This window comes from Microbulbifer mixtoriginis (SeqCode), from assembly GCF_052466765.1.
Genome location: NZ_CP174289.1, coordinates 288,358 through 519,043 on the forward strand (window position 1 = coordinate 288,358; position 230,686 = coordinate 519,043).

General features: G+C 47.4%; 179 protein-coding genes, 8 pseudogenes and 1 riboswitch (2 of these 188 running past the window's edge). Of the genes and pseudogenes, 74 read left to right on the forward strand and 113 right to left on the reverse strand.

What is annotated here, in order from left to right:
- The 3 genes in view from ACJJIV_RS01225 to ACJJIV_RS01235 are tightly spaced (each overlapping or abutting the next) and all read right to left on the reverse strand, a layout consistent with a single transcriptional unit that may run on beyond the window.
- A protein-coding gene (locus ACJJIV_RS01225) for an efflux RND transporter permease subunit (RefSeq protein WP_444890439.1) crosses the window boundary here: on the reverse strand, positions 1–1,632 show its 5' portion. Its footprint begins 1,518 nt before the window's first position; only the first 1,632 of its 3,150 coding nucleotides appear in the window; the start codon lies at positions 1,630–1,632; its stop codon lies off the left edge, out of view.
- The gene (locus ACJJIV_RS01230) at positions 1,625–2,863 is read right to left on the reverse strand and encodes an efflux RND transporter periplasmic adaptor subunit (RefSeq protein WP_444890440.1); all 1,239 of its coding nucleotides are present in this window, start codon (positions 2,861–2,863) and stop codon (positions 1,625–1,627) included. Before ACJJIV_RS01230 ends, ACJJIV_RS01225 begins: the two co-directional genes overlap by 8 nt.
- Positions 2,863–4,299 (reverse strand): efflux transporter outer membrane subunit, encoded by a 1,437-nt coding sequence (locus tag ACJJIV_RS01235; RefSeq protein WP_444890441.1) that lies wholly within the window; start codon positions 4,297–4,299, stop codon positions 2,863–2,865. The genes ACJJIV_RS01230 and ACJJIV_RS01235 overlap by 1 nt, the downstream gene beginning before the upstream one ends.
- A 314-nt stretch (positions 4,300–4,613) precedes the next feature.
- Here ACJJIV_RS01235 and ACJJIV_RS01240 point away from each other — a divergent pair, with 314 nt between their 5' ends.
- A complete protein-coding gene (locus ACJJIV_RS01240; RefSeq protein ID WP_252085744.1) occupies positions 4,614–5,798 on the forward strand; it encodes an acyl-CoA dehydrogenase in 1,185 nt (394 codons plus the stop codon).
- A gap of 74 nt (positions 5,799–5,872) precedes the next feature.
- Here ACJJIV_RS01240 and ACJJIV_RS01245 read toward each other — a convergent pair whose 3' ends face one another.
- Positions 5,873–6,754, reverse strand: coding sequence for a DMT family transporter (locus tag ACJJIV_RS01245; protein WP_444890442.1), 882 nt, complete (start codon positions 6,752–6,754; stop codon positions 5,873–5,875).
- Between the two features lie 282 nt (positions 6,755–7,036).
- On the opposite strand from ACJJIV_RS01245, the gene ACJJIV_RS01250 reads away from it, so the two are divergent.
- Genes ACJJIV_RS01250 through ACJJIV_RS01260 form a run of 3 tightly spaced genes read left to right on the forward strand, consistent with a single transcriptional unit; the run spans position 7,037 to position 10,225 of the window.
- Entirely contained in the window at positions 7,037–7,654 is a 618-nt protein-coding gene (locus tag ACJJIV_RS01250; protein ID WP_252085742.1) for a trimeric intracellular cation channel family protein, read from the forward strand.
- 52 nt (positions 7,655–7,706) lie between these two features.
- Positions 7,707–9,350 carry an alpha/beta fold hydrolase gene (locus ACJJIV_RS01255; RefSeq protein WP_444890443.1) on the forward strand — a complete coding sequence of 548 codons (1,644 nt, stop codon included), beginning with the start codon at positions 7,707–7,709 and terminating at the stop codon, positions 9,348–9,350.
- Between the two features lie 35 nt (positions 9,351–9,385).
- The gene (locus ACJJIV_RS01260) at positions 9,386–10,225 is read left to right on the forward strand and encodes a sulfurtransferase (RefSeq protein ID WP_444890444.1); all 840 of its coding nucleotides are present in this window, start codon (positions 9,386–9,388) and stop codon (positions 10,223–10,225) included.
- 143 nt (positions 10,226–10,368) lie between these two features.
- On the opposite strand, the gene msrA is transcribed toward ACJJIV_RS01260, so the two are convergent.
- Positions 10,369–10,992 carry a peptide-methionine (S)-S-oxide reductase MsrA gene (gene msrA, locus ACJJIV_RS01265; RefSeq protein WP_444885109.1) on the reverse strand — a complete coding sequence of 208 codons (624 nt, stop codon included), beginning with the start codon at positions 10,990–10,992 and terminating at the stop codon, positions 10,369–10,371.
- A 174-nt stretch (positions 10,993–11,166) separates the two neighbouring features.
- On the opposite strand from msrA, the gene ACJJIV_RS01270 reads away from it, so the two are divergent.
- On the forward strand, positions 11,167–11,694 hold the full coding sequence (locus ACJJIV_RS01270) for a J domain-containing protein (RefSeq protein ID WP_444885110.1): 528 nt from the start codon (positions 11,167–11,169) through the stop codon (positions 11,692–11,694).
- Between the two features lie 24 nt (positions 11,695–11,718).
- Here ACJJIV_RS01270 and ACJJIV_RS01275 read toward each other — a convergent pair whose 3' ends face one another.
- The 3 genes from ACJJIV_RS01275 to ACJJIV_RS01285 are packed head-to-tail and all read right to left on the reverse strand — an operon-like array spanning position 11,719 to position 13,560.
- A complete protein-coding gene (locus tag ACJJIV_RS01275) occupies positions 11,719–12,516 on the reverse strand; it encodes a methyltransferase (protein ID WP_444890445.1) in 798 nt (265 codons plus the stop codon).
- Complete coding sequence (locus ACJJIV_RS01280) at positions 12,513–12,842, reverse strand: nucleotide pyrophosphohydrolase (protein WP_444890446.1); 330 nt, start codon at positions 12,840–12,842, stop codon at positions 12,513–12,515. The genes ACJJIV_RS01275 and ACJJIV_RS01280 overlap by 4 nt, the downstream gene beginning before the upstream one ends.
- Positions 12,832–13,560 (reverse strand): DUF599 domain-containing protein, encoded by a 729-nt coding sequence (locus ACJJIV_RS01285; protein ID WP_252085735.1) that lies wholly within the window; start codon positions 13,558–13,560, stop codon positions 12,832–12,834. The genes ACJJIV_RS01280 and ACJJIV_RS01285 overlap by 11 nt, the downstream gene beginning before the upstream one ends.
- Positions 13,561–13,735: 175 nt before the next feature.
- Here ACJJIV_RS01285 and ACJJIV_RS01290 point away from each other — a divergent pair, with 175 nt between their 5' ends.
- The 4 genes from ACJJIV_RS01290 (at position 13,736) to ACJJIV_RS01305 (ending at position 20,067) form a co-directional block, all read left to right on the forward strand.
- A complete protein-coding gene (locus ACJJIV_RS01290) occupies positions 13,736–16,645 on the forward strand; it encodes an insulinase family protein (protein ID WP_252085734.1) in 2,910 nt (969 codons plus the stop codon).
- A 121-nt stretch (positions 16,646–16,766) separates the two neighbouring features.
- Positions 16,767–17,510, forward strand: coding sequence for a carboxy-S-adenosyl-L-methionine synthase CmoA (gene cmoA / locus ACJJIV_RS01295; protein WP_444890447.1), 744 nt, complete (start codon positions 16,767–16,769; stop codon positions 17,508–17,510).
- A 6-nt stretch (positions 17,511–17,516) separates the two neighbouring features.
- On the forward strand, positions 17,517–18,494 hold the full coding sequence (cmoB, locus tag ACJJIV_RS01300; RefSeq protein ID WP_444890448.1) for a tRNA 5-methoxyuridine(34)/uridine 5-oxyacetic acid(34) synthase CmoB: 978 nt from the start codon (positions 17,517–17,519) through the stop codon (positions 18,492–18,494).
- A gap of 187 nt (positions 18,495–18,681) precedes the next feature.
- Positions 18,682–20,067: an L-serine ammonia-lyase gene (locus tag ACJJIV_RS01305; RefSeq protein WP_444886050.1), complete on the forward strand. Its 1,386-nt coding sequence runs from the start codon at positions 18,682–18,684 to the stop codon at positions 20,065–20,067.
- Positions 20,068–20,332: 265 nt separating this feature from the next.
- Here the strand turns inward: ACJJIV_RS01305 and ACJJIV_RS01310 are convergent, their stop codons facing one another.
- Positions 20,333–20,800: a hypothetical protein gene (locus ACJJIV_RS01310; protein ID WP_444890449.1), complete on the reverse strand. Its 468-nt coding sequence runs from the start codon at positions 20,798–20,800 to the stop codon at positions 20,333–20,335.
- Positions 20,801–20,928: 128 nt separating this feature from the next.
- On the opposite strand from ACJJIV_RS01310, the gene ACJJIV_RS01315 reads away from it, so the two are divergent.
- Positions 20,929–22,113 (forward strand): serine hydrolase domain-containing protein, encoded by a 1,185-nt coding sequence (locus ACJJIV_RS01315; protein WP_444890450.1) that lies wholly within the window; start codon positions 20,929–20,931, stop codon positions 22,111–22,113.
- Between the two features lie 125 nt (positions 22,114–22,238).
- Here the strand turns inward: ACJJIV_RS01315 and ACJJIV_RS01320 are convergent, their stop codons facing one another.
- From ACJJIV_RS01320 to ACJJIV_RS01330, 3 genes are all read right to left on the reverse strand, one after another.
- Entirely contained in the window at positions 22,239–24,197 is a 1,959-nt protein-coding gene (locus tag ACJJIV_RS01320; RefSeq protein ID WP_444890451.1) for a hypothetical protein, read from the reverse strand.
- Positions 24,198–24,590: 393 nt separating this feature from the next.
- Positions 24,591–27,710: an efflux RND transporter permease subunit gene (locus ACJJIV_RS01325; protein WP_444890452.1), complete on the reverse strand. Its 3,120-nt coding sequence runs from the start codon at positions 27,708–27,710 to the stop codon at positions 24,591–24,593.
- A 9-nt stretch (positions 27,711–27,719) separates the two neighbouring features.
- The gene (locus ACJJIV_RS01330) at positions 27,720–28,832 is read right to left on the reverse strand and encodes an efflux RND transporter periplasmic adaptor subunit (RefSeq protein ID WP_444890453.1); all 1,113 of its coding nucleotides are present in this window, start codon (positions 28,830–28,832) and stop codon (positions 27,720–27,722) included.
- Between the two features lie 104 nt (positions 28,833–28,936).
- Between ACJJIV_RS01330 and ACJJIV_RS01335 the strand changes: the two genes are divergently transcribed.
- Positions 28,937–29,503, forward strand: a complete 567-nt coding sequence (locus tag ACJJIV_RS01335) for a TetR/AcrR family transcriptional regulator (protein ID WP_444890454.1) — start codon at positions 28,937–28,939, stop codon at positions 29,501–29,503.
- A gap of 19 nt (positions 29,504–29,522) precedes the next feature.
- Complete coding sequence (locus ACJJIV_RS01340; RefSeq protein ID WP_444890455.1) at positions 29,523–30,422, forward strand: ABC transporter six-transmembrane domain-containing protein; 900 nt, start codon at positions 29,523–29,525, stop codon at positions 30,420–30,422.
- 142 nt (positions 30,423–30,564) lie between these two features.
- On the opposite strand, the gene ACJJIV_RS01345 is transcribed toward ACJJIV_RS01340, so the two are convergent.
- The 3 genes from ACJJIV_RS01345 to ACJJIV_RS01355 all read right to left on the reverse strand — a co-directional run bounded on the left by ACJJIV_RS01345 (position 30,565) and on the right by ACJJIV_RS01355 (position 32,050).
- Positions 30,565–30,945: a DnaB-like helicase N-terminal domain-containing protein gene (locus tag ACJJIV_RS01345; protein WP_444890456.1), complete on the reverse strand. Its 381-nt coding sequence runs from the start codon at positions 30,943–30,945 to the stop codon at positions 30,565–30,567.
- A gap of 259 nt (positions 30,946–31,204) precedes the next feature.
- Positions 31,205–31,687 (reverse strand): DUF3592 domain-containing protein, encoded by a 483-nt coding sequence (locus ACJJIV_RS01350; protein WP_444890457.1) that lies wholly within the window; start codon positions 31,685–31,687, stop codon positions 31,205–31,207.
- 51 nt (positions 31,688–31,738) lie between these two features.
- Positions 31,739–32,050: a hypothetical protein gene (locus ACJJIV_RS01355; protein ID WP_444890458.1), complete on the reverse strand. Its 312-nt coding sequence runs from the start codon at positions 32,048–32,050 to the stop codon at positions 31,739–31,741.
- Between the two features lie 93 nt (positions 32,051–32,143).
- On the opposite strand from ACJJIV_RS01355, the gene ACJJIV_RS01360 reads away from it, so the two are divergent.
- The 4 genes and pseudogenes from ACJJIV_RS01360 (at position 32,144) to ACJJIV_RS01375 (ending at position 36,536) form a co-directional block, all read left to right on the forward strand.
- Positions 32,144–32,356 (forward strand): hypothetical protein, encoded by a 213-nt coding sequence (locus ACJJIV_RS01360; protein ID WP_444890459.1) that lies wholly within the window; start codon positions 32,144–32,146, stop codon positions 32,354–32,356.
- A 393-nt stretch (positions 32,357–32,749) separates the two neighbouring features.
- Positions 32,750–34,990 (forward strand): annotated as a pseudogene (locus tag ACJJIV_RS01365) (ribonucleoside triphosphate reductase).
- Between the two features lie 2 nt (positions 34,991–34,992).
- Positions 34,993–35,619, forward strand: a complete 627-nt coding sequence (locus tag ACJJIV_RS01370; protein WP_444890460.1) for an anaerobic ribonucleoside-triphosphate reductase activating protein — start codon at positions 34,993–34,995, stop codon at positions 35,617–35,619.
- Positions 35,620–35,747: 128 nt separating this feature from the next.
- Entirely contained in the window at positions 35,748–36,536 is a 789-nt protein-coding gene (locus ACJJIV_RS01375; protein ID WP_444890461.1) for a CLCA_X family protein, read from the forward strand.
- Here the strand turns inward: ACJJIV_RS01375 and ACJJIV_RS01380 are convergent.
- The gene (locus tag ACJJIV_RS01380) at positions 36,463–37,236 is read right to left on the reverse strand and encodes an FMN-dependent NADH-azoreductase (RefSeq protein WP_444890462.1); all 774 of its coding nucleotides are present in this window, start codon (positions 37,234–37,236) and stop codon (positions 36,463–36,465) included. The two genes, ACJJIV_RS01375 and ACJJIV_RS01380, sit on opposite strands and share 74 nt — an antisense overlap.
- Before the next feature lie 121 nt (positions 37,237–37,357).
- Here ACJJIV_RS01380 and ACJJIV_RS01385 point away from each other — a divergent pair, with 121 nt between their 5' ends.
- A complete protein-coding gene (locus ACJJIV_RS01385) occupies positions 37,358–38,233 on the forward strand; it encodes a LysR substrate-binding domain-containing protein (protein WP_444890463.1) in 876 nt (291 codons plus the stop codon).
- 93 nt (positions 38,234–38,326) lie between these two features.
- Here the strand turns inward: ACJJIV_RS01385 and ACJJIV_RS01390 are convergent, their stop codons facing one another.
- From ACJJIV_RS01390 to ACJJIV_RS01405, 4 genes are all read right to left on the reverse strand, one after another.
- The gene (locus ACJJIV_RS01390) at positions 38,327–38,536 is read right to left on the reverse strand and encodes a cold-shock protein (RefSeq protein WP_020412807.1); all 210 of its coding nucleotides are present in this window, start codon (positions 38,534–38,536) and stop codon (positions 38,327–38,329) included.
- A gap of 301 nt (positions 38,537–38,837) precedes the next feature.
- Positions 38,838–39,665 (reverse strand): SDR family NAD(P)-dependent oxidoreductase, encoded by an 828-nt coding sequence (locus tag ACJJIV_RS01395; protein ID WP_444890464.1) that lies wholly within the window; start codon positions 39,663–39,665, stop codon positions 38,838–38,840.
- Position 39,666: 1 nt separating this feature from the next.
- Positions 39,667–40,635, reverse strand: coding sequence for an SDR family oxidoreductase (locus tag ACJJIV_RS01400; RefSeq protein WP_444890465.1), 969 nt, complete (start codon positions 40,633–40,635; stop codon positions 39,667–39,669).
- 13 nt (positions 40,636–40,648) lie between these two features.
- Positions 40,649–41,992, reverse strand: coding sequence for a flavin-containing monooxygenase (locus tag ACJJIV_RS01405; RefSeq protein WP_444890466.1), 1,344 nt, complete (start codon positions 41,990–41,992; stop codon positions 40,649–40,651).
- 117 nt (positions 41,993–42,109) lie between these two features.
- Here ACJJIV_RS01405 and ACJJIV_RS01410 point away from each other — a divergent pair, with 117 nt between their 5' ends.
- A complete protein-coding gene (locus tag ACJJIV_RS01410) occupies positions 42,110–43,111 on the forward strand; it encodes an AraC family transcriptional regulator (protein ID WP_444890467.1) in 1,002 nt (333 codons plus the stop codon).
- 107 nt (positions 43,112–43,218) lie between these two features.
- Here the strand turns inward: ACJJIV_RS01410 and ACJJIV_RS01415 are convergent, their stop codons facing one another.
- The 15 genes from ACJJIV_RS01415 to ACJJIV_RS01485 form a co-directional block, all read right to left on the reverse strand.
- Entirely contained in the window at positions 43,219–43,542 is a 324-nt protein-coding gene (locus tag ACJJIV_RS01415) for a hypothetical protein (protein WP_444890468.1), read from the reverse strand.
- Positions 43,543–43,636: 94 nt separating this feature from the next.
- On the reverse strand, positions 43,637–43,954 hold the full coding sequence (locus tag ACJJIV_RS01420) for a hypothetical protein (RefSeq protein WP_444890469.1): 318 nt from the start codon (positions 43,952–43,954) through the stop codon (positions 43,637–43,639).
- Positions 43,955–44,116: 162 nt separating this feature from the next.
- Positions 44,117–44,419, reverse strand: a complete 303-nt coding sequence (locus ACJJIV_RS01425) for a hypothetical protein (protein WP_444890470.1) — start codon at positions 44,417–44,419, stop codon at positions 44,117–44,119.
- A 626-nt stretch (positions 44,420–45,045) separates the two neighbouring features.
- Entirely contained in the window at positions 45,046–45,870 is an 825-nt protein-coding gene (locus ACJJIV_RS01430; protein WP_444890471.1) for an ankyrin repeat domain-containing protein, read from the reverse strand.
- 17 nt (positions 45,871–45,887) lie between these two features.
- Positions 45,888–53,093 carry an FG-GAP-like repeat-containing protein gene (locus tag ACJJIV_RS01435; RefSeq protein ID WP_444890472.1) on the reverse strand — a complete coding sequence of 2,402 codons (7,206 nt, stop codon included), beginning with the start codon at positions 53,091–53,093 and terminating at the stop codon, positions 45,888–45,890.
- A 690-nt stretch (positions 53,094–53,783) separates the two neighbouring features.
- A complete protein-coding gene (locus ACJJIV_RS01440) occupies positions 53,784–54,680 on the reverse strand; it encodes an SMP-30/gluconolactonase/LRE family protein (protein WP_444890473.1) in 897 nt (298 codons plus the stop codon).
- Positions 54,681–54,796: 116 nt separating this feature from the next.
- A complete protein-coding gene (gad, locus tag ACJJIV_RS01445) occupies positions 54,797–56,170 on the reverse strand; it encodes a glutamate decarboxylase (RefSeq protein WP_444890474.1) in 1,374 nt (457 codons plus the stop codon).
- Positions 56,171–56,184: 14 nt separating this feature from the next.
- Positions 56,185–57,702, reverse strand: a complete 1,518-nt coding sequence (locus tag ACJJIV_RS01450) for an amino acid permease (RefSeq protein ID WP_444890475.1) — start codon at positions 57,700–57,702, stop codon at positions 56,185–56,187.
- A gap of 134 nt (positions 57,703–57,836) precedes the next feature.
- A complete protein-coding gene (locus ACJJIV_RS01455) occupies positions 57,837–58,640 on the reverse strand; it encodes a class I SAM-dependent methyltransferase (RefSeq protein WP_444890476.1) in 804 nt (267 codons plus the stop codon).
- Positions 58,641–58,675: 35 nt separating this feature from the next.
- Positions 58,676–59,044 carry a SpoIIAA family protein gene (locus ACJJIV_RS01460; RefSeq protein ID WP_252085700.1) on the reverse strand — a complete coding sequence of 123 codons (369 nt, stop codon included), beginning with the start codon at positions 59,042–59,044 and terminating at the stop codon, positions 58,676–58,678.
- A gap of 77 nt (positions 59,045–59,121) precedes the next feature.
- Positions 59,122–59,682 carry a hypothetical protein gene (locus ACJJIV_RS01465; RefSeq protein WP_444890477.1) on the reverse strand — a complete coding sequence of 187 codons (561 nt, stop codon included), beginning with the start codon at positions 59,680–59,682 and terminating at the stop codon, positions 59,122–59,124.
- Between the two features lie 291 nt (positions 59,683–59,973).
- Positions 59,974–60,429: a hypothetical protein gene (locus ACJJIV_RS01470; protein WP_444890478.1), complete on the reverse strand. Its 456-nt coding sequence runs from the start codon at positions 60,427–60,429 to the stop codon at positions 59,974–59,976.
- A gap of 340 nt (positions 60,430–60,769) precedes the next feature.
- Positions 60,770–61,417 (reverse strand): YiaD family glycine zipper/OmpA-like lipoprotein, encoded by a 648-nt coding sequence (locus tag ACJJIV_RS01475; RefSeq protein ID WP_252085697.1) that lies wholly within the window; start codon positions 61,415–61,417, stop codon positions 60,770–60,772.
- A gap of 675 nt (positions 61,418–62,092) precedes the next feature.
- Entirely contained in the window at positions 62,093–62,320 is a 228-nt protein-coding gene (locus tag ACJJIV_RS01480) for a SlyX family protein (RefSeq protein WP_252085696.1), read from the reverse strand.
- The gene (locus ACJJIV_RS01485; protein ID WP_444888868.1) at positions 62,317–63,462 is read right to left on the reverse strand and encodes a serine hydrolase domain-containing protein; all 1,146 of its coding nucleotides are present in this window, start codon (positions 63,460–63,462) and stop codon (positions 62,317–62,319) included. Before ACJJIV_RS01485 ends, ACJJIV_RS01480 begins: the two co-directional genes overlap by 4 nt.
- A 109-nt stretch (positions 63,463–63,571) precedes the next feature.
- On the opposite strand from ACJJIV_RS01485, the gene ACJJIV_RS01490 reads away from it, so the two are divergent.
- On the forward strand, positions 63,572–64,036 hold the full coding sequence (locus ACJJIV_RS01490) for a PaaI family thioesterase (RefSeq protein WP_252085694.1): 465 nt from the start codon (positions 63,572–63,574) through the stop codon (positions 64,034–64,036).
- A gap of 51 nt (positions 64,037–64,087) precedes the next feature.
- On the opposite strand, the gene ACJJIV_RS01495 is transcribed toward ACJJIV_RS01490, so the two are convergent.
- Positions 64,088–64,921 (reverse strand): ion transporter, encoded by an 834-nt coding sequence (locus ACJJIV_RS01495; protein ID WP_444888866.1) that lies wholly within the window; start codon positions 64,919–64,921, stop codon positions 64,088–64,090.
- Positions 64,922–65,107: 186 nt separating this feature from the next.
- On the opposite strand from ACJJIV_RS01495, the gene yciH reads away from it, so the two are divergent.
- Entirely contained in the window at positions 65,108–65,431 is a 324-nt protein-coding gene (yciH, locus tag ACJJIV_RS01500; RefSeq protein WP_252085692.1) for a stress response translation initiation inhibitor YciH, read from the forward strand.
- Positions 65,432–65,465: 34 nt separating this feature from the next.
- Here the strand turns inward: yciH and ACJJIV_RS01505 are convergent, their stop codons facing one another.
- Both ACJJIV_RS01505 and ACJJIV_RS01510 read right to left on the reverse strand, forming a co-directional pair.
- Entirely contained in the window at positions 65,466–68,006 is a 2,541-nt protein-coding gene (locus ACJJIV_RS01505; RefSeq protein ID WP_444890479.1) for a hypothetical protein, read from the reverse strand.
- Between the two features lie 189 nt (positions 68,007–68,195).
- Positions 68,196–68,846, reverse strand: a complete 651-nt coding sequence (locus tag ACJJIV_RS01510) for a TetR/AcrR family transcriptional regulator (RefSeq protein WP_444890480.1) — start codon at positions 68,844–68,846, stop codon at positions 68,196–68,198.
- A 215-nt stretch (positions 68,847–69,061) separates the two neighbouring features.
- Between ACJJIV_RS01510 and ACJJIV_RS01515 the strand changes: the two genes are divergently transcribed.
- From ACJJIV_RS01515 to ACJJIV_RS01540, 6 genes are all read left to right on the forward strand, one after another.
- Positions 69,062–69,955, forward strand: coding sequence for an SDR family oxidoreductase (locus ACJJIV_RS01515; RefSeq protein WP_444888864.1), 894 nt, complete (start codon positions 69,062–69,064; stop codon positions 69,953–69,955).
- Complete coding sequence (locus ACJJIV_RS01520) at positions 69,955–71,562, forward strand: acyl-CoA carboxylase subunit beta (RefSeq protein WP_444890481.1); 1,608 nt, start codon at positions 69,955–69,957, stop codon at positions 71,560–71,562. The genes ACJJIV_RS01515 and ACJJIV_RS01520 overlap by 1 nt, the downstream gene beginning before the upstream one ends.
- An 81-nt stretch (positions 71,563–71,643) precedes the next feature.
- Positions 71,644–72,810, forward strand: coding sequence for an acyl-CoA dehydrogenase family protein (locus ACJJIV_RS01525; RefSeq protein ID WP_444890482.1), 1,167 nt, complete (start codon positions 71,644–71,646; stop codon positions 72,808–72,810).
- 9 nt (positions 72,811–72,819) lie between these two features.
- Positions 72,820–73,623 (forward strand): enoyl-CoA hydratase/isomerase family protein, encoded by an 804-nt coding sequence (locus ACJJIV_RS01530; protein WP_444890483.1) that lies wholly within the window; start codon positions 72,820–72,822, stop codon positions 73,621–73,623.
- Entirely contained in the window at positions 73,623–75,647 is a 2,025-nt protein-coding gene (locus ACJJIV_RS01535; protein ID WP_444890484.1) for an acetyl/propionyl/methylcrotonyl-CoA carboxylase subunit alpha, read from the forward strand. The genes ACJJIV_RS01530 and ACJJIV_RS01535 overlap by 1 nt, the downstream gene beginning before the upstream one ends.
- 11 nt (positions 75,648–75,658) lie before the next feature.
- The gene (locus ACJJIV_RS01540; RefSeq protein WP_444890485.1) at positions 75,659–76,822 is read left to right on the forward strand and encodes an acyl-CoA dehydrogenase family protein; all 1,164 of its coding nucleotides are present in this window, start codon (positions 75,659–75,661) and stop codon (positions 76,820–76,822) included.
- A gap of 584 nt (positions 76,823–77,406) precedes the next feature.
- Here ACJJIV_RS01540 and ACJJIV_RS01545 read toward each other — a convergent pair.
- Positions 77,407–79,176: a DUF885 domain-containing protein gene (locus tag ACJJIV_RS01545; protein WP_444890486.1), complete on the reverse strand. Its 1,770-nt coding sequence runs from the start codon at positions 79,174–79,176 to the stop codon at positions 77,407–77,409.
- Between the two features lie 915 nt (positions 79,177–80,091).
- Between ACJJIV_RS01545 and ACJJIV_RS01550 the strand changes: the two genes are divergently transcribed.
- Entirely contained in the window at positions 80,092–80,724 is a 633-nt protein-coding gene (locus ACJJIV_RS01550; RefSeq protein ID WP_444890487.1) for a YrbL family protein, read from the forward strand.
- Between the two features lie 178 nt (positions 80,725–80,902).
- Here the strand turns inward: ACJJIV_RS01550 and ACJJIV_RS01555 are convergent, their stop codons facing one another.
- The 14 genes from ACJJIV_RS01555 to ACJJIV_RS01620 form a co-directional block, all read right to left on the reverse strand.
- Positions 80,903–81,343 (reverse strand): hypothetical protein, encoded by a 441-nt coding sequence (locus ACJJIV_RS01555; RefSeq protein WP_444890488.1) that lies wholly within the window; start codon positions 81,341–81,343, stop codon positions 80,903–80,905.
- Positions 81,344–81,437: 94 nt separating this feature from the next.
- On the reverse strand, positions 81,438–81,884 hold the full coding sequence (locus ACJJIV_RS01560; protein WP_444890489.1) for a GNAT family N-acetyltransferase: 447 nt from the start codon (positions 81,882–81,884) through the stop codon (positions 81,438–81,440).
- A gap of 50 nt (positions 81,885–81,934) precedes the next feature.
- A complete protein-coding gene (locus ACJJIV_RS01565; protein ID WP_444890490.1) occupies positions 81,935–82,396 on the reverse strand; it encodes an N-acetyltransferase in 462 nt (153 codons plus the stop codon).
- Positions 82,397–82,564: 168 nt separating this feature from the next.
- On the reverse strand, positions 82,565–83,032 hold the full coding sequence (ybaK, locus tag ACJJIV_RS01570; protein WP_444885158.1) for a Cys-tRNA(Pro) deacylase: 468 nt from the start codon (positions 83,030–83,032) through the stop codon (positions 82,565–82,567).
- 409 nt (positions 83,033–83,441) lie between these two features.
- Positions 83,442–84,095, reverse strand: a complete 654-nt coding sequence (locus ACJJIV_RS01575) for a hypothetical protein (protein ID WP_444890491.1) — start codon at positions 84,093–84,095, stop codon at positions 83,442–83,444.
- Between the two features lie 209 nt (positions 84,096–84,304).
- The gene (locus tag ACJJIV_RS01580) at positions 84,305–84,841 is read right to left on the reverse strand and encodes a hypothetical protein (RefSeq protein ID WP_444890492.1); all 537 of its coding nucleotides are present in this window, start codon (positions 84,839–84,841) and stop codon (positions 84,305–84,307) included.
- A 91-nt stretch (positions 84,842–84,932) separates the two neighbouring features.
- Positions 84,933–85,355: a hypothetical protein gene (locus tag ACJJIV_RS01585; RefSeq protein ID WP_444890493.1), complete on the reverse strand. Its 423-nt coding sequence runs from the start codon at positions 85,353–85,355 to the stop codon at positions 84,933–84,935.
- A 302-nt stretch (positions 85,356–85,657) separates the two neighbouring features.
- Positions 85,658–86,092, reverse strand: coding sequence for a hypothetical protein (locus ACJJIV_RS01590; protein WP_444890494.1), 435 nt, complete (start codon positions 86,090–86,092; stop codon positions 85,658–85,660).
- A 339-nt stretch (positions 86,093–86,431) separates the two neighbouring features.
- Entirely contained in the window at positions 86,432–86,953 is a 522-nt protein-coding gene (locus ACJJIV_RS01595) for a DUF3592 domain-containing protein (protein ID WP_444890495.1), read from the reverse strand.
- Positions 86,954–87,099: 146 nt separating this feature from the next.
- On the reverse strand, positions 87,100–87,606 hold the full coding sequence (locus ACJJIV_RS01600) for a hypothetical protein (RefSeq protein ID WP_444890496.1): 507 nt from the start codon (positions 87,604–87,606) through the stop codon (positions 87,100–87,102).
- A 511-nt stretch (positions 87,607–88,117) separates the two neighbouring features.
- The gene (locus ACJJIV_RS01605) at positions 88,118–88,582 is read right to left on the reverse strand and encodes a DUF2489 domain-containing protein (RefSeq protein ID WP_444890497.1); all 465 of its coding nucleotides are present in this window, start codon (positions 88,580–88,582) and stop codon (positions 88,118–88,120) included.
- On the reverse strand, positions 88,579–89,511 hold the full coding sequence (locus tag ACJJIV_RS01610; RefSeq protein WP_444890498.1) for an AEC family transporter: 933 nt from the start codon (positions 89,509–89,511) through the stop codon (positions 88,579–88,581). Before ACJJIV_RS01610 ends, ACJJIV_RS01605 begins: the two co-directional genes overlap by 4 nt.
- Before the next feature lie 82 nt (positions 89,512–89,593).
- On the reverse strand, positions 89,594–90,523 hold the full coding sequence (locus tag ACJJIV_RS01615) for an AEC family transporter (RefSeq protein WP_444890499.1): 930 nt from the start codon (positions 90,521–90,523) through the stop codon (positions 89,594–89,596).
- Positions 90,524–90,529: 6 nt separating this feature from the next.
- Positions 90,530–91,948, reverse strand: coding sequence for a DNA recombination protein RmuC (locus ACJJIV_RS01620; protein WP_444890500.1), 1,419 nt, complete (start codon positions 91,946–91,948; stop codon positions 90,530–90,532).
- 31 nt (positions 91,949–91,979) lie between these two features.
- Here ACJJIV_RS01620 and murI point away from each other — a divergent pair, with 31 nt between their 5' ends.
- From murI to ACJJIV_RS01635, 3 genes are all read left to right on the forward strand, one after another.
- Entirely contained in the window at positions 91,980–93,020 is a 1,041-nt protein-coding gene (gene murI / locus ACJJIV_RS01625) for a glutamate racemase (RefSeq protein WP_444890501.1), read from the forward strand.
- Between the two features lie 102 nt (positions 93,021–93,122).
- Complete coding sequence (locus tag ACJJIV_RS01630) at positions 93,123–95,822, forward strand: PD-(D/E)XK nuclease family protein (RefSeq protein WP_444890502.1); 2,700 nt, start codon at positions 93,123–93,125, stop codon at positions 95,820–95,822.
- Positions 95,819–99,277, forward strand: coding sequence for a UvrD-helicase domain-containing protein (locus ACJJIV_RS01635; RefSeq protein ID WP_444890503.1), 3,459 nt, complete (start codon positions 95,819–95,821; stop codon positions 99,275–99,277). The genes ACJJIV_RS01630 and ACJJIV_RS01635 overlap by 4 nt, the downstream gene beginning before the upstream one ends.
- 215 nt (positions 99,278–99,492) lie before the next feature.
- Here the strand turns inward: ACJJIV_RS01635 and ACJJIV_RS01640 are convergent.
- The 6 genes and pseudogenes from ACJJIV_RS01640 to ACJJIV_RS01665 form a co-directional block, all read right to left on the reverse strand.
- Positions 99,493–100,151: pseudogene (locus tag ACJJIV_RS01640) on the reverse strand (IS6 family transposase).
- Positions 100,152–100,385: 234 nt separating this feature from the next.
- Entirely contained in the window at positions 100,386–104,210 is a 3,825-nt protein-coding gene (locus ACJJIV_RS01645; protein WP_444890504.1) for a glycosyltransferase, read from the reverse strand.
- A 38-nt stretch (positions 104,211–104,248) separates the two neighbouring features.
- Positions 104,249–114,289: a hypothetical protein gene (locus ACJJIV_RS01650; protein WP_444890505.1), complete on the reverse strand. Its 10,041-nt coding sequence runs from the start codon at positions 114,287–114,289 to the stop codon at positions 104,249–104,251.
- Entirely contained in the window at positions 114,290–115,972 is a 1,683-nt protein-coding gene (locus tag ACJJIV_RS01655; protein ID WP_444890506.1) for a hypothetical protein, read from the reverse strand.
- Between the two features lie 52 nt (positions 115,973–116,024).
- Positions 116,025–119,396, reverse strand: a complete 3,372-nt coding sequence (locus ACJJIV_RS01660) for a hypothetical protein (protein ID WP_444890507.1) — start codon at positions 119,394–119,396, stop codon at positions 116,025–116,027.
- A 173-nt stretch (positions 119,397–119,569) separates the two neighbouring features.
- On the reverse strand, positions 119,570–120,907 hold the full coding sequence (locus tag ACJJIV_RS01665) for a tail fiber domain-containing protein (protein ID WP_444890508.1): 1,338 nt from the start codon (positions 120,905–120,907) through the stop codon (positions 119,570–119,572).
- 535 nt (positions 120,908–121,442) lie between these two features.
- Here ACJJIV_RS01665 and tnpA (ACJJIV_RS01670) point away from each other — a divergent pair.
- A pseudogene (gene tnpA, locus ACJJIV_RS01670) lies at positions 121,443–121,872 on the forward strand (IS200/IS605 family transposase).
- A gap of 73 nt (positions 121,873–121,945) precedes the next feature.
- Here tnpA (ACJJIV_RS01670) and ACJJIV_RS01675 read toward each other — a convergent pair.
- A complete protein-coding gene (locus ACJJIV_RS01675; RefSeq protein WP_444890509.1) occupies positions 121,946–122,476 on the reverse strand; it encodes a hypothetical protein in 531 nt (176 codons plus the stop codon).
- 123 nt (positions 122,477–122,599) lie between these two features.
- A pseudogene (locus tag ACJJIV_RS01680) lies at positions 122,600–123,064 on the reverse strand (transposase); the annotation flags it as partial.
- A 592-nt stretch (positions 123,065–123,656) separates the two neighbouring features.
- Between ACJJIV_RS01680 and ACJJIV_RS01685 the strand changes: the two are divergent.
- On the forward strand, positions 123,657–124,604 hold the full coding sequence (locus ACJJIV_RS01685) for an IS30 family transposase (RefSeq protein ID WP_444890510.1): 948 nt from the start codon (positions 123,657–123,659) through the stop codon (positions 124,602–124,604).
- Positions 124,605–124,856: 252 nt separating this feature from the next.
- Here ACJJIV_RS01685 and ACJJIV_RS01690 read toward each other — a convergent pair whose 3' ends face one another.
- The 3 genes from ACJJIV_RS01690 to ACJJIV_RS01700 all read right to left on the reverse strand — a co-directional run bounded on the left by ACJJIV_RS01690 (position 124,857) and on the right by ACJJIV_RS01700 (position 126,576).
- Entirely contained in the window at positions 124,857–125,372 is a 516-nt protein-coding gene (locus tag ACJJIV_RS01690) for a YcxB family protein (RefSeq protein ID WP_444890511.1), read from the reverse strand.
- 479 nt (positions 125,373–125,851) lie between these two features.
- The gene (locus ACJJIV_RS01695; RefSeq protein WP_143731643.1) at positions 125,852–126,061 is read right to left on the reverse strand and encodes a hypothetical protein; all 210 of its coding nucleotides are present in this window, start codon (positions 126,059–126,061) and stop codon (positions 125,852–125,854) included.
- Positions 126,061–126,576 (reverse strand): hypothetical protein, encoded by a 516-nt coding sequence (locus ACJJIV_RS01700; RefSeq protein ID WP_444890512.1) that lies wholly within the window; start codon positions 126,574–126,576, stop codon positions 126,061–126,063. The genes ACJJIV_RS01695 and ACJJIV_RS01700 overlap by 1 nt, the downstream gene beginning before the upstream one ends.
- Positions 126,577–126,713: 137 nt before the next feature.
- Between ACJJIV_RS01700 and ACJJIV_RS01705 the strand changes: the two genes are divergently transcribed.
- A complete protein-coding gene (locus ACJJIV_RS01705) occupies positions 126,714–127,040 on the forward strand; it encodes a carbon storage regulator (protein WP_444890513.1) in 327 nt (108 codons plus the stop codon).
- Between the two features lie 262 nt (positions 127,041–127,302).
- On the opposite strand, the gene ACJJIV_RS01710 is transcribed toward ACJJIV_RS01705, so the two are convergent.
- From ACJJIV_RS01710 to ACJJIV_RS01720, 3 genes are all read right to left on the reverse strand, one after another.
- Positions 127,303–127,743, reverse strand: a complete 441-nt coding sequence (locus ACJJIV_RS01710; RefSeq protein ID WP_444888835.1) for an acyl-CoA thioesterase — start codon at positions 127,741–127,743, stop codon at positions 127,303–127,305.
- Positions 127,740–128,906: an iron-containing alcohol dehydrogenase gene (locus ACJJIV_RS01715; protein ID WP_444890514.1), complete on the reverse strand. Its 1,167-nt coding sequence runs from the start codon at positions 128,904–128,906 to the stop codon at positions 127,740–127,742. Before ACJJIV_RS01715 ends, ACJJIV_RS01710 begins: the two co-directional genes overlap by 4 nt.
- Positions 128,907–130,473: 1,567 nt before the next feature.
- Positions 130,474–130,812, reverse strand: a complete 339-nt coding sequence (locus tag ACJJIV_RS01720) for a serine hydrolase (RefSeq protein WP_444890515.1) — start codon at positions 130,810–130,812, stop codon at positions 130,474–130,476.
- A gap of 90 nt (positions 130,813–130,902) precedes the next feature.
- Between ACJJIV_RS01720 and tnpA (ACJJIV_RS01725) the strand changes: the two genes are divergently transcribed.
- The 5 genes and pseudogenes from tnpA (ACJJIV_RS01725) to ACJJIV_RS01745 form a co-directional block, all read left to right on the forward strand.
- Entirely contained in the window at positions 130,903–131,193 is a 291-nt protein-coding gene (gene tnpA, locus ACJJIV_RS01725) for an IS66 family insertion sequence element accessory protein TnpA (RefSeq protein WP_444890516.1), read from the forward strand.
- A gap of 5 nt (positions 131,194–131,198) precedes the next feature.
- Entirely contained in the window at positions 131,199–131,549 is a 351-nt protein-coding gene (tnpB, locus tag ACJJIV_RS01730; RefSeq protein ID WP_444890517.1) for an IS66 family insertion sequence element accessory protein TnpB, read from the forward strand.
- 114 nt (positions 131,550–131,663) lie between these two features.
- Positions 131,664–132,869 carry an IS66 family transposase gene (gene tnpC, locus ACJJIV_RS01735; RefSeq protein WP_444890518.1) on the forward strand — a complete coding sequence of 402 codons (1,206 nt, stop codon included), beginning with the start codon at positions 131,664–131,666 and terminating at the stop codon, positions 132,867–132,869.
- Positions 132,866–133,195 carry an IS66 family transposase gene (locus ACJJIV_RS01740; RefSeq protein ID WP_444890519.1) on the forward strand — a complete coding sequence of 110 codons (330 nt, stop codon included), beginning with the start codon at positions 132,866–132,868 and terminating at the stop codon, positions 133,193–133,195. Before tnpC ends, ACJJIV_RS01740 begins: the two co-directional genes overlap by 4 nt.
- 160 nt (positions 133,196–133,355) lie before the next feature.
- A pseudogene (locus tag ACJJIV_RS01745) lies at positions 133,356–134,003 on the forward strand (IS30 family transposase); the annotation flags it as partial.
- Between the two features lie 12 nt (positions 134,004–134,015).
- Here ACJJIV_RS01745 and ACJJIV_RS01750 read toward each other — a convergent pair.
- Together ACJJIV_RS01750 and tnpA (ACJJIV_RS01755) are read right to left on the reverse strand one after the other, a co-directional pair.
- Positions 134,016–134,282 (reverse strand): annotated as a pseudogene (locus ACJJIV_RS01750) (transposase); the annotation flags it as partial.
- A 236-nt stretch (positions 134,283–134,518) separates the two neighbouring features.
- A complete protein-coding gene (gene tnpA, locus ACJJIV_RS01755) occupies positions 134,519–134,881 on the reverse strand; it encodes an IS200/IS605 family transposase (RefSeq protein ID WP_444890520.1) in 363 nt (120 codons plus the stop codon).
- Positions 134,882–135,168: 287 nt separating this feature from the next.
- Here tnpA (ACJJIV_RS01755) and ACJJIV_RS01760 point away from each other — a divergent pair, with 287 nt between their 5' ends.
- The 4 genes from ACJJIV_RS01760 to ACJJIV_RS01775 all read left to right on the forward strand — a co-directional run bounded on the left by ACJJIV_RS01760 (position 135,169) and on the right by ACJJIV_RS01775 (position 139,759).
- The gene (locus ACJJIV_RS01760) at positions 135,169–135,369 is read left to right on the forward strand and encodes a transposase (RefSeq protein WP_444890521.1); all 201 of its coding nucleotides are present in this window, start codon (positions 135,169–135,171) and stop codon (positions 135,367–135,369) included.
- Positions 135,370–135,471: 102 nt separating this feature from the next.
- On the forward strand, positions 135,472–136,674 hold the full coding sequence (locus ACJJIV_RS01765) for an FAD-dependent oxidoreductase (protein ID WP_444890522.1): 1,203 nt from the start codon (positions 135,472–135,474) through the stop codon (positions 136,672–136,674).
- A gap of 71 nt (positions 136,675–136,745) precedes the next feature.
- Positions 136,746–138,506 carry a flavin monoamine oxidase family protein gene (locus ACJJIV_RS01770; RefSeq protein ID WP_444890523.1) on the forward strand — a complete coding sequence of 587 codons (1,761 nt, stop codon included), beginning with the start codon at positions 136,746–136,748 and terminating at the stop codon, positions 138,504–138,506.
- A 26-nt stretch (positions 138,507–138,532) separates the two neighbouring features.
- Positions 138,533–139,759 carry a phosphatidylserine decarboxylase gene (locus ACJJIV_RS01775; RefSeq protein ID WP_444890524.1) on the forward strand — a complete coding sequence of 409 codons (1,227 nt, stop codon included), beginning with the start codon at positions 138,533–138,535 and terminating at the stop codon, positions 139,757–139,759.
- Here ACJJIV_RS01775 and ACJJIV_RS01780 read toward each other — a convergent pair.
- The 4 genes and pseudogenes from ACJJIV_RS01780 to ACJJIV_RS01795 all read right to left on the reverse strand — a co-directional run bounded on the left by ACJJIV_RS01780 (position 139,711) and on the right by ACJJIV_RS01795 (position 143,670).
- A complete protein-coding gene (locus tag ACJJIV_RS01780; protein WP_444890525.1) occupies positions 139,711–140,136 on the reverse strand; it encodes a hypothetical protein in 426 nt (141 codons plus the stop codon). The genes ACJJIV_RS01775 and ACJJIV_RS01780 overlap by 49 nt on opposite strands.
- Positions 140,137–140,146: 10 nt before the next feature.
- Positions 140,147–141,142 (reverse strand): serine hydrolase domain-containing protein, encoded by a 996-nt coding sequence (locus ACJJIV_RS01785; RefSeq protein ID WP_444890526.1) that lies wholly within the window; start codon positions 141,140–141,142, stop codon positions 140,147–140,149.
- A 1,333-nt stretch (positions 141,143–142,475) separates the two neighbouring features.
- A complete protein-coding gene (locus ACJJIV_RS01790) occupies positions 142,476–143,075 on the reverse strand; it encodes a dihydrofolate reductase family protein (protein ID WP_444890527.1) in 600 nt (199 codons plus the stop codon).
- Positions 143,076–143,260: 185 nt separating this feature from the next.
- Positions 143,261–143,670, reverse strand: a pseudogene (locus ACJJIV_RS01795) (GFA family protein).
- A gap of 539 nt (positions 143,671–144,209) precedes the next feature.
- Between ACJJIV_RS01795 and ACJJIV_RS01800 the strand changes: the two are divergent.
- Positions 144,210–145,091: an SDR family oxidoreductase gene (locus ACJJIV_RS01800; protein WP_444890528.1), complete on the forward strand. Its 882-nt coding sequence runs from the start codon at positions 144,210–144,212 to the stop codon at positions 145,089–145,091.
- Here the strand turns inward: ACJJIV_RS01800 and ACJJIV_RS01805 are convergent.
- Complete coding sequence (locus tag ACJJIV_RS01805; protein ID WP_444890529.1) at positions 145,086–145,991, reverse strand: LysR family transcriptional regulator; 906 nt, start codon at positions 145,989–145,991, stop codon at positions 145,086–145,088. The genes ACJJIV_RS01800 and ACJJIV_RS01805 overlap by 6 nt on opposite strands.
- A 101-nt stretch (positions 145,992–146,092) precedes the next feature.
- On the opposite strand from ACJJIV_RS01805, the gene ACJJIV_RS01810 reads away from it, so the two are divergent.
- Entirely contained in the window at positions 146,093–146,527 is a 435-nt protein-coding gene (locus ACJJIV_RS01810; RefSeq protein WP_444890530.1) for a PACE efflux transporter, read from the forward strand.
- 707 nt (positions 146,528–147,234) lie between these two features.
- Here the strand turns inward: ACJJIV_RS01810 and ACJJIV_RS01815 are convergent.
- From ACJJIV_RS01815 to ACJJIV_RS01835, 5 genes are all read right to left on the reverse strand, one after another.
- Complete coding sequence (locus ACJJIV_RS01815) at positions 147,235–147,483, reverse strand: hypothetical protein (protein WP_444890531.1); 249 nt, start codon at positions 147,481–147,483, stop codon at positions 147,235–147,237.
- 133 nt (positions 147,484–147,616) lie between these two features.
- Entirely contained in the window at positions 147,617–148,048 is a 432-nt protein-coding gene (locus ACJJIV_RS01820) for a DUF1877 family protein (protein ID WP_444890532.1), read from the reverse strand.
- A gap of 524 nt (positions 148,049–148,572) precedes the next feature.
- The gene (locus ACJJIV_RS01825) at positions 148,573–149,025 is read right to left on the reverse strand and encodes a hypothetical protein (protein ID WP_444890533.1); all 453 of its coding nucleotides are present in this window, start codon (positions 149,023–149,025) and stop codon (positions 148,573–148,575) included.
- On the reverse strand, positions 149,012–149,686 hold the full coding sequence (locus tag ACJJIV_RS01830) for a response regulator (RefSeq protein ID WP_444890534.1): 675 nt from the start codon (positions 149,684–149,686) through the stop codon (positions 149,012–149,014). The genes ACJJIV_RS01825 and ACJJIV_RS01830 overlap by 14 nt, the downstream gene beginning before the upstream one ends.
- Positions 149,686–150,957, reverse strand: a complete 1,272-nt coding sequence (locus ACJJIV_RS01835; RefSeq protein WP_444890535.1) for a sensor histidine kinase — start codon at positions 150,955–150,957, stop codon at positions 149,686–149,688. The genes ACJJIV_RS01830 and ACJJIV_RS01835 overlap by 1 nt, the downstream gene beginning before the upstream one ends.
- A 190-nt stretch (positions 150,958–151,147) precedes the next feature.
- Between ACJJIV_RS01835 and ACJJIV_RS01840 the strand changes: the two genes are divergently transcribed.
- Positions 151,148–151,975 (forward strand): DUF2306 domain-containing protein, encoded by an 828-nt coding sequence (locus tag ACJJIV_RS01840; RefSeq protein ID WP_444890536.1) that lies wholly within the window; start codon positions 151,148–151,150, stop codon positions 151,973–151,975.
- Between the two features lie 361 nt (positions 151,976–152,336).
- On the opposite strand, the gene ACJJIV_RS01845 is transcribed toward ACJJIV_RS01840, so the two are convergent.
- The gene (locus ACJJIV_RS01845) at positions 152,337–152,843 is read right to left on the reverse strand and encodes a GNAT family N-acetyltransferase (protein WP_444890537.1); all 507 of its coding nucleotides are present in this window, start codon (positions 152,841–152,843) and stop codon (positions 152,337–152,339) included.
- Positions 152,844–153,922: 1,079 nt separating this feature from the next.
- Between ACJJIV_RS01845 and ACJJIV_RS01850 the strand changes: the two genes are divergently transcribed.
- Complete coding sequence (locus ACJJIV_RS01850) at positions 153,923–154,417, forward strand: DoxX family protein (RefSeq protein WP_444890538.1); 495 nt, start codon at positions 153,923–153,925, stop codon at positions 154,415–154,417.
- A 448-nt stretch (positions 154,418–154,865) separates the two neighbouring features.
- On the opposite strand, the gene ACJJIV_RS01855 is transcribed toward ACJJIV_RS01850, so the two are convergent.
- Positions 154,866–155,267 carry a VOC family protein gene (locus ACJJIV_RS01855; RefSeq protein WP_444890539.1) on the reverse strand — a complete coding sequence of 134 codons (402 nt, stop codon included), beginning with the start codon at positions 155,265–155,267 and terminating at the stop codon, positions 154,866–154,868.
- Positions 155,268–156,141: 874 nt separating this feature from the next.
- On the opposite strand from ACJJIV_RS01855, the gene ACJJIV_RS01860 reads away from it, so the two are divergent.
- The gene (locus ACJJIV_RS01860; protein WP_252085628.1) at positions 156,142–157,194 is read left to right on the forward strand and encodes a DMT family transporter; all 1,053 of its coding nucleotides are present in this window, start codon (positions 156,142–156,144) and stop codon (positions 157,192–157,194) included.
- A gap of 151 nt (positions 157,195–157,345) precedes the next feature.
- Here ACJJIV_RS01860 and ACJJIV_RS01865 read toward each other — a convergent pair whose 3' ends face one another.
- From ACJJIV_RS01865 to ACJJIV_RS01920, 12 genes are all read right to left on the reverse strand, one after another.
- Positions 157,346–157,789 carry a hypothetical protein gene (locus tag ACJJIV_RS01865; protein ID WP_444890540.1) on the reverse strand — a complete coding sequence of 148 codons (444 nt, stop codon included), beginning with the start codon at positions 157,787–157,789 and terminating at the stop codon, positions 157,346–157,348.
- 630 nt (positions 157,790–158,419) lie between these two features.
- Positions 158,420–158,764, reverse strand: a complete 345-nt coding sequence (locus ACJJIV_RS01870) for a VOC family protein (RefSeq protein WP_444890541.1) — start codon at positions 158,762–158,764, stop codon at positions 158,420–158,422.
- 412 nt (positions 158,765–159,176) lie between these two features.
- Positions 159,177–160,535: a serine hydrolase domain-containing protein gene (locus tag ACJJIV_RS01875; protein ID WP_444890542.1), complete on the reverse strand. Its 1,359-nt coding sequence runs from the start codon at positions 160,533–160,535 to the stop codon at positions 159,177–159,179.
- A 717-nt stretch (positions 160,536–161,252) separates the two neighbouring features.
- Positions 161,253–162,413 (reverse strand): acyltransferase family protein, encoded by a 1,161-nt coding sequence (locus tag ACJJIV_RS01880; RefSeq protein WP_444890543.1) that lies wholly within the window; start codon positions 162,411–162,413, stop codon positions 161,253–161,255.
- A 247-nt stretch (positions 162,414–162,660) separates the two neighbouring features.
- Positions 162,661–163,017, reverse strand: a complete 357-nt coding sequence (locus tag ACJJIV_RS01885; protein ID WP_444890544.1) for a VOC family protein — start codon at positions 163,015–163,017, stop codon at positions 162,661–162,663.
- A gap of 105 nt (positions 163,018–163,122) precedes the next feature.
- Positions 163,123–163,449 (reverse strand): hypothetical protein, encoded by a 327-nt coding sequence (locus ACJJIV_RS01890; RefSeq protein ID WP_444890545.1) that lies wholly within the window; start codon positions 163,447–163,449, stop codon positions 163,123–163,125.
- A gap of 488 nt (positions 163,450–163,937) precedes the next feature.
- On the reverse strand, positions 163,938–164,432 hold the full coding sequence (locus ACJJIV_RS01895; protein ID WP_444890546.1) for an HD domain-containing protein: 495 nt from the start codon (positions 164,430–164,432) through the stop codon (positions 163,938–163,940).
- A 481-nt stretch (positions 164,433–164,913) separates the two neighbouring features.
- Entirely contained in the window at positions 164,914–165,657 is a 744-nt protein-coding gene (locus tag ACJJIV_RS01900; protein ID WP_444890547.1) for a ketopantoate reductase family protein, read from the reverse strand.
- Positions 165,632–165,862, reverse strand: a complete 231-nt coding sequence (locus ACJJIV_RS01905; RefSeq protein WP_444890548.1) for a ketopantoate reductase family protein — start codon at positions 165,860–165,862, stop codon at positions 165,632–165,634. Before ACJJIV_RS01905 ends, ACJJIV_RS01900 begins: the two co-directional genes overlap by 26 nt.
- A 513-nt stretch (positions 165,863–166,375) precedes the next feature.
- Positions 166,376–166,960, reverse strand: a complete 585-nt coding sequence (locus ACJJIV_RS01910; RefSeq protein ID WP_444890549.1) for a hypothetical protein — start codon at positions 166,958–166,960, stop codon at positions 166,376–166,378.
- 16 nt (positions 166,961–166,976) lie between these two features.
- Complete coding sequence (locus tag ACJJIV_RS01915) at positions 166,977–168,113, reverse strand: dipeptidase (protein WP_444890550.1); 1,137 nt, start codon at positions 168,111–168,113, stop codon at positions 166,977–166,979.
- Positions 168,114–168,131: 18 nt separating this feature from the next.
- Positions 168,132–169,799 carry an amidohydrolase family protein gene (locus ACJJIV_RS01920; protein WP_444890551.1) on the reverse strand — a complete coding sequence of 556 codons (1,668 nt, stop codon included), beginning with the start codon at positions 169,797–169,799 and terminating at the stop codon, positions 168,132–168,134.
- A gap of 184 nt (positions 169,800–169,983) precedes the next feature.
- Here ACJJIV_RS01920 and ACJJIV_RS01925 point away from each other — a divergent pair, with 184 nt between their 5' ends.
- From ACJJIV_RS01925 to pcp, 9 genes are all read left to right on the forward strand, one after another.
- Entirely contained in the window at positions 169,984–170,889 is a 906-nt protein-coding gene (locus tag ACJJIV_RS01925) for a LysR family transcriptional regulator (RefSeq protein WP_444890552.1), read from the forward strand.
- Positions 170,861–172,147: an NRAMP family divalent metal transporter gene (locus ACJJIV_RS01930; protein ID WP_444890553.1), complete on the forward strand. Its 1,287-nt coding sequence runs from the start codon at positions 170,861–170,863 to the stop codon at positions 172,145–172,147. Before ACJJIV_RS01925 ends, ACJJIV_RS01930 begins: the two co-directional genes overlap by 29 nt.
- A gap of 694 nt (positions 172,148–172,841) precedes the next feature.
- A complete protein-coding gene (locus tag ACJJIV_RS01935; protein ID WP_444890554.1) occupies positions 172,842–173,915 on the forward strand; it encodes a 3-deoxy-7-phosphoheptulonate synthase in 1,074 nt (357 codons plus the stop codon).
- A 282-nt stretch (positions 173,916–174,197) separates the two neighbouring features.
- On the forward strand, positions 174,198–174,653 hold the full coding sequence (locus ACJJIV_RS01940; protein ID WP_444890555.1) for a hypothetical protein: 456 nt from the start codon (positions 174,198–174,200) through the stop codon (positions 174,651–174,653).
- Positions 174,654–174,835: 182 nt separating this feature from the next.
- Positions 174,836–175,444 (forward strand): OsmC-related (seleno)protein, encoded by a 609-nt coding sequence (locus ACJJIV_RS01945; RefSeq protein ID WP_444890556.1) that lies wholly within the window; start codon positions 174,836–174,838, stop codon positions 175,442–175,444.
- Positions 175,445–175,704: 260 nt separating this feature from the next.
- Positions 175,705–176,106, forward strand: a complete 402-nt coding sequence (locus ACJJIV_RS01950; RefSeq protein ID WP_444890557.1) for a hypothetical protein — start codon at positions 175,705–175,707, stop codon at positions 176,104–176,106.
- A gap of 707 nt (positions 176,107–176,813) precedes the next feature.
- Positions 176,814–177,275 carry a hypothetical protein gene (locus ACJJIV_RS01955; RefSeq protein ID WP_444885215.1) on the forward strand — a complete coding sequence of 154 codons (462 nt, stop codon included), beginning with the start codon at positions 176,814–176,816 and terminating at the stop codon, positions 177,273–177,275.
- A gap of 257 nt (positions 177,276–177,532) precedes the next feature.
- Positions 177,533–177,952, forward strand: a complete 420-nt coding sequence (locus ACJJIV_RS01960; protein WP_444890558.1) for an ester cyclase — start codon at positions 177,533–177,535, stop codon at positions 177,950–177,952.
- A gap of 94 nt (positions 177,953–178,046) precedes the next feature.
- On the forward strand, positions 178,047–178,715 hold the full coding sequence (gene pcp, locus ACJJIV_RS01965; RefSeq protein WP_444890559.1) for a pyroglutamyl-peptidase I: 669 nt from the start codon (positions 178,047–178,049) through the stop codon (positions 178,713–178,715).
- A 154-nt stretch (positions 178,716–178,869) separates the two neighbouring features.
- Here the strand turns inward: pcp and ACJJIV_RS01970 are convergent, their stop codons facing one another.
- Positions 178,870–179,331 (reverse strand): cupin domain-containing protein, encoded by a 462-nt coding sequence (locus ACJJIV_RS01970; protein ID WP_444890560.1) that lies wholly within the window; start codon positions 179,329–179,331, stop codon positions 178,870–178,872.
- Positions 179,332–179,650: 319 nt separating this feature from the next.
- Between ACJJIV_RS01970 and ACJJIV_RS01975 the strand changes: the two genes are divergently transcribed.
- The 3 genes from ACJJIV_RS01975 to ACJJIV_RS01985 all read left to right on the forward strand — a co-directional run bounded on the left by ACJJIV_RS01975 (position 179,651) and on the right by ACJJIV_RS01985 (position 185,065).
- Positions 179,651–181,204, forward strand: coding sequence for an MFS transporter (locus tag ACJJIV_RS01975; RefSeq protein WP_444890561.1), 1,554 nt, complete (start codon positions 179,651–179,653; stop codon positions 181,202–181,204).
- A 105-nt stretch (positions 181,205–181,309) separates the two neighbouring features.
- Entirely contained in the window at positions 181,310–183,886 is a 2,577-nt protein-coding gene (gene hrpB, locus ACJJIV_RS01980; RefSeq protein ID WP_444890562.1) for an ATP-dependent helicase HrpB, read from the forward strand.
- Positions 183,887–184,063: 177 nt separating this feature from the next.
- Entirely contained in the window at positions 184,064–185,065 is a 1,002-nt protein-coding gene (locus ACJJIV_RS01985) for an endo alpha-1,4 polygalactosaminidase (protein WP_444890563.1), read from the forward strand.
- Between the two features lie 68 nt (positions 185,066–185,133).
- Here ACJJIV_RS01985 and ACJJIV_RS01990 read toward each other — a convergent pair whose 3' ends face one another.
- The 8 genes from ACJJIV_RS01990 to curA form a co-directional block, all read right to left on the reverse strand.
- The gene (locus tag ACJJIV_RS01990) at positions 185,134–185,568 is read right to left on the reverse strand and encodes a nuclear transport factor 2 family protein (RefSeq protein WP_444890564.1); all 435 of its coding nucleotides are present in this window, start codon (positions 185,566–185,568) and stop codon (positions 185,134–185,136) included.
- Positions 185,552–186,427 carry a patatin-like phospholipase family protein gene (locus ACJJIV_RS01995; RefSeq protein ID WP_444885222.1) on the reverse strand — a complete coding sequence of 292 codons (876 nt, stop codon included), beginning with the start codon at positions 186,425–186,427 and terminating at the stop codon, positions 185,552–185,554. Before ACJJIV_RS01995 ends, ACJJIV_RS01990 begins: the two co-directional genes overlap by 17 nt.
- A 234-nt stretch (positions 186,428–186,661) precedes the next feature.
- Positions 186,662–187,540 carry a patatin-like phospholipase family protein gene (locus tag ACJJIV_RS02000; protein ID WP_444890565.1) on the reverse strand — a complete coding sequence of 293 codons (879 nt, stop codon included), beginning with the start codon at positions 187,538–187,540 and terminating at the stop codon, positions 186,662–186,664.
- A 127-nt stretch (positions 187,541–187,667) separates the two neighbouring features.
- On the reverse strand, positions 187,668–188,546 hold the full coding sequence (locus tag ACJJIV_RS02005) for a patatin-like phospholipase family protein (protein ID WP_444890566.1): 879 nt from the start codon (positions 188,544–188,546) through the stop codon (positions 187,668–187,670).
- A 35-nt stretch (positions 188,547–188,581) separates the two neighbouring features.
- Entirely contained in the window at positions 188,582–189,442 is an 861-nt protein-coding gene (locus ACJJIV_RS02010) for a patatin-like phospholipase family protein (RefSeq protein ID WP_444890567.1), read from the reverse strand.
- 304 nt (positions 189,443–189,746) lie between these two features.
- Positions 189,747–190,337: a Fe-S biogenesis protein NfuA gene (gene nfuA / locus ACJJIV_RS02015; RefSeq protein ID WP_252085598.1), complete on the reverse strand. Its 591-nt coding sequence runs from the start codon at positions 190,335–190,337 to the stop codon at positions 189,747–189,749.
- Between the two features lie 117 nt (positions 190,338–190,454).
- Positions 190,455–191,135 (reverse strand): type 1 glutamine amidotransferase domain-containing protein, encoded by a 681-nt coding sequence (locus ACJJIV_RS02020; protein WP_444890568.1) that lies wholly within the window; start codon positions 191,133–191,135, stop codon positions 190,455–190,457.
- Positions 191,136–191,176: 41 nt separating this feature from the next.
- Complete coding sequence (gene curA, locus ACJJIV_RS02025; RefSeq protein WP_444891743.1) at positions 191,177–192,199, reverse strand: NADPH-dependent curcumin/dihydrocurcumin reductase; 1,023 nt, start codon at positions 192,197–192,199, stop codon at positions 191,177–191,179.
- A gap of 257 nt (positions 192,200–192,456) precedes the next feature.
- On the opposite strand from curA, the gene metH reads away from it, so the two are divergent.
- Positions 192,457–196,152 carry a methionine synthase gene (gene metH / locus ACJJIV_RS02030; protein ID WP_444890569.1) on the forward strand — a complete coding sequence of 1,232 codons (3,696 nt, stop codon included), beginning with the start codon at positions 192,457–192,459 and terminating at the stop codon, positions 196,150–196,152.
- A 10-nt stretch (positions 196,153–196,162) separates the two neighbouring features.
- Entirely contained in the window at positions 196,163–196,384 is a 222-nt protein-coding gene (locus ACJJIV_RS02035) for a DUF2970 domain-containing protein (RefSeq protein WP_252085595.1), read from the forward strand.
- Positions 196,385–197,511: 1,127 nt separating this feature from the next.
- Here ACJJIV_RS02035 and ACJJIV_RS02040 read toward each other — a convergent pair.
- The 6 genes and pseudogenes from ACJJIV_RS02040 to ACJJIV_RS02065 all read right to left on the reverse strand — a co-directional run bounded on the left by ACJJIV_RS02040 (position 197,512) and on the right by ACJJIV_RS02065 (position 209,682).
- A pseudogene (locus tag ACJJIV_RS02040) lies at positions 197,512–197,705 on the reverse strand (transposase).
- A gap of 281 nt (positions 197,706–197,986) precedes the next feature.
- The gene (locus ACJJIV_RS02045) at positions 197,987–198,307 is read right to left on the reverse strand and encodes a hypothetical protein (protein WP_444890570.1); all 321 of its coding nucleotides are present in this window, start codon (positions 198,305–198,307) and stop codon (positions 197,987–197,989) included.
- A 12-nt stretch (positions 198,308–198,319) separates the two neighbouring features.
- On the reverse strand, positions 198,320–205,255 hold the full coding sequence (locus ACJJIV_RS02050) for an RHS repeat-associated core domain-containing protein (RefSeq protein WP_444890571.1): 6,936 nt from the start codon (positions 205,253–205,255) through the stop codon (positions 198,320–198,322).
- 2,776 nt (positions 205,256–208,031) lie between these two features.
- Positions 208,032–208,532: a hypothetical protein gene (locus ACJJIV_RS02055; protein WP_444890572.1), complete on the reverse strand. Its 501-nt coding sequence runs from the start codon at positions 208,530–208,532 to the stop codon at positions 208,032–208,034.
- A 224-nt stretch (positions 208,533–208,756) separates the two neighbouring features.
- The gene (locus ACJJIV_RS02060) at positions 208,757–209,089 is read right to left on the reverse strand and encodes a hypothetical protein (protein WP_444890573.1); all 333 of its coding nucleotides are present in this window, start codon (positions 209,087–209,089) and stop codon (positions 208,757–208,759) included.
- A 347-nt stretch (positions 209,090–209,436) separates the two neighbouring features.
- Positions 209,437–209,682 carry a hypothetical protein gene (locus tag ACJJIV_RS02065; protein ID WP_444890574.1) on the reverse strand — a complete coding sequence of 82 codons (246 nt, stop codon included), beginning with the start codon at positions 209,680–209,682 and terminating at the stop codon, positions 209,437–209,439.
- Between the two features lie 894 nt (positions 209,683–210,576).
- On the opposite strand from ACJJIV_RS02065, the gene ACJJIV_RS02070 reads away from it, so the two are divergent.
- The 4 genes from ACJJIV_RS02070 to ACJJIV_RS02085 all read left to right on the forward strand — a co-directional run bounded on the left by ACJJIV_RS02070 (position 210,577) and on the right by ACJJIV_RS02085 (position 216,318).
- On the forward strand, positions 210,577–210,819 hold the full coding sequence (locus tag ACJJIV_RS02070) for an SDR family oxidoreductase (RefSeq protein ID WP_444891744.1): 243 nt from the start codon (positions 210,577–210,579) through the stop codon (positions 210,817–210,819).
- A gap of 744 nt (positions 210,820–211,563) precedes the next feature.
- Positions 211,564–212,550 carry an alpha/beta hydrolase family protein gene (locus ACJJIV_RS02075; RefSeq protein WP_444890575.1) on the forward strand — a complete coding sequence of 329 codons (987 nt, stop codon included), beginning with the start codon at positions 211,564–211,566 and terminating at the stop codon, positions 212,548–212,550.
- Positions 212,551–214,124: 1,574 nt separating this feature from the next.
- On the forward strand, positions 214,125–215,786 hold the full coding sequence (locus ACJJIV_RS02080; RefSeq protein WP_444890576.1) for a nitrite/sulfite reductase: 1,662 nt from the start codon (positions 214,125–214,127) through the stop codon (positions 215,784–215,786).
- Positions 215,770–216,318 carry a DUF934 domain-containing protein gene (locus tag ACJJIV_RS02085; protein WP_444890577.1) on the forward strand — a complete coding sequence of 183 codons (549 nt, stop codon included), beginning with the start codon at positions 215,770–215,772 and terminating at the stop codon, positions 216,316–216,318. The genes ACJJIV_RS02080 and ACJJIV_RS02085 overlap by 17 nt, the downstream gene beginning before the upstream one ends.
- A gap of 187 nt (positions 216,319–216,505) precedes the next feature.
- Here the strand turns inward: ACJJIV_RS02085 and ACJJIV_RS02090 are convergent, their stop codons facing one another.
- The 3 genes from ACJJIV_RS02090 to ACJJIV_RS02100 form a co-directional block, all read right to left on the reverse strand.
- Positions 216,506–217,012 carry an IQM protein middle domain-containing protein gene (locus ACJJIV_RS02090; protein WP_444885236.1) on the reverse strand — a complete coding sequence of 169 codons (507 nt, stop codon included), beginning with the start codon at positions 217,010–217,012 and terminating at the stop codon, positions 216,506–216,508.
- A gap of 646 nt (positions 217,013–217,658) precedes the next feature.
- Positions 217,659–218,459, reverse strand: a complete 801-nt coding sequence (locus ACJJIV_RS02095; protein WP_444890578.1) for a nucleotidyltransferase domain-containing protein — start codon at positions 218,457–218,459, stop codon at positions 217,659–217,661.
- A gap of 138 nt (positions 218,460–218,597) precedes the next feature.
- On the reverse strand, positions 218,598–218,807 hold the full coding sequence (locus ACJJIV_RS02100; RefSeq protein WP_444890579.1) for a hypothetical protein: 210 nt from the start codon (positions 218,805–218,807) through the stop codon (positions 218,598–218,600).
- Between the two features lie 269 nt (positions 218,808–219,076).
- A riboswitch (TPP riboswitch) is annotated at positions 219,077–219,193 on the forward strand.
- Positions 219,194–219,250: 57 nt separating this feature from the next.
- Here ACJJIV_RS02100 and ACJJIV_RS02105 point away from each other — a divergent pair.
- The 7 genes from ACJJIV_RS02105 (at position 219,251) to ACJJIV_RS02135 (ending at position 225,744) form a co-directional block, all read left to right on the forward strand.
- Positions 219,251–221,416 carry a TonB-dependent receptor gene (locus tag ACJJIV_RS02105; RefSeq protein ID WP_444890580.1) on the forward strand — a complete coding sequence of 722 codons (2,166 nt, stop codon included), beginning with the start codon at positions 219,251–219,253 and terminating at the stop codon, positions 221,414–221,416.
- 153 nt (positions 221,417–221,569) lie between these two features.
- Complete coding sequence (locus ACJJIV_RS02110; RefSeq protein ID WP_444888776.1) at positions 221,570–221,833, forward strand: hypothetical protein; 264 nt, start codon at positions 221,570–221,572, stop codon at positions 221,831–221,833.
- A complete protein-coding gene (gene pnuC / locus ACJJIV_RS02115; RefSeq protein ID WP_444890581.1) occupies positions 221,826–222,497 on the forward strand; it encodes a nicotinamide riboside transporter PnuC in 672 nt (223 codons plus the stop codon). The genes ACJJIV_RS02110 and pnuC overlap by 8 nt, the downstream gene beginning before the upstream one ends.
- Before the next feature lie 99 nt (positions 222,498–222,596).
- Positions 222,597–223,391 carry a phosphotransferase gene (locus ACJJIV_RS02120; RefSeq protein ID WP_444890582.1) on the forward strand — a complete coding sequence of 265 codons (795 nt, stop codon included), beginning with the start codon at positions 222,597–222,599 and terminating at the stop codon, positions 223,389–223,391.
- 234 nt (positions 223,392–223,625) lie between these two features.
- Positions 223,626–224,087, forward strand: coding sequence for a nuclear transport factor 2 family protein (locus tag ACJJIV_RS02125; RefSeq protein ID WP_444890583.1), 462 nt, complete (start codon positions 223,626–223,628; stop codon positions 224,085–224,087).
- 157 nt (positions 224,088–224,244) lie between these two features.
- Positions 224,245–224,688: a YtoQ family protein gene (locus tag ACJJIV_RS02130; protein ID WP_444885243.1), complete on the forward strand. Its 444-nt coding sequence runs from the start codon at positions 224,245–224,247 to the stop codon at positions 224,686–224,688.
- Positions 224,689–225,081: 393 nt separating this feature from the next.
- Positions 225,082–225,744: a class I SAM-dependent methyltransferase gene (locus ACJJIV_RS02135; protein ID WP_444890584.1), complete on the forward strand. Its 663-nt coding sequence runs from the start codon at positions 225,082–225,084 to the stop codon at positions 225,742–225,744.
- 101 nt (positions 225,745–225,845) lie between these two features.
- Here ACJJIV_RS02135 and ACJJIV_RS02140 read toward each other — a convergent pair whose 3' ends face one another.
- Positions 225,846–227,138 carry a phosphoinositide-specific phospholipase C-related protein gene (locus ACJJIV_RS02140; RefSeq protein ID WP_252085577.1) on the reverse strand — a complete coding sequence of 431 codons (1,293 nt, stop codon included), beginning with the start codon at positions 227,136–227,138 and terminating at the stop codon, positions 225,846–225,848.
- A gap of 966 nt (positions 227,139–228,104) precedes the next feature.
- On the opposite strand from ACJJIV_RS02140, the gene ACJJIV_RS02145 reads away from it, so the two are divergent.
- Both ACJJIV_RS02145 and ACJJIV_RS02150 read left to right on the forward strand, forming a co-directional pair.
- Positions 228,105–229,235, forward strand: a complete 1,131-nt coding sequence (locus ACJJIV_RS02145) for a hypothetical protein (RefSeq protein WP_444890585.1) — start codon at positions 228,105–228,107, stop codon at positions 229,233–229,235.
- A gap of 2 nt (positions 229,236–229,237) precedes the next feature.
- Positions 229,238–230,065 carry a hypothetical protein gene (locus tag ACJJIV_RS02150; RefSeq protein WP_444890586.1) on the forward strand — a complete coding sequence of 276 codons (828 nt, stop codon included), beginning with the start codon at positions 229,238–229,240 and terminating at the stop codon, positions 230,063–230,065.
- Between the two features lie 237 nt (positions 230,066–230,302).
- Here the strand turns inward: ACJJIV_RS02150 and ACJJIV_RS02155 are convergent, their stop codons facing one another.
- Positions 230,303–230,686, reverse strand: the end of a protein-coding gene (locus ACJJIV_RS02155; protein ID WP_444890587.1) for a zinc-dependent alcohol dehydrogenase family protein. Its footprint extends 624 nt past the window's final position; the window shows 384 of its 1,008 coding nt (coding positions 625–1,008); its start codon lies beyond the right edge, outside the window; it ends in the stop codon at positions 230,303–230,305.

Sequence of the window (230,686 nt, forward strand, 5' to 3'; positions counted from 1 at the left end):
AATGGTGCTGTAGCGGTGCGCTACACAAAGATTTAAGAAGGGCCGGAAACGCCTCTGTACAAAACGGTCCAGACCACGAGCCAACAATTTTTGTCGAGCGGCGAAACGGCGGGCCCGCCGACTCTTATAACCCCGACGTGAATGGGCCAGGTGCGCCGGCAAAATAAACAGCGCCTCCACCCAGGAGATGATAAATACCGAACCCACCACGAAAGGAATTACGCCAAAAATCTTGCCCATAAACCCGGGCAGTTCCATTAAAGGAATGAAGGCGACGATATTGGTGAGGATGGCAAAGGTCAGTGGTACCGCTACCTGGCGAGCACCGGCAATAGCCGCCTCTAAATTGCTATAACCTTTCTGCCGCCATTCGTGAATATTTTCCCCCGCGATAATGGCATCATCCACCACAATACCCAGGGCGATAATAAAGGCGAACATACTCACCATGCTGATTGAGATATCCAGCCCAGGCAGAAACAGCAGTGAACCGAGGAAACTGGTGGGAATACCAAGGGTCACCCAAAATGCCAGACGCAACTCCAGGAAGGCACCTAGCACCACAAATACCAGCAGCAGGCCGATAAATCCGTTCTTCAATAGCAGAGAGAGGCGCTCTTTAAAGATCTCCGAGTCGTCATCGCGAATGGTCAGCGTCACTCCTGGCGGCAGGCTGGCTCTGACCTCTTCGATCACTTCCCGCGCCGCCTCGCTGACACTCATCGGTGTCTGCTCACCTACGCGGTAGATTTTGATACTGACGGCGGGCTCCCCGTTAAACACCATATTGCGCGCCTCGTCCTCAAGGGCATCGCTGATATTGGCGATATCACGCAGATACACCGGGCCGCCGCCACTGCCACGGGTCACCACCACATTGCCGAACTCGCGCGCCCAATCACGCCGCTCGGTAACCCGAACCAGGATTTCGCCGGCATTGGATTTAACACTGCCGGAGGGAATATCCACCGCCGCGTTTTTTACCACCTGGGCAACTTCTGTCAGAGTCAGGCCATAGCGCCGCAAATCGTCGCGGCGTATCTCAACGGCCACTTCCAGATCTCGAACGCCCTGGGCCTCCAACTGGGTGATACCGCTGTGCGCCTCCAGTTTGTCGTACACCTGCATGGCCAGGGCGCGCAAACTGCGATCATCCAGATTGCCATGCAGGACCAGGTCCAATACGTCGCGCTTGCGCTCGGCCAGACTCACCTGTGGGCGCTCAATGTCACTGGGGAAGGTGGTCACCGAATCAATGGCCTGCTGAATATTCTGAAAAACCAGATTGGCATCCGCATCGCCCTCTAGCTCCAGAATCAGTGAGGCGCTGCCCTCGTTGGCCGCACCACGCATCTCTTTAATGCCGACAATACCCTGTACCGCCTGTTCAGCGGCCACCAATACACCACGCTCCACCTCTTCCGGGCTGGCGCCGGGATAAGAAATGGAAACCGTCACCCTATCCAGACTGAACTCAGGAAAAACCTCTTTCTTCACCACCAGGGAGAAAACCAGCCCGCCCACAATCAGGACCAGCATTAATAGGTTGGCGGTTACATGGTTGCGCGCCATCCAGGCGATAGCGCCCTGGCGGGTATCAATAGTCGCATCACTTTTTTTGCCTTCAGTCATTGTCACCCCCAGTTTCACGGCGTCGCGCTCCGGCACCCGGGGCCTCACTGGCTGAAGCAGCAGCATCGGCGGGCAGTTCCTTTACCGAACGGGGGCCTGCCGCAATCTGTACCGGCATACCTTCGGTAACGGTGATCAGACGAGTCGTAACCAGGGTTTCGCCACCGTTTAGCCCCTTATCGAGCACTGCAAAATCGCCGCTGGTATAGGCAACCTCAACCGGCTGAATACTGGTACGATTGTCGCGTACCACCCAAACCAGGTTGTCATCTTGCAGGGCCGTAAGGGGGATTCGCACCAGCGCTTCCTCAGCCCGTGAGACAATTTCCACCCTGGCCAAATCATTCAGCAAAAGCTGCGGCTGAGAGGGGTCCAATACAGAGAGAGGATCTTTCAATTCCACCAGTACGCGTGCCAGCCGCCCCTGCTCCTCAAGCACCGGTATCACCCGAACAAACTCTCCCTGGCGGAAACTACCGGCGGGCCACTGACTGCCATAAATGCGGACTTCCACATCGCCACTATCCAGACGGTGTAATTGGCTAGCAGGTACCTCAACAGCAATCTGGAAGCGGCTAGCGCTGGCCAAACTGTAGAGATTAATCCCGGGGGATACTCGATCCCCCACATCCACATTACGCGCCACCACTAATGCGTCAAAAGGGGCACGCACTTCGGTCAGGCGCAGATTACGCTGCGCCAGAGCCACCTCGACCTCCGCCGACTGCACGGCTGCTTCGGCCGCAGCTTTCTGGGGTTCACGCAATACCAGTGCACGGTCGGCTTCTCCCAGAGCAGTGCCAAGCAGTTCGTACTCTTCCTGTGCCACCTGCTGCTGCCCCAACTCCTGCTGTAACTCCGCACGCCGGCCAGCGAGGGTGCTCTGAGCGGATTTCAGGGCCAATTGGTAGGGTTCAGAATCAATACGCAGCAGCACTTTACCTTTGGGTAGAACCGCGCCCGGCCCCAGATCGTAGTCGAGCCATTCCACCTGTCCGTCTACCAAAGGCTGCAACTCCGCCAATTCGCGCGCAGTCACTTTTCCCAGGGCGCTTAAAGTCATGGGGAAACTCCCTTGCTCCGCCACCGCCACATCCACAGCCGGCGGTGGCATCTTGCGCTCACCGCGAGAGACTGTGGGTTTCTCCCGCAGCATCCAGGCGGCAATCACAGCTGCCAACACCAGTAAAGCCACGGGTATGAGCGAGCGCGGATTGAACTTCTTTAACATCAACTATTTCCCTCCAAGTACAACTCCAGGTCTGCGGGCTCCGGTTCGGGCAGGTCTTGCTGCGGCAGTCCCCCGGACAGTGCGCGATATAAGGTGACTCGGTTTTGCAGCAGCTGGCGTTCGGCAGACAACACTTCACGAACCAGGCTCTGCTGTTCGGTGGTAGCCGTCAGCAGATTGAGAAAATCGACAGCACCGCGTGTATAGGCACGGTTGCGCCGCTGCACGATCAGGTCGGATAAACGCTTTCGTTCTCGCAGGTGTTCGAGTTCCCGATTCAAGGCACCTTCGCGAATCAGGGCCTGCTCGACTTCTGACAGTGCCTGGTTCACGGTTTCTCGATATAGCGCCCAACGTTCCTGCAAAGCCGCATCCTGTTGCTGCCGTGCGGAACTGAGCGCACCGCCATCGAAGATCACCCCTTCCAGGGAGGCGGCGATAGCCAATAGCCAGTTCTCGGTAATATCACTGATGAGGCTGGTACCGTTACTGGCCACAGCGGATAGACTCAGTACGGGCAGCCTATCCGCCCAAGCCTGATCCGCCAGGTGGTAATCCTGTACCAGCTTGCGCTGGGCTTCCCGTACATCTGGGCGCCGTAGCAACAGTTGCGATGGGACGCCTGTATCAGGCAGGGCCGGCAAAAACGGTAGGCTCGCCTCTTTGTGGATATATCCAGTCAACTGATCCAGATTGACGCCCAGTAAAGTGGCCAGTTGCACCTTGAGCACTTCAATATCGGCGCCTGTCTGTTCCAGCTCCTGCTCAGAGCGCTGCACCAACTGGCGCTGCTGCAGCACATCGGCGGCGTCGCTGACCCCGCGTGCAAAACGCGACTCCAGCACCCTGAGAGACTTCCGATTAATTTCCAGCTGCTGCAGCAGCAAGTTGTGCTGACCCCACTGTTCGCACAGCTGCAACCAGGTTGAGGAGACTTCCGCCGCGAGGCTCAGAGCGGCGGTCTGTAGATTTTGCTGCTGGGCCTGAAGCCCTGCCTCAGCCGCGCTGGCTCCAGCGCGCACGCGTCCCCAGAGATCCAGCTCATAACTGGCAGCGATACGGGTACTCCAGCTGTTACCCTCGTTGGAAGGGTCGGTAAATTCCCCAGAGGAGTAGCGCTGCTCGGTATTTTCTATTTGGGCAGTCACTCGGGGGAACAGCCCTGAACGGGCTCCACGGGCCGCCGCCGCAGCTTGGCGCAGGCGCCAATAGCTGGCCTGCAAGCTGGGATTATCCCGCAGAGACAGTTCTATCAGCTGGTCGAGCTGTGGATCTTCAAACCCTCGCCACCACCGGACATCGGCTGCCTCAGTACCCGAGGCGCTGAATGTCTGCGGCAGAGACAAAATATCCTGCGGCTCGACAGTCTCAAGGGGCTGAGAGGAACAGCTGGCCAGCAGTGGAACACAAATTGCCAAAACACGGTAAAAGCCCAAGAAAAATCACCGGAAAAGTATTTAAAAACAGGAAAAACAGAGAATTATTGCGCCCATTATCTTCCGACAAAAATTGCTCGCAAGGCGTTTTACCCTTGTTTACACAGCCATGCTCAAACCAGTCTAAATTTTGCTGCCGTTAGGAGTGCCCCATCGCAGCTACTTAGGTATGATGCGCCACAATAAACTGAATGGTCACTGGGTTTTGCCGCGGGATGCTTGCCAATGTCCCTTTCAAGATTCGGCAACTTTTTGCCGGATTGGCGACAAACCCCGGTGCCGATTAATAACGGAAGAAGTAGAAGAGACTAGCCATGAGTAAACATCAGCCACTCGCCCACTGGGACGACATCCTGCTGCTGGACCAGCAGTTGACCGACGAAGAACGCATGGTGCGCGATGCCGCACGCGAATACTGTCAGAACAAGCTGATGCCGAGGGTCTTGGAGGCCAACCGCCACGAGATTTTCGACCGTGAAATCATGAGCGAAATGGGCGAGCTGGGCCTGCTGGGCTCCACCATCGAAGGCTACGGCTGTGCCGGTCTCAACTACGTTTCCTACGGCCTGGTAGCCCGCGAAGTCGAGCGGGTGGACTCTGGCTACCGCTCAGCAATGAGCGTGCAATCCAGCCTGGTAATGCACCCGATCTACGCCTACGGCAGCGAAGAGCAGAAGCAGAAGTACCTGCCCAAACTGGCCAGCGGTGAGTGGGTTGGCTGTTTTGGTCTGACCGAGCCGGATGCAGGTTCCGATCCCGGCGGTATGAAAACCCGCGCCAAAAAAGTAGACGGCGGCTACCGTATCAGCGGCGCCAAGATGTGGATCACCAACAGCCCCATTGCCGATGTATTCGTGGTTTGGGCCAAAGATGACGAAGACATCATTCGCGGTTTCGTACTAGAGAAGGGTATGGAAGGCCTGAGCGCGCCGAAGATTGAGGGCAAGTTCTCCCTGCGCGCCTCCATCACCGGCGAGATCGTGATGGACAATGTCTTCGTACCCGAAGAAAACAAGTTCCCCGAAATTGGCGGACTGCGCGGCCCCTTCGGCTGTCTGAATCGCGCCCGCTACGGTATTTCCTGGGGCGCCATGGGTGCCGGTGAGTTCTGCTGGCACGCAGCGCGCCAGTACGGCCTGGACCGCAAGCAGTTCAACCGCCCACTGGCTCAAACCCAGCTGTTCCAGAAGAAGCTGGCCGACATGCAAACCGAAATCACCCTGGGTCTGCAGGCTTCCCTGCGCGTTGGCCGCATCATGGATGAGAACAAGCAGTTCGACCCCACCATGATCTCCCTAGTGAAACGCAATAACTGCGGCAAGGCCCTGGATATCGCCCGCGTTTCCCGCGATATGCACGGCGGCAATGGTATCTCCGACGAGTTCCACGTGATTCGCCATGTGATGAACCTGGAAGCGGTAAATACCTACGAGGGCACCCACGATGTTCACGCCCTGATTCTGGGCCGTGCCCAAACCGGCCTACAAGCGTTCGTCTAACGCCTCACCGGGCGCCACCCGCGGCATACGCGGGTGGCGCGCTCGCAGTAACTTCTCTCCCTTTTAGCGCACTGCTATTGCCTGGCCTGTGCCTCTATCGCCTGCACATTAATCACACAAAAAGCAATTCCGATAAAAACCAATAGAGATGCACCCCACTCCATGGCATCCATCGATTCGCCTAAAATCACCCAAGACCCCATCAAGCCAAATACCGGGACCAGCAGTCCAAAGGGGGCAACAAAAGCAGCTGAATAACGCCTAATCAAATCCCCCCACCAAACATAAGCGAGTAACGTAAGGAATAGGCTTTGATAGAGGATCGCACCCCAGGCTATTGGCGAGGCCTCCAGTAAATGCTGAACGGGCTTTCGAGTTTCCAAGAAATAGGACAATACGAATAGAGGAATTGGCGGCACCAGCGATGCCCAGACCATCAGATGGAATAAATTTACTCCCCGCATTCTTTTCAAAGCCAGATTAGCAATGGCCCAAGCCATACCCGAGCCCATCAAGAGCAAAAACCCTTTCTGTGTTGTGGCCCCTCCCTTATCGGCATCAATGAAAAACAATGTAAAGCCAGCAGCTGCTATCAACAGGCCCACAAGCTGCTGCCAACTTATTTTTTCCGCAAAAAAGCAGATACTGAAAATTAAGGTGAAAATCACTTGTGACTGCACCAGCAGCGAGGCAATTCCTGCCTGCGCATCATTGCGCATCGCCAAATAAACCAGTCCCGTAGTGAGAAGCTGTAAAAATACGCCGATCAGGACAACATTCCATACTGAGGTTTTCGGAAAAGGGAAAAACCAAACAAATGGAATAGACGCCAAGGCATATCTCATCGCCGTGAGCATCAAAGGGGGAACATCACTGAGTGCCAACTTAACAATCGGATAGGCCATACCAATGATGAATACACAAGCCAGCGCTTTTAAAATGCTATGAATTGGCATGTTAAGAGTTATCCATTTAAGAGTTATCCATCCTGTGCTTCTGCCGTTTCGCTGCCACTTCAGCAGGCTCTCTTTTTTAGCGTTTATAGGGGGGTAAAAATTTTTGGAACGGAAGAAATCAACTCACCGCTTTGCCAAACATAGCAACCACTAACGGAATTGCTCTAATGCCCCACTCTGCTCGACCTCACACTTCTCTCCAGCGGCAAAGTAGACGATTCCCTTTGCTTAAATAGAAGTGCTATTCTCCCCTGCCCGCCAATTCCAGGATGTAATGATGATATGGATGAGCTGCTGCATTGGTTCGATATGATCGGTATCGCAGTCTTTGCCTTTAGTGGCGTACTCGCTGCAGGTCACAAGCAGATGGATTTATTTGGCGCAGTAGTACTCGCCTGTGTTACCTCTACGGGAGGGGGCACCATCCGGGACATCATCCTCAATATCCCCGTATTTTGGCTGCAGGACACCTACTATTTGTGGATTGCTGTCGCGACCGGTGTAATTAGTTTTTACCTGATACGCTATCTACAGGTACCCATGCGCCTGCTGATGGTGGCAGACGCTATCGGCCTCTCGGTGTTTGTAGTAATCGGCACGCAGAAAGGTTTAGAACTTGGCTATTCCGCCACTATTGCGATCGTAATGGGCATGATGACCGCCACCTTCGGAGGAGTAATTCGCGATGTACTTTCCGGCGATATCCCATTGCTCTTGCGCCGGGAGATCTATGCCACAGCAGCTCTTACCGGCGCCGCTGTATTAGTTGCCTTGGATGCCAGTGGCAAGTTGCCGGGGGATCTGGTGATTGCCATCGCTGTAGTGGTGACCTTGTCAATTCGCTTAGCGGCCTTGCGATGGAATCTATCCGCTCCCATTGCCCGATTTGGCAATCATTGAGCGGCTCAATTTACAAAACCCAGAACTTTTTCGGCTCACAGGAATACTCTTAGTGCGAAACTTCCGCCCACTGACCGCCTCCATCATTTTGATCGGCCTGCTGATGAGTGCCTGTGATCGGTCTGAACAGGGGACAACTTCCCCCGCAGCGAAAAAGCCCAGAAGTTATACCCACCTATACTCCAGATCCTGCTGGTTCAAAACAGACGACAGCTGGCCCGCCACTCAGTGCTTCATGATGGAAGTACCGGAGGATTACGCCCATCCAGAAAGGCGCAAAATCCGTTTCCCGGTTATACGCTTTCGCGCCAAGAATCCAGCGCCAAATAAGGCCCCGCTACTGCATCTCGGGGCTGGTGGCCCCGGTGCCAGCATGGGCCTGGAACCGGAAAACGCCAGCGATTGGCTGTGGCTGAATTACGCCGCCATGACTGTAGAGGATGGGCGCGATCTGATTGTGATAGATCCGCGCGGCACCGGCATGGCAAGGCCGCGCCTTACCTGCAGCGAATTTATCGAAGATGCGCAGACAGCTTTCCAGCGCAATCTCTCCCCGGAAGAAGAAGCACGAGTCTTCGCCTTCAGTATGGAGCGCTGCTATAGCCGCCTGAGCAAGGGCGCAGATATGGCGCAATACAACAGCTCGGTGATTGCGCGGGATGTAGATGAACTACGCAAGCGGTTAAAAATCGATAAACTCGACCTCTACGGCGTTTCCTACTCCTCTCGCTATGCCCTCACCTATGCGCGGGATTTTCCCGATTCAACCCGCGCCTTGGTACTCAACAGCGCCGTCTTTCCTAATATTGTCTACACCCAACAGTTGGCACAAGATTCACTGGCAGCTTACGAGCGCGGCCTCAAGCACTGTATTGAAGATGCGAAATGCAACAGCCGCTACCCAGACTTGCGCCGCCGCCTGGAAAATCTGGTGCAAACCCTGGATGAAGAGCCGCGCACGATCTCCATCAAACACCGCTATTCCAACCAGCCCTATCCCTTTGTACTCACTGGCCAACGTTTGCTGCGGGTACTGTTCCAGGCCCTATACAACGAGAACTTTTACAGTGAATTACCAAAACTCATTGAGGGCCTGGAAAACAGTAGCGATGAAGGTCTGAAGCCCGCGCAAAAGGCCATAGGGCACTTTATGGAGATCGTATTGGACCCCTACTTCGGCGATGCCGCCGGAGTTAGCCATTTCTGCTATGAGGAAGCCCCCTTTGTCGATTTCGACGAGGCCCGCGAGAGCGCCGAGGACACTGGCATTCTCGGCGGTGCCGTACGCTCAGACCTGAAGCTGCTGCAGTTACAATGCCGTATCTGGGCAATCCCCGCCGCACCACTGCTGGAATCACAACCCATCGCCACTCCCGCACCGGTTATGGTGTTACACGGCGGGCTCGATCCCGTTTTATCGGCAGAAGACGTGGATGTAGCTCGCAAGGCACTACCCAATCATCAGTGGCTGCTCTTCCCTCAATTGGCACACGATATTATTTCCGCCAGCAGCTGTGCCGAAAAAGCGGCAGCGCGCTTTCTCGATAACCCCACAAGCGACCAGACCGAGCCCACCCAAACCTGCCGCAAGCAGGAACTGGCCGATCAGATCCAGGATGAACAGCAGGGGCAGAACCAAGATGAACAGACAGAGGCTCCTTCCAGCGGAGTACAGGCCCCAGAAAGCAGCCCTTAATCAATTGGTGTCTTTGAACGACAGCAGGAAACAGCATGGACAGAGTTCGCAGCGCTTCGCTTATTGAGGTGGAAGACTTACAGGAATTAATCGCTAACAAAACCGTAGGGATTCTGGATTGTCGCTATGACCTCGCCGATAAGGAGAGTGGCGCCCTGGCGTATGCAGCGGGGCATATTCCCGGAGCCCACTATGCCAGCCTGCATAGGGACTTGTCGGCCCCTACCCATCAATTAGGTGGGCGCCATCCTATGCCCAACAGCGCTCAGTTCCAACAGTTCGCTCGCAAACTGGGGATCAACGCCGAGACGCCAGTCGTTATCTACGATGATAATCGCCTGGGCTTTGCCGCACGGGCTTGGTTCCTGTTTTTCTTCTTTGGCCACACCAATATTAAGGTTCTCAATGGGGGCCTGCGGGCTTGGCTCGATGCCGGCCTATCGCTAGAGACCCGTGAACCCACCACCACAGCAGAGGGTAATTTCAAAGCAAACCCCAAAGATAACCTGCTGGTGCACTACGAAACCCTCAAGGCCTCCCTGGGCAATGCACCCTGGCAGCTGATCGATGCCCGCGATAAGGATCGCTTCGCCGGAAAACACGAACCCATAGACCCTATTACCGGCCATATTCCCAGTGCGATTAACCAACCCTGGCGCGAAATGACCGATGATGAGGGTAAAGTGAAGTCAACTGAGGCACTCCAAGCACTATGGGACGCTCGCTCCGATGGACGACCTATTCTGAATTACTGCGGCTCCGGGGTGACAGCTTGTGTGAACTATTTTGCCCAACAACTTGCCGGACGCCGGGACTCCCTGCTCTATCCCGGCAGCTGGAGTGACTGGTGCGCGCATCAACGGCAAGGAAAATAAAGCGGAAAGCAGTGCTCCCAATAAACGCACCATGAGCTGACATGACAGACCATGAAAAAGCTGAGCAAGAAATAAAATGAGATTATTGGGCAGGCAGGATTAAGGGGCGGTGGTTACCGCCCCTCTGGCCGAACGGATCTGACTCAATCGTACATAGGGTTGCGCAATATTGGGCAGATGGCCTCTTTATTTTTCGCCATATACTGCTGGTGGTATTCCTCGGCGTAATAAAATGGCTGGGCCATGCTGATTTCGGTAGTAATCTCACCACGCTGCTTTTCGTTCAAGGCTGCTTGCACCGCTTCTTTACTCGCTTCCGCTTCTTTCTTTTGCCCCTCGTGAGTGCAGAAAATACAGGAGCGGTATTGGGAACCGATATCATTGCCCTGGCGCATTCCCTGGGTGGGATCATGCATATCCCAAAAAGTTTTTAGTAATTCCGAGTAGCTGACCTTGTTGGGGTCAAACACTACCTTAACGACTTCGGCATGCCCGGTACGCCCACTACATACCTCATCGTAATTTGGATTCTCGGTGGCACCATCCGAGTAACCCACCGCAGTAGCATAGACACCGTCAATGTCCCAAAACTGTTTCTCCGCACCCCAGAAACATCCCATGCCAAAAATTGCGACTTCCATGCCTTCGGGGAATGGCTCCTGGATTGAGTTGCCGTTGACATGATGGATACCGGTGATTTCCATCGGCTGTGGTCGGCCGGGCAAAATCTGATCCGCATCCGGGATCTGGAATTTGTCGTATTGCATACTGTTATCTCAAGTGCTGAAATTTTCTTCAAACAGGATAGCCTCAAGCCCTCATTCCGCCCAGAGATTGGAAAGGCTTGAGGCGAGCCATGTTAACCTGACAATCCATGGGATCGAAAAGATATTTAAGCCCTGGGCACAAACTTGGCAAGTGCAGAACCTAAGGAGCCGCCATTGGCACGTTTAATTCTTCTAATACTGATCTTACTCGGCATCTGGTATGCCTGGCAGAAAATCAAGTCCAGCTCTAAAGGCGATAGGCGCAAGCAGATTTTCTTTATCACCCTACTGGGTGCAGCAGTCATCGTAGTGTTACTAGCCGTCAGCGGAAGGCTGCACTGGGTCGGTGCCATGGTTCTGCTGATCCTACCGGTGCTGGGTCGCCTGCTCAATCAACTCACTCGTTTAATGCCCTGGCTGGCCCCCTTGTTCGAGCGTTATGCGCGCAATCGACAAAATCAAAGCCAACAACAAGAACAGGAACCCCATCAGGAACAAAAAGCCGCCCAGGCCGACCAAGGGCCGCCTCTGAGTGAACACGAAGCGCGACGAATTCTAGGCGTTGGCGCCAATGCCGGACGCGATGAAATTATCGGCGCTCACCGCAAGCTTATTCAAAAACTACACCCGGATCGCGGCGGCAACGACTATCTAGCCTCACGAGTAAATGCCGCCAAAGAACTGCTGCTGAATACGCTCTGATCGCAACTCTTTATCAGGGCAAGGTTATTCTGGTACACGACACAAGAGGTGAACATAGCGCGCCAACTGGCGATAAGGATCGGTCTGAGAATACTCCATTTCTTTTTGTACGATTGCCGCAGCGGGTAACTTGTCACGAATAGCAGGCGTCATAAAATCGTGAAAGCAACGAATACCGCTGTGGCAGATCACCTCAAAACCGGCCTCCTGCAGCCAATCACTCACCCACTCCAATAGCAGTGGGTTTTGTGGTGTCAGGCTCCCGGGGTGCCCACCCCAATAGTCTTCATCGATATTGCGCTCCAGCTGGCGAAAACTGCCACGCTGCAACAAGCGAAATTCCAGCGCGCGCCGATTGTAAAAAGTGAGGGACAAATGGCCACCCGGCTTGAGCAAACGGTGTAGCTGCTGTAAGGCCAAGCGTGGCTCCTCCAGCCATTCAAGCACTGCATGGCAAATCACAAGGTCCGCGCCCTGCAACGCTTTCATCTGCGCCAACGCCTGTAGGGGCTTATGCAAAAGGGTTACCCGCTTTTGTAAATGTCTCGCCTCAACTTCAGCGGCAGCGTGCTCCAGCATTTGCGCCGAAATATCTGCCAAGTACACCTGATGCCCCGCAGCCGCCAGGTCCATGGCAAAGTGCCCCTGGCCACCACCTGCATCCACGATTTTTAAGGTGCGCGACTCCCGGCTGACGATCGCAGCTAAATCCCGATTCAACACCGCCAGACGGATATCCCCCTTGAGGCCGCCATAAATACGATCGCGAAATCGATGTGCCAGGTCGTCAAAGTTCCTGTCACTGAAACCTGCCTCACTCATGGAGCCCCACCATTTACAACTTCTCTCGCGCGGCGCTCGTTTTCCGCAATCTTATCGCGCAGCGCTAAATCCATATTCACCCCCAGCACCTCTGCCAACTTACACAGGTACATCTGGATATCCGCCAGCTCTGTAGCAACTTCTTTAGCATTCTCACTTTGCATCAGCGAATGAATATCCGTGTCTTCGCGCCATTGAAAATGCCGATTCAACTCAGCCACCTCTACCGAAAGTGCCACCCCCAGGTTCTTTGCCGTATGTAGTTGCTCCCAGCCCCGCAGCTTGGCTACCTTGTCAAAGGCCGCCACAATTTCACTATTTTCCACTGAACTTCTTCCTCTGCTGGCGCTCCAGGCCGCCCTCCCGTGCCGCCAAAATCGAGTTGAGCGCGCGGGACATAAACTCGCGCCGATACAAGACACAAACCACAAAAAGGTAACCGGCAATAAACAGCAGCGGATGGATAAACCAGCCCAGCACCGACATGGAAAAGTAATAGGAGCGCAGGCCGTAGTTATAACTGTGCCCGGCGTGGTCGATCACCTTAGCGGTGCTGATAGCAAAACGAAGGCGCTCATCCTCCGACAGTTCACCCGCTTCCGGCGGAGGTGCGGCTCCAATCAACACATTGGCAAACGAGTATTGGCGCAGGGACCAGGTGAAATTGAAAAAGGCGAAAATAAAAATCAGGATAAGCAGCATCACTTTCAGTTCGAACTGCTCAACCGTGGTGGGCTCGGCAAAAGGCAAGCTGGTGAGCACTTCGATGGCAGCTTTGTTCGCCGTCAAGGCCGTCACCAGGCCCGCCAAAATCAGAATACTAGTGGAGGCAAAAAAACCAATCACCCGCTCCAGGTTACTGAGGATTGCGGTATCTGCCATGCGCATATCCCGATCGAGCATGCGCAGCATCCACTCAACCCGGTACCACTGCAATGATGATGTGAGACACCAAGTCTCTTTGGCTTTCTTGCGTGCAAAGACGGTGTAACCGACCCATGTGATTAAAAAGCCAGTGACGCTGGCGATATCCAACCAGGACAACCTCTATCTCCCTGTTCGTCTACATTTATGCCGGGGCTTCGGTAGGTGAAGTCTTCGCCTTGCTGACATCCTTGTCAACACTGTCTTTCCGGTGTGTGCAAGCGGTAGAATAGCGCCCTTTCGCCGGCAGCAGAGGCCGGCCAGAAAATTTTCTATAACTCCAGGGAGCTGTCTTTTGAACAACTCACATCCTGCATTTGAACTGGTTACCAGCGCAGATATCGATTCCCTCGGCGTACGTGTCGAGGAATACCGCCACACCACCACCGGTGCCCAACACCTGCACATTGCCGCAGACAACGCGGAAAATGTTTTCCTGGTGGCACTGCGCACTGTGCCTCACGATTCCACCGGTGTGGCCCATATTCTTGAGCACACCGCACTGTGCGGCAGTGACAAATACCCGGTGCGCGACCCTTTCTTTATGATGATTCGGCGTTCACTCAACACCTTTATGAATGCCTTCACCAGCTCGGACTGGACCGCCTACCCCTTTGCCAGCCAGAATCGCAAGGATTTCAATAACCTTCTCGATGTCTACCTGGATGCGGTATTTTTCGCCACACTGGACCCGCTGGATTTTGCCCAGGAGGGGCACCGCCTGGAATTCGCCGAAACCGAAAACACCAGCAGTGAGCTGGTTTACAAAGGCGTGGTGTTCAATGAGATGAAGGGCGCCATGAGCTCGGTCAGCTCGCAGCTTTGGCACACCCTGAGTAAATATCTGTTCCCCACCACGACTTACCACTTCAACTCCGGTGGCGAGCCCACAGATATCCCCAAACTCAGTTATGAGGAATTGGTAGATTTCTACCGCAGTCACTACCACCCCAGCAACGCCATTTTTATGACCTTCGGCGATATTTCCGCCGCCGAACACCAGGCAGCTTTCGAAGAAAAAGCGCTGCACAAATTTGAGAAGCTGGACAAGACGATCGAAGTGGGCCGCGAAGACCGCTATCACGCCCCGCTCAAGGTGGAAGAGCACTACCCGCTTAGTGGTGAAGCACTGGAAGAAAAAACCCATATCGTTCTGAGCTGGCTACTCGGCGACGTTACCGATCTGGAAGAGGCACTCACTGCACATCTGCTCGCCGGCGTGCTGTTAGATAACAGCGCCTCCCCACTGATGAAATTGCTCGAGACCACTGACCTCGGCACCTCCCCCTCCCCCCTTATCGGGCTGGACGATTCCCAGCGGGAGCTGGTATTTGTCTGTGGCATTGAAGGCAGCGAGCGCGAGCGCGCCGACGAGCTGGAAAAACAAGTGCTCGCCGTATTAGAAGAAGTCGCCGAGAAAGGCATCCCCTACGAGCAAGTAGCTGCCAGTCTGCACCAACTGGAACTGCAACAGCGCGAAATCGGTGGTGACGGCTACCCTTACGGGCTGCAACTGATCCTCACCGCGCTTACCGGCGCCACTCACCGCGGTGATGCGGTTGGCCTACTGAATATCGACGCTACTCTGGAAAAATTGCGCGATCAGATCAAAGACCCGATGTTTATCGCCAATAAAGCGCGCGAACTCCTACTGGAAAACCAGCACCGCGTGCGCCTGGTGATGAGCCCAGACGATAAACTAGCCGGGCGTAAAGAGCAGGCGGAAAAGGCGCAGCTGGCACAGATCAAAGCGCGCCTTAGCGAGCAGGAAAAAGCCCAGATTGTCGAAACTGCCAAGGCCCTCACGGACCGCCAGAATCGCGAAGATGATGCCTCCATCCTGCCTAAAGTGGGGGTAGAAGATATTCCCGCAGAAATGCCGGATGTCGAGGGTGAAATCACTGAGATCGGCGAACAAAAACTCACCCGCTACAGTGCTGGCACCAATGGTCTGGTTTACCAACAAATGGTATGCGCCCTGCCCGAATTTAGCGAAGAAGAAAAGGCGCTACTGCCCTACTACTGCCAGGTATTGAGTGAGGTTGGCCTCGCCGATAAAGACTACCTGGAAGTCCAGCAGTGGCAGACCCGTGTCGCCGGTGCCCTGCACGGTTTCACCAGCAGCCGCACCGCCATCGACAACCTCGATCACTTGTCCGGCCACTTTATTCTCTCCGGCAAGGCACTCTCTCGAAACCAGGGTGAACTCACCGAGTTGATGCAGGCCACCATGGCGCAGGTGCGCTTCGATGAGCACGCCCGTATCAAAGAGTTATTGCAACAGACCCTGGCGCGCCGCGAACAGGGTGTTGTCGGCAACGGCCATGCTCTCGCCATGGCGGCGGCAAGTGCCGGTTATAATCGCGCAGCCTGGGAGAGCCACGCCAGCGGAGGACTGCTTGGCCTGCGCAACCTGAGAGCCATGGTCAAAGGGCTCGATGAGAAAGATGGCCTGCAGCAACTTTCTGCGCACTTCCAGGCAATCCACAACAAAATACTCGCCGCCCCGCGCCAGTTCTTGCTGATTGGCGAAGAGGAAAAACTCAGTGACTTCAGCCAGGCACTGGCACCACTTATCTCTTCATCCAGCACGGCTGCGGCCAATCCGGACGCGCCTTTCGAGCGCAGACGGGTACAGGAGCTCTGGGTGGCCAACAGCCAGGTGAATTTCTGCTCCAAAGCCTACGCCACCGTACCCATGTCGCACCCGGATGCCGCGCCGCTGTCCGTATTGAGCGGTTTCCTGCGCAATGGCTTCCTGCACCGCACGATTCGCGAACAGGGCGGCGCCTACGGTGGTGGTGCCGGGCACGACAGCAATATCGGGGTGTTCCGCTTTTACTCTTATCGCGATCCGCGTATGGGAGAAACCCTAGAGGACTTCGATGCCTCCCTGCAGTGGCTGGCCGAAGGCAAGCACAAAGAAGAGCAAGTGGAGGAGTCCATCCTCGGTGTGATTGGCGGCCTGGATAAACCCGGCTCACCCGCCGGTGAAGCCAAAAAGAATTTCCACTCAGGCCTCTATGGACGCAGCCACGAAGTACGCCAGCAGTTCCGCAAGCGGGTGACCGAAGTTACTTTGCAAGACCTGCAGCGCGTTGGCGCCACTTACCTGGAACCGTCCAAAGCCAGCACCGCGATTGTCACCGGCCCCCAGGGCAGTGAAGCGGCTGCGAAGCTCAACCTGCAAGAAGAAAAACTGTAAGTGAGGCAGGCCCCGGCAGTATTAGCTGCCGGGGCGCCGGTTTTACCCGTTTGCAGACAAATAGTACTCGGCAGTAATCATTTCTCCTGGATCCATGCCGTGATCCCTAAGCGAAGTTCCGATGAGCAAACAAGATAATATCTACGCAAACCCACTGGGCCAGGTGGCCGGCTTTGAATTTGATCGGCAGGTGGTGCAAGTCTTCCCGGACATGATCAAGCGCTCCGTGCCCGGCTACACCACCATTGTGGCCATGATCGGCACCCTCGCGGAACGCTATGCCCAAGCGGGCAGCCGTTGTTATGACCTGGGCAGCTCACTGTGTGCCGCCACCCTGGCCATGCGCCACCGTATTCCCGCAGCAGACTGCGAAATCATTGCCGTAGATAATTCCGAAGCGATGGTATCCCAGGCGCGCACTGTACTCGAAGCGGATAGCGGTGAAGTACCCGTGCAACTCATTTGCGACAACCTGCAAAACGTAGCGATTGAAAACGCCTCCGTTGTGGTACTGAATTTCACCCTGCAATTTATTCCGGTTGAGGAGCGCGAGGAAATCCTGCGCAAAATCCAGCAGGGGCTGCGCCCCGGCGGCATCCTGATTATTTCCGAGAAAGTGGACTTCGCCGATAAAGACCACAATGAACTGATGATTGAGTTACACCACTCTTTCAAGGCTGCCAATGGCTACAGCGCACTGGAAATTGCACAGAAACGTTCCGCTTTAGAAAATGTGCTGATTCCAGAGACCTTAGACACCCACCGCTCTCGCCTCAAGAGCGTCGGCTTCACTAGCGTCGATGTCTGGTTCCAATGTTTTAACTTTGCCTCCCTGATCGCCATCAAAGGCAGCCCCAATAAGTAACTACCCGTGATTGACTACACCCAACTCTACCAAGGCTTGCAACATATCCCAGAGCTGCGCAGCTGGCTGGCCCAGCTTCCTCAACAGGTAGCCGAAAACCTGAGCCCGCATCGCTGGGGCGACCTGCCCGACTGGCGCGCGGCTGTCGAAGCCCTACCGAATATCGCTCCCTCCAGCATCGAGCTCAGCAATAGCGTGCGTATCGGCAAGGCCAGCGACGCCTTGCCTCAGCAATTGCAGCGACTGGAACAGGAACTGAGAAAACTACACCCCTGGCGCAAAGGCCCCTGGGAAATATTCGGCCTGCCTGTCGATACCGAGTGGCGCTCCGATTGGAAGTGGGACCGGGTACTGCCGCACCTCGCGCCCATGGAAAACAGACTGGTACTGGATGTTGGCTGCGGCAACGGCTACCACTGCTGGCGCGCCTATGGCGCTGGGGCCCGGCGGGTGATCGGCATAGATCCCTCGGCAAAATTCGTCGCGCAGTTTTACGCCTTGAAAAAATATCTCGGCAACGAACAGCCGGTAGACCTGCTGCCACTCGGCATCGAAGCCCTGCCCGCAAATCTGCGCGCCTTCGATACCACCTTCTCCATGGGTGTGCTCTACCACCGCCGCTCTCCAATGGATCACTTGCGCGAGCTGCGTGAGACCCTGCGCCCTGGTGGCCAGCTGGTGCTGGAGACTTTAGTGATTGATGGCGGGCTCGGGGATTGCCTGGTGCCAGAGGGCCGCTACGCTAAAATGCGCAACGTATGGTTCTTTCCGAGCTGCGCAACCCTGGAAAGTTGGCTGCGCAAGTGCGGTTTTCGCAATCCTAGGACAGTAGACTTGAATATCACCAGCCTGGAGGAACAGCGACGCACCGACTGGATGCACTTTGAATCACTGGCCGACTTTCTCGATCCGCAATCAGCGGACAAAACAGTAGAAGGTCACCCCGCGCCCAAACGGGCTGTTTTGGTCGCGGAAGCGCCATAGCTTGTTTCACAGCCACAATCTGGAAACTCATAAATTCCGCAAAAGCCGTAACAAATAGAATTTTGTACGGAATAGCGACTGCCATCTTGATTGTTGCGCCTTGTAGGGCAAAGTGCGCCCCCAAATGGTGCAACTATATCCTTAAGGGAAGGCCGCGACTGCCTGCGGTCCAGCGCAGAGAATTTATATGAGTATTAGCGTATTTGAACTGTTTAAAATTGGCGTAGGCCCCTCTAGCTCCCATACGGTGGGCCCAATGGTCGCCGCCCGCCAATTTGTTCAGGACCTGCGCGACCGCGACCAACTCGCAAGAACCGACCGCATTCAAGTACACCTTTACGGTTCCCTGGCCCTGACCGGTATCGGCCACGGCACCGATATGGCGGTACTGATGGGACTGCTTGGCCAAACCCCCGATACCATCAATGTCGATAGTATCGATGAGAAGATGGCCGCCATTCACAGCGAACAAGCGCTAACACTTAATGGTGACCACAAAATAGAATTTGTTCGCGATCGCGACCTGCTCTTCCATATGGAAGAGTTCCTACCGCAACACTCCAACGGCATGACCTGCCAAGCCTATTGCGGCGAAGAACTACTATTCGAGCGCAGTTATTTTTCCATCGGCGGCGGCTTTGTTCTCTCAGAAGAAGACTTCGCTCACAAAGAAGAAATTGCCACGCTGCTGCCTTACGATTTCAGTAGTGCCGAACAGCTGATGAAGATCTGCGATCAGCACGACTGGACCATTGCCGAGTTGGCCATGGAAAACGAAAAAGCATTTCGCAGCGAGCAGGAAGTCAAAGACCGCCTGTGGAATATCTGGAAAGTGATGAAAGCCTCCATAGAGCGAGGCTGCCAACAAAAAGGGATTCTGCCCGGCGGCCTGAAAGTACGCCGCCGAGCCGCCGAGCTCTATCAGGAGTTGAGTAAACAAACAGCGGAAGAGCGCAATCGCGGCCTCGCCATCCTCGACTGGGTGAGTTTGTTCGCGCTTGCCGTCAATGAAGAAAATGCTGCTCGGGGACGTATCGTTACCGCCCCAACCAATGGGGCCGCCGGTGTTATTCCCGCAGTGATCGCCTATTACGTGGAATTTGTACACGACCCGAAAGTGCACGGAGAACTCAAAGAGCAGGTGGTGAAATTTATGCTCACTGCCGGCGCCATCGGCATGCTATTTAAGAAAAATGCCTCTATCTCCGCCGCCGAAGTGGGCTGCCAGGGTGAGATCGGCGTAGCCTGCTCAATGGCCTCCGCAGGCCTAGCCGCCGTGGAAGGGGGCAGTAATCAGCAAATCGAAAACGCTGCCGAGATTGGCATGGAGCACAACCTGGGCCTCACCTGCGATCCCATCGGCGGCCTGGTGCAAGTCCCCTGTATCGAACGCAACACCATGGGCGCGGTAAAAGCCATCAACGGCGCACGCCTGGCCCTACGCGGTGACGGCTCCCATATCGTACCGCTAGATAGCGTGATCGAAACCATGCGCCAGACCGGTATCGATATGCAGAGCAAATACAAAGAGACTTCTCTGGGCGGGTTGGCCGTTAACGCCGTTAACTGCTGATGGGTTTCTTTATGCCGGGGCTGGGTTTGGCCTCGGCAAGCTTGCCCTTTCAAAAATTCACACCCAAAACATGCTCATCTCTTGTCATTAAGGCAGGATCACTATCGAGAACTATTCAATTGGAACCTTAGAACCACGGTATTGTTGGAATCTCTCATGTCCCCTATCAATTGTTTACTCAGCACTCTCTTAGTAGCTTCATAAACCATGAACATTATTGAGCAAAGGTGTTATTACTCCATAATTCACCTTCCTCAAAGGCAAATTATTGTTTAATAGAATGCTTGCCATCTGAATGAAGTGGAACTTCAGTAAGTGCCCGTTTTATTTCCTCGAGCTTTTCGAAAAGGCTGAACCCCAGATGTTTATTGAGCCTATCCAATGAACGTTCTAACTCCTGAAATGTTTCAAGTATTTTCTCTACCTGCAGCTTTCCTTTATCTGTCAGAAAGAAAAGCCTCCTTCGCTTATCACTTGAGTCATCTTCATGCTTAATGAGTGAGAGCTTAAGTAACTTCGGAAGTTTCTGCTTAATCAGCTGAGGGGAGGAGTCTGTCTCACGAGCAATTTCATTCAATGACAATCCATCCAATCGATGCAAAGTCACGATGATTGAGCAAGATTTAACCGGAACTTGCACACTATTTCTCGTGAGAATTATCTCGCACTGCTTGGTGATAAGAGTAGAGATAGTCTCCGCAGTCTTGCCAATAAAGTAATTCTCAGGGCTCATAAAAGACAACTCTCATCCATCTTTCAAATTAATTTGGGGCTCATCAGCAGAGTATTGATGCTTGATTCTACCATAACCTTCAAATATATTTATAAACATGTTTATAAATATATTTATGGAGGGTGGCAATGCGGACAAAATGGATCATCTTCACTCTTTTCTTACAGCCTTGGGGAGCGCTAGCTCAAACAAACTGCTCTATTCAGTTACAAGGTCTTTCAAAGGATATTGAAGCTCTTAGAGTTGAGGCCGATATACCGGGAATAGCGATAGGAGCAGCGTTAGACGGAGAATTGGTGTATGAAGAAGGTTTTGGCTTTGCTGACAAGTTACACAAAACACCGGTTACTCCCTCCACTATTTTCCAGATAGCCTCTGTAACCAAGCCAATCACAGCTTTGGCGGTAATGGAGATTGCTGATAAGCACTTGCTCGAACTAGAAAGTTCTGTGGCCCTTGAACCAGGCTCTCTCCTAGCGAACCCCCATCACCCCTCAAAGGAAATCACCCTACTCCAATTGCTTACACATACATCCAGCATACAGGATGGTATTTATTATGAGGTGGATTTCAGAACACCCGGGCAAGATTCAGCAATGAAGCTTTCCGAGCTGCTGGAAGATGTCCTTCTAGAGAGTGGCAAATATTATTCAGCAGATAAGTCTTTCCTGAAATCCCCGCCTGGGGAGCAATGGAGCTACAGCAATATGGGCTACAACTTGTTGGGCAAATGGGCCGAACAACAATCTGGATTGAATTTAAAAGATTGGACTCAGAAAAACTTCTTTGAGCCACTGGGAATGGATCATACTTTCTGGACTATAGCAGATACGTCTGGGTTAGAAGTCGCAACGCCTTATCAAACCCTTTCTGATGGCCAGCTAGTCGCAGTTGCACAAAGTAGTACTCCCGGATATCCGGCAGGAATGTTGCGCTCAACAGTATCAGATTTGACAAAATTCTTTGGTGCGGTTGCTAATTCAGGTGTATTTATGAGGGAGACTATTTCCTCCCAAAAGGTGCTTCAAGAGATGTTTGCTGAGCGCTCCATGAGTGGCATTCCAGACCATTTGGAAAGTCAACTTGCTGCATGGAATAGCTATAACTACAAAAAGCGCTCCTATTTAAGCCATTGGGGTGGCAATATTGGGGTGTACACGGCTGCTTATGTTGCTCCTGAAACAGGGCTTGCACTTGTCATTCTCACCAACAGAAATGCAGAAAGGCCTCAAATTAATATGCTTAAAGAGCTATCTAAAAAAATCTATGATGTAGTTGAAAGATGTAATATTAAGACTGCAGTAGAAAGTTAAAATCATATTGAATAGATACGACTTGAGCCTTTAATTAATTTAAACTCACTAAAGCGGTGCAATTATAAGCATCAGAAATTGCGAGGGTAGGAAAGCCTACCCCCGTATAAAGATGTTTAGTTGGATTAGTTCACACTTTTAGAGTGGTAAACAATCGCTTGCCACACGTTTTGCTGACCGCCGATATAATTCTCAAAGGTAGGATTCTTGATATAGTTCCAGGCCACTTTGCCGTTACCTAGATACATCGGCTCATCCAATCCACCCCATCCATAATCAGTGAGTTTTACCGGCCCTTCAAGTACATTGAGGTCTGCGTCAATCTCCATCACATAGTAGGCTTTAGGTACCAACATACGCATAGCCTCGCCTTTCTTGTTGTAACTGCGATTGTAGGGAAGGTTATCGGAAATACACTGGAACTGTGCATAACCAAACAGGTAGCGGCCGTTCTTCAGGTCAACGAGCTGGGGGTCACTAATTTGGCAGTCGGAATCTTCCGCCAACCAATTGATCCCATTTCCCTCTATATCGCCTCGGCCATCAACTTTTGCAATGCCTACGCGAGTTAAGGATGATTTATCCAAGGCGCCGCCAGAATAGAGCCCTTGCCTAGCAATCAGCGGGTAATCGCCACCATAGTAGTTATCTTCAAGATATGCAAAGAAGCAATTTTTATAATCTTCAGCCGCACATTGATCATCAAAGGGGCCATCGCCACTAGTATCTATACCAAGTACATCCTGTAAGAACATATTCATATTCTCATCTTCAATGTACTTCGGCGAAACAACCACTGAGAGATTTGTGTTCGCATCCACTGGAACAACTGTGTGCCCTCCCCCATTGGAGATCATCGCACTTGTAGTAGGGACTACGTGATTATAAGTACCCTCAAAAGAGTCGCTATCTTCCATTTTAATAGCGATCGCTTTCAAACCAGGTGAGGGATGGTATTTATTTCCGTCACTGGTACAAAGCGCTCCAAACATTTCATTCCCAGGATTATAGAAAGCCCGGATATTAAGCACATGCCCATGTCCACAGGCCCAGTCCCACCCCCTATTATCACTTCCGGACATGTTCAAAGACCAATCATCTCGCTCAATAACAGTCAGTCCAGCTGAATAGTGAGAGCCGCTGACAAGTACTCGTGCAGTGACCGAGAATGCATAATTCGTGCGCCCTTTACTGTCATTTTCAACATACAGTAGCTCTTGAGCACCTAAGTGAGTGCCACCGTGCATTTTATTAACTACGTAAGCATCAGGTCTCTCAGATAAGGGCTTGTTATCCCACTCCATTAACCAAATCTGATCGTTGTACTTTTTCTCATTATCAGTACCAGCAACAGCATCGAGATTGTCCTCGATCTTCATCCAAGTGGTACCATACTCCTCTACAAGGTCTTTCTGAACATCGTAACGCTCACTTGCTTTGTATTCGGTGTTACATAAAACAGCGACTCTAGAGCAGTCTGCGCTTGCAGTAATACCATGAGTTTCATAGCACTGCTTAAGGATTGTGGTATTACCCGTTTGATCGAAGCTTGAGGTTTCAGGGTTATACTGCAGCTCGTAAACAGAACCGTATGTTGGATCAGAAGCTTTTAACCCTTCTGATAATGTAGTGGATACAAACATCCGCGGCTTATCAGTATCCGTAGCGCAAGTTGCCGTATAGCTACGAATTGGAATATCAATGTGTTCCTCATCCTGCTCACTATCTGTTCGGCCAATATAGTGTGCAAGCTGGTAAACTTCCTGGGCGTTTACCATTGCATCAGGCAGGGTGATATCTGTAGCAGTTATTGTGGCAAACCCCAGATCGGAAGTAGAAACATCTCCAACCGTTACCGTTGAGGGATCATTATCGGGAAGGGGCGTATCGCTCCCAGTATCGCCGGAACCACTATCACCGCCTTGGTTATCGCCACCCTGATCACCACCATTATTACTACCACCATCACCCACAGCTGGTGTCTCAGGTTCAGAGTCTGAAGAACCGCCCCCTCCGCCGCTACAAGCAGCCAAAGCTGCAGTTAATGCCAGCACCAATAGTTTCTTGCTAAATAATTTGTCCATAAACGCCTGAAGTATCTTGTTTTTTGATTTTGAAGTTAGGTGGAGATTAAGAGATTAGTTCCAGTGAAGTCGCGAAATGAAAATACGAAAGGAATTTTATTTTTTCGTGAATAATTTTCTGTGTCGCATTTAAAAAAATGAAGAAACTAAAGCCTGCCTATATCGGCACCTTTCTGACGATATTTGTCACCTATATACAAATTGCGTTAGAAGTGCTTTCTACTATCATAAAGCTCTACTAAAAATGGGTGATATTATTCAGCATGAGCACTCCCTAATTGCTTCTTGATGACAGCCGAGCGCCTGTTTCCGCAAAAGTACTGCAGGCTTTAGCAGCAAATAAATGAACGTCTAGCCGGCGCTCACTCCTAAACGTTCACTCATCAGCTTAAGTCACCTAAGCGAGACTTGCTCAAGATAAGAAGTGCTATCGCTTTTCAAAGTCTTATTGCACTGCGAAAAAGAAAGCAACAAAGGGATCAGAATTAGAGTAATCGGTGTGGCAAATAGCTCCCCGAACACTAAGGATATAGCCGCTGGTTTTAAATATTGGGCTTGCTCGCTGGTTTCGGCTAATAAGGGTAGCAACCCACAGATAGTAGTCACCGTAGTTAAGAAAATTGCCCTTACGCGACTTTTCCCAGCTTGAAGTAGCGCTGTTTTTACTGGCACACCCTGCGCGTAGAGCTGATTAAATCGGCTCATCAATACTAGGGAGTCGTTAATCACTACCCCAGTCATTGCCATCATTCCAAATAAGGATAATAAGCTTACTGGGAAGCCCAGTAGGCCGTGTCCAATAATTGCCCCCGCAAAACCCATTGGAATCACCGACATAATAATCACTGGTTGCCAATAGGATTTTAATGGTATCACCAACAAAACATAGATAAGTAAAAGCGTCAGCAACATGGACTTTTTAAATCCAGCCTGTACTTCTACTATTTCGGCAAATTCACCAACGGCTTTAATTTGGACGCCCGGGTAAAGGCGCTCCAGTTCTGGCACCAGCTCTTCCTTTAGCAGCTCCCAGTTTTTTTCCGGTGAACTGACAGAACGATTCTGACGCCAGTAGATGCTGACCACTTCATCGCGATCTCGCCGATAAATTACCTCCGGTTCCCGCTCATACTTCAGCTGGGCGATTTCACCTAAGCTTACGTAGCTGTTGTTACCCAGGTTAATTGGAGTGGCTTTTAACTGCTCGATTGTTTTAGTCTGAATTTGAGGTAAGCGAGCCAATACCAATGTCTCTTCCCCTTTATCCAACAGCCGATGTATCTCAATCTGGCCGAATGCACCGCCAATCACAGCAGCCAGATGACTTTGGTCAATTCCCAGACTGGCTCCCCGCTCATTGACCGTAATTTTCAGCTGTCTTTTGGCTAGTTGGCTATCATCGTAGACATCGTTCACACCGGGTAACTCTGCCAATAAAGCCTTGAGGCGGTCAGCCACTTGTTTCGCCTGATCTCGGTTGCTGGCAGAAACCGCAATGGCAGTATCGCCCGCCGGTTCTTCCGTAAGGCTAAACTTCACTGCATAGCTCCCCTCCAAAATACCTGTTTGCAGCCGTAGCTCCTGTAAAAAACGGTTGCTCTCTACTCTGGCCAGGGCGTCATGTGTTAATTCCGCTGTCAACTCTATGGTCTTGGCGCCTTCCTTTGACACGATATACTTGCTAACAGGTGACTCCGGAAGTCCATACTCCTGCTGCAATCTATTTGCGGTGCGCTTGATGGCCTGTTCAAGTTGGTCGGTATTACGTTCCGCTAAAGTATTTGCAGCTCCATGCTGCATAGTGACTTTAACCGTGGCATAGCGTCCTGGAATTTCGGGAAAGAATACTGAGGCGATATGCCCCTTGAACATAGCGCCATAGGCCAGCAGCAAAAAGGTGGCAAATAGACTGATGCTTGTTTTCCGGTTTGCCAGGCTCATTGACAAAAGCGGAATATATATCTTATCTGAAAATTGATTTAATAAACGGTTACATTTCTCTCTGGCGATTTCAATCCATCGATTTATTGCATATTTGGTGTGAGTACGTGTATTTGGGTAGCTTAAATGCGCGGGCAATATAAATTTGCTTTCAATTAGCGAAAATATCAATGCAAATATCACTACAGCAGAGAATCCTGATAAGACTTTTGCCAACTCATTTTCAATCCATAGCATCGGTGAGAAGGCCGCGATTGTAGTCAATACGCCAAAAACTGTGGGCACGGCTACGGCTTCAACCCCTTTCCAGGCAGCCTCTTTCGTGTCAGTTGTATTTTGTCTCGCCTGATGAATACTTTCACCGACCACAACGGCATCATCTACCAATATTCCCAGCACCAAAATCATACCGAATAAAGTAATATCGTTGATGCTGTAATCCAGGGAAGGAAAACCCATCAATGTAATCGCACCAGCCAGGGATATGGGAATACCTAAGGCAACCCAAAAGGCCAGCCGCGTATCTAAAAAAAGCACCAATAGCAATAAGACGATTAATAATCCCTGCAAGGCGTTGGTACTTAGCAAGTCTAATTGCTCGGAAATATAGGGGGACATATCCGCCATTACATCCAAATGCATGTTCTTGGGTAGTGTCGATTCTAATGATTCTAATACTGATTTTGTGGCTTCATGGATATGAAACAGATTATCTTTTTGGCTGGTGGATACCATCAGTGCGACTGCAGGTTGCCCTTGAAATCGAACAATACTGTCGGTTTGCTCATAATCTCGCTTAACCGTAGCGATATCACTGAGCCTTACTCTTGCCGTCGGTGAAATGATAATGGGGATATTCCTCAGTTCCGCCAAGTTGTCAGCCAGGGAACTACCCTGCAGCACAATATTTCCATTAGCCGTTCTTAATTCACCACTGCGATATTCCACTGACCACTGGCGAATACGTTCCGTTAGCTTTTCAAGAGATAAACCGTAGCGTTGAAGTTTCCTGAGGTCTGGCTCTATAGCCAATAGTTGCTTTCTTTTCCCCAGGTTTGTCACTTTGGAAATAGCAGGATGTTTCTTAAGCGCTCGCTCTACTCGTGAGGATACCTGCTGAAGCGAATCATTATTGTCACCGCCGTAGACCATGACAAACGCCGCAAGATTCGTATATTCACTGCGATAAATACGCGGCCGCTCCGCCAATACGGGAAAGCCTTCGATACTTTCAACTTGATTGCGAATATCTTCAATCAAACGGTCCAGCTTCACATTAGTATTTTTTTTCACTACCACTGAAGCGTAACCTTTGCTTGATTGGCTGGTTATGCGCTTTATTCCCGCAACACCACTAATAGCTTCCTCAATACGCTGTGTAATACTCTCATCGACTTGGCGGGCAGTACCGCCGGGGTAGACAACGGAGATTTCGACTTCCGTAGGAGGAATTTGTGGAAAGCTTTCCACCCGCAGATTCTGAAAGGTCAGCAAGCCTGCAACCAGAATGAACGCCATGAGAAGGTTAGCGGCAACTGGGTTATCCAGGAACCAGCGTGAAAGTGTTTTCATAACCAGGCCTTAGTGGATAGTCACTCCAACCGCTTGACCTTCTAAAAAGTTGGTCAAAGGAAAGCGAACAAGCTGACGATTCTGGTGGGGCCGATTCTTGTAACGAAATAGAACCGAATCCGGCCGCATATCCAGTAGCTCTATCTCTTCCAAAAGTAGGGATTGTTCAGAAACGCTCCATACTTTCCCATCTTCTGTAAGAACCGATGCTGGTGCACTGACAACATAGCCCTGTGTGTTGCCTGCAAACACTACATCAACCTGCTGATCAGCAAGCAAGGGGGTCTCGCGCTGAAAGGGGTTAGCCACTTGCAACATAAGGCTGCGCTGACGGGTGTCCGCATCCATAATTGGGCTTAGGTAACGGACCGAGGCCTGCCACTGTTGTCCATCAGGCGACTCTATTGTGATTTTGTAGGGGCCTTGCTGAAGTCCGTTTAAGCGCTGCCAAGTCTGCTCGGAAAGCTCAACTTTGACATCCAGGTAGTCACTGGCTGCTACTCGAAAGAGTAAGTCCCCCTCATTTATCCATTGGCCAGGATGGATTAAATCGGCAATAACCACCGAGTCAAAAGGTGCTTTAATTTGTGTATCAGCCAGCCTCTGTTGGGAGGATGCGAGAGCTCCCCTCGCCGCTTCTCGATTTGCCTCTGCGGCTTTGACATGCGGCTCTAGTCGGCCAAATGATGACTTCGCTTTATCCCCGCGTTTTGCCACGTATTGACGCATGAGTATTTCGGCCAAGTTGAGTTCAGCCTCTGACACTCTGGCTTGAGCAGCACGGATTTCAGCCTGGTAAAAAGTATCCTGTAGCGACGCCAGTATTTCTCCCTTCCTAATGAGACTGCCCGGCATTGCGTGGTTAGCAATATGGGTGACACGCCCCCTCACTGATGCGATAACCTCAGTCGCCCAGCGGGATTGTGTTATGCCTGTTGTTTTGACTTCAAGCTGAGCATCCGTCGGTACTGCCTCCACGACAGTAACAGTAAGGCCAGACGCTTTGGGCTTCTCCACCATGGCTGCAGGCTGCTGCTCAGCCATAAGCCACAGCCCCACCAAGACCAGCAAGCTGGTGGCAACAATACCTGCAGCCCGCCGCTTTAACCAGATTCCCGCCATTTTCATCATGCCTAGGCAACTTACATTTTATGGAACACACTTGCACCATAACCAATAGCAGATTATGATACAAGCGTGTTCCATAAAATTCAGGTAATAACTCCATGGCTGATCACCTAGATGCACGTATTCAGAAGTCACAAACTGCGATCATGAAAGCGGGTATGGAGCTCCTGAGCAAAAATAGGGAGGCATCCTTTAGCGATATTGCCCGGGCGGCCGGAGTTGGGCGCACTACCCTTTACCGCCTTTATGACACGAGAGAAAAGCTGATTAAGGCGGTTGCGATTCACTGCCTGGAGGCATTTGATAAAGCCACCGAACACTTGGAAAGCGAGGCGGAATCAGCTCTGCAAGCCGTCCACCTGATGTTCAAGGCGATTTTTCCGCTGTCGGCCGAAATGGAGTTTTTAATGAAGTTGGGAGACTTTGATGAAGATGATCCAGAGCTCACCGCTATCTATGAGAAACAAGAGAGTGAAATCGCGACATTGGTGGAGTACGCAAAATCTGAAGGCAGCCTGTCCAAGAAACTTCCTACTTCCTGGGTGGTAAACCTGGTAGAGGGCCTGCTTTATACATCCTGGCTAACAAAAAATACAGAATCCATAGATCACGATACGCTGGCCGATTTAGCGTTTCACACATTTTGCAATGGCGTTGCTCGTTAACCATTGAGAGCGTTGTTAAATGACTCAGCCAGTTACCACTGTTTCAAAATCAACAAATGATGATTATACGAAAGGCAAGCACAAACATTCTTTACTTTCGATTTTTACCCGATTTAAGTGGCGAGTATCTCTGACCCTATCGCTGGTCGTTATTGAAACACTCCTCGAACTACTTTTTCCACTTGCCATCGGCTGGGCTATCAATAGTCTATTAGAACAGTCCTATGATGGCATTTATTTATTGGCAATCTTGGGCACTATCTCTGTCCTTATGGGAAGTGCTCGAAGATTTTACGATACACGAATCTATGCACATATTTACCAGGTAGTTACATCGGAAATGGTAGCCCGTGAAAAAGCAAAGAAACAGTCTGTATCGACTATTACTGCGCGCTCCAGTTTATTAACTGAAATTGTCGAATTTTTTGAAAACAGCCTCCCGGAAATTATTACCGCTACTATTGGCATGGTGGGGTTACTCATTATCATCAGCGCTATCAATCTCAACATCTTTCTGGCTTGCCTGGCAATTCTCGCTTTGATTATCCTGATCTATTGCGTAATCGGAAATACCAATTACCGGCTGAATGAATCTTATAATAATGAGCTGGAATATCAGGTTGATGCGCTTAAACAACCAAATGTTGAGCATGCAAAAGCCCACTTCCGGCGCCTTATGCGGTGGAATATTGAATTGAGCGACCTAGAAACTTGTACTTACTTTATATTGTGGACTGGGATAGTCGCTTTGTTTATTTACGCTCCCATAGCTGCAATCGATGGGGGCCTGGTTAACTATGGATTGATAGTTGCCTTGTTAATGTACGTCTTCGACTTTATTGGGAAGGTATCTGCATTGCCACTCTATATTCAGCAGGTTATTCGTTTGAAGGAGATTTCTAATCGGATTGGATCATAAGGAAAGAGTGTTTTTATTGTCAAAGACACTTCCCCTTGTTCATACAGTTGGGGATTTCACCAAATACTGGCTCTATCTCAAAAGCACCTCTTCCCACCAGCTGGGGGATATTGACTATTGATATCATCTTCCCATTACCTCTCTAATGATTTATCTCACCAGCAGCTGATAATATCTGACGCAAGGTTGACCGCTCGCGCACAGTTTTGGCATAGGCAACGATATTGGTTGCTAATGGAGCATTCACAGTCAACTCTTCTAGGTAGGCGGGACCACCCACTTGGCTGAGCAAGTCGCGGCTGTCTAGCCGCTCGGCGAGGGTATCGATATTCAGGATTTGTCCGTCATCACCCAGCTCGCGTATTGCCGCGAAGATCTTACGGTGGCTGACGTTATAAAAGTCCTCTTCACCCAGTTGCTCAGCAATCGTATCGATACAGCCAGGGTCTAACAACAGGCCACCCAGCACAGACTTTTCTGCGTATAACGAATGCGGTTGAGGGCTGGTGTTTTCTTCGATCATTTTTTTAAATCCTTTTATGTCCGTTTAAAACTGAAGCTAAAAACAAAAGTACCTATACAACCATATTCCTATACCTCCTTGTGTTTGGAGTTACTTCTATACTAAACTTCTTCTTACCGTATTGGTGAATATCCTGATAATGTAGCAACAACTCACCAAGTGTCACGTTCATGCGGCCTGTCATATTCTTTTCGCAACATAAATCTATTAATCTCTAAGCGACTGTAAAACTCAAAAATTACAAATGATTTTATCTGAATTAAATCGCAGACCAATCCTTTATATCATTGAAAGTTACATAGGACTCTTTAACGTTATCAGGATTATAATAAACTTTGACTTTTTTAGAGCCGCCAACTATAGCAAGCGCCCGATCAGCACGACCTTCATCTTTATTGTTAATCATGCTAAACACAGACCTTTCACATATATATTTTTCTCCATCAATATAGAATATAACCTTGTGCTCAAGGTTATAATAGCAATGGTTAAAAAAGCCTCCATCGTGATTAGATAGAACGGTTTTATTTATTTTTCTTAGCGATAAAAGCTGCCCTTTTGTCGAAATATATCTCTCTTCAATACCGTTAAAAAACTCTTGAACTGGCATTATACCGATTTTATTTGCAATATTTTTCAACTTCCCATCCATGGTATTATTCATTACAGAATAAACCATCCAGAAAATAAAATAAGCAAAAAAAACAGCTGGAATAGCGATCAAATAAAATGTATAGCTCATTACCAATAGGTTTCCACAGTGATTACCTTGGCCCTCATATTCCTATGCCCTTTAATTTGATTGAGCTTCAGTAGATCTAATCAATCCAGTTACCTTTAATTTGCTACTACCTGGGCTTATCTCTTCGACATATCCAACTGCTCGGTCAACGCTTCGGGAAATCTTGGCTCCAAACCCGATAAGCATAAGAAGATAGCCCAGTCTACTTGAATCGGAAGCATCTATTATCCATAGATGAAAACAACGTGATTTGGAGGCCTTCTTCGGTTTAACTTCCTCTAACTCGAATTCTATTACTCGACCAGATGCGACTAACGTTTTTAGTACATTTTCTTGTAGGCCATACTGAATAAACTCTGGCATCTTCCCTGTTCTCCTGGGTACCAAGCCCTTGCTTCCAGTTAATAGTAAATATATTATTTACCGCATCAATGGTCAATATATTATTTACCCGCTTTGAAAAAAATTCTTACTCCTGACGAAATAATTGATCAAATCAAAAATCGTTTAGGTCTCACTACTGATGTGGAGCTGGCCAACCTTATTGGCGTACAAAAACAAAATATCAACCAATTTCGTCAGGGGAAAGGTGGAAACCTGCCTTGCCGTCTTTTCACCGCCGTACTTGATGAAAGTCAGGCAGCTTCAATCCTAAACAAGAAGTCTTAAATGCTTCCTTGATACGTTTTTCCCAGGGATCTATGCAAATAAGGGTCATATCTGCCGTGGAGTGTCCCAAAATGTCTTGAATCACAAGCTTTGGTTATTAAGCTCACCCCGGTTTTTGGTGCTGTAAAGGTTCCAGCCATTGTCGGGTTTGCAGAAGTGGCAATTCTAGATAGTAAGCGAAACGCGCTAGTTACACCTCCGCTCGTGGTCTTCACATCTTTCCCCCATTTCCATATTGCCACTGTCTTAATATTTTTCAGCTAGGCACCCCAGCCAATTAATACAATATAATGTGCAAAAAGCTATCAGCAGGCACTATATATAGTGATCCAGATCAAGTGCTTCTACCTTGCTCTTTTATAAGCTTCCCGCACAATCTGTGAAGGAAAGCCCATGACCAGCACCTCTACCCCAGAAATTGACAGTGACGCATCTCCTACTCAAAACCTAAATAGTTTTCTGGTGCGAAAGCGGGATGGGCGCGCTGTGGCCTTTGACCCACAACGAATTACCTCGGCGTTGATACGCGCAGGACAAGTAACTGGTGAATTTGGTGAGGATGAAGTTGATTGGCTAACCCAGGGCATCTTGAAGGTGATTAATCATCGCTTTGATGCAGCGACACCAGTCGATATTGAGGAAATCCAAAATATCGCCGAGCAAATATTAATCAATTGCGATTACATAGATACAGCACGGGCCTACATCGCCTATCGGGAGCGACATGCTCGTATACGTAATGATCGCCAAACACTGGTAGATGTTGGGGCTTCCATCGAAGAATATCTGGAGCAGGCGGACTGGCGTGTCGCTGCTAATGCCAACCAGGGCTACTCTCTCGGCGGCCTGATTTTAAATAGTGCCGGTAAAATGATTGCCAATTACTGGCTAAATCATGTCTATTCCCCGGAGATTGGTGCAGCCCACCGGGATGGCGATTTACACATCCATGACCTGGATATGTTAGCCGGCTATTGCGCAGGCTGGTCACTGCGTACCTTACTGCACGAGGGGTTGAATGGGGTTCCCGGCAAAGTGGAGTCTGCACCGCCCGCCCACTTGACCAGTGCAGTTGGGCAGATCGTTAACTTTCTTGGCACATTGCAAAACGAATGGGCTGGAGCCCAGGCATTTAGCTCCTTCGATACTTATCTCGCACCCTTTGTACGCAAGGATCAGCTGGATTACGCCAGTGTGCGCCAGTGCATGCAAGAGCTGATTTTTAACCTGAACGTGCCATCCCGCTGGGGCACCCAGACTCCCTTTACCAACCTCACTTTCGATTGGGTTTGCCCTCAAGACTTGCAAGACCAGGTGCCGGTGATTGCCGGCAAAGAAATGCCATTCACTTATGGTGACCTGCAGATGGAAATGGACCTGATTAACCGCGCCTATATTGAGGTGATGAGTAAAGGGGACGCGCGCGGCAGAGTCTTCACTTTCCCAATTCCAACTTACAATATCAGTGAGGACTTTCCCTGGGATAGCGAAAATGCCGAGCGGCTATTTGCCATGACTGCCCGCTATGGACTGCCCTACTTCCAAAACTTTATTAACTCAGACCTCAGTCCAAACATGGTGCGCTCCATGTGCTGTCGCCTACAGCTGGACCTGCGAGAGCTGCTTAAACGTGGCAATGGACTATTTGGCTCCGCGGAACAGACCGGCTCTCTCGGTGTAGTAACGATCAACTGTGCACGTCTGGGCTATTTGTATAAGGGGGACTGGGACCTCCTGCTCGCCCAGTTAGATAAACTACTGCTACTTGCACGGGACTCTCTGGAAGTGAAACGTAAAGTGATTCAGCGGCATATGGATGCCGGCCTGTTTCCCTACACGCGTCGTTATCTTGGCACTCTGCGTAACCACTTCTCCACCATTGGCGTTAACGGCATTAATGAAATGCTGCGAAACTTTAGTGAAGACCGTGAAAGTATCGTCACAGAGCCCGGTAAAAAACTTGCCGAGCAATTGCTCGATCATATTCGTTTGCGAATGACACAGTTCCAGGAACAAACCGGCCACCTCTATAATCTCGAAGCCACACCGGCTGAGGGGACTACTTACCGTTTTGCCCGCGAAGACCAAAAGCGCTATGAGGACATTATTCAGGCTGGCAGCACGGAAGCACCTTACTATACCAACTCAACCCAGCTGCCAGTCGGCTTTACCGATGATCCTTTCGAAGCGTTGGCCCGGCAGGAATCCCTACAATCCCGTTATACGGGTGGCACTGTGCTGCACCTATACCTGGGCGAACAACTGCCAGATGCCGATAGCTGCCGCCGCTTATTACAGCGCGCCCTGAAAAATTATCGGCTGCCCTATATCACAGTAACTCCCAGCTTTTCTATATGCCCAGTACACGGTTACCTGAGCGGCGAACACGAATTCTGTCCCCGCTGCGATGAGGCTCTGCTCGCTCGTGAGCAATCTTGCTGCAGCGATTAAAACCAACCACCAAGGAGAGACATCATGAATAAACCAACCTCACCACTCAAAAATGAAGAGCGCACCCGCTGTGAAGTCTGGAGCCGGGTGATGGGCTATCACCGCCCAGTTTCCTTCTGGAATCCAGGCAAACAATCGGAACACAAGGAGCGCCGCTTTTTTGTTGCTGGTAGTGACAAATAACCATGGCTGAAAAGCTGCGCATTGGCGGTTTTACACCATTTACCGCTATCGACTTCCCTGGTGAATTGGCCGCGGTGGTCTTTTGCCAGGGGTGCCCCTGGCGTTGCCGCTACTGCCATAATGGTGATCTGTTGCCGGCCCGCGCGCCCAGTGCCTACGACTGGGACCAGATATTGGGGTTCCTCGCCAGCCGGCAAGGACTGCTGGATGCGGTGGTATTTTCTGGCGGAGAGCCAACTGCCCAGGGGGCACTGGAAGCAGCCATTGCCCAAGCCCGAAGCCTGGGGTTTAAGATAGGTTTACATACTGCCGGGATCTACCCTCGGAAACTGAGTCGCTTGATCCCCAGTTTGGACTGGATTGGGCTAGATATAAAGGCGTTGCCGGAAAATTACCCTGCCATTACCGGGGTAGATGGTAGCGGTACAGCACCCTGGCAATGTGTAGAGCTACTAGTCGAGGCGGGAACAGCAATGCAAGTACGCCTTACCAGGCATCCTCGCCTCACCAGCGATGAGGAGCTAGCTCAAATTCAGGAGAAGCTTCGCAAATGCGGTGTTCATCATTTAGAGGTGCAGCGCTGCAATACCGAGCAAGCGCTTGACCAAACTCTGAAGTTTATTTCATAGGGCTAACAAGTTTGGCGGGCGCTTGCTGAATTGGCCTGACCTGACAAGCATCACTCGCTGCCTTGTTGATGGAACAGAGGCTGTATTAATATCCAAACTTCCCCAATAGACCCCTGCCCTAATCCACTATGGTGTTGTCCCGACAGTTCTATCGCCAAGGCCCCAGCCGGCGGGATAATTCACTGGTCTCTTTTGCCGATGTCAGAAGGCGCTTTGGCTTCAGATCTATAGCAGTTGGGCGCTGGGTAACCGATAAAGAGCGAGATCGAGCTGCGGGCCTATTTTACGATGCCCTTGTTGATTTAATGGCCATCCTCAAGGGGCCAGAAGCACTTATATCCCTAAGAGGCAGCTTGTCTTTTCAATATGGAATCGGCGGTCGGCCAGGCATGTCGGCTTTTTATGACCCTTCTGCAGGTAGCTTTTCACTAGCTAAAAACGCCGGACCCGGATCTATCGCCCACGAATGGTTCCACGCGCTGGATCACTACCTTGCCCAGAAGGCATTCAGTGATACTTCTCAAAGTATGTATGCCTCAGACGCCTGGCTCCGCGGTGCGACTCCCGAACCCCACCCGCTAAATGATCTTCTTTTCGCATGCTTTAAAACCATTATGTTAGACGAGGAAGGCAGCAATCCCAGCGATCTGGTTACTGCATCCGTAAAGGCTGATAAGACGAACGGTTCCATCTATTACAGTGAGCCAGTTGAACTTTGTGCCCGTGCCTTCGAGGCCTTTATCCAGGATTCCAGTATCAGCAACAACTTTCTGGTGGCGGGCTCAAAGGCCAGTAAAGAGGCCAAGCTTGGCCTCTACCCGATAGGACACCAGCGCCAGCAGATCAATCTTGCATTTGAGCAATACTTTGCTTTCTTAGGGCGAGCGCTTTGGGCTGAGTTGAATGAGAGTGAGTAAGTTGGCTTTTGAGTTTAGTCGCAAGCTCTTCGGCCAATGACTGACTTTGCAATAAAGCCTGGTTTACCGAATTTCGATGCCGTTCATCCGCAAACTCCTGGAATTCCGCATTGATTTCATGGACTTGATCGACCCCCAGGTAATGGCTCAGTGTCCTGATATGAGGACCCAAGTGATTCATGTTCTCGCGTATTCCCCCCTCTGCAAAGCCAAACTCTCCGGCAGAAGTAATTAGCACCAGAACCTTCCCCGACATAATGGGCTCAAGCGGATAGTCTCCACGGGCCAAGTCAAAGGTGAAGGTCTTGTTGATGCGTATCACCTGGTCGAACCAAGCTTTTAAAGCCGCCGGCATACCGTAGTTATACATTGGGGAGGACATTACTATGACATCCGCCTGGTCGAGTTCATTGATCAAAGTATCCGATAATGTAACCAACGATTTTTGCTCTTCACTACGCTGGTCTTCCGGAGTGAATACAGAGGCAATCCAATCCTGGGTAATAAAGCCTGGCGGAGTTAGGCCAACATCCCTATAGATGAGCTTATCTTTAGGTCTTAGTTCAAGCCAACGCTTCACAAAAGTCGCGGCAACGGCCTTGGAGATAGAGGAGTGTTTTGGTATGTCCCTATACTCCTCCGGTACCTGAATAGCCCCAAAAATCTGGGCGCTGGCTTCAATATGAAGAAGGGTTTTCATCTACTAGACCTCGAATAGCTAATCATCTGGTCCATTGATAGTGCAGTCTATCAGCATTATTGACAAATGAGATATCTTTCCTTATAGATGAATTAATTTCATCTATAAGGAAGAGTAGTCCATGTATCCAAGCCTACCCTCCCTCAATTCCTTAAAGGTTTTTGATGCAGCTGCGAGGCTCGGTAGCTTCAAGAAAGCTGCAGAGGAACTCTTTATTACTCCTACAGCAGTATCCCATCAGATAAAAAGCCTGGAAGAAACGCTAGACAGCCAGCTGTTTGAGCGTAAAACCCGCGCAATACAATTAACAGAAGAAGGAAGGCTACTCGCAGAAACAACTTCACGAGTTTTTCAGCAACTTGCCGCAGCAATAGGTGAAATCGCTAACTCAAATCGTGTGATTTCTGTCAGTACAACTTCATCTTTTGCGGCTCTGTGGCTGGTTCCCCACCTGGAACGCTTTTATCAGAAGCATCCTGGTATCGAGATATCCATTTCGACCGGCGAACAGATAGATGATATTGAGCGCGACCGACACATTGATATAGCTATTCGCTACGGTGAATTTGATCCAAAAGCCAAAAATACCACAAAGCTTATTACTGAATCAGTGGGTATGTATGCTACGCGGAACTACTTATCAAACATAACCGACCTCGAGCAGGCGCAGCTATTAGAAACCAAATGGATCAACCAATCTTTAACCCCATTCAGTTGGAAATCCTTACTTGGCAACTTCAATAAAAACCTTACCATTCGTCAATATGATCAGGAACATCACGTTATACAAGCCGCACTGGCTAGCCAGGGGATTGCTTTAGTCAGTTCCCTGCTGATTCAGAATGCCTTACAGAACGAATGGTTGGTGCCGTATAAAAGCGCAGCTATAAAGCAAAAGGCTGAAGGGCTTTCATACTACGCAGTAATCCCAGGCCGAAATATAAACAATAAGCAGGTTAGCGTATTTCTTGATTGGCTACTTGAAGAAATAGAATAAACTATATATACAATTTATACGATATCGCCCTTACGAGCAAAACTCGTAAGGGCGACAAACAAGCCATTACTAAAAAGCAATAAGACTTAAAAATTAAAGGCAAATAATATTTTCTGCCTGAGGGCCCTTGGCACCCTGGGTAACTGTAAATTCTACAGCTTGCCCTTCCTGCAATGTTTTAAAGCCACTGCTGGCAATATTGCTGAAGTGTGCAAAAACATCGGGGCCGGATTTTTGTGCGATGAAACCAAAACCTTTGGCTTCATCGAACCACTTAACAGTGCCAGTCGTTGTGTTAGACATAATAAATATCCTGAGAAAATAAATTGATCATAGTTGACCTATTGGTCGAGCGGGCAAAAACTGAGAATTTATAAAGAGACAGAACGAAGGATTATGACTAAAACTACGAGTTGAACTAAAATAAAAACTGGGCGTTTATACCAGCTATCAGGATAGTAGCACCTAAAGCTAACTCGTGTCTATAAAAATAGAAATTAAGGGTAGGAATGAAGCAGATAACTCAATAACTGTATTATAAATAGCCTATTTTAAAGATTTTCCTCTCAAACTAAAGTTCACTCAGCGTTCTAGAGTGCTCCCACTAGGGAGTTGTATCTAGCTCCATACGAAAGCGCCTTCTTAATTGTTTGAGAAAGGTCATCGGGGCCAGCCTGTACAAGTAGGCTCCAATCAGGCTTATATCTTTCGGAAACCAACGCTCCCTGCCCTTTTCCAATGCCATCATAATCTGATTGGCCATCCACTCAGGGCTACGCACCGTTCCCACGGTGCTCCTTTGGTGCCTGGCCTGCCCACCATCTCCAGCTAAAGCGTTTTGCTCAATCGTTGTAGCCAGGAAACTTGGGTAAACCATTAATACACTAACTCCATCGTTCCGAACTTCCTCACGGAATACCTCGAAATACTGGTGCAATGCACTCTTGGCTGCGCAATAGCCCGCGCGCCCCAATACCGGCATCCATCCCGCCATTGAACTGATATTTACCACACAGCCAGAGGCCTCTTTTAGCTCCGCAAACATACCTTGAGTAAGCTCTACCGGTGCATGGTAATTCACCGCCATCACCTTACGATTAACCGCGCTGGACGTTTGTGTAGAGAGGCTTCGGTGTGTAATGCCGGCATTGTTTACCAGCAGGTCAACTCTCGAGTACTCATTCCGTAAGGATTCAACCAGCTCCTCTACGGCCAAATAATTTGATAGATCAACGGTATATATTCTGACTCGAACATCGAGATCCCTAAGCTGGGTCTCTCTTTGGCGAAGTTTTTCAGTGGAAATATCGACCAGAACAAATTCAGCTCTATATTTTTTTGCAAGGCACAGGGTAATCGCCCAACCCAAGCCTCCAGCTGCCCCAGTAATCACAAAAGTCTTCTGTAAATTTTCCGACTGACTTGTGACCATTTCAACTATCCTCCACAAGCAAGGGCGATTTACTGGAGAGCGCTACCATACCGAGAGATTTTTCTGCAAACAGGCGGAAGACTTCTCTGGAAGTCTTCTCCGGAATAAAGCCCAACTCTTCTTTCAAGCGGCGGTTATCCAGTACCGGTCTGTATTGCAAAAAGGCTACATGGTCTGGGTGGGTATCTGTTAAGTGGAGGCTGTAACCCAGCCAGAGAGCTGCTTTTATTAGCCAGACTGGCGGTCTTATCAGTGGCTTGGACAGAATCTGAGCTATTTTCCTGGGACTAAGACTGCCATCACCGGTTAGATTGAATATGCCACTGGCCCCAGTACTCACACCAAGCGCGAGTGCGCGGATCACATCCTGGTCCCAGATAAAAACAAAGGGGGAATTGTGCCCACCGGGATCCAGAAGCACTTTTCGGCTAAAGAGTGCGCTGATTTTGTTATTGGTCTGTGCACCCAACACAGAAGACACACGAAAAACCAGCTGTTTGAGATACGGATACCGCTCACGGTATTCAGCCAGCAACTCCTCTACTTTACGCTTGTTATTGGAGTAGCCAAATTCAGGATTCCCCCTCAAGGGGTGATGTTCTTCGAGTTTGGGTGGATTATCCGGATAATAACCATAGGCGGCGCCGCTACTTGTCACAGTGATATGTTCAACCCCAGCGTAGAGACAGGCCTCTAATACATTCCTTGTGCCTTCCACATCTATACGGTATTCAGCAGCATGATCACGGCCCGCCGCCATCACCGACGCTAGATGAATCACATGGGTTATAGATTCCGCCTGAATAAACTGACCAAGGTCTTTATCACAAATATCCCGCGCCAGAATGGGAAAACTCGCGGCTCTAGTTCGAATATCCACCCCAATCACAGGGAAAGTCTTACTCAATTGCTCCCCGAGCTGATGACCGATATATCCCGCCGCCCCGGTAATTAAAACCCGCTTGTTCATTCTGAGGCTCCTGTCAGGAAATCGCTTCTGATCTATTTGTATGAAAAACCTCCTCTCGCGGCAGCAGGTCTTTTTGTAAATCTGCCTTGTGCGTTCTGAGTGCCTTTAAATAGGCGTCTTTATGTACGTAATACGCCATGCGCTCAAGGTCCAGATAATGCATACCGCCGTTTACACGATTTGCTGATCTCTGCTGAATGATTTTCCTAAATCTACTAGCAGACGGTGCACCAGAAATTAACTGGCGAATATAAAGGGCAACAAGCTCTGCTTGCTTGTTACGCCCTTCCCATCCCAATCCAGCCGCCTCCACCATACCCATCATAAATAGGTTATCGGATTCAGGATGAAATACATTCAGATACAGGCTCGGTGCATAACCACTCCAGTTCAGTTCACTGCTATCGATAAACGGATAGTGCAACTTGTAACCGGTGGCCTGTACGATCAGGTCATATTCTCCACATCCACCCTCTGAGAACTTCACCTTATTCCCATGCACCGATTTGATATCAGACCTGGGGTTGATATCGCCATGGCCAATATGATGCAGCAGTAAGGAGTTGACTACCGGGTGGGATTCAAAGAGTCGGTAATTGGGCTCTGGCAAACCATATTGAGATGGGCTGCCTAAAGAGAATTTGACCAGCGCTTTTGTAAGGCGCCGCTTAACAAAGAGAGGCAACCGAAGCTTGCCGCCCAGCTGATCGATAGGCTTACCGGCTATGTACTTCGGCAGAAAGTAATAGCCTCGGCGCAGGCTAATATCAACGCTTTTCGCTTTATGGACTGCGTCTACAGCAATATCCGCCCCACTGTTGCCACAACCAATCAACAGGACTCTTTTGCCAGCAAAGATTTCAGAGGATTGGTATTGCGCAGAATGTAACAACTCCCCGCTAAATTGGCCTGGAAGTGCAGGCCGATTGGGGTGATGCAAAGTGCCGCTGGCAATGAGTAATCCACCAAACTCCCGAGTTCTTTCCTGCCACTTTCTACGAGTGGTAATCAGCCAGTTTTCTCCACTGCGCTCGCACCTCAAAACTTCTGTGTCGAACTCGTAATGGCCGTAAAGGCCAAATTCTCTCGCATAGGAGCAGAAGTAATCCCGCATCACCCGATGGCTTGGGTAGTCAGCAACACTCTCCCCCATCGGAAACTCAGCGAATTCAGTCATTTTCTTGGAGGAAATAAGGTGGGCCGACTCATACATAGTACTAGTGGGGTTATCAATATCCCATAAGCCACCAACATCACCGTGCAACTCAAAGCCGATACAGGGAATACCATGCTTGAGTAAATTTCGAACAGTGCAAAGCCCCATAGGACCGGCACCAATTACGGCGTAAGGTTTCACGGAAGTTGCCCCTCCCTGTTGACTTGTTTAAGAGCCCAGTCAGAAGGAATATATCGTGACAAACCCACTAAGGATCGTCATTATCGGGCAGGTACTGGTTATTTTGGGACATTCATAATGGATTTGACCGACACCAGAAGCGTTAACCTGAGCTATACCAAAGCTTTACTAGAGGCTTTAGCCAGCATGGATCTCCCTATACCGGGGGAAACCAATAAAATCCTGTCCCAAATACACCAGAAGGAACGCATCTCTATTCATCTGCAGGAGCAGCTGTGGGAGTCGGTAATCAATAGCTACCCCGACACTCTACTGGGTATTAAGCTCGGGCTTGCCATGCAGGCCAACCAAATCGGCCTAGTGGGTTACCTGCTGATGACGCAAAAAGATTTGGGAGAGGCGATAGAGCAATTGATTAGTTACCACCCACTGCTGGGCGAAGGTGGGCACTTTGAACTGCGACGCGATGCATTCTCGGTAAACCTCTGCTATCACCCCAACTTCCTGAATTTTGCGCAAATCCGGGTAGAAACGGTGCTCGCTGCTTGTATTGCGCAAACCCGAATTTTAACTGGCGGGAAGTTTCAGCCCCTTAAACTACTACTCGCTTACCCTGCGCCTAGCCTTGCCCTGCAGCAACGCTATCAGGCACTGTTACAAATACCCGTAGAGTTCAATGCAGAGGTGTCGGCAATCCAATTTCCCACTAAAGATCTGTCGCTGCCATTAATCGCCGCAGATAAAGAAGTGGAGGCCTGCTTAAAGCCAAAGGCAGAAGCCCTCCTACAGGCGCTTACAAAGAAATCCCTGCACCGGAAAGTAACCCTATTGCTGCAGCAAGCTCCAAACTTAACACGTGAGCAAGTCGCACAGCGCCTTTGCCTTAGCCCAAGGCACCTAGCGCGAAAATTACAAGAAGAACAGCTTAGCTTCCGTGTACTACAGGATGAGGTACGCAGCTATTATGCAAAGCAGTGGTTAAGAGAGGGGGAAAAAACCAACCTGGAAATCGCTGTAGCGCTTGGGTACACGGATGAGAGTGCGTTTGGAAAAGCTTTTAAGCGTTGGGGTGGAGTAACGCCTAGCGTTTATAGAGAAAACCACATTATAAATTCTTAATAAACTTGATCAGGTCATTTAGAATTCATTGACTTACCTAGCTTATAGGCAGCAGGCAACAGAGCTAGTCTTTACCACTGCCTTTGCATCTATCATTACCGCAAACCTTAAACGTCTTCGGAAACTCTAATAGAGACAGCATTCATATCGCTGCCATCACAGCCTTTCACCCTGAGAGTCACCTTCGAGTTAGTATGATAAGCGGAGAGTGCTATGGAGAGAATGTGATCAAACATCGGGTTAGTTACACCGACCTTTAATCTTGCAGAAGCACAGTCTTCCACTATGACATTTTCATTAGACTCGATATAGAGCTCGGCCAAGCCCCAACCTATCCCAACACTTTTAATGGTAATTGGAGGCGTAGTTGTATCCGCCATAGCAACTTGAGAAATCAAAAACAACAAAAAAACGCAAATAAACTTTTTCACAAAAACTTCCGATACTATCATTCGACTCAACAACAAATCCTAACCACGCAGGATTCTATTTGGCCCACACTCATAAGCCTAAGAGCTTAAAGGATTAATCTGTAATCTTGATCGCCACTGCATTCATATCGGTTCCATCACAGCCTTTCACCCTAAGAGTTACTTTCGACTTAGTATGGTAAGCGGAGAGTGCTATGGAGAGGATATGGTTAAACATGGGGTTAGTTGAACTTACCTTCAACCTTACATTTGAACAATCTTCAACAATGACATTTTCATTGGACTCAATAAAAAGGTCACTTGATCCCCAGCCAGTACCAATAGCTTTAATAGTAATTAACGGAGTGGAAGTATCCGCCAAAGAAGCCTGAGCAATAAAAGACAACAAAAAGACACAAATAATTTTTTTCATAAAAAAATTCCGCAAACCATACTTACAGCACCTAACAGGTAAGACCTGACATGCTGATTACTACCTTACCAAAAGCTACCAGAGTAGCCTCAAAACCTTATTACCAAGCATTAAAACTTTAGCCGATAAAAAATCACAAAATTCACTTGAAAATTCAAGAGGTTAGAAATTCTGATAAAGATAATCTATTGGCTTTCTATTACCTTCACAAACCTCAACCCTCACTGCAACCTCTGCACCTGTAGCTGCCGCTGACAACAATATAGAGAACCATGCTTTTTTGACTTCAGAATCGAGTGTAAATTCATAGTACTCATTAAGAGAGCCATTACACGAATCTTCTTTTAACCGGAACTTTACAGATTCACCACTGGGGTAAATTCTATCAACCAGGCCCACATTAGTCACAGCAAACGACTTTGCCGAGAGAATAAGAAGAAACAATAAAATGGATGATTTTTTCATACCAACCTCAGAAACACCAAACAATAAACCAATCAACTTTCACCTGCGCACCCCATCAATAGCCTGAGGCTCACATGCAAAAATCCATTTTATTTTTAGGTGAAAATTCAATTACGATAAACACCTACTTATATCGCTACAATATGCTGATATAAGTTCCCCACTCAAACGTTCTCCACCCTGCCAGAGCTTCATACAGCAAGCACTAAAGACATCACCATACCCTTCATCTCCGGGTCCTCTGTATTGACAACACTGACTTTATCGTAAAGACGGCTAGCGGCAGTAGGCGCAGGGTAAATTGCAAAAGTTCCGTTAGATGCCAGCCTAGACCAAGGAGAGCCATCAGAAACAAATGGACCTTCATAGGCGACCGCCGAAACACTTAAAAAAATACCCCTGAAATTAAATGCTTCTTAAGCCTGCTCAGTATTAACACCTTACACCATTATTAAAATAATAAAATCATTTGCAGTATCCTAGATAACAGCTCACTCCATATGCAACCAAACCGGACAGGTATTCCCGAGAGTTAAGCTGTACCGAAATTATGAATCCAGCGCTATGACTTTTGCAAAGGAGCATGTGGAGCTAACAATTTACACTACCCCAATTATTAAAATTAGCTACTGAGAAATATTCACTCCTCGCTCAGACAACCAAGCGATAACTTTCTGCAGATCCCTCTCCTGCGAGCTACCAGAGACGAAAGCCCCCACATTTTGTGCCACTCGACTCGCCAAATCACGACCACTGTCATTCTTAATTTTATAATCGGCGCCAGCTTCTAATAGCTCATAAACAATATCAAACCTCCCCAGCCCAGCAGCTTTCATCACAGGGGTCTGACCACCGATAGGAAGATATGAAGATTCATCAATTGTCCTAGCATTAATATTAGCCCCCGACTTCAGCAGAATCTGTCGATTCTCCTTACGGTCATTTCCTATAAGGCCAATGGTTTCAAACAAGGGAGTTTCACTGAATTGACCAGCTACCAAGTTGGGGTCGCCTCCATATTGCAAGGCGGCCTTCAGATAGTCGGCATTCTCGTGCTTCGCTGCCCAATGCATCACGGAGCCACCGGCAAACAGGATATTTGGATCAGCACCCGCGTCAAGCAACTTTATAAAACCATTTAAGTTACTATTGCGCAATGCCCAAAACAATGGAGTCGTATTCTTCTTACCTCGTGCGTTGACATCAACACCTTTTGCAAGCAATTCATCAACTTGCTTGACTTTACCTTTCCCAGCTGCCTTGGCCAAGGCTCTCACCTGACGATCTGGAAACATTGTTTCTAGCGGCATCAAGATTACAAGCTCTTTTTGCTGATGTTTATTAAAAGCCTCTTCGGATTTATTCATGGCGTCATATTCGATTTCTTCAGCCTTGCAGCCGGAAAGTCCCAACGCAAAACTTATGATTAAGAAATAAAAACTTCTTTTCATTTTTAGTGTACCTAATATCAACATCCCATTGCCTCACAAACTCCATCCATGCCATGTAAACCAGCTGCTCCCAGAGAAACCTGCTCACCAGGCACTTCGGCGGGAGTCAGTGCATTCCCCAAACGCAATACGTCAAATGAACTGTAGAAATAAGTCACAGATCCACGCGATGGAACATAACTGCCCAAGCTATTAATATGTACTCCTGCTGCATTGAAGACGGTGGCACTGCCACCTGTCCAAATTGCTGAAGCAGCCGCTATACCACCACCAAGAGAGTGGCCCGTGAAATGAATATTGCCCTTAGTGCTTTCAAAGTACTTAAGAGCCAGCTCGATTCCTGAGTCATGTTGAGTACTCCCATAGCCATAAGCCTGCTTAAAATTGGCTTTCCAGTTCGCCCAGGATGTTGGGCTAGTGCCAGCAAAAGCCAATACATGATGGCCGGCTTCATTAACAAAAAGCGCCGCTTGTAACCCGTTGTCCTCAGTGAAAGGTTTGACTATCTGGTAACCACCGGCTCCCTCAAAATCAGGTTTATAAACACCTTTGGCTATCTTCGCGTAAATAATTTCCTGTTGGGTTGGTTTTCGTGCTGCGTGTATTCCCACTTTAACTATTGTCGAAAACGCTGCAGTAGCCGCTCCATTTGCAAACTTTCCACCTGTTAACTTGGAAGCCGTGCCACCAATGACAGTGCTAATAGCTACCCTACCAATATCACTATTGATTGTACCGACTAGTGGAGAGGCTGCTACAGTAAATCCAGCAGAGACAAACCCATGTCCAAACTTACCTCCTTGTAAATAGCTTGACGCTCCTCCAACCAATCCGGCATAAAAAATTGCTTCTCCAAATGTAATAGCATTTGACTCTAAACCAGTTCCAATCTTACCAAAGGCATACGTCGATACCCCAGCGATTACTGCATTTTTAAACCCGTCCGCATAAGAGCCGCCAAAGGCCATTGTCATATCATATGCGCCTGCTGCAGCACAAAGAGGCGCGTAAGGACCACAAGCCATAGAGCCCACTGCATTCAAAACGCCACTCCACTGAGGCCCAATGGCTTTGAAAACCATTTGCATCGGACTAAGTAACTTACGAAGACTAAAATAACCACTTGGATCAGTTGCATTCAGCGGGTTATTTCGCACATAGCTATAGCGGTTATACATCTGCGTATCGGCAGCCGCCTGGATAAACGGGTCCGCCTGCATAAAGCGCCCCAAACGCGGATCGTAGATACGGCCATTCATATGAATCAGCCCCACCTCATCCAGCATTTCATGGCCTGTGTAACCACGGGTGGTACGGCTGTGATCGAAGTTCGATAGCGCAGTCAGGGATAACGCATTCCAGTTGGCGCTATTGCGACGCTGCCCCCAGGCATCGAAGGACATTTCCTGCACTACCTTACCGGTTTTATCGGTAATCAGGTCCATTGAGCCCAGGTGGTCCTTGTAGAGGAACAGCTTATCGGTAGAGAGGAGCTTATAGTCCTTATCGGTTTTAACGGTATAGACTGCCGTGCCCACCAAGTGACGCTTCCAATCGATCTCATTGGGCTTACTGGACTTCTGGATACGCTCGATACCGCCGATATACCAGGTCTCTGTCACTTCCCCGTTACTACTATTGGTGTCCTTGCGGTAGTAGCGGCTATGGCTGGGGCCATAGAGGAACTCAGTGGTGTTATTTCCCTTTTTAATCAGGGAGGCTTTATCGAAGGTGGTGTAGTTAATAGTACGGCCACCATCAAAGCCATCGGAAGTCATATTGCCGTTGAGGTCATATCTATAGCTAACGCCTCCGGCGGTTGTTACCGCATGGGGGCCAGCACCATTTTCACCATAGACATACTCCCCTACGCCGGCTTTAAAAGTGATATTGCCGATAGCGTTATAACGGATATCCTGTTCGGAGACGCTGAGGCCACTACAGTTGACGTTGCTGCTACCTATGTGGGTTTTAATCAAACGGTTGAGCTTGTCATAGCAGAAGCTCTCTCGAAGATCCTTGCTTCCACTCTGGTTGTGACGGCTGGTGAGATTGCCGAGGGTATCCCACTGGTAGCTGATATCTTGGATACCAAAGGTTCCCAATACCGTAGAGGTCTGCTTTGTTAGGCGGCCGCTGGCAGCTTCGTAAGTAAAATTAGACGTTGCGCCGTTACCCAATAGCTGCTCTTTCAGTTGGCCGCGAGCAGTCTGGGCTTTCACTTCCTGAATCAGGTCTCCGGTGGCCAGATCTACTACCTTGTAGAGATATCCATAGGTATTGTAGAAATTCTGAGTCCCTGATTTGCCACCATCGAGCATGCTATCGAGCGCATCGTAGCTGTATTCGACACGACCATGGCCATCAAATACCGTGGTGGTGACATAAGAGGGTTGTGTACCAGCCCCATCAAAGTCCACCGCCTGGATATGATTTCGGCCTACCTGGTCATATTCGTACACCACCTGATAGCCAGAGACGCTGTCCATGACCATCTCCACCTGGCCCAAACCATTGGCGGCACTGTCATAGAACCAGGAGACATCGCTAGAGGGGGCACTAGAGCCTTTAGACTTTTCAATACGCGTGGACTGCCTGCCCAATTGGTCGTAGGTTAACTCTACGGTGTGGCCATTCGCATTGGTTTGCTTTTTCAACTCACCAAAGCCGGTATATTCGTAGTGCCACTCTCCCTTATCGGGATCGTCCATACGGACTTTACGGCCCAGATCGTCATATTCGATTGTGACCACAATGGGATAACTAAGACCATCGCCTTCGTCGATATGTGCACCGGCAGTATTCGCCTTGCCCCAGGATTTGGCTTTATGCAAATTGCCCTGGCTGTCATATTCGTAGGTGAGGCGGCCATCAATCGCATCAATGACTTCTACCAACTCACCAGCCACATTTTTGATCTCAGTTTTTTGCTGGCCTTTATCATTGGTGGTGATGGTCTTAAGGCCGCTATAGGTGATGCTGGACACTGAGCCATCTGGCGCAGTGACACGGCTTGGGCGGCCGAGCAGGTCATACTCCATTTTGGACCATTGGCGGGTATCACCAGAGAAGTAAGGCTCACTGGCAAACTTCACGCGGCCCAGATTATCGTATTCTTTATCGGTATAGATTTTACTGTTGAAGCCCTTGGTTTCAGTTCTTATAGAACGCCCCAGTGTGTCGAAGTATTCCCTACTCCAGCTACCGGTACTGCTATGAGTGGTCACCATATATTGTGCACCGGCCGGACAGGCGATAACACAGCGCTCATAGTCCGTCAGTTTATCCGCGCCGGTATTACTCTGACTGATGGTTTCACGGCCGAACTTATCGTAGGCAAACCCGGTTTCCAGCCCATTCATCCCCTTCACTTCCAGCGGTGCGCCAAAGTGATTTCGGGAAACCACCCTTTCGGTTAGGTGATCGAGGGCATTGTAGCTTTCAAACACATAGCGGCCGGAAAGGTCATACACCGTTCTTGCACTACGAGCGGCTTCGCCGGGAGCAGCTACCGTCTTCTTATTAACGTTGCCAAAATTGTCATATTCATAAGCGGTAGTCTGCTTGTATTCTGGCTTATTAGGCTCAATAACCTCGGTTTTTAAAAGGCCGTTGAGCACGCCCGATGCATAATAAGTAAAGGCTGACTCGCGGATATGGCTGGGCATACCCGGGCGAGTACTGGTCACTTTTGTTGCAGTTAGGCGGCCCTTTTCTTTTTCCCAGACACTGCTGCCATAGGTATTTTCCGTTTTCTTAACAAACTGATCGCCGGAGATGCCGTCTTTTGTGACAACGTCGATACTGAGCGCATTGCCATAGGCATCGTAGCTGTTTGTGGTGGTAACGCTTTGCAGCAGTTCCCCCTGGGTGCTACCGGCATCCTTCAGGTCAAAAGTTTCTTCCACCGCTTGATAAATAAAAGGTTGATAAGGCGGCAGTGGTTTTCCGCTACCATTCCAGCCCTGTAGACGCCAATTGTTGCTCGCCCGGCTTAGCAATTGCCCTTCGGCAGTGCGGGTTTCGGTCTTTAGCGGCCTGCCCACAAATGGGAAGTCCTGGCGGTAGGTAGTTTCCGTCACTACGCCAGTTTGGTTATCGGTAGTGCTGATTTTCTGGAAACCCAGCATACCCCGCCCAGCGGCCTGGAGTTTCATCTGATGGTAGTGGTAGGAAACCGAACTGAGGGCAGACTGGTTAACAGAACCCGGTGCGGCAGCGGCGGCAGGGGCAGAACTTTCCACCTTAGCAACCAGGTACATAGGGCTCAGAATATCCAATACCGGCTTATCTTTACCTAAGGTGTGACTATCCGCAGGTAAATCCCAATCGCCATTCAGTGCGGTATAGAAAGCATCAATGCTGCCTTCCGTTGCCACATCCAAACGAGTGTAAAGCTCGTCGTAGCGCATGTTCTGATAAGTAATATTGGTAATATTACCAAGGCCATTATCTATCTTATTAATTACATTGCGCGGAATATTCTTATATTGAGAGTCGCGGGTATTATCCAGGCGAGTGTAAACGATACCACTAGAAGCATCATAACGGTGATAATCGGCTTCTCCATCGCCATTCGTGTCCGCAAACCATACCATGTCATTAGAAGCTATAGTGCCACAATAGGTAGCACTGCCCGAGCAATCAGAGAGGTGATCAAAAGGTCTGCTATCGGAAGAGTCAATAAATTCGCCGGCATTTTGATCAAAGTAGCGAACGTTCACATCATTCCAAGGGGAAGAAACCGGCCAGACGAAATCCTGATAACCATCATTATTCAGGTCTACAAAGGAGCCCCTGCTACTTCCAAGGTATCCCAGATCCTTAAAGCCTGTGCCAGTGCTGAGCATGCTATAAAAGCTACCGGAATTCCCAGGGTAGGCAATATCCGTGAGACCGTCGCCATTAATATCTATTGCAATAGGGCTTTTTGAAGTATTCGTCGTCGAGAGTACACCGATAGAGCGGAATTCCTTCGCTTCTTGATCGAATACGGCGGCTTCGAATCCAGCAGAGGTGGCCACCAGGATATCCATAGCGCCATCACCATTAAAATCGCCCAGGGTATCGGGCAGACGTCCGCTGGACTTCATACTGGCAGCGCCAGAAATATTCAACGGGTAACTGGTGTATTCATCACTGAATTTATAGTAATTTTTAATTGACACCTCTCTCCCTGCTGACTCTAAAAGGCGTACAACAACTTTCGCTCCAGAACTGCTGCTGTAGCTAATAGAAATATAATCTGCCAGGCCATCACCGTTAAAGTCGGCAAAAATGACATCTTTATTGGTTCTTTGGGTAGTAATTGGCCTGGAATCTAATTTCCAGCGCTTACTCGCGGTATCGTAACGACTTAGATAAACAAGCCAAGTTCTCGCAGGGAGACCACCATAATTGGAGCGTGGGTCATATATGGCCAGATCATGGCGGCCGTCACCATTAAAATCCAATACCCGGATTGCGAAGTCTTCACCAACATTGGCGCCGGTAAAGTACTCAGAAGTAAACACGCCGCCGGTAAAGTCCTGCTTTACAAAAACTGAACCATATGAAATCGCATATTTAACGCGAATATCCGTATCGTTCCCATCATCATCGTACCCTTCGATCCAGACGATATCCTGCTTACCATCACCGTTAAAATCGGCGTACTTGTAATCAGATAGGAAACGGTTCTTGGTGGGCGAGAAATCGATAGCTTCCCACTTCTCTCCAAATTGGTGCCATGGCGCCTGTAGCCATTCGAAGCTGATCGCAGGGAGGCAACTAGAACCTACGCACTCCTGTATGGATGTCAGCAAGGAAGTTCGATCATTATAATTTTCCTTGGGAATGAAGGGCAGAACTGGGTTATACCCCAGATTGTACTCACGAATTACTTTACCATTAGAGCTGGAGGTGATTTTTTCCAGGCGCTGAGTGGTTTTAAGTTCATAGCCTGCGGTATAGCCCCGAAGGTGCTCTGGGCGGTCTTCATAGAAAAATCTTACTTCCGCTTCATAGGAGCCCGAACCATAGGCATAGCGGATAGACCGAACTCGGTGCCCTGACTCCGAATCACCCTCATACAAAAACTCGATTGGATTACCAACATTATCCTCAAAGCGATTCTGTGCCCAAGTGAGCACATTGCTCCCTGCAAGTTGCTTGGAATCACTACTATTCCCGTAGTAACTGACCGATCCATCTTTACGTTCCACTTTAAAATAAGACGGCTTACCAAGGCTGCCACCTATTGATGTGACTGTGGCAAAAGAATCCATCTCAGTTTTATATACCGCACCAACTGCGCCATATTGAGAGCCACCAACTTGTATTAGACGCTGACCATCTAAGCAGAATCGATCAGATTCGGTCCAGTTAATAGGCCCAACACTACCGTCAATTGATAATGTCTGGCGACAACGAGAAATTCCAGAAAGGCCACCAATTGCCCAACCTTTACCAACCAGGCCGTTGCCACCACTACTGCTATAGTTCAGAGAAATTTCTGGTACAACTCCTGCTGTACCTGCAGCTGTTGCGATTGGAAAGGAGTAGGTTGCCGCGCCGGATTCATTGACTCGGAATTGCCCACCAGAAGCCCCAGCCATATTGGGCGATTGAATATTGGCTGGAGTGGAATACTCACCAAAAGCGCCAGATTCATCGGCATGAAAAACATAATCTCCCGCAGTGATGTCTTCTCTACCATCTTCATTCTTATCCTGTATCACAACAGAGTCGACACCTACACTGGCGAGGATTGCTGCCGCATAAGCTATTGAGTCATCACTGTTATCGGTGGAGAGAGTTTGAATAAGCGCTGGCAAGCCATTTCCCTGTGCATGAATAATCAGAGGCATAGAGGCAAGAAGGAGCAAATCTGTTGCACCGTCACCATTAAAATCGCCAAATAAGGAAAGGTTTTTTTCTAATTTTTTAAGATTGGCAACTTCCAAATCGGTAAGAGTCGTCTCTAACGGATCTTCATAACTTTCCTTGTCCTTGTTTAAGTACAAGACAAAATTAGGTAACTGCGGCATTACCAGAGGGGTAACAATATCTCCATGTAAAAGAACTAATGGACGATTATACTCAAAGTATAAGTCTTCACGGCCATCGTCGTTGATATCGCCCTGATAAATGGTATATCCATTTTTTTGAATCCCCGTAGCTGCAACTACTGTAGAAGAGAAAGCGGCACAAAAAGCCAACAGAAAAAACAACGAAATACGCATAAATATCTCTACAAAGACATCAACGGGGATTCAATCTATCAAGGCAAAAATGGAAACTTATACCTTATAAATATGCTTTAGAAGTATTATTTTTTAAATCAAACTTCTTAAAAATAAGCATCCTCAGATCACAGCACACCCCTTTAAATACACTGCTCCCGAGGGAGCGCGGAGTATAATAGCCGCATATTTTTTAAACAAACCAAAAACCTGACCTAAAATTTATTTTGACTTTCCGGTCAACAAAAATCGGGATGCAGTTTCATTAAAATGATGTTTAAGATAAAAAAAACCAAATCAACGTAATAAAAAAGAAAAAAGTTATAACAATCAGGTATCAAAATATGCAAGAAAAGTTCAAATTTTTATACAGCCTCACTCAAATAAATCACGACTCACAACCACCAAGCAGTCATATTTTTTAACCTGCAAATCCTGCATCACCCAAACAAGCAACAAGAAACTAAATAACGGGGACAACAGAAAACAGCACACCAATTTAAAATAAGAAATTAAAATTTTTTAAATGGTTATATAAAGCCCACTCAGATAATTCGATAACCTTCGAGAAGAAATTAGAGAATCACAGGCTATTGACCCTGAGCAAGACTTAAACGCGAAAGGCAGTCACATTGACCAAGGAAATTTAGCAGCTAAGACCAATCAACCCCACTGTTTCATTATTAAAAATTATTGTCCCCTAGATAAATCTTGTATCTTAGGACGATAGAGGTATCTACCTCGGCAGGGCAGACCAAACCACTCCAGGCAACCAGCATCTAAAACTGTCACCACTGCCCCACCCTTTTGATCTTCACAAAAAGCGATATTGGTGGGGCGCTTCCCGCAAGTCGGAATGCGCTCAGCCACCCTGCCATCGTGATCTAAAACGCTCACATCACCCTGACCAAATACGGCACAGTAAAGGCGGCCATCATCACCAAAAGCCATTCCATCAGGCCCAATAAATTCTTCTGGTGATCCCAGGTTAACATTGCCAAATAGCTCAGATTCACCGGGGGCTGAGGAGCTGAGATCGTAGCGGTAGATATTTCCTGTTAGGGTTTCTGCCACATGCAGTAAGTCATCGGCATCAAATGCAATGCCATTTGGGAATAACAAACCCGTATCTACTAAGCGTAATACGCGGCCATTACGAGGGTCAATTTCAAATACCCGCCCATCATAATCACACTTTCGGAAGTCAGGGCGGATTGCCTGCCCCTCAACAAAGCTATCCGGATCAATGCCGGAGTCTGTCATATACAGCAAACCATTTCGACCAAATACCAGGTCATTGGGCCAAAGATAGGGGCGTTCTGCAGGTCCCTGATAAGTATTGAGGACTGTCCCATCGGGCCTCATGTGTACCAGCTTTTTCCCTCCGCCTCCCGCTATCCAAAAATTGCCATCGCCATCGATCGCCATACCATTGGGCCGCCAGCCGGGATGGCCGACCTGATGATATCCTCCACATATATCAATGCAACTAACACAATTCCGCGCGCTCGACATTTCAGCAACGAATATCTGGCCGTCAGGTAGGCAGACCGGGCCTTCCGGTTCTTGCAAGTCACTGTTCAGCACACACCTTTCCATAGGATTTACCGTTGGATTCAATCTTCTCTGCAGAACAATTTAAGTCACTCTACTTTTTTACTCATCGATTATTTAAATAATCATTACAGAGATACCTCAAATTCTTAACATTTACTCGCCGCTACCTTATGAGGATCATGCAATTTTGGTGGAGTGGCATTACCCCCATGCTGCTCTAGCCACTCACACGCATGGATAATATCGTCAGCAAGGCCTTCAATCGCATTCAGATTAAGGTGTGGGCGCACTACAATACGCAAGCAATTTACCGATTGAGCATTAGGCGGCATGGAATAGGCGGATAATACCCAGCCGCGTTCACGTACCTTGTCAGATATATCGTATTCATTGAAGTTGGTATATTTAGAATTCAGGGTCATCGACACTACAGGTATACGCTGGGTTTTATTCATAATTTCGAAGTAGCCACTTTTTACTAGACGATGGCGTAATAGCTGCGCATTCGCCAAAGTGTGCTGCATAATATCTCTATAACCTTCGAAACCGAGACGAATAAAGTTGTAGTATTGGTAGGCAACCGGTGATGCATTCCTGCTGAAGTTCAAAGTAGCCGTAGGCATCTCTCCCCCCAGGTAATTGACATAAAACATCAGATCTTCATCAAAAACAGAACACTCGCGAAAAATCACCCAGCCCAGCCCCGGTGGCACCAAGCCAAACTTATGCCCCGACGCATTAATAGATTTCACCCGCGGCAAGCGAAAATCCCAGTGGTAGTTGGGGTATAAGAACGGGTTTACAAATCCTCCAGAGGCGCCATCAATATGCATTGGGATATCATGACCTGTTTTCTGCTGGTAGCGGTCTAACCAGTTATGGATAGCGCGAAAAGCGTCGTCTTCTCCTGTGAAAGTCTGCCCGGCAATCGCCACCACCGCGATGGTATTTTCATCTACCAGATCATCCAGATGTACGCTATTAAAGCGGTAATGCCCAGGTTTTAGGACTGCTATGCGCGGTTCCACATCGAAATAGCGCATAAATTTTTCCCAGACAATTTGAACATTGGCCCCGGTAACCAGGTTTGGCTTGGAAGTATCCTTGCCTGTCTTCTCTCTCTTTTTGCGCCAGTTCCATTTATGAGCCAATCCCGCCAACATACAGGCCTCAGAGGATCCTATAGTTGCAGCACCATAGGGCTCCACTCCTTTAGGCCCATTCCACAGTTGATGCAGCCAGCGCACCATACGCGCTTCCATAGCAAATAACTGCGGATACATATCGTGGTCGATATAATTTTTCAGGTAATGTTTTTTAGCGACATCGAAAGCTTCTGGCTCGGTAAATGTAGTGACAAAAGAAGAAAGATTCATGGCCGGCTTGGCATCAGACCAGGTCTCACTGGTAACAATCGCTTCCGCCGCATGCGCAGAGATACTCCCCTTGGGGAAATGATCCTCAGGGATATCCTCATTGTATTCATCGAAAAACATATCGAATGGCGACTTTTGCTTCACGACCGACCTCCTTGTCACTCGTTAATGTCTGAAAAAGATTGCTGCTTATGCCCACCCTCTTTACGCCAGGAAGGCTTACGCCAGTAGAAAATAAATAGCGGAATAGTCACCGTAATAACAATCCCGGAAAAGACCAAAGCTACATACAGTCTGGGGTCACTCACTGACAGCTGCTGAGGAGGAAAAAAGGACACCAACAGCGCAAAAGAAACTGCGGCCATGCCAGTGCCTGCAGTAATCCAAACGCCGGTGATACCACCGGGAATTTTAAAACCCCTGGGAAGGTCTGGCTGGGTGTAGCGCAAACGGATAACCGCAGCAAACATCATTAAGTACATAATGATATACAGGCTTATCGCCATAACCGAGATCAAAACAAAGGCGGTCGACACATTATCCACCAGGATATAAATCGATGAGATGAGTAAGACAATCAGGCACTGGGCGTAAAGGATATTTTTCTGTACGCCGCGAGCATTTTCCCGCTGAAACCAGGGGGGCAGCATGCCATCCTGGGCCGTGGCCAATAGCCCTCTGCTGGGACCGGCCAACCAAGCCAGGGCTCCCCCGAGGGCACCGTAAGCAATCAATCCCGCCAGAATCTGAACCGGCCAACCAATACCCAGCAACTGGGAAAACCCCTGACCAAACGCTGTGAATAATCCCGTCTCTATAGATATCTGTTGATAGGGAAGGATGGCAGAAATGGCGAGCGCCCCAAGCGTAAAGATCAGAAAAGAAACGGCAGCGGCAATGCCAATAACCACCGGATAACCACGGCGGGCATTGGGCATTTCGGAGACATGGCTGGCCTGGGCCTCAATTCCGGCGAAAGAGAGCAGTATCCCCCCAAGAAAGGCTACTGCACCGAGGCCGGTAATATGGGGAAACCAGCGTGGATGTACTTGCCCATCTTCCCTTACGGCTACAGCCGGGTCGGTAGCGGTTTCCCAGCCCAAGGGGTTTCCCATCACCACCCAGCCCACTGCCAGGGCAATAAGAATCAAACAAGGCATTAATGTGCCCACCAGGAATCCATACTTGGTGACTACCACCAGAAACTTGGTTCCCGAAAGGGCGACAGCAGTGGCAATAAGGTAGGCAACGATACAGAAGCCGCCGATATAGTAGGTATTACTGGCGAGATTCTGCTCTCCGAGCGCATAAGCAATAGCGGCTGCGGCAAACCCCAACTCGGTGGGATACCAGACCACACACTCCACCCATTGCAACCAAATAGCGACAAAACCCATCTTGGGCGTAAAAGCCTCTCCCACCCAGGTATAAACACCGCCGGTGCGATCGGAGAAAGCACTGCCCAGTTCGGCTGCCACCAGTCCAGCCGGAATCAAAAATAAAAGGGCGGAAATGCCGATGTAGAAAAACATCGTCATCTCCTCCTGCGCCATCATGGGCAAATTACGAAGGCTGGTTACGATCGTTGCCGCGGTGAGAAAGCCTAGAGCGCTGGCAGAGAATATTTTACGGTTGGATATATCTGGCTGCTGCGATTCGTCGATGTTACGCCTCACAGCTACCCCTCCACTCTATCGGATTAGGCACTTAGCGAATGACTATCTGCCAGTGTAGATAAGCTAGACAATGACTTAAGATGTAGAAAATCCAAAAATACTAGTAGGTGCCAACTCTATTTAAAATCCGCCTATTACCCCGGCACACCGTGCTTGGTGTAAATATCGAAACGCCCTGACTTCCCTTCAAAAGAAAGCATTGGCTTTTTATCTGCAAGATATGGTGCCAGCTTGGGACGTTTGACCACGGTGCGGTAATAACAGGCCCTGAGTGCTGGCTCTAGCAGATCGTCCGCATCCAGGTCCTCTCCAACCAAGTGATGAAAAGCCACCATCTCTTTTTTTACCTTGGCACTTTTGCCCCGGGGCGGAAACATGGGGTCCAGATAAACAACCGGCCAAGATTCCTCAGCCTGCTGAGCCAACCAGTCTGCGGCCGGTGCAATATCATCGGCCAAAGATAAAAGCCCAGCAATGGCGGCCAATTCCGGGTCGGCAGTGGCAGCCTCCTGCAATCGCCGCAAACCATCCTGAAGGAGCAAGCGCACAACCGGATTGCGCTCAAGCATCTTCACTTTGCAGCCCAGAGTCGCCAGGACAAAAGCATCACGGCCCAACCCGGCAGTGGCATCCAATACGCGAGGGTAAAAACCAGGGCGCAAACCCACAGCCTTGGCAACCGGCTGGGCTTTACCCCCACCATATTTGCGTCGGTGCGCCAAAGCCCCACCAACGAAATCAACAGAAACTGGCCCCGGTGCTTTGCGCCCGGTCGCACAGAGTTGCAACTGCTCTCCACAAGCTAATACTTGGGGAACCTCATTAATTTCGCTGGGGGAAGCAACTCCCAAACAGGGAAGGTTGAGTTGACTGGATAATTCCTGGGCGTTGGGCAGGTCTGCGGAAGTCGTCGCAATAATGGCCAAGACTGGACTCACCGGCACTCCATATAACAGTTAAACGGTGCGCGATGCTAACCCGGATTTTTTAACCATGCCAGGGCTTCAGGATAATCATTTAGGGGGAAAGGCCGAACCTCCGCACTGATAAAATGGCAAACCAGGTGCGGCATAAATTTCAGAACCGGATTGTCTGACACCACCGCAATCCTCTGGATATGCTTCTCGTGATTATGTACAAAGCGAAAATGCGAGACCATCGCGACAAAATTTTCCCAGCCGGCAAAATCTTCAGCGTCAATCAGTAAACCCTCTATCCTGCCCTGCTCGCGAATAATCGGATCTATTTTTTCTGCCAGCTGATGAAAATCCTCTGCGGTAAATTTTCCACGCGGCCGAACCTGTAAAACGGTATGTCCCTGTAGCCACTTATGTTCGATCATTTTGCACAGGTTGCGGGCCGCCTCAACAGGTGGCCCGCAATATCTCCTTATTAACTGAGTATCTAATAATCCTTTTACTAGGGCTGGTCTTCGTTGTTGTCCACGCCCTGATCCATCTCACTATCGCCTTCCGGTGTAGTGCTATCCATATTGTCTGCACCTTCCACAGCTTTCTGGGCCTCATTGGCAGCATCTTCCGCTACGCTGCCCGCTGGGGTATCTGAATCTGCATTGGGAGTATCTGCAGAGTCCCCTTCTGCGCCAGGCTCACCAGGACGCCCACGAAGAGCACCCTCGGCGCCAACATCCCCAGCATCCCCTGTCGATCCAGCCCCCATAGTATCCGGGCCTTCCCCACTGCTGGAGCCACTCCCCCCAGGCGGTGTTGGATCTGTCTGCCCAGAGCCCTGTGGCATCTGTGCATCGGGGTTACCCATACCGTCTGGTGGCGTGGTAGTACTATTGGGGGTAGTTGAATCACTTCCGCTGCCAGGTGGCTTGGAACTGTCATTCATCTGCTCACTATTGGGAGTGTTCATCGAATCGTAGGCTTCCTTGGCCTTATGTTCGCCGCTACGCGACATAAAATATCCGATGATCAGCAGCAGGATGATCAGTGGAATCAATAGCTTCTTCATAAATCGACCTCTCGACCCCAGGCAGTTACAAGAATTGCGCTCTTGCTTGGCCAGCCCCCAGGGTTCTGGGAACCTACTTCCGCGCGATAATCGCTGGCCTTGCAGCCTCTTGACGCCGAAGCAAAGGAAGTTCAACTTCAATCGGCCAAAGAAGGTGGCGCCAATAATGATAAGAATAACCCGGCATGAGGGTTCTTCAAGGCACGGGGGTTACGCAGAAGAGTCTGGATTGCTGTAACTGGCCCGCGACTTACAACCGAATATTCTAATGAGTGTGGCCTTTTGGAGAAATCAGCCTTGGGAGCTGAATTCATTGAGCTCAGCCAACAGTGCCTCAGCCTCCGATTCAACAACCGCGGAATCACAGCTCTGCAACTGCAACCTGCCGTAGCTATCGAGCCTGGCAAAAATCAGATAGCGCTCGCCCTTTTCAAGCTTCTTGTCGCAATATTCCAATCCCAGGCGAAAGGTAATTTGATCCGCCACAATACCTTTCCAGACCTGGCCTGGCACCGCGGAATAGACATAACCTGAAATCGCCGTGACACCCGGCTCCGAAAGGGCGCTGTCTACATCCCGGTGAATACCTATGACCTCCACCTGTGCCACTACGGCAGCCGCGCCAAATCGGACCTCCAGGTTAGTGCTGGATTCCGCCATTTGCTCCTGCCAGGCAAAAACCTGGATGGCCATTAGCACCAAGGCAAAGACCCATAAGGATTTCCATTTGAACAGGCGATGACTCACGGCTTTGCTCCACTATTTACTTATTAGTAGATGTAGAGATAGCACAGCCAACCAGCCAATCGCCGGGTTTTTTAACCTTCAGCTATGCACCGGAATCATTTGTCGGAGCAAAACTTATATGGGTGCAAAAAACGTCCGGGGTGTCCGCTAGAACCTTGTGCAACTCAGTGCCTAATAGAAATCGAAAGGAGAGAATTTATACAGAGGGAAGTGTTTCAACTGGAATTTTATTAGTTGAAAAAGAAAAGTAACTTCACTGCGTACAAGACTTCCACCTGGGCTTGGGGTTATCAAGACGCAGTGATTGACAGTGCAGCCGTTTACCCGCTGCACAAAGTGTTTACAGAGGCAGTAACTCCAACTCAACACGACGGTTGGCCTGACGGCCAGACTCAGAACTATTGCTGGCCAGCGGGTAGCGCTCACCATAACCAACAGCCTGTACGCGGCCTGAAGAAACGCCGTTATGGCTGAAGAAGCTCGCCACAGAGTTAGCCCGCTGTTCACTCAGGGACTGGTTATACACGTCGGAACCAGTACTGTCGGTATGACCACTCACGCGGATGGCGGTCTTATTAAACTCCTGCAAAACTACCGTTACGGATTCGAGCGTGTCATAGAAATCCGTGCGAATATCTGAGCGATTGGAACCAAAAGTGATGTTGCCCGGCATGATCAGGCGAATGTTGTCCCCTTCACGTTGGACTCGTACACCACTGCCTTCCAGACGCTGGCGCAAAGCCATTTCCTGGCGATCCATGTAGTAACCGATACCGCCACCAATCGCGGCACCGCCCAGAGCACCAGTCAGAGCTCCCTTCTTGCGGTCTTTCTTACTCGCTGTTGCCACGCCGACAATAGCACCTGCTACGGCGCCTATTCCGGCCCCCTTGGCGGCATTACTGGTTTTGCTTTCACCGGTGTAGGGGTCCAGGGTGGAACAGCCTACCAGTGAGCCCATAGCGAGAATTGCTACCCAATGTTTCATTATTGGTTCTCCTAACGCACTTTTAATAAATGGGTATCGGGACGCACTGAACCCAGTGCTCCATCACAGTGCCGGCATTATCCAGCTAAAAGCTGACCGGCGGCTGAATCAACCCAACCAAATTATGTGAAGATTACGGCGAAGCCATTACCAGTTCTATTGACCAGTCCCCATTGCAAGCATCGAATTTCCAGCTTGCGGCACTTTCGCACTAAGTTGCTGCACAAAAAGTAAACGCTGCAAACTTCTTCCACAGCTTCTGTGGATAACTTTGTGCATTAATAAACGAAGGTCCCCGCCAGGCGGCATTGACTCTCGCTTACAGCGATTTGTTTATTTTTTAAACTCCCTAGTTTTCTCTTTAAAAACAACGAGTTATAGGCGACGGAAGAAATTATGTACCAGCTGGGCCGATAAATACTAGAGCGCCAGTTAGCCCACTATTGAGTGTGGAAAAGTTTGTCAATAGCAAAGACGATACAATACAAAATTTTTTAGACGCTTTAATACTTAAGGCAGCGCCGAAGTGACATCGAGTTATTTTCAATAAATTTTGGCGATGCCTGTCGACATAAATTTCATCAAAGCCGGCAAATTTGTATTTCTGCGCCAGCATATTATTAAGGCAATCAAGTGGCGTGCCCGCCTACTTTATTGCCCTACTTTTAATGTTCCTCAGTAATGAGGGGGTTTTTCGTCGACTGGCTTGCCGCCAGCCTGCATTTCAAAGGTCAGCGCGCTGTACTTCTCTCCAAGCTCACGCATTCTTGCTACTACAGAGCGAATATCCGCATCTTGGCGCGCAATGACATCATTCAATTGAGAAATCGTATCTTCCTGAAAAGCCAAGCGAGTCTCCAGCTCGTCGATTCGCTCCATCAGTTTTAAAACGTCTTCTGTCATTTCAATAATCCGTACAGAGTCTCGACCAAACTAACCGCGCGCCGATCCATAAACAGGCTCTGCCCCAGTCGTGTAGTGATATAACCCACCCCCAGTCCCTGCTCCGGATCGGCAAAGCCGACGCTACCCCCAGCACCAGGGTGACCAAAACCTTGCTTTCCACCAAAACGCAGATCGGCCGCCTGAGTACTACGGATAAAGCCACAGCCAAAACTCACCTCAGCCTGCAATACTTTATCCCGCCCACGGCTCTGCTCTCGGGAAGCCTCATCGACCCATTTTTGCCCCAGGGTAATTGGATTTCCCCCCGCCAGGTCCCCATAAACTGCAGCAAGATCCCGCGCACTGAAATGGCCATTGGCTGCAGGAATCAGGGCACCGCGCCACTCGGGGCTATTGGTGCCCATCATTAAGCTAACGGGGTTGCTAAACGCCATGGCCACGGGGCCTTTGCGATCCTCTTTAATTGCCCGGCCAATGGCATTCTCACGCAACTCCGGCAATGGCTGTTTCAATGGGCTCACATCGGCAATTCGGCTTGAACTATGCCCCAGCGCACCAAAGCCGCCATCGAGATTGAGGGGTTTGGCTAGCATTTCCCGATAAAGTTCCAACAGAGGTTTTTCAGCAACCCGTTCGATCAGGCCGCCCAGGCTCCAGCCGTAGAGAAAAGGCGCATACCCCTGTTCACTACCCGGCTCCCACCAGGGGGCTGTTTCGGCAACCGCATCGCAGGCCGCTTGCCAATCGTAAATAAGACTGTCTTTAACCCGCTCGCGAAAAGCGACCAAACCACTGCGATGGCTAAGTAATTGTCGCGCGGTGACAGATTCTTTGTGCTGTGCAAATTCCGGCCAATAGTCTGCAACCGGGCGATCCAGATCCAGTTTGCCAGCCTGCACCTGCTGCATAGCCAGCAGTGCCAGTACACCCTTACTGGATGAAAACACATTGACCAGAGTCTCTTCGGTAAAGGGTTGCTCCCCATCCCGATCGGCGCTGCCCGCCCACAGGGAGCAGATCAACTCGCCATGCTGGCGCACCGCGAAGGCGGCACCGGTATCTCCACACTCGCGAAAATTCTTTGCGAAAGCCTCGAACAGGGCTTCAAAACCGGGGGCGCAAAAGCCGTATATTTCCATGTATCTAGGTCCAAATAATTTGGGTAACTCTATTGCAGGTCCGCAAGGTTAGTTTCTTCCCCTCCCTGGCGCAAATCGTTACTATGCGCGTCCACAGCGAGGGATAGTTATGACTGAGCAAATCGCCATTCAGGATCAGATTCAAGGCAACCACTGTTTTGGCTGCGGGCCAGACAACGACCAAGGCCTGCGTATTAAAAGCTATTGGGTAGAGCCGGATAAGTCCCGCTGTCTATTCACTCCCAGCCCTTACCACAATGCAGGGCCCGCCCAATATTTGAACGGTGGCATTATCGCCACAGTCATCGATTGCCACACTGTGTGTACCGCTATCGCCGATGGCTATCTGCAGGCTGGTCGCAAGGTAGGTAGCGGAGACAAGATCTGGTTCGCCACCGGCAAGCTGGACATAAAATACCTGGCTCCCGCCGCTATTGATCAACCAGTACTCTTGGAAGCCACCATTGTCGAGCGCGGCCCCAAGAAAACTATCCTGCACTGTGAACTCAGCAGTGACGGGCGCCTCTGCGCTAAGGCCGACGTGGTCGCGGTACGTGTACCCGACGAATGGTAATCCGCAAAAATTTGGGTTAGCGGGAGCCTCTGTGAGGCACCCGCAATCAAATCAAACCTCTTCCACTTGTAAAGACGGCTCGAGCCGGTAACCACAAAACTTGCAAAACTCAGCATCTGGATCATGGACACTGCGCCCGCAGTTGTTACAGCGGTGATGCTTGCGCTCGCGATGCATTTCACCGGCCAGCTCTGCAGTCAAAATTCCGGTGGGTACAGCGATAATTGAATAACCAATCAACATGGTCATGGCCGCTATCGCCTGACCCAGTGGCGTATGCGGAGAGATATCCCCGTAGCCAACCGTGGTAATCGTTACAATGGCCCAGTAAACACTGGTGGGGATGCTGGTAAATCCATTTTCCGGCCCCTCTACCACAAACATCAATGAGCCGAAGATGACGCACATCACTAGTACGCTGGAATAAAACACCAGGATCTTTCGCCGGGCCAAACCCAGGGCCCGCAGTAGCAGGTTGGCATCCTGTAAATAACGCACCAGCTTCAATATCCTGAAGATTCTCAACACCCGCAGCAAACGGATTACCAACAGGTAGGTTGCACCGGTATACAGAAGAGCCAGATAGCTAGGCAGAATTGCCAGCAGATCAACAACACCGTAGAAACTGAAAATATACTTGCGTCTGTTTACTGAACAATAGATACGGGCGGCATATTCCAGGGTAAACAGCCCGGTAAAAAGCCATTCCAATGTGATCAGGAGCGTGCCGTAACGGTCAGCTATTGGTCCAATTGAAGCCAGTAGTACCAGTGCCACACTAATTAAAATTGCCCAGATCAAAAACACATCAAAGTTGCGCCCTGCGGGCGTCTCGGTGCCAAAGATCACTTCATTGAGCAGTTTGCGACGTCCAGTCAACGCCATGGATCAACCTCTTCTACCAGCTACCAAGGATTTGCGCTCAAATTTTACCTGCTGGGGGCTGGTGGGTCGCCCCCTATTCCACCCTCATCCAGATATTCGGCCGAGACCTCTTTGACTTCCCCCACGCCTCGGGCACAATCGCGCCCCAGTTACCCTGTGCAACAATTTTTTGGAGAGCGCCCAACCATGGCCAAGGAGAACCGTCTCGTTTATTCCACCGACCGCGGTCGTATCAAAGAAGAGCCCGCAGCAGAGAAGCGTCACCAGGGTGATGGGATTGTGCGCATCCAAAGAGAGACTAAAGGACGCAAGGGCAAAGGCGTTACCTGTGTGCGTGGCGTGGACGGCACCGATGGTGAGCTGAAGTTACTACTGGCGGAATTGAAAAAACGCTGTGGCTGCGGTGGTGCCCTGAAAGACGGTGTGATCGAAATCCAGGGCGACAAGCGCGCGGAAATCAAAGCGCTATTGGAATCCAAAAACTACAAAGTGAAGCTTGCCGGCGGATAGAGCCTGGCGACAACTCATTGAATACCAACAGGCACTAAACCGCTTGCAGGAGACGTAAAGGATTCACTTCCAGCTGCCCTTCTCTATGCAGACAACGTTGCAGCAGGGCCGCCAGCTGGATTTGATAGCGCTCCAGAATTACCGTACTTGCATAGTTACAGCGGGACTCCATAGTACGCACCACGGCCAACGCCTCCTGGTGGCGCTGCGGTAGCTGTTGCAATGGCTCGCGCTTTGCCTTGATACAAAGCGCGCTATCCAAACCCTGGGCTTTTAATAGCTCCGAAGACTCCACTGTGGCAAAGGTCGCATCCAGCTCTCGAGCGGAGAGGGCCAGGTATTTCTGTACCAATTCCCGCTCGGCAAGACCTGGGGATAAGCGGCGTGAGAATACAGAGAGACTGGTGCTGTACCCCGCAAGGCGCTCGAGGTGTGTGGCCAGAGCGTCGTAGGCAGCCAACTGGCTAAGCATTCCCCTTGCCTGCTGGCGCTCCCGTGCCGGCATAGCGACTAAAGCCAAGCACAACCGTTGGTAAAACACCGAGTAGATCTTCTGCAGCTGACGCTCGATTTCCTCCAACTCAGACCGCTTTAACGCCGATGCTTCCTGCGCCGCTGCGAGGCTTGCGCTATTCAGAAAGTATTCCTGTGGCTCGATACGCACCTTGGCCCGAATCAGCGCCGCGCCAAGTTGCACCGACACCATAAGCTGACGTGTATTCTCGCGTTGTTCCCGGAGTTCACGCAGCTCAATGAGCTTGCTCCTTAGCCAATTGATACTGGCCTGTAAATCCATCGCCTGCATTTCCTGAGTCGCAGGCCTGCGTAGTGGCAGCAGGTTGAGCGGCGGCAGACGGTTAAAATAAACATCCAGGATCTGTAACGCCTCCTCCGCTTCGCGACTGGCACAAAGTAATCGGCGATTCTCCACAACCTGACAGTCCGACGCGCCAGCCTCCCCGCTGACCTCACTGGCCAACTTGGGAAAATCGGCAAAAAGCTCCGTGCAGCCAAGCTCCCGTTGTAGACGCCCACTAATATTGCGCTTTTGAACCACCTCAATACGCTGTAGATCCGCCGCCTCAAAAACATCCCAGGGATCACTGGCCTGAGCCATCGCGAGCTCAATGGTATTACTGGTTTCCTCATCCAGATTGTTCAGTGTCCAGGCTACAGCGGCAGGGATGTTCTCAAAGCACTGCCCCACTGCCGAGGCCTCGCGGGCAGTCTCGGCAACCATTAGGTCGGCATGCACCAGGCGATGCCAGTTCCCGGCAAATTCGGCAAAAGCCCCACTGCCAATCAAGTCGGCAGCCCAGAAATCAGCCCGGCATTCCAGATAGCGTGCACTGCCCCGAGTGACAATACGGTGCAGATTTTCTAGCCGCTCAATCAATGGCAATAGAAAGTGGCCACAAGTTGCCAGTAATTTATGCAAGGATTTCAGCGGACCCGGTTCCCCGCTTCGGTACAACACACTTCGATCATTTTCCAGTGCCCACTGCATCAGCTCCAAGCGCCTAACGCCATCTAACACTAGCCAGGCCAGTAGCCCATTGAGTTTTCCCTGATAAAGGCCAAGGCTGCGTGCCACTAACGCCAGGGTATCGCGGCCACTAAGGGAAGCCACACTGGCCAGGCCCAGGTTTAACCGCAATTCCTGACGCATCACCTCAGAAAACCTGGGCTCGCAATAAATACGAGCGTCTGGGCTGACTATCAACTCTTGCACCCTGGGCAGTTTCGTTGCACTAGACAATTGCTCAAGTAAGGGCAATAAATCTTTGTTGTCCGCTTGCTTCAGAGGGACTTCACCAGGCCTTGGACGCATTTCTCGAGGGAAGCAAAAATAAGGTAAAGCGACCAGCAACAATAAAAAAATAAAGACTGCCGCCCCCCCTAGACTGATGAGTAAAGTGCCCCCAGTTAACTCCCCCTGCCAAACTGCCAAGGGTGTTTGCCAGAGCAGTGCACCGGCACCATAAAGACACAAAGCTCCCAAGCCGATAAAAATTGTAGGTACCGTTAAAGCAGGGAGTAATCCGAAAAGCACTCGCCAACCCACTGTAGCCAGCTGCGTTTTTCTATTGCTGAAGAACGGCCGCTTTTCATTGGCTTCAGGCTCTGTTGCCTGTGGTTTAACCTTTTCGGAATCCAGAGAGGGGGCAACGCTTCCTTTGGCATTGCTCACCGAAAGTGGTTTCTCTACCTCTTGCTCTCGTGCAGTCCCAGCCTTGGTTGCATCTGTCGAGGCCGTACTTGTCGGCATCTTTTCTGCTGCATTGGCCTTGCGCCGTTGGGCCACTTTGATTTTTGCAATCAGCTGTTGGTTATCGAACTTTCCCGCAGGACAAACCTCGGCACGAAGACCGATCTTGTGCAGCTTGGCCCTGTACTCCAGGGCCTGTGACGATGCCAGGCTGTCTTTAATCACCCAGCCTTTTAACAGTAATCTGCGAGCCTGGGCCTCAGGAACCGAAAATAGTTTGGCGATATCCCGAGTCACAGCCCCTGCTTCTTTGGCGTGGAGTGTCCTTCCCGTGGAAACCACCTGGTATAAATCCTGGCCCGCCATTCCCTTCTCCTGTCACCAAGTGACACTTATTGTCACATTCTTATCATCTTGCGCGCAGGGTAAAAGATTCGGAGAAAAACAGGTGCGCACCAGTTCTCAGGAAATTCTTCAAAAGAGAGAAATTGGCAGGAAAGGTGGCAAAGTGCACAGTTTTAACGGCACCCTGCCAGTAACTCGTATTGTTAACGCTTAGGATTTGGGCGCGAAGATTTGATAGGCCCGATCGGCGAGCTCGGGAATGGTCAATCCATTTTCCCTGGTTTTAAACCAGCTGTAGGTATGGCTCAATGCACCAACCATAAGTCGGCGCACCACTGTAGCATCCCCACCTGGGCAACGGGCGGAATTGATCGCATCCAGCCATATTTGCTCGTACTCATCGCGCAGCAACAACACCTCTTTCTGGCTTTTATCTGACAGACTACGCCACTCCATTACCAAGATGGAAAAGCCCGGCACCGCCCGCTCGTGAATCGCCTCAAGCTCAGACTGAATACAGGCCCGCAGTCTTTCCTGAGGTGACGCGGCCTGCTCCACCGCACTACGCATACGAGCACTGGCGAAAATAGTTACCTCCTTCATCACCTCGCAGAGAATCTGCTCTTTGCTGGAGAAGTGATGAAAAATACTGCCAGACAGAATGCCCACTTCCGCCGCCAGGTCTCGCACAGTAGTACGTGAAAAGCCCTTTTGCTCAAACAGGCGCGCGGCAGCATTGAGCAAACGCCCCCTCGGGGAGGCCGGGTCTGTAAGCTCTCCTGCCTTTACCAGGGTTCCAATAAGTTGCTGTGGCGACATAGCACCTTGCACCTCTACCACCACTTGTGCGCCCTCTTGCACGAAACACTCCCAATGCTTTGCTTTCTTTTTTGCTTTGTTTTGCAGACTAATCGGCAACCTAACAATCACACAATCAAAAAGGCGCCAACCCTTGAATACCAAGCGCTTGCTTGGTAGCGTTAAGCTATTCTGCGTTTTCCCACACGCAGGCGCAAGCGCCAACAAGAACAATAAAAACTGAATAGGCCTTAAAGGCCCAAGAAAAGGAAACTTTCATGCGCTATCAAAGCCAGCTGCGCTCAGGCAGCTTTAGCGAGCAAACCTATATCGTCACCGGCGGCGGCAGTGGTATTGGCCGCTGTATCGCCCACGAACTGGCCAGCCTCGGCGCCCATGTTGTATTGATTGGGCGCAAACTGGACAAGCTGGAAAGGGTTGCCGGTGAAATCAATAACGATGGTGGCGAGTGCAGTTTGTTCAGCCTGGATATTCGCGATGAAGAGGGTGTCCAGGAAACGGTTGGGCAAATTGTCCAGGCCCGAGGCCAAATTCATGGGCTGGTGAACAATGCCGGTGGCCAGTTCCCCTCCCCCCTTGAGCAGATCAACACAAAAGGCTTCGATGCTGTTGTACGCAGTAACCTGCTCGGTGGATTCTTAATGTCCCGCGAAGTTTTTGTGCAGTCGATGAAACAACATGGCGGCAGTATCGTAAATATCACCGCAGATAACGCCGGCGGCATGCCAATGATGGGCCACTCCGGTGCCGCTCGCGCAGGCATGGAAAATATTACCGAAACCGCTGCATTGGAGTGGGCGCCATTTGGCGTTCGAGTTAACGCCGTGGCGCCAGGCTATATTCTTTCCAGCGGCTTTGATACTTACGACCCCAAATTCCTGCGCGAGCTACTACCGGGCTTCCGTAACAGTATCCCCCTCTACCGATTGGGAGAGGAAGCGGAAGTTAGCGGGGCCGTGTGCTTCCTACTTTCCGATGCGGCCAGCTATATCACCGGACAAACGCTGCGTATCGATGGTGGCTCCAGCCTCAAGCACCACTCTCCTCTTTGGCAGCCACAAGCCGCGAACAACTCTAAACGCTTTAATGGATTCCACCGCAAACGCCGGCCCCAAGTTGTTGAAGAGCTGGAAGCAGAGGGTAAGCTCTAATGCAGCCGATTGATTCCCAGCTCGACAACCGCTCGGCAGAATTCAATGACAACCAAGCTGCCATGCTGGAGCAAATCAACCAGTTTCGTGAAGCTGAGCAACGCCCGGTTCAAGCTGAAAAAAGTAAGGCGGCCCGCTATCGTGAACGGGGCTGGCTGCTGCCACGGGAGCGCCTTAATTTGCTCCTCGACCCCGGCGCCCCTTTTGTCGAACTGTGCTCCCTCGCCGGCTATAAATTGTTTGACGACCAGGATGGTACCGGTGCGGGTGGCGGTGCCATTTGCGGCATCGGTCAAATCAGTGGTCGACGCTGTATGGTTCGGGTTGATAACTATGCCGTAAAAGGCGGCACCATCTCACCAGCCGGGATGGATAAAGCCCTGCGAATGCAGCGGATCGCTCTGGAAAATCATTTGCCGGTAGTCGCCCTGGCGCAAAGTGGTGGCGCCAACCTGATGTACGCCAGCGACACTTTTGCTCCCGGTGGGCGGGGTTTTGCCAACCAGGCGCGAATGTCCGCCGCCGGTATTCCGCAAGTTACTGTGGTACACGGCGGCGCTACTGCCGGCGGCGCCTACCAGCCGGGCCTGTCAGATTATGTCGTTATGGTGCGCGGGCAAACCGGTATGTACCTGGCTGGGCCGCCGCTGCTGAAAGCTGCCACCGGTGAAATTGCCGATGCGGAAAGCCTCGGCGGAGCGGAAATGCACTGTACCGAGTCCGGCAGTGGCGATTACTTAGCAGAGAACGACGCCGATGGTATTCGCATAGCAAGAGAGATTGTTGCCGCACTACCCTCACCCATTAAAAGCTCAGTACAAAAAGATTACCGAGACCCACTGCACCCTATCGACGACCTGCTCGGCCTGATTCCAGCAGACAGCAAAAAGCCCTACGACGTGCGCGAAATTCTAGCTCGTATCGCCGACGGCTCCGCCATGCTGGATTTCAAGCCGGAATTCGATCGACAAACCGTGTGCGGCCATATTCGTATCGAAGGCTTCCCTGTGGGAATTATTGGGAATAACGGCCCGATCACCCCCAAGGGCGCCAACAAAGCCGCGCAGTTTATTCAGTTGTGCGAACAGAGTGGCACGCCACTGCTGTTTTTGCATAACACCACCGGGTTTATGGTGGGTACCGAGGTGGAGCGCAACGGCATCATCAAGCACGGCGCCAAAATGATTCAGGCCGTGGCCAATGCCAGCGTACCAAAACTCAGTATTGTCGTGGGCGGTTCCTACGGGGCCGGCAACTACGCCATGTGCGGTCGCGGATTCGATCCCCGCTTTATTTTTGCCTGGCCCAATTCCCGCACCGCAGTTATGGGCGCAGCCCAGGCCGGCAAGGTAATGCGCATCGTCACCGAGCAAAAAATGCAACGCAGTGGCAATGTGGATGAGACAGTATTGGACAAATTGGAAAATGACACCAGCGCATTTATGCATGGCAATTCCGATGCTCTCGCCTGCAGTGCACGCCTCTGGGATGACGGCATTATCGATCCCCGCGATACACGCAAACTTTTAGGCATGTTGCTAGAAATTTGCAATGAGGCCGAGCAGAGAAAACTCAATAAAAATACCTTTGGCGTAGCTAGGTTCTAACGAAAAACCGGGGCAACAAGGAAGTGCGGTTGCCCATTAACACAATCACCGGGTTCACACTTCAAGGCAGGGAAAACAATAATGATATTTAGCGATCAACACCGGGAACTGCAGCGCACTGTACAAAACTTTGTACAGCAGGAAATCAATCCCAATGTGGCGGAATGGGAAAAGGCCGGCCGCTTTCCTATCCACGAAATTTTCCAACAACTGGCCAGCCTGGGCCTGCTGGGCATCAGCAAGTCCACAGACTTCGGTGGTCTGGGTCTCGACTTCAGTTATGAAACCGTTTTTCTCGAGGAGCTGGGCGGTGCCCACTGTGGCGGCGTGCCTCTGTCGATTTCGGTACAGACTTCCATGTGTACCCCTGCCCTGGCCAACTTCGGCAGCCAGGACCTCAAAGAGCAGTTCCTGATTCCCGCTGTGAGTGGCGAGATGATCGGTGCAATTGCCGTTTCCGAACCCGGCGCCGGTTCCGATGTTGCTTCGATTAAGACCACCGCCAAGAGCGATGGCGACGACTATGTGATTAACGGCAGCAAGATGTGGATCACCAACGCCCCCTGCGCCGATTTTTTCTGCACCCTGGTCAATACCAGTGAGGGCAAAGCTCACAGCAACAAATCCCTGGTCATTATTCCGGCAAAAACGCCTGGTGTACGCATCGGCGAAAAACTCGACAAATTAGGCATGCGCTCATCGGAAACCGCTCCCATCTTTTTTGACAATGTGCGAGTGCCCAAACATTTCCGCATCGGCGATGAGGGTGCCGGATTCCTATTGCAGATGCTTCAGTTTCAGGAAGAACGCCTCGCCGGCGCCGCGCTGAACTTAAAAGGCCTGGAGCACTGTGTAACCAGCACCATCGACTATGTGCGCGAACGCCATGCCTTTAAAGCACCATTGATCGACAATCAAACTATCCACTTTGCCCTCGCAGAAATGCAGACCGAAGTGGAATGCCTGCGCTCTCTAACCTGGCGCGCGGTGGAAGCTTATGTGGCAGGTGAAGATGTCACTACCCTTGCTTCAATGGCCAAGCTCAAGGCTGGTCGCCTGTCCCGCTCTATTCCCGATCAGTGCCTGCAGTTCTGGGGTGGCATGGGCTATATCGAGGAGACTGTAATCAACCGCGCTTACCGGGATAGCCGTCTCACCGCTATCGGCGGCGGTGCAGATGAAGTAATGCTCGGCATTATCTGTAAGCTGATGGGCATACTGCCCAGCAAACGCAAACCCACCGCGTGAGGTCAGGCCATGGAGACAATTATTGATGAAACCATCGGCATCGCCCGCCATCTCACGCTAAACCGGCCACAACAGCGCAACGCCATCAGTTTGCAAATGGTAGATGAGCTGCTGCAAAAGCTCGCAGAAGCGGAAGAAGACCCGCAGGTGCGAGCACTGGTGCTGCGGGGTGCAGAACACAATTTCTGCGCCGGTGGGGATATTGCCGATATGCTCAATGCGCAACAGGGCGCGAGTAATGGTAATAGCGATGCGTTCTTCCACCTCAACCGCCGCTTCGGCGAATTGATGGAGCGATTTAATCGCACTCCCCTGGTAGTCATTGCGGTATTGGAAGGTGCCGTAATGGGCGGTGGTTTCGGGCTCGCTTGCAGTGCCGATATTGCCATCGCCGATCGCAGCTGCCGCTTTGCCCTGCCGGAAACCCGCCTGGGTTTACCGCCTGCTCAAATTGCTCCCTTTGTCGTAGCACGGGTCGGCCTCTCCCAGGCCCGACGCCTGGCCCTCAGCGGAGCCAAAGTCAATGCACAGCAGGCATTGGAAATTGGGTTAGTCCACCAGTTACTCGATAATTCCGAAGCCCTCGAAGGCGCGCTGCAAGAACACCTGGGCGCGATCAATGCCTGCGCTCCCGGCGCCCTGGCAACGACCAAGCAGATCTTGCTGGATGCAGCGCGGGTGAGCGATGAGACTGCCCTCGGCCAACTACTCGACGGCGCTGCAAAAGAGTTTTCCCGCGCAATTCAAGGCCATGAAGGGCGCGAAGGCGCCCGTGCATTTCTGGAAAAACGATCACCGGAGTGGCAGCACTGATGTCGACAACAGAGACCCTGTTAATCGCCAACCGCGGCGAGATCGCACTGCGAATTATGCGTACTGCCCGAGCGGAAGGCTATCGCACAGTCGCCGTCTACAGCGATGCGGACTGCGATGCACTTCACGCACAGACTGCCGATATCGCCGTAGCCATTGGCGGGCAGACTTCGGCGGAGTCCTATCTGGATATCCAAAAAATTCTCGCCGCAGCTAAAAAATCCGGAGCCACTGCCGTCCACCCCGGCTACGGCTTTCTCGCTGAGAATGCGGAATTTGCCAGCGCTTGCGAAGAGAATGGACTGAGTTTTGTTGGCCCGAGTGCCGAAGTCATAGAACTAATGGGCAACAAACGCAAAGCCAAGGAGTTTGTTGCCGCTGCCGGCGTACCCTGTATTCCCGGCTTTCAGGGTGCCCAGGACGACGATACCCTGATCGCCGAGGCGCGGCGCATTGGCTTCCCGTTAATGATAAAAGCCGCCGCAGGTGGTGGTGGGCGCGGCATGCGCCTGGCTCACGGAGACAGCGAACTGGCCTCCCAGCTGCGCGCTGCCCGCAGTGAATCCATGAGTGCATTCGGCAGCGACGAGTTAATTCTGGAAAAGGCACTGGTCAACGCTCGCCATATCGAAATCCAGGTATTTGCGGATCGTCATGGCAACTGTATTCACCTGGGGGAGCGAGATTGCTCCGTACAACGACGCCATCAAAAAGTGGTCGAAGAGTGCCCTTCCCCAGCGGTCGACACCCAGCTGCGGGAAAGAATGGGGCAAGCCGCAGTCGATGCCGCGCGAGCCTGCGGTTATCTAGGCGCGGGCACCGTAGAGTTTCTACTCTGCCCCAACGGCGAATTCTATTTCCTGGAAATGAACACCCGCTTGCAAGTAGAGCACCCGGTAACAGAAATGGTAACCGGTTTTGACTTGGTAACTTGGCAACTGGCAGTAGCACGCGGCGAAGCCCTTCCAGCCTCCCAACAGCAAATCACCCAGCATGGCCACGCCATTGAAGTCCGCCTTTATGCCGAAGACCCGGAACAACAATTCCTACCCCAGGCCGGAAAAGTGCTCCACTGGAAGACGCCAAAGGGGCAAGGAATCCGTATCGACCACGCCTTGAAAAGTGGTTGCGAAATTACGCCATTTTACGACCCCATGCTCGGCAAATTAATTGCCTGGGGGCAGAATCGAGAAGAAGCTCGGCGCAAGCTAACCCAAGCCCTAAGCCAGCTGGAATTTATCGGTCCTAAAAACAATATCCATTTCCTGCAGAAGATCCTGGCCGAATCACAGTTTATCGCTGGCGATGCCGATACCAGTTTTCTCGACCAAAACAGCACGCTGACATCCGCAGAATCGGTTCCAGCAGTAGTTGCAGCCCAAGCCGCATTACTGAATCACTTGCACCAAGCCAACCCTCAGGATCGGCGCAGCGGCCGCAGTGACTGGCGCAGTGGCGACAACAGCGTGCCGACCAACTACCGACTGGAAATTTCAGGAAAAACTCTAAACTGTGAGCTGCTGGCGTTAGTAGATAATTCTTATCAAATCTCAGTAGGCGACCAGCAGTTCCTGATTCAGTGGGTCCATTTTGAGAAATCACAAAAAGAAAGTGGAGTTTATAGCGCTGAACTCCTGCTGGATGGCGTTAGCCAAAAGAGACTGTTCCTAGCCAACCAAAGCAATCTGCATCTCCTGTTAGACGGCAGGCAATTTCATTTTGTCGATATCACCCACGCCCCCGCCAAATCGAGCCTTAACGAAGGAAGTGGTCGCATCACGGCTCCTATGGACGGTTGCCTGGTGCAGGTATTGGTTGAGCCCAATCAAAGCGTTCTACGGGGAGACACTATCGCCTTAATGGAAGCCATGAAAATGGAGCACGCCCTGCGCGCAGACCGCGACGGTACCGTAATTAAACTGGGCGCCTGTGAAGGAGACCAGGTACGCGGTGGCCAGCTGTTAGTTCAAATCGAAGCCACTCCCACGGAAACCGCCAAAATTCCCAGTGACGCTACTTCCTAAAGGAGATCAGCATGTACGATATTGATGCCTCCCGTATGGCAAGCCCCTTTTATGACGAAGGCCATCAGGAATGGCGCACCCAGTTGCGCCGCTTTGTCGACCGCGAAATCAGCCCCTATATCACTCAATGGGACGAAGACGGCCAACTGCCCGCTGAACTTTGGAAAAAAGCGGCAGAAGTTGGCCTTCTGCAGATGAGTTATCCGGAAAACTACGGCGGCATCGAAACCGATGTCTTCCATATGATTGTTGCCGCAGAGGAGTTAGCCCGCCCCGGCGCAGGTGGACTCTACGCCAGCCTAATGGTCCACGGCATTGCCCTGCCCCCATTATTGCACTATGGCAGTGAGGCCCTAAAAGATCAGGTTATTCCCTCGGTATTACGTGGCGAAAAGCATATTTCCCTGGCAATTACCGAACCAGGCGCAGGCTCCGATGTAGCCAATCTCCAGTGCCGCGCAGAGCGTGATGGGGATGACTATATCGTTACCGGCGAAAAGACCTATATCACCGGCGGTATGCGCGCTAACTGGTTTACTACTGCCGTACGCACTGGCGAAGAAGGCTTCGGCGGTATCTCCCTACTCTTAATCCCTACGGATGCCGAAGGCGTTAGCCGGCAGCTTCTCGATAAAAAGCAGGGCTGGTGGTGTTCTGATACGGCCAGTATCTTTTTTGATCAGGTGCGCGTGCCCACGAGTAATCTAATTGGCGGTGAGAACCAAGGTTTCTTGCCCATAGTGCACAACTTCAATCGCGAGCGCCTGGGCATTGCCGCTTCCTGTGTAGAATTCAGCCGGGTCTGTTTGCAGGACGCCATTGAGTGGGCCCAGGAGCGCCAGACTTTCGGAAAGCGTCTCGCCAATCACCAGGTGATTCGACACAAATTTGCCCAGATGCTTCAACGCATCAATGCCACCCAAGCCTATCTGAACCTCTGTGCCTGGGCAGAGCAACAACATCAGCTCAAGGTAGCCGATATCGCACTACTCAAAGTTCAAGCCACAGAAACCCTTGAGTTCTGCGCCCGGGAGGCTATGCAAGTGTTAGGTGGTGCGGGCTATATGCGCGGCAGCCGTGTTGAGCGTATATATCGTGAAGTGCGAGTGAATGCGATTGGTGGCGGATCTGAAGAAATTATGCGGGATCTAGCGTCCAGGCAAATGGGGATTTAGTAAGTGTAAGGCCCCCTGAAAACATTCATATTAATAATTACGAAGCTTTATTTGGGGTAGTTACTTTGACTCAGGCAGCAGCAACTTCTTAAGAGAACAATTAACTACCCACTTTATAACCATCTTAATAACTACCAGAGGAATAAAAACATAGAGATAGCGAAGAGAATTGTGTGATATTTAGAAAATTCATCCCAAAAATTCACTTTCCCAAAGAGTATTTCTGCATAAGGATCACCAAAGATCCAATCCGGCCTCTCCCCTCGAGCCAACCTGTTACATACAGCATGAAAGGCATAAAAGGAAGAACCCCTCGGTTTGAAAAACAAAGCCATCGGACTTCCATCCCTAAGCCATTTTTCATGGTACCTCTCAAATTGGTACTTAATCAGATCAGATAACTTTAGGTGACTGATTAAAATCGTAACTGGGAAGGAAAAAACCACTATAGTAAAAAAATTAAACATAGCCCAATTCGGGAACCCAACTTATATAGCGCTGACACTTAATCAAAAATTAATTGGCACCCAACTGTGTAGCTCAGGCTCGCAATAACACGAGCCCGAGATCAGACTTAAAAGCAGCTACCCTTGCTTCTTATCCTGAATGAAACCCCTTACCTGCTCACTTAGTACGGCCATAGGAACATTGCCATTTCTCAGAATGATTTCATGGAAGTCCTTAATATCGAAGTCTTCACCAAGTTCATTTTGCATCAGTTCTCGCAAGGCGAAAATCTCGAGGGCACCAGAGTCATAAGAGGTAAGCTGGGCCGGCATTACTGCCATTCGGTCCATTAGAGTCCTCGGGCCTTTCGCAAATGAAGCGCCAGAATCCTGCAAAAACTCCGCAACTTTTTCATCACTCCAACCAAGTACATGCATTGCGGTATCCGCTACCATACCTCGCGCAGGCCAAGTACGCCTAAGGATTTTGGTGGACCCATACTGATACATTCCAGCTTCTTCCGCTAGATGTTCAGAGTACCTGCCCCAACCTTCAGCAAACGCAGAGTTAGACAATGCATCTTCTATTTTATGAAACTTTTCCTGCTCCTGTACGAGAGCAATTTGCATATGATGGCCCGGGTACCCTTCATGGATAGTTACCTTCTCTGCAGAAGCGTATGACTCATCCTGGTAGGTTGTCGGATCATATCCAAATCTTGCCTTTCGCTCCTTAGTGCCCGGAATATAGTGTGCACTGCGACCAGAACCCTGCTCATGTTCAGGGATGGCCTTCACTTCCATTTCGATCAAAGGCATTTCATGGAAAAAGTCTACGGTTAAATCTCTAGACTTATTTACCAAGCGCTCAAAAAACTGGTGCATTTCATCAGCGCTGTTAAATTTCTGAGTTTTATCTTCACTGGCCCTTGCCACTGCCTCAGAATAGGAATCTACTTGATAGAACGCCTTGCCTAAGCGAACCACTTCGCTCTTGTTTGCGTTGACAGCACTTAAACCCAACTCAAAAACTTCTTCTGGTGTTCTCTGCAATGTCGTATAAGAACGATACTGAGCCATATAGCATTCACGGCCATTAGGAATCGCATGGATGCCAAGCTCGGCTCTGGCTTCAGGTAAATAGGAGGATTCTAGAAAATTCTTATAATTCACCATTGAGGGAATAACGTGATCTGAAAGCACCTGTTTAAATGCTGCCTCAAATTCCGGGTCCTTAGCTTTCTTCGCTAAACCCAGGAAAGGATGCTCATCAATGGGTACTTGGGTCAAACCATCAACTTGCTGAATGACTCGCTTAACCACACTCTGAGGTGCAGAGTAACCTTGCTCCAACCCACGGCGAAGATTGGCTATTTCTTGCTCATAGTAACGAGCCGCGTCAAGCCAGCGCTCAATCGCATCTGCCCTGTCTTGGGCAGTTTCAACTGGCTGAACCTCCGTCAAAAAGCCAAGTATAATATGGGGACCGAACATATGATCAACAGACCAGAGTTCAGTCTTACAGACCCTTAAACCAACATTCGACTCCAATCGCTCTTTCAGCTTGAAGTAGAACACTTTCTCTTGATCACTTTTTAGCCCATTCAGATCTATTTCAGCCAATTTACTGAGAATTTTGTCCTCAGAGGCCGCTAGAGAGGCAGAGTTCGCGGGGGAGTTACTTAAGAAAAGGTTGTGCCTGTCCAGCTCCATATCTGAGAAGTAAGCATATGGTTGGAAATTTTCTAAATATACTTCGGCATACTGATCCGCTAAGCTATAGAGTAACACCGAATCGTCAACGGCTTTCTTATCAGTCACACCAGTCTTATTATCGGCAACAGAGCACCCCATAAGAACCGATGAAACTACCAATGCACCTAAACCCGCTCTCTTTACATTAATCATTCTTATAAGACCGCAACATAAAATTAACTAAAAAGGCTTCTAAAAAGAAAACTTCAATTTTCTGTTTTATAGTAAGCACTGAAATAAAATGAGTTTCAACACCCCAAATGCGAAGTATCGGCGAAGCGAGGGTATTGATAGATAAACCCCAAAGATAAAATATATGACTCTTTTGATTGATAGAGTCAATAGTGGAGAGGAATAGTCATTAGGCTTCGGTTAGACTATTGCTCGTGTCTGAAAATTTAAGATAGAAAATCATCGCAGTAAATGATAAGAAGCATAAGTTAATCTTTAAACAAATCGAGCATTATCAGATTTCATTAAACCTAAAGAAAATACTGCTATTCTTCACCGGCAATAGGTATGCCCACATAGCCATTAACGGCAGCTTTCCCAAAAGAGCACCCTCAGCACACATATAACCTCTATTCAATTTATAAAAACATACTCCTTCAAACGTGCTGCTTAGCACACTCTATTACTTTCTCAACTCAGATTTTTCGATTATTTTTCGTGCACGCAGCACCAGTGGCCTCCATGGCCAGCCCTTACGGTGCTTGCAGAGCCATTTATACTCAGCATTGCGACTGTTTGAAAGGTCCAGCAAAGCCACATCTTGATTTAAAGCCAGAGACATCACGAAATTATTCAGGGACTCTCTTAGTTTTCAGAAACATACATCTACTCTCTCCCTAACTACCAATTGCTAAACCACCGTATCTATACAAATAAAGTCCACTAGAGTTTACAGCCAGTATCAGCACAGCAGCTAAACCCATTTTCTCTCAACTAACATTTCGCAAGAGAAAAAGTAAATATTAACTATAATTAAGTAGTCATTCCCTTTGATCAGCTACCAAGCCTCAAAGTGGAATACAAAATAAAAAAGACTAGTTTTCTTGAGCAACCACTATGGATATGCAGTTAAGGTTAGACCAAGCCATCGCAAAGGGAAATGAGAAGCTAGTATTTCCTCACCCGGAATCAGATGATCTCCTTATTAAAGTAATCAGTGATCAGTTTAGAAGAACAATGGATTACAAGTTTTCCATTTCCACTCGGTTACGCCGACTTACTTACTATTGGCCATACATAAAGGAGGTTTCCGAGCACATCTATTTGCGCGAAGGTAAGGTGAAAGATATGCACTATGTACAAGAATTTAAAGGATTTGTGGATACTAACTTAGGGCTGGGAATTACTGTAAGAGCCGTCAAAAAACATACTGGAGAGTTAGCTGATACTCTTCATAAATTGATCACCAGCCAGGAGTTCAACCAGAAGCATATCGACGGCCTTATTGACCTACTAGAATGGTTAGAGCAGACCTTTATTGTCGTTCGTGACTTACGTACGGTTAATATTGTATGGGATGAGATTAATAGCCATTTTGTGGTTATCGACGGCATTGGTAGCCGTAGACTCCCATCTCTACGAACAATATCCCGCTTATATAACCAGAGGGCTAACCGCAGGTGCACAGCCAAATTACGTAGACTCGTTAACAAAGAACTTAAAAAATCAGGGTATGAGTTGCTCTTTTAGAGATACACCCAACTCCATATGTCCTCTTCTTTGAGATGGCAAAGTTATGTTGGCTACATCAGATATTAATGTAAAGCTTTTAGAAGCTAATTCTATTTTGAGCAAAAGGATCATGCAAATTAAGCGATGCTTTAGATTCTTACTGTTGTATTTTTAGTGACAATTCTTAACAGCTTGGTTAGGCCTCGCTAGATAAACGCTCCCATGACTGATGCAAGCCTAGCAAGTAGGTTACACCTAAAGTAAAACACAATGCTGAACTAACAAGCCAAAAGGTTAATGAGTTATCTGGAAAAGCCGGCATTATAAAGTAAAAACCAAGCGCCCTCACAAGCAACACTAGAGATATAAGTGTCAGCCCTGTGCGTAATAATGGGAGTCTGAATATATGGCCACCCCCGGAAAAAGCATAGGCAGACCAAACTAGTAAAACACTCACAATAATCCCTGTAACTATTGTAGGGTAAGAATCTCCAGCTTCAGCCATTTGAGCCATTGCCTCTCCGGCACCTAAAAATCGATACCATTCCGCACCAAACAGAATACAACCAGCATGCAACCCTGCAACGATCAGAGTAAGTATTCCCGCCAATTCCAAATAATTAAATCTACCAGTCATATTTGATTCCTTAGAAAGAGCTAGCCCATCGCCTAGGTAAAGCTAGGGCAACCTCTGGGAGCCCTGTAGGGTCGGAGTAATAAACATCGAGATGCTAACACTTCTTATTTGAACAAACCATTTCGATAGCCTGCACCGGCGTACCATTGTATTCAGCAGTGAACTCTTTAGTTGTTTCAAATCCAACCTTTTGATAACACTTGATTGCAGGCCAATTAGATTTTGCAACGAACAACTTAGCTTGGCCACTGATCTTTGTTAGCAGAAACTCAAGTATCGACTTCCCTACCCCTTCCCCTCTGGCACTCGGACATACAAACAGAGCTCGAATTTCTTGCTGGAACATTGCGCCATAGCCAAGAATTGTTTCATCTTCGTAGACGTAAATATCTGACTCCCTTAGCGCTGACAGCCTCTTCGCATCTTTTTCCAACGGCAGAAACTCAAATTCCACAGCTTCAAATCTAAGCTCATCTAACTTAGAGAGAGTATAGATCTCCAAGATTCTTGGAAAGTCTGTAGCAATGAACGTTCGAATCATCCTGAATACTAAATTTTCTAGTGTCTATCAACATTGATTTTTGAACAATGTTATTTCAACTTAATTTTATACGTTGTAAATTTACTGCCATATATTTCAGACTCATGAATATCCTCAGCGACTTTCTCCAAGAACTTATAAATAGGACGAGTGTGATGGAAGTTGACTAATACCTCATCATGATTAAGCTCCCGCGCCCACCTCATTAGATCTTTAAACACTATTCTACCTACCCCCCAAAACTGGTCATCAATGACAATCGCGATCTCATACTTTCCACATTCTTGTTGAATTCCACACCAACCAGCTAATTCATCATCAACAATAATGGCTCTAACTCTACAACCTGCCTCTTTATCTACCTCTATTTTTGAATGCATCCACTCTGTTACTGTTTTAAGTGTAAATATCTCATGCTCAATCAAATGCTTTCTTGTCTTATGGCCATTTAATATAGGCAGAAATTTGTGCGGATTAACCTCGCTAAATTTTAGATATTCGATAGCTTTCATAGTATTTTCAGCTTTATTGTTCGCAATGGTGTATCAATCCCCATTACCAGCACACCCCTTGTGTAGTTTGAAACGTATGGAATTGCTAAGTTTAGCCCTTGAAAATTTGTATTTTGATCATAATCACTCCCCTACTAGTTTAATCACTCAATACAATTAGATATGTAATTACTGACATATTTCAGAAAAAACTCCGCTGACAAGACTTGCCAAGTCATCAGGAGCCAGCTCTATTTCAAGCCCCCTGCGGCCCGCACTAATATAAATCGTAGCGTTATTTCTAGCCGAAGAATCAATGATGGTTTTAAGTCGCCTTTTTTGACCTAATGGGCTAACACCTCCTAACACATAACCAGTTGATCTTTCTACATCTGATTTTGGAGCCATTGTGGCTTTCTTAGCGCCAGCAGATTTTGCTAAGAGCTTCATACTGAGCATTGATGAAACAGGAATTATCCCAACGGCCAGCTCTTTGTTTTCCAGGCTAACAACTAGTGTTTTGAAGACCCTAGACTCGGGCACCCCTAATTTTTCAGCAGCCTCCAATCCGTATGATTCACTCGATGAATCATGCGTGTATTCATGTACTTTATGAGAGATTTTAGCCTTCTTGGCCATAGAAATTGCTGGTGTCATTTTACACTTGAGCCTCTAATATCCGTAACTGGGCGACTGGCAAGTAGCATTACTATCTCATTGAAAACCAAAGGTCTGCTACAACCTATTAGTGTTTATGCCTTGCCATACCTTATCAATTAGCCACCATAACAGATTGCAGCTCTCAAACGAATGTAGCAATCGAAATCTGATAATGTAAATATGAAGAAATCTATAGAACCCTGACCGATGAGTTTAGAGTAGAATTTTTACGGCTGAGAAGGTTTTCATAGATACCAAAGGACCCCCCCGCTAAGTTTCTTTCCTAATCTTTTAGATTCAGCCCTTACATTACCTAAAATTTCATACAGCCCAATGCTGAAAATTCGCATCAGGTATTCCTAGTGCAGCACATAAGCGAAATAAAACTGCGATTACTAATTTTATATTAAGAGGACTGATTGATGCGTGGTATCGCCCAACGTACAACCCCTGCAATCCATAGAAACCCTATAAGGCCCCCTAAATAGACATTCATAGTTCCCCCCGGGGCTATAAAGCCTTTGTGACCGAATACAGTAATGGTCTCAATTGCCTGCTCTACAAAGAAAATGATACTGAGCCATGTAAGCCAACGCGGGATCTCAACATATTTATCAAACCCTACAACAAGGAAAGCTATCGCCATCGCAGTTGTTGACCCATTCACCAAAGGCCCCCAATAAGAAGATATGTCAAAGAGTGTGCGCGCAACTGCAGGCTCTAATCCTTCAGGATGCAGTGCCAATCCTGCCCATAGCCAAGCCTGTACCTGGGCAGTGATGGCAAATCCTAGTACACCTGCCAGAAAGATATACCTACTCGGCTTTGGCAACAAGGCTGAAACCTGCCCACCAAAGATAGCGAGGCCAAGAGAAAAGAAAGCGGCTGTCCAAGCATAAAATCGAGCGTTCGATCCATTATTTAAAAACCAATGGACTATTTGCTCACCACTAGAATCGATAGTTGGATACGAGCTGCCTAATGCGACAAAACCGGCGACATAAAATGCGCCAGTAATCAATATATTTATCAGTAAAATCTTTGACGGTTTTATGCTCATATAGGGCAGCCCCTTATGAAACGTGCAACATCACCATTTATAGACCTCTGTATCATAAATGATAACCACCCAGCCTAATAGAGATGTAATGACAGTCGCTTTAGCCGTCTATATTGTACTCCTGCGGCCTCTTAGCCAGATATAGGTTGCACCACTTCGCCTATTAGTAGAATTCATATGGGGCTCAGCTAGTAGAATTCATATGGGGCTCAGCTTACAAGAGGCGGCTTAGTCTGGTTTTTTACTCTCCATACCACCCTTTCTAATCGAATTAGGTAAGCGCGTCTGTAGACAGCATAACTACCCCAAGCAGCACCAATTGAAGCGACACAGAAGATAATATAAAAGCTTGATAACGCTTGATACCTTACCAAAAAGCTAACGGCAGTAAGCATACATAAAGCTGCCACACCAGCCACTTTCATTTTTCCGGTAATTATCGCATAACCTCTATAAACAGAAGAGTGATATAGCCCGCAAACCACAGAAAAGACGGCACATAAAATCAGTACCTCAATATCGGCATCAGGATATGAAAAAGCAATGAACAGAAGAAGACCCCCTAATACCGATGTTATCTTATCTCCTCTATAGCCAGCTTCCTCCCAAAAAATATTGTAGATATGATTGGGATCTCTATCCGACTCCGTTAAATTCTTTACCCACACTAGAATCAACAATAAGATCGCGAGCAAACGGAGAGCAAAGATACCAAATGTAATCACCCCAAGCAAAATATCATTCATAATCTAATTTGTACTTAAAACCTCAGACGCCCACAGCTAAGAACTAACAACATAGAGTGCAGGCTATCGGGTGACGATATTTATTAACTTATCAGCAGGATTCAACATGAAGCCTCCACTCAGGTGAATAGCGTGAGTAACTATAGTCTTCTGAGTATTCACTGATATAACTGTACCCGGGACCTCGCCCAGATAGTTTGACCAGAAACTGCTGAAAGTTAGCTAGGATATCACCACTTCCGTATACTCTTAAAATGTTTCGGCTATTCCAATCATCCATTGAGAAGTAGTCATTAGCTTTGTTCTGAAGAGCCGTAAAAAGCTCCTCTTTTGTTTCATCACAAATAATCTCGATTGATACTTCTGACTCAGACATCATGAGCATTGGCTTATTCGAACTAATGGCTATTCCAACATTATCAGCTAATCGTAAGTAATCCTCTGATTTCGCATATAGGACAAGATCATCAATCAATCCATTTGACCGAAACATTTGTCTTGCTTCTATTTTCACTATTTTTCACCCAAATAAATTATAAACGTTAACCAGAACTTGAATGCCCGACCCCGGTAGGTCTGTGCACCAGATAATATCAACAACAAATATTGATATTCTGATTTTGGATAACTTACCCAGAACTTCCAACTCAGTGAAGATTGATCAAGATAGCCGCTTAAATAAGGGAAACCGAACCCAATATAGTTTATCAGCGCCTTCCATTAAAAAAATGGCAGGCAGGTAAAATGTATTTTTCATTTCAATTTCGATCTTTATTATTCCAACTTAACGACAAATCGTCTCACTTGCGAATTACTTCATGCGCCTTCGAAAATTCGAAGGACCTTCTCACCCAACCAAACCATAAAACCAAAGATTAGGCAGCTAATACCACCACCAAGCACTGCGGAAACCAATGCACTAATACCGTGTACTTGCTCACCATTTGCGATAATTGTTCCAAAACCAAAAAAACCAAGAATGCCTAGAAACAACCATAACAACCCGATACTGCAACAGCACGCAAAAAAACAACGTTTAAAAGTAAATGAACCGTTGCCTTTATTGACCGCTCTTTGCAAAGGGGGCGCCCCAGACAATTTCACTATTCGTTCATTCAGTTCTTGAACCTCCACCTTTTTCCTGGATAGTTCAGATTGAATCTCAATATATTTTTCCGGATACTTTTCCTGATCCATTCCATCGATGGCTTCTTGTAATTCTTGAATGGTGTAATTTTCAACTTCTTTCATGGTTAATTCTGCAGTAATCATAATACACTAATAAAGGGCAGCCAGAATGTTTTGAGCAACTTATACCCTATTACTGAAGACACCCACTGGACAATAAATATTGCACAATAAGCCTCCTAACACACTCTTTACAATACCTCCAGATTACCATTCAATGGGATGCACACTTCACTGATTTAAAAATTTTAAGAAAACCTCCTACCTCAGATAAAATAGAGCACTCATATCAATTTACGCATAACACCAATCCCAGGCACCGCTAAAATTCAACAGCCCTTGAGATCTAAACGCAGCTTCCAAAAAAAGTTTCCGCCAAGGAAGTCATGATGTAATGTCTTTTTAGGTATTTTGTGCTTTATACATAGCCAGATCATACTGCAATAACAAATGTTCATATAACCCTGAAAAATAATTATTTTTCAATAAAACAATTAAAGCAATACCCAGAATTGGAATTAACGGCACCAAAATGGCACTTAGCCGGCTGAATGGCGCCACCTCTAAGCATGCAAACTCATTTACCTTTGGATTTACCCTAACCTCAACAACGTCCCCTGGTCGGTATTTCTTGGTAAGGTAGGTTTCATACTCTAAACTTGGAAACAGATCATAACCCCGCAAGACTGGCATTTCAGATTTGTACACCTTCCCTTTAAATTTATAATTGAATGCAATTATTGCTTCAGTTACATTCTTCCCATTGAGATCCAACTGATTCAATAATCTGGAGTGCGTTATTTCTCCAACTACCACAGGCCAATTACTGAATGTTTTACGTAGCTTCAGATAAATGAATACCTGGAAAAACCCAAACAAAATCATGAGCACCGGAATAAGTAGCTGTACAAATTTAAAAACCATCAATTTATACCCCTAGAGTCGTTGGCAACAGCAGCCAGCCCTGGATACTTCATGTGTGCAAATAGGAGTGGACCTACCACAAAACATATATAAGGTTTCCAGCAAAAATATCGGAGCCTCTACTTAACTGCCGGCAATAGTTAACGTTACTCAACACGATCCCTACCGATCAACTCGCGGAGTCTATCAAGAATAATTTTTTTCTGCCTTTCTTTATCCAAATCCTTTTCTGGAGGAATATATTTACCAAGAACCTCCTTTGCCTCTAGTGAGTACTTTGTATCAACTGCAGTGCTAGGATATTTTTCTCGATAATCTTTTGCTCGTGATAGAAAAGTGTGCAAATGATATTTATCATCCTCAGAAATTTTCATATTCAGCATTTTACTAGCACCTATCACGGCGAAATCAATACGCAAATCATAGCTATTTAAAAGGGATTCTACGCCCCCCGCATGATAAACCTCCAAATTATTTAGCGCATCAAAACCAGGGGTTAGCGTTATTTCAAGCATTTCACTATAAGCATTTTCTGCCACTTGCACGCAAACTTTTGACGCAATCTCCAGCTTTTCTTCACAACTCTCTTTTGCGGAAAGTAAGACTGGGCCACCCCCAAATAAAACCAATATAAATACACACAACCTGCTCATATCAAAGCTCTATTGGTAAATTTAAAAAATCACTCTCCTTTGTATTCCTGGACCGGAAGATACATAGAAGCTAAAAAGGAAACCCCTTCAGCAAATGAAAGCTATCGACGATAGAGTCACCAAGCAGGCAGATAACACGGGTTCTATAAATATCCGCTTTCTTTACCTCAGATAAAGCTGCCAATTTCATTAAAAATCAATGAGTTAGCCCACTTCCAAGTGCTGCAAACAGACGAGGCTGGTTTTGGCTTTAGATACCTTGAGCGGGATTAGGCTAAAAAGCAGGCTAGATGTCAACTTATTAAAACAAGGAAACATATCTAAGCTGACGTTTACACTTAATAGCAGGTGAGTTAAATGGGATACATTCTCACAAATGTGAGATTTAATAAAAAATTAATCCGAAAGGAAATTCAGAATAGCTTAAAGGGAAAGGCTTCACCTAATCTCAACGAGCAGATTTCTGCTCGCTGAGTAGTTTAAATAATGAATCACTTGTCAGTTTTTGAGTTCAAAAAGTACGACCCAAAATACGCTTAGCTGCATCTAGGGCGAAATCTTTATAGTCCGCTTCCACCTGCGCCATCTCCAACTCATACTGGAATTGTTCTTTGCGCGGGAGTGCTTTCCATTCTTTTAGAATTGGAATATGGCTGGTTTTTTCTGCAATGGTGTAGAAAGCAACAAACTCTTCTCGCACACTATCTTCCACCTGAAGCGCATCCAGAAGTACGCGGATGCGAATGGAAGCTTCAGTAAGCCCTACTCCATCATCCAGTAGTGAACGCGCAATAATCTGAATGCTATCGTTCACTCTTTGGCGCTGCTCTTGTGCGGCCTGCTCCAATTCAGCCAGCTGTTCGGCCTGTTTTTTTTGAGCGACAGCAAGCTTTCGCAAGTAGTAACCGGCAAGAGTAGCGAGGAAGAAAATTATTAATGCTGCAATAACTAACACAAAAACTGGAAAAACAGTCATTCAAATAACACCTTAAATATCGTCAATACAAAACTAGCAGTAATGATAGAAAGCAATGTACTTAGCCCAATTATATTTGCTGCCATACGGCTGTTTCCACCCATACCTTCTGCAGTCACAAAGCAAACTGAAGAACTGGGAACTGCAGCCATTAATACCAATACACCCAATTCTTGTTGCTCAAGACGAAACAGCCAACCTAGTATTAGCATCGCCATAGGCACCAGTAATAACTTGATCGCTGACGCTCCAAATGTTGCTAATGAACTATCACGAAGCAATTTAAAATCAAAACTAGCGCCAATACACAGCAAAGCCAGTGGTAACGTAATTGATCCCACCTCAGTTCCCGCTTGCAAGAGGACTTGAGGAAGTTGTACATTCAATTCTCGCAACAAAAGTGCTAACAAAACTGAAAAAATCAGGGGATTTTTTCCAATCTCTTTGAGTAACACTTTCCAGCTGAACTTTCTATCTTCACTATAATAAGCAAGCAGAACTACTGCAGCTGCATTGTAAACAATACTGACAAAAGCAACTAAGAGTTCTCCTTGGGCCAGGCCACTCAAGCCATAAGCACTTTCCACCCATGCCAATCCAACAATTGCCATATTGCCTCGAAAGGCGGCATGAATAAACGTGCTTCGATCATTGTGCCTTACATGAAATGCAAGAAAAAAGGCCATTGGGATTGTTATAAAAGTACCGAGAACTCCTGCAGTTAAAAATAAAAACTCTTCCTTCGGACCAGCATCTGACATGTAAATATTAAAAAATAACAGGGCTGGTAATGTTATGTTAAAGACAAACCTGGATAATTTATCAACAAATTGTTTTTCTAGCGCTCTGAAACGAGCAAAAAAATATCCTGCAGTCATGGTAAGGAAAATTGGACTAATTACTGAAAACGAAAATGCCAGCTCCTCCATATTAGTCCTCTCTATTCACAAACCACCCTTCACAACAACCCTTATCTTACACTTTGATATATTTAGACTTAGTCCTTCGAACTCACAAATACACCTTAAGCAATGCCAGCCCGATGCTGGCAGTAACAACAGAGAGCAATGTGCTGAGCCCTACAATATTGGCGGTAAGCTGGCTATTCCCACCCATCGTATGCGCCATAATAAAGGCTGAGATCGCACAGGGAGCACCCGTCATCAGGATCAAATATCCCAAGTACTCAGGGCTCATGCCCAATGCCAAACCAATCAGCAGGCAAACAATCGGAGCAACAACCAGTTTAAGTAATGAGGCCGCCAGCGCCGTAGGAGAACTGCGCATCAGTGTTCGCATTTTCATGCTGGCACCAATACAAATAAGCCCTAATGGCAGGCCCACAGATGCAAGATACTGAATGGTATCGTGCAGTACTTCCGGCAACCTTACAGCCAATAAACGGCAAACAATAGCTGCGATTACACCGAGGATAAGAGGGTTCTTGACCAGCTCCCACAGCATCACCCGCCAGCCAAATTTTCTGTCCTTATTGTAAAGCACGAAAAGAGCGACGGCGATAACATTAAACTGAATCGTGAGTGCCGCTACCAACCCTGCGGAATTGGAAACACCCTCGCTTCCGTAGGCTTTTTCGATCCAGGCAAGGCCGACAATCGCCACATTTCCACGAAAAGCCCCCTGGATAAAAGCGCTGCGATCCAATGGCGATACCGGCCGCGCCAGCAACCATGCCAAAGGGAGCATCACAAAAGTGCCGAGAACCCCTGCTATCAGTAGGTCTATTTCTTGCGCGGGGTTGGCATCCGAGGAATAGATATTAATAAAAAGCAGTGCTGGTAAGGCCACGTGGAAAACAAGCCTGGAGGCATCATCAATAAAGCTGTCTCGCACTATCCCTTTATACTTGAGCAGGTATCCGCCAATAATCATCAGGAAAATCGGCCCTGTGACTGATAGCGCGAATACAAGATTTTCCATAAAAAGTTATTCTTCCGCAGCGGCTTCCTCAGCCTGTGGCAATCCCTTTACCTCAGGCTGATCCGCTCGCTCCCTTAAATCTGCAGAGATCTGTTTACGGGTTTTAGCACCCAACTTACGCAGACTATCGATACGTTTCACCGCATTACCGCGGCCTGTCGCCAGTCGCTTGTAAGTCTGCTGATAAGCGTCATCGGCCTGGCGCAGGCGGTCACCCAAAGCATCCAGTGACTCCAGCACCATAGCAAACTGGTCGTGCAGCTTGCCGGCTTCGTCGGCGATTTTTTCTGCGTTCTTGTTTTGTTTCTCGTAGCGCCAGATATTCTCGACCGTGCGCAGGGTCGCCATCAGACTGGTGGGGCTTACCAGGACAATTTGCTTCTCATAAGCGAAACGGAACAGGTCCGGGTCCGCCTGCATAGCCAACATATACGCAGCCTCAATGGGCACGAAAATAAAGACGAAATCCAGGGTGCGCACACCCTCCAGCTGCTCGTAGGCTTTCTTGTTAAGGCCGGTGATATGGGCGCGCAGGGAATTCATATGCTGTTTCAGGGCTTGGGTGCGCTCCTCATCGGTTTCCGCCGAGCTGTAGCGCTCGTAATCCACCAAAGAGACCTTGGAATCGATAATCAGGTCTTTGTTTTCCGGCAGGCGCACAATCACATCCGGTTGGCGCCTGCGGCCATCGCTCGTCAGCGTGACTTGGGTTTCGTACTCGCGACCCTTTTGTAAGCCAGACTCTTCCAGCAACCGCTCCAGCACCACTTCCCCCCAGTTACCCTGAATCTTGCGGTCACCTTTCAGGGCCGAAGTCAGGTTCAGGGCCTCATCGCTGATGCGTTGGGTTTGCTCGCGCAGGGCTTTGATCTGCCCCAGCAGGCTATTGCGCTCAGCATTTTCGCGATCGTAGACATGCTCTACTCGTTTGCGGAAATCCCCCAGCTGGCGCTCCAGCGGATCGAGACTTTTGCGCAGGCTGTCTTCACTGCGGCGCACGAAGCTCTGCTGCTTCTCCTCAAAAATCCGGTTGGCCAGATTCTCGAACTGTTCCCCCATAGCAACGCGCATCTGCTCCATCAGCTTGCGCTGCTCCGCCAGGGCCTGCTCTCCTTTTTCTACCAGTACCTGGCTGCGGGTGAGCTGTTGTAACTTAGCCGCCAGCTCACCGCGCAAAGTATCCACCTCTTCACCCAACTGGGTTTCCCGCTCACGGCTGGTATCCAAGCGTGCCTGTATGACTTGCTGCGCCGCTAAGGTTTCTCTCTGAGCTGCTACCGCCTCCTGCTGCGCTGCTTGCACTTGCAGGATTCTTCTGCGCCCAGCAGAACGGCCCACCCAGAAGGCGAGTCCCAGCAAAATCAACAAGGCGATAGCCGCCAATAGCACGTGATCGGTGTTTAATTGCAGCGGGAACGCTGGCATATAGAGGTACTCCCAGACCCGGAATAGAAGTGTGAAGCAGGCTTCTGCTCAGACCAAGCGCCCGCAATCGACATACCCACTACTAGCCGTGGGCGAGGCGGCCATTCTAACAGCTTGGCCAGGGAAAGTACTCTTAACCCCAATGAAGCCTGCCGAGGATGCGTGGCGCAGCAGTAACTTACAAAGGGTTTTGAGGTATTCTTGGAGGATTGGTTTCGATGTTGGTACTCCAGAACGCATGCACAAACACAGCGCCCACCCAGATAGCCCTGCCCCCAGCGCCCTGATCTTTGATTCCGGCGTGGGCGCCATCAGCATTGCGCGCGAGATCCGCCGCCTGATGCCGGGCCTGACCTTACACCTGGGTGTGGACAACGGCTTTTACCCCTACGGCAATAAAAGCGAAGAGGAGCTGCGCCCCCGCATCGTCCAGCAGGCCCAAGCCATGATGGAGCACTGCGGTGCCGATATTTTAGTGGTGGGCTGCAACACCGCCAGCACCCTGGCCTTGCCCCAGTTGCGCGAATCCCTTAAGAAACCCGTAGTGGGCGTTGTGCCGGCCGTGAAACCCGCCGCTGCCGCCAGCCGTTCCCGCACTATTGCCCTGATTGCCACCGAAGGCACCGTCAATCGCCGCTACACACGAGAGCTTATCGAGCAATTTGCCAACGGCAACCGGGTAATTAATGTGCCCGCACCGGAGTTGGTGCATCTGGCGGAAAGCAAACTGCGCGGCGAAGCTATCACCGCAGAGGATTTGGAGCCGGTATTACACCGCGTATTCCACACCGCCGGCGGCGACCAAGTGGATATTGCCGTATTGGCCTGCACCCACTTTCCCCTGCTGCGGGAAGAACTGGACCAGTTCGCCCCCCGCTCAATCCAATGGCTGGATTCCGGCGAAGCCATCGCCCGGCGCGTGCGCTGGTGGCTGGCAGAACTCGAGCTAATGCTGCCGGACACCCCAAACACTGGCCGCCTGATCACCAGCACGGTTGACCTAACCGGCAATATCGAACAGGCCTTCCGCGAGTTCGCCCCAGTTGCCGAACCCCTCGCACCTAACCCCTAACAACAAGCCATTAAATGATGAGAACCGCGTAACAGAGTTGACAGCTCCGTCACAAACCGCGACCGTTCCCCGAATAACAAGCCCTAACCGGTACCCGAATTCATGCTGAAGCCGGCATTTCCCGCTCTCGAAATATTTGCGCAGCTGCCCCCCGGAGGACTGCTGCTCACCCCCAACAACCGCTTACGCAACCGCTGCCAACAAGTGTTTGCCGCGCAGCAGTCGCCCGGTGCCTGCTGGATGCCGCCGCCGGTGGAGTCCCTGCGCAGTTGGCTGGACAAACTCTGGTTCCAGCTACAACAGCGCAACTGGCAGCCCGCGCTGCAGCAGGTATTGAATCGCGAGCAGCGGCAATTACTCTGGCAGCGCGCCCTGGATGAGTCCCTGGACCGGCAACTGCTCAACAGCCAGCAATTGTGCCGGGATGCCGATAGTGCCCTGGCGCAGCTGCTCCAATGGCAGCTGATCTCCGACCTCTCGCAAATAGATGAAGCGCTAACTCCCCTACTGGAGCAGTTCGCTCTCTCTATGCGCAGCGACGAATTGCCGCTGTGCGCCATGATCAAGGCCTTTGCCTCTGAGCTTCAGGCCCACAGCGCCATCACCCCAGACCAGCGCGATCAACTGATCCTGCGCGCATTCCAGGAAGGCATTCTGGAACCCCTGCCGCAAATTGATACCGCCGGCTTCGCTCAGATTTCGCCCCTCGCCGATGCCCTGATTCACGCAGGTGCCGCAGCCGTTAATGAAAGGCCGGGAATCACCCAGCAGAGCGAACTATCCGTAGCCGCCTGCGCCGATTTGGATGAAGAGCTCTATCAGGCAGCTCTTTGGGCCGGACAAAAGCTCGCCGAAAACCCCGGCCACAGCGTCGGCATAGTGGTGAACAATCTGGGCCAATGCCGCGCCCAGGTGGAAGCGGTATTTTCCCGCGTGCTCGAACCTCAATACCTGGACCCACAGCAACCGCGCTATACACTGCCGTTTAACTTCTCCGCCGGTACGCCCCTGGCACAGACACCGGTCGGCAGCGCCGCCCTGCAATTGCTATCGCTACTGCAAGACGAATGGGATTACCCCCAATTGCAAAATATCCTGTTCAGCCCCTTCTGGGGTGACGACAGTGAAACCTGGCTGCGCAGTGCTCTATTCCGCCGCTTACAAAAACTGGAGCTGCGCCGCATCGACGGCGCAACCCTGCGCTACTGGGCCGAGCGCACCGCAGAAGTCCTCCACTTGGAATCACCGCAACTGCCCCGCCAACTGGAACAAATGGCCGAACGCGCCCGGCGATGGCAGCGAGCCCCCGCAGAAATTTGGGCCGCGCGTTTTTCCGAAACACTTAGCGCATTAAATTGGCCCGGCAGCCGCAACCCGGACAGCCAGGAATACCAGCAGCTGATGCAATGGGAGTCCATCCTGGAAGAGTTCGCCGCACTCAGCGCCTGCGGTGGCAACCTCACCCTCACCCAGGCCCTGCAATTGCTGCGTCAGATTGCCAGCCGCACCCCCTTCCAAGCGGAAACCCGCGATGGCCCCCTGCAAATTCTCGGGGTACTGGAAGCCGGCGGCCTCGCTTTCGATCACCTGCGCCTGGTCGGCTTCGGCCAACAGCAATGGCCGCCGGCACCGGCACCCAATCCGCTGTTGCCGATTCAATGGCAAAAACACTGGAAGATGCCCCGCGCCAGCGCCGAGCGGGAATTGGAACTGGCCCGCGAACTCACCGCCGACCTGCAGAATGCCAGCGGCGATATCGTCGTGAGTTACACCTGCGAAGAAGATGGTGTGCAGCAGGGACTGAGCAGCTTGTTTGAAAGCCCGCAAGAAGCCCAACACTTTGCCAAAGGCGCCCTGCACAATCACTACAGCCAACTGGCGCAAGCCTGCCAGCTGGAAAAAATCGAAGACAAAAAGCTACCACCACTCACACCCACCGAATGCGAACGGGTGCGCGGCGGTGCCTCTGTGCTCAAGGCCCAGGCCCTGTCCCCGTTAAATGCACAACTGCGTTTCCGCCTCGGCGCCAGCAGTTTTACCCAACCGGATATCGGCCTCGGCCCCGCCGAGCGCGGCAATGTGGTGCACCAGGTGCTGGCGGAATTCTGGCAACAGTGCGGCACCCTCGCACAACTGCAAGCTATGGACGACGAGCAACGCCAAGCGCAAATCGAACGCGCGGTGGAACGCTCCCTCGGCAGTGTGCGCAAAAAATACAATCACCTGCCGATCGGATTTTGGGCCATGGAAAAGCAGCGCCTGGAGCGCCTGCTGCAACAATGGCTGTCCGTGGAACTGGACAGGCCCAATTTCTCCGTAGAAAAAGTCGAATGGGAACAAGCCGTGGAAATCGGCGGGCTGCACTTTAACCTGCGCCTGGACCGACTGGACCAACTCGCCAGCGGCGAACAACTGGTGATCGATTACAAAACCGGCGTCCCCAGTATTGGCGACTGGCTTACCCAGCGCATCCGCGAACCCCAGCTGCCGCTCTACGCCCTATTCCAACCGGACGCCCACGCCATCGCCTTCGGCCAAGTGCGCAACGGCGACTGCAAATGGAATGGCTGCGGAGACCTGGAGCACCCCATCACCGGCATTAAAGCCGTGGGCGATACCGAAAAGGAATCCCCCTACGGTACCTGGAGCAATCTGGTGGAGCACTGGCGCTACAGCCTGGAATCCCTCGCCACCGAATATCGCAGTGGTGTAGCCACCCTCGCCTTTGATCGCCCCACCGACAACAACAGTGAACTCTGGCCCCTAAACCGCTGGCCGGAAAGGGAGCAAATAACCGAATGAACGAAGTCGTGACCACTCCCGCCCTGCGCCGCCCCATCGATGCCGACGCCCGCAGCCAAGCCCTGGATATCAGCCGCAGTTTTGCCGTGTCCGCCCCGGCGGGCTCCGGTAAAACCGGCCTGCTCACCCAGCGCGTATTAAAGTTGCTCGCCGCCTGCCAGCAACCGGAAGAAGTGCTGGCCATTACCTTCACCCGCAAAGCCGCCGGTGAAATGCGCGAGCGCCTGATCGACGCCCTGCACAGCGCCCGCGACCAAGCCCGGCCAGATAATCCCCACGATGCCATCACCTGGGATTTAGCCCGCGCCCTGCTGGAGCGGGATCGCGAACTGGAATGGGAACTGTTGCAAACACCCCAGCGCCTGCGCATTCAAACCATCGACGGCCTCTGCCGCAGCCTCGCCAGCCAACTGCCGATCGAAAGCGGCCTGGGCGCACCGGGTGAACCCCTGGAGCGCACCCAAATCGCCTTCGAACTGGCCGTGGTGAACCTGCTCAAACACCTAGATGGCGAAACCCCAGACGCAGACCTACAGCAACTACTGCTCCACCTGGACAACGACCTGGGCCAGCTCAATAAGCTGCTGCGTATTTTGTTGGACAAGCGCGAGCAATGGCTCGGCCCACTTTTAAGCGTCAACTTCGACGGCGCCCAGGACTATTTCCATTTTGTTATCGACGAACTGGTGGCAGAAAAGCTGCAAGACCTCACCACAGCCCTCGGCAGTGTCGCCGGGGAACTGCTGGAGCTGGCCAGTTATGCCGGCAGCAATTTACAAAAGGAAAACCCCAGCCACAGCCTGTGCCTCTTCGCCGAACTGGACGATTTCCCCAGCACAGACAGCGGCGGCCTGCCCGCCTGGCTCGCCCTCGGCAGCCTGCTCCTCACCACCACCGGTGATCTGCGCAAAGGCGGCGGCATCAATAAAAAACTCGGTTTTGGTCTGCCAGATAAAAAAGATCCCGAGCGCCCCATCGCCGAAGAATACAAACAGCGCATGAAAGACCTGCTGGCAGAACTGGCCGGCAACGAACCACTGCTCTCCGCACTGCGAGAAGTAGGCAAGCTCCCCAGCGGACTGCAACAGAGCCAATGGCAACTGCTGCAAGGGCTCGCCCAGGTACTGCCCAAGTTAGTCGCAGAATTAAAGCTGGTCTTCCAGCAACTGGGCGCCACCGACTATACCGAAGTGGCCCAAGCCGCACTGATCGCCCTGGGCGATAGCGATAACCCCACAGACCTGGCCCTGAAACTGGATCTGCAAACCCAGCATATTCTGGTGGACGAGTTCCAGGACACCTCCCACACCCAGCTACAACTGCTGGAAAAACTCACTGCCGGCTGGCAGCAGGGAGACGGCCGCACCTTATTTATTGTCGGCGACGGCATGCAGTCCTGTTACGGCTTCCGCAATGCCAACGTGGGTATTTTCCTGGATGCGCGCGAACGCGGTATCGGTGAAGTGCCCCTGGAAACCCTCGACCTCCAGGTAAATTTCCGCTCCGAAAGTGCGGTGGTGAACTGGGTCAATGAGACTTTCCAGAGGGCCTTTCCGCAAGCGGACAATATCGGTCGCGGCGCCGTGCGCTATCTGCAATCCGAAGCGTTTAAAGGCAGCAAATGGGCCGAGCCCTCGGTAAATTTCTACGGCTGCATCGATGACGAAGACCGCAACCGCGAAGCCACCCAAGCCGTTGAACTGGTGCAGCAATTACAAGCGCAAGATCCGGAGAGCCGCATCGCTATTCTGGTGCGCAAGAAAAAACATCTACAAAAGATTTTGCCGGCCCTAAGTACTGCCAATATCGCCTTCCAGGCCCCAGAGCTGGCGCCGCTCGCCAGTAAAATGGTGGTGTTGGATTTACTCAGTCTCACCCGCGCCCTACTCGACCCCAGCGACCGAATCAGCTGGCTGGCCGTACTCCGCGCCCCCTGGTGTGGACTCCAACTGCCAGACCTTTACACCCTGGCCAACTGGGGCAATGGGGATATCACCGTAACCGACACCAGCGCGCAACCACTGTTAATGGCCTTGCAGGAAGTGGACGATATCGCCCTGCTCAGCGACGAAGGGCGCTCGCGCCTGGCCCAAGTAGCCCCCAAACTGCTGCACGCCTGGCAACAGCGCGGCCGCAAACCCCTGCGCACCTGGATTGAAGGCCTCTGGCTGGAACTGGGCGGCCCCGCCACGGTAGCGCAAAAATCCGACCTGAATAATGTGCAGGATTTTCTGCAATTATTAGAAGCCTTCGATACCGGCGGAGCCATTACCGACTGGCAACAGTTCACCCTGGCCCTGGAACAGCTCTACGCCCGCCCCGCCCAAGATGCCAAAGTGCAGGTGATGACCATTCACAAATCCAAAGGGCTGGAGTTCGAACACGTACTGATCCCAGGCCTGGACCAAGGCGGAAAACCCGGCAGCGACCAACTGCTGCGCTGGAGCGAGTGGCTCAACCGCGAAGGCGAAAGCCGCTTCCTGCTTGCCCCCAAAAATGCGCGCGGCGGCCGCGACCCGGTTTTTGAATACCTGAAGCACGACAACAGCGAACGCGAACGCCTGGAAGGCACGCGCCTGTTGTATGTAGGCTGCACCCGCGCAATCCGCTCACTGCATCTTTTAGCCTGCATCAACCGAGATGAAAAAAAGGGCCACCTAAAAGCCCCCGGCAGCGCCGCCCTACTCGCCGGCATCTGGCCCAGTGTTTTGCACCACCAGGAAAGCGACTGGTGCCACTGGCTGGAAGCGGAAGAACCCCTGCTAAACCAGGACGAAGCCAGCAGAGATCACGACTACCTACTGCGCCTGCCCGACCAATGGCAACCCCAAGCCATGCCCCGGCAGGAATGGCTGGCCCAATACCGCATGCCAGACTACCAACCCAAAACCGAGGAAGAAGACAATATTCCCGAACTGGGCCAGGTAAGCCTGCGCTGGCTCAAACACGCCGGCACCGTAGCCCACGAAACCCTCGCCACCATTGCCGAGAGCAATATCAACGACTGGACACCCAGCAAACTGGAAGCCCAACGCCCCCTATGGCAACTGCGCCTAAAGCAATTGGGGCTATCCGCCACCAGCCTGGACCGCGCTGCCGAGAAAGTGGAAATCGCCGTACGCAACAGCCTCAACTGCTCCACCGGCCGTTGGCTATTGGATGGCTCACTAAGAGAATCCGCCTGCGAACTGGAACTCCACAGCGGCGGCCGACAGTTAAGGCGCTCCATTGTGGACCGCACCTTTATTGATAACGAAGGTACCCGCTGGATTGTCGACTACAAAACCGCAGAGCCCAGCGATAAGGAAAGCCAGGAGGAATTTATTGCAGCTCAGCTGGAGCAGTATCGGAATCAGTTGGAGAATTACCGCAAGCTCTTTTATGCGCGGGGGGAGCGGAATATTCGGTGTGCGCTGTATTTTCCGTTGATGCAGAGGTTGGTGGAGTTGGATTAGGGTACGCTAGGCATAGTGCAGGGCTGGTGCCTGCACTTTGTATAAAGTGGTAAGAAATAGGCCACCTCCAAAGCTACGCTTATTGGTTTTGCGTGAGATTATGTCTGAGAGAGGCCTAAAACTCGAGACACAGCTTAATGCCCGTAGCAGGTGAGTCATATGGTTCCGTCGCAAACTTCTGGTTTGGTAAAAATATCTTTCTGAATATCCTTGATCTAAGCCGCCAGCGCATAGAACTGCTCGGCGAGAGACAAATTGCCTCCCGCCGTTTTCTTCATCTGGCCTTTTTCGAGCATGCTAAGGTTTTTTGCGCTGAGTGGAAGTTTTTGAAACCCAGCATCATGCGGGTAATCCGTTTGATGTTTCGATGATCCAGCTCTACGATATTATTTAAGTACTTGCATTGACGTATTTTAATGCGCTTGTCGTGATCAGAGTTGTAGCGTTTTATACCCGCTTTATTAGCGCCGCTTTTGTCGATATTGATTAGGCTTGGCTTTCCATTTCGACCGATGGCTTTGGTGAAAAAACGTAGGGCAGCCTTGGTGTCACGCTTGGCGGTTAACAAAAAATCAATCGTGTTTCCTTGTTTGTCGACAGCGCGATAGAAGTATTTCCACTGGCCTTTTACTATGATGTAGGTTTCATCCATTCGCCACCTGTTTCCGGGGCGCTTCTTTTTGGAATGAAACGCCGCTTCTAACTTGGGTGAGTAGTAAACGACCCATTTCTGAATAGTGCTATGATCAACGCCAAAGCCACGTTCCGCCATCATCTCTTCAATATTTCGATAGCTGATGGAATAGGCAAGATATCAGCGGCCACATTGGAGAATCATGCCCTTCTTGCAATGTCGTCCTTGAAACTTGATCATGAATTCACTGCTCCTCTGGCTGACCAGATTATAACACGGGAGAAGTCAGGTTGATTTGCGACAGAGCCCAAATCCTCTTCAAGGAAGCGACAAAAAAGCAAGTACAAGGCAAAATCCTAGAGGCTCAAAAGAGTTGTCAACTCAATAAACAATATTTTTTTAAAATTGTAATATGTAATAGGCAAGTCATAACTTGTTTCAATTAACAATAGACGAAAAGATTCCGTAAATTTCTCAGATTGCTTCTTCCTCTTCAGAGGCAGTATAAGTTGGTTTATCTTCCTGAACTAATACTTCACCTAACCAGTCATTAATCCAAGATTCATAGGAATATTCCCAGGTAAATTTAGAGACTTGCTTTTTTGCTCTCTTCCCAAGCGCTATCCGATAATTATCATTGCTTAGAATTTTGACAGATTCTTCAATAAACTTATTTTGATACTCAGCGGTATTGGTTTGTTGTTCTACAGGTATATTATTATTTATTTTAATATAGGATGGTGCATCTCCTAAGGTAGTTAATAAACCGGCATAAGGCGTAGTGACTATGGCACACTCAGCTAAACCTGCCTCCACAGCGGTAATACAAAAAGTCTCCGAGAACCAAGTTGGATATAGCCAAGCTTTAGATTCCTTCTGAAGCTTGGAAAGTTCCTTTTTATTAACCCGGCCAACATACTCGACACCAGGCTGCATCATGCGCCCTTTAATACTTTCAATTAACTTGAGCTCTTCAGACTGCAGCCTTAATTTCGCAGACGACTCCCAGTTTTTAAAACCATAGGCAACCTTCAGTGTTAAATCAGGTACTTTCTCCCTCATTCTAGGGAACATATCGAGCAATTCTAACAGGCCTCTATCAGGTGAAGAACTATAGAAAATTTGATTCTTTTTTTCTACTGTACTGGCATCAGCATATAATGATTGATCAACGCCATTAGACGTCAACATAATTTTATTTTTCGCTACACCATAGTGATCGGAAAAAAAATCCCTATGCCATTCACTTAAGCAGGCAAACTTTTTAACCTTTTCAATACCCTTGCAAAAGTCTCCATAACCAGGCAATAAAATGTCATGCACCATAATATAAATATTATTTGTTCTTAACGGAAAGCTAAGGGGATCACATGTTCGAGATAAAATACACAAATCGATATACTTATACTGTATATCTTTTAATATATTACCAAAATGCTTGTACTGGACACCGTCCCTATCAATACCTCCATTTTCGGGGCAATCATTATAAATCGTGACATTAAATCCTTTTCTGCTAAAGACCGCACCAAGCTCAGCAGCCCATGTTTCAGATCCCGCCATGCCGGCATCCACCGTTTCCCTATTCCATTTTTCCCACGCCGGTCCGGTATATATCACGACATTTTTCTTTTTCCATTTATCATGCAGTTTATGATGGTTATTATGATCCTCTTTATCATATACTTCTTTATTCTCATCTTGGTATGCACCTCTAGAAATCCCCCCAAAATGAAAAACAAAGGAATCCAATGACTGACCAACTTCAAACCCAAAGGCTCTAATCCTTCGACATATATCAAGATCTTCACAACCATTCTTAAAAATAGGATCAAATAGTCCTGATTCATCCACCGCCGACCGTGCAAAAACGGTCGCATAGGCTGCCACCCACTGTTGCGGCATGTATTTCCCAGTTAGAGCACGATTAGAATTTTCCATAAAAACAAATAATTCATCTAGATATGGTTCGATCTGCTCCTTTTTCATTCCGGGCGTTAATTCAAGTGCTGCATTTTCTAAGCGCATTGGAAATTTGGGTTGTCCTGGCACATCATTTAGCCAGCCGCGATCACAATTAGATAACACGCCACACACGGCCAGCCTATCGATGGTTTCCATTTTTTCAATAATGTTTGTCAACCAACCACGAGAAACTACAATGTCGGAATTTAAAATGGCAAAGTACTTGGACGAAGAAGCATTAATTCCCGCATTACAAGCTTCTGAAAATGACAGTCTCTGATTCGGTGAGCCTAGAACAATGCAATCTTTTAATGTGTCGAGGTAGCCCCATGTCTCTTGATCACTGCCAGCGTCAGAAACGACAATATGATATGGATAGTCTGTATTTTTAAGTATAGAAACCAAGCATAACTTTAGATATTCAGCATTATTGTAGTTTGGGATAATCAGCGCTACAGACTCTTTTTTAGCATAACGATCATCCACATTACTCGAATTTGAATCTACATTATCAGCGTCGAAGTTTATATCAGAAAGTGTTAGCGCGTGACTTTCTTCATCTTTGTTAGCACTGATAGATTTTTGATATCTTGATAATACTTGATCAGTAAAATGTAGCTGTTCAAAACTCATTACGCCTAATAGAGACACAATTAATCGTTGCTCTGCCGTTTCACCATCTTGCCAACAGCTATTCTTATCTTTAAGTGCTCCTATGCTGGGATTAATATTAATCAACTTATAAAATAATGCCGCACGGAATGATGTTAAACCTTTCCCTAATAACAAGTTCTCTTTATTTTTAAAAGCTTCTTCATCAGGGCATGGCATAACATGCCCTATACTGCCATCACTTTTTCGGTATTGACTCAGCAACAATTGGCAGTTGTGCTCATTATAGTACCGATAAAGAAACTGCAATACCTGTGCATTTTCCAAGCAAGAATTTTCATCCAGAATGATACACAGCGATGATGGTTTAAGAATTTTTTTTATGTTCGTAACAATAAGTTCGATTTTATCATTATAGCTATGCTGGCGAATTAGTTTCACATGACTTTTATCTTGTGGTATTCGTTTGTATGCATCATTTGTTGAACCATTATCGATAAATATAACATTGAAATTATCGTATTCTTGGTAAATTAGACTTGATACAGTTTTATCAAATTCTTGACCGGGATTATGAAAAGTGACAAAAACGCTAATTGAGGTCATTAAATGACTGGTAGTTTGGTTCTTTTGATAGAGAAGATCCAAACTAAATCGACGGTTTTTCACAACTTGTGCATAAAGCTGCTTCGTGATATTTGGTTCTACCAGCAATTGATTATTAATGCGTATCGCCTCAGCATTGTGCCCCGTCCAATAACAACACACACCATAATCCAGGGGCAAAAGAAACGTATATAAATGATGCTCAACAAATAATATGTCATCTGGTGTCGGAATAGCGATAGCCTGTTGACCGAACAAGTACGCTGTATGGTACTCCTTACCCATATAATGCATCATAATCCGGTACAAAGGTTCAGCCCGACTAGGGCGGTATTCATAAGCGCGCAAAAAAGCCTCTAGTACTTGGGGCCAGGGGTCTCCTCGTCTCTCAAACAGAAGTGCAAGCTGGTAAAGTGAATACCACACTTCCTGATCCCAACGCTCCATGGCAACACGTTTCTGGTAGTAACGAATTGCCAGATCTATCTCACCCGCATCACGATAACTTTGTGCGAGATAAAACACATAGCGCTCATTATCCGGTTCTTCTAGCAGGGCGCTTTCCAGCAGCAAGGCATCTTTTTTGAATTTGTTCGGATCGGAAGATCGCGAGCCATCAAGATAGCGAATCGTCTTGAAACCCTCCAAAACCCCTTGGGTCTTAGCCTCGGGACAATTCACATATTCATGCAACACACCTTTGTAATTCCAGTTAAGCGCGTTTTTTACCAGCTGACAACGCTGATAACGCAGCCCATTATCATCAAAATTAATCAGGTAAGAATCTGCCGTTAATTTAGGCCAACAAAAATCACCCTCAACATCGACAACCTCATCCGCATCAATCGTAAATACGTAATCCGCTTTGCCACGGGCATACTCAAGCGCTTCTGAGCGGTTGCGGCCAAAATCCACCCAAGGACGCTCAATTAATTCCCCCGGAATATCCTGCATAAATTCCTGGATCATTGTTTGTGTTCCATCTGTGGATCCAGTATCAACAATAACCCAATAATCAATAAGTTCCTTAAGGGACATTAAGCATCGTTGAATAACCTTTGTCTCATTTTTTACAATCATATTGAGACAAATAGTTTGAGGGGATTCATTTTTCATAATTACGGTAGTCGTTTAAAAAGTAGCACGTGATATTGCTAAGAGAGCTTAATATCTTTAATCTTTAAAAATAGATCTTCTACTTTTAACAAAGGTTGCTTATCCTTACCTTTGGCATAAAAAGAAATCGCAAAACGCAACTGACCGTCATAAATGTTTTCATTTCTTACCATACCATGCTGATGGATCCACTCACTGATGGTCTTACATAGTTCACAAACAAAACTTTGCTGATCCGAACAATAGGTGGTTGAACCAATATCCCAGTCGTCAGGAATCTTAAAAGAAAGGGGAAAAGACAGAGAAATTGGCAGTGTGACTTGCTCCAATGCAAAGTTATTCTGTAAGTTATACTGATAAGCACATTCAACAAGAATCGTCTGATTGCTACCATCCGGCAAGCCATTAAATATTACCTGAAATAAGGCTCGTAGATAAAAGGTCAATGGCTGTGGCGGTTCGTGCCCTGGAGACAGTAGAGCAATATTAATGAGGTCTGCATTATTTAATAACGGTGTTAAGGGGTTAACATACTTAACAAGGGGCGTTTGATAAATAAAGTCCGTATTCGTTAACGATTGAGAATGACTAAGCAAATTAAGATTACGGATAATCGATGCCCCAGCCCAAGCATTTTGCTGACGGAAAATATCCAGGCCAGCAAGACGAACCGTGCGTTGAGGATAAAGATTTCTATCCTCCCAGCTAAGGTATTTGTTCTGCGAATTTTTATAATAATACGCATTCGAACCGGTTGGCCCTGTGGTCGCGACCGGATGATAACCAGAACCTGGGATTTCAACCGTTGGCGTTGTGTAATCTGACTCTGTCAACGATTTAACAGTCACCTTTAAATTCCCCGCTGCGCCAGACTTGGGCTCAGGCTCCGAAATGCGGTACGAACAGCCCGTACTGCCAAAGGGGCCGGTTGCCCCGCCAGGGTTATACTCCCGCCAGCCCCCCCAAGCATTCGCCACCCGGCTAATCAAATACGCAAAAGCCTCCAGAGCCGTCGATGCTTGTTTGTATGCTGCATCCGTGGCACTTGTGTTAGTGTTAACTTGCGTTAGATTCGTCACAAACGCATGCTTAATCTCTGAGTAAGCACTGATAAATTGCGCAAGTGCAAGATCTAAGGGCGGCTCGTTCTGATACATATCACAGAAAGACGGCCCTGAACTTCCTGACACATTAAATAAGATTTGCGTATCAATGCTGTCCTGCGCCGCACTCACATCCTGGTAGGTATAGTCATAAGACCACTTTCTCATATCGTAAAGAAGTGCTGCTCCAGTCGCGCCTGTCGCCCCGGAAGGCAGCCCCGCCTGACGTATGATCGAAGGCGGTATCGGATAAGCCCGCAAGGGGATGGGAATTTCCACCTGGCCAATATGCGATTGAATCATTTCACTGCTGGCCCCTTGCGCTAAAGGCAGCACAAAGCTCAGCCACGAGGAGGCCTTGTAGCCATCCATCGCGGTCTTAGAGATTTGATGTTCGATATGACTGACCTGATAATCCAACGTCAAGTGCATGCTTTTATGTTCTGCCGCTTGCTTGGTATTAAACAGGTAGGTTAAATAGGATTGTTGATGGCCCAAGGGCACTTTTGCTGTCGACAGCGAATAGGCACTGACATGAGCCGCTTCTCCTGTTGCCCCTGTCGCGCCAAGCATTGCTGCCCGCATAGCAGCCTGCCTTCCCGCGGGCAACTCCAGCCGGTAACTCGCATGCGGCAGCATATTCCCAGCCCCACCACTAGCACCAGAAGGTTGTACCACCAAAGGCTTACCATACAGCTGGGGAGGATCCGTATCCGCAGAACCCGCAGGACCCGTAGTTGCTACCGTATGCTGCACAATCGCATCGATATCATAAGCGGCCGAGAGCTTAATCAGCAGCTCTTGCTTGAGCTTCTCTTGTGCCTGCTCGAGTGCACTGGGTTCTGGTTGGCAGCCCGAGATGATGGGCGAAATATCTTGAGCAATCGCCGAGGCCAAGGTTTTTTTACTATCCACTATCCTCTGGAATACATTCGGCCCTGTTGCGCCTGTCGCACCAGTGCCCCCCATGCTAATAATCCCCATGGGAATGGCATACTCTGGCGCAAGCACATCATCGATAGCGACTAAACACTGCTGTCCCCAAGTATCTAAGTCGATATCCGAAAAGGACTTTTGTTCTGGATGCGCGATGTCCAGTCCCGTACTGGCAATATAGCGATAGATATGCCCCTTAACGGAAAGCAAGCTCGTGGCCAAGGGACGAGGGGCATAGAAATATGGTGCCACCTGATCGGCTTTTTGCACCGCATAGCAGATCCCGCCACGACCCAGGCGCACCACCCAAACTTTTTTATTGCTTGATTCTGCGTCCACGTCATTTCGATCAATGCCCGTGGCAATCTTAAACAAGGTTGTATCGGGAATCTGATACGCGGCTTCAAAATCGCGCGCAAAGCCTTTCAGAGAGACCGGTCCAGTTGCGCCTGTCGCACCAAGTGAATCCACTTTCATCATGGGTTTGATGGGCGTAACAACCTTTGCCACACCCCCTGTTGAGCTCAAGCCACGATGCACTAAGGCCGGATCTCGGGCCATGGTGAGATCGACATCCAAGGGGAAAATACTGTCGGGGTTAGAAAGCACTACCGGATGACTAATCACAAAATCTGCCGGTGGTGAGGCAGTGACGCCCGCGATAATATTTTGCAAGTATTGGTACACGCTGTTAATAGGCCCAAGCAAGGTATCTTTCTCAATGGCGTGGGGCTGATACTCATCCAGAGAACTTGTCAGATACAACCCTGCACCGCCTTCGTCAGTAAGGCTCATGAGCTGATAACTCAGCTTGGTATAGGTTTCAGCATCAATAGCAGCATTATTCCGGTATGCCGTCACCCCTAAAGCTGTCGCACCATGCGATCCAGTAGAACCTGTTGGCCCGAGTTGATAACGCTGTGGCGAAAAAGAAAATGTAACATCCACATAGCCCGTCCCCCCCGTACTGCCAACGCTGTACTCACTGTTCAAGCTCGGGCATTGCGCCAAAGACACAAGAGGGTCGGAATAACGCAAGCCTTCCGACAAGGATCCCGGTGCCCCCGTGTCGGTGTTAATAGTATTACCAAACATATCCAACCAGCGCAGCCCTATCGCAGCGGTCGCGCCAACCCCTTGGTAAGGGTTATGCGCCGCATTCGGACCACTGGAACCCGTCGGTCCTGTTTGTGCGTATTTAAAAACAGGCACCACTTGATCATAGTGCCAGCTGGCAGTTGGCCCAGCCGTCGGCCCCGTTGAACATGGCCCCACGGGTAGCCCCGCATGGCTGCCCGTAAAGCCACCAGCCTCTTCCACGGTGTAACTCAGAAGATTGAATTGTTGTTGCAGGTATTGCTCTGGCCCAAGCGCAGCCGTCGCGCCCGTCGGACTCGAACTGACATTCGGCCGATGCAGTTGAAACCCGATGTTGCCAGGCGGCACCGTAGCAACGGAGGTCTCCCTGTTCGTGGCTTCTGCATATACCGTGGTCGTTGATCGATTGATGTGATCCCCAATAATCACACTATTGATAAAGTCAGGAATGCCGGCTTCAGCCACAGGCTTTTTATAGGTAATCACCAGCGAGATCTCAGCGCTACTGTCCTGATTAAAGAGCGTTTCCGGCAAGCCATGCTTACTGGACGTGTCGTAGTAGTAGAAATAATAACCACCGGAACGGACGATGCTGCCCTCCCAGAGGCATTTCACAAAATCCTCATGAGTATTGATGATGTTTCTATCAGCCATCAACGCCACACTATCCAAAGTACTGGCATAAATTGCCGGCCGCGTTGCTGTGGACAGGTTCGCTTGCAGCAGCAATGTTCGTGAATTTTCGGTGGTTTGAGACTGTAAGCCCACTGGCGCCTTGCCTGTCTCACTGGGGCCATACAGCACATGGATTTGATCAATGCTGTCGGGGTTAGCATTGCTATACCGAAGCAAACGTTCAAGCAGCACAATGCTGACATCATCCGCCCCGACCAAGTCATAGGTATAGGGCAAGGTGGCGGAATGCTGTGCCGCTTGCCGAGGCAGCTGCTGGAGTTTGACCGATAAAAACGAGGCCCACGCATAAGACGCAATAGTGCCCTGCTCCACAGGCGCGGTAGGGGATTCGTGCGTCATCGTTTTCAAACACAATTGTGCTTGGCCCAAACCCTCGGCCGGTGCTTGTAACAGACTCATCAAGGCATCAGGGAAAGGCCAAATCACCGGTTGCCGATTGTTGTGTCCATGCTCATCGCCACCATAAGTCAAAGCAATCTGCCCCGGATATTGCCAGGGGATCGCTCGACTGAAGCTAAACTGCTGCGGCGCCGACTGCACAATATCCATCGGTGTCGCAGACTGATCTAAGTTTAATGAGGCTTGCTGCACCTGCTGAATACGGTCAATATTCGCCTGTTCCAATTGAATATAAAGACTTCCCGTGGGACCTATGCCCCCTTTATCTCCCAACGTTAACCATGGCACCGCCTGGGTATTCTGGAGAATGAGCTTATCGCCCGCCGTGGCTCCGGTCAGTGAAAACTGTTGCCCCGACAGCTGATATAGGCCGCCGGTATCTTCACCGGCAAGAGGCCCCAACCCAGTGGCCCCACTCGCCCCTACATGGATGTTCTCGGTGATCGGCAAACGCAAACCATGCAACAAATATCGCGCCGCTAAACCCGCCTGGTTTTTAAAGGCATCCGCAGCTACAAGCGAATCCATGAGGTGTGATACAGGCAAGTATTCCAGCCCAGGGATCGTGAGCTGCTGCCCGGCCGTAAACAGCTCAACGTCCGCATTGGAATACGTCAGCTGCTCCGCTGAAATGCCATACCTGTTGGTAAGCGATTGGAAGCTTGCCCCCGTGCCACCGCTTAGTGTGAAGGGCGGAATCGTTAAGGGCATTAAGTCTGCCAACACGGCTCGATCCTGAAGACTATCCGCCACGTCAGCAACGCTTTTCCCTGTTGCCGCCGCAATCGTGAGCAGTGTGTCGGCGCTCGTCACACAGTGGCCCGTCGCTCCTGTGGGCCCTGTTGCCGATAACGGCACTATGGTCCCCGTCTTCACCAGCCCTTGAATATAAGCATTAGTCTGTGCCAGCCCAGATAAACTGGCAAAACCTGTGGGCCCTGTTAAACCAAAGTGTTGCGTAATACTGCGGAAGGTATCCTTATCCTTGATCTGGTACTTCAAATAGGGCACCGTCAATGCCTGTTCATTAAGAATCTCTTGCGCTTGCACGGCCGTGGCTAATTCCGCCACGGTGTAGGGCCTCGCCTGGCTGCTCAGTGCATGGGCAATATCCACTAAGGTGTCGTTCTGTTGCACCGTATATGTGGTGGGGCCTGTCGCACCAGTGCCCCCCGTTGGACCACTCAGCGTTGTGCCAGCGGTGATGATGCCAGGTAACAGTTCATTCACCTGGGCTAGTAAAGGCACCTCAACCTTGAAGCATTCACCAATGCTTTTCAGGCTTTGGGTGCCTGGCTGTGCCGCCGTACAGCCCGCAATACTCACAACCGCCTGAGCATCAAACACGGCCGTTTTATTATGACTGGCTAATAGCGCGGCGCTCACAGTATTTCCCGTGGACCCTGATGGTCCGGTCGTGCCATAGGCATTGAACTTCGCGACAATGCCACTCACACTTTTCGGGCCGCTGGCCCCCACCGTATATTGGTAGCGCTTAAGCGAGGTGAGCGCATCCTGCACGGAGGATTTGGCCATCAGCGCAAAGTAATCCTGAAAAATAAACTCCGCCAACGAAATATCGCCCATGCTATTTAGCACCAAATGCTCGTGGGGCGGCTGATGGCTGTTTTGCCCTTCCAGCGTGTTTTGGTAGTTCACAGAAAGCGCATTAAAGTAATTTCTGATGTCCTGTTGGTAGGCTTTGGCACAAAGACTGTAACAGTCAAAATCCACCCGTGAATAGATGGGCCCCGGAGCGGTACTGCCTGTCGGGCCTGGCATACCTGTTGGGCCTGCCCCCGTTGCCCCTGTTGAGCCCGTGCACCCGGTAGGCCCAGTCGGGCTGACATAACTATCCGGCCCTTGTCGGATAAGCGACAAGGCTGGCGGCATGGGGAAAACGCTGGCCTGAATTTTTTTGGCCTGACCTTGTGGTGGCGCCAAGATCGAGATCGTAAAGGCTTCCGCTAAAAAGCTGGCAATATCGTGATACGTAATAGGCGTGGTGCTCATGTTATTGAGCGTGTGGGCAAGCTGCTGCAACTCCGCCAGGCTCACCACTTGGTTAAGCGCTTGATGGTGTTGACCCGTTAGCGAGCTAATGACCCAGGGCAAGACCTGTTTCGCCAGGGTTTCATAGGAGGCAAGATCAATGTACAGCATGCCAACATACTGCGGCACGCGCGCATGGCTGCCTTTTTCTGAGGCCACAGTCAGGTGGGGCATAAAGTAAACACGGAGGGGCGCTTTGCTGGCAACAGATAGCGGCTGAAAAACCAATGGTGTCAGCGACATCGGTGGCCTTGCCATTTCATCCAAGGCCTCAAGCAAGTGAGGCCGCGCTTCCAACGCACTCACGCCATGATAAGCACTATCATACCAAGGCGCCTGGGACACACGATCATGCCCAATGGTAAAGGTTTCGCTGATATGCGTTGAAAATGAAAGGTGTATGTGGATGGTAAATAAGCCGAGATCAACCCCCACTGTTAGCGAGACTCGGACACCCGCATCCAGCGCAATGGGTATTGCTTTGTAAGATTCCAGCGTAATCCGCGCAGAGGCATAGACCGTCACATTCACACTGGCATTAATAATGGCAAAACTCACTTCACCGTAGAGCTTACCGACAATGGCCACCGTACCCTGCAACTGATAACAATGCTCACCCTGGCCCGGATTACCAGGGTTCGGGTTATAAAAACCAATAACACCTTCGACCATGCCCACAACCGTGACACTCAATCCCGCCTTGAGAATGCCTTTGTTGACACTTTTCCCTAGACCCAATTGCACAGCAATGCCAAAGGTAATCACCGGGTCAAACGTCCCTTTACTTGTGACGGGCACCTGCTTAGAGGTCTGACCATCCAATACCGCAAAATAGAAACCACCAGAGCCAGTAAAGGGAAAGGCCTGAAGCGTGAACGAGCGCGAAAAATTCGTCAGGCTCGCAGGAAAGCCCACATTGACCTTGAAGTTGCCGTTGGTATAGATGGATATATCAATCACCGGCAAGGTAATGGAGACCGCCCCAAATTGTAGCTGTCGTATGGCCTGGGGTAAGGTCAGCTCAATCTGGTAGAGGCCAATTGTATCCGTGACTTTTTTGTACAAAATTTCAAACTTCAGCCCAGCCAACGATTTAGCACGCTTGCCACTGAGTTCGATAAGCAGACCATACAAATTCGGGTCATTAAAAATCACACTCATGGCCACCGTGTCCATGGCCTTAAACTGTGTGCCAATCAGCCAATCACTGTTGGCATCAAAGCGCAGCTGATGTTGCTGCGGAGTGCCACTGATGGGCACATGGTTAGGGCCGGTCGGCGCCGTAAATGCCTGCTTAAGGTAGGTGGTGGCCTCCCCCACAGAGTCAATCGAGGGAACACCTGTTAATGCAACACGCTGCCCCAACCCAAGGTATTGCAGGTCAAATAGTTGATTGCCTTTGCCTGGCACCGTTGGCAGGTCGGTCACATCCTGGCCCTTGCCAAACAGGTTTTTGCCCTTCTCGCCTTCGCTGCCACCGCTTTGAGAAATTGCCAGAGACGAACCATCAATGGCCAGCAACACCTTTTTGTGTTGATTGCGCGTCAGTGAAAAGCCATTGATCGTCACGAAGGGTGTGCTGATAGGACTCGGTAAGGTGTAGTGTACGGTAATGGCCTTGGTATTGAGATTTAAACTCAGTTGGAAACCGTTTAGGCTAATCTCATTGAGTAAATCCCAAGGTTGGTCCAATTGAAAATTGGGATAACCAACCGTTTTCATCAAGGCCACAATGATGCTGCCGAAACTCCATTGGGAAATTTGGAAGGTCACAAGTCCATTATCATAGCTTGCGGTAAAACCTTCCCAAGTCACCGAGAGGTCTTCATTACCCTGGCTAAAGCTATAACTGAGCGTAACAGGCGCCTTAATATAGGGTAATGTTGCATTAGCGGAAATGGCGCCGGAAAGTTCCTGGCCACTTGGTAGATTACCATTATATTTCAAGTTGAGACTGGCTTCGATATCCAGCTCGGTATCACGTCCACCAGAATGACCAAACAGATTAAAACGCCAATCAATGATAGTGGTTACACTGTAGCTGGCTTTTTGGCTTCCGCTAGGCACAGTTGCGTCTATACCTATGTGCTTAAATATTAAGTCTGGTTTTAAGAAATCAGGTAACGAATAGCCGCCAGTAAAAAAATGATCAATAAGCGCTTTGATGCTGATGGGCTGTAAGGTCTGTGTGCTGAATTGCCATGTTTCAGAGCTACCATCATAAACAGCTGACACAACCATACCGAAAGTGGAGATGTAAAGCATGCCTCGGATGGAACCGGAATAGCTCTTGGCACCTTGACCTATGACAGGGTAGCTTACCTGCAGAGATACAGACACTTGCTGAAGTTTTATAACACTATTACCCATGATATCTAAATGAGCATTTCCTTCCGCAGAAAGGGCATAGTGTTTCTGACGAGTATTCATCAGCAACTCAAACTCGGTGAATGCTATATCAAAGTTCTGTGATGGAATCTTTATGAGTCCAGAAGTGATGTGCTCAACCAAGTTATCGAAGCTTACCGACTGGCCACTGGCGGCTACGAAACTGCCAGCAATTGTCAGGTCGCTGGTAATAACAACATCAAACTTGCCAGGGAAGATATCAGGAAAAAAATCGAATGTGGTTTCAAAACGTACCAACATTCTATTGTGCTTCTTCTTAATAGGTCCGTGAATCCTCCAATTCACATCGAAGCTATCAATAGTGAATTCATCAAATATTTTCCATTGTTTCTCCGGATTAGACCCAACAGTAGTGCTGAGGTAACCAATGCTGGGAGTGGCTCCCAGATTGATTGACGCCATAAAAGATTGGAAGTCAATATTACCAAGAAATTGCTGCAACTCCGCAGGAATCACTCTGCTCCAGCTCTGTCCGGCCATAAGGTTAAATATATCTTCGAGAGATAATGGATCAGAGGGTTCACTGGTAATGCCAAAATTAAATTGATGAAATTTATCTAGAATTTGAGTTTTAAAGTCTAATGTGTGGTTACCCACTGTTAACTTCATGCCAAAATAAAGTACGGGTGGCGTCTGAATATAATCTTTTGGTTGTGGACCATAAACAACGTTAGTTATTTCTACACCAAGATAAGGCTCTTTGACTGAGAAGAAGAAAAGATGGGGAGGTACTTTGAGCTTTGCCTTTATGTTGAGCTCAGGCAAAAGCGTGTTATTGGTTTGAGAATAAAAGGTTGTTAGTGTTAACACACCATAACAAACAAGTCCTGAACCCAGACTTTCTTTAAAGAAAGGCCTAAGATAAGTTAGCACTTCTGGGCAAGCTAACGAAGCAGCAAAATTCAAACCGCACTCAAGAAAAATGTGCTCTGCATTCCATTTAAATGCAGTCTTATTAGTCCAACTAGAAAACACCAGTGATGGTGTAGTAAAAGTTAAGACGTTAAACGGGTAACCTTGCATATATTGAAAGCTATCACTTAGCTTCCAAGGTGCAGGTTCCAATAGGATGATTAATTCGAGAATGGTTTCATTTTGGGTGAAAACCAATTTGGCTGGGCTACGGTTAATACTGAGACTCGTGACAGTAATTTGTGCTCCCGTTAGAGTTACTGCCTCACTCGTTTTCACCACGTTTATAGCCTGTGGTAGATCCACAAATAGGCCGTTCGAAACGTTAAAGGCGTCATGCAGCCATTGATTAAGCTCTGTTGGAGGCGTCAGTATCGGATGAGATGTTTGGGTATTATTGAGCGTCATCAAATCGAGATTGATGCTGCCACCCTTATTGTTATCAAGCCAAGTTTGGACGTCTGTCAAGCTCATTTAAATATCAAGAATTAGGGCTATATGGTCGCTAGTGCTGGCAACACGACCATAGTTATTCCAGCCTATAAAATGCCTGCGATCATTATCTGTTCCTATTGTTGTGGGCGGTATAATTGGCGGCGGCGGAGTATAGCCTGGCGGATAAAACCCACCGGGTGGAATCGCAGCCGGTAATGGAGGCCCTGGAGGTAACGGCAGTGCGGGATTTGCCGCCGCTGGCCCGTCCGCCATAGCCACGTTGTATTGATAATGCCCGATCGGACAGTTAGCGGCGGCGGGTATAGCTCCCCTGTTATAGGGTGTTCCAGTGACTCGATTGACGATGGTTATATTAGCTGGTGCACCCGCAGCCGCAGCCGCACCGTATTTTGTAAAGACGTTATCAATGGCATCATAGCGCCCCCTCATACCTGTTCCCGCATATCCGTATGCAGGATAACCCACCGCATTTGCGGGTAGGGGAGTTACCTTCGGCTGGTTCCAGGGGGTTGGGTCACCAGGAGAAGTATTAGAGGCTGACCGTGAGCGCGATATCATATGAGTAAAGAAATAACCTTGCTCTGTATTGTTATAAACTACTCCCGGTGTAGGTCGAATATGTTGAGTGTAGCCTAACCCCGCAGGTACTCCGCCAATAGGATTGATTAGTGGTCCGTAAGCTTGATCAGCACGATTATGTGGAGCGACATTAAATACACTGACATTAAAGTCGCCAACAATAACGTTAACTTGATTGGCTGCTAAGGGAGCTTGTATTTCTTGAATAGTTGCCAATGCTTGAGTGCCAGCAACAGAGTCAGGAATTATGCCCGGTGCAACGGGGTCCTGCCCAGGTCGAGCATGAAAGGAAAATAAATTAATAATCCGTCCACCAGCCACAGTTAGATCAATAAATTTTGTTAAAAATGGACTTCTGTCTCCGGCATTTGGAAAATTAATTGGCACCGCTGGAGGAGCCCCTACTGCTACCGGATGGAAAAACTGAAACTGTCCCGCCAATTGATTTTCTGTGACGCCAGCAGGGGCTCCGAAGCCAGGGGCTAACAAGCGATTGGGAAGACAATCTTCTGAAAGAGGCGGTAACACAGGAGGGACGGCTCCAGGCACGGGGGCGGCGATTGGCCCGACTGGAAAGCCAGAAGGTGGAGGGAAACTTCCCCATGGATCTCCGTAGTAGCCAGCAGCTGCTGGCGCAGGTTGTGCTGGTCCCACTGATGGGGCTCCTACAACAGGTGCGGGCCAGACATAAGGCCCGATAAATTGCAGTTTTGTAGCGTTGTAATATACGGCAATCCCTTCTGCCACCCCACCAAGCCCTGAAATAAGGGGCGGGACTAGGCACCAAGCTTCATTATTTGCGTTTAAGGCCGGTGTTACTTTTAATACGTCTAATAGACTAGCGGCAGAAGCATCATAAACCGTCTGCCCTTCAGCAAGGCCATTCATCCCTCTTTGAACCTCTACCATTACAAAAATATCTGGAACTATTGCTAGTCCAGCTGGTACCACGCCATCGGTTAAATTACTAATGAGATGTTGTAGCCGTTGTTGAGCGGCTTGATAGGCCCTTAGACCTCCTCTTCCTTGCGGACCATCATCTCTTCCAGATTTTCTGCTATCAGTGAAAAATCGCTCGTAACCAAAATTATTGACATTCCAGTACATGATTTTTATTGCCATAATCTCAATTCCTGGATAATGAAATCTGGTTCAATTGAGTATGTTAGCCGTCTCATTTCTGATACGCCCCATACCACCCCAAACTTCCTGGCTTCGCGCCAGGCTCGGGGTTGCCAAAAAGAAAAAAATCAATCTGCGCACTCGGCGGAATTTTCACCCCCAGAAATTTGAGCGCAATCTGATTCAGTTTGAGCAAATACGCATGCGTCTCTGGTGTGACAAGGAATTCAATTTGATTAATGTCCACCTTTAACACCCCTTCCAAGTCGAGAAATTTGCTTTGCAACGTCACCCCCGGCAAGGATAAAACCGCTGCGGCCTTGTAGAAGCTTTGGCCCGAGCCGCCCAGAAAGGTAGTACCAGGACTCCACTGTGCCACCAACTTGCCGGTGAACCCGCCCTTGGCAGCCAAGGCTCCCGGGGAGCCGAAATCAATGTCAAAGACCAAGCCATACCATTCGCTATCCAGGGTCTGCGCCGACATGGACGGCACCGCAATCGGTAAAAAGCCTTGAGCAAAGGCCGAGTCCTGCTGACTGCCTTGGATAAGACCACTCACCTGGAGAGGAAAATGCCGATACAAACTGTCGGGTCGCATACTGCTTTGTCCCAGGTCAAAGGCGGTGTGCCGCACGTCGAGGGCAAAGGTTTTCTCACTGGGATTTAGTAAAGGAAAGTTAAGGTCAATATTAAGATTGGAGAAACACAAGCCGACTTCACTATCAGCCGCTAATTGCCCCGGCTGACTGCCAAAGGAAAACAAATCAAAACCCTGCGCTGCTGTGCTTCCGGTCGCGCCCGTGGCCCCTGTGCTGCCGCTCGGCCCTGTCACCCCGGCGCCCAAGGGGCCGAAGTTAAGATAGCCCCACAGGGAGAACACTGAATTCACCTGGGCCGCTGTGGCCCCAGTTGCACCACTCTGGTGGGGTTTCAAGGTGCTGAAATTTGCCTTTAACAGTTCCACCACTTGCAGCACATTGCCCGCCAGATAAAACTTGGTGTCTCCAGATTCTGTAAAGGTATAAGTGGGGTGCCCATTGTGATCTTCAAAGTTGCCGGTTAACACGATGGATTTTCCGGGTGCCGGATAGCCGCCACTGGTAATTTTGGTGACCTCATCACCGAAGAGCTTTTGAATGGTGAGCTGAATGGTGCTGGCAAAACTGGTGATGCGAGAGTTTTTAAACAGCACCTTAAGTGTTAGCACATTGAAGCCAAAGCTCGCCTGTGGCCCAATTCCTACAGCATTGGGATTCGGGTCCACATAGTTAATCAAAGCAAATAGGGAACTCTTATCACTTAGACTGAGTCGTCCATTGCTATGTTGAGGATGATTGACATTCACCCCAAGGTGGTGAGCATTAAACAAGCTCAGGTCCATACCCGCTAATAAGCCCTGAAGCTGCTGAGGAAAATCCTGCAAGCTGATGCCCAACTTAAGCCCAAGCACACCATTCCACTCAGGGTCGGTGACAATATGTTTGAAATTTTCAAAGTCCGTGTCGGTTTCGGCCTGCGCGACGCCGTCTTTAATATATTGGATCAACCAATTGGACAAACTGGCAAGATCGCCAACGCCATCGGCATTGAAGACACCCGGCGACGTCCAAGAGGCCACATTTCGGACGCGCTCCAGCACAGAACCCTTACAAAATTTGAAAATGAGGATGTTGCTGTAGTTACCAGGCGTATTATCTGAGCCCACATTGAACTGGAAGGGCCAACCTTCAATGGAAATAAGGTTATCAAAAGTGGCATTAGGGCCAGTGGCACCTGTCGGGGAAAGTGTGCCTAATGTGTCATTTTTCGTAATGACCAAGAACTGTTCGTTAGTTTGCAGGGCAGACTGCAAGGCCGAGCTCACGTTCAGAAACTGAAGGTGCCTGCCCTGGTTCTGGCAGAGGATCATCTGTGCCCAGGTGGCATTGCTGGTGTCCACTTCCACAAAGAACCCTTGGGGCGTCACGCTGGGCACGACGCTCCCTCCTAGGCTCAGGTCTCGAATGCCCGACAAGGCATGCTGGGGACCCGTGCTACCGGTGGGGCCGGGTGAGGCGGCAATCGCCTGTTTACGGGTGGGGTTAAGTATCTGTAACTCAAAGTCGCGAAGCGTGTGAGATGGCGCAGTGGCACCCGAGGGGCCCATGCTGCCCGTCGGGCCAAAAAAAGGCGAAAGATTATTTTGATCAACTCCCGCATAAGGCACCAAGGGGAAGGCTCGAGGCCCTGGACCCGTGGCGCCCGTCCCGCCAACAGCACCCCCAACCGCAGTGAAATACGCCGAGGGTGTGGGAAAAATGTCGAGAAGCCGTGACGGCCCTGTCGCCCCGCTGCGAAATAAGGGCGCTTTTTGGGGCTGCGAGTAATACTTGGGCACATCGCTATGCGGCGCACCGGCAGAGGCCGGGCCAATACTTAGCCAGGCGGTTTTTTGCGTATCGGTTATCAAAGCGGAAGACGAACCGCCATAACCCTCCCCTGTTACCACCGGAAAGGTTGGGGCAAAGGCCGGTTGATGGGGGTGAAAGGTGAGAATATCACCAGGCCTAAAGCCAATATACTCCGTTCCCGATAGCCCCCCCAATAAATAATGTGTTCCAGTACTGCCGGAAGATAATGCTAGTGCATAGTCCCCCGATGGGGTTAAATAGGGCGGGCCGCTTGGCGAGTTTTCCAACACGAAAGTGCCAGGGTTAAGGCCTTCTAACACCGGCTGCAAGGAAATCCGCTCACCATAAATGGTTCTAAAAAAGGTCGTAAATCCAGCGCCCTGCCCCACCATCGGCGTGATGGAGGCTCTAGCATCTGGGCCACCGGTGGTCGACACGCGAAAGGGGCCACCCGCAAACGTAAAGCGTGTGTTAGCGGAATTGAGCGGGTCCCAACTGGTATTGAACAAAAGCTTGATAGAACTCTCGCCGGTATCCCCCCCAAGATCCATCAGCGGATACGCCTGTGCCTGGGTTACCTGGTCAACACGTGTGTAATACTTGAAGCCAATAAAATTGCTGGGGCCTGATGCCTGCTCACGAGCAAAACCACTGGGCGCCATCAGCACGGGGTATTGCAATCGCCCTCGTTGCGCACCGTGCAGAGGTAGGTGAATACAATGCTCGGCCCTGATGGGAGGGAAGCCCTCATTAAGCGGGTAACTGATTAAAAAGCCATTGGCATGCACACTGCCAATCAATCCATCCACGGCTAACTGGGGTTGAAAACCCGACTTCAGTAAAGTGCCATAGTGGTCCTGATACGTCATCAAGAGATCACTGGCGATCAGGCCATCAGCATTAATCTTCAGGGTATAAGTCAGTGTTAGGGAAGCACCTATTTTACTGAATACTCCCCATACAAATGAACTGTGCTCAGGGGCCGTTTTTAATTGATGACGTAGCGCACTTTCCAGAACATCAAGGTCACCCACCTCTGGCTGCTGTGTTAAAAAAATATAATAGCCTTGATGAGTGCTCCAAGATTCTTGAAGGGACAGGGCTGATGTGTGAGCCGATGCCTCGGGCAAGAAATACACCAAGCCACCGCTGCCATGCACTGACGGGGTAAAAAGCCTGGTCGTGCTCTGGATAAATGAGAAATTTCTCATGCCGGTTTATTTTTTCCCTGTTTCCCCAATGCTTTTACAATCTTTTTTATCTCGGCCTTGAGGGTGCGATTGTCTTTTTTCAGTGCTGCAATTTCAGCCTTTAATTCAGAGACAGTGTTTTTTTGTTGTTGGCTGAGCTCTTTGATCCCTTCGGCGAGCACAGGGATAAGCTCGTTGTACGCAATCCCTAAATAGCCATCATGTTTGAGGACCATATCCGGAAAAACTTTTTTGAGATCTTGTGCAATAAAACCGTATTCTCGCCTCATAGGAGCATTATCTCTTTCTTCCCGCTCGCGGATTCTCTTCTCTTTGTCATGAGCACGATGTGCTTCCCGTTGAAGTCTAAGCGCTTCGTAATGCTCTTTTCTGAGAGCTTTATTATTCGTTCTTTCTTCCGGGCTTAAACTCTTCTGTTTTTCCAGGGAAACAGTTTCTTTTTCAAGTTTTCTCTCCTTTGCCAGAATAAGTTTTTCCAACTTTTCCTCTTGTTTCTGTATCTCCTCTTCGCCCATCTCGGGTAAATTTCTAACATAGGAAACACCCTGCAGTCGTGTTAGTTTTTCAACTGCAGATCCCTGCCAATCTTGAATATCTTGTTTAAACTTTTCATCGCTGCTGTGGATAAATGCACCATTAATAATGACGGAAGGCGAAGGGGAAAACGAGCCACCAATTAAAGGGAGATTATTGGATAATTTACCAATATAAAGTTGGTTGCTAGTACTACCCGTAGAACCAAAACCCGCCCGATATCCCAAAGCCACGTTGTTAGATCCGGTATCGTTATTAGATAGCGCTTGAAACCCATTTGCTACATTGTTGGCCCCAGCGGTATTACTCTGCAACGCATCGTAACCGATTCCGCAGTTACCGCTATAATTGTTGTTTGCAAGAGCACGAAATCCAAGCGCTGTATTAAAGGATCCTGAACTATTATTCTGTAAGACATATGGGCCGACACCTACATTAAAATATCGGGAGCCGCCTGTTGGACTATTATTCTGGCCTGCATTAGAGCCAAGAAAAAGAGAAGCATTTATTGCTCTGGCATCGGTGAGATCATTGAGGCTTAGTGTACCGTGATACGAACCGGTTACGCCTGGATTTCCTGTTACCCCTTGAGGGCCTGTATGACCCGTTGCGCCGGTGACTCCTGAATTGCCTGTTACCCCTTGAGGACCAGTATGACCCGTTGCACCGGTGACGCCTGGATTGCCTGTTACTCCCCGAGGACCGGTATGACCCGTTACGCCGGTGACGCCTGGATTACCTGTTACTCCCCGAGGGCCGGTATGACCCGTTGCACCTGTGATTCCCTGGACACCCGTCATTCCTCTAGGTCCGGTCAGCCCATTCAAAACCATGTAATTCCAAATCGCACCAGGGTAGCCGGTTGGCCCAATGTAGCCTCGCTCGCCGGTAGCCCCTGTCGCACCTCGAACCCCTGTAGCCCCTGTCGAGCCTCGCACCCCGGTAGGACCTGTTGCACCACGAGCACCGGTGGGACCTGTTGGCCCGGGCTGGCCGGTAGCTCCTGTGATCCCTATTGGACCCGAAGGGCCAGTGCTTCCACCAGAGAAAAATGCTTTGTTTTTCGTTGGATCCATAAATTTTTACGAGCCTAAGAATATAAAGTCAAAACTATACTTGTAGATAACCCGGTGAGATTTACGTGAGTAGAATTCCCCTGTAACAATTTACAAGCACAACTCGCCGTGGTTTATAGACAAGCCTGATCGACTATTATTGAGCAAATTGATTAATCATTAGGTAAACCCCCGGATATGCCGGGGGACTCTCAGAGGTTTGACCGAGGCTTCGGTCGCAATACCCTTTAGTTTCGACCAAGAAACTAGAGGTAAATCAATGAGAGATTATAAGAGTTTGGCGCATACGCGATGGGACTGTAAATATCATATTGTATTTATCCCGAAGCGGCGCCGAAAAATTATATATGGGCATATACGTCGTCACCTTGGCGAGGTGTTTCATGAGCTGGCTAGACGAAGGGGATTAAAATAGAGGAGGGGCACCTAATGGTTGATCATGTGCATATGTGTTTGAGTGTGCCCCCAAGTACTCAGTGTCCAACGCTGTTGGGTATTTAAAGGGTTAAAGTGCCATAGCAATAGCGCGTCGATTTAAAGGTCGGCAGAAAAATCTTACTGGGGAGAACTTTTGGGCAAGAGGCTATTTTGTATCCACGGTTGGCCTTGATGAAACAATGATAAGAGAATATATCCGACATCAGGAAGCTGATGATGCCCGAAGGGATCAACTGGACTCGGATGTATAGCGCCTTGGGCGCAAAGTAAGCCCTTTTAGGGTGTAATCAAATAAGCTCCCGGCTATGCCGGGAGTCAGTTAACTTAAGTATCGCTATCGGCTTCCTGCGGATCACCCCAGCCGAAAATTACTTCAATGTGTTTTCCGTCACTGCGTACAGTGTTAGTAGGGTTGTAATCCATCGTCCACTTGTTAATAAGATTTTTTGATCCTCTGGCACCAAAATTAATTGGATGGCTCGTAGATGTCGCATTAACAAAAATGTAATTATCTCCTGTGCTTTCAGTAGTAATATTCCCCCATATAAGTTTCGTAGTAGAGTAAGCTGTTATGCCTGCTTCTATCTGGCTAACTGTTGTTGGGTCTTGGGCATCACACGCGCCAACTCTCAAGTCTACATACTGAGAAAGAGGCGGCGGAGGGGTAACACCACGCGGATTTGTATTGACGGTGCAAAGAACAGTTAACGTATCGCCCTCTACCCAACCACCCGCTGCTGTATGTAAAGGATTTTGAGGAAACCAGTTAACACTATCATGCATACTCCCACTATAACAATTTCCAGTTTGTGTTATGGCACCCGGATATAACGTTAATTGGTAATCAGTTGACATGCTAAACACCTTCTATATGATTTTTAGTGAAAAATCTGAATTTGGCACTGAAACTTGTCGAGCTCAGCTGCCTTAATGGCACTCTATTTAGTTTGGCTCTTAGGAAAAATTCATTCTTCCGCATTAATGGGGTGGCTTAAGATAAACTCGGCCATGGGCCCGAGCAATCCTCGCCCCCGTTTTCTGATGTTGTGAGCCAAAAGCAAGATACGCAGGCAGCTTTTCCTGTGATATCCCCCTGTGGGGCCGTAGCCACGAACGGAGCAAAGACCAGAAACCTTCCATCGTATTCACGTGAACCTCACAAAATCCGTCACCATCTTCATCCCTGGCATATTCACCTGTCGAGTGACAAACAGAACGACGCTCATATCCCCACTCATTCAGCTTGCTATATATATCGTATTCATCCGTATACGTGATTGCCCCCTGGGTAACGTATTTTTCTATGAGGGGCGAATTGTCTGTTGCTGAACATTCTCCAGCATACGAATAACAACCTCCCCCCCTCTGGATCATGCCTAGAATTGGCGGCTTTTCCTTTTCCAGTGTACCCTGGCCACGGGCGCCTCTTAGCCGCCGCCTGCGGGGCTTTCGGCCCTTCTTTTACCGACTCCGGATGACCTTTATGCCCTGAAACCACGTAAACCTCATCAAATTCTACTTCCCCGGATAATGTCGTCTCAGGTCGATTCTTTTGTATCTCTGTTCGTATTTGCTCTGTCATGGTTTGAGCTGTTTTTTCGCTGATGCCGAGTTCCTGGGAGATTTGCCGATTAGAGATATTAAGCCCCATCAAGTACAGGCAGCACATCCAGAATTTCAGTGGCAATTTACTGGATTGAGGTCTGGACCAGATTCGTGTAAAAAATTCCACGAATGTCAGTTATCTCATTGATTTTAAAAGAATCGACAATTCGCTACAGATCGCGCATTTAACGCAAGGCTTCCTCGCGTTAAAATCAACGAATTAAGCCCTGTTATTAAAACCTTTCGCAACAATCTTGTTCAGACCTCTACTTAAAGTCAAGTTAGGATCTTAAATCAGAACCTTCTAAGGACTCTGATTGATATGATATTGCTTCCTAGATTCCCATAACAACCGACACACTTGGCAATAGCGAGAGAGGCCAGCTGGCTGTAGGCTAGTAAGCTTCCACACAAACAAGCCAGGAACCTCATGGGAACCCGTACCAACCAGCTGACCTTAAAAGAACGATACCAGATTGAGGCCCTTAATGGGCAGAGCTATTCAGCTCGAGCCATTGCACAACGCCTCCATAGATCCAATAAGACCATCTCTCGCGAGCTTGGTCGTTGCAGCCCCTACTGTGCCGAGAGTGCCCATCGTCAGGTACTGCAACGGCGGCACGGAGCTCTTAAGCACACCAAGCTCGACTTTGCCATGCAGGTACAAATCGACCTCCAGCTAAAAAATGCAAGCCCTGAACAAATCGCTGGGCGAATGCGGCTTGAACGGTGTACGAAAGCGGTTAGCTGTTCAACAATTTACCGCTGGATCCGTCGACTTAACTGGAACTCACGTCTGCCAAGGAAAGCCAAACCTTATCGTAAACGGGCAAGTTCTGAGGCGGGCGTAAAGCTTATTCCAGAGCGCATAGATATTGATGAAAGGCCTGCGATTATCGATGAAAACACTGAGATTGGCCACTGGGAAGGCGATACTGTTTATGGTCAAGATGGCTATCTGGTGACACTGGTTGAACGAGTCTCCAAATTATTGCTCACTCGCAGAGTCCCAAATAAGAGCAAGAAAACAGTGGGTCGGGCAATAAAGCAGATGCTGAAGCCGTACCAGGCCATCTGTAAAACCATCACCTTCGATAATGGCGGAGAATTCGCAGGTCATCAATCGATTGCGCAGAAGCTAGGATGCAGAATATATTTTGCGAAACCTTACCACTCCTGGGAGCGTGGGCTGAATGAAAACACTAATGGTCTCTTGAGACGCTTCTTCCCGAAAGGAGTGGAAATTGGCAAGATACCAAAAAGCCGTATTGATGATGCAGTGTTTCGAATCAATACTCGCCCCAGGAAGGTGTTAAATTACTTGAGCCCACTGGAATTTTTGGTGGGTAAACGTGTGTCACTTATGTTGGCAATCTAGGGAATACCCGCTCACACCTTAAGCATCAGTAGGAAGCAAGCATACCTCAGAATTAAATGGATCAAGTATCTCTACCCTACCTGAAAATTCAGAAGAAAATATTCCTAACACTTTTAAGCGGGTACAGATATCCTAAACTATTATTCGGCTCATAATCTATACTTCTTAACATGATCAGTTGTTAGACGGTAAATAGTATTTTACTTAAAAAGGCCAGATACCACATTCTGGCCTAAATGTATCTTGGGTGTATTATGTATGCATTTTCAATGTATCTAAAAGATCATCTTTAAAATCAATTTGCTCTAATGATTCAGCTGTAAAAATCAAAGCTAATGCTTGATCCACAAAAACATAAACTGCCCCATTAACTTCCTCTACCTGCTCAACCACTGCCCAACTATAAAAACTATGGCCATGTTGACAAGTTTCTTTAATACCCTCTGGAGTAATCTCATACTCTTTAGAGCCTAATATTATTCCATCTTTGTTTGGTGTAAAGCACTTGCCTATTTTTACAGCCAACAACCTACTAAGAGCAACATAAAAAAGAAACGCAAGTGATATTACCATAACTAATATGAACGGACTCAGCTCAATTTTCCCAGTCTTAAACTGAACACAAGACATAAAAATTAAACCGATAGCCAACCAAACAACTAGGTTCTTAAGAATCGATATCCATGTATGAGATTTCAAACGACTACATACCACATAGTCACAAAAATTATTATGGTCAGCTTTAGAGGTTACTACTTTAAGTTTCAAACGAATCTCCACAATCTACATCATATATAAAGGTCACTCTATCTTAAGCCCAAGCGTGAATTTTTTGGACACACAGCGAAAGCTAATCACATCACTATACTTCTACTCCCTGAGGCGCTTTTCTGTCTTAATAAATCTTCTGAACGTGTATACCATTACGGCAATATAAAGGGCAATTACTATCGCCATAGCAGAAATATCATAGACATTTATCACCCAGCTTTCTGGGTGTTGATCTCCTTGCACCAATAGCGTAGTAGTTAGAAATGACACTAACAGCAGCAGTATAAATACAGCGGTTATCAATAGAAGTTTGCATGCCAGGAGTATAAATCTCTTCATGAAACAAAAACCTAGGTTAGGAAGTTGAAGGCAGATGCAACCTGTACCTATATTTGTCTAAATAATTAGCTCAATACGACCTCCCTACATAAGGGAGGCCTTAACTACTTTAACCTTTTTACTTTATGTCCCGACCTTCAGACTGAGGTTAAAGTGGGGCCTCTATTCTCCCACTCGTCAATCATTCTATCGGTCAGCGCCCTCAAACGCCCCATGTATAAAATATCTTCTTGAAGCTCTTCAGCTTCTTCATCATCACATTCATTAATATCAACATCACATAATTTTTCTTCGTAGCAAGCAAGGGCTTCTCGTATATAGTTCAAATCTTTGTAGTTATAAGACATCACTTAACTCTCATATATTTTTTTAAGGCGGCAAGCTTTTCAAAATACTCGGAAACAGGCATGTCGATTTCCGCTTCAATCGAGTAGTGGGTATTGCCTTCTGCATCGGGAAACATATCTTTTGCAATAATCAACCCTGGTTCCAATCTCGCATCTTTGGTAATTATCCACCAAGCATCCTTTCCCTCTCTAAATGGAACTTTGCTACTGATACCATCGAAAAGTGATACCCCACCCGATTTAGCCAAAATATACGGCTCTGAAGAGCCTGGCATCCGGTAGGTTACGATATCGTTTCGCTTGGGCCTTTCTTCACCCGTTCTGTTGTTTTTCACCATCATTGGCCGATGGTCCTCACGATACCTAACCTTATCGATCTGCGAATTATCAAGCTTTCCTTTCCTAAGCACCACATCCACATCAAATCTCTTCATATAGACTTGATTGGCACGTTTGTGTAGTTTTGCGTGCCCTATGGCATCATCCCGAGTAAAACTCAAAACATTTAGCCCCATTGACTCACTCCATAAGTTTCAATCCGATGTTAGTAAACGATATTACTTCAATGCTTAACGACGAGCCACAGCCAGCCGCAAACCCGATCCCTTTTGCTATTAGAGTCATAGCGAATCCAACAAGGTAACTCTGTAGCGTGAAGCGCCCCAACCAATTTCCTAGTGCCTCGCCCCCGCCTTTTACTGATCCACGTCCACCACTCCAAACCGACGAAAACTTAAAAGTTGGGACGATCGTCCACACAGCAGTGCTGGAAGTGAAGGGAAATCAAGTAAAGATAGGCATCCGCGCCCCCAAATCCCTCCCCGCCTATCGTGAAAAGATCTATACGCGTATCAAAGTAAAACAAAAAGTAGGCACTGAAAGGCAGTGGGAGCAGATTCACGATGGAGAGGCCCCACCCACACCTCCTCCCCATTATCCTCATAGTGGTATCTCTGAGGGCACACTATCTCAAAGATAGCCAATGTCGCAGCTCTATAGTTACCTTCATATGTATCAGAAAGCAGCCCCCTCTATAAGTGAAAAACCAACACTATCTGGGACGATCAACTGAGTTCAAGACATAGTTAGCGTTACTGCAATCTGTATACTCTAATTTTATCAGTTACCTTTTCCCATTCATCTTCATAACGGGCTGAACGAAAATAGGCCATCAGTGTAAAGAGTAATCCTGGACACCAACCAATTAAAAAGTATAACCCCCAACCCTATCGACTAAAAAGTTAACCAGCACCAAATGATGCACTTTGTAACGCCTTGAGCAATTGACCAGAAATTTTTGTCGGCTGTTCGGTATGACGATTAACAAAGACATGCGTCATAGAGCCATGTGCACATGCATTTTCTTGATTTTCTTTAAAAATCGCAACACCATATTCCACCGAAGAATTGCCTATTCTATTAACCCTAAAAGCACCAAGTATTTTTTCAGGGTAAGAAATACTGGCCAAATAATTACAATCAGATTTGACTATGTAACCAATGTTCTCACTGGTTTTAATATCTAAGTCAGCCTTATTAATCAAAAAGTTGTTCACAATTGTGTCAAAGTATGAGTAGTAAACTACATTATTTACATGCCCATACACATCATTATCCATCCATCTGGTAGTTAACTCTTCAAAATAAAAATAATCTGTACGTAACACAGCCTGCTTACTCACAAAGCCTCCTCATAAGCAGCCTGATAAATCAAGAGTGCATCATCATGAGACAGCGGTTTCGGATTATTGATTAGTAAGCGAGTTTGTAGCATTGCATCTGTGGCGAGTATCTCTAAATGGTGCTCGCCAATATCTAATTGCTTTAAGGTCCGGGGTAATTTTAATCGTTCAATTAGCTGCTCAATAAAGACAATGAGATCAGAACACACTTTTTGATCTGATTGAGACGTATTTATGTGTTCACAAATATATGGCGCCAATTCACTATAGAGCTTGGCTGTATCACTCTGATTAAAGCGCATTACATGTGGTAATACTAACGAGTTACCCAATCCATGAGGTACATGAAAATGCCCCCCTAATGGATATGCTAGAGCATGTACAGCGGCAACTGGTGCATTGGCAAAAGCTTGACCTGCAAGGCAGGCACCCAATAACATATTTTGTCTTGCTTCTATGTCCTCGCCATGATGTGTGGCCTGTTCTATATTTCTTGATAGCAATAACAACGCCTGCTTAGCTAGCATATCTGAATAGGCATTTTTTTTATGCTTAGACGTATATGCCTCTATGGCATGCACCATAGCATCAATGCCAGTTGCAGCAGTCACATGAGCTGGTAACCCTAGAGTTAATTGTGCATCTAATAAGGCAACATCTGGTAATAATTGTTTAGCGACGATGCCATCTTTGGTGGTTTCTCCTGTTGTTAAAACCGCGATAGGTGTTACTTCTGAACCGGTGCCAGCAGTGGTAGGTATTAAAACCAAAGGTACACGACCTCCTTGAACTCGTTCAAGCCCATAAAGCTGTTCTAAAGGTTGGTGAGAATCCATCATAACAGCAACCACTTTAGCGGTATCCATTGAACTGCCACCACCAAATCCAATTACACCATCAACATTATGCTGCTTTGCTAAGGCTACTGCCGACAATACGATCTGCTCTTTAGGATCAGCACTAACTCCATCAAAGATAATGGTCGCAAATTTACTATGTAATTGCTCCTTCAGTTTCTCAACCAAACCACAATTTACAATACCTTGATCCGTAACCACTAACAACTTAGTGATATTTAGTTGGTCACATATCTCACTAATTTTATTTAACCTGCCAGGGCCGTTTATAATCGATTTTGTAGTATTAAATTCAAAACTTAACATAGGATTGTCACCGCCTTAATTATTATGTGTCACAGTTTCGTTTGGCAATAGTTCCATTTCAAATCCTAGGGAACTTCTGATTAGCTCAGAGTGAATTTGGTGCTAATCAGTTGTCAGTCAAGACTACGATAAATGAATCACCAAGTCACCAGTGTAGATACGCCGATTAAAGGGTTACTCAATAGTATTGCGAAATAAAGATGCAGGTTGATACTGATAGTATTATTGGGCTTAGTGAATAGCTGGTTTGGCTGAATAGGCCCCACGCAAAGCCTTATAACGCAAACTCCCGACTGCAATTCTACAGGGGCGTATTCAAAATGTGCCGCAAGAGGCCTATGTTCTTTACTTTTGCTCCAGAAGCACCCTTTATAGTGACCATGTTTCGTTTATTCTAGAAATATTACCCCAAACAGAGATATGAGATTTATAAGATTCTCTGAATTATTTAGATTATTTGGCAGCTAAACCTCTCTCAGGCCCCTCACTCTATGTGAGCGCGCGCTCAACGTATCTGGTAATAACACATGAGGTTGGGCACAGGCCAGCGATAGATTCAAGGCTACAATGCCATATGGACAAGGCCGTCTACCGAGGTAAATACCTAATCATCTCCTTCGCGCTACTCCACCATTGGGGAACTCAGGCCAAAGGCGCTTTTCAAACGCTATATTGATGGAAAAGAGTTCTTTATTGAAAAGGCCAGAGATCATATTCTGACCTAAATGTATCTTAGGCGTGTTACATATGCTTGTTTATTGCATCTAAAAATTTAACTTTAAAATTTATTAGCTCCAATGATTCAACTGTAAAAATTAATGTTAATGCTTTATCCACAAAAATTTAAACTGCCCCATTTACTTCCTCAACTCGTTCAACCACTGCCCAGCTATAGACGCCATACCATGTTGACATGGTTTCCTTAATACCCTCTGAAGCAATCTCATACTCTCTAGAGCCTAAAATCATTCCATCTTTGTTTGATATGATGACACAGCCCTTTGAGCCTTCCATGACTTGGCATTCAGCGATGCCATCCCAGTACTCTAAATACAACCCTTACCTACGATCTGGTAAGATCACTTACTGGCGGAGAGGTTTTAGTTGTTGAACTGTACAATGTCACTCAAGAGTTTCTCTATTACAGGAGTATTAGAGTTGTCCAGAAACTGTAAAAGAGATTGTATGTAATTGCTCGGTGGCTATAGCTTTGGTCAGCTGGATTGGTCTTATACTTTTGATAAAGCTTATTCGGATGGTAGTTTCCAAAGGTCGAAAAAGCTCAGTAAAAGTAATTTTCACGTAGGCGCGGGCTTTCTCTATTATCTTACGGACTCCCTGCATATGAGTGCTGAATAGATACTGCACAATATTGGCAAGATGGGCGATTACGATGCAAACGTGTTTAAACATGTTAAGTTTGACTTAAAAAATCGTGATATCTGGCAGGCAGGTGTTTCCTACACTTTTAAGCGCCATGCACTTTGCAATGACATAAGTCAACGTCGTATTTCTAAGGGGGGATTCTATTCCCCCTTAGAAATATTTTGAGCCCTGAAACAAGTTATCACCGTCCTTGAGTCGCCTCAAAGAGGTCTTTAATTAATTTTTCAATACTCTCTGTCTTATCTCCACGATCAGTGTTAGCCAATAAGATTACTCCGACGTTATCCTTTGGGTTGAACACTAGGTAGGAAAAATATCCAAGCTCAGCTCCGTTGTGGCCGATTAGAATATGGTCTTTATCCCCATAATTCCAAAGCCAGTCAGAATACCAGAAGACCCCAAAACCATTCTGGGAAGGCGTCAGCATTTGATTAACTGATTCTGCCTCGAGGATCTTGATGCCAGACTTTCGTGAAGCTAACACTCCTTCGTTCATTACTGCAGCTAAAAATCTCGCCATATCAAAGTAAGCGGTACATGAACCACATTATTTAACTTGCTCTAGCGAGCTGCCATGATCCCCCCTCCATCAACTTCGGAGGGAAGCCCCATGAATCAGCAGCAGTGGCAAAGTCATGTCAGGGCCTACGAGAAAAGCTCTCAATCCAAGCGCGCCTATACTCGTAAGCACAGCCTAAACTACAGCCAGTTCCTCTATTGGTACCGCAAGCTATCCGAACAAACTTCGGTGTCTGATACCCCAGACTTTGTTCCCGTGGATATCAAGCCCTCTGTAGCCTCTGCGGGAAACCTGGGTATATTGGAGTTCCCAAATGGCATAAAGCTGGTGATCAATAGCCCGGTATTGTTGGCACAAATTCCTGGCCTTATGGACCTGTAAATACGATGTGGCTACCGTTTAACAGCAAAGTCTGGTTTTACCGTCAGCCGATCGATTTTCGCAAGCAGATTGATGGCATCGTACTCCTAGTGGCTGATACGTTACACAATGATCCGACATCCGGTCATCTCTTTGTCTTTCGCAATAAAAAGGCAGATAAAATTCGTATTCTCTACTGGGAAGAGAATGGATTCTGGCTCCTGTATAAGCGAAATGAACAGTCGAGGTTTATCTTTTCTGGCATTTCAAGTGACGCAATAGAGTTATCGATTTCACAGCTACAGTGGCTGCTTTCCGGGTTGGATTTTACTCAGCGAGAAGAACCAGAAAAACTCTATTTTTCCCGCTTTTATTGATACGTATAGAGCCTGGAAAATAGTACCCCATGGTATAATCCACACATAAATTAACATCGGAAAACCCAATGGCTACCGATGATACGCTACAGTGCCAGGTTGAACAGCTTACATGTGAATGAACTCTCACTCCAACGGTGCGAGCAGTTTGAAAAGGCTTACAATCAGCTATTGTTTCAATTCAAACAACTGCAACGTTCTCTCTTTGGTCGGCGCTCTGAGCGATACGAAGACCCTGATGATCCCCAGGGATTGCTATTCGAAAGTTCAGAAGCTCGAGATGAAAGTTCCTTAGAGGAAAATGATGCTGATGGCGACAAAGACCTGGACGATGTGGTTAGTATTGCGGCACACAAGCGTCATAAAAAAACAACGAAGTCCTTTGCCGAACACTTACCAAGAATAGAGGTGGTAATTCCTGTCTCAGAGCAGGATAAAACCTGTGCAAGTGGCTGCCAAAAGAATCTGGTTGATTACGAGCGCCATGAGCGCTTGAACTACATACCCCCGGTATATGAGGTGATTGTCGAGTTGAGGGAGAAGGTTGCCTGCCCCAAGGGCTGTGCAGACCAAATAGTTATAGCTCCCAAGCCAAAGCATATCCTACCCAAGGGTAAGTTTACCGAATCCGTTCTAGCCCACCTCATAGCCAGCAAGCTTGATGATCGACAGCCGTTCTATCACCTGGAAAAACAGTTTGAGACCCGTGCCGGCTTTAGCTTTCCACGTCAAACCATGGCTCGTACTGTTATCGATTGTGCTACGCCTCTACAACCACTGATCAATTTGCTAAAAGACGGCGTCATTGGCTACGATATTGGAGCTTTGGATGCCACATCATTGCAGGTTCTTAATGAACCTGGCCGGCCAGCAAGCCGAAAATCTTATGCCTACTGTTTCCGAGGTGGTCCTCCAGGAAAGGAAGCGATCCTCTATGAATATAATGCCGTTGATCACAAAGATTTTGTGAATGACTGGTTTGCCGGCTTTCGAGGCACGCTACATTGCGATGCTGATCCATTTTTTGAGTTGTTATTTGAACAGACAGCTGTAAACCCAAATCACTGCAATGCACATGCCCGGAGAAAATTTGAACCCATAGCGAGGGCGGCGCAAGGGGACGGGCTAGCAAAACGGGCAATGCAGTTTTATAAGAAGCTCTATCGGGTTGAGAGGAAAGCCAAAGAGAATCAGCTGACCATAAAGCAGCGACACAATTTGCGACAAGAGGAGTCCAGGCCGATCAGACTGCCTTTAAGTGCTGGCTGGATGAGCACTATCCGCAGGTGCTACCTAAATCCCCGCTGGGCAAGGCAATGAATTACTGCCTGAAGTATTGGAATGGGCTATGTGCATTCCTCAGCGATGGTCGCTTAGAAATCGACAACAATTTCACTGAACAGGAAATCAAACCCTTTGTCATGGCTCGAAAGAACTTCCTGTTTGCATCCTCGGTCAATGGCGCAAAAGCACTGTGCCTGCACTTCAGTTTGATTCGCACTGCTAAACACCACGGCCTTGACCCATACAAGTATTATGTGGAGGTGCTTAAGCAGATTCCTCACTGCCAATCCGTTGAGGATTATGAGGCACTGCTACCCTGGAATATCCAACTTGAGAAAGTTGGGATGGCCGCAGCTGCCTGATATGGCGATGCTGCCCGCAAGAAGGCGGACGTCTGTTGAGTAGTTATATTTATCTGCTGATGACGCAATCCTTTAAGCCTTCCATGACCAGGCATTCAGCGGTGCTATCCCAGTACTCTAAATACAACTCTCACCTACGATCTGGTAAGATCGCTTACCTATCTATAAAACACTGTACTTCCGTGTGCATTCAGCACTTCATCATAAGCTAGTAAAGCATTTGCGTCGGTCTCACAGTCTTCGTCACAGCAAACAACATTCACGTAAAGGCGAGCGCGGTACTATCAACATCGTCAACGGTACATCGATAAGGGAGCGTCCTCAGGAGATACAAGAACGATGTGTTTTAGGTCATTGGGAAGGTGACTTAGTGTCAGGTTCAAATAACACTCATATTGCCACGCTTGTTGATCGAAAATCGCGGTATACGATCATTCTTAAGTTGAAAGGGAAAGATGCGAATTCTGTGAACCAGGCGCTTGTTGCTAAGTTTAAAAAACTGCCAAAAGAGCTTTGCCAATCACTGACGTGGGACCGAGGAATGGAGCTGGCGAAGCACGCTGAATTTACGGAAAAGACAGGTGTTCCTGTCTTCTTCTGCGATCCTCAGAGCCCCTGGCAAAGGGGAACGAATGAGAATACCAACAGCTTAATCCGTCAGTACTTTCCAAAAAAGACATGCTTGGCGCAGCATACTCAGAGGAAACTCAATCAAGTTGCTAACGAGCTTAATAGCAGGCCAAGAAAAACACTGAGCTTTGCGACACCAAAACAGGTTATTAAACAGGGGGTTGCCTTGACAGGTTGAACCTACAGCGGCCTTTTTTAAGATCGCCAGCTCCTCTGCCTGCTGAGCCAGCTGCCGCTTAAGTCGAGCATTTTCTGTGGCCAGCTCTCTCTCGGCATCCCCTCGGCTCTGATGTGACTTAGCCTTACTTCGCCATCCGTAAATCTGGGAAGGATGCAATCCAAGCTGTTTAGCCGCAACGCTTACCCCGACCTTGAGCGCCAGTGCTAGGGCATCCTTCCTATACTCCTTTGAGTATTGTTTACGAGTAGTTTTGGTTGGTTTATTTGATCTTGTCATAGAGCACCTCTGCTGCGTAGTTTATCGCTTAAGAGAGTGTCCATCGTTGATGGGTAGGATCAAAAAGCCTTTAGCGCTATTGCGAAGACACTAGAAGTAATGGATGTAAGTATGCAAAAGGAAAAAATCCAGTGGTAAAAATTAGTGGTAAATGACAGTCAATCAGCAACACCCCGCCAGCTGCATCTGCTCTTGACGACGCTTTTCACCCACTTCATTCTTGACATACTATTGAATCATCTGCTCATCGAGCCCCACTGTACTAACGCAGTATCCCCAGGCCCAAAGTGGCTCCCTGAAAAATTTCTCTGTTCATGTTTGTACTTTCGAAATATCTGGATCGCAGATTTCCCTTTCAAAAACCCAACCGTATTGGAAACACTGAACTTCGGAGGAATCATTAACAACATATGAATGTGATCCCTCATTGCGCACCCCTCAATCAACTCAATACCCTTTTGACGGCATAAGTCTCGAAATATCGCTCCGATCTCCCGCCTCAATGTTCCAAATAATGCTTTTTTTCGATACTTAGGCACAAATATTACGTGGTACCTGCAATAATATTTTACGTGAGCTTGGCACTGCCAATCTCGCATATGGCCTCCATGAACAGGCAAGTTCTTTAAAGGAGGCCATATTTTTTATTCTGCATGCCGGAACGGCAGAGCCCTGCCAAGTCTCACCGCCAGAGGCGGTGGTTTACCTATGTATTAATTAATGCGGTCTAAGCTTTATCGAATAGAGGTGGTATCTGGCATCATAATTGCAGTGGGAAAATCACGGCAGAAAAGTGCGTAGAATGCTTCAAAATTTGCATAGAAGCCAGGAAAAACCAGTGATTCTCATTATTGAAGGGCACCCAGTACAATAATCGAAGAAAGTATTGCAGTATGTCAGTTCACAGGTTGGAAAGCTTGAAATGGTGTTCTTGTCGCCATATTCACCAGATTTAAACCCAGATGAACTGGTTTGGAATCATATGAGGAATATAGTGACATCAAAGAAACCACTAATAAAAGTTAAGGCACTGTTGAGTCGGGTAAATACAGATTTGCAGAGCATCAAGAAAAATAGAAACTTGTGAAATATTTTTCAAGATCCGACTATATTCTTTTCTGCTGCCTAGATAGTAATAGGGTTGGTTGCTCAATTTATGACGGACTATCTAAATAGTAAAGGGGCTATTATGAGCAATAATTACGATTTGGTAGTTGTTGGTGGTGGTTCTATCGGTCTTTCCACAGCATACCATGCTAGTCGGCGTGGACTACGAGTACTGGTATTAGAAAAATATGGCATCTTAAACGACAAAGGTAGTTCTGCGGGTGCATCTAGACAGTTTAGGCTTGAGTATACACAACAATATATGTCAGAGCTGTCGCTCGCATCGCAGAGTTTTTGGGCCGAACTGCAGTCACACAGCAATTCTACTCTAGTTCGCCAAAATGGCAGCTTGTGGTTTGGTGATCCTAGTTTATCCTCGCAGGAAGGTGGCATCAAAGCAGCCGAAAATGTGATGGATACTTTAAATATACCTTATACACATCTAAATGCAGTTCAGATTCAACATCAATATGCTTTTAAAGATTTACCGAAAAACTACGAAGGCTTCTTTCAGCCCAATGGTGGAATTATCAATCTAAAAGCGACTCAGCAAGCACTTTATGATGCTGCCGTTAATAGTGGCCAGGTCAATATTCGAGAGTTCGAAGAAGTCACAAATATTAAATCTCTCGATTCAGGTGAAATTGAAATCACTAGCGTGATTGCAAAATATAGTTGCGAGAAGTTGGCCATTTGCACAGGTCCTTATGCAAACGAGACATTAAAGCATCTTGGCCTGGGTTTGGAGATAAATATTTGGCAAATGTCTTCAGCCTATTTTAGAAAAACCAACCCGGAATTACAGCTACCCACCTGGTTTGTATTTCAAAAGCCTCAAAACAGAGCATTATTTTACGGTTTCCCTGAAGTAGAGTGGTCCCATGGCGGCTATATAAGGGTGGCGACTGATTTTCCTGACAAGATTCTGAGTGACCCTTGTGAGAGAACTTTTATTCCTAGCCCAAAAAGCCTTGCTCTTGACTCTGAATGGGTCAAAAAACATATGACCGGACTAGACCCCACTCCTAGGTTTACAGCAACCTGTCTTATTGCTTTGGCTAAAAATCAAAACAAGGAGTTATTGCTAGACTATGCACCAAGCACTATCCCAAATCATAAAAATATCGTGACCTATACTGCTGGTTGGGCGGCTAAATATATTCCTGTTCTTGGCGACATGATTAATCAGATGCTTAAGCAGGACGTTACTAAGTTTGATTATGGAAAATATTCGATAGCTCAAGCAAATTTTCAAATCGACTGGGATAAAGAAGGTAAAAATTAGCCGCACCTAATTTAACAAATCAACTAAGAGCACTCGAAAAAGTCACCCTACTGACAAGCAGGGATTATAACATGTCTAAAGTTTATAAAATATTCGGCGCAGGCCCATCAGGTTTATATACCGCATGGCGACTAGTTACTAGCGGCAAGATTAAATCTGGTGACCAATTAGATCTCTACGACTGGGGTAAATATGACTTTAATGGTGATGGGCAAGGACGTTCGCCATCTGGCCGAGTTTGCAGTCATCATTATCAGAAAAAATCTGACAATAGTTATATAGAAATTGGTGGCATGCGTTTTATTGAGTGGGATGAAAGTAAAAAAGAAGGTCATCGATTAGTTACCAAGACTATTGCCGATCTTAAGTTGGATGATGAAGTTGAGCCATTTATTACAACAGATAATCCTTTGTTTTATTTGCGTGGTAAACATTTTTATCAAAACCAGCTCATTTCAAAAGGAGGCAATGTAAAGGCACCTTATGCAACACCAGGGAATAATGAAAAACCAGCAGATAAACTGTTTAGCCATATATCTGAATTAATTATCGGCAATGAGAAGCTTAATACTCGTGAACAGCAATGCGCTTTTTACGACCAGGGGATTCTCTCTGATAAATTTAACTCCTTTGTTTATAAAGGCGGCGACCCGACCAGAAACATAGGGTACTGGAATGCATTTTATGATCAGGCTGGCAGCGAAGGCTTTCAGTATGCCTCTGATGCGGGAGGCTATGCTTCGAATGTTATTAACTGGAATGCTGCAAACGCAGCTGTATACAATGGTGAGTTTGCACCTGGAGGGACTTTTAAAACATTGAAGCGTGGCTACTCTAGTTTATTTGCTGAATTATTTCAGCAAACCAGTAGTGCTGCTAAAAGTGCTGGAATCATATTTACACTTAAACAAGAAACAAGGCTTCATTCAATCTGGTTAGAACATGATAAGCCTCTCTTTAGGTTGGCTTCAGCATCTGATCCCAACAAGGCTCTACAGGGTACCTATAACGCTGATTATGTTTTTATGGCAATGCCGCCTGCCTCAGTTGAATTAGTTGCACAAGCTACTCGATTTGAATCAGCACCTGAGAAGACAGACTTTCTGAATGATCCTAAAGTCATGAACTACCTGGAGTCAGTCGTAGAGCAGCCTTCCTATAAAGTCGCTATGTTTTTCGATAGCCCCTGGTGGCAGGATGCCCTGTACCCACCAAAATTACAAAATGGCGGAAAAGACAAAAATGTTTTTGGACCCACCATTACCGACGTACCATTAAAACAAATATATTATTTTGGGAATAATGCATCTGGATGTGAAAAGCCACAAATCTACGGATTATTGGCATCCTATGATGATATGCGATTTACTGGCTTCTGGCGCGAGCTAGAACTCAGCACTGGTCAAAGTCGCATGAAGGCTATTTCACAAGATACCCAACCACTTGATGGCGGCCATGTCGCAACGATTGAAATGGAAAAAATGCTCTTACTACAACTTGCCAAGGTTCATTATGGCGACCCCAACGATGCTGGCAAAATACCGCACCCTAAAGAAACAGTATTTATGGATTGGGGATTAAATCCATTTGGTGCTGGCTATCACGCCTGGGCGGCTCACTATAATATTGGTGATGTGATGCAATCAATTCGAACTCCAGCGCGCATGGTAAATGGTCAAAATGAGAATGTATTTTTAGTCGGCTCAGCTTTCTCAAATGATCAAGCTTGGGTAGAAGGTGCTTTTTGTTCAGCAGAATCTGTGTTAGTCGACTATTTAGATTTGGAATCTATTATTGATACGAACGATTACCCCTTAATTTGCACATGTTGATCATTAATAAAGAGAACATTATAAATATGAAAACAGCAAAGAGAATAACTCAAGAAATTTGCACCTCTCAAGAAGCGATAGACTTCATCAATAAAAAGGCATCTTTGGATCCCCTTTTTTTTGAGCTACTTATATCTTCTTTACAAAAGGCTAGTGTGCACGGTAAAAGTGGTCTGGATTCTCAATTATATAAGGCTTTACAGTGGCCCACTGATATACAAAGCTATATTAAGTATTTATATGAGTTCTCTCGATGGATTCCACAACAAAGCGATAATCCAGCCTGGAAAATCTCACAAACAGAAAACTCTCAGGAAGTTTATGATCGCTTGTGTCATTTTTATTATCTCATCGACCAAACCGTTGGACCGAGTAACACTAAGATCGTGCAAAACATTGATTGGTTCTCTCTCTGGTTAGTTCGCTTTGCCAGTTTATGGGGAAGCTTTTTGGATACCCCCGAATCATTTAGTAAAGAAACTTTAGAATCTTTTATTAAGTACTCGCCAAAATATCGGCTGCAGGATTCTATGATTGACGGAAAGCCTAATAAACCTGGAGGGTGGAAATCTTTTAATGAATTTTTTTCGAGAGAACTCAACAAAGGTTTACGACCCATTGCAGGCCTGAACAATAATTCAGTCGTTACATCAGCGGCAGACTGTACCTATAGAAAACACTACAATATTCACTCAGACTCTACTATTGAAAAAATTACAATTAAGAAAACACACACCTTTGCAAGCATTCCTGAATTACTAAAAGGCAGTAAATACGCCAATGCATTTGCCAACGGAACTTTTGTACATTATTTTTTAGGGCCTTATTCATACCACAGGTTTCATACACCTGTAGCCGGAACAATGGAAGAATGTTACGCCGTCCAAGGGCTGACTTATCTGGATGTAAATTTACTGAAGGGTCAATTTGATGCCCCCGATAATTCAGAGGGTGGTTACGAATTTTCACAAGCTCGGGGCATTGTGACCATAGACACTTCTAATTCACCCTGCGGTGATATAGGCATTGTAGCAGTTGTCCCCGTGGGAATGTGCCAGGTTTCTTCAGTGAAGATGACAGCAAAACCTGGCAAAGTAGAAAAAGGAGATGAGTTTGGATACTTTTTGTTTGGAGGCTCCGATATAATTTTAATATTCCAGGAAGGAAAGGCACCAGACATTAATACCTGCGATCACTATCGACATTATGGGACTGATATAAGTATTTGCCCGTCGGGGTGGGGTGGGTTCTGACCCATAACTACAGATTCTAACACTATGCTTGATCGGGCACAATCAGACCCACTCCCACCAGCCAGGCAAGATTGTCCATTTTCTTTAACGATTAAAATATCATCGCCAGCTCCGCCATCCATCCAGTTCTCATCCGAAGAACTGCTCAACAAAACATCCGCCCATTCGTCTTCGCCATCATCAACTGTTGGATCTTCGAACTTAATCATATCTGCAAACAAGAATCCTTTCCCGCTAGTATGCTCTAAATAATCTGCCCCAGGACCCCCTACAGCAAGTCCATGTTTTTGAGCCCCAAAAATAATGACGTCATCTCCCGTTAGGCCATAAAGATAAGGCATTACATCGTCACCATCTGCAATCAACGTATCATCCAAGAGAGAACCATCAACTTGCCATGCGTAATCTCTTCCGTACCACTCTCATATCAAATGCACTACTCCGTAGGCCACCATCTGGCCAGGTTGCGAGCTCATAAAATGGAATTGAAGATAGAGTGTTATCAACTGTGGTATGAGGGCTTGCCAGGTTGCTCTGGTTTAACTTGGAGAAACTCCAGCTGGTATTGTGCATACCAAGAGGGGTAAAAATCTCTTGCTCTGCGTAATCAGCCAGAGTTAAGCCCGAGCTAAGTTCCACTGAGTAGCCTGCTAATGCTGCGGCGATATTTGAGTATTTGTAGTCTTGTCCGGGTGGTAAGCCCGTGAAGTTACTACTGGAATCGTAAAATTCCCCCTCACTGTCCAAATAGGCACCGAGAAATCCATCCAGTGTAATTGGGCTGCTATCTGGACAGAATCCAGGCTCTATTAAGTTGAACAATTTTGTATGAGTACCGTCACCATGATCGATATAGTAGCTGCACCGGTAAGCCACGCTATCTTTAATTCCCGAGCTGTGAGTTACGAGGTCTCGAATGGTGATAGGTAAGGAGTCTGGATTGTCAATGTTAAAGTCATCTTCACCCAGTAAGTTTTGAATTTCCTGATCTAAATAGAGATAGCCGTCCTCCTGCGCTATGGCCATAGCAGTACCCATAACTACCTTACTGATGGATGCCAGCCAAAATGAAGTATTCCTGGTAACCCTTTCATTATTTTCAAGACTTTTTACACCGTAGCCTTTAGACCATATAACAGGCTTTTCTGGATTGGTAACTATAGCTACGGCCATGCCTGGAATACTGTAGTCCAGCATATACTTTTTAATCATACGATCAATAGTATGCTTCTTACCTGGCTTTAATACCTCTTTGTATACTCCCGGACTATCACGATAAATCGCTGAAGCATTAGTATCTACAGCATTTCCATTGTTGGAGATTAATAGCGTGAATAAGAGGAGAGGTTGAGCAAATACTGATTTTCTATGACGATATTCCATGCCAAAGCTTCCTTTCTTGAATGTTACTTGACTGAGTAAAAGTCTGCCGTACAGCTCTATATCGATAGTATTATTTTCACTATTTTCTGAACCTCTGATGAATACAATTACTAATTTTTAGCCAATTAAAATCGACAACTTGACTATTGAAACAGGCGCTAAGAATTGAATTCCAGAAGCTTCTTTTGTCAACTTTACCGACTGCGGTAACCGGTAACACATAAAGCTACTCTGGCAGCTTAAGGTTGGCCAGGCCCCTCTCGGTTAAGAAGTTACGCAATCCCTGTCGGCTTGGCGCCTTGTCTACACATACGATGGCCGCTCCAACTTGTTCTCCCAGCTCTTTGTCTGGCAAGGGAATAGCAGCTGCTTGTTCATTGTGTACATTTGATACTTAGATAATTTGGGATAGTGGCTTTGAACACCATTAGCTACCTCAGAGGCTAAATACTTTCTTTTATTACCCCAATCATTTGATAATTTACGTCTTAAATCCCTTTTGAAGATCCGTATGGCTTTGCGCTTACCAGGCAACAATTTTAGAGCCACACTATCAAATACCTTTTCAATTAATTCAGAAACTATATCTATATATCACGCTTTTCTATCATTCCAAAGCTTATCAGCCTGGTCATACACTAAAATAAAGAGGACCAAGAAGCCACTTTCCACCCCTACACACTCTTTTATTTCTCCCCAAAGAACAAATTCCCAGGCCTCTCTTCTAAAGGCTTCACTCTTACAGCATGGGTACTGGTACACATACACACCCGCAAATCTCTCCCTGTCCATTAAGAAGAGATCTACGTGAGCGTAAAAAAGAACAAGGACTAGACACTGGAAGGTGTTGAGAACAAACTCTTCAAGGAAGGAAACTCCAGCCGAGTCCTATCAATAGAAGATAAAACTGTATTAGACAGTAAGATACAGATATCGCACAAACACCTAAGTCAGTAACTGCATTGTTTACCTACTGATGCATTGACCGGTTATGCCTTTTAACCTAAAGGGATGAAATCGATTGGGGTTTCAAACAACTCATTGTGCAAATCTTGATCGATTCTACCAGTCTGATTTCTGCCATTTACAATCTATTCAGATGAGATATGCTATGAAGTATTCTACCTAAAATCTTCATCGTCGATTAAACCATCATTTTGCATTTGGTTTGTAAATAGCTCAATATGCCCTTTAATCTCGTCGAGTGCCATTTGCAACACTGGTTACTCTGTGGATTCACTTTTGCGTTAACCGCGAAAATTACTCAACCAGAAAAGAAATATATTGCCTTGCATCAGAGACCATACGAGTGAGTGTCTATCTAAGTAAAATTTCATACTGCACTGCGATCTAGTGATTGATAGAAGTGCATAAAGGCTCCTGAAGAACATGTCGCAAATTTTATGAGCTTGTATTTCGACGAAATTTCACCGCTTTCAAATAAGCGTTTTCCTTCACCAACAACTACTGGAAAGGTCCAAAGTCTAAGCTCATCTACCAAGTTATGCTTAAGAAGTAACTGCACTAATTGCCAACTACCGTGTACCTGTAACAGGGGCCCATCTATTTCTTTAATTTTGGCGACCTCTACAGCTGTATTAGAGCCCTTTAGTTTGAAGGAATTATTCCATGCTAGGTCATCAGTACCTGATGTCACCACGTATTTTTTTGCCCGATTTAGTTTGTCTGCTACTGGGCTATCAGGTTCAGCACTGGCAAAATTTGAGGCAAATAAATTATATGTATTACGGCCTAATAGCAGGTCATACTGTTCCGACATTGCCTCCTTTATAACTTGTTCCATAACATCATTCCAACAATCCTTTGCCCAACCTCCATGACGGAAGCCGCCTGAAAAATCTTCCTCGGGTATACTGGGTGCTTGCATTACACCGTCAAGAGTTTGAAATATCAATATGGCTAAATTTCTCATTGGCTGATTCTCTCGAGGGGTAAATCCTTTATGGCATCTTATGCAGGCTTACTCGTAGAAATACAAATCTTCAAACGTTGTATAAAACGCCGCTTAATAACAATCTCAAACAAGCAGGAACGTAATAAGCACCCACTAGACATAGCTCGAACTGTCTTGTAGGCCTCTGGCCCGAGTGGCTACAATTACATCTTTGGCACTTTTTCAATCTTTTGTAAATCTGGGTCCAGATTATCCCAAGGTTCGCCGCTACTTTCATATACGATCATCGTAGGGTTGAATTGCTCCAAATCATGAAGACTTCCGGCATGGACAAATTCTAACCACGGCATACCACCTTTTTCTGCATAATTATGCGAACCACAGCGAGGACAAAACCCCCTCCTTACTGTATTTCTACTATCCGCCTGCTTCACATAAAACGCAAGATCACCGCTTATGATTAAATTCCGCGAGGAACAGCAATATCGGCAATGTGTCCTGCGGCTCTAACTTTCTGGCAATCTGTACATTGGCCATGCCCCGCCATTACAGGCTCTTCGGAGCAATTATAACTAATAAAACGGTACAAACACTCTCCGGATGTTTTGGGCATGAATTTCTACCATTACCTACGAAATTGAAGTCACTAATCTACCATTTCATTTTTTATGTATAAGTGTGCGTGTACGAGCCTTGACGATCAATTTATGCGTTCCGATTGCCCTATCGTGAACGGACTGGATGTATTTGGCGATAAATGGACGCTAGTTATTCTAAGAGACTTGCTATGTGGTAAAGAAACCTATAACGAATGGAATACTTGCTATACATTAATAATAAATGGATTAGCAAAATAAACTGAGTACCAATACCCGATGACACCCGCCACCCAAATTAGGTGATCATTTAATCAGAAGGCGAAATCACAAATTTCAAATTTGATGCAGACGAGATTTTAGTATTTAGACTGAAGAGTAGTCAGTCATGGCCCACTTTAAATTAATTACCCCCTAAAACCTGTCGGCCGCTTAGATACATTGATGCAGTGAAAACTGCTGTAGTATCTGTTTGATAGATGGTACATAACTGTAAGATTTTTTATTCCTTAGGCAAAGTATGGGCTACTTCAGTCATTACTTTAAAGGTTGAATCATGCAGAAAACTATTACGATTATTGGCGCCACAGGCCATTTAGGTCGTCAGGTAGCACGAAAACTGGATCATAAAGGTGTAAAGGTAACTGCGATCGTGAGGGACGTAATTAGCGCCCGCACTATCCTCCCGGAGAGTATCCAGCTTCTCGAAGCAGATGTCTCGGACAAAGAGAGCTTGGTCTCGGCACTGGTTGGTACCAAAACGCTTTATATTACCCTGAATACTACGTCACTTGACCCTAGCTTACCCTTTCACACTGAACGTGAAGGAGTGATTAATATCGTTGAGGCTGCAAAGGTCACTGGTGTGCAGCACATTATGCAGATTGCGGGTATTGATTATCTACACCCGGAATTAGCAGACAAGGGCCTAGAATATGAGACCAATATAATCCGTAAACCAGGTATAGAGGCCATTAAAAATTCTGGCATTGATTACACTTTCTTCTTCTGTTCGTTCTTCCTGGATACTTTTCCTACATTCATTGAGAACGATCAATTTGCTATCATCGGTAATCATGTTCACCCTATCTATTACACCAATACAACAGATCTGGCAGAGATGATCGGTAATGCTATCGGGAATGAGATGGCTTACAACCAGAGTTTTTCGGTTCAGGGTACTGAGGGGATGTCTTTGCCTGAAGCAGCCAAGAAGTTTGTCGAGGGCTATTCTCCGGGAACAGAAATTGTCCTCCACCCTATCGCCGCCATTGCAGAAATGGGACTGCCCGAAGAACAGGCAGTATTCATGGAGCATATGCTGACTTACGTAGAACAGCTAAAGGAGCAACCAGTGAGTCAAAAAACTTGGCAGGTGTTAGGTAAACCAGATACAACTATCACAGATTTTGCCCGAGATCTGTCAAACGCTTCATAGCGACTGATCCTTGTTCAGTATTGCGTCCTCTGTGCTCAGCCACTTCATCAAATCAGTGGCTGCGGGACCCAGTGGACGCTTACTGGACCAGATAATATCTACACCGTGTGACAGCTCTTTCTCCTGCTCAAATACTAGGGGAAGCTGTATCAGTTTTTTCGCCGCTATCCCCTTCGCAACCACGTGTAGTGGCAATACTGCCCAGCCCAAATTGGCCTCAACAAGGTCAAGTGCATCATCAACCCGTGACACACTCCACACGTCGGGAGACACCAGCCAGCGAGTTTGGCTGGATATCTCAAACTCCTGCAATAAGATTTGCCGGTATTGTTTCAGGTCTTCCCAGGTAACTTCAGTGAGTCTCGCAATCGGGTGATCAACGCAGGCGATGCCTGCAAGCTTCAGATGGCCCAGGGCCCTGAAATCGCATCCAGCGGGCACTTCATCCAGTTGTGTGATAATCCCGAGTTGGGCTATATCCCCTTCAACCCAGGTCTGTACATCCTGAACACTTCCCGCTCTGAGCGTAATTTGAACATTCGGATATTTGGTCTCAAACTCTTGAAAGAGTCCACCCAGGTTTTTAATACGAACATGCTGGGCAATAGCCAACGTCAACCGGGCCTCGACATCCAGAGACAACCCCTGTGCGATCGCCATCAATCGCTCACGTTGCTCGATAAGATTCCGTGCGCGTTCCAGCAGTGACTCACCAGCGTCCGTCAATCGCGGGTATCGTTGACTTCGATCAAATAGATTGACTCCCAAGTCAACCTCCAGGTTCGATACCAGTGAGCTGATTACCGACTGTGCCTTTCCACATTTACGTGCAGCCGCTGAGAACGAGCCAGCCTGCTCAGTAGCTACAAATGCTTCCAGTTGTTCAATAGAAACTGCCATTCACTCAATCTATCTGTTTAATGTATGGTATCTAACTTTTCCCATCTAACTTAACTATATATCATTCAAGCATATTTTCTCAAGCAGAGTGAGTATGGTTGATGACTTATTCATTGAAGAATCGTTTAGTGCAAGCAATTTCCTACGAGTTTTTTCTGCTGCTCACGGGTGGCTTACTAGTGGTTCCAATGTTTGATTTGGAGGTACACCAGTCGCTGGCAATTGCTGCTGGACTATCACTATTTGCGTTGGTCTGGAATATGATTTTCAATCACGCCTTTGACTGGTACTTATTGAATATACGTAAAAACCCAGAAAAGACATTTATCGTTAGAGCCATACATGCGTTATTGTTTGAGGGGGGTATGTTGGTACTGACATTGCCAGTAATCGCCTGGAGCTTTAATCTGACTACCCTAGAAGCATTTATGCTTGAGATAGTCATGGTGATTTACATCGTGATATATACCTATGTATTCAACTACTGGTTCGATAGGCTGCATAGCTCGTTTCGAGTTACTACACACAAACGCTGAAGATCTGCTCAGCAGTCTGTTTTAGGTCAAATGTTGGTACCAATTAAAATACACTACGTCAAAAGCAAATACCTATTTATCTGTCATTTTTCCTTTTCTTATTATATTTTATACCAGTTAATAAAAAAATAATGATAATCCTGGCTCCCCATTTCTGCCAGACTCAGAGTAATTGAGCCAAAGCAGCATCCACCCAATAGGGAGAGTTGCCACCACGAACCGAATTAAGAGAACAAATGTATTGACTTGATACTTGGCATAACTTCCGTTTGATTTACAAAACATGGCAAACGTACAAAGAATTGCAAATAACTTGGTTTATATAAAAAATACCGAAAATTTGAAATTATTGCCCCTATCACAACTCACCTAAAAATATAACCCAAGCATGGACCCGCCGAAGGTCGAGTAAACGCGCCTTTTAAAAATTATACTCAGGAATTGTACCCTAAGCCCTTCCCATTTTTTAGGTTTGGATTCTGGGGGAGTAGGTATTTTTATTCCAAGGTACATGCACTCAGCGCCACATGAGGAGCACAAAACCATTGAATTATCTGTTAGATCTCACTTGAGTGCTTGCAAATATTCATAACAAACAAATTTATGAGTACTCATAATTCTCTACTATTGATACATAACGTTCATATTTGCGGTGGTTAAACACTCCGACTTCGATAGCGACGAACAATATAGGCTTGTTAATTGCTTTAACACCCACCATCACCACTCCCTCCACCTCCATCACTAAAGCCACCAGAATCACCACCTCCGGAGTCACCAGCAAAGCCAGAGCGCTGAGTCACTCCAAACTTCACAATAAACCATAGCAAACTGAATATAAAAAAAGCTGCAAATACAAACGGGGCAAAAGTAGAATTAAGCGGCTTCTCGGAAGCAAGATCAATCAAATACCATGATCCAACTAAGCCGATTAGATTAATGAGGAATAATTTCATCTACTCTCCATGGATCATTTGACATGGCTATATAGGACTTTTGTTATGAAATGTAGTTTGAGGTACTATGGCGTGACCACCTCAAAATGAAGCTTAGCAACAAAAGACTCTAAGATAAATTTGTTGTGTTCTGCTAGCATATTACCACCAATATTCCGTTACCCACGTTTTTTGCGGACCGAACAAAATCGGTAAACTGAACTAGGTAGTTACTAATATCTATTTTGGGGTAATCAGCTTCATATACACCTAAGTGCCGCAAAGTATGTGAATCATAACGCTGCATAATCGCTGACGACTCACATTCGTCTAAATACGTTGCAAGCTTACTAATAGCTTCAGGTGAGTGAGCTTCACAATGTTCACACACATCTTCACATTGCCTGCCGGTATTTAGAAATGATGCATTTTCATCTTGAGTTATCAGATAACTGATGCAACCCCAAGACCTACCAAGTGATAGAGGCGTAACAGACTCATCTATTCCATCTACATAGCTCTTACCTTGACCGGTCTCTCGATATTGTTCCTTCGTGATCTGATAAAGAGTCGCTCTTAAACCCATACTCGTAATTTACCTAAGGCACATAACTGTTAACTCAAAAGTAACATCTAAATATCATGCTACTCCCTAATTCCAAAGCTCATCACCCAGATCACACAAAAATATACGATGGATCAAGAAGCCTTCTTTAACGGGTATACATATTTAGGGAAAGATTTTGATAGAAACCTGAACAAGGATCTGCTGGTCTAAACATTAATCATCAAGCAGGTAAATTTTGTTTCAGCAAAGTTTATGCGGGAAGCTATCGATCGGGCTTCGGAGAAAAAGCAATGCACTTACCGGGAAGATTCTTTTCGAGTCACTTCGTGATAATACTAGCGGACAGGTGTTTTACTTTGAAAGTTTTGGTGGTGATCAAAATCATTTTGACGGGTGAAGTTGTTTTCCAAAAACAACCCGGTTAGGGCTTCAAAAGTACAAAGAGAAATCGATTTGTCTGACTTCAGAAAGAAGCTAGCAAGTTAATAACAAGCTTGAGGTTTAAGGTGCCGGGTAGCTAGTGCAATCCCCGAGCGTATACATTACTGCATGCCCTTCTCAACCGGCGCTTCTGCTACCGCAGGCCAGACCAGTCCCGCCCTTGTTGCTACGAGCAGTAATACAAAAGACATCTCCAATGCGAGAAAAACGCCTATAGGGTGATTGGGCACGCCGCGTATCATCAGGTAGAACAAGTAGCACATAGCAAGCAGATTACCCGCAAGCGTAACGTTGAGGGCGTAGCCACGTACTTGCCAGAGTGGTTTGCAGAGCAGGAAGTTCAACACCGCGGTGCCGGCGAGCATCACGCCGGGCAACATCAACAGCAAGCGACGGGATAAACCCATTCCGTCGCTGGTTACCAGTGGCCAAACGGCAGTAAAGTGACCTTGAGCTCCGAGGGTGAGGAACAGCCCCAAAATTACTGCGCCGATGGCAGCGAGCCGATACAGTGCATTGCGTTGCAAAGCGCGTATTGATCTAGAAACCGACATCGCGCTCCCCTACTGTGGCCAGGCCACATTCGTAAGCGAACACTACCGCCTGTGCACGATCGCGCAACCCCAGTTTGGAGAGCAGGCTTGAAACGTGGGTTTTCACGGTGGCGGGCCCAATAAACAGGGCCTCCGCAATCTCGGCATTGCTCTTGCCGGCGGCGATAGCCTCAAGTACTTCGCGCTCCCGAGTAGTGAGGCGCTCCAGGCGTTCTGCCAGATTGCGCCCTGCCCCCAATTTCTGTGCGAACTGGCTGATCAGGCGTTGAGTGATGCCGGGTGCAAGCATGGCACCGCCCTCTGCTACGGTGCGTACTGCCTGCACCAGCGCCTCTGGGGGAATATCCTTGAGCACAAAGCCACTGGCCCCTGCCCTCAGCGCACGAAACACGTATTCATCGGGATCGAACGTAGTCAAAATAATGACACGGCAAGTTGCATCACTAGCTTCCAGGATGCGTGCCGTGGCTTCCAGCCCGTCCATCTCCGGCATGCGGATATCCATCAGGATGATATCCGGCTGATGCGCTCGTGCGGCTTCAACTGCCTCAATGCCGGTACCCGCCTCGGCGACCACCTCAATATCGGGCTCATTGTTCAGGATCAGCGCAAAACCACACCGTACCAAAGCCTGGTCATCCACCACCATCACTCGCAACATTATGTTTTCACCATTCCTGTGGGTAGTTGTGCATATACCTCAAAACCACCACCATCTACTGCGCTGGCATACAGATGGCCGCCGAGCAATTCCGCGCGCTCGCGCATGCCTGCAATGCCGTGCCCACCGCCAGGCTGCTCGTCAATAGTTGTTTCCACCATGGGCCGGTCGCCAGTGGTGTTGCCATCATCGGCTACACGAATCACTAGAGTCTCATGGTCTACGCGCAGGCTCACTTGAACCCGCGCAGCGGCTCCAACGTGCTTGATGACATTAGTGAGAGATTCCTGAACGATACGATAGGCGGTGAGAGCGACGCTGGTAGGTATATTCTCCAACACGCCGTGGGTTTCGTAGTCGACCTCGCTTAACACCTGCCGGACCTTTTCAATCAGAGCTGGTAAATCATTGAGACCCGGTTGCGGCGTGAGCGCGGTGTCGCTATTGGCCGGGCGCAGTACGCCAAGTAAATGGCGCATTTCTATCATGGCCTGACGGCCAGCAGCCTCCACCGAAGCCATGGCCTCACTGGCGGCTTGCGGGTTATTGCGGCTGATGGCCCTGGCGGCACCGGCTTGCACGGTCATAAGGCTCACCTGATGTGCCACCACATCATGCATCTCGCGGGCGATTCGGGAGCGCTCGGCCGCTACCGCACGCTCGGATTCGGCATTGCGTTCGCGCTCCAAATACTTGGCCCTCTCTTCCAACAAGCGCAGATATTCGCCGCGAAAACGCAGCCGGCGACCGATATACCACAACGCCCATACCAGCATCACCGTTACCGTGCCTGCCGCAGTTGGCTGAACCGGAATCCCCTGATCAAAAGCCACAAAAACCAGCGTTGCGATGACTCCGATAAAGCTGGCTCGGGTATTGGCCTCGTAGCGGCCAAGGCTATACAGCGAAACCGCCATGGCAACGATGCCATCCGCCGGTAAACCCAGTTCCAGCAATATTGTTGCGCCGAGAATAACGGCCTGTACCTGCCAGGGGTGTGTGCGACGCCACAACAGAGCGAAGGAGCCAATGAACGCACACTGGAAAGCAATAACATCCCCCAGATTTTGCATGGCCAGCACTTCCCGCGCCTCGTCGCGCGACCACATCAGTAGCGTCAGCAAAAACATGAGCAAGGCGATGAGCAGATCAGTCAGGTGCGGCCAGCGTTCGAATGGCCCGCGGAAGGGCTGCCACACCGGAAGCTTGGGTAGTTCCGAGCTGGTGTTGAGCGGGTTCGGCGCAGGTGTATTTAGGGACGACGATTTCATTTCCGCATGCTAAACCAGGCGCAATCAGCTGTCATGGGGCTTTCGGGGGAGGCGGGAGCAGTCGCATCTCCACCTTTTGGGGGAGGCACGATTCCTGCCTGTGGCCGATGTGCGTGTGTCTGGAAAAACCGAACATGCCCGGCAGGCACATTCAGCCCAAGCACGTACCATAAACGCCCGGAGAAACCCCATGAACGACGCTGTACTCAGCCAAACACTGCCGCGGTCATTCGACACCCGGCGGGCCGTTAGCCTGTCAGTAAAAACCTGGTTCTGCATCGCGGCCATCGGCCATGCGATCTTCTTTGCCTATATCCTGGCCGTCTTCTACCCACCCATTGCTGAATCGGGAGTGCACGGCTTGAAAGGACTGCACCTTCCGGCAGGCTTCCGCGAGGGAGATACATGGGGCAACCTGGCTTCGGTGAGCCACGTGCTATTGGCCGCAATTGTAATCGGCGGTGGGCCCCTGCAGCTGATCCCTTCGGTCCGACGGCATGCCCCCAACTTCCATCGCTGGTTGGGACGCAGCTATCTGCTGACTGCCGTCATCGCCAGTGTTGCGGGGCTCTACATGACCTGGACGCGGCACACTATTGGCAATCTGGTATCACAGATCAGTATCACCATGGACGGCATACTAATTTTGGTGTTTGCCTTTCTGGCGGTGCGTACCGCGATGGCCAGACGCTTTGCTGAGCACCGTCGCTGGGCCTTACGCCTATTTATGGCTGCCAGTGCGGTGTGGTTCTTTCGTGTAGCCTTGATGGGCTGGGCAATTCTCACCGGCGGCTGGGGGGTCGACTGGGAATCTTTTACCGGGCCATTCCTGTATGCACTGGGTTTCGGCCAATACCTGCTCCCACTGGCCATGCTGGAATGGTATTTTCACTGTCAAAAGCGTGGAACCGCACAAGGTACCCAGATTGCTTTTGTCAGTACCCTGATACCTTTGACTGTGTTTATGGCCATTGGTATTTTTGCCGCTACGATGGGAATGTGGTTGCCACGGATCTAAGGTTAATCGAGCTGATAATCGTGGATTTCTTACGCGGATTTGGCTGTAGAGGTTCACGACTCGTAAATTCAACTTTGTAGGAAAACTCGAATGGCAAACCTAGGCACCCGCCAAATAAGAATATAAATCGCCAAGACTATCAACCGAAGAAGAGATCTATGTACGTATCGGAAACGAGCGAAAGCAGGCAATGGGAAGCGTTGAAAGTAGATTCTCCAAGGAAGGAGGCCCAAAAAGAGCCTTAATAATCTCTATAGAGACAACCCTAGCAAATAACGGTGTATAAACCGTGCTTGACTCAGGCCACGCGTCGGCCCAGAGCCGCAAAACGGTAGAAAGTCAGTCGCTGTGTAGCCGATTCTTAACCTTGAACCGAGAATGCCTCGTGGTACACAACCTCTCCCTGCGGAAAATTGCTGCCAAATGACAGTGCCTGGAAGTACTCTGCTGGAACCCCTGGCAAAACCAATCCATCGATCACCTTGAAGCCAAAGCGCCCATAATAATTAGGATCCCCAAGTACTACACAACCCTCTGCCCCCTTTTCTTTAAGGTCTGCAAGAGCTTTCCCCATAAGTTTCGAGCCAACTCCCCTTCCTTGATACCCAGGTAGTACTGAAATCGGCCCAAGTCCAAACCAGTTGGTCGAGTTATCAGAAATGTTTACTGGTGAAATGGCAACGTGACCTACAATTTCTCCATCTGACTCAGCCACCAGAGATAAAGATAATGCACCTGCATTGCGAAGCCCCTCCACAATAAGCTGCTCAGTGTGATCACTATGTGGAGCATCCCGAAATGCTAGGACTGTAACTCGGTGGATTGTCTCAGCATCTCCACCACTTTCATTACGAATTTTAATATTCAATTTATGATCTCTTAAAGAGGTTAACAGTTAATTCAAAAATAGCTGTTCTATATTATGCATCTTTACATTTACAAAATTTATCATACCTACTATACAAAGAACACAACCCAGGCCCCAACCTTACCTTCCGGCTTTAAGCCACTTTCCAAGCGAACTCATCAAGGAATGCCCACCGCAGTTTGAGCACCGGTAGAAAAGAAAGAGATTGGTAAAAAATACCGAAACGGTAAAGAATAACAACTGGGAATATTATTTCGGTTACAGAAGAGGAGGCTAAAGGGGCAAATATTTAAAGAAGAAAGAGTATGCTTTTTTGCTCTTATTTTTATCCGAGCTTCTTATTAATTCTTGAATTAAGCCAGGCGGTATTTTTCATTTGTACATTTCTCCCTATTAAAATCTCTTCCCTTGATATAGCCACTCACTGCTTCCTGTTCCTGACCGATTTTTCATTCACCACGATTGCAAAAGGACTACAGGATATTCTGATCCATCTCCACACTTGTCCATGAGTGAGTCCCGGCAAAAATTAGAAATAGCACCAAAGCTCCCATTGGATAAGGAGCTCTGTGGGCTACCTAACCACAAACACGTCATATGGCGCGGAAAAGGTCAATCATCGATTTAATTTGCCCTGACATTTGAATAGGCTAAGATGGTGAAAGCATTGCGGATTGTATTGCATTTGTCGTATTTTTTAATATCTCTCTAGCTTTCGCACCCGAAATGAGTGCGCAGTCAAGATAGGTCGCTGGCATTCAGGATATGCGAAATCATGCCGATTCGATGTATAACGAGTAAGGCAATTTGCGTCTGCGCCAGCCATTTTAGCCATGTTTAATACCTAAATAAAAATAATTTATTTACGATACAGCATTAATGACTGAGGTGATTACTTATTTGCAGACAGCTCTCAGTAAAAAAGATGTTAAAATATACACACCTATAGGTAAGAGTGAAAAAGGTGAGAATGGAAATACTCCAACATTTGGCACAGACTGCAGGGAAGACTTTAAAAGCATACGAAGCATTTAAAATTAAAACTGACAGTTAGAATACAGCTATATAAGAAGGCGCTTATGTTTACACAAGATTCTCCACTGACGAAGAAAATACTTGTTGGTGCTCATAATTGGGAATGGATACCTATCTTGGTAGCACGTGTGTCATTGGGGTTATTCTTCTCAGTATCTGGGTATAACAAGCTATTTGTACCTGAGAGACATGCAGACCTAATAAATTTAATGAAAGAAATAGGAGTGCCCTTTCATGAACTTATGGCTATATTTTTAGCTTCTGTAGAATTTTTTGGTGGCTTACTATTAATAGCAGGGCTTTTTTCTTCAATTGTTGCGATTATACTAATTATCGTAATGATTGTTGCTATCACCACTGTTGAAATTGAGCATGTCATCCCCAAAGGCATAGGGCCATTGGATTGGCTAAGCTGGTTTATTTACCTACCCCAAGTTTTATATATTATTTTATTTGTATGGTTAATAACTACAGGTCCTGGTCGATTTAGCTTAGATTACCTAATCGCTGATAAGCTAGGCATTATTAACCACAATTAAAGAAGTTGGACTGCTGTCATAGTTAGTACAGTTATTTCTTCAATCTTAATCCGAATCTGGCAACCCTATTGAAAACATATACCCCTAGACACCTACAAAACAGAAGTACAATTCATCTAGACTAACAGCTAAAAAGAATACTTAGAAAAATTGAAAATCAGATAGCCAAATTTACATCCTTTAATATGAAATTCGAGCACCCTGAATAAATCGAAGAGACCCCCAAGCTTTAAAAGCCTATTGCCCACCTCCCCATTAAAAGCCCATCACCTACTCCGCCGCCAGGCACCAGGCATCGCTCACGATGCTTCCCGATCGGGAAACACCCCGAATTGATTTTCAGTAAAGACAAATAGGTTGAACTTGATTAGACTGCAAGATGCATCAAGCCTGGATTATCGAACTAACTTGCTAAGTAATACACAGCTATAGCTACTATCTGTCTTTTTTATTTATTGTTACCAGATACAGTGCCTGAATAATTATTGTAGTACTTAAACTCAAGCAAATTGCCCGCCGGATCTTTAACTACAAATTTACCAGCTTCATTTTCAGAGTCCTCGCCTCTCACTAGTGGTTCCAGTACGAATGGAATCGAACTGTCTTTGAGTAAAGCTAACACTTCACTCCACTGTTTTTTCTCAAGTAATGGGCCAAAGTGATCTATAGGCTTGGCTACGATTCCATCCTTTTCTTGATGTATAGTAATCTGATGCCCATAGAATATTACATCAATCCATTCTTCTGTATCTCGGCCTACAGTACAGCCAAGTAGGTTTACGTAGAACTCCCTTGCCTTTTCTAGATCTGGAACAACGAACGATAGATGAAACGGCTTGATATCTAGCACTCCTTTCACAAAGATACAATCGAAGAAACCATTGGCTACCCACCCGCAAAGTATAAACTACCAAGTCTATTGACTGAAGAAGAAAGTTAAACGAAGAATGAAGAACCAGCTAGCCAAGTTGGTTCGAGATAAAAGAGTAAAATATAATCATTACTCTGGAAAAAATCCCTAATCACTGGGAACCTAACACCTACCTTTCACAACTCGAGACTCTCTACCCTTATTTTCACCCTACTGAGACTACAGGCACCACTTATTACCAAGCTTCCCCACCACAGAATACTTACCTTGATATTGAGTGTTAGCAGAAAACGAGCCGGTTAACCCTTAGCGCTCAACCGTCCAAAACTAAGAATTAGTTACAATGTCTCAGTCACAGTGCAGGAAGTGAAAAACGATCAAGTGGTTATGGACTTCCAAGCCCTAGACCTCACCCTATCCACCGAGAAGAGATCTACCACCTTAGGCAGTCGAACACCCAGCTTCATCCATTAGCGTCACTAACTCATAAAAACTTTCAGCTCTTAGAAAATATCCATATCTTGACTGTTTGACGATGCAGCATAAGAGATGAAATTACGCCTATAAAATCCATCCGCCCAATCAGATTTCACAATCATATTTTCCGAACTAAATTCGAATATTTTACTGGGCGGAGGTGGAAAGTGTGTAACATTGCCTCAAACATTGACCAGAAAAATCACTCTGACGTGGATATATAGATTAATTTTAACTGCTTTTAGGCAGCCGATTATGAGATTTAGTCTAAACTAATCCAGATTAGAATGACCCACCTTCACTATCAGATAAGTCGTAGTTGGTAAAGGGCGAGGTAAATCCGCTTAAGCTTGCCATAGCACTCAGGGGATTCAAAATGGAAAATCAGCACACCGTAAAAAGTACCCGATTTTGGCTATGGATTTCGATTCTTATCTTTGCCGCTTCCAACTCTGTTGTTGCGAAAATTGGGGAACTCGGTGCCCATCATCTCATTAATGGAAACAATCCCATATCATTTTGCAACCTTTTGTTCGCAGGAAATCTCTTGGCGGGTATCACCCTTTTGATAATCTATAGGAAAGATTGGCGCCTCAGCATCTTAAAACAGTACCCTTTCAAAGACTGGTTTTACATGTTTGTGCTCATCTTGATGTCTGGTGTTCTTGCCCCAGCTTTCTTTTTTATTGCTCTAATGATCACAGAGGTGACTAATGTCGTTTTAATCGCAACTTTAGATGCTCCCTTAGGACTCTTATTTGCTTTTTTGATGTTCCGGGAGAAGCCAACAGGATTCTCAATAGTGGGTGCCCTTGTGGTAACGGTTGGTGTTATTGCAATTTTTGTGCTACATCAACCTCCGATGGAAGATCCAATGAGCATGAAAATGCTGAATCTTGGAAATCCAGCAATGAACCAATTCCTAGAAACCCTCCCCAAAGCTGGAGAAATTTTAACCGCTGTAGCAACACTCTTAGGCGTCATTGCCGTTCAGGTCAGTCGGAAACTGCTTGATCGCGTCCCTATTGGCGTCTTTTCAGTTTTCCGCATGCTTGCAGGTGTGATCCTCTTCTCGGTCATTGTCCTCTCTGTATTTGGAGCCAACCACTTTAACGACCTCCTTTCCCCATTCCTCTGGGTGTGGATGCTTGTATATGGAGCGGTCATTATTGTTTTTGGGCAGATCACCTGGTTTAAAGGGCTCCAAGGAGGGGCCAGCTCTGCCGACATCTCTATCGCTACCGCCATCACCCCCGTAGCAGGCACTTTCTTCGCCTTCGTTATCCTTCAAGAGATTCCAAACTTTGCTCAAATTATTGGAGGAATTATTATCATGGCCGGAATAGGAATCTCACTACTCGGTCAATATCGTGAACAAAAAGCCGTCGAAATGAAGTATGAAAAGCCATGCTCATTTAAGGGTGTATAAATCAGTATTTTACTGATCACATTTTATATTTAATTTAGAGTTACAGGTTTAAGTTAAATCTATCATTAAAAAGCTACATCATTAGCTTACATCTTCAAAAGAAGGATTCAGAAGTATATGAAATTTAATTGACGGATGTACTGATTAAAGATTATTCAAGTATTTGACTTTCAATTCTTTTTAAATCTGCATGAAAAGCCGCCTCCATTTCTTCAAAAAAATCGTCAGAGGCTTCTTTATCTTTATTTTTAATTTTTTCCATCATTTTTTCCCGCCAAGCTTCAACACTTGCTTGAGTTCTATATACCCTTTCAAAATATGGCTTAAGAGTATTTATTTTAACTCCAGCAACCAGCATATCTCTTTCAGACCTGGCGTTATGAAACTCCAGGACAGCTTTCCTTATACCTTTATATGCTTTTTTACGCTCTTCTAGCTCTTTCATAAGGAGCTCTTGCCTTACCAATAATTTTGCCTTTTTTATATCATTATCATATGAAGCATTTAAAAGTAAATATTGAGATACACCCGTTAAGAAAGCCCCAGCGAAAGCGGAGACTAAAATAACCTTCCACTCCATTTTAATTTTCGACATAGATTTAGCCTTAAAATATAATGTTTTAATGAAAAATACTCAGAACAATGAAAAGCCCAACGTAAAACGTGAAGCCCGTCAACTGGCGCATATTTAAACCTAAAATCTAAATCCATTATAACATATAAAAAAGAACCATTTGAAACCAAGGTCTTTTAGTCACCCCAAATTTGCCAGATTAAACTGTAGTTAAAGGCTTCCTTATTAAAGTTTACATGCAGCCAAAATGCGTATTTAACTGTATTACTTGTCTAAGCAGGGATATATGGCGATCTTGTAAAAATTATTCTACTCAGACCAGGCTTCATAATTAGATTAAGTACCGAACCGTCGACCCAACGCTTTGATCACATGCTTAAATCTGGAGCCAGCTGAGCCAGAGATACTTTAATCATCCTCTAGCGGAATACTTGCATATAGATTATTGAGTTAAGATAAGAATTAAACTAATTGTTAGAGGGAGAATCCACGTCCCCTAAATTCCTTCTCATCTACCACAAAGATGATTTATATGGAGATCAAAAATTGATCGACTGTAGGGCTTGTAGAGAGTGAACCTAGCTTCAATCATCGTAATAAAATCAAGACAATTTTTGAGCTATTACTCGATGGCTAATAAAATTACCCTTGTCAAACTTGCCAAAATCCATGATCAACAGCGCCATTGATATAAATAGCGAATATCCCTTTACCAGGTATCTCTAATGGTGGAACCGCAATCTTTGCCCCTTGAGCTTTAATAAGGCTTATGGCTTTTTCTATGTCCTCAACAAGCCAATATGGGCGAACTACGGGTTCTTCCGACTCTCGCAAAGGTCGACGCACACCGACGATACTGCCATCTTTTAAGCTACATGTTCGAGCTCCACCGAGAAGTTCATCGGTATCATCAAATCGGACATTATGAGCAGCTTCGTATGCTGCACATACTTTATCTACATCTAGAGCCACAATTTCTAAATAGTGTATTTTCATAATTCTCAATTGGTTGATTGAATTACAAATTCTTCAGATATGGTTACTGAATATGATGATATTACTCTTTGATTTTTTTACAGGGTGATTCCGACATTTCTTTTAATTTATCCAAGCCATTTCAGTTGATTGCCCAAGCGACTTCTGTCGAGCCTTCTACTTTAATTCTACTGTACGAAACAAAACTACAGGAATTTTCATGAGTTTCTGGGATTAACCCTCCTGTTATTAGAATAGGCATTAAGAATATACCTATCGTAGCAGTGAGAGTGTTATCCATAAGTAGTTTTCCCATATTTGATTACACATGAATACGATAAAGAAAGATCAAGTCAACTTTCATATTATCCTTATACGTGTTGACGACAATTTACCCCCTCCCATCCTCCTTTTAAGAGGGGGTGAAATATTTCTACAACTTGACTGCCTGCTGGGGCTTTACAGCGAGATCATTATAGAAACTCATGACCTGCTTACCATTTTTATCCTGCTCAATAACCATATAGGTCAAAGTATTCTCGAAATAGAAACTATTCTCAGACATTGGAATGATTTCGTATTTTGGACCACCACTTCGTTGAGAATAAAAAATTCCATCTTCCAAAGATAATGTCCTAACGGAATTTTCATCAATCTTATAGCTACCCAGAAGCTCTTTAACTTTACTTTCATCTAATTCGACTGATTTAAACTTCGGCACAGGTATATCAAGAACTTCAGCTGCTAATAACTTACTAATTAAACTTGGGTTACGGCTACTTAGATTACTTAAGACGGCAATGTACAAATCTTCAGATGGAATATAAAATGCATCAGTAGCAAAACCTGGTATACCACCACTGTGTGCTACCATGTCATATTCATTAAGTTTTCCGATGCCCAACCCATAGCCATAATTTGACATAGAATCATCATTCAACTTGAACGGTTCAATCATTTTCTGATAACTTTCTTTGGAAAGTACCTCGCCGTCTCGTAAAGCTCTGAACCATATATCCAGATCTGTCACAGTAGATAAAAGTGCTCCAGCAGCATGAGGCCACATCATATCGATATACGTAGCATTAACTACGCCATCAGGTGATGTATCATAACCATTAGCCCTATTTGGGATAACTTTGGAACCACCATAGTAGCTAGATTTCATGCCGACTTTCTTAAAAATATTTTCTTCGATAAAATCAGCATATGATTGCCCACTGGCAACCTCAATAATTTTTCCCAAAAGAACATAACCCGTATTCGAATAACGCATCTGCTCGCCTGGCTTAAATTTCATAGGGTGCTTGGCAAATCGAATTAGCATATCGTCAATGGTTGTCGGCAACTGTATTTCTTTAGCAAAAATCTCCTCATCTTCAGTGTAATTAGCAATTCCAGAAGTGTGAGTTAAAAGATGTTCAATGGTTACATCACTCCCTTCAGTTGGGAAATCAGGTGCATATTTATGAATATTATCCGTTAGTGAAAGCTTACCTTGTTCCTGCAACATCATTATTGCTGCTGCAGTAAACTGTTTAGTGATAGAACCCAAGCGAAATACACTATTAGCTGTCAATGGTATATTGTGCTCTAGATTTGCGAGGCCATGAGCCCCCTGGAAAATCACCTTTCCTTTTTTACTGACAATAACGGCGACACCAGGCTCATCTATTTTAACGTTTTCCACCAAAATTTCTTTGTAACGCCTCTGCCTATCCTCTATCACATCAGCAAAAGACACATTTAAATTCAACATCAGCAGAAATATGCCAAGTATTAATCTTTTCATTTTACCCCTATCCTTTTGTAACGAAGTTGTACAAAGAAGCTTCTCAAAAATCGAATATAACATTGATTTTAATTTTTATTAAAAAATTATTCCAATTTTCAATTTAAGTAACTGCTATCTTTACAGTTTACTTAATCAAAACTATCAACTTAAGAAGAGCAATTTTCCGAATCAATATATGATAGGGTGAGACGTTGAGTAGTCCGGGTTTACTCTGAAGTAAAATTGATGCTATGGTCTTACTTGCCATCTTCTAGGCTAGAGTTTTGAACCAGATATATTGAGCTGTTCTGCTGTAGTGGGGATTATCATTCATGGCCAGGCAAGCTCCATAGTCCAATTAAACTTGCAAGAGTTTCTTTGCTACTCTTTTCCATTTAAGTACATCTACCGTCAAAGGGACCACCACGCTCCTCCAGTAACCCCCCTCATCGCAGAGCCCACTTACAGCTTTGTCATCAGTGGGAAGTTAAGATTTTAATACTAACTCTCAGAACCAGTGACACCCAAAAAATTAAAACATATGTCTCACCTATAATACTAGGTGCTAAAAGTTGCTGATTAGAGACAGATGTCCTCAACCAAAGTAGCCCTATAAAATATTATGTGACCGCTCTCCTAATAAAGTTAGAAAAGCTCATCACAGTACTCCATCTACTCTTTATAACAACCATGCCTTATCAGTTAGAAACTGCAATTCTCATACTTACACTACTATTACCTGACAGTCCCGTGAATTGTTTTATTACAAGCAATATCATCACTTACGCTACTCCTTCTAGGCTTAAGCCCAAAGAGTCTACGTGTTACACTGAATGGATACACAACTAACAAGCATATAGCAGTAGTTATCAAAAAAGAACCAATAGCTAGTATCATAGCTTTATACGCCAAAGACATTGACAAGCTAATTACAAAGTAACCAAGCACAACGATGACTGTTTGGTGAAAAATGTAAAATGGATATATCAATTCATTACTAAATTTTAGCCATTTAGGGGTGCTTCCTAGGTGGCGCTGAGCATAACCTAACAGGGTCAATAACGCTGACCAGGCGACCAAACAACCTACAAACCACCAAATTGACCAACGAGTTTGCATTGACAAATACTCGCTTAAGTCCGGAGAATAGTAATAAGTATAAAAAATTAATGAGCTGACCAGCAACCACACAAAGTTTACCTTCCGATACTTCTCTAATGATGCCCAAACCTTGCGAGACTGTATGAAAACCATACCGACAAAGAAGAAATAAAGATAAAACAAAGTGGAAGACAGATTGCCTATGCCATGACCATTATCAGGAAAATATAATTTCAGCCCCACTCTGATTACAATCAATACCAAAACCAATCCAAATAGACCACTTGATGTATCCGACAACCACTCTACAAATCCTTTAAATGAACTTGACCATTGTGACCTTAGAAAAAAATAAAACGGTACTGCAAGCAATGAAAAGAAGACCAAGTATTCAATAAACCATAAGTGGTTTGAATCAAACTTAAGTGCAAGCTGAGGGAAGGCCTGCAAAAATGAGCCATATTGACCAATATCCTCAATATAATTCTGAGGCGGCACAACAAGTAACACCCCTACAAGCAAAGGAATAAATAATCTAAAAAATTTATCTCGCAAAAACTGAGATGGATAGACTTTACGGAGCAACAATACACTTCCTACACCAGCAATAAAAAATAGTGTTGGCAGCCTGAATTGCTCAAAATATACCATAACATCATCAAGCAGCTTGCTAGACTCCGCATTCATGATATGCCATTTATCCCCATTAAACGGCATTAATGCATGATGTAGGAATACTGCCAAAATCAATATGACTCTCAACCAATCTAGCTCGGAAACCCTGACGTTATTCATACAGCTCTTTCCATGATCCTCTAAATTTTAATAGCATAGGCTTTACCTTCACTCCCTTTTGGTAGCACTAAGAATAATTTTAGTAGAATTAAGCTTTAACAAAAGCTGCCATTAGCCCACTATGCATTTCTCTTCTTTTCATGACGCTTCCTATCAAACTCTATCAATTGATAGTTATAGCTCTATGAAATATCACACCAAAAGCAGACATCCTAAAGTTAAAAATCACCCACCTCATTGAAATATCCTATTCAAAAAAACATATTTTGTTCCCATCTAAATCTCTTACATATGCGGCAAATTTCAAGCCCCGCTGAGCTGGTTTACCCGCACAGGTGCCACCCAATTCAACCGCTTTATCATATAGTCTTACCACCTCTTTCTTTGATTCAGCATTAAATCCAATCATTGTTCCATTTCCATTCGTAGCTTCTTCCCCATCAAAGGGCTCTGCCACCGAAAATGTAAACTCTTTGTACCGCCAAAAAGTCATCCTTTCATTAGAGAATAGTTGTTCAAATCCCGTATCTTCAAAAAGTGAATTGTAAAACCTTATTGATGCCTCCAGATCATTACTACCGAGAACCACATAGTTCATCTTCATATCATGACTCCATAAATGTGGCCAACAATATTAAGCACTCAACATAAGAATACATAGATTCTTCACCACAGAGAGGCTGGTTACAAAATATCTACCCACCATCACTTAACCGTTCTTCTCATAATATACCCACAGACAGAAAAAGCCGACCGCTGTGCCGACAGGGAAATTGAGTAAGCAGAATATTGAATAAGGGATAGCTATTTTGTATGCCCCTCTATCCTCTTGGATCAACTTTATACCTGCTGCCAGACCAATAGAATTGATAGGCATCAATAACACTAAAAGAACTATGAATGCCCACGATAACAACTCAGGAAATTCACTAAAAAAGAAAAAATAGAAAACAACAAAACCAAAAATATATATTATAAGTGATAGAAAAGCATATATTGATAACGCCCAACCAGCCAACTTTCCTTTGCTGCACATTACAATCTTCCCTTGGTGCCCAGCACCTTATTCATAATCTTTCTTTAATACGAGTATCATTTCACCCTCACACTTGATGCAAGTTATATTTCAACTCACTATCGAGTCTAAAGAATACGGTGCCAATTAAAAATGAGTTCAAAGCCCAACCAAAAATAAACCCAAAAACTTCTATTTTTTATGTAAGGTTCACAGTAATTCGGCTATCATGACTTAAGACTACTCAAAACAATCAACTCGACAATAACCCCTTGATCTGTTAGCTTCGGTTTCCACATCCTACAAAAGTATATCAAGCAGTAGATAATCACTGGCTTCTGCCAACACGTGTATCATTTTTCCCGGTAACCATATCAGGATTTAAGGAAAGAGATAAATCAATTGGCTGTTAATTTATAATCTTGGAGCTTCTTAATAAAGTGACGTCAATTTTGAATGCTTCTTATTAGAAAAAACGTACCATTTTACTCAGAGAAATCTCGAATAATCTATCCACTAGTGACACTCCGCTGTAACCGCTTAAGGCCTTCACTAGCAATACTCTCAAAGCATAAATCTAATTCGGAGAAGATATCCCAACGTTCCACATCTAAGATATGTGATATTCGGTCTATTATTTGGAGCTCAAGCTCCTCTACGCGCTTGCCTTTCCACAACTTGTCTGAGAGCGCTATCGCTAGCTCTTCTATCGTACATTCCATATCACTCCAACGGGCATGAGAAAGACAGCATCGAGCGATTGCTGGTGTAAAACCTTTTGATAGTAATATCCTTTCACCTTCAGGTTCATGCTGTGATCCTGGGCCATACATTTCATTGGTATGTATAATTTTCCCAATATCATGTATCACTACACCAACACGGACAAAGTCCGGATCGAAATTCACTTTCATTTCGATAAACTTTTCAATCAGGAGATCGGCCGCCTCACCAACTAATGTAACGTGATTAATGAGATGCTGGGGCGCATCCAGATTGTCCAATAGCTGAAATGCTTCTTCTCTAGTCCTCAGAACCTAGTCCTCTAGTTGTTACGAGCGTGTCTTTACTCTGTGGGGATGCCTCCCCTTCATTTACCTGCTGCCTATGGTCCGTGCTGAAGCCACCTTCTAGGTGAGGAACACAGTCACAGGCCCCTCCAGCTAATATTATTACTATAACAATCGTTTTCGATAATGACATCACACTGATCCGGTAGCTCCAGGGGATTCCGGATACGCGAGACCATTGAGGCATGGTTGTAATGGGGAGGGCGAGATAGGTCACTACATGACCACATTGGCGGTATCTGGTTAAACGGGAGCTATCAACTACTCCAAACCATTAACCCAAGAAGTCCATGATTGTGTTTTTATGAAGTAACCCCGAATCCGACTCAGCAACGGCTTGTTTTTGTACACTGATCAAGGAAATGGGAGGAAACGTTTGAATCAAGCGCTATATACGGGGTGTTTGCTCAACTTGTTATACCCCATTGCGCATAGGCTCGCCATTGGCCCAGGGCTTCAATGCCCCGTAGACAAAACTGTTAACCGGTGTTGCTACCTTCAGCTGCTTCCCTCTTTGCACAACAGCACCATTTAGAGACTCAAGCTCTAGGCGCCTTCCAGATGCTATGTCGAAGTACATCGAACCAAGAGTCTTATTGAGTACTCCAGGAGGCAACTCCCTCTCCATATGCCTAATTGTACGCTCAACCGTATCCTCCGAAAGCTCTATTCCACTTCGCCGTGCTAAGGAATAAACCTCACACATAATGTCAACAAATAACTCGCGAGAGGCATGGCAGGCTTGAAGCGTACCCACAGGCAATCGTGTGAGTGCTGTCATTCCATTCACCGCACAGATGAACAGGAACTTCTCCCAAATAGCCCAAGTGATATCATCACTGACCTCAGCGGCAACTCCAGCTTGTAGAAATGTATCTTTAAGCACTAGGGTGCGCTTTGAGCCAGTTGCATTTGGATCACCAAAGACAAGTGGGCCGGGATATCTGTGCCGCACAACTCCAGGCTCTTCGATCGCCACATTAGTCCATGAGATGCCGCCCAGAATAGCTTTTCGCCCAAAGGCTTCGTTCAGGGAATCCAAGGAGTCGACACCATTCTGCAGGGTAAGCACCTTTGTGTCTTCACCTACAGCACGGGCGATAAGCTTTATGGCTGCTTCAGTATCGTAGGTCTTAACGCAGAATAGGATTAGATCCACTTCCCCACACCGAAGTCGTAGTCTCCGCAGCATCAACCTGGATAGTAAAGGGCTCTTCTTCAAGTGGCAGCACCGTTAAACCACGCTCTTTAAGTGCCTTCAGCTGCCTCCCTCGAGCAATAAAGAGCACTTTGTGTCCTGCCCTCGCCAGGTGGCCGCCAAAGTAGCTTCCGAGGGCTCCGGCGCCCATAACAATAATATTCATCTCGTTCTTTTCCCCGCGCTTCAAATGGTCTTTAAACCATATCGACTTGCTAAGAATAGCAATCAAAAGGGCTTTGAAAGCAACGCCTAACTATTACTTTAGCTTTTGCATTAAGACCTGGAGAAAAAAAATCTACTCGACTATTGCTGTTAGGACAATCGAACCATGTTATGAGCCCAACCAGGTGTGTTTCTCGTAAAGAGATAGATAGCCATCCCCCAGCCTTTGAATACTGGTAGTAGTGTAGATTCTTTAAAGATAAGGGATACTTTATATAAAAAAGAATTTTCTGATAGCCGGATACTAATAAATTGCCGACTAGGTTGCTACCCCAGACAGCCAAGTCATTGCGTATGACGAACGGAGCTGGCCCAAAGCAGAGAAACACTTAGGGCCTATTCACCTAAAAGACCAAAAAAATTTCTGAAAATCAGATGAGTTTAAGCTGTGCGCTTTCTATGATCTCCCAAAATAAAATACTTTATAGGGATTGATAACATTTGATTTTTATCACTAGCAGCTTTTGGGTTTTATCGACTGAAGTTCTCTCCATACAGGGTGAGAGGAATTCTGTGGAGAAACAATAAAGTACCACCGAAGCTCACTCGTTTTTTTACAGTTAACTTGATCCCCTTTAAAGTAGAGGGTCTGTTCTTTTTTAGTTACAAATGGCTCAATCCACTTTATCTGGCCAGTATACTTGCCATCAACCCACTCCATTGTAATAGTAGGCTCATACTCTTTGCCTTCAGTGACAGCTTTGTACAACCCCCTATAGTAGGCGGCTATAAAATTCTGGATTTCGAACTTTCCAAAAACTTGTTTCTTCTCTGGCTTGTGGGTCCAAGAAAAAGCATAACTAAAAAAATCTTCTTTTTCTTGTTTATACATGCCAGGCAGAAACACAAGCTCTTCAATACCATTCAAGGTGATATCTGAGGCAAATTCGATCGGAAAAGGAATTACTTCAGTCTTTGAATCTTTTGGAAATTCTGAGTAAGTGCTAAGCTCTTCAGCAAAAAGCAAAGGTGAAAAGAGAAGCGTAACACAAACAACCAGTCGAGATAGAACATCATCAAACTTTATATATTTAACCATTGAATCTCACCTTCCTTTAATTCCATACGGTAGCAAAAACACGCAACCAGTTTTTACCAATTATTTTTTCTACCACTCGATCAGGAATTCCTTTTTGGCTTAACTTATAGGCAATAAGCTCCATCCGTCTCTCGGAGTTTAATTCCGGAATAAAGGGTGGACGATTTGGTGTTTCGCCGGGCGCCGAAATTCCAGCCGCAATACGACGCTCAACTTCCTTACGAATACTTTCTCGATACTCAGGACCATCATTGACCGGCACTACGCCTTGGTCACTACCTATGGCAACATGATCTTCACCGCATACTTTATAGGCATGCAGTATATGTTCGATTACCACATCGGCCTTTATTTCATGCTCGCCACCTTCCAAAAATGGCATTAAGTAGATTCCAACCAAGCCACCGGTGTCTGCAGCAGCTTTTAATTCTGTATCGTCATTATTTCTAGGGTGGTCGTAAATAGCGTTGCAGCCAGTATGAGAGATCACAACCGGTCTTTTTGATTGAATGATAGCACTGGAAACTGTCTTCTTTCCTGAATGCGAGAGGTCGATCAGTACTTTCTCCGCCTCCATTATTTCTATGGCTTTCTTGCCAAGGGAAGTTATCCCTGAATCCTCCTTAACGAGACCGCCGCTGCCAAGGATAGAAGGACCATTATAGGATACCTGCATTATCTTAACGCCCATTTTGGCGAATTCTGAAATACCTGAAAGTGACTGATCAAACATTTCAGTTGATTGGAATCCCATTATGATACCGAGCTTACTCTCCTGCTTCGCTTTCAGGATATCTGATGCGGATTGAATTAAGCGCAAGTAGTTTGAGTTCTGCTCGATGATGGACTTGGCTTTTTCAACCTTCTTTAAAGTCTCCGAATAGTCATCACCTGGATAGGGAACTGTCATATTCAAGGCACTAATACCCGAGCTCTTGAATATTCCCAGGGCTTCTTCAGAGACTGGCTCCCTGAGCGAGAATGCCACGCTGAGACCATCAATTACAATCGATGAACCATATGAATTCCACGTTGATTTTCCTGCATTACCCCCAGAAAAAGCATTTAATATACCCGAGTTAATAGCCAAATATGAACCAACGCCACCTGATACTAGAGATTTAATTAGTGCTCTTCTATTTATATCGTTCATAAGATCCCCACTCCAGAATTAATCAGTGCTTCGTGAAGCAATACATTCCACTTCAGCTTTGGCATCAAGTGCCAGGCCGCTCGCTGCAAAAGCACTCCTCGCTGGTTTTTTCCCACTGAAGTACTGGATGTAGACGTTGTTCGCCGCTGGCCAATCATCAATATCAGCGAGCATCAAAGTACACTTAACTACATCGTCAAAGCCCAGGTTTTTGCTCTCAAGAACTTGGCCAATATTCTTCATTGTTTGATGCATCTGAGCTTCCAGACTTTCACCTGCCAAGGTTAAAGTTGAAGGATGATTACCGATTTGCCCGGATAACCAAATGGTTCCATTCATTTCACGTGAAGAAGAGAAAGGCAATTGTGGATCGTCACCAATAAAAATAAAACGACCGTTCTTTACTACATGAGCTATCGCCTGGCTATTTTCAATATTTGTTTCGGGACTTTCTGAAAGCACAACCATGTTTGCTTTCTTTCCCTCTTCAATACTACCGACAGAACCTTCTATCCCTATCACTTTCGCAGCATTTAAAGTTGCAGCTTGAATTGCCTCGAAAGGTGTCATGCCGATTTCATCTACGAGCAGCTTTAGCTCATGATGAATCATCGGTGTAGTGTCATTTTCAAGGTCACTAAATGCATCCGTGCCAGCAGCAATGGTAATGCCGCTTTGATAGGCAAATTGTGTCATTTGTGTACTGAGCTGATCAAGCTGCCTGTATTTTTCGTTTAAGTCATTTCTTCTTTCAAATACTGTGAGCGTCGCATCTAATATTGTCCCTTTCTCTTTCATCGCATCAAAAAGATCTAAATATCTATCTTTTTGTAGCATTTTTTCCCAAGTTGAATCATCGAATTCAGCAGTTTTCCTGCGCCACGCCTTGAAGTTATCAACTAACTGAGCGGACATATCAGAGGCATGTGAAATAGTCTCAACACCAGCATTGACAATATCCAAAGGTTTGGAGGGGCCAATATAAGCATGCGACCAGACTTTTAAACCATGTCTTTTGGCTGCATTTGCAAGCAATGGCACTGTCTCGGCCTCAACATCTGCATATATCTTGATGCCTGTTGCACCAGCGCCTATGGCCTGGAGCATTACTGAGTCCATATCTGAATTATGATCTACCGCTCTCATCCATGTTGTGTGGCCTGGTGTACGCCCTTTAGCTGAGGCAATGGTTCTCGGATCCGAGAAGAAGGATTCCCCACCAATAATGACTGAAAAGTAGATGTCTGGCGAAGCGATGGCGTCGACCTCTGCTTGACGTCTTAAGTAGGCCAAGGCTCGCGCATCACCGCCCATATCTCTCACAGAAGTGACACCACCACGAAGCAGGTATCGAAGTCGTTCAGTAGTGATTGACAATTTATCCCAGCTATCCGGATCTGTTGCATGGTGGACATGCGCATCTATCAGGCCGGGGATCACAAACTTCCCTTTTAAATCGACAACACTGGCCCCCCTCACTTTGGAGAGCTTATTCGTTGAAGAAATTCTCTTGATCTTATCGCCTTCAATAAGAATCGACTGTCTTTTATCAATTTTGAGTGATTTAACGTCCACTATATTGGCGTTAATGAGCAAGACTTGCTCTAGCTTACTTTCCTCTGCGAATACAACGCCGTTGGTAGCAATGTATAGAGCCACTAGAATAAAAATTTGTTTTATTTTCATGTACTTATCTAAAAGAAGACTGTGGGGAATTTTAACCTAATAGCAAAATTTTGCGTCATTTGGGATGCACTTTAAATATCATTTGAGTTTATAGTGTATAAACTATTGGTTTATTATACTTATCGGTATACTCCAGTTTACGCCCACCGTAAGAAGAGAAGAAGACTAGCCATCAGGGGAATCAATGAACAAGTTACACGCCCTTGAGGCATACTGTTTGGTATGCGAAAAACAAAACTTTGCAGCTGCTGCTCGCGAACTCGGCATTTCCGCAGCAATGGTTGGTAAGTACATCAAGCAGTTAGAAGAGGAACTGGGCTGCCTGTTGGTGATGCGCAATACACGCAAAGTATCAATAACCGAAGCGGGCGATGATTACTATAAGCAAATTTCACCAATACTAAAAAAACTCCACTCCGTCGACCAGGCGATGTCAGAATATAATCAAGAGCCCAGAGGCAGGCTATCGATATCGACCAGCATAGAGCTAGGCAGTCAATATTTTTCAGGATTGATTGCCAATTACCGCAGGCTATATCCTCAGGTATTCCTGGATTTTCACCTCAGCAATGACCCACTCGATTTACTCGACAATAAAATCGATCTCGTTTTTAGAATCGCACCAGAACTACCCGACTCTAGCTATATCGTCCAATCTATCGCGAAAACTAAGCTAGCACTCTGGGCAAGTGATTCTTACATTGAAAAGAATGGGCTCCCTAAAAACATGGATTCATTAAAGAAGCATCAATTACTTTTCTTTAACCACAGCATACGAGGGGATCACTGGCTATTTCAAGACAAAGAAGAGATAAAAAAAATCAAACTCCCCTGGGCCTGGCAATCTAACAATGGGAGGCTATTGAATGAGGCAGCGGCTGAAGGACAAGGAGTAATCCAAGCGCCTTTTTACTCTGTAAAATCTTATGTCGACTCTGGCCAACTCACTGAGATTTTACCTAAATTCACAATAAAGCCACTGACTATTTTTGCGCTCTACCCTCATCGCTGCGAGCTTTCCTTGAAGGTTAAAACCTTTATCGATGTGGCTAAGAGCTATTTTGAGCAACATCATTCCGAGCAGTTCTGATTTAATGGATGTATTTAAACGCACTTTCTCAAACCTAGGCCCTGGAATTATTTGGGCCGCAAGCAGTATTGGCGTGTCTCATATCGTGCAGTCAACTCGCGCAGGAGCAGATTACGCTTTCGCTTTGATTGGTTTTATTTTCCTAGCTCATTTAGTCAAATACCCTTTTTTCAAAATCGGTCCAGAGTATGCAGCTGTCACCGGCGAGAGTTTATTGGAAGGCTATAAAAGACACAGTCGAGTGGGTTTTTATAGCTATATGGCTCTCACATTTCTAACAATGTTCTTTGTTCAAGCTGCAGTTACGATTGTCACAGCTGCTTTAGCGCTCAATTTATTTGGCGATATCCTAAATGTTTCAGAGTGGTCTGCCATCATTCTGGTCATTACCTGTGCAATATTGATTGCTGGCCAATTTAAATGGCTGAATGAAAGTTTAAAGTGGATGGTCCTCATACTGGCTATTGCCAGCTTGATCACACTCATTGCTGCAATAAGCCAATACGGGCTTCTTCCCTCTAAATCCCATTTAACAGCCGATATAGTACCAGCTGTGAGCATCGCATTTGTTGTCGCCTTAGTCGGCTGGATGCCAACTTCGATTGAAGTTTCTGTTTGGCACTCTATTTGGTCGGAGCGAAGGATAAAGGAAAAACCAGATAGAGGGTTTGCCAGGAAATCTCTCATATTTGACTTTAAGGTTGGCTATTTCACCAGTTTGTTATTAGCGATTGTATTTGTATGGTTAGGTGCACTAGTAATGTTTGGGAAAGATATTGAATTATCCCAATCTGCAGGCATATTTGCTGGTCAGCTAATCAATATTTATACCGAATCCCTTGGTGACTGGAGCCATTTAACAATCAGCATTATCTGTTTTGTCGCGCTTTTCTCAACCACCTTTGCAGTCTCCGATGGCTTTCCCCAAGTTTGGCGAAGTGCCTTGAGATCATCGAATAGCATTAAGATTCCAGAAAATAGAGTCTACGTTTCCACCCTTGTTATACTAAGCCTTATAAGCTGGTTTATTATCTCCCTATTTGCTGATCAGTTAAAAAACCTTATCGACTTTGTAACTACTTTATCTTTCGTTTGTGCTCCAATCTTTGCTTTACTCAACATTCTTGTTATGAACGGGAAATGGGTACCAAGAGAGTATCACTTAAAAGGGTGGTACTTAGTTTACACTTATGCCTGCCTGTGCTTAATGATAGGTTTTAGCTTTTACTTTATTTATTGGCGCTTCTTGAGTAACTAACGATTTCTTTGCAACATCAACAGACTTGAAAAGTCTAGAAATGTAAAGCTCAGGGATGAGCGCAATATATAAGGTCATCTAAGCCTTAGAGATCAATCCCTCTTCATCTTCAGCTTTCCTAGTACTTTGTTGACACAAGGTGCAGTCCGGGGAAATCAACTTACTTCATGAATACTGCCCCTCATATTCAGGGGTACTTCTGAACTCTCCTGCACAGGTTATATCAGTCGTTTTAGCTACAGACTCAATTTTTTACCCTGAGTTAAGCCACCTAAGCAGTTGGCATTAGATCTATCAAGGTGGTTACTTGGAATGCTATTCCTACCTCTGTAAAACTGAACTTCTCACATAATGAGTGGCTCATCATAAGCTAGCTCCTTTCAGCATGAACAACCCCGAAAGGAAGGCCCATTGATCACCTCTTAATCACTGGGTACTCATAGGTAGGCTTGTACTCAACTGATGAAACTCCAAATCATCACTTCTTCCACGCCAAAACTCTCCTAAGCGACTTCCTCTAAACGCTCCTGAAGTGCCAAACTGTCATAGGAAAAATTCAAATGTACATCCCAAAATCAGGCCAAATATTTGGTTGCAAATGAAACCCTCGCCCTATTCTTTGCGGCACAGTAGGATAAGTCATCCGCCTGCAGGTGCAGAGCGGCACTAAGGAACAGAGTAATCAGAAGACGCTATGACTACACAGCAGTTCGACGACCTGAATGTCGTCTCCCAGGAAGTCCTGATCAGCCCGGAGATGCTGAAAGCAGAGCTACCCATTAGCGATGCAGCCGAAGCGACCGTCGCCAAAGGGCGCAGCGCCGTGCGTGATATCCTCGATCGTAAAGACCACCGCTTGATGGTGGTAATCGGACCTTGCTCCGTTCACGATGTGGACGCTGCAATGGATTATGCCAAGCGCCTGAAAGCAGTGGCAGATAAGGTTTCCGATACCCTGCTGATAGTAATGCGAGTCTATTTCGAAAAGCCCCGCACCACAGTTGGTTGGAAGGGCCTGATCAACGATCCCCACTTGAATGATTCCTTCAAGATTGAGGAAGGCCTTCATATCGGCCGCAAGCTACTTTTAGATGTCGCCGAACTGGGGCTGCCCACCGCGACAGAAGCACTGGATCCAATCTCTCCCCAATACCTGCAAGATCTGATTTCCTGGTCAGCCATTGGCGCACGTACTACCGAATCCCAAACCCATCGGGAAATGGCCAGCGGCCTCTCCTCTGCTGTGGGCTTTAAAAATGGTACCGATGGCGGATTAGAAGTAGCGATTAATGCCTTGCAATCTGTCGCTAATCCCCACAGATTCCTCGGTATCAACAAGCGCGGTCAGGTTGCCATTATTCATACCTCCGGCAACCCTTATGGCCATGTTGTGCTTCGCGGCGGTAACGACAAACCAAATTACGATTCGGTCAGCGTTGCCATGTGTGAACAGGAACTGCGTAGCGCCGGTATTACCCCCAATATCATGGTCGACTGCAGCCACGCCAACTCCAATAAAAATCACGAATTACAGCCCCTGGTGGTAGATAACGTGACTCACCAGATTCTTGATGGTAATCAATCAATTATTGGCATTATGGTGGAGAGTAATCTGAAAGCCGGTAATCAGAAGATTCCCGCCAATCTGAATGACCTGGAATACGGCGTCTCTGTTACCGACAAGTGTATCGATTGGGAAACTACCGAGTCCCTATTACTGGGTATGGCCGAACAATTGCGTGAGCCACTGAAGAGTAGAACTTGCTAAGTATGTGACTTTATAGGGGGCTGCGACCCCCTTTTCTCTAACTGGCAGCTATTTATTTCTAATAATGGCTGCCAGCCCCTCCCAAGCGCCCTCATGGCGAGCTTAGATATCTCCTAACTACCAAAAGCCTCAGAAAGGCTGACAATGGGACGCCGTAGGAGTACCCTCCCCACAGTAAACAGGGCATAGGAAGCTGTTTTCCCCCGGTTTTCCAGATAGGCAGGGAACCAAACCTGTATAAATATTGATCAAGAATAAATCTTTTAGAATAGAAGCAGCTAAATGGAACTGCAGTCTAATAAAATACTTACCTATATACTGGGTGGTTTTGTTCTGATATGGCTCTTTGTGAGCCTGAGCTTTGCCCTAGATACTGGCTCTGTATTCTCCTGGATTGCCACCACCCTACTTTGCCTTCTCGCCGTAATCACTTTTTCGTTCAAGAAAGATCACTATATTGATTTTGAAACTAGGCAATACGTGTCTCAAAATCGAATTCTCTGGCACAACTGGACAGAAGAAAAGCCCCTCACGATTTTCAAAGGTATTAAAATAGTTTCCTACTATCACCACTCTAAAGAGAGCAGAAGTGGCCAAACCAGCTATCAGGTAGTGCTTATTTTCAAATACGCGACTTTTAATGAGGGCATTACGGCAAGGTCCTACCAGCAATTAAAAGAAGCTCAACGCTATGCTTATGAGCTAGAGCAACGGACAGGCCTAGCACTGCTTGCCTAAGATCATTAGACAAATACCATTACTCCTAAAGGTTCTGCGAAAAACCTCACATTTAAACAGCCTGATTTTCCCCCAGCAATTGGGGAGCTCTCAGCAGAAACTCTAAACTACCGACATTTATATACTCTTTTCAGCATCTGGCACTTTCAAAGCCAACCCACAACCATTAAGAGGTACCCACTATGGAATCCGTAGAATGGGATATGTCCTCGACAACCATTGTTCGTAAGCTTAATGATGACGCTGAGCAAGATACATTTCCCCCACCTCACCTGGACAAAGTGAAACAGGGGGAGCTTTTAAGATTTCATGCCCATATCAATGTGGAACAAATGCCCCAAGGACATCACCTAAAGAAGGCAACTATTTTCTCGAATGTACCTAATGGAGGAACTTGGGAGCTGATATGTGATGAAGGAACTGCGGTTGGAGGCCGGGGTAGCGCTCCATCACCCATCATGTACTTTTCTGCAGGGTTGGCACTCTGCATGATGTCTCATATAGAGATGCTGGCACAACTCTCTAATATTCAACTTAAGCAGGTAAGGCTTGAGCAAAAGACCGAATTTTCAACCACTCTTAACTTTGGTGGAATTCAATCCGAAAAGGTATTTGGTCAGGGTGACCGGGTGGAGATTCACTTGATTATAGAAAGTGATGAGACCGAGGAAAAACTCGTGGAGTTTGCCCACTGCTGCCGGCAAGCCTGTATGTCGCTACAAACGGTAGCCAAAGCCACACCAGTCACAACCTCTCTTTATCTCAACGACAAACCTATACCTTTTACATAAACCAAGCTGGCTTGGTGATACTCAGGGTGAAGCGCTAACAGACAGATTATGAAACCAAAAGCTTCCGAATTTAGACCTTTACCCCCTTTATACAACCACCTATAGATTAATTTGCTAAACTTTTGTAGAAAAGTGAAAATGTCTTTATAAGTCGTATTAAAATTATCTTTCTCACAGCAGATAGGAGCCCTAAAACGCACATTGGGGCTTACATTTGACTAAAGTAAAATTCTGCTAGGTTGCGCGAGGGAGGTCGCAGAATGCATTTTTTATTTTTGGTACTATTGTTATTCTCCATTGCCAATTTCAGCACTGCTCAAGAGCGACTCGCACAACTTCCAGCTGACGCCCAGCCACTACAAATTCTCAGAAAAACTGACTACCAAAGTGGCAGTAACTTCTATGCATTTAGTGAAAAAGGACGTCACTACTATCCGGTAGATCCTCCTACCGCTATACGCCAATATGAACGCCCAAGAAACCTATCTTTTCGTTCTACTCGTCCGGAACCAGGGCCGCGGCTGACTCGAGGACAAATTGCAGGCTGTATGAATATGGCAACAGACAAGGCTAATGCCAATCCTGCTAAGGGCGGAAAAGTCTATATACGCGAATACAATATGTGTTTAGAAAACACCCGTAGGCTATTACCAAACCCGTAGTAAATGAGGAGCTTAATTCAGAAGACTTTTTAAACCCCTCCATCTTTTACGTGCGACTAATAGCTGGGCTGGGTGACTTTTCATCTGCGCTCAACAATACGCTTTGATACACTATGATAAAAGATTAAGAACTATCAAAACCAGCCTAATACAAAGCAACAATCCCACCAAGTCAACCGATGAAGCAATAAAACCTAGTAAAAACCCTATCCAGCCACTAGCCAACCCTGCTCTGCATGGCAAACATCACTCCCTGGAAGACATCCGCACCTCGAGCAAAGTAGGCCCCACAAGTGTCCTTATATAGGTTAAACACAACAGGTATCATTAATACTCACAGAATTCCCCCTCCACAGCCACGAAACTGAAAATAAAAAAATACATTCATCTCATGGCAAAGCCCTTTTCAGTGCTAGACGACCAAAAGACAATCAACTTCATACCCCCCAACTGATAAACACTTTTACCTGCTCTGTTGTTACCTTTGCCATGGAGTAGAATTTAAATTCCCTAAAAACATCATCAATTAGAGCAATTTTTGCACCCCAAGAATATATCAGAAAACTTTACTATTGGTTTATTTTCCTTTATTTCGTTGTAGTCTTTAAAACTAGTGGTGAAGCAACCGAAACTTCCAATAGAGCGCATTGGGACACAACACACATTTGAGTAGACTTGTTGCCAAGTTGGGAGAAGGAGAAAACGTTATGCGCTATTTATTTTCAATGATCTTACTGTTCTCTCTTGCGGGGTACGGTGTAGCCCAAGAGCGTCTCGCTCAGCTACCTGCCGGCTCTTCACCAGTACAAATACTCGGCAAGACTTACTATCAAAGCGGAAATACCTTTTATGCCTTTAATGAACAAGGCCGTTATTTTTACCCAGTAAATCCGCCCACTGCTATCCGTCAATATGAGCAGCCCAGAAATATGTATTGGCGCGGCTCTCAGCCCCGTTACTACTGGCGCGGTTCTCAGCCTCGTTATTACTGGCGCGGTTCTCGCCCTAACTACTATTGGCGTGCGCCTACGCCTCGCTACTACGGTCTGACTCAAGACCAAGTAAGAGGCTGCATGAATTTCGCGGCAGACAAGGCGAACCGTAACCATGCGAATGGTGGTAAGATCTACATCCGCGAATACAATCAGTGCATCAGTAACTACCGCTAACAGTATGAGTAACTGATGACCTATCAATAGAGTTTGTGAAGCAAACTAAAGGGGCCGCAAGGCCCCTTTCTTGTTGATTGAACCTTTCTGAAACCTTTGTCGAACAATATCAAAACGATACACAATCGGAAGACTGGTCGAATAGCCGTGTAAAAGGACAATTTCTAGCAGCCTCAATAGGGCATTTTTCCTTCTCTACACTATGCTTGCCCTGCCTAACAACACAAATGTCGCCATCCACAATCTTGGAGAGCACTATGTCCGCCAACCATAAAGCAACTTCTAAAAAGTTACTTGAGCTCTGGGGGGACAATACCCCACATGAAGCCTCAGATTATTTATCTGCCAATTACAAAAATCACCAAATGCCAGATGCCTCTGGAGGTACCTCAACAGAAACACTGGAAGAGTGGCAAGACTTAGTGAAGGAGTTTCACAATAGCTTCTCCGACGTAAAAATGGAGATTTTACTGCAAGTTGCAGAGGGTGATTATGTATGTACCCGTTGGCGCGTAACGGCCACTCACACAGGTAAATTCATGCAGTATGAGGCCACCAATAAAACCAGCAGCTGGACAGGCACCCATACCGATCGCTACGAAGGTGGAAAGATGGTAGAAAGCTGGGTGGATTGGGATAAATACTCTTTCCTTGAGGAGCTGGGGCTGATCAAGTAAACCCTAGGAACTAAAACCCCGGATCTGGCAAATGTGAATTCGGGGATTTAGTTAGATACTGATCTCATCGAATTACTATCAACAATAAACTGCCATGACAAAAGTTCTTGTTACTGGATTTGAACCCTTTGGCCATACACCAATCAACCCGGCCGAATCCGTGATGCGTGTACTGGATGGCACCCGTATTGGCAGCGCTGAAGTCTGTGGCCTACTTGTGCCAAACAATTTTTTCGAATGTATCGAGGTCGTCACGAGAGCTATTAACGAACTTCGCCCACAAGTAGTGATGATGCTCGGTGAATATGCCGGCCGTGCAGTTATCACTGTAGAGAGAATTGCACAAAACTATAATGACTCAACACGCTACCGCCTTAAAGATAACCGCGGGGTGGAGATGCAGGATGAGCCCACCATACCCAATGGCCCGGTGGCCTATCGCAGTAATCTACCGCTTCGCGCCATGGTAAAAGCCATGCGCAATGCCGGCGCTCCCGCAGATATTTCCGACACTGCCGCCACCTTCTGCTGTAACCACCTGATGTACGGGGTACTTCACTATATTATTACCAATCAGCTGGATATTCGCGCAGGCTGGATACACCTTCCTCAATTACCTCAAGTAGCCGCGCTGGCAGAAAACATCGGCACCCCCAGTATGTCGAGAGAGACAGCTGCTCTCGGAGTACATGCCGGAATTGAAGCTGCACTGGGGCACACTGAGGATATTGATGAACCTATTCTCTCCAAGCCCCAAATTTAGCCCAGTTTCAGCGTTGAATATTTGCACCCCCTGATGCCCAGAGAGATGTCTTTCTAATGAATAGCAAGCCTGCTCCGATAGGCTCACAATGAATAATTCTTCATTTGACTCATGGGTGGCATATCCTTTCCCCCTAGCTTTTAATAGTCCGTCGCTAACCGATAGCAGTATCACCCTGGGCACTGATTAATACGAACGCAATTCTGCAGGGTTTATCTCCCCGGTTGACCCAGTTATGAATGGTAGCTCGCTGAATTAAAGCATCACCTTCCGATAAGTGGATTACCGTATCCTCCCCCAGCTCCATGTCGATCTCTCCGGAGAGTACAATTGCATAATCCACGCTATCTGTACGGTGCATACGAGGAGTTACCCCAGGACCAAACTCCACCACCTTGAAGATTGAGCCACCAGGTATCACGGTGCCAACCTCACGTGCGCCCTTATCACTATTCTCCGAGTCAATCTCTATGGGCAGCTCAACTGTCGTCCAGAATTGTTGCTGTTCCATATTGGAGCGCCAGCTAGATATATGTTCACCGCTGTCATCTAGAACCACAATAGGTCTACCAGAATTATCATGCCCTGTTACTACACGCCTTAAATTTAGCCCCATACCTTTCTCCACTCAGATTTCAGATCAACATAATCAACACTAGATGCCCCCTAAAATTTGATAGGTTTAAATAGACAAGCAAATAATGAACATCACTGTCATATATTGTTACAGTCCAACCCAATAAGTAATAGCTCCCCTATAACAAAGCTATAACTTTTAATATCAAGTATTAAATTACCATACATAATGAGTTTCTAGAGAAACTAAAGATACTCCAAAACTCTGATAGCAGATACATCTTCATTTATTGAGATATTTTACTTACAAGCTAAAAAGATCCCCTCACTTTCCCTAAAATCATGACTAATTGGACGGCATGAGTAAGCAAACGGAACTTCCTTATCAACATCGATGGTGGGTACTAAGCGGCCTTGGACTTGGCCTAATGATCATCAATATTGATGTCACCGTGATCAACCTTGCGATCCCTACTATAGGAGAAAATTTTTCCGCAAAAATCTATCAGCTGCAGTGGGTTAACAATATTTATCTTATTGCCATGGGCGGGCTAATCATTACTACGGGTAAGTTTGGAGATCGATTTGGTCATAAAAACACCCTCATGCTGGGCATAACCATTTTTCTTCTAGGATCAGTAATTGCCAGTGCAGCCCCCAACCTTGAGACCATAATCGCCGGCAGGTTTATACAAGGGTCAGGCATGGCAGCCTCTTTCGGCATGATTTTTGTTCTAGCGGAAAGTCATTTTCAAAAGTCTGAACGAGGCCTAGCCGTTGGCCTACTGGTAATCTTTACTGCTGCAGCTCAGTCTATAGGCCCGATTCTAGGCGGCTTTATTGTCACCCATCTGGGTTGGAGATGGGCCTTTTTAATCAACATTCCTGTATGTTTGCTATGTCTCATCATCTTGCAAATTTTCGCAAAAAGAGACGTTCAAAACAAAAAAATTTATATTCATTACAAATCAGGATTTCTTATTCTAGCCGCCTACCTCCTAATATTACTTTCACTTAACCTTGAACCTCACAAAGGAATAGCCAGTTTTCAGTTTATTCTACCTCTTGTATCCTCTTTAGTAATCTTAATTTTTGTTTTCCTTTGGCAGAGAACCCTACCCCAACCATTGATAAACCTGAACCTACTCCAAAGCAAACTTTTCCAAGGATTACTTATAACTCGCGCATGCTTTCAAATGATATTTGGCTCTTTCCTATTTATTTTACCTTTATACCTAGAGAATATACTTGGCTATGAAGCTGCCAAGGTCGGCCTCATCATTCTCACAATGACAATATTCTTATGCTTTTCCTCAATTGCAACTGGAATATTCAATAATAAATTCAACCCCATCCCCTCCATCGTCTTTGCCCAATTTACCTGTCTAACAGCTGCTCTATCACTAATATTGATGCCAGATAAACTGTCCTGGCATTACCTCATATTCGGCATGGTTTTTATGGGTATTACTGCCGGAATAATGTACTCCTCAACCAATCTTGCAGCAGTTCAAAGTGCCCCAAAAAATGAAAAGGGAGCAGCTTATGGGCTGTTCATCTCTAACACCTACCTCTGGTATGCTGCAGGAATATCATTCACAGGAATAATAGTAAGCACTGTCAGTGTCCGAACTTTCACAATGCTCTCAAAAGAAACTCTCTCCAATGAGCACCAAGTTAGTATGCTGGATGTTCTCCCCTTTATAACTGGAGCTCAACCTCTTAAAAAAATAACAAGAATTTTCCCAGATTCTTCGGTACATTCTCAGGTTTTGGAGTGGGGGCAAGCATCATTTCACTCTGGATTTCATGCGTTAATGATTGCTTTTCTTTGCTTATCTCTCACTGGGTTACTAGCTAGTTTACTTTTCAGAAATACCACTCAGTTTCTTAGCAAAGATGGGGACTATTAAGTAGTTATCAGGTACAAATAGTACTCAGTGCCGAATAGTTACTACTTTGTACAAGTACAATAGCCCCATACACTCACATCCCTTAATCCTCTATAATTCTCTGCTATGCCAGAGTTACCAATTTATTCCGCCCTACCAGAGTTATGCAAAGCACTGGAAATACACAACAATGTGGTACTGCAAGCTCCTCCAGGCGCAGGCAAGACTACCGTTGTTCCCTTGGCCCTGCTCGAAACCGATTGGTTGGGCCAACGCAATATCATTATGTTGGAGCCCCGTCGCCTGGCTGCGCGCACAGCTGCGACACGTATGGCTGCTCAGCTCGGAGAGAAGCTAGGCGAGACTGTGGGTTACCAGGTCCGCGGGGAACGGCGGCGAAGTGCGAAAACCCGTATCCTGGTTGTTACTGAAGGTATTCTTACCCGGCTGCTACAGTCTGATCCGGAACTGTCAGAAACCTCGCTGGTTATTTTTGATGAGTTTCACGAACGTAGTCTGCAAGCCGACCTATCCCTGGCACTGTGCCTGCAATCCCAGGAATATCTGCGCGAAGACCTGAAACTATTGGTAATGTCTGCAACCCTGGAAACCGAGGCGGTAGCCAGGGTGCTCGGCGGTGCGCCAGTGGTCAGGAGTGAGGGGCGCAGCTTCCCCGTACATATCGATTACCTTGGCCAGCGGGAGGAGCCCGAAGATCACCGCTCTATGCCAGCGCTCATGAGTCGCAAGATTCTCGAAGCACTTCACAAAGAGTCAGGCAGTGTGCTCGCATTTCTTCCGGGAATTTCCGAGATTCGCAAGGTAGAGGAGTTACTGCGCGAACAACTCGCCTCTGCGGCTGATCTCAAATCAGATAGCATTATTCTCACCCCACTTTATGGAGACTTGACCCGCGAACAGCAGGATCAGGCCATCGCCCCGGCCGCTCCCGATCAACGCAAAGTGGTACTAGCAACCAATGTGGCAGAAACCAGCCTGACGATTGAGGGAATCCGCATAGTTGTGGATTCCGGCTTAATGCGAGAGTCTCGCTTCGATCCTAACAGCGGTATGAATCGGCTGGAGACCTGCCGAATCTCACAAGCCTCTGCCACCCAGCGCAGCGGCCGCGCTGGGCGCCTCAGCGCAGGATTTTGCCTGCGACTGTGGAGCGAGGGCCGCCAACGCAGCCTCAGCAGTAAAAACACCCCCGAAATAATACGCAGCGATTTGGCCCCCCTGGCGCTGGAATTAGCCCAGTGGGGTGTCAGTGATCCCACCGACCTGAGCTGGCTGGACCTACCCCCCACAGGTCCTCTAGCCCAAGCCCAGGCACTTTTAAAACAACTGGGCGCACTAGACCAAGACTCGCGTATTACTCCACATGGCAGCGCCATGCTTACCCTGGGTTGCCATCCACGCCTCGCCCATATGATGCTTCGCAGCCTCGACTGGCATCTATCACAACAGGCCTGCCTACTCGCGGCGCTACTGTCAGAGAGGGATATCTTCCGGGGAGAAGCACGCTGGGATAGAGACATCAGCAAGCGTATCGAAGCACTACAGGCCCATTCTAAGGGGCAAAATATCGACCGCGGTGCGGTGCAACGTATTCGCCAGCAGGCCAACACTTGGCAGGGGCAATTAAAGGATTTCAAGCCGCAAGAACTTCGTAACAGCGATAGCATTGACCAGGCCGATAGAGTCGGGGTGCTATTGGGGCTCGCCTATCCGGATAGAATTGCCAAAAGCCGCCAAGATAGTGCACGCCGCTACCTGCTTTGCAGCGGCCGAGGCGCACATTTCTCGCACGAAGACGCCCTGGCTCTCAGCGACTTCCTTGTGATTGCCGAATTGGATGGACTGGGGCGAGATGCGAGAATACAGCTGGCCGCTCCAATTTCAAAAAACGCCTTACAGCGCTGTTTTGCCGACCAAATCGAGCAAAATACCACTATTCGCTGGGATGATACGGCCGGGCGTGCCGAAGTCCTGGAGCAGGTCACACTGGGCAAACTGGTGCTGCAGCAGCAAGTCGCCAAAGATGTTCCATCAGAGTTATTGAGCCGGGCACTACTCGATGCCATTCGCCAAAAAGGGCTTTCTCTACTGCCTTGGAGTAAAGAAGCCCTACAATTTCGCGCGCGGGTGGCGTTTTTGCGAAAGGAGGAAAGTGGCAAGTCACCACTGGAAAGCACTCCGCTGCCCGACTGGAGTGATGATACGCTGTTGCAGGACCTTGAGCGCTGGCTATTACCGCATCTACATGGCTTCCATAAATTTGAGCAGCTCAAGCAGCTGGACCTGCTCAATATTCTGCGCGCACAACTCGACTGGGCCCATATTCAGCAAGTTGATGAGCTGGCTCCCAGCCACTACACCGTACCCAGCGGCTCACGCATTGCTATCGATTACGAAGCATCCCCACCAATCCTAGCTGTGCGCTTACAGGAACTCTTCGGCCTGGCACAAACCCCCGCAGTTTTGCGTGGGGGATACCCGCTAATGATTCACCTGCTCTCCCCTGCTCGTCGCCCGGTACAGATCACTCGCGATCTGGCTAATTTTTGGGCAAACACCTACGAAGAGGTCAAAAAGGAGTTGCGTATCAAATATCAGAAGCACTACTGGCCAGATGACCCCCGTACAGCGGTCGCCACCAACAAGACTAAAAAGAGAATGGATAACCCCAGGGGCTCCTAAGAGCCCCAAATCAAGTTTTTCAGCCCTGTTAAGTTCGCATTCAGCAATCCCCCACTAGATTGCAGCAATTTAAGTTGGCGTTTGCCAATGGGGAACAATATCTGTACTTTTCTGCCAATAGATTACTAACAGACAAAACATCTAAGCTTAACTATTACATCTAGTTGGAGAACGACCTTGCATAGGAAGCTAGCGCTATTTTTCAGCCCACTACTCTTTCTTGGCTGTAGTGATGATTTACCCGACATCATTATTCCCGTAAATATCGATTACGATGAAGAAATGCGCCTGTTTGTGGAGGATATCAGCAAGTATGCAAAGGGCCTTGAGCGAGACTTTATTATCGTTCCGCAAAACGGTATTGAGCTGATCACCACCAATACCAGAACCAATGGCCCGGTAGATGACGCCTATGTGAACTCTACCGATGGTATCGCCCAGGAGGCGGTCTTCTTTGGGCAGAACGGTAATGTAGACCAACCCACCAGCGAAACTGAAAGCAAGCGCCTGCAGGACTATCTCAACCTGGCCAAGGAGAAAGGCCGTGAAATCCTGGTGACCGATTACGCCTATAGCGAAGACAAGGTTAAAGAGTCTTACGAGGAGAACGAAAACGCCGGCTACGTCTCCTTCGCCGCCGACAATACGCTTCTGAACAATATTCCTTCCTACCCGGAAAAACCTTTCAATGTGAACAACGACGACATTGATAAGCTGGAAGATGTCAAAAATTTCCTTAATATCACCAATACTACAGGCTTCTCCACACCCCAGGAATTCGTGGACAAGTTATCCGAAACCGACTACGACCTGCTGATCATCGACTTATTCTTTAAGGATAACCAGCCCTATACCGAAGAGCAGATCAAGGAATTAAAAAAGAAGAACAATGGCGGAGATCGCCTGCTAATGGCCTATGTCAATATTGGCATGGCCCAGAGTAACCGCTACTACTGGCAAAACTCTTGGTCCACCAATCCGCCGGCCTGGCTACTGGACGAAGTCCCCAATGAATCGGGCAACTATTACGTGGAGTACTGGAAAGCCGGCTGGCAGGACATTATCTATGGCAACAACAGCTCCTATATCTTCAGGATCGTAGATGCGGGCTTCGATGGTGCTTATATGGATGGCATCGACGTTTTTGAGTATTTCGATTCCCTCGAAACCGAGGAATAAGCGTAAACCTCACTTTCATGGAGCCTAAAACTCCACCCATCACCAACTGGATGGGTGGAAATTGGGAATCAGGCCGGCAGGGAGTCCTTGTACTGAGTCACATACTGGGACAGTCGGCCGGACATCTCTTCCGCCAGTTTCTGCAGGGCGTTGAGGGGACGTATCATCACCTCAAACTCTACAATCTTGCCATTCTCATCAAAGCGAATGATATCCAGCCCTTTAAGGCTCTTGTCACCGATGCTGGCCTTAAACTCCAAAGCCAAATCGCGACCTGACTCGGTGGTGAAGCTGCGATCGTATTCAAAGCTTTCAAATACCTGCATTACGGTATTGAGGATCAGGCAGACCGCCGCAGAGCTGTGGTAAGGCTTAAAGAACGCCGGTGAGCGGAATACCGCATCCTCCGCAACGATAGTGGGCAGGCGACTGAGGTCCCGCTCCGCAACCATCTCGTGCCACAGGGCGATTGACTCCGCTATTGGGTTATTGGTATTGCTCATCGAGCATCTCCTGTTCAAGCATATGTTTTTGTAAAAACTCCCGACCATCGGTACGGCCGAGCTCGTAAGTCTTTTGTGCCAACTCAGGGTTGGTGTAGTCCCAAACGCTGAGATAAGGCGGCCGCGAGGGCTGCACATAGGTCCAAAGCTGCTCTCCGCGGCGCCTGGTAAAGCGGTTTGGGTAACGGGGGTAGCAGCGGCTGAGCAGAATCAACACCCGTCCCGCCTCACTATCCAGCCCAGCCACGGGGATATTGTCCACGACTCCACCATCGAGCACGGGATCTCCTGCACGACGCAAACGCGGTGTAAAAGGCGGCGTACAGGATGAGCAAAGAATGAGCTCCACCAACTCTTCCACGCTCTGGCAATCCTGTGCGCGGTAAAAGTTCTGCTTAAAACCCAGGCCCAGAGCTATTTTTGGATGAAGACTGCGCAATAAGTGCTTATCGGTGTAATAGGCCAAAGCCCCCACCCCAAACGCCAACCCAGCAGGCAAAAGGCGCGGCGGGTGTACAACACCAATCTGCAAATCTGCGGCCGCACTCAGGGGCGCAAGGCCATCGCGAAATAACTCCAGCATGGCATTGCGGTAAATTCCGTACTGGGGAAACACCCGCTCTTTCTTTAGCACGTTGCCCCAATAAGCGTTCTTGCGGTTGGCGGCAAAAGCCGACCAGAAGTGCTCCCTACCCGCCTCAATACGCCCCATCAGGATCAGGCTTGCCATTAGCCCCCCAGCAGAAACTGCGGTTACCCGCCTTGGAGAAAGCCCGATTTCTGCGGCAACAGACTCCCAAAAGCCAATCTGCCAGGTACAGCGACCGCCGCCACCTGCAAATACAACCTGATCAAACATGCATCCTTTCCTGTTCAATGGGCAAACTGCCCTTGTAAAGCCTAAAGCCGCTCTCCACTTAGGGCACCGCCGCACAAAGCTTATATGCAACTAATTGCATAAGCTAATGGATTCAGCAGGCTAGTGCAACCAGAGGCCTCAGCACTGCCATCCCAGGCATTTCCACTAAGAAAGCAGCCCCCTTTACTCCCACGCGGAGCCACCCAACTTTTAAAATTAATCAGCAAAATTAACTTAAAGCGCGATTAGGTCATCACTAAGGGGTGAGCCCTCTCTAAGCCTTCTCAATACGGCCTTACCATCAGCTCGACCTATCTCCAAAGTCTTGTTAACCGCTTCCGGGTTAGTGAAATCCCACACTTTAATCGGCAACGTTTTGGAGGGCTGCACATAGGTCCATAGCTGTTCACCTTGACGCTGGGTGAAACAGTCAGGGAAATCACGGAAGCGACTGGTTAGCAGAATTAACACCCTGCCTTCTTTGCTATCCAATCCGCCAACCGGCACATTGTCCACGATTCCGCCATCCAGAATTTCCCTGCCATTCAGATGGAGCCTTGGAGTAAATGGGGGGGTGCAAGAGGAACTCAGAATTAGATGTTCCAGTTCATCCATATTCTTACAATCTTGAGCGCGGTAAAAATTCTGGCGGAAGCCAAGTTTAGTGGCTGCCGTGGAGTGCAGATTGCGGGTAAATCCCTTGTCGGCATAATAAATAACCGCACCAAAAGTTAGCGCCAAAGGGCCGTACATCCAGGCGGGCGGGCGGCTAACCGCCAGACGCAGCTCAGCCACACTCTGCAGGGCCTGAGGTCCGTTTTCGAACAGCTGTCGAATCCCATCGCGGCAGATAGCGTATTGGGGAAAAACCGCCTCCTGCCTAAATAAATTACCCCAATAGATATTTTTGCGATTGGTACTAAAAACTGAGCGAACATAGTCCACCGCCTCCGGGCCCCTGTCGATCAGCAGTAAGCCCGCCACAAGACCACCCGCCGACACAGCACTCACCACTCTGGGAGATAGATTGATTTCACCAGATACAGATTCCCAAAAACCAATCTGCCAGATACAACGGCCGCCACCGCCAGCAAAAACTACCTGATCAAACATTGAAAAGCTCCCTATTACCACTGCACAGCTCTTCCTGAGCCGGCACTTACCGAACTTCCCCCGCTGAATAAATCTAATCTGTAGCAATCATCTCTTAGCAACTGTTTATGCCGGTTAAAATACCGAGTTACTTTTTCTGCGAGCCCGTATAAAAACCCCGCTCAGCCAACATGTTCTGCATAAATATACGTCCATCGCGGCGCCCTATTTCATAAGCATTGATCAAGCCTTCAGGATTGGTGAAATCCCAAACACTAATGGGGGGCGACTGTGATGGCTGCACATAAGTCCACAATTGCCTGCCTTGAGACTGGGTAAACCAATCGGGAAAGCCCCGATAGCGACGGGTCAGTAAAATAAGCACTCGCCCTTCACCAGGGTCAATGCCCTCAACCGGTACATTGTCCACTACCCCGCCATCCAAAACTTTTTTCCCCGCCAAGCTCAGCCTTGGCGTAAATGGTGGTGTGCACGATGAACTCAGGATCAGCTGCGTAAATTCTCCGATATCAGTACATTTCTGAGCGCAGAAAAAATCCTGTTTGTAACCCAACCGCCGTGCCGCTTTTGGATGCATTTTGCGGTGCAAATATTTGTTGGAATAATAAATTGCCCCTCCAACAGCCAATGCTACTGATGCTGGCAGCCAATTGGGTGGCCGGGAAACAGCAACCCTGAGTTCCGCGGCGGATTTCAAGTCTTTAAAACGGTCGCTAAATAGCTCTTGGATACCTTCCCTATAGATTTCATAATGGGGAAACACTGGCGCCTTGCCCAAAAGGTTTCTCCAATACACATTGCGAGGATTCTCATTGAATACCGATGAGAAATAATCCACCGAAGCAGTTGCTCTACCAATCAATATCAAACCTGCAATCATGGCCCCAGCAGAAACCCCTGTGAGCACTCTCGGTTTGAGCTTTATCTGGTCGGCAATCACTTCCCAAAACCCAATTTGCCAGGTGCAGCGGCCACCCCCACCGGCAAATACCACCTGATCAAACACCCTTTAATTGCTCCACCTAGCAATAACCCAATTCTTCACTTGGCGCTCCCCTCTGGAGAGTATGCCGCCAGGAATGCCTCTCCATCGGCATAACCCGCATCAAAGGCCTGCCACACACTCTGTGGATTGGAAAAATCCCAAACGCTCACCGGCAAGGGCCGGCTCGGTTGCACATAGGTCCAGAGTTGCTCACCCTTTTGGCAACTGAAATGATTTGGGTACTGGGGGTAATTGCGGGTTAACAGAATCAGTACCTGGCCTGGCCCCGGCTTGAGCCCACCTACCGGCACGCTATCTACGATACCGCCATCCAGAACCTCTCTACCCCCGTCCTGTTGTCTGGGCGTAAAAGGTGGCGTGCAAGAGGAAGAGAGGATCAGTTTTTGCAGATCTCCCACATTGTTACAGTCTCTTACCGAGTAAAAGGACTGTCGATAACCAAGGCGCTTGGCGGTGTTTGGGTGCAGTGAGCGAGTGAGAAAGGTATCGGAGTAATCAATACCAACTCCGATAATTAGTGCTAAAGAGCCATTTAACCAGCCCGGCGAATGGCTAACTGCTATTCGCATTTCCGCAGCCTCTCGCAGGCGTTCAAAACCGCCCTCAAACAGTCGGTTCATGCCATTACGGTAGATGTGGTGATGGGGAAATAGCGGGTCTTTACGAAAGAGATTGCCCCAGTGAACGTTGCTGGGATTTTCCTCGAAGGCCTCGGCAAAATACTCTACTGCATCCAAGGACTTGCCCATCAATATCAGGCTGGAAACCAGGGCGCCGGCTGAGACGGCACTCACCACCTTGGGTCTAAGTTGAATCCTGTCTGCAACAGACTGCCAAAACCCAATCTGCCAGGTACAGCGCACTCCTCCACCGGCGAATACCACCTGATCGAACATAGAACTCTATCCCGGCCTGCCCGCTATAGCCACTGAAGTCAGAGCACCCACAAGGCGCCATACACCCCTTTTGAGCGTGGATACCACCCCAGCTACAAATCCAAGAGGTCTTTAAAATATATACGGGGCAGGCAAAGTCCGGGGCGGCCCAGGCGCCTTCAGAAGTTAATAAGGAGTGCAGCGACAGGTAAGAAGGGAGGCAAAATCATAAGAAAGGAACTAACCAGTTCAGATAAGCAAGAAAAAAGGCGAAGTATTACTTCGCCTTTTAATGCTCTCCGGGAAGAGCATATGGACCCAACTATTAGTAATAAGCCTGAGACTTATCAGTGTGATCGGTAATATCTTTAACACCGGCCAGTTCGGGGATTTTCTCTTTTAGAGTTTTCTCAACACCTTCTTTCAAGGTCATATCCACCATGCCACAACCCTGGCAGCCGCCGCCAAACTTCAACACGGCAAATTTATCCTCTGTGACCTCCACCAGGCTCACCTGGCCCCCGTGAGCCGCCAGCCCGGGGTTTACCTCATTGAAGAGTACATAGTTAATACGGTCTTCTATTGGGCTGTCATCGGTGATCTTCGGCATTCGCGAGTTGGGCGCGCGAATGGTGAGCTGGCCACCCATTTTATCGGAGGAGTAGTCAACCCTGGCATCGTCCAGGTAAGGCACACTGCGGCCTTCAAAGTAGGCCTTGAGGCCGTTCATCTCCATCACCACATCTTCTGCCTCCTCCTCGCCGGGGCGACAGTAGGCAATGCAAGTTTCGGCACTGGGAGTACCTGGATTGGAGACAAACATACGAATCGCGATTCCCTCGCAGTCCTGCTTGGCCAGCAGTTCCTTCAGGTACTCCTGCGCGGATTCAGTGATGGTGACATTCAGTTCTGACATAAGCCTTCTCAAATAACCGAGCTTCTTTGTCGGGTATTTTACTCTCAGAAACGCCCAAGTGAAACCGGTGTGTTTTTCGGGAGGGTGGCGGCCCCGGACACCCCCCAAAAAAATAGCTCAAACGAGGATCATTCCCATCAGGGTTTGTGCCACATCCTCCGAAGAAGCGGGGTTCTGACCAGTGACCAGCTTGCCATCCACGACCACATAGGGTGCCCAATCGTCTTCGCTAGAGTAGTTGCCTCCGCGATCTTTAAGCATATCCTCAACCAGAAAGGGCACAACATCCACCAATCCCACCGCCTCCTCCTCGGAGTTACTGAAGCCGGTGACACTCTTGCCGGAAACCAGGGGATGGCCGCCTTTGCGCCGGGTATGGCGAAAAATGGCCGGTGCATGACACACAGCACCCACCGGCTTATCAGCCCCATAGAACGCCTCAATCAGGGAAATGGAATCCTTATCCTCTGCCAGATCCCAAAGGGGGCCGTGACCACCGGGATAAAAAACAGCATCGAAATCCGCCTCCTGCACATCGGCAAGCTTGCCCGTATTGGCAAGCGCTTGCTGGGCTGCCGGATCCTGGCGGAAACGCAGGGTGGCATCGGTCTGGAAATCTGGTTCATCACTTTTGGGGTCTAGCGGTGGTTGCCCGCCCTTGGGGGAAACCAGTGTAACTTGCGCCCCGGCATCCTTGAAGACGTAGTAAGGCGCGGCAAATTCCTCCAGCCAAAAACCAGTCTTCTTACCGGTATTGCCCAGCTTATCGTGTGAAGTCAAAACCATTAAAATTTTCATCGGCGACCTCCCTGGTGCCTGTTATTGATTCAGTTCTGCAATTAATCGTCGGTACCCAAGCGCACCACGACTTTGCCAAAATTCTCCCCCCGCAATAACCCCATCAGGGCGCGGGGCGCTTTTTCCAATCCCTCCACCAGATCCTCACGGTATTTGATGCGACCCTCGCCAACCCAGTGACTCAAACCAATAATAAAATCGCTGAAGCGCTCATATTGATCAAAAATAATAAATCCTTGGATTTTTAGGCGCTTGGTAAGGATTTCACGCATCAACAAGCTCAGGCGATCCGGGCCCTCGGGCAGTGACGTGGCGTTGTAGTGAGCAACCAGCCCACACACGGGAACCCGGGCAAAGTCATTGAGAAGCGGTAAAACCGCATCAAATACATCTCCGCCCACATTTTCGAAATACACATCCACACCGTCTGGACAGGCCTCCTCCAACTGCTCGGGAAACTCCTCTGCTCGGTGGTTGAGACAGATATCAAAGCCCAACTCCTCTACCGCGTAGCGGCATTTTTCTGCTCCACCGGCAATACCAACTACCCGGCATCCCTGAATTTTACCAATCTGCCCTACAGTGGAGCCCACAGGGCCAGTAGCTGCAGCGACAACCAGAGTATCCCCTGCTTTTGGCTGGCCAATTTCCAGCAGCCCGTAATAGGCGGTAATACCCGGCATACCCAAAACACCGAGTGCATAGGAGGGATGGCTGGGATTTTTACCAAGATTCACCAACCCTTCACCATCTGAGATTGCATAATCCTGCCATCCGCAATAACCCAGTACCCAGTCTCCCTCTTCGAAATCATCCAGGTGTGACACAAGCACCCGACTTACTGTGCCACCCACCATAACGCCCCCCAGGGGTACCGGCTCTGCGTACGATTTGGCATCACTCATGCGGCCGCGCATATAGGGGTCCAGGGAAAGAAAAACCGTTCGTAACAACACCTCACCCCGAGCGGGTTCGGGCACCCCCAACTCCTCAATACTAAAATTGTCTTCGCTCGGTGCCCCTTCGGGCCGGGAAGCCAATACAACCCGGCGGTTCTTATCCATTGATTGCACGATGTATCTCCTTCACTGAGCCAGACTTTCACTTGGTACCACCTTTTGTACCATTGGCGAGCCAGGCCCTCTCCTGAGTTTTTATGTCTACTGAAGGCCAAACTATAGATAGAAATTGCACGCCGTTAGTAAAAATTTACCGGTTATTGTGTCGTGGTATTTTTTGCCCATCAATTTAGCCCCTGTTGACAAGTATCCGTGTGCTAAGATTGATGCCTTTCCCGCCATAGACAATTAAGGATTGGTCAATGTCTGCGCTTTCCCGTAATCAACGCCTGGAGCAACTCAAAGCCGCGCTCGCTCAGCGCATCCTGATTCTCGACGGCGCTATGGGAACCATGATTCAGCGGGAAAAATTACAGGAAGAAGATTACCGCGGCGCCCGCTTTGCTGACTTCCATAAGGATCTGAAAGGTAATAACGACCTTTTAAGCATTACTCGTCCCTACCTGATCGAACAAATCCACCGGCAATACCTGGAAGCTGGCGCCGACATTATCGAGACCAATACTTTTAATGCGACTGAGCTGTCCCAGTCTGATTACGACATGGAACATCTTGTAGTAGAGCTGAACCGAACCTCTGCAGAAGTGGCCCGGCGCGCGGCGGATGCTCTTTCCACACCCGAGCGCCCCCGCTGGGTGGCCGGGGTGATTGGTCCCACCTCTCGCACCGCCAGTATTTCCCCAGATGTCAACGACCCGGGTGCGCGCAATGTGACTTTCAATGAGCTGGTACACAATTATGTGGAAGCCGGCCGCGCCCTAATAGAGGGCGGCAGTGACCTGATCCTGATTGAAACCATCTTCGACACGCTCAATGCCAAGGCGGCCATTTACGCCATGCAGCAGCTGTTTGAGGAGCTGGGCTTCGAGTTGCCGATTATGATCTCCGGCACCATCACTGACGCCTCCGGCCGCACCCTCTCCGGCCAGACCACTGAGGCCTTTTATTACTCCATCGCCCACGCCAAGCCGATTTCCGTTGGTCTTAACTGTGCCCTAGGGGCCACTGAGCTGCGCCCTTATGTGGAGGCCCTATCCGGTGCCTGTGCCACTTATGTTTCCGCGCACCCCAATGCCGGCCTGCCCAATGAGTTTGGCGAATACGACGAAACCCCGGAGCAAACCGCGGCGATTGTGGCGGAGTTTGCCCGCAGTGGCTTTATCAATATTCTCGGTGGTTGCTGCGGCACCACGCCAGAACACATCCGCGCCATTGCAGAGGCGGTATCCGATATCCCTCCGCGCCAGTTGCCCGAGATCAAACCGGCTTTACGCCTTTCCGGTTTGGAGCCTTTTGTGGCCGACGAAAGCGCCCTCTTCGTCAATGTGGGCGAGCGCTGTAATGTGACCGGCTCCGCCCGTTTCAAGCGACTGATTCTGGAAGAGGATTACGATACCGCCCTGCAGGTCGCCGCCGCACAGGTGGAAGATGGCGCGCAGGTGATTGATTTCAATATGGATGAGGCGATGCTCGATGCACACGCCGCCATGCGCCGTTTTCTCAACCTGGCCGCCACCGAGCCCGACATCGCTAAGGTGCCCTTTATGGTGGACTCCTCCAAATGGGAGGTGATCGAGGCCGGACTGCAGTGTATTCAGGGTAAACCCATCGTGAACTCCATCAGCCTCAAGGAAGGCAAAGAGGAGTTTATTGAGAAGGCGCAACTGTGCCTGCGCTATGGTGCCGCCGTAGTGGTGATGGCCTTTGATGAGCAGGGTCAGGCGGATACCTTTGAGCGCAAAATCGAAATCTGTAAGCGCAGTTATGAAGTATTGGTAGAGGAAGTCGGTTTCGATCCCACCGATATTATTTTCGATCCCAATATTTTCGCTGTCGCCACTGGCATTGAAGAGCACAACAACTACGCGGTGGACTTTATTGAGGCCTGCCGTTGGATTCGTGAGAACCTACCCGGTGCCCAAATCAGCGGTGGTGTCTCCAACGTTTCCTTCTCTTTCCGCGGCAACAACCCGGTGCGCGAGGCGATTCACTCGGTATTCCTATTCCACGCCATCAAGGCCGGCCTGAATATGGGCATCGTCAACGCCGGTCAGCTCGCGGTTTATGACGAGCTGCCTGAAGAACTGCGGGAAAAGGTGGAAGACGTCATTCTCAATCGCAATGACGAAGCCACCGAAGCCCTGTTGGATATCGCCCCCAAATATATGGGTGAAGGCGGCGGCACTGCGCGCAAGGAAGACCTCAGCTGGCGTGAGCTGCCGGTCAAAGAACGTCTGGCGCACTCCTTAGTAAAAGGAATCAACAACTATATCGAGGCAGACACCGAAGAGGCCCGCGCCAATAGCAGCCGCCCCCTGGATGTGATCGAAGGTCCGCTGATGGACGGTATGAATATCGTTGGCGACCTGTTTGGCGAGGGCAAGATGTTCCTGCCCCAGGTGGTGAAATCGGCACGGGTGATGAAGCAGGCCGTCGCCTATTTACAACCGTTTATCGAAGCGGAAAAAACCGAGGACAGCCGGCCCAACGGCCGTATCCTTATGGCCACGGTAAAAGGCGATGTGCACGATATCGGCAAGAATATCGTCGGTGTGGTGCTGGCCTGTAACAATTACGAGGTCATCGACCTCGGCGTGATGGTGGCCGCAGAAACTATTCTGCAAACCGCCCGGGAAAAGAGTTGTGACATTATCGGCCTATCCGGTTTAATCACCCCCTCCCTTGATGAGATGGTGCATGTCGCCGCAGAAATGGAACGCCAGAAGTTCGATATCCCCCTGCTGATTGGCGGTGCCACCACTTCCAAGGCACACACCGCAGTGAAAATTGATCCCCAATTCAATCGCAATCAGGTAGTGTATGTGGCCGATGCCTCGCGCGCTGTGGGGGTGGCCAGCAGCTTGATTTCCGATGAACTGCGCCCCGCCTTTGTTGAAAAGGTTCGCGCGGAATATGAAAAGGTGCGCACCCGCACCGCAAATAGAAAGCGCAACGACACCCGGCTGACCTATGCGGAAGCCCGAGATAACGCCCCTGAATTCGACTGGCAAAATTACCAACCCGTACAACCCAAAAAATTGGGAATTACCGTTATCGAAGATTTTCCCCTGGAAAACCTCCTCGATACGCTTGATTGGACACCCTTCTTTTTATCCTGGGATCTGGCGGGCAAGTATCCGGCTATCCTCAAGGATGAAGTGGTCGGCGAGGCTGCCAGCGATCTCTACCACAATGCCCAGCGCCTGCTGAAAGAGATGATTGCCAAAAAGCAGCTGCGCGCCCGCGCTGTGTTCGGTTTGTGGCCCGCCAATAGCATCGGCGACGATATCATCGTGTACAAAGATGAAGCGCGCAGTGATGAACTGGCGCGTTTACATCATATTCGCCAACAGGTACAAAAGATGGGCGGCGATGGTCTGTGCCGTTCACTGGCAGATTTTGTCGCTCCTCTGGATTCCGGCTATATCGATTATGTCGGCGGCTTCGCAGTTACCACTGGCATTGGCGCCGACGAGCTGGCACAGAGCTACGAAGCCAAGCACGATGACTATAACGCAATTATGGTGAAGGCCCTGGCGGACCGACTGGCAGAATCTTTTGCTGAAACCCTGCACCGCCAAGTACGCAAGGAATACTGGGGCTATGCGGCAGACGAAGAGTTGAGCAATGAGCAGCTAATCAAAGAAGCCTACCAAGGTATCCGCCCGGCGCCCGGCTATCCTGCCTGCCCGGACCACTCAGAAAAGGCGACTTTGTTCAGTTTATTGAACGCCGAAGAAAATGCCGGGGTCAGCCTGACCGAGCATTTCGCCATGATGCCAGCGGCCGCAGTCAGCGGCTGGTACTTCGCCCACCCGCAGGCCAAATACTTTAATGTCGGTAAAATCGGTCGGGACCAGCTGCAAAGCCTGGCCAAGCGCAAAGGAATTAGTGAACAGGAACTGGAGCGCTGGCTGCGCCCAAATCTCGAAGAGTGAGGATCCCCCCATGCAGGAAAATAATAAGAAACGAGCAAGGAAGCCCGGACTAGGCCAGATTGTACTAAGCACTCTGGCAGGGGCCATTGGAGTTCAGAGCAACAAGAACCGAGAGAAGGACTTTCAAAGCGGCAGCATGATGCACTTTGTTGTCGCCGGAATTGTCTTCACCATTTTGTTTGTCTTAACCCTAATACTGATCGTAAAGACCGTACTGGGCAATATGGGCTAAAGCTCTCCCCCAGCTAGAATTCTCTCATCACAAGCGGGCTCCTCGCCCGCTTGATTACAAAAATTACTGCATAAATAGATTTCAGCCCTAGCAAATAGCCCTATGGAAGGTATTGCTGTAGGTTATAAAGAGGAATTTACGGAGAAGTACCCGGTACGGCTCGGCTCCGGGTCGGGACATCATATGGGTCAGCGGGTAGCAACCCAGAAAATACAGGTTGCAACAAAGATAGCGACCAGAGCTACAGCGGCGATGGCATCTGCGAAATTGTCTTCTTCCGGGGTAACAGCTACTTCTTCCTTCATCGAATTTCTCCGATTACACATTATTGTTATTCAAAGTAGGTGAGCCGCAGGCAGCGGCATAACAAGTAGAGCAAATTGAGTCTGCAGTTGCAAGGTAGCCCGGGGTTAGATCGTAGATCTGTTCATTTATAGGGAAAGGGTCTGCCTTATCCAGCATTTAATGACCGATATTACTGCGATTGCAATTAGGGTGATTACAGGCTCCCACGCTGAGGGCGCTAACTATATTCGCCAACGCACCGGCAATTTCCATACTAAATCGAAAATCATCTAAATCGGAAATGCTACGCATACCCTATTTATAAATAAAAATTTTGGGAACCCATATCAGGCCTCCAATATATATCAATATATCACGCAAATTAACTTGACCCACCCAGGGAGTATAACTAAAGCCTGAGCTAAAATACTTATAGCTACCAGCACTGATTTTTAGACAACATTTCCGATTAGCCCTTTGGTGGCAAGCTAGATGCCGGCATGAGTAAAACAATCTCCTCATATATAATCTTGGCATCAGATTCAAGCAAAGTCGAACACAGATAAAAGAATTCTCTCAAAATCAGCAACCACCCACATAGCGGGTGGTATGGTGAAAGCTCCCAAAGGGGGCTAGTTACAATCCCGCCAGCTGCATCTGCTCTTAACGACGCTCTTCAGCATCTTAATTCTTGATTTACTCTCGAATTATCTGCCCATCAAGCCCACTGTACTAACGCAGTATCCCCGGACCCCAAAGTGTCTTCCTGTAAAGTTTCTCTGTACATGCTTGCACTTCCGAAATATCTGGAACGCAGATTTTCTTTTCAAAACCCAACCGTATTAGAATACACTCAATTTCGGAGGAATAATTAACAATATATGAATATGATCCCTCATTGCGTACCCCTCGACCAACTCAATACCCTTGCATAAGTCTCGAAACATCGCTCCCACCTCCGTCTCAACGTTCCAAATAATACTTTCTTTCTGTACTTAAGCACAAATACCACGTGGCACCTGCAATCATACTTCACGTGAGCTTTGAATTGTCAATCTCGCACATGACCTCCTTTATAGAACTTGCCGTTTCATGGAGGCCATATTTTTCATTCTGCGCTCCGAAACGGCAGAGCCCTGTCAAGCCTCACCGCCAGAGGCAATGCCTTACCTATGCATTAATTAATATAAAAGAGCTCTGAGATAATTACTCTGCCGTGAAAAAAATTAATTTTTATCACGGCGTTATTTCAACTCTATTAAAATTTAACAGGACGCCATCCTGTATATTCCAATAGATTTTCGCCAAATAAAGAAACTACAACTCTATGCATTCAGATTCATTTTTACCACGAGAAAAATAGCAAACCTTCAAAACTTTACCATCATCTGCACGATTAATTAAAAAACCCACCTCCTCACCTCTCTCGTAATATTGCTCAAGAACGGCTACCCCTTTCTCATTAATGATTTCATACTTTCCATGAGGAACATTGATTCCATCTACATTTATAAAGCAAATTTTATATATATTTCCACCTGCAGGATAATTATCGCATTTAACTTCACCGACATCCCCTGCACTAGCCGCAAATGAGCCAAAAGAAATAAAAAATATAATGCCGCATATCATTTTCATGGCTCTACAACCCTATTCTGACCTCTCATCTATTACACGCATAACATCCATCTTTCTTAAGTCATGATAGGACTTCAAGATTTCATAAAGATCACCATGGATCGGTTGAACCTGGAATGAAGTCATAATTCCAACGGCAGTCGTTAAAGACTGTCCAGGCATCCTTTCAACACCTAACACTTGACCAAAACACCCTAGGGAATCACTTCCAACCTCTATGTTTGGTACGCCACAAGCATTCACGTTTCGCAAATTCGGTAAAGTAAGGCTTTCGGCTTGATCAACAGAAAAAGTCCCAACATCAGTTATTGTTGTTTTTGAACCCTTAAATGTGACAGTACATCTATATTCACACAGTTTGACCGTCTCCCCTTTATACTCAATACGTTTACCGCCCCCAGTGGCATAGCAACTGGCTACTAAATTTCCATCAGATGGGCTTGCACAACTGCCATCCTCTCCTTTTCCTTCGCTTCTATGAGACTCCTCATTAAAAGCCCGAGCAAAAGCAGCTGTTATAGCTCCATTGGCAAACTTCCCTCCGGATACAACTGAAGTGGTTCCTCCCAAGAGAGCTGCGACAACAACCCTAGCAGTACTAAAGCCAGTATTTCCGGCATCAATCAAGTCGACAGCCCCTGAGAATGCTTGAGCCACACCTGCTGCAGCAAAGCCATGCTTAAACTTTCCTCCCTGAGCTTCAGACAAAAGGCCGCCTGCCACTGAGTGAGCAAAGACTTTTGCAGCATAACCATAGCCGTTCAGACCAGTGCCCATTACTCCTTTCCCAACAACGCCCTGAGTTGCCCATTTCGCTCCTTGAAAAGCATTACCAATCCCCATAAATGCCACTGCACTGAAAGCACCAAAAAAGGCACCTTTAACTGTACCGCTTTGTACTGCTCCAGCGGCAGCACCGCCGGCAGCGGCCCACCCAGCCGCAGCCGCAGTCTGACCAGCCTGTAACGCTGCAAGAGACTGTCCTCCAGTGTAAATAGCAATCACTACCGCGACCACCGGCTTTACTACAGAGTCTCTCCACTTATTCCAAGAACTATACCCAGAAGGATCCGTATAAGTCAGCGGATTATTGTGTACATAGGCATAACGATTGTAGCCCTGGACCGAAGTAATACCATCAATGATCGGATCCGCTGTTAAGAAGCGTGACAGATTGGGATCGTACACCCGACCATTCATATGAATAAGGCCCACCTCATCCATCATTTCATGACCTGTGTAACCACGGTTACTACTTAAATGATTAAAAGCACCAACGTTTAAAGTCTTAACCGTATTCGAGGGGCCAGAACCAATACGCTCCCAGTTCAACGGGTTGCGGCGTTTGCCCCAGGCATCAAAGCTGTATAGCAACTTGTTACCTGCAGCATCTTCTGCAACCTGCCCCTTACTATCAGTAATGACATCCAGGGAGCCCTGTAGATCTTTGTGTAAATACTGAGTGCTAGTACCGGCAATTTCATCCGACGCATTTAGTTGTATTCGCTCAACAGCGACCCCCGCAATATTGCGGCGATAGAAGCTCTTTATATGGGCACCGGAAGTACTGCGCTCAATCACTTTCTCGACGCTGCCGATCTGCAAGGTAGTCACAGTACCTTTGCCATTGTCGTCCACACGCTTGAAGCGACTACGGTCGGGACCATAATAAAGGCGGGTTTTATGACTATCTTTGGTGAGTAAACTTGGCTTATCAAATACCGTATATTCCCTTATGCGGTTATTTGAACCTCGTACCATGTTGCCATTTTCATCGTATTCATAACTAAGGCTTCCAGCTTTTGTCACAGCATGAGGTCGAGCACTATCGTAACTATAATTTCCAACCCCACTTTTAAATCTGATGTTTCCGGCATCGTTGTAACGCACTTCCTGCACGCTAGCTTCGCTACCGCCACTATAGAGCCGTGCATAGCGCAGGCGGTTCAGGCCATCGTACTCAAAACTTTCCTGTAGATCCTTGCTGTAACTACCATCTCCACTGAGATCGGTTTTAGACAAAAGGTTGCCGATAGCATTCCAGTCGTAATGCAGATTCTGCACTTGACCTACCCCAGGATTAATATCTGTGAGGATACTGGTGAGGCGATAGTGCTGTGGGTGATACTCATAAGTGGTTGTGAGGCCATTACCCAACAATACTTCTTCTACCTGTCCGCGCAGGTTCATGCGCTTCACACGGTAGTAGTAACCCTGCCCGGCAGGAGCCTTCACATCCCGCACACCCACCTTATACCCATAGCTGTTATAAACAGTTTCCATGCCATATAGGTAATTTTGTTGGCGAGCTACCTGCTGATTACTGGCGTCAAAGCTACGCTTGATACGGCTGTATTTGTCATAGGTGACCTTCTCATAAAAATCCCCTTCGCCATCAAGTACACCCAGCACCGTCGTAGTTTCACCCAGGCGACCGTAAATATCGTAGTGCATTAGCTTAAGGAAGCTAATGTCCTCCATATTTGTATTGCAGCTACCGTTAATAACTACGGAAGCTTGGGCTACGGCCACCAGTTTGCCATCGAATCGGTATTTGGAATTACAACCAGGATCCTGGTCGTAGTACCAACGGCTAAAGTTCTGTAGCTTGCCTGTTTGGCTACTGGAATTGAAACTAGTGTAATCGGCTCGAGTCACCATACGGCCAAGGGCATCATAGGTCATGGTGGTACCCTGCCCCTTGGCATCCTTCTGCCAAGCCAACTCGCCAAAACCGTTATAGCCGTAGGTCCATGTGCCCTTATCCGGATCTACCAAGCGTTTCTTACGACCCAGATTATCGTATTCAATACTGGTTACTGAAGTTTCGCCGCCTCCGCTATTCAATACACGAACATGTCGGAGGTTGCCATCAGCAAAATATTCATACTTAAGTTTTCCTCCGATGTTATCAGTGACTTGGGCCAGCTCACCGAGCACATTTTTCTGGGTAACCTTAGTTTGCTGTGCACAATTTTTAGTAGTTTCTCTCAGACCATTGTAGGTAATGGTGCTATCACATTGGCCACTGGGTGCATCCACTTTGGTGGTGCGCCCTAGAATATCGTAGGAGTAAGAGGTCCAACGCGGAGAGCTGCCGCTTTTATAGGGATCGGAAATCTTTTTAACACGGGACTGCACATCGTACTGGGTATCTACAAATACAGATTTACCATGAAAGTCCTGAGTTTGTTTGCGGATCTCCCGGCCCAGACGATCGTGGTACATTACCGTTTTTGTTTTATCGATACCGGTAGTAGTCACCTTAAAATGCGCCGGTATACCAGCGACCGTAGGGCAGCCACCGCTGTCAGCGCAGAATGTACTCAGGGTCGTGCTATGACTACCTGTCTCATGATGCTCAAAGTAGCGATTACCAAATTGAGAGTAGGCATAAGTGGTGGCCACCCCACTAATATCAAATACTTTACTTGGTTGGCCAAAGGCATCCATTCCCAAATACTGCTCTACCGTTTGACTAAGCGCATTAGTCTTACTGGTCGGAAAGCGCCCATAGCTGTCATAACCCGTATGGCTAGTACGGCTTTCACCAAGCGCATCGGTCACAGTAGCTGCAATACGATTACCAAAGCGATCGTGTTCGTAACGGGTGTGCAATTCTTCTACGCTACCTTTGGCTACCCATTCATCAGTTAAAAGGCCGGTCTGGGCGTCATAACCAAAATGTACAGTGCGCTTGATCTGTGGTGCAGCCAAGCTACCTTGCCTCTGAGTAGTGACGCTGCTCTCATTCAGTCGCGCCAAATGCCAGCGGCTGCTGCTAACCACATTATTATATTTGTTACTTGTGGTTTTGCTCTGAACAAGGTTATTTGAAGCATCATAATTTTTAACCACCACAGAGCTGACATTGCCATACTTGATATCAACATCAGCCGTGTAATTAGTGGTAGTCACCACCTTGCCCAGATAATGTCCATCCAAGCTATAGGACTTATCCTGCGCTTGGCTGATATAGGGCATTACTGTTTTACCGGATACCGGCTCAACCGATTTAAGCGTATTAATAGAACAGCTAATCAGCTTAAGGCTGGATTCACTACAGGAAGCCGGAGTTTTGATATTGCTGGCATTGGGCTCTATTACCTTAGCCGTTTGTGAAGGCATCCCTATGTAAGGGTAGTCTTGGCGATACCGGGTTGTTATCTTCACCTTGTTTTGAGGGTCATAAGTGGTAACCGACTCAAAACCGAGGAAACCGCGTCCACCACTCTGCATACGCGCACCTGCATAGTGGTAATGAGCCTCTACAGTATTGTTATTGTCATTCGCCGCCGGCGCATCAGAAATCACTTTCTTCACCACGTACATCGGTGAATACAAGTCAAAAACGGGTGAACCGCGCCCATAATTTAGCTTGAAGGAGCCCTTCTTGCGATTATAAATATTAGCACTGTCGTCATTTAGGCGTGCATATTGAATTTCTGTTCTAACGCCGAAACCATTCTCAACAGATTCAAGAATATCAACTGGTTTATTACCATGCTTAGGTTTGAGGATACGCACATACTTATCTGTAAAACCAGAACCACTAAAGAACCCTGAGCGGGTGCGCATATCATCGCAGTGGTTTTCTTTTTCATCACGGTTAGCGCACTTTTCAACGATTTCAGGGCGACCATCCCCAGTCACATCCATAATATAGTGACTGTGATCACTCTTATCTACGCCAAGTATTAATCCGGTCTTGACTCCTGCACCAAAGCCATTTGATTTATTGGGGAGCACATATAAATACTGGTATTCGTTATTTATTTTATCGTTAGCGTTCGGGTAAAGAATGTCGACCAGACCATCCATATCCCAGTCATATAACTGAATATTGTCATCTACAATGGCTGGTAGAGCTTTTGAGGTTATAAATTTAACCCCATTAAAGTGATAAATACTCCAGGCACTTTTATTGCTGACCCTAAAGAGTAAATCGGGTAAGCCATCACCATTGAGATCACTCACCATGTGCTCAGTGGACCCGCCACTGTTAAATAATTGACGTGAAAAGACAGTAGAATGCCCACCATTAACATTGGACATCAACACAACAAAATGATAATCGGTCCTTGAAGTAATATCATTATAACAATCGATAGATGGCTCGGTACAACGCCAGTTAGTTGACACAATCGCAGTTAAGTCTGCAATTCCGTCACCATTGAAATCAGCCACGATATCTTTATCGCGCACATTCACATTAGTTCGATTTATGTATAAGCCAGTTCTTCCCCCAGGCGGGGTAGAACTGGGAAGAGACAAACTTCTTACTACTTCACTATTTTTGAATGATAACTTGCCCGAGCTGCTGCGCTGCAGCTCCCTGATTTTAAGGTTAGGTGATTGACTCCTGAAATGATCAGCGTTACCCCCAGTAAAATAGATATAGTCGGGCAAACCATCTGCATTAAAATCATGCATTTTACCCAACTGACCTTTTTGGAAAGTAATTGCTGTAGGAGTATCAGTTACACTAAACCCAGATCCATTAGAGTAATTGACTTCCCAATATGTAGAACTGTCGGAAATTGGCGCATGCAGTAAATCATCTTTACCATCGTTGTTGTAATCTAAGAGGTGCCATTCCTCACGCTCATTGGAACGAATTCGCATTTGCCCGGGCTGAATGGCAAGCGACCCTTGCTTCGTACCTAAAGCAACTCGAATATAGCGTTTTCCATGACTACCGTCGTAGCGAATAAATACAAAGTCTGTAAGTCCATCACCATTTACATCGCCATATTTACCACCTTCAAACCCAGAGTGAAAAATATTGGGATTCGCAAGCCCTTTAACCAGACCAGCACCATCAGACTTTGAATAGGTAAATACCGTTGGTTTACGACAATTACTCTTTACACATTCCTCTACTTCTTCGAGCAATAATCGACCTGTCCCACTCTTTTTATAGGAAAACTTATAGCGCCGTATTTCCTCGGACTCTGCCGTAGAGATGATTGAGGTCAATCGTCTCGTCGAAGCGGACTTTTGTCCAAAACGATAGCCATAGCGTTTATCTGAACGATTAGTATCGTAGTTAAACTCTATTCGGTTAACGAGAATATCATTACTTCCACCCGAATAATCTATGTACTCAATGAGGTGTTCGCCAACATTACTATCTTTAAGATAGGAGTATTCAATTCGATTGCCGACACTGTCTGCTTGCTTGTTGATATACCAGGCATTGGTACTCTGAGAATCATCTGTTAGGCCATAGTAAGAAATGGACCCATCCTTACGATAGACCTCAAAGCCTTTTTTACTACCGACGCCGGTCGATACCACCTTGACCCTGACAAAAGAATCCAGGGATGTTCTATATTGAGTGCCAACACCACCGTATTGGCCAGATGAGACTAACTTTAGGCGCAGGCCATCGAGACAGAATCTATCAAACTGGCTGCCATTCACTCCATCTTCTTCAAAAGATTTTCGACAGGCGGTTATTGCTGAGAGCCCACTAATGCCCCAACCAATACCCAATGGACCATGCCCCCCAGAACTACTATAGCTAACACTAACACTGGGCACACTACTGCCCGATGAGGGGCCAACTGGAATCGGTAGGCTATAGGTGGCCGCACCAGACTCACTGACACGAAACTCTCCAGGCACAATACCTACACGATCTGAGGCCAATACCGCGGGATCAGTATTCGCTAGGGCAGTAGCCTTGTGTGGTGGTGTATCTACGGAAACAGGAGGAGATGAAAGCTCTACCTGCACAACTTCTGTTACTGCTGTAGCAGAGCAACTAGAAAAACTAGAAACCTGATTACAAGCACGGATTTTATAAGCAAAGAATCCACCATCAAGACTAAAAGACTTAGACAGATTATCCAGGTTTGTATGTTTGATTACTGTAGAGTTATTCCAAGAAATAGTTCCATCCACGGAAGTGGCTGTACCTGAAAAAATTTCATAACGAACCAAGTTGCCACTGCTACTTCCCCAATTCAGGTCAACACTTCCCGTTCGGGAGAAAAGCGGAGATAAATTTAAACCACTAGGCTTACCCGGCTTTTTAGCCACAATAACAGACTTAGAGTTACCCGTTCCCGAACACCCCCTCAAGTTACAAGCTACAAGATGATATTTATAAACACCATCATTCCGCTTCAATTGTGTACCTGTAACCTTGGATGGAGAAGTGGAACTAGTAGAAACAGTTTTTAAAAATTTACCGCCTTCATAAATTTTGTACTGATATACAAACTCATTGGAGCGATCACTCCAATTCAAACTTATACTGCCGTTAGAGCTATTGGCTATAGAGTCCAAAACTGGGGCAGACGGAAGAGGCTGATTCCAAACAGTAATGCCTGCTGTAGCGCTCCAACTAGCGCTGCAACCTGAAGAGTTACAGTTTTTACTACGGAACTCCCAGCTTCCATCTGTTAAACCTGTAGCAGTAAAATCTACTGCTACAGCTGTGTTGTAAGAGCTATCAGAGGGCCAAGCAGTGCCTTTTTTTCGCTTCTGCCAACGTACGGAGCTGATCGGCCCAGTACTATTGGATTTTAAACTGGCATTACCATTGTAAGATTTATTATTTTTTATCGAGAGAGTAGCCTTATTGGGAACAATGACTACCGTAGCTGAAACTGATGCATAGCCTGCAAAATCAGGCTCCGGGCAGTTAGGAAAGCTACCTAATAAACACGTTTGGCATGAATATCGATAGCTGTAGGTCCCACTAGCACTCAAAGTCTCAGAAAATATTGACCCAGAACTAAATTTAGCACTACTTACAGTAACATTATCTCGCTTTAACTCACAACGCTCGGCCCTTGGCCAATTAGTGTTAAAAACTAAAGTTACCTTTCCAGACTTGGATACTGATTGCAATGCAATGTTGGGTAACTTTAGATTAATTGTCTTTTTGCTTGTCCATCCACTACAGGACTCAACCTTATTATATGTTTTACACGCCCTCACACGATAGGAATAACTACCGTTTTTTGTTTTCGTAAATGTTTTACTTAATCCTGTTTGGCTCCAGTTCCCTGTAGCATCACCCGTCTGTTCAACTTTATACCTAGAGGCGCCAGATACCGAGTCCCAGCTGATCTTGTAAACCCCGTTAGAATCATTACTAGGAACAACAAGGTTCTTCGGAACACCTGGAGCCCGGGAAACAGTGACATTTGATGAAGTTTTATACGAGCTTGTCAAACTCCCTTGAATCACGGCAACCCTATAGCTATAGATACCGGTTCCCCTACCTGTCAGCGTCTTTTTAGTGAGATTTCCCTTATATACTTCGACCCATGAGCCACTGTTTTTCTTCTCTTGCAGTATATATTTTGACGCACCAGAACCCGCATTCCATGAGATTGCAACACTCCCATTTGTACTTTTAGAGGGGACAGTAACCGAGGTCGGTGTTCTAGCAACGGTTATTGCCTGAGAGTACACATAGCTGCTACACGCAGTAAAGCATGCTTGCACTCTATATTCATATTTACCCGTTGATCGACCAGCCAATGTCTTTGAAAGCCCCCCACCGGAGTAAATATCACTCCAGGCTCCTCCGTTCTTTCGCTCCCACAATATGTACTTACCTGGAGTTTTTGATGCTTTACCCCAACTAACCTTAAACCCGCCAGTTTTGCTAGTTTTAGGTAAAGTAACAGCGCCTGGTCCAGCAATACTTACCTTGACCGTATGGCTACCTCTTTTAAAGAAAAAACCCGGTTCATAGCAGTGCCCATTGCGACCCCATTGTAGACATTCATTCCCAGCCCACAAATCAAAACGATAAGTTCCAGTCCCTAAGTTATAAGTCTTTGTTCCTCCGCTAGGACTTACGCTATAGGTTCGATAGAGCGAACCACTCTTATAAATTCTAAACTCAGCCTTTGAGGCAGGAGAAATCTTAGAGTAAGTAAGCTTGACAGTTCCCGTGGAACTATTGGTTGTTCCGGATATGACTCCAGCCAAGGCAAGACCAGAGAAAGAAAAGTAAAAAAATACAAATGTAAAAATGCTAAAAATAGCCTTCCAATCCCTGGACACACTGAACTCCGATGTAATTAACTACGAGGCTTCCACCTCAAAAACAGGTCGCGGAGTCTATCGTATAAGCTTTCCAAAGGGAAATTATGCGCCTTACTAAAATGCACAAACTGTCTTTATACTCCATTTGAAACCATCGTTCAGATTTAGAAACTCTATTTAGCCACCAAAAATCCTCACAAAAACCAACCAAAAAACACCCTAGAATAAAATACCTTGATCCACATCAATTAAATTTCAGATCAAACAAATCAAGCTTACACAGAAAATAAATTTCCACTCTAAAAGTGCGTGATTAGCCCCTACACTAAAGCCTTTACCGGCATAAGTCCCATCCCACCAACATTTAGGCGGAATAGTTAAACCAAAAAAAAACGACATCAATAAACACCTAAAAATGCAAAGGGCAAGACTTACAAAAATACAACCCATATTAAAAGTGCAACTTCAAGATATCAGCTGAGCGACCCTTACACTCATGGCCACAAACTATTACAACTTCATCTGCAAAAACTCACAAAACGACCAATATCATCTATAAATTGCACACCTGTACAATACTTACATTACTCTTAGAAATATTCACAATACAGCCCCCAAGAGAACCTCTCTCTTGAAGGCCACATTGTCTATTTCATAATTTTCAACAGCAGAACTTCATTACTTAAGACTGTAATTCACTTAACTATAATTAGAGTGCGACCCTGATATCTTTCGGCGGATGACAATGAAATACTACATAGGTGGTATCCGGAGTGTAGTAACATGTAACATCATAGTGATAACCATCGTCTTGCTCATTTTTTTGTACAGAGGGGAACATCTTCTTATTTTCTTGAAGTGTCTGTCCTTTTAACCACTGATTAACAAAGTAATCTTTTACTATCACTGCAGCAGTCTCTGCACGCGCCTTGTAAAAGGTACTCAGCACTTTATCTGCACTAGGGTTATCCTTATAATAAATCTGGCTTCCATCGGTATTTCTTTGTTGTATATTGTTTTTACCGCAATATCCATGCACTATTTTATCGTGCTTAGACTGATAACCGAGCTCAAGATATACTGATACATTCATCGTCAAAATAGAACGGCTACCATTTTCATGGGGCTTTGGATTTTGATAGTGCAAATCAAAATCACCAACAGGGTGAACAGCAGTTCCCATCTCCTTTATATCTTTTGGTAATGGCATAACATTTCCTTTTATGAAATTAATTTAAGTTTTCGCCTCAATCCAAATTACACAGCCTTGATTCTTATGTGTAACCTTTACTCAAACAAACATGAGCAATCTCAATATGGGAGATAAGGGAGTTGTTATACAGAGTGAAGCTGTTCATCTTCATAAATACGGAAATTAAATCTTTTCAACTTCCTAATCAGTGTATTCTGGTACCCGTTTGGGCCATCAAATCTTTAAACTAGTTTGTTACCAGCAGTATCTTTGTCTACCAGCCCATTACTATCGTTGATGAGATTCAAAGAGCCTTGGAGATCTTTGCGTTCATCCTGCTGGCTGGCGGATTCACCGTGTGTATTCAGATCGACACACTCGATAGCAATCCCTGTAATATAACTGCGATAAAAGCTCTTGATAGTGGCACCGGAGGTGCTGCACTCTGTCGCTTTCGCTACCCTGTCGATCTGCAGGGTGGTTACAGCACCTTTGCTATTGTCGTCGACACGCCTGTAGCGGCTGCGGTCTGGCCCGAAAGTAAGGTGTGTATCGTGGCCGCTCTTAGTCACCAAGCTAGAATTGTGTAGTCCAGCGTACGGCTGCCCGAGTCGCCACACATGTTGCCGTTGGTATCGTACTGAGAGATGATATTGCGGCTTTGGTTACCGCATGGATGGGGACGTGAGGCATTATATTCATGGCCACCAACGCCAGTTTTATAGGTGATATTGCCGTCATCATTGTAGCGAATCTTCTTGGTGGTAGCTTGACCGCCGACCTGATAGGGGTGCGCCTAACGCTGCGATTGAGGCCCCCGCACTTCAAAATGTTCTTTCAGGTCCTTACGATTGCTGCCATCACCATTGAGGCCAGTTTTAGAGAGCAGGTTGCCGATGGCATTCTAGTCGTAATGCAGATTCTACACTTGACCCACACCGGGGTTGATCTCCGCGAGACATACTGCAGAGGCAGTAATCTTGTGGATTGTAGTAGTGAGATCATTGGCAAGCAGGACTTCTTCCACCCGGCCACACAGGTTCATGCACTTAACCCGATAATAGTAACCACTGCCTGCGGGGGCGGTTACACCGAGCACACCCACTTTATAACCGAGTACGTTGCAGGCTGTTACTACACCGCGCAAGTAGCCCTCACCATTGGCCACTTACTTGCCCTTAAACTCGATACATTTACAAGCGGGTACATACTGAAGAACCAACGGCTAAAATTCCGAAGAATGCTCAGTTGGCTATAGGAATTGAAGCCTATGTAATCGAAACGAATCATTATGTGACCGAAGGCATCTCTGGCTGTGTACGAGAGTATCGCAGGAGTAATTCGTCCAGCGAGGGGAGCCACTACTGATACCCGCCCCTCCCTGAGAGTCATTAATACCGAAACTACTGAGCACTCTGAGCGCCGAGGTACTACCACTGAATGAAGAGCTCACCTACAGAGGAATAGTATAGCTCTCCAAGCCGGATTCGCTCACGCAAAACTCCCTGGGTAAGATGCCAATATAATTGGAAACTAACACATGGGTGACGATAGCCTTACAGTTCGACACCTTCACAATGACCGGTGGCGGAACTTCATCAACCATAACAATACCCATAGCAATCGTATTTAGCAGCTACTGCAACTCTATACATGGTTACTGGCACGGACCTGAAAGGTAAAGAAGCCTTTTTACCGAACGAAAGTGTTTTGCTCAAACGCTTGGAATCTGTGTGCTTACTTAGAGCAGTTATACTCCAACTTACCCACCCTTCTGCCGAAGATACAGTACCGAAAACTATTTCAAAATGCACTGCTGTACCACTAGCACTTCGCAAGTGAGATCAACTTCACCGGTGCGCGAGCAATTCTTCTATAGATTGAGAGATTTTGGTGCATCTTTTAGTGATGCACAAATAAATCTGTTCGCGATAGAACGAATGTATTGCAAGTTTTACCCCCTACTAATAAGATTTACAAGAAGTAAAATATAAAACCTATTAAAAAGGAAATTACCTTTCCGAAACATAGACCTCAGTTATAAATTAAATGGTGCAACTCTATTCACTCTGGGGCAATTCTGACCCCCATGTGGGATGCAATGCTAGGGCAAGGCAGTGAGCATGAAACAGCAATAGAAGGGATTTCTAAAGAAATACCTCTTGGGGTTATGGGAGAGCCAAAGGATGCTGCATACGCAGCCCTTTATCTGGCCTCAGAAGAATCTAAATATATAACTGGCACTGATTTGAATATCGATGATGGCATTTTAGCTGGCAGTACAGCAACTCCAAACAAGGAGTAAAAAAATATAAAACACAACTTCCTATTAGGGAGCATATAACGATGAAGCAACATTTGTTTATTTTCAAGGAGAGCCTGCGCAGACCCTGCCCTTCCTTGCCGTTCAGAAAAACTATAAACATTTATATCAAACTAGCATTTTGACATACACCTTAACTATACCAACACTATCACATGTGGCCTTTAGTGAATTTTTTTGGAAGGGATGGTGTTCGCCATATTTATATGAAAGTGAGATAAAGAAAGGGCTTTCACTTGAAGCCATACATGTACAACAGATAGCGCCACACGAGCAGATAAAATTAAATCTTACTCGAGAATCGAACTCTAAGAGTCCAGCGATCATAAAGATATTAGAGAAATTTGGTTGGCTGTTAATATTTAAATCCAGCAAACAATTACAGCTTAAGCCAGAAATGCTTACGGTGTAAACTCACTCGCCAGGCTTATTATGGAAATTGAAATATCAATAGAACATATCAAAGAGCAAATTAATCTTCCCCCAGACAACTTTAGGATACTCACTAAAACTTAAAAAATTACAAGCGCCAACCTTATTATCATGGAAATATAACGTAAATTTAGCCACCAGGATTTTCCTAAATATACCTTATTAGAATTAATAAACCATAAAGCATGATGGATCAATTTTAACTTGAACATACATACCACCAAGGTGCAATCAATTAAACTACCGCATCAATACGTCAAGAAAGACTCCTTACAAGGTCTAAGAGCATTCTTTTTGAATAAGTTACTGAGACGCAATATGAATACTCTCCTTAAATTATTTTTTATAATCTTTCTTGCCGGTGCCGCTAAGGCCAACAGCATTGATGAGCATAGAATTAAAAGAGCTGATGGCACCAATATATCCTATTATCAAATTAAGCAATCACCTAGCAAGCCAAGTGAAACTTTACTACTGATACTTCAAGGCTCAGACTGTAATAGTGTTTTAAAAATAGAATCAATATTTACCGATTATAAAAACATATGGCCAGAAGCTGATCTCCTTCTAATTGAAAAGTACGGCATCGACAGCAAATTAAGCTACAGCCTAGAGGATGAGCGAGCTGACTGCCCTGATCAGTACATCCAAAATGATAACCCTGAACAGCGTGTATCTGACATTCAAGATGTTTTAGATGCTGTCAGAAAAGATTATAAATATCAAAATTATATAATACTTGGAGGAAGCGAGGGCGCAGTAATAGCCAACTTAGCTACAGCAAGGATTGATTATATTGATGCAACCATCTCTTTTAACGGAGGAGGCCGCAAGTTTATTGACGACCTCATACACAGCATTACATCAAATCACCCAGTTAGTGAAGATCCAGAAATGAGTATTAAAGAAGTTAAAAATTTTGCAGCTCAGATTCTTAACAGTGAAGAATTTGACTTTGAAGCAAGCCAACATAGCTATAACTGGTGGCATCAATCACTCGCAATTGATCAACAAGAAGTTCTTATGAGCGTCGACATACCTTTGCTAATTATTCAAGGTGGGAGAGATTTATCTGTTTCTCCTCAAATGGTTGATAAAATGATGCTAACCCTTGAAGATCTTGGAAAAGATAATATTGAATACCGAAAATACAAAGAACTTGACCACGGACTAAAGGATATCAACGGGAGAAACATGCGCAAAGAGGTGGTTAAAGATATTAATCTATGGCTAAAGTCCAAACTTAAAACTTCTAACAAATCTCAGATACCGGCCAATTAAAATACTAGAAACCACTTCATGGCTTCTTGATCTCAAACAATAAGTACAATTGGTAAGGGAGGCTCAGGTGATTGATTCACCCCCTCCCAACCTAGAGAAAAGAACTAATAAGCTACCACCAATTGAGCGAAAACGAACGGTACCAGCTTTACAGATTGCGGACACCCTTAGGAAGCAATTGCTAAGCTACTGGGGAAACATCTCTCGATGACTAATCGAGAACTATAACGCAATACTGATTTTCGGGGAAAAATCACCCATAGCAAGCTTACAAAGTAAAAAGAATAATTAATGATGTATGGCAACAAATAAACAGCCTTACCCGGAAAGAGTGAAGCCCTCAAAACTTTACGTGCCCCAGAAGAAAATCTTGAGCATACCGCCCTACGCACGCCATATTTATGTTTATATAAGGGCTGTGAAAAATAATTTTTCCGCAAAATTCCGCAGCGCAAATAGCTCTTAGCTTTTTCAGGATTCATAAAGTGAAAAAATTCTGCAGAAAAAACTAGCATGAAAGATTTATCAGGCTGGACTTACAATAATAACAAGCCGATCACACCTCTTCCCTTTACGTGGTTAGCGGGAGTGGCTATTAAAATGAAGGTACGAATAACACGTACAAATATAATAGCATTAAAGGGAATAATTTGCGGCACGTTATAGAGGGGCAAAGATGAGAGGATTCGGGTGGAGCATCCATCTTTTCTTTCAGGCTAAATTCCGGAGGAAACCTCAATGCTGGCCGGGAAACCTTCTGGAGCCTAGACGGGGCTTTTTCTAACGCCGGTGAGCCTGCGGAGACCACGCCTAACCGGAATCAGTGCCAACCAAAACTGATTTCTTTCCCCCTTGTCTTCACCAAATGTTATTCAAATGTGATCTGAACCTGGCAAGTGAATTGAGAGCATTAACGGGGCGCCAATAATGAAGAACTAACCCCATTTCTTTGCCACCTTGCAAGAATTCCATTATCGGAGCCGAAGCTACACCCACAATCTACGCTCATTATAAGCGCAGTACAGCTGCATCAACCTCAAATCGAGCCTCTTGGTGTCAGCGATACTGGATTCATCCTCGCTGAGAATACACGAGGGGACTCCTAGGAATGTAATCCTGCGAGAGCCGCTATAGCCACCCGGCCAATAAGATCAGACTTACAGCAATCCAGAATCGACATACCTGAGCATCTCCCCCATAGATTCTTAAACCAGCAACCTCCATAACCAGCTCATGACCATTATCGAAGTCCGTAAGGTGGACAACGCAGAAACCCCCTCCATTGGTACTCCTTGGCTTCACGCGAGTTACCCTGGCTAACCCTCAGAAAAGCGATGTCGCTATACTCCACAGGTACAACCGCAATCAAATATGATCAACGGGAACAGAAAACGCTTACTTGCCGGTTCTCCTAAGCCAGCGGTACCCTCTTATAACTGTTGGTTACAGACATAGCGGAAAATATTGTTATTTATTGCATAAGCGTACTGGTATGTTAGGCGCCAGCGGAGAACCATCCGGGGCTTGCCCCTCTCTCCACCATCCGCGCACAAAGGCAATGGAATCAAGCTGTTATGTATCGATACGACGACCGGGATCGCGCCATCATCAATGATCGCGTTGCCCAGTTCCGCGGCCAGACGGAACGTTACCTCGCCGGCGAGTTGAGTGAGGAACAATTCCTGCCACTGCGCCTGCAAAATGGCCTCTATATTCAGCGACTGGCCCCCATGTTGCGCATCGCCGTGCCCTACGGCCTGCTCAACAGCAACCAGCTGCGCCGTCTCGCCCGCGTCAGCCGAGACTACGATAAAGGGTACGCGCACTTCACCACGCGCCAGAACCTGCAGTACAACTGGCCCCAGCTGGAAGATGTCCCAGCTATTCTGGCCGAATTGGCTGAAGTGGAGATGCACGCTGTACAGACCAGCGGTAACTGTATCCGCAACACCACTTCTGACCCCTATGCGGGCATCGCTCTCGACGAGATTGCCGACCCCCGCCCCTACTGCGAGCTAATCCGCCAATGGTCCACCTTCCACCCGGAATTCGCTTTCCTGCCGCGCAAGTTCAAAATCGCGGTTAGCGGTTCCGAGCAGGACCGCGCTGCGATTCGTGTACACGATATCGGTGTGCAGATTGTGAAGCGCGGCGAAGAGATTGGCTTCCAGGTGCTTGTCGGCGGCGGTCAGGGCCGCACGCCGGTTATCGCCGAAACCATCCGCGATTTCCTGCCAGAGGAAGATCTGCTCTCCTATCTGGAGGCGATTGTACGGGTATACAACCAGCTGGGCCGTCGCGATAACAAATACAAGGCGCGCATCAAGATTCTGGTGAAAGCCCTAGGCCCCGAAGAATTTGGCCGCCGCGTGGAAGAAGAGTGGCAGCACATTAAAGACGGGGTAGAGAAATTGACCCCAGAAGCTCTGCAGTGGGCCAAGTCCTTCTTTACCGAGCCTGACTACAAGAGCTTTGATGGTACAGCCAGCGAGGCAGCCCTGCAGCAGCAGGCTGATAGCGACAAGGCTTTTGCGCGCTGGCTGGATCGCAACACCTACCCTCACCGGGTACCTGGTTACCGCGCTATCAAGCTCTCCACCAAGCCAACGGGTGTGCCCCCCGGTGATGTCACCGACCGCCAGCTTGAGGCCATCGCCGATCTGGCCGATGCTTACAGTTTCGGCGAAGCCCGTGCCACCCACGACCAAAACGTGGTATTGGCCGATGTGGAACAGGGCCAACTGTACGAGCTGTGGCGACAGGCGCGCAAACACGGCTTTGCCACACCCAATATTGGCACTCTCACCGATATGATTTGCTGTCCCGGCGGCGACTACTGCTCCCTGGCCAACGCCAAGTCGATCCCAGTCGCCGAAGCCATTCAGCGCCAATTCGACGATATGGATTACCTCTACGACCTGGGCGATCTGAATCTGAACATTTCCGGCTGTATGAATGCCTGTGGTCACCACCATGTGGGCCATATCGGCATCCTCGGTGTGGACAAGAAAGGCGAGGAGTTCTACCAGATACAACTAGGCGGCAGTGCTTCCAACGAAGCCAGTCTGGCCAAGGTACTGGGCCCCAGCTTCTCTCGTGCAGAAGTTACTGGGGTGATCGGCAAGATCCTCGATCTCTACATCGAACAGCGCCAGACAGAAGAGCCCTTTATCGACACCTATAACCGCATCGGCCTGCAGCCCTTCAAGGAGAGAGTCTATGCCAAAGCCAGTTAAGCTGGGCCCACAGCCGGGCAACCCCTCCGAGCTAATTCTCAATGGTGAGGTCAGCGCCAATGATTGGCAGCTACTACCTCAACTGGAGGAAGAGGGAACCATTGATCCAAATAGCCTGCCCTCCGGCAAGCTGATCCTACCGCTGCGCCAGTGGTTAGCCCATCGGGAGGCCCTGGCAGAACGCAGTGCAGAAGTAGGGGTCTGGATAGACAGCGACGAAGGTGCTGAGCTTATCGGCAACGAGGCGAATAATTTTCCGTTGATCGCAGTTAACTTCCCGGCATTTGCCGATGGCCGCGGCTTTACCGCCGGCCGTATGCTGCGCGAGCGCTTTGGCTTTAAAGGAGAGCTGCGTGCGGTGGGTGGCTTTATGCGCGACCAGCTCACTTACCTGCAGCGCTGTGGCTTTAACGCCTACGCTTTTGAAGGCAACCAATCCCTCACCAGCCTGAGAGAATCCCTACAGGATTTTGGGGACAGCTATCAGTCCGGTGTAGATCAACCTCTGCCAATGTTCCGCAGACGCTTCTAAGGTCGATACTCGACTGAGTGTGCCCCTGTCCACATAGGCAAGGGCACACTGCTTCTACCCCGGCATTGTCCTCTTCTATTTCCCCAATTAAATACCTTGCCTGAACCCCCTCACAAATCTCATATACAGAAAACCGAGGTCTACCCAAGCCCTTCCCAGCCCCCCTATTAAGCACTAACCAAACCAACTAGATCGCCGCGTCGAGAAGTGCTAACCCATTACCATAAACAACATCGGGCCCAGCCCCCGATACACGAAATGGTATCTGATTCAAATCCCCACCGAGCGTACTAATAGCAAGCGCCACCCGCTTCAATTCCCGGGCACCCGGCCTGTAGTGGCCACTATGGTTATTGACCTCAAGTATTTGATAACCAGCGCCCAGCACAATGGTTCCTGCACCCAACACCGACCCACCAGCCAGAAATGAGGAATGATGGAAATGACCTAAATTTTTTCTTCCGACATAGAAATTACGCTGTGAATCCACAACATAAATTATGTTGCCCGCAGTGTTTTGCAGAATACCCAGCTCAAACCTTCTTTGCGGAGGAATAACCAGCATGTTTCCTGTAAATGTGGCCAGATGTTTCTGCCTATCCCGGTCGGAGAGATAGCGGACATTGCCATTACGGCCATGGGTCGCCTGGTGGTTGGGATGATGAACTTCCGGCCAATAAGGAGTGGCTACCATTTTTGCTCCCCTTGAGCGACCTAAAAGCCCCAGCGTTTTCAATGTAGAACGCAAATGTCTCCAGCGACTTCTTGCTCTCTGCCTTTTCTCTGCCTCAGTCATAAGATGCTTCCTTCCATCCGGTGAATAAAGTTGAAACAGGGGGTCTCCCTAAAGTTCACTGAAAGAATATGGAAAGCAGCATGAACTGATAATGAATACTATGAGTTTAAAAATGCCTCAAGGTGGAAATTACCCTTCACCTGTAAGACCATGTAATGGTACCCAGAAATTTTTAAACCATTATTTAAAAGAGAGTCATGATAAAAGCTGGCCTCCTGTGAAATAGAAAGAAGAAAACTTGATGCTTGAGTTGCATTTACAATACAAGCAATATCTACTGAGAAAACTACAGGAGGTTTAACCAATCCATTTACATCCATCCGGAATGGTAAAATTGTTCAACTGCCCCCTGAAAAAGTAGTGCCAGGACCACCGGTAAGCGACCTAATTCCAAGCGGCAGAGCTATGCCAACTAAAACAAAAGTCTTTGTTGATTTTTTGAAAAATGAACCAACTTAAGGTCGCAAACAATAAAACTGTGAAGCCGAGAATAAAATATCCACCACCCAAGCTGAATCAGCCAGGCCCAAGCTTTAAAGAAATATTACTTAGGATTTACACCAAGCACCCAATGAAAAACCTTATCAAAACTTTGCAAATCTAATTTAGATCGTTCTTCAATTGAGTTAGCCACTCCGCGATCCAGTTTGGCATTAATCCAGCTATCAAGCTGACCATCCAGAACCACCAACCTGCCTTCATCCATCCCCTTTTTCTGCTCAATCAAATTGACTATCAGCTTGAATAGCCATTCCTCTTGATCATCCTCTAGTAATTCTTCGCACATTTGCATAAAGTTGACTGGAGGGATTGACAGAAATCTTTTTATATAAAGCGCATTCAGAATTGAGCGTATTACATATAACAGCTTTTTAACCTTAATTTCCTTAACACCAGCGTCCTTTTCTTGCACAAATTTTGTATAACAGTTAAACCCCATGCTGATATAGTGAAGCGCTAAGGCCCGCGGCTGCCAACACTTGAGTGCCTGGCTCCGAAGTTCATCCAAAACCTCTTGCCGTTTGAAATACACTTTTGGTGAAAACAGCCACTCGATTAATGTCGGATTGCTGCCCCTTAACAGTCCCAGGGTTTTATTGATATCCCAGCCAACAAGGTCAAGCTCATCCCCCAAGGTCTTATCGAAAGGCACTTCTACAACATCTATAGGAGTCCCAAGTGTCAAATAGTGGTTAAGATCTCGCTTGTAAATAAAACGTACATCCCAATCACTATCCGGCGACTCAAAGCCCCACGCCCGACTACCAGACTCACAGGCATATAAAATTTCTATACCTTTCTCAGCTTCAAGTGCTTTTAATTTTTCTTGTACTACCAATTCCATCAATTTCTCTCTACCAATCTACCATGGGCAATGGACAAAAGTTACTATTCAAGTGAGTGACACTGCCTTTGAAATGCCACTATTAGCCCCTTCAACGTAGGAAGTCACCACACGATGAATACTTACATATACCCTACTCTACTTACCGCCCCTTTTCTGCACCTTGTAGCCACCAACCAAATACCCCAGCAATGATCCGATAAGCACTGGGATAGAGATCAAACCAATCAGCAACCACCGGTCCTGCTTAAAATGTACATCGAAGTGAACTAATGCGGTATAAGCAACTGCACCCATCATTACAACAATGACAAACAGTACAAGCCAAGTGACAAAATTTGCTGACAAATTCAAACCGCAGCTTTTACAGACACATTTTATCGAGTTGAGACCACTACACCAGCCAATCAGAGAGATAGGCTTCTCATTACAACCTGGACAATTTTTCACTGTTACTCCAACCCTAAATCTAACCACAGCCTGGCAACCGAAAACTAAAATTATATTGGATATTCTTTAATACCAATACTTCTGCCCCCCATAGCCAGGCGGCCTAATCTCAATCAAAAACGCCTTCCTGCCCATAAAAGGCGAAACATCTGCTATCATCGCGCCCGCAAAAACCTAAGGGGTGGCCAAGGCCTGAGATGCAAAGGGATCAAGAAGATCACCTTAAGCAAACCCTTGAACCTGATCCGGTTAATACCGGCGTAGGAATAGGTAGGCGTGCCAAAGCCCTCCCCTCGTCGCTCTCCGGGTCTCTTTCATTAGTGTTGATTCGAGAGAGAACCATGAAAAAACTGTTCACAATCCGCCCGATTGCTCAATCTATCGGCCTTGTGGCTGGCCTGTCCGCCGGGCTAGCAATGGCCGCTAAGCCCATGGAGGGCGGGCTTGAGGAAGTGGTAGTGACAGCTCAATTACGTGATACCAACCTGCTAGATCTACCCGGCAGTGTCAGTGTAATTGGCACCAGCAGTATTGAGGCGCGCGGAGCTGGAAACCTGGACCAACTCCTGAACATGGCACCTAATGTCAATTTTTCTACGGGCGCCTCACGGGGGCGCTTTATCCAGGTTCGCGGTATCGGTGAACGCAGCCAATTTATCGACCCAGTAAACCCTTCAGTCGGCTTGGTTATTGATGGTATCGACTTCACAGGCCTTGGCCTGGCCGCCAACACCCTGGACATAGAACAAGTCGAGATTCTACGAGGCCCGCAAGGCACCTTGTATGGTGCCAATGCCCTAGCAGGCCTGGTCAATATGCGCAGTGCCGCGCCCACTTCAGAAACAACGGGCAAAGTCTCCGCCGAGTTGAGTGAATACGGTGGTCGCAGCCTTACCGCCATTGGCAGCGGCAGCCTGACTGAGCAGCTTGGCTACCGTATAGCCGCCAGCGAGCGAAAGTCCGACGGCTATATGGAAAATCAGTACCTGGGTCGTGATGACACGAACAATATTGATGAATCCGTACTGCGCGGTAAGCTGGCCTATTCTCCCAGTGACGATTTAAAACTCGGCCTCACCCTTTTCTACCTTGACGCCGATAACGGCTACGATGCCTTCTCTCTATACAATACCCGCAAGACCCTCTCCGACAAGCCCGGTCGGGACCAGCAGGAAAGCTGGGCTGGCGCTTTAACTGGGCAGTGGTCTGGTAACGAGAATTTCACTCTTGAAGCCACCCTAAGCCATGCCAATTCCGATACCGAATACGGATACGATGAGGACTGGAGCTATATCGGATTTCACCCTTTGGAATACAGCCAAACTGACAATTACCAGCGGGACAAAGACAACGCCAGCCTGGATTTACGCCTGCTCTCCACTGAAAGCTCCAAACTCTTTGCGGGGCGCACTAGCTGGGTACTGGGGGTTTATCATCGTAATGAGCAAGAAGACCTCCTGCAGACTTCAGGAAAAACTAAAGGCACAAGCACGGAATACAGTTTTTTTAGCAGTGAGTTTGATACCAAAAACAGCGCTGTTTACGGACAGCTGAGCACCACACTAACCGACGCTTTCAACCTGATTACCGGGCTTCGCCTGGAAAAACGCAGCGCGGATTATTCTGATTCCTATTCCACTAAGGCAGATAGTAATGAGGATTTGTGGGGTGGAAATATAACCCTGGAATATCATTATTCTGAAGACACGCTACTGTACGCCACCGTTTCACGCGGCTATAAGGCAGGGGGTGTGAACGGTGCGATCATCGCAGAGTTCGCGGGTAATGAAGAAACTTACAGGGAGATGTTCGAGTTCGATACAGAGCATTTGCTTAACTACGAACTCGGCGCCAAAGGCAACTGGCTGGATAACCGCCTACAGGCGCAGCTAGCAGCTTTCTACCAAGACCGCAGCGATGTTCAAGCCAAACAATCACTCTTTAATCCAGAAAGTAAAAAGTTTAGGGAATACCTGGGTAATGCAGCAGGTGGTGAAACTTACGGCTTTGAGGCGGAAATAAATTTCCAAGCCACGGATACTGTGCGCCTCTTCGCTTCTGCAGGCTGGCTAAACGCCGAGTTTGAAAACTTTATAAGCAGTACACACGTAGATACAGAGAAGGATAAAGAAACCGGCACGGTACTACCGGTAAATCTGGATGGGCGTGATGTCGCTCATGCGCCAAGCTATCAGTTCTTCACTGGCACCGAGATTGATCTCACTACCCACTGGGTACTGCGTCTGGAATTGGAAGGCAAGGATGAGTTTTACTTCTCTAATAGCCACAATGAAAAATCCACGGCCTACGAATTGGTTAACGCCCGCCTCACCTATAGGCTTGATAACTGGGAAGTCTCTCTATGGGGTAGAAACCTGACAGGTGAGGATTACTATACCAGAGGCTTTTATTTCGGAAATAACCCAGTTAATGGCTATACCTCAGAGGCTTATTATCAACAGGGTGAACCACGTATTGCCGGGATAACCGGTACTTATACTTTCTAATAGGACACCTTGTAATTTAGCAAATAGCCAATGGTTAACGCCCGTGAATTATCAGATACATAGCTATCTGATAATTCACGGACTTAATCGGGCTGGATAGATAAGAGCCAAGGATAGTTACCCCCTGGATCTCGGTGTATAATGAGAAAAGCTATGCAGCTCTCCGCAGAAATCAGCATGTACCCTCTTAAAGATGAGTACATACCCAGTATTCGAGCCTTTATTGAACGCCTGAATAGCCATTCAGGCCTGAGAGTAATCACTAACACTATGAGCACTCAGGTATTTGGCGAATATGATTTGCTAATGGATGTTCTCAAAATAGAAATGCGCAAATCCTATGAGCAGTTTGGACGCGCTATTTTTGTTTGTAAATTTATTGATGGCGACCTAGCCCCGGCAAAACCCCATGCTTAACTCAGAGTTCCTAGAAATTCTGCTCACCTCAATTGAAGCCATGTCTCTTTGGGAAGTGGCAGCTGTTGTTCTCGCCCTTGCTTACCTGTTATTGGCGATGCGCGAGAAAATCAGCTGCTGGTATGCTGCCTTTATCAGCACGGCAATCTATTTAGTTTTATTTTGGGATGTCAGCCTGCTAATGGAATCAGCACTGCAAGTGTTCTACCTGGGCATGGCAATTTTTGGCTGGTGGCAATGGCGTCATCACGAGGATAAAAACAAAGACTTAAGAATTCATCGCTGGCCACTGCAAACCCACTTGATAGTGATTAGTGGTGTTTTCCTGCTAACCCTGGTATTCGGTTATCTGCTAGATAACTTTACCAGTGCCGCCCTACCCTATCTCGATTCTTTCACCACTTTGGGAGCTGTGGTGACCACCTACATGGTGACCCGCAAAGTTTTGGAGAACTGGATCTACTGGATTGTAGTGGATGGGGCCTCCATCTACCTTTACCTGGATAGAGGGCTCTACCTGACTGCGCTCCTCTTTTTGCTCTACGTGGTATTGGTTGTTATTGGTTTTTTCCAGTGGAGATCCATCTACAATAAGCAAAATCAGGCCGAGCAGCCCGGGCTAACCTCTTTAACGGGAAGACAAGCCTCCGCCGCTTTACAGTAGCAATTCGCCCTCTCTATACCTATGAGCCAAAGCCTAAGCGACATCATTCCCTGCGACTGGCATCAGTGGAGCCAGTCCAGGCCTAGGTTTATACGGACCTTGGCAGGTGGGCAGACCAATCGAACCTATTTAGTTTCATCAGGGGAAGAGCTCCTGGTTATTCGCCATAACTCCCCACTTAGCCAAGCGCTGGATCTCGACCGGGCAACAGAGGCCCAAGTCCTCAACCAGGCCTCTCGCGCCGGGCTCTGTGCTCCCCTTGTCTATTGTGACCCTCAATATCACTATTTGGTAACAAGGTTTATTCAAGGTCAGCCCTGGCACAAAGAGGGCCCAAGCGCTTTGAAGCGGCTTGCCAAACGACTTAATAGCATTCACTCTCTCCCGCCGGTTAAGAACCACCTGGATATTGATCAGAAAATAGACCGCTATTGGTCATCGATTAATACTCAAGCTGATTTCTATCCACGCCTTAAACAATTACACCGCGAACTATCCAGCAGTATTAGCGCTTTAAAGGCTGCAAATGATACTCCCGGTCTCTGTCATAATGACCTAACCAAAGAAAACCTGATCGAAAGTACCAACGGGGAGCTAATCGCAATCGACTGGGAATATGCTTCCATGGGGGATCGATTTTATGACCTTGCCGCTTTGGTTGAGGAGCACCAATTTTCCCCTGCGGAGCAACAACAGCTACTGGTCAATTATCTCCATCGCCCACCAAATGGAGATGACAGGCAGCGCCTTTACCATTGGCGGCTTATCTATAAATATCTATGTGTGCTTTGGCATGCACTGCAATGGAGTGCAAAAAAGGCCTCTTGTGACTCAAGCACCATCGAATCTCAATGCCAGGCGATATTAGAGTTAGCTGCATCCCGGCCGGCTTAGTAGCTCCTTAGCAAGCCCACCTCATCAACCCGGCGAAAGCCCTGCCGAGCCCCCAAATAAACATAACAGGAATTAAAGGGGAGCCTTTATGGGTGAAGCCTTCCTAAACAATACAGCTCAAGATACCCAACCACATAAGTTCAGTATTGACCGGCCATTGCTTTGCAAAGATATAATCACTGCAGACCTGCACAGGTTTCCATCAAAATGCATGAGTATAGGGAGATACACATTATGACCAGAACTTTCTTCGGCTTGCTACTCCTCTTCGTCACCGCCAGCTCCTATGCCGACAAGAGGCCTGAAGCTTTTAACACCATCGACAAACTTTTTGCCGCCATGTCAAATTTTGATCATCAGGCAATGAGAAGTACGGTTACTGATTCATTCATCCTTTTAGAACATGGGGAGATCTGGACCATAGAGGATCTAGTTAATGTAGTTAAGCCCGCTGGTTACACCCGAACGAATTACTTCAGCATCATCAACTACGAGCAGCAAGGCGAATTACTGACTGTCAATTATTGGAACAAAGCCAACTTTACCCAGAAAAACAAAAGCGAGGATGTTATCTGGCTGGAGAGTGCCGTCCTAGCGAAGGTAGATGGGAACTGGTTACTCCGCCAAATGCATTCTACCCGGCTACCAGCTGGTAAAACGCCTGATAAAGTAACCTTTATCAAACAAAAACTCTAACTTTAAAGTTAAGCTCAATGTGCTGGCCTTTGGGTCAGCCCTACATTCACTGTAGAGGCTGCAGCCAATACCGTGTCTTTTCCTATCCACTACAGCATCATGTAAAATAAGCCGAACCATACGATACATAGTGCTTATTATCCCAAGAGGCGGCCCCATGAAGCTAAAAGTGTACCTTTCCGGTGAAATTCATTCTAACTGGAGAACCCAAATTATAGAGGGTTGCAAGAATCTAGGGTTAGATATCACCTTTTCATCCGCAGTGACTGATCACGATGCCAGTGATGCGGCGGGTGATGGCCTTGGTGAAGAGTCCAACTCTTTTTGGCGTGATCATAAATCGGCCAAGGTTAATGCCGTCCGAATCAAACACTCTATTGAGAACTGCGACCTGGCGATCATTCGCTTTGGAGAAAAATATAAGCAGTGGAACGCCGCATTCGATGCCGGTTACTGCGCAGCTCTGGGAAAGCCTTACATCACCCTACACGATGAATCCCTGGTTCACGCCTTGAAAGAAGTCGATGGTTCAGCCCAAGCCTGGGCCCAGAGCCCTGCACAAGTTATCGATATTCTGAAATACCTCACTACCCAGGCTTAACGCCATATGTCACCAGCGCCGGCCAATAACCGGCGTGGTTTGTCGTATAATCGCTCACCTTCATTTTCCCCACTCTTTTTAATCTGTAGCTACTTATGCCTGGAGTAACTGATCGGTTTTCCCTTGATATGACCTATTTATCCATTAGCATTTCATACCAACATCTTCATGTTTTGCTATATCCCACTGTGTTCAACCAATCCATCAATAGATGGCGCAGACATAAACCGAGGCAAGGATACTGACCTTAAAGGCCACAAATGTACGATTCATATAATTAAACTCAGGAGATCAATTAAAAGATTCTGGCGGGTTTCCCACGATAAACGCTTACATCCTCAATCAGGAGCAACCTTATCAGCTATCGGCCACCCCAGTAGCTTGGAGAGTATGATGAGAATAAGTAAAGAAGTCTGGAAGGGCCAAGCCGCATATTCCAAAACACTGTTATGGCTATATGATTTTTGGGTGTTATTTTTATCAAATCGCTTTATTTGGCGCTGCCCTACACCAATAATTCTTCAAAAATTTGATGAAAATGTAAGCGTCAACCACTTGGACGTGGGTGTCGGCACTGGCTATTTTATGGATAAATGTCATTTCCCCTCACCTCATATCAGATTGGCACTTATGGATTTAAACCAGAACTGCTTGGATATCTCAGCAAAGCGTGTTGCAAGATACAAACCTATCCTATTTCACACAAACGTACTGAGTGAAATGCCTAATGATATAGAGCCATTTGATTCCATTTCTGTTAATTATTTATTCCACTGCTTACCGGGGAGACTATCAGAAAAGCTTATTGCCATAGATTACCTTAATAAACTACTCTCAGATCATGGCACTATCTTTGGCTCTACAATTTTACATGAAGGTGTTTACAAAAGTGCAATCGCCAAACGATTAATGACCTTCTACAACAAGAAAGGAATATTCTCTAACACCCTAGACAGCCAGAAAGATCTGGAGAATTTCCTGCAAAGTAGATTCTCAGAATATTCAATAGAAATTCGGGGCTGTGTTGCACTTTTCTCGGCAAAGAACAAGCGATAAACCCAGCCCCCAACAATTGCGAGAATACTTGGTAAATATTACTTCATCATTAAGGCCACCTCTCTCCTTGATTTCTTCCTATGTGAAGCAGCAGTATTATTCTATTGTTTGTTCACACCCTTTTGCCAAAGGCCTTCCTGATTTAGATCGTGATACGCTAGCCAAACTGTGGAAGCCCCAGCTCCGATCTTGGCACTCATAAGGCGTGCATTGTCATAGCCATTGAATGGAACATCAAAAACTGACCCCGGATACTCATATTTACAAGCCACTTCTCCTTGAGACCAGTCCGCATCAGCAGCAGTAATCTTCCAGTCACCTTCATCACGGCAAGCAAAGCGATAGCTTTTGGAGCACACCACATCATTAAAACGACCGTTCGCCTTTGAAATTGCGCAATGCTCATTGCCATTCCAGTTGTTCGGCTCCGTACCTTCCCAAGACCAGAGTAGGTCTTCGGGCTCAAGATGCCCCGCACTACCATCACCATTGAACCAGAACATTTCAAATATATTGAGCCCACAGGAAAGATAGTTTTTTACATTAGACTCAGTGATTTCCTTGTCTTGCGGCCCTTTACCACCACTACCAATGCCATAAAGAGTGCTTGGATCGTGTAACCGCGTCATTTGCTTGCTTGCCGAGGTTGTCATTAACTCACAAGTATTGGGGTCTGTAGGTTTACTAAATTTGTCTTTGTGGAACCCCTGATATTGCAAACCGAGATGTACCACAGACCTAAAGCTCCCTGATTGTGGACAGATTAAATCCGTATTTACAACGACTATATTTTTTCCAGAATCCAACACATTCTGCTTACTCAAGGAATCCACCGGCAGACCGGCACAACGATTAGATCCCCCTCCAGATAAACTCGCCTCATAAAGATAGCTTCCTAACTCAGCACGTAACTGACTGGCTATCTGGCCATAATGATCAGAATTTATTTCAAGTTTCAACAATATGACTGACTGAACATTCCCCTCTTCCAACCAGCGAACAATACTTTCCAGCCCACGGCGAAACTTTTTTTCACCACCAAAGCAGACACCATGACATAACCGCAGCTGATTCTCCCCAAAAAATGTTCCGTAATCGCCGACATCTAAAGTAAGCTCACGCACACCGGAGTTTAACTGATCAAAGATTGAAATATCCTGATTGGGATCCGCCCAGTAGGCACTGTCCCACTCCCGCGCATTATAAGAGTTGTGGGTACCCACCCATTGCGAATGGTTGAAAGGCACATCTTTATCTAACTGTTCTTGCAGGGACAGCTGTATAACACCCTGAGTTGTTGTCGACTTGACGCCGGGAACTAGAAAAAGGCCCACCATAAGAATTACTAGCCGCCCATAAAGGGATAATTTGATCATTTGTTTTTTTATTGTCATGATATACCTGTGTCACTATAGTGGCTTTATTGTTATTTTGCCTTGCGAAAGGCATACATTCCAAGTCGGAACCTCTAGATATTAATCAAACAAATAATCAAATCATAGAATGGAACCAAATTTGGTTGGCTGGATAGGCACATAAGAAACAAAAGCTTCTATTTTTATCTGACAGGAAAGCCCCCAAAAAAATTAATTAGACATCAAATACGCCATGTTCATGCTAATAGTGCCAACCCTTATAAAGCATACAGTTGACCCGCACATAAGCCCATACTTATATCCGCACCTGGAAAACAGACCAAGCCCCTCACTCAACATAGCTAAAATAATTTATATTTTTTACTGAAATCACCAGCCAAAAAGAGAAATAAAACCATACAAAGGGGGCTGTATTTCTTACCCAAATAATGAATTCAAAAAACTGGATTTAAGAGCCAACCATAAAATCCAGACCAACAACTTCACTGAAGAGCATCACCTCAACTGCCCCCTCCAAACCTCTATAAAGCGAAAAAAAGAAAAAAGAATAGGACTTGCAGTAAACAGTAAACCAAGTTTTTACAGAAATTTTCTCTGCAAGAAAAAAATAGGAAATAATTTGTGGGTCGCAAAAATACGTATCGCAAAACACAAAAAAAACGCTAAGACTGCAGAAAATCAAGCAATCCAACAACAGCTTTAACCAATAAGGACACACCCAACCTCCTCTCAGATAACTATGTCAAGGTTATTCTCAGTACAGATAATTACAGCCAATTACACCTAAGCAAGATTCTCAATCTCATCACCCACAACCTCAAAATATCACACACGTACCACATTCTCTCTATGTGAAATAAATCACATAAAAACCCTTATCGGCAGTAGTTTAGATTGGCAGATATCAAGTCACTCCATGATATGATCGCGCAATGGATTTAGCGCCTTAGCGCTATGGTGAACGACTATCAGGGATGAGAGTATATGACTAACCCTCACAATATTGACTACACAGGCTTTATCTTTTTCCACGAAACCACTAAAGGACAAAATGGAAAGCCTGTCTTTATTGATCCGAAACTGCTTCCTCGGTTTATTGATTTGATCGATATCAACTCGGAGGCGGGCAGAAAAACGGCAAACCAAATGAATCAGCTCAGCAGTACCGCTGCTGGAATCACCTCCGAAAGTAACCAAACTAATGGCTTTCAACACCGCGAAAATATAGGAGCTGTACAGGTTAGCTATACCGTGTATCAAGAGGGCAATAGTCATAATAGAGGCCCTGGTGTTTATATCACAGAGCTTAAGCGAGCCAATGGAGAATCAGGTAGAGAGTCTCTACCGGCAGGCTTCTATCTATCAAATTTTAAGAATAATGAGTGGAAGCTAAGCACGATTAAAGATGACACTATTCCTACAGTAATTGGGGCAATTGGCGCAGTATTTAATGGTACGGCTTACAGTGCCCGTACTAGCGCAAAAGCATATGGTGACTACTTAAAGACCACAGGAAATGCAAACCAAAAGCAACTAAACGACTGTTTTTCGCTCTACTATGCTCCAAGCTATCTCGTCGATGAGCTTGGAATCTGGAAAACGGCAACTCAGAAACTCTCTGGACCAGACGCCGGACCTCGAGAGCTTGCCCGCCTGTTATATAAATCGCTGCCCTGGGATGAGAGAGATCAAACCTTAAAGTATCATTGGTATGTTTTCGGAGAAGGTGCCAAGATGCTCCATCGCACCTTGAAGGAGTTTAGCCAGATAGCCGGAGGAAAAAAGCTACAGCAGCACTGTTTTTATTTTGTCAACCCACGAGAGAATCTAGGGCTTTTGATGCGGGAAATTGAAGCCGTAGGTGCACAGACGAAAAAGACCAGTTACAGGCATAGCCTGGATGATATAGCCAGTAAGGTGCACCAAGTAAAGGATGGAGATAACGCGGTGATTGGTCTGCAGAAAATGGATGCACCTTGGTCTGAGTTCGACAAAATGATACAGGGGGGCAGCAATTATTATCAAAACAAATATATAAATAGTATTGACAATAATCGTACTTTCTCAGACGCGGCTATAAGATTTGTAAGAAACTTCAAAGATGGATGGAGTTGAGTATGGCCCAGATAGATTCACTGGACTTAAGCCGCCCTACTATTGAGCAACTTGATGATCTTTACTGGTTACCCTTTGATGCGCTACCCGTACACCACTACGACTTAGGCGACTGGCACCTGTCATTTACTGGGAGACTGGAGCTACAAACTTATGGGGAGCACCGTTATGCCCCATATACTACACCTATCGACAAAGAGGATAGCTATCCAAGATTTTATGGTGGACAACCACTTTGGGACAATAAGAGCCCCTATATTTGGTTTGAATTGCATTCAATCAATGTCGGCTGCAGTGTAGATGTTGGGCCGGACGATGCCTGGATTGTTGGCACCGCTTGCTTCGAGATCCGAGTGATCCAGATACGGGACCCATCCAAATCTGGAATCTTCGACCTCACTGATCAAAACCAGTTAATGCAATTTATATTCAAAAAGCATAAAAATAACCTAGATCACTTCCAAGAATTCGGAAGCGAGGATTTCTTTAGTGCCTGGAGTCCCGATGAGATCCAGGAGTATATGTTCAAGGGAAGGAACTGGTACGAAATAATTGATGGAAACAGAGGCCTAAATTGGTGTTTTAATTTGTATACTAATTTGTCAGACAAACACCTTTTGCATATCGCATATACACCAGACCAGTTCTGGCCTCCATATCATATTCCCAGCGAAAAAGCCTTGCGCATTAGCAAATCTCCTTTATGGGACTTTATGGATAACCTGGAGATTACCAAAATGGAAAAAGGCAGCCAGGTTGTTACCGGTACTATAGAGCGAGTGACTACAAGCTCCTGGGGAGAAGATACAGAAGATCTGAGCGGCTGGTAAAGTATTTTAATTAGCGGGCTTACCTAGAGCAGATTACATATTTACACATTATTATTTACGAAAATTATAAATTACAGATTCTTATTTTCTCCGGTGAAAAATTAACTAGCTGATTAGAGTGTAAAATAGGGATAGCCTGAAGTTAATAAGCTACCCCGCAACTCCTACTATAGAGTGCCCTAAAAGGGCACCTATAAGTCAGTGTGACGTTTTTCTTACCAGAAGATGTCTTGTAAGTTAAACGTGTAGCGACTCACCAATTAGAAGAACCTTACCGTTACGCTCACCTGCCGCAGCAACTTTAACGGCTTCCTTCACTTCGCTAAGGGGATAAGTTGCATGAATCGGTGCAGAAAGCTTACCCTGGGCAACGAGGCTCGTAATGGTTCCAAAAACTTCCTGCTGCCGCTCAGGTGAAGCATTTGCAAACCACTTGGCCAGCCAGAATCCGCGTACAGTAATATCCTTAAAGATAATCACCCCTGGAGCGAGCAGACATGGTTCACCGCTCAGGGCACCATAGTTAACCAATGTGGCACCTTCGCTAAGGGCTTCACCCAGCCTAGCAGTAGCCATTCCTCCAACAGCATCTATACCCAAGCGAATCTCAGCACCTGCGGT

Bases quoted from the DNA above. Each gene is read 5' to 3' on its own strand.
- ACJJIV_RS01230 (WP_444890440.1), bottom strand. From the start codon at position 2,863: ATGTTAAAGAAGTTCAATCCGCGCTCGCTCATACCCGTGGCTTTACTG.
- ACJJIV_RS01240 (WP_252085744.1), top strand. From the start codon at position 4,614: ATGAGTAAACATCAGCCACTCGCCCACTGGGACGACATCCTGCTGCTG.
- ACJJIV_RS01245 (WP_444890442.1), bottom strand. From the start codon at position 6,754: ATGCCAATTCATAGCATTTTAAAAGCGCTGGCTTGTGTATTCATCATT.
- ACJJIV_RS01250 (WP_252085742.1), top strand. From the start codon at position 7,037: ATGGATGAGCTGCTGCATTGGTTCGATATGATCGGTATCGCAGTCTTT.
- ACJJIV_RS01260 (WP_444890444.1), top strand. From the start codon at position 9,386: ATGGACAGAGTTCGCAGCGCTTCGCTTATTGAGGTGGAAGACTTACAG.
- msrA (WP_444885109.1), bottom strand. From the start codon at position 10,992: ATGCAATACGACAAATTCCAGATCCCGGATGCGGATCAGATTTTGCCC.
- ACJJIV_RS01275 (WP_444890445.1), bottom strand. From the start codon at position 12,516: ATGAGTGAGGCAGGTTTCAGTGACAGGAACTTTGACGACCTGGCACAT.
- cmoA (WP_444890447.1), top strand. From the start codon at position 16,767: ATGAGCAAACAAGATAATATCTACGCAAACCCACTGGGCCAGGTGGCC.
- ACJJIV_RS01305 (WP_444886050.1), top strand. From the start codon at position 18,682: ATGAGTATTAGCGTATTTGAACTGTTTAAAATTGGCGTAGGCCCCTCT.
- ACJJIV_RS01310 (WP_444890449.1), bottom strand. From the start codon at position 20,800: ATGAGCCCTGAGAATTACTTTATTGGCAAGACTGCGGAGACTATCTCT.
- ACJJIV_RS01315 (WP_444890450.1), top strand. From the start codon at position 20,929: ATGCGGACAAAATGGATCATCTTCACTCTTTTCTTACAGCCTTGGGGA.
- ACJJIV_RS01320 (WP_444890451.1), bottom strand. From the start codon at position 24,197: ATGGACAAATTATTTAGCAAGAAACTATTGGTGCTGGCATTAACTGCA.
- ACJJIV_RS01325 (WP_444890452.1), bottom strand. From the start codon at position 27,710: ATGAAAACACTTTCACGCTGGTTCCTGGATAACCCAGTTGCCGCTAAC.
- ACJJIV_RS01330 (WP_444890453.1), bottom strand. From the start codon at position 28,832: ATGGCGGGAATCTGGTTAAAGCGGCGGGCTGCAGGTATTGTTGCCACC.
- ACJJIV_RS01335 (WP_444890454.1), top strand. From the start codon at position 28,937: ATGGCTGATCACCTAGATGCACGTATTCAGAAGTCACAAACTGCGATC.
- ACJJIV_RS01340 (WP_444890455.1), top strand. From the start codon at position 29,523: ATGACTCAGCCAGTTACCACTGTTTCAAAATCAACAAATGATGATTAT.
- ACJJIV_RS01345 (WP_444890456.1), bottom strand. From the start codon at position 30,945: ATGATCGAAGAAAACACCAGCCCTCAACCGCATTCGTTATACGCAGAA.
- ACJJIV_RS01350 (WP_444890457.1), bottom strand. From the start codon at position 31,687: ATGAGCTATACATTTTATTTGATCGCTATTCCAGCTGTTTTTTTTGCT.
- ACJJIV_RS01355 (WP_444890458.1), bottom strand. From the start codon at position 32,050: ATGCCAGAGTTTATTCAGTATGGCCTACAAGAAAATGTACTAAAAACG.
- ACJJIV_RS01370 (WP_444890460.1), top strand. From the start codon at position 34,993: ATGGCTGAAAAGCTGCGCATTGGCGGTTTTACACCATTTACCGCTATC.
- ACJJIV_RS01375 (WP_444890461.1), top strand. From the start codon at position 35,748: ATGGTGTTGTCCCGACAGTTCTATCGCCAAGGCCCCAGCCGGCGGGAT.
- ACJJIV_RS01380 (WP_444890462.1), bottom strand. From the start codon at position 37,236: ATGAAAACCCTTCTTCATATTGAAGCCAGCGCCCAGATTTTTGGGGCT.
- ACJJIV_RS01385 (WP_444890463.1), top strand. From the start codon at position 37,358: ATGTATCCAAGCCTACCCTCCCTCAATTCCTTAAAGGTTTTTGATGCA.
- ACJJIV_RS01390 (WP_020412807.1), bottom strand. From the start codon at position 38,536: ATGTCTAACACAACGACTGGCACTGTTAAGTGGTTCGATGAAGCCAAA.
- ACJJIV_RS01395 (WP_444890464.1), bottom strand. From the start codon at position 39,665: ATGGTCACAAGTCAGTCGGAAAATTTACAGAAGACTTTTGTGATTACT.
- ACJJIV_RS01400 (WP_444890465.1), bottom strand. From the start codon at position 40,635: ATGAACAAGCGGGTTTTAATTACCGGGGCGGCGGGATATATCGGTCAT.
- ACJJIV_RS01410 (WP_444890467.1), top strand. From the start codon at position 42,110: ATGGATTTGACCGACACCAGAAGCGTTAACCTGAGCTATACCAAAGCT.
- ACJJIV_RS01420 (WP_444890469.1), bottom strand. From the start codon at position 43,954: ATGAAAAAAATTATTTGTGTCTTTTTGTTGTCTTTTATTGCTCAGGCT.
- ACJJIV_RS01425 (WP_444890470.1), bottom strand. From the start codon at position 44,419: ATGAAAAAATCATCCATTTTATTGTTTCTTCTTATTCTCTCGGCAAAG.
- ACJJIV_RS01430 (WP_444890471.1), bottom strand. From the start codon at position 45,870: ATGAAAAGAAGTTTTTATTTCTTAATCATAAGTTTTGCGTTGGGACTT.
- ACJJIV_RS01435 (WP_444890472.1), bottom strand. From the start codon at position 53,093: ATGCGTATTTCGTTGTTTTTTCTGTTGGCTTTTTGTGCCGCTTTCTCT.
- ACJJIV_RS01460 (WP_252085700.1), bottom strand. From the start codon at position 59,044: ATGATCGAACATAAGTGGCTACAGGGACATACCGTTTTACAGGTTCGG.
- ACJJIV_RS01465 (WP_444890477.1), bottom strand. From the start codon at position 59,682: ATGAAGAAGCTATTGATTCCACTGATCATCCTGCTGCTGATCATCGGA.
- ACJJIV_RS01475 (WP_252085697.1), bottom strand. From the start codon at position 61,417: ATGAAACATTGGGTAGCAATTCTCGCTATGGGCTCACTGGTAGGCTGT.
- ACJJIV_RS01480 (WP_252085696.1), bottom strand. From the start codon at position 62,320: ATGACAGAAGACGTTTTAAAACTGATGGAGCGAATCGACGAGCTGGAG.
- ACJJIV_RS01485 (WP_444888868.1), bottom strand. From the start codon at position 63,462: ATGGAAATATACGGCTTTTGCGCCCCCGGTTTTGAAGCCCTGTTCGAG.
- ACJJIV_RS01490 (WP_252085694.1), top strand. From the start codon at position 63,572: ATGACTGAGCAAATCGCCATTCAGGATCAGATTCAAGGCAACCACTGT.
- ACJJIV_RS01495 (WP_444888866.1), bottom strand. From the start codon at position 64,921: ATGGCGTTGACTGGACGTCGCAAACTGCTCAATGAAGTGATCTTTGGC.
- yciH (WP_252085692.1), top strand. From the start codon at position 65,108: ATGGCCAAGGAGAACCGTCTCGTTTATTCCACCGACCGCGGTCGTATC.
- ACJJIV_RS01505 (WP_444890479.1), bottom strand. From the start codon at position 68,006: ATGGCGGGCCAGGATTTATACCAGGTGGTTTCCACGGGAAGGACACTC.
- ACJJIV_RS01515 (WP_444888864.1), top strand. From the start codon at position 69,062: ATGCGCTATCAAAGCCAGCTGCGCTCAGGCAGCTTTAGCGAGCAAACC.
- ACJJIV_RS01520 (WP_444890481.1), top strand. From the start codon at position 69,955: ATGCAGCCGATTGATTCCCAGCTCGACAACCGCTCGGCAGAATTCAAT.
- ACJJIV_RS01525 (WP_444890482.1), top strand. From the start codon at position 71,644: ATGATATTTAGCGATCAACACCGGGAACTGCAGCGCACTGTACAAAAC.
- ACJJIV_RS01530 (WP_444890483.1), top strand. From the start codon at position 72,820: ATGGAGACAATTATTGATGAAACCATCGGCATCGCCCGCCATCTCACG.
- ACJJIV_RS01535 (WP_444890484.1), top strand. From the start codon at position 73,623: ATGTCGACAACAGAGACCCTGTTAATCGCCAACCGCGGCGAGATCGCA.
- ACJJIV_RS01540 (WP_444890485.1), top strand. From the start codon at position 75,659: ATGTACGATATTGATGCCTCCCGTATGGCAAGCCCCTTTTATGACGAA.
- ACJJIV_RS01545 (WP_444890486.1), bottom strand. From the start codon at position 79,176: ATGATTAATGTAAAGAGAGCGGGTTTAGGTGCATTGGTAGTTTCATCG.
- ACJJIV_RS01550 (WP_444890487.1), top strand. From the start codon at position 80,092: ATGGATATGCAGTTAAGGTTAGACCAAGCCATCGCAAAGGGAAATGAG.
- ACJJIV_RS01555 (WP_444890488.1), bottom strand. From the start codon at position 81,343: ATGACTGGTAGATTTAATTATTTGGAATTGGCGGGAATACTTACTCTG.
- ACJJIV_RS01560 (WP_444890489.1), bottom strand. From the start codon at position 81,884: ATGATTCGAACGTTCATTGCTACAGACTTTCCAAGAATCTTGGAGATC.
- ACJJIV_RS01565 (WP_444890490.1), bottom strand. From the start codon at position 82,396: ATGAAAGCTATCGAATATCTAAAATTTAGCGAGGTTAATCCGCACAAA.
- ybaK (WP_444885158.1), bottom strand. From the start codon at position 83,032: ATGACACCAGCAATTTCTATGGCCAAGAAGGCTAAAATCTCTCATAAA.
- ACJJIV_RS01575 (WP_444890491.1), bottom strand. From the start codon at position 84,095: ATGAGCATAAAACCGTCAAAGATTTTACTGATAAATATATTGATTACT.
- ACJJIV_RS01580 (WP_444890492.1), bottom strand. From the start codon at position 84,841: ATGAATGATATTTTGCTTGGGGTGATTACATTTGGTATCTTTGCTCTC.
- ACJJIV_RS01590 (WP_444890494.1), bottom strand. From the start codon at position 86,092: ATGAAAGAAGTTGAAAATTACACCATTCAAGAATTACAAGAAGCCATC.
- ACJJIV_RS01595 (WP_444890495.1), bottom strand. From the start codon at position 86,953: ATGGTTTTTAAATTTGTACAGCTACTTATTCCGGTGCTCATGATTTTG.
- ACJJIV_RS01600 (WP_444890496.1), bottom strand. From the start codon at position 87,606: ATGAGCAGGTTGTGTGTATTTATATTGGTTTTATTTGGGGGTGGCCCA.
- ACJJIV_RS01605 (WP_444890497.1), bottom strand. From the start codon at position 88,582: ATGACTGTTTTTCCAGTTTTTGTGTTAGTTATTGCAGCATTAATAATT.
- ACJJIV_RS01610 (WP_444890498.1), bottom strand. From the start codon at position 89,511: ATGGAGGAGCTGGCATTTTCGTTTTCAGTAATTAGTCCAATTTTCCTT.
- ACJJIV_RS01615 (WP_444890499.1), bottom strand. From the start codon at position 90,523: ATGGAAAATCTTGTATTCGCGCTATCAGTCACAGGGCCGATTTTCCTG.
- ACJJIV_RS01620 (WP_444890500.1), bottom strand. From the start codon at position 91,948: ATGCCAGCGTTCCCGCTGCAATTAAACACCGATCACGTGCTATTGGCG.
- ACJJIV_RS01630 (WP_444890502.1), top strand. From the start codon at position 93,123: ATGCTGAAGCCGGCATTTCCCGCTCTCGAAATATTTGCGCAGCTGCCC.
- ACJJIV_RS01635 (WP_444890503.1), top strand. From the start codon at position 95,819: ATGAACGAAGTCGTGACCACTCCCGCCCTGCGCCGCCCCATCGATGCC.
- ACJJIV_RS01645 (WP_444890504.1), bottom strand. From the start codon at position 104,210: ATGAAAAATGAATCCCCTCAAACTATTTGTCTCAATATGATTGTAAAA.
- ACJJIV_RS01650 (WP_444890505.1), bottom strand. From the start codon at position 114,289: ATGAGCTTGACAGACGTCCAAACTTGGCTTGATAACAATAAGGGTGGC.
- ACJJIV_RS01655 (WP_444890506.1), bottom strand. From the start codon at position 115,972: ATGGCAATAAAAATCATGTACTGGAATGTCAATAATTTTGGTTACGAG.
- ACJJIV_RS01665 (WP_444890508.1), bottom strand. From the start codon at position 120,907: ATGACGGGTGTCCAGGGAATCACAGGTGCAACGGGTCATACCGGCCCT.
- ACJJIV_RS01675 (WP_444890509.1), bottom strand. From the start codon at position 122,476: ATGTCAACTGATTACCAATTAACGTTATATCCGGGTGCCATAACACAA.
- ACJJIV_RS01685 (WP_444890510.1), top strand. From the start codon at position 123,657: ATGGGAACCCGTACCAACCAGCTGACCTTAAAAGAACGATACCAGATT.
- ACJJIV_RS01695 (WP_143731643.1), bottom strand. From the start codon at position 126,061: ATGTCTTATAACTACAAAGATTTGAACTATATACGAGAAGCCCTTGCT.
- ACJJIV_RS01700 (WP_444890512.1), bottom strand. From the start codon at position 126,576: ATGGGGCTAAATGTTTTGAGTTTTACTCGGGATGATGCCATAGGGCAC.
- ACJJIV_RS01715 (WP_444890514.1), bottom strand. From the start codon at position 128,906: ATGTTAAGTTTTGAATTTAATACTACAAAATCGATTATAAACGGCCCT.
- ACJJIV_RS01720 (WP_444890515.1), bottom strand. From the start codon at position 130,812: ATGGCGAGATTTTTAGCTGCAGTAATGAACGAAGGAGTGTTAGCTTCA.
- tnpA (WP_444890516.1), top strand. From the start codon at position 130,903: ATGAATCAGCAGCAGTGGCAAAGTCATGTCAGGGCCTACGAGAAAAGC.
- tnpB (WP_444890517.1), top strand. From the start codon at position 131,199: ATGTGGCTACCGTTTAACAGCAAAGTCTGGTTTTACCGTCAGCCGATC.
- ACJJIV_RS01740 (WP_444890519.1), top strand. From the start codon at position 132,866: ATGAATTACTGCCTGAAGTATTGGAATGGGCTATGTGCATTCCTCAGC.
- tnpA (WP_444890520.1), bottom strand. From the start codon at position 134,881: ATGCGAGATTGGCAGTGCCAAGCTCACGTAAAATATTATTGCAGGTAC.
- ACJJIV_RS01765 (WP_444890522.1), top strand. From the start codon at position 135,472: ATGAGCAATAATTACGATTTGGTAGTTGTTGGTGGTGGTTCTATCGGT.
- ACJJIV_RS01770 (WP_444890523.1), top strand. From the start codon at position 136,746: ATGTCTAAAGTTTATAAAATATTCGGCGCAGGCCCATCAGGTTTATAT.
- ACJJIV_RS01775 (WP_444890524.1), top strand. From the start codon at position 138,533: ATGAAAACAGCAAAGAGAATAACTCAAGAAATTTGCACCTCTCAAGAA.
- ACJJIV_RS01785 (WP_444890526.1), bottom strand. From the start codon at position 141,142: ATGGAATATCGTCATAGAAAATCAGTATTTGCTCAACCTCTCCTCTTA.
- ACJJIV_RS01790 (WP_444890527.1), bottom strand. From the start codon at position 143,075: ATGAGAAATTTAGCCATATTGATATTTCAAACTCTTGACGGTGTAATG.
- ACJJIV_RS01800 (WP_444890528.1), top strand. From the start codon at position 144,210: ATGCAGAAAACTATTACGATTATTGGCGCCACAGGCCATTTAGGTCGT.
- ACJJIV_RS01805 (WP_444890529.1), bottom strand. From the start codon at position 145,991: ATGGCAGTTTCTATTGAACAACTGGAAGCATTTGTAGCTACTGAGCAG.
- ACJJIV_RS01810 (WP_444890530.1), top strand. From the start codon at position 146,093: ATGACTTATTCATTGAAGAATCGTTTAGTGCAAGCAATTTCCTACGAG.
- ACJJIV_RS01815 (WP_444890531.1), bottom strand. From the start codon at position 147,483: ATGAAATTATTCCTCATTAATCTAATCGGCTTAGTTGGATCATGGTAT.
- ACJJIV_RS01820 (WP_444890532.1), bottom strand. From the start codon at position 148,048: ATGGGTTTAAGAGCGACTCTTTATCAGATCACGAAGGAACAATATCGA.
- ACJJIV_RS01825 (WP_444890533.1), bottom strand. From the start codon at position 149,025: ATGTCGGTTTCTAGATCAATACGCGCTTTGCAACGCAATGCACTGTAT.
- ACJJIV_RS01830 (WP_444890534.1), bottom strand. From the start codon at position 149,686: ATGTTGCGAGTGATGGTGGTGGATGACCAGGCTTTGGTACGGTGTGGT.
- ACJJIV_RS01835 (WP_444890535.1), bottom strand. From the start codon at position 150,957: ATGAAATCGTCGTCCCTAAATACACCTGCGCCGAACCCGCTCAACACC.
- ACJJIV_RS01840 (WP_444890536.1), top strand. From the start codon at position 151,148: ATGAACGACGCTGTACTCAGCCAAACACTGCCGCGGTCATTCGACACC.
- ACJJIV_RS01850 (WP_444890538.1), top strand. From the start codon at position 153,923: ATGTTTACACAAGATTCTCCACTGACGAAGAAAATACTTGTTGGTGCT.
- ACJJIV_RS01860 (WP_252085628.1), top strand. From the start codon at position 156,142: ATGGAAAATCAGCACACCGTAAAAAGTACCCGATTTTGGCTATGGATT.
- ACJJIV_RS01865 (WP_444890540.1), bottom strand. From the start codon at position 157,789: ATGTCGAAAATTAAAATGGAGTGGAAGGTTATTTTAGTCTCCGCTTTC.
- ACJJIV_RS01870 (WP_444890541.1), bottom strand. From the start codon at position 158,764: ATGAAAATACACTATTTAGAAATTGTGGCTCTAGATGTAGATAAAGTA.
- ACJJIV_RS01875 (WP_444890542.1), bottom strand. From the start codon at position 160,535: ATGAAAAGATTAATACTTGGCATATTTCTGCTGATGTTGAATTTAAAT.
- ACJJIV_RS01880 (WP_444890543.1), bottom strand. From the start codon at position 162,413: ATGAATAACGTCAGGGTTTCCGAGCTAGATTGGTTGAGAGTCATATTG.
- ACJJIV_RS01885 (WP_444890544.1), bottom strand. From the start codon at position 163,017: ATGAAGATGAACTATGTGGTTCTCGGTAGTAATGATCTGGAGGCATCA.
- ACJJIV_RS01890 (WP_444890545.1), bottom strand. From the start codon at position 163,449: ATGTGCAGCAAAGGAAAGTTGGCTGGTTGGGCGTTATCAATATATGCT.
- ACJJIV_RS01905 (WP_444890548.1), bottom strand. From the start codon at position 165,862: ATGAATATTATTGTTATGGGCGCCGGAGCCCTCGGAAGCTACTTTGGC.
- ACJJIV_RS01910 (WP_444890549.1), bottom strand. From the start codon at position 166,960: ATGGTTAAATATATAAAGTTTGATGATGTTCTATCTCGACTGGTTGTT.
- ACJJIV_RS01915 (WP_444890550.1), bottom strand. From the start codon at position 168,113: ATGAACGATATAAATAGAAGAGCACTAATTAAATCTCTAGTATCAGGT.
- ACJJIV_RS01920 (WP_444890551.1), bottom strand. From the start codon at position 169,799: ATGAAAATAAAACAAATTTTTATTCTAGTGGCTCTATACATTGCTACC.
- ACJJIV_RS01925 (WP_444890552.1), top strand. From the start codon at position 169,984: ATGAACAAGTTACACGCCCTTGAGGCATACTGTTTGGTATGCGAAAAA.
- ACJJIV_RS01935 (WP_444890554.1), top strand. From the start codon at position 172,842: ATGACTACACAGCAGTTCGACGACCTGAATGTCGTCTCCCAGGAAGTC.
- ACJJIV_RS01940 (WP_444890555.1), top strand. From the start codon at position 174,198: ATGGAACTGCAGTCTAATAAAATACTTACCTATATACTGGGTGGTTTT.
- ACJJIV_RS01945 (WP_444890556.1), top strand. From the start codon at position 174,836: ATGGAATCCGTAGAATGGGATATGTCCTCGACAACCATTGTTCGTAAG.
- ACJJIV_RS01950 (WP_444890557.1), top strand. From the start codon at position 175,705: ATGCATTTTTTATTTTTGGTACTATTGTTATTCTCCATTGCCAATTTC.
- ACJJIV_RS01955 (WP_444885215.1), top strand. From the start codon at position 176,814: ATGCGCTATTTATTTTCAATGATCTTACTGTTCTCTCTTGCGGGGTAC.
- ACJJIV_RS01960 (WP_444890558.1), top strand. From the start codon at position 177,533: ATGTCCGCCAACCATAAAGCAACTTCTAAAAAGTTACTTGAGCTCTGG.
- pcp (WP_444890559.1), top strand. From the start codon at position 178,047: ATGACAAAAGTTCTTGTTACTGGATTTGAACCCTTTGGCCATACACCA.
- ACJJIV_RS01970 (WP_444890560.1), bottom strand. From the start codon at position 179,331: ATGGGGCTAAATTTAAGGCGTGTAGTAACAGGGCATGATAATTCTGGT.
- ACJJIV_RS01975 (WP_444890561.1), top strand. From the start codon at position 179,651: ATGAGTAAGCAAACGGAACTTCCTTATCAACATCGATGGTGGGTACTA.
- hrpB (WP_444890562.1), top strand. From the start codon at position 181,310: ATGCCAGAGTTACCAATTTATTCCGCCCTACCAGAGTTATGCAAAGCA.
- ACJJIV_RS01990 (WP_444890564.1), bottom strand. From the start codon at position 185,568: ATGAGCAATACCAATAACCCAATAGCGGAGTCAATCGCCCTGTGGCAC.
- ACJJIV_RS01995 (WP_444885222.1), bottom strand. From the start codon at position 186,427: ATGTTTGATCAGGTTGTATTTGCAGGTGGCGGCGGTCGCTGTACCTGG.
- ACJJIV_RS02000 (WP_444890565.1), bottom strand. From the start codon at position 187,540: ATGTTTGATCAGGTAGTTTTTGCTGGCGGTGGCGGCCGTTGTATCTGG.
- ACJJIV_RS02010 (WP_444890567.1), bottom strand. From the start codon at position 189,442: ATGTTCGATCAGGTGGTATTCGCCGGTGGAGGAGTGCGCTGTACCTGG.
- nfuA (WP_252085598.1), bottom strand. From the start codon at position 190,337: ATGTCAGAACTGAATGTCACCATCACTGAATCCGCGCAGGAGTACCTG.
- ACJJIV_RS02020 (WP_444890568.1), bottom strand. From the start codon at position 191,135: ATGAAAATTTTAATGGTTTTGACTTCACACGATAAGCTGGGCAATACC.
- curA (WP_444891743.1), bottom strand. From the start codon at position 192,199: ATGGATAAGAACCGCCGGGTTGTATTGGCTTCCCGGCCCGAAGGGGCA.
- metH (WP_444890569.1), top strand. From the start codon at position 192,457: ATGTCTGCGCTTTCCCGTAATCAACGCCTGGAGCAACTCAAAGCCGCG.
- ACJJIV_RS02035 (WP_252085595.1), top strand. From the start codon at position 196,163: ATGCAGGAAAATAATAAGAAACGAGCAAGGAAGCCCGGACTAGGCCAG.
- ACJJIV_RS02045 (WP_444890570.1), bottom strand. From the start codon at position 198,307: ATGAAAATGATATGCGGCATTATATTTTTTATTTCTTTTGGCTCATTT.
- ACJJIV_RS02055 (WP_444890572.1), bottom strand. From the start codon at position 208,532: ATGCCATTACCAAAAGATATAAAGGAGATGGGAACTGCTGTTCACCCT.
- ACJJIV_RS02080 (WP_444890576.1), top strand. From the start codon at position 214,125: ATGTATCGATACGACGACCGGGATCGCGCCATCATCAATGATCGCGTT.
- ACJJIV_RS02085 (WP_444890577.1), top strand. From the start codon at position 215,770: ATGCCAAAGCCAGTTAAGCTGGGCCCACAGCCGGGCAACCCCTCCGAG.
- ACJJIV_RS02090 (WP_444885236.1), bottom strand. From the start codon at position 217,012: ATGGTAGCCACTCCTTATTGGCCGGAAGTTCATCATCCCAACCACCAG.
- ACJJIV_RS02095 (WP_444890578.1), bottom strand. From the start codon at position 218,459: ATGGAATTGGTAGTACAAGAAAAATTAAAAGCACTTGAAGCTGAGAAA.
- ACJJIV_RS02105 (WP_444890580.1), top strand. From the start codon at position 219,251: ATGAAAAAACTGTTCACAATCCGCCCGATTGCTCAATCTATCGGCCTT.
- ACJJIV_RS02110 (WP_444888776.1), top strand. From the start codon at position 221,570: ATGCAGCTCTCCGCAGAAATCAGCATGTACCCTCTTAAAGATGAGTAC.
- pnuC (WP_444890581.1), top strand. From the start codon at position 221,826: ATGCTTAACTCAGAGTTCCTAGAAATTCTGCTCACCTCAATTGAAGCC.
- ACJJIV_RS02125 (WP_444890583.1), top strand. From the start codon at position 223,626: ATGACCAGAACTTTCTTCGGCTTGCTACTCCTCTTCGTCACCGCCAGC.
- ACJJIV_RS02130 (WP_444885243.1), top strand. From the start codon at position 224,245: ATGAAGCTAAAAGTGTACCTTTCCGGTGAAATTCATTCTAACTGGAGA.
- ACJJIV_RS02135 (WP_444890584.1), top strand. From the start codon at position 225,082: ATGAGAATAAGTAAAGAAGTCTGGAAGGGCCAAGCCGCATATTCCAAA.
- ACJJIV_RS02140 (WP_252085577.1), bottom strand. From the start codon at position 227,138: ATGACAATAAAAAAACAAATGATCAAATTATCCCTTTATGGGCGGCTA.
- ACJJIV_RS02145 (WP_444890585.1), top strand. From the start codon at position 228,105: ATGACTAACCCTCACAATATTGACTACACAGGCTTTATCTTTTTCCAC.
- ACJJIV_RS02150 (WP_444890586.1), top strand. From the start codon at position 229,238: ATGGCCCAGATAGATTCACTGGACTTAAGCCGCCCTACTATTGAGCAA.